227 protein-coding genes, 9 tRNA genes, 1 other RNA gene and 1 pseudogene (2 of these 238 cut by a window edge) are annotated in these 227,354 nt (G+C 54.1%); 74 read left to right on the forward strand and 164 right to left on the reverse strand.

The features are described from left to right. The 6 genes and pseudogenes from OO731_RS05470 to ffs form a co-directional block, all read right to left on the reverse strand. Positions 1-271, reverse strand: partial view of a hypothetical protein gene (locus tag OO731_RS05470; RefSeq protein WP_264889950.1) — the 5' end (the start) only. 302 nt of this gene lie to the left of the window's left edge; only the first 271 of its 573 coding nucleotides appear in the window; it begins with the start codon at positions 269-271; its stop codon lies off the left edge, out of view. A 63-nt stretch (positions 272-334) separates the two neighbouring features. Then, the gene (locus tag OO731_RS05475; RefSeq protein ID WP_264889951.1) at positions 335-1,399 is read right to left on the reverse strand and encodes an aspartate-semialdehyde dehydrogenase; all 1,065 of its coding nucleotides are present in this window, start codon (positions 1,397-1,399) and stop codon (positions 335-337) included. Between the two features lie 37 nt (positions 1,400-1,436). Beyond that, positions 1,437-2,717: an aspartate kinase gene (locus OO731_RS05480; RefSeq protein ID WP_138275780.1), complete on the reverse strand. Its 1,281-nt coding sequence runs from the start codon at positions 2,715-2,717 to the stop codon at positions 1,437-1,439. 111 nt (positions 2,718-2,828) lie between these two features. Next, positions 2,829-3,425, reverse strand: a complete 597-nt coding sequence (recR, locus tag OO731_RS05485; protein WP_264889952.1) for a recombination mediator RecR — start codon at positions 3,423-3,425, stop codon at positions 2,829-2,831. A gap of 269 nt (positions 3,426-3,694) precedes the next feature. Then, a pseudogene (locus tag OO731_RS05490) lies at positions 3,695-5,269 on the reverse strand (DNA polymerase III subunit gamma and tau); the annotation flags it as partial. A gap of 39 nt (positions 5,270-5,308) precedes the next feature. Beyond that, an RNA gene (gene ffs, locus OO731_RS05495) (signal recognition particle sRNA small type) lies at positions 5,309-5,405 on the reverse strand. Between the two features lie 88 nt (positions 5,406-5,493). Here ffs and OO731_RS05500 point away from each other — a divergent pair. The 5 genes from OO731_RS05500 (at position 5,494) to OO731_RS05520 (ending at position 9,800) form a co-directional block, all read left to right on the forward strand. Continuing rightward, the gene (locus tag OO731_RS05500) at positions 5,494-6,672 is read left to right on the forward strand and encodes an MFS transporter (RefSeq protein WP_264889954.1); all 1,179 of its coding nucleotides are present in this window, start codon (positions 5,494-5,496) and stop codon (positions 6,670-6,672) included. Between the two features lie 16 nt (positions 6,673-6,688). Next, positions 6,689-6,985: a DUF1905 domain-containing protein gene (locus tag OO731_RS05505; protein ID WP_264889955.1), complete on the forward strand. Its 297-nt coding sequence runs from the start codon at positions 6,689-6,691 to the stop codon at positions 6,983-6,985. A 32-nt stretch (positions 6,986-7,017) separates the two neighbouring features. Next, a tRNA-Ser gene (locus tag OO731_RS05510) sits at positions 7,018-7,102 on the forward strand. A 161-nt stretch (positions 7,103-7,263) separates the two neighbouring features. After that, positions 7,264-8,667, forward strand: a complete 1,404-nt coding sequence (locus OO731_RS05515) for a tyrosine-type recombinase/integrase (protein WP_264889956.1) — start codon at positions 7,264-7,266, stop codon at positions 8,665-8,667. Beyond that, a complete protein-coding gene (locus OO731_RS05520) occupies positions 8,664-9,800 on the forward strand; it encodes a DNA adenine methylase (protein ID WP_264889957.1) in 1,137 nt (378 codons plus the stop codon). Before OO731_RS05515 ends, OO731_RS05520 begins: the two co-directional genes overlap by 4 nt. Here the strand turns inward: OO731_RS05520 and OO731_RS05525 are convergent. The 4 genes from OO731_RS05525 to OO731_RS05540 all read right to left on the reverse strand — a co-directional run bounded on the left by OO731_RS05525 (position 9,795) and on the right by OO731_RS05540 (position 12,960). Further along, entirely contained in the window at positions 9,795-10,589 is a 795-nt protein-coding gene (locus OO731_RS05525; RefSeq protein ID WP_264889958.1) for a TdeIII family type II restriction endonuclease, read from the reverse strand. The two genes, OO731_RS05520 and OO731_RS05525, sit on opposite strands and share 6 nt — an antisense overlap. A gap of 53 nt (positions 10,590-10,642) precedes the next feature. Next, a complete protein-coding gene (locus tag OO731_RS05530) occupies positions 10,643-12,028 on the reverse strand; it encodes a hypothetical protein (protein ID WP_264889959.1) in 1,386 nt (461 codons plus the stop codon). Positions 12,029-12,172: 144 nt separating this feature from the next. Next, positions 12,173-12,601 (reverse strand): hypothetical protein, encoded by a 429-nt coding sequence (locus OO731_RS05535; RefSeq protein ID WP_264889960.1) that lies wholly within the window; start codon positions 12,599-12,601, stop codon positions 12,173-12,175. Continuing rightward, the gene (locus tag OO731_RS05540; protein ID WP_264889961.1) at positions 12,601-12,960 is read right to left on the reverse strand and encodes a hypothetical protein; all 360 of its coding nucleotides are present in this window, start codon (positions 12,958-12,960) and stop codon (positions 12,601-12,603) included. Before OO731_RS05540 ends, OO731_RS05535 begins: the two co-directional genes overlap by 1 nt. Positions 12,961-13,190: 230 nt before the next feature. Here OO731_RS05540 and OO731_RS05545 point away from each other — a divergent pair, with 230 nt between their 5' ends. Beyond that, a complete protein-coding gene (locus OO731_RS05545) occupies positions 13,191-13,856 on the forward strand; it encodes a hypothetical protein (RefSeq protein ID WP_264889962.1) in 666 nt (221 codons plus the stop codon). Positions 13,857-14,020: 164 nt separating this feature from the next. Here OO731_RS05545 and OO731_RS05550 read toward each other — a convergent pair whose 3' ends face one another. The 4 genes from OO731_RS05550 to OO731_RS05565 all read right to left on the reverse strand — a co-directional run bounded on the left by OO731_RS05550 (position 14,021) and on the right by OO731_RS05565 (position 15,664). After that, positions 14,021-14,212 (reverse strand): hypothetical protein, encoded by a 192-nt coding sequence (locus OO731_RS05550; protein WP_264889963.1) that lies wholly within the window; start codon positions 14,210-14,212, stop codon positions 14,021-14,023. 157 nt (positions 14,213-14,369) lie between these two features. Next, complete coding sequence (locus OO731_RS05555; protein ID WP_264889964.1) at positions 14,370-14,768, reverse strand: DUF1801 domain-containing protein; 399 nt, start codon at positions 14,766-14,768, stop codon at positions 14,370-14,372. After that, complete coding sequence (locus OO731_RS05560; RefSeq protein ID WP_264889965.1) at positions 14,765-15,214, reverse strand: DUF1801 domain-containing protein; 450 nt, start codon at positions 15,212-15,214, stop codon at positions 14,765-14,767. Before OO731_RS05560 ends, OO731_RS05555 begins: the two co-directional genes overlap by 4 nt. Before the next feature lie 6 nt (positions 15,215-15,220). Beyond that, the gene (locus OO731_RS05565; protein ID WP_264889966.1) at positions 15,221-15,664 is read right to left on the reverse strand and encodes a hypothetical protein; all 444 of its coding nucleotides are present in this window, start codon (positions 15,662-15,664) and stop codon (positions 15,221-15,223) included. A 48-nt stretch (positions 15,665-15,712) separates the two neighbouring features. Between OO731_RS05565 and OO731_RS05570 the strand changes: the two genes are divergently transcribed. Further along, complete coding sequence (locus OO731_RS05570; RefSeq protein ID WP_264889967.1) at positions 15,713-16,129, forward strand: DUF1801 domain-containing protein; 417 nt, start codon at positions 15,713-15,715, stop codon at positions 16,127-16,129. On the opposite strand, the gene OO731_RS05575 is transcribed toward OO731_RS05570, so the two are convergent. Genes OO731_RS05575 through OO731_RS05590 form a run of 4 tightly spaced genes read right to left on the reverse strand, consistent with a single transcriptional unit; the run spans position 16,126 to position 24,125 of the window. Further along, the gene (locus tag OO731_RS05575) at positions 16,126-17,319 is read right to left on the reverse strand and encodes a multidrug effflux MFS transporter (RefSeq protein WP_264889968.1); all 1,194 of its coding nucleotides are present in this window, start codon (positions 17,317-17,319) and stop codon (positions 16,126-16,128) included. The genes OO731_RS05570 and OO731_RS05575 overlap by 4 nt on opposite strands. Positions 17,320-17,355: 36 nt before the next feature. Next, the gene (gene hrpA / locus OO731_RS05580; protein ID WP_264889969.1) at positions 17,356-21,165 is read right to left on the reverse strand and encodes an ATP-dependent RNA helicase HrpA; all 3,810 of its coding nucleotides are present in this window, start codon (positions 21,163-21,165) and stop codon (positions 17,356-17,358) included. Then, on the reverse strand, positions 21,165-21,638 hold the full coding sequence (locus tag OO731_RS05585; protein ID WP_264889970.1) for a DUF3817 domain-containing protein: 474 nt from the start codon (positions 21,636-21,638) through the stop codon (positions 21,165-21,167). Before OO731_RS05585 ends, hrpA begins: the two co-directional genes overlap by 1 nt. Positions 21,639-21,656: 18 nt before the next feature. Further along, positions 21,657-24,125 (reverse strand): MMPL family transporter, encoded by a 2,469-nt coding sequence (locus OO731_RS05590; protein WP_264889971.1) that lies wholly within the window; start codon positions 24,123-24,125, stop codon positions 21,657-21,659. Positions 24,126-24,231: 106 nt separating this feature from the next. On the opposite strand from OO731_RS05590, the gene OO731_RS05595 reads away from it, so the two are divergent. Further along, entirely contained in the window at positions 24,232-24,837 is a 606-nt protein-coding gene (locus OO731_RS05595; protein ID WP_264889972.1) for a TetR/AcrR family transcriptional regulator, read from the forward strand. 8 nt (positions 24,838-24,845) lie between these two features. Here OO731_RS05595 and katG read toward each other — a convergent pair whose 3' ends face one another. Then, a complete protein-coding gene (katG, locus tag OO731_RS05600) occupies positions 24,846-27,041 on the reverse strand; it encodes a catalase/peroxidase HPI (RefSeq protein WP_264889973.1) in 2,196 nt (731 codons plus the stop codon). Positions 27,042-27,151: 110 nt separating this feature from the next. Here katG and OO731_RS05605 point away from each other — a divergent pair, with 110 nt between their 5' ends. Continuing rightward, the gene (locus OO731_RS05605) at positions 27,152-27,490 is read left to right on the forward strand and encodes a putative immunity protein (protein WP_264889974.1); all 339 of its coding nucleotides are present in this window, start codon (positions 27,152-27,154) and stop codon (positions 27,488-27,490) included. A 34-nt stretch (positions 27,491-27,524) separates the two neighbouring features. Further along, positions 27,525-28,973, forward strand: a complete 1,449-nt coding sequence (gene gndA, locus OO731_RS05610) for an NADP-dependent phosphogluconate dehydrogenase (RefSeq protein ID WP_264889975.1) — start codon at positions 27,525-27,527, stop codon at positions 28,971-28,973. Positions 28,974-29,040: 67 nt separating this feature from the next. Here the strand turns inward: gndA and OO731_RS05615 are convergent, their stop codons facing one another. The 13 genes from OO731_RS05615 to OO731_RS05675 all read right to left on the reverse strand — a co-directional run bounded on the left by OO731_RS05615 (position 29,041) and on the right by OO731_RS05675 (position 42,777). Continuing rightward, complete coding sequence (locus OO731_RS05615) at positions 29,041-30,327, reverse strand: saccharopine dehydrogenase C-terminal domain-containing protein (protein WP_264889976.1); 1,287 nt, start codon at positions 30,325-30,327, stop codon at positions 29,041-29,043. A gap of 13 nt (positions 30,328-30,340) precedes the next feature. Continuing rightward, positions 30,341-30,931 carry an alpha/beta hydrolase gene (locus OO731_RS05620; RefSeq protein WP_264889977.1) on the reverse strand — a complete coding sequence of 197 codons (591 nt, stop codon included), beginning with the start codon at positions 30,929-30,931 and terminating at the stop codon, positions 30,341-30,343. A 58-nt stretch (positions 30,932-30,989) separates the two neighbouring features. Then, on the reverse strand, positions 30,990-32,201 hold the full coding sequence (locus tag OO731_RS05625; protein ID WP_264889978.1) for a Dyp-type peroxidase: 1,212 nt from the start codon (positions 32,199-32,201) through the stop codon (positions 30,990-30,992). A gap of 7 nt (positions 32,202-32,208) precedes the next feature. Continuing rightward, positions 32,209-32,703: a copper chaperone PCu(A)C gene (locus OO731_RS05630; protein WP_264889979.1), complete on the reverse strand. Its 495-nt coding sequence runs from the start codon at positions 32,701-32,703 to the stop codon at positions 32,209-32,211. A 47-nt stretch (positions 32,704-32,750) separates the two neighbouring features. Then, the gene (locus OO731_RS05635) at positions 32,751-34,244 is read right to left on the reverse strand and encodes a fibronectin type III domain-containing protein (RefSeq protein ID WP_264889980.1); all 1,494 of its coding nucleotides are present in this window, start codon (positions 34,242-34,244) and stop codon (positions 32,751-32,753) included. 366 nt (positions 34,245-34,610) lie between these two features. After that, positions 34,611-34,988: a 50S ribosomal protein L7/L12 gene (gene rplL / locus OO731_RS05640; RefSeq protein WP_138275800.1), complete on the reverse strand. Its 378-nt coding sequence runs from the start codon at positions 34,986-34,988 to the stop codon at positions 34,611-34,613. 48 nt (positions 34,989-35,036) lie between these two features. After that, positions 35,037-35,546 carry a 50S ribosomal protein L10 gene (gene rplJ / locus OO731_RS05645; RefSeq protein WP_264889981.1) on the reverse strand — a complete coding sequence of 170 codons (510 nt, stop codon included), beginning with the start codon at positions 35,544-35,546 and terminating at the stop codon, positions 35,037-35,039. Positions 35,547-35,814: 268 nt separating this feature from the next. Then, complete coding sequence (locus OO731_RS05650; RefSeq protein WP_264889982.1) at positions 35,815-38,112, reverse strand: DEAD/DEAH box helicase; 2,298 nt, start codon at positions 38,110-38,112, stop codon at positions 35,815-35,817. Between the two features lie 265 nt (positions 38,113-38,377). Continuing rightward, entirely contained in the window at positions 38,378-40,120 is a 1,743-nt protein-coding gene (locus OO731_RS05655; protein WP_264889983.1) for a hypothetical protein, read from the reverse strand. Between the two features lie 2 nt (positions 40,121-40,122). Then, positions 40,123-40,770, reverse strand: a complete 648-nt coding sequence (locus OO731_RS05660) for a response regulator transcription factor (RefSeq protein ID WP_264889984.1) — start codon at positions 40,768-40,770, stop codon at positions 40,123-40,125. 67 nt (positions 40,771-40,837) lie between these two features. Then, positions 40,838-41,086, reverse strand: a complete 249-nt coding sequence (locus OO731_RS05665; protein WP_264889985.1) for a glutaredoxin domain-containing protein — start codon at positions 41,084-41,086, stop codon at positions 40,838-40,840. An 8-nt stretch (positions 41,087-41,094) separates the two neighbouring features. Next, positions 41,095-41,739, reverse strand: coding sequence for an HAD-IA family hydrolase (locus OO731_RS05670; RefSeq protein WP_264889986.1), 645 nt, complete (start codon positions 41,737-41,739; stop codon positions 41,095-41,097). After that, positions 41,740-42,777 (reverse strand): hypothetical protein, encoded by a 1,038-nt coding sequence (locus OO731_RS05675; protein ID WP_264889987.1) that lies wholly within the window; start codon positions 42,775-42,777, stop codon positions 41,740-41,742. Positions 42,778-42,808: 31 nt separating this feature from the next. Between OO731_RS05675 and OO731_RS05680 the strand changes: the two genes are divergently transcribed. Both OO731_RS05680 and OO731_RS05685 read left to right on the forward strand, forming a co-directional pair. Then, positions 42,809-43,801 carry a carbohydrate kinase gene (locus OO731_RS05680; protein ID WP_264889988.1) on the forward strand — a complete coding sequence of 331 codons (993 nt, stop codon included), beginning with the start codon at positions 42,809-42,811 and terminating at the stop codon, positions 43,799-43,801. After that, positions 43,802-47,350, forward strand: a complete 3,549-nt coding sequence (locus OO731_RS05685; RefSeq protein ID WP_264889989.1) for a TM0106 family RecB-like putative nuclease — start codon at positions 43,802-43,804, stop codon at positions 47,348-47,350. On the opposite strand, the gene OO731_RS05690 is transcribed toward OO731_RS05685, so the two are convergent. The 8 genes from OO731_RS05690 to OO731_RS05725 all read right to left on the reverse strand — a co-directional run bounded on the left by OO731_RS05690 (position 47,330) and on the right by OO731_RS05725 (position 53,547). Then, positions 47,330-48,070, reverse strand: a complete 741-nt coding sequence (locus tag OO731_RS05690; protein WP_264889990.1) for a VIT1/CCC1 transporter family protein — start codon at positions 48,068-48,070, stop codon at positions 47,330-47,332. The genes OO731_RS05685 and OO731_RS05690 overlap by 21 nt on opposite strands. Before the next feature lie 10 nt (positions 48,071-48,080). Beyond that, entirely contained in the window at positions 48,081-49,358 is a 1,278-nt protein-coding gene (locus tag OO731_RS05695; protein WP_264889991.1) for an MFS transporter, read from the reverse strand. A gap of 8 nt (positions 49,359-49,366) precedes the next feature. Beyond that, positions 49,367-50,821: a DegT/DnrJ/EryC1/StrS family aminotransferase gene (locus OO731_RS05700; protein WP_264889992.1), complete on the reverse strand. Its 1,455-nt coding sequence runs from the start codon at positions 50,819-50,821 to the stop codon at positions 49,367-49,369. Between the two features lie 175 nt (positions 50,822-50,996). After that, positions 50,997-51,698 carry a 50S ribosomal protein L1 gene (gene rplA, locus OO731_RS05705; protein WP_138275811.1) on the reverse strand — a complete coding sequence of 234 codons (702 nt, stop codon included), beginning with the start codon at positions 51,696-51,698 and terminating at the stop codon, positions 50,997-50,999. Positions 51,699-51,808: 110 nt separating this feature from the next. Further along, positions 51,809-52,240 (reverse strand): 50S ribosomal protein L11, encoded by a 432-nt coding sequence (gene rplK / locus OO731_RS05710; RefSeq protein ID WP_138275812.1) that lies wholly within the window; start codon positions 52,238-52,240, stop codon positions 51,809-51,811. A 53-nt stretch (positions 52,241-52,293) separates the two neighbouring features. Beyond that, positions 52,294-53,136 carry a transcription termination/antitermination protein NusG gene (gene nusG / locus OO731_RS05715; protein ID WP_138275813.1) on the reverse strand — a complete coding sequence of 281 codons (843 nt, stop codon included), beginning with the start codon at positions 53,134-53,136 and terminating at the stop codon, positions 52,294-52,296. A gap of 20 nt (positions 53,137-53,156) precedes the next feature. After that, positions 53,157-53,426 (reverse strand): preprotein translocase subunit SecE, encoded by a 270-nt coding sequence (gene secE, locus OO731_RS05720; RefSeq protein ID WP_138275814.1) that lies wholly within the window; start codon positions 53,424-53,426, stop codon positions 53,157-53,159. A gap of 48 nt (positions 53,427-53,474) precedes the next feature. Beyond that, positions 53,475-53,547 (reverse strand) — tRNA-Trp (locus OO731_RS05725). Positions 53,548-53,688: 141 nt separating this feature from the next. Between OO731_RS05725 and OO731_RS05730 the strand changes: the two genes are divergently transcribed. Then, a complete protein-coding gene (locus OO731_RS05730) occupies positions 53,689-54,927 on the forward strand; it encodes a pyridoxal phosphate-dependent aminotransferase (RefSeq protein WP_264889993.1) in 1,239 nt (412 codons plus the stop codon). Between the two features lie 51 nt (positions 54,928-54,978). Here OO731_RS05730 and OO731_RS05735 read toward each other — a convergent pair whose 3' ends face one another. The 5 genes from OO731_RS05735 to OO731_RS05755 all read right to left on the reverse strand — a co-directional run bounded on the left by OO731_RS05735 (position 54,979) and on the right by OO731_RS05755 (position 57,135). After that, positions 54,979-56,025, reverse strand: a complete 1,047-nt coding sequence (locus OO731_RS05735) for a UDP-N-acetylmuramate dehydrogenase (protein WP_264889994.1) — start codon at positions 56,023-56,025, stop codon at positions 54,979-54,981. Further along, positions 56,025-56,447: a MaoC/PaaZ C-terminal domain-containing protein gene (locus OO731_RS05740; RefSeq protein ID WP_264889995.1), complete on the reverse strand. Its 423-nt coding sequence runs from the start codon at positions 56,445-56,447 to the stop codon at positions 56,025-56,027. Before OO731_RS05740 ends, OO731_RS05735 begins: the two co-directional genes overlap by 1 nt. Continuing rightward, a complete protein-coding gene (locus OO731_RS05745) occupies positions 56,448-56,891 on the reverse strand; it encodes a MaoC family dehydratase N-terminal domain-containing protein (protein WP_138275818.1) in 444 nt (147 codons plus the stop codon). Between the two features lie 57 nt (positions 56,892-56,948). Then, a tRNA-Met gene (locus OO731_RS05750) sits at positions 56,949-57,025 on the reverse strand. Positions 57,026-57,063: 38 nt separating this feature from the next. Then, a tRNA-Thr gene (locus tag OO731_RS05755) sits at positions 57,064-57,135 on the reverse strand. 95 nt (positions 57,136-57,230) lie between these two features. Between OO731_RS05755 and OO731_RS05760 the strand changes: the two genes are divergently transcribed. Both OO731_RS05760 and OO731_RS05765 read left to right on the forward strand, forming a co-directional pair. Then, positions 57,231-58,931, forward strand: a complete 1,701-nt coding sequence (locus OO731_RS05760) for a glycoside hydrolase family 13 protein (RefSeq protein WP_264889996.1) — start codon at positions 57,231-57,233, stop codon at positions 58,929-58,931. Between the two features lies 1 nt (position 58,932). Continuing rightward, the gene (locus OO731_RS05765) at positions 58,933-60,624 is read left to right on the forward strand and encodes a glycoside hydrolase family 13 protein (RefSeq protein ID WP_264889997.1); all 1,692 of its coding nucleotides are present in this window, start codon (positions 58,933-58,935) and stop codon (positions 60,622-60,624) included. Here the strand turns inward: OO731_RS05765 and OO731_RS05770 are convergent. The 9 genes from OO731_RS05770 to OO731_RS05810 form a co-directional block, all read right to left on the reverse strand. Then, positions 60,621-61,868, reverse strand: a complete 1,248-nt coding sequence (locus tag OO731_RS05770; protein WP_264889998.1) for an MFS transporter — start codon at positions 61,866-61,868, stop codon at positions 60,621-60,623. The genes OO731_RS05765 and OO731_RS05770 overlap by 4 nt on opposite strands. A gap of 10 nt (positions 61,869-61,878) precedes the next feature. Then, positions 61,879-63,969 (reverse strand): MMPL family transporter, encoded by a 2,091-nt coding sequence (locus tag OO731_RS05775; protein ID WP_264889999.1) that lies wholly within the window; start codon positions 63,967-63,969, stop codon positions 61,879-61,881. A 52-nt stretch (positions 63,970-64,021) separates the two neighbouring features. After that, on the reverse strand, positions 64,022-64,447 hold the full coding sequence (locus OO731_RS05780; RefSeq protein WP_264890000.1) for a low molecular weight phosphatase family protein: 426 nt from the start codon (positions 64,445-64,447) through the stop codon (positions 64,022-64,024). Between the two features lie 112 nt (positions 64,448-64,559). Next, the gene (locus tag OO731_RS05785) at positions 64,560-64,970 is read right to left on the reverse strand and encodes an arsenate reductase ArsC (RefSeq protein ID WP_264890001.1); all 411 of its coding nucleotides are present in this window, start codon (positions 64,968-64,970) and stop codon (positions 64,560-64,562) included. An 89-nt stretch (positions 64,971-65,059) separates the two neighbouring features. Next, complete coding sequence (locus tag OO731_RS05790) at positions 65,060-65,461, reverse strand: hotdog domain-containing protein (RefSeq protein WP_264890002.1); 402 nt, start codon at positions 65,459-65,461, stop codon at positions 65,060-65,062. 108 nt (positions 65,462-65,569) lie between these two features. Next, a complete protein-coding gene (locus tag OO731_RS05795; RefSeq protein ID WP_264890003.1) occupies positions 65,570-67,198 on the reverse strand; it encodes an AarF/UbiB family protein in 1,629 nt (542 codons plus the stop codon). 3 nt (positions 67,199-67,201) lie between these two features. Continuing rightward, positions 67,202-67,774 (reverse strand): PadR family transcriptional regulator, encoded by a 573-nt coding sequence (locus OO731_RS05800; protein ID WP_264890004.1) that lies wholly within the window; start codon positions 67,772-67,774, stop codon positions 67,202-67,204. A gap of 81 nt (positions 67,775-67,855) precedes the next feature. Beyond that, complete coding sequence (locus OO731_RS05805) at positions 67,856-68,125, reverse strand: helix-turn-helix domain-containing protein (RefSeq protein ID WP_264890005.1); 270 nt, start codon at positions 68,123-68,125, stop codon at positions 67,856-67,858. An 11-nt stretch (positions 68,126-68,136) separates the two neighbouring features. After that, on the reverse strand, positions 68,137-69,075 hold the full coding sequence (locus tag OO731_RS05810) for a TerC family protein (protein ID WP_264890006.1): 939 nt from the start codon (positions 69,073-69,075) through the stop codon (positions 68,137-68,139). Positions 69,076-69,164: 89 nt separating this feature from the next. Here OO731_RS05810 and OO731_RS05815 point away from each other — a divergent pair, with 89 nt between their 5' ends. Then, on the forward strand, positions 69,165-70,127 hold the full coding sequence (locus OO731_RS05815) for a sodium-dependent bicarbonate transport family permease (RefSeq protein WP_264890007.1): 963 nt from the start codon (positions 69,165-69,167) through the stop codon (positions 70,125-70,127). On the opposite strand, the gene OO731_RS05820 is transcribed toward OO731_RS05815, so the two are convergent. From OO731_RS05820 to OO731_RS05835, 4 genes are all read right to left on the reverse strand, one after another. Continuing rightward, a complete protein-coding gene (locus tag OO731_RS05820; protein ID WP_264890008.1) occupies positions 70,124-72,346 on the reverse strand; it encodes an NADP-dependent isocitrate dehydrogenase in 2,223 nt (740 codons plus the stop codon). The two genes, OO731_RS05815 and OO731_RS05820, sit on opposite strands and share 4 nt — an antisense overlap. A 290-nt stretch (positions 72,347-72,636) precedes the next feature. Next, the gene (locus OO731_RS05825; protein WP_264890009.1) at positions 72,637-73,467 is read right to left on the reverse strand and encodes a hypothetical protein; all 831 of its coding nucleotides are present in this window, start codon (positions 73,465-73,467) and stop codon (positions 72,637-72,639) included. Further along, positions 73,464-73,700 (reverse strand): helix-turn-helix transcriptional regulator, encoded by a 237-nt coding sequence (locus tag OO731_RS05830; RefSeq protein WP_264890010.1) that lies wholly within the window; start codon positions 73,698-73,700, stop codon positions 73,464-73,466. The genes OO731_RS05825 and OO731_RS05830 overlap by 4 nt, the downstream gene beginning before the upstream one ends. Positions 73,701-73,787: 87 nt before the next feature. Continuing rightward, a tRNA-Tyr gene (locus OO731_RS05835) sits at positions 73,788-73,869 on the reverse strand. 165 nt (positions 73,870-74,034) lie between these two features. Between OO731_RS05835 and OO731_RS05840 the strand changes: the two genes are divergently transcribed. Next, on the forward strand, positions 74,035-75,066 hold the full coding sequence (locus tag OO731_RS05840; protein WP_264890011.1) for a LacI family DNA-binding transcriptional regulator: 1,032 nt from the start codon (positions 74,035-74,037) through the stop codon (positions 75,064-75,066). Between the two features lie 35 nt (positions 75,067-75,101). Then, positions 75,102-75,590 (forward strand): YajQ family cyclic di-GMP-binding protein, encoded by a 489-nt coding sequence (locus OO731_RS05845; protein WP_264890012.1) that lies wholly within the window; start codon positions 75,102-75,104, stop codon positions 75,588-75,590. Between the two features lie 73 nt (positions 75,591-75,663). Here the strand turns inward: OO731_RS05845 and OO731_RS05850 are convergent, their stop codons facing one another. The 4 genes from OO731_RS05850 to OO731_RS05865 form a co-directional block, all read right to left on the reverse strand. Continuing rightward, a complete protein-coding gene (locus OO731_RS05850; RefSeq protein WP_264890013.1) occupies positions 75,664-76,920 on the reverse strand; it encodes an MFS transporter in 1,257 nt (418 codons plus the stop codon). Between the two features lies 1 nt (position 76,921). Further along, positions 76,922-77,878 (reverse strand): polyprenyl synthetase family protein, encoded by a 957-nt coding sequence (locus tag OO731_RS05855; protein ID WP_264890677.1) that lies wholly within the window; start codon positions 77,876-77,878, stop codon positions 76,922-76,924. A 50-nt stretch (positions 77,879-77,928) separates the two neighbouring features. Continuing rightward, positions 77,929-78,711, reverse strand: coding sequence for a class I SAM-dependent methyltransferase (locus tag OO731_RS05860; protein WP_264890014.1), 783 nt, complete (start codon positions 78,709-78,711; stop codon positions 77,929-77,931). A 63-nt stretch (positions 78,712-78,774) separates the two neighbouring features. Further along, positions 78,775-79,419: a hypothetical protein gene (locus OO731_RS05865; RefSeq protein ID WP_264890015.1), complete on the reverse strand. Its 645-nt coding sequence runs from the start codon at positions 79,417-79,419 to the stop codon at positions 78,775-78,777. A gap of 123 nt (positions 79,420-79,542) precedes the next feature. Between OO731_RS05865 and OO731_RS05870 the strand changes: the two genes are divergently transcribed. Beyond that, positions 79,543-80,796: an isochorismate synthase gene (locus OO731_RS05870; protein WP_264890016.1), complete on the forward strand. Its 1,254-nt coding sequence runs from the start codon at positions 79,543-79,545 to the stop codon at positions 80,794-80,796. A gap of 5 nt (positions 80,797-80,801) precedes the next feature. Here OO731_RS05870 and menD read toward each other — a convergent pair whose 3' ends face one another. Both menD and OO731_RS05880 read right to left on the reverse strand, forming a co-directional pair. Further along, a complete protein-coding gene (gene menD / locus OO731_RS05875) occupies positions 80,802-82,388 on the reverse strand; it encodes a 2-succinyl-5-enolpyruvyl-6-hydroxy-3-cyclohexene-1-carboxylic-acid synthase (protein WP_264890017.1) in 1,587 nt (528 codons plus the stop codon). Continuing rightward, entirely contained in the window at positions 82,378-82,650 is a 273-nt protein-coding gene (locus OO731_RS05880; protein WP_264890018.1) for a hypothetical protein, read from the reverse strand. The genes menD and OO731_RS05880 overlap by 11 nt, the downstream gene beginning before the upstream one ends. A gap of 38 nt (positions 82,651-82,688) precedes the next feature. On the opposite strand from OO731_RS05880, the gene OO731_RS05885 reads away from it, so the two are divergent. Further along, the gene (locus tag OO731_RS05885) at positions 82,689-82,946 is read left to right on the forward strand and encodes a DUF4229 domain-containing protein (protein ID WP_264890019.1); all 258 of its coding nucleotides are present in this window, start codon (positions 82,689-82,691) and stop codon (positions 82,944-82,946) included. Here the strand turns inward: OO731_RS05885 and OO731_RS05890 are convergent. The 9 genes from OO731_RS05890 to OO731_RS05930 all read right to left on the reverse strand — a co-directional run bounded on the left by OO731_RS05890 (position 82,936) and on the right by OO731_RS05930 (position 91,847). Continuing rightward, complete coding sequence (locus tag OO731_RS05890; RefSeq protein ID WP_264890020.1) at positions 82,936-83,862, reverse strand: 1,4-dihydroxy-2-naphthoate polyprenyltransferase; 927 nt, start codon at positions 83,860-83,862, stop codon at positions 82,936-82,938. The two genes, OO731_RS05885 and OO731_RS05890, sit on opposite strands and share 11 nt — an antisense overlap. Further along, positions 83,862-84,980, reverse strand: a complete 1,119-nt coding sequence (locus OO731_RS05895; RefSeq protein ID WP_264890021.1) for an AMP-binding protein — start codon at positions 84,978-84,980, stop codon at positions 83,862-83,864. Before OO731_RS05895 ends, OO731_RS05890 begins: the two co-directional genes overlap by 1 nt. A gap of 22 nt (positions 84,981-85,002) precedes the next feature. Further along, entirely contained in the window at positions 85,003-85,914 is a 912-nt protein-coding gene (locus OO731_RS05900; protein WP_264890022.1) for a 1,4-dihydroxy-2-naphthoyl-CoA synthase, read from the reverse strand. Between the two features lie 366 nt (positions 85,915-86,280). Then, positions 86,281-87,300, reverse strand: coding sequence for an o-succinylbenzoate synthase (locus OO731_RS05905; protein WP_264890023.1), 1,020 nt, complete (start codon positions 87,298-87,300; stop codon positions 86,281-86,283). 6 nt (positions 87,301-87,306) lie between these two features. Next, positions 87,307-88,254 (reverse strand): c-type cytochrome biogenesis protein CcsB, encoded by a 948-nt coding sequence (gene ccsB, locus OO731_RS05910; protein WP_264890024.1) that lies wholly within the window; start codon positions 88,252-88,254, stop codon positions 87,307-87,309. 2 nt (positions 88,255-88,256) lie between these two features. Continuing rightward, a complete protein-coding gene (locus OO731_RS05915) occupies positions 88,257-89,906 on the reverse strand; it encodes a cytochrome c biogenesis protein ResB (RefSeq protein ID WP_264890025.1) in 1,650 nt (549 codons plus the stop codon). Beyond that, entirely contained in the window at positions 89,881-90,609 is a 729-nt protein-coding gene (locus OO731_RS05920) for a cytochrome c biogenesis protein CcdA (protein WP_264890026.1), read from the reverse strand. The genes OO731_RS05915 and OO731_RS05920 overlap by 26 nt, the downstream gene beginning before the upstream one ends. 3 nt (positions 90,610-90,612) lie before the next feature. Further along, the gene (locus OO731_RS05925; protein WP_264890027.1) at positions 90,613-91,215 is read right to left on the reverse strand and encodes a TlpA disulfide reductase family protein; all 603 of its coding nucleotides are present in this window, start codon (positions 91,213-91,215) and stop codon (positions 90,613-90,615) included. Then, a complete protein-coding gene (locus tag OO731_RS05930; protein ID WP_264890028.1) occupies positions 91,212-91,847 on the reverse strand; it encodes a histidine phosphatase family protein in 636 nt (211 codons plus the stop codon). Before OO731_RS05930 ends, OO731_RS05925 begins: the two co-directional genes overlap by 4 nt. 35 nt (positions 91,848-91,882) lie before the next feature. Here OO731_RS05930 and aspS point away from each other — a divergent pair, with 35 nt between their 5' ends. Continuing rightward, positions 91,883-93,208 carry an aspartate--tRNA(Asn) ligase gene (gene aspS / locus OO731_RS05935; protein ID WP_264890029.1) on the forward strand — a complete coding sequence of 442 codons (1,326 nt, stop codon included), beginning with the start codon at positions 91,883-91,885 and terminating at the stop codon, positions 93,206-93,208. Positions 93,209-93,254: 46 nt separating this feature from the next. Here the strand turns inward: aspS and OO731_RS05940 are convergent, their stop codons facing one another. The 4 genes from OO731_RS05940 to OO731_RS05955 are packed head-to-tail and all read right to left on the reverse strand — an operon-like array spanning position 93,255 to position 94,417. After that, entirely contained in the window at positions 93,255-93,650 is a 396-nt protein-coding gene (locus tag OO731_RS05940) for a type II toxin-antitoxin system VapC family toxin (protein ID WP_264890030.1), read from the reverse strand. Positions 93,651-93,652: 2 nt separating this feature from the next. Further along, positions 93,653-93,922: a hypothetical protein gene (locus OO731_RS05945; protein ID WP_264890031.1), complete on the reverse strand. Its 270-nt coding sequence runs from the start codon at positions 93,920-93,922 to the stop codon at positions 93,653-93,655. 55 nt (positions 93,923-93,977) lie between these two features. Beyond that, a complete protein-coding gene (locus OO731_RS05950) occupies positions 93,978-94,142 on the reverse strand; it encodes a hypothetical protein (RefSeq protein ID WP_264890032.1) in 165 nt (54 codons plus the stop codon). 8 nt (positions 94,143-94,150) lie between these two features. Then, positions 94,151-94,417: a glutaredoxin family protein gene (locus OO731_RS05955; protein WP_264890033.1), complete on the reverse strand. Its 267-nt coding sequence runs from the start codon at positions 94,415-94,417 to the stop codon at positions 94,151-94,153. A gap of 57 nt (positions 94,418-94,474) precedes the next feature. On the opposite strand from OO731_RS05955, the gene OO731_RS05960 reads away from it, so the two are divergent. Beyond that, positions 94,475-95,188, forward strand: a complete 714-nt coding sequence (locus OO731_RS05960) for an HAD-IB family hydrolase (protein WP_138315865.1) — start codon at positions 94,475-94,477, stop codon at positions 95,186-95,188. Positions 95,189-95,256: 68 nt separating this feature from the next. Here the strand turns inward: OO731_RS05960 and OO731_RS05965 are convergent, their stop codons facing one another. After that, positions 95,257-95,355 (reverse strand): AURKAIP1/COX24 domain-containing protein, encoded by a 99-nt coding sequence (locus OO731_RS05965; protein ID WP_005504750.1) that lies wholly within the window; start codon positions 95,353-95,355, stop codon positions 95,257-95,259. 166 nt (positions 95,356-95,521) lie between these two features. Here OO731_RS05965 and OO731_RS05970 point away from each other — a divergent pair, with 166 nt between their 5' ends. Further along, complete coding sequence (locus OO731_RS05970; RefSeq protein WP_264890034.1) at positions 95,522-96,178, forward strand: aquaporin; 657 nt, start codon at positions 95,522-95,524, stop codon at positions 96,176-96,178. A gap of 107 nt (positions 96,179-96,285) precedes the next feature. Then, positions 96,286-96,978, forward strand: a complete 693-nt coding sequence (locus tag OO731_RS05975; protein WP_264890035.1) for a TetR/AcrR family transcriptional regulator — start codon at positions 96,286-96,288, stop codon at positions 96,976-96,978. Positions 96,979-96,982: 4 nt separating this feature from the next. Here OO731_RS05975 and proC read toward each other — a convergent pair whose 3' ends face one another. Then, the gene (gene proC / locus OO731_RS05980; protein WP_264890036.1) at positions 96,983-97,813 is read right to left on the reverse strand and encodes a pyrroline-5-carboxylate reductase; all 831 of its coding nucleotides are present in this window, start codon (positions 97,811-97,813) and stop codon (positions 96,983-96,985) included. Positions 97,814-97,865: 52 nt separating this feature from the next. Between proC and radA the strand changes: the two genes are divergently transcribed. Next, on the forward strand, positions 97,866-99,200 hold the full coding sequence (gene radA, locus OO731_RS05985; protein WP_264890037.1) for a DNA repair protein RadA: 1,335 nt from the start codon (positions 97,866-97,868) through the stop codon (positions 99,198-99,200). Here radA and xylB read toward each other — a convergent pair. From xylB to OO731_RS06015, 6 genes are all read right to left on the reverse strand, one after another. Beyond that, positions 99,178-100,587 carry a xylulokinase gene (gene xylB / locus OO731_RS05990; RefSeq protein WP_264890038.1) on the reverse strand — a complete coding sequence of 470 codons (1,410 nt, stop codon included), beginning with the start codon at positions 100,585-100,587 and terminating at the stop codon, positions 99,178-99,180. The genes radA and xylB overlap by 23 nt on opposite strands. Before the next feature lie 2 nt (positions 100,588-100,589). After that, complete coding sequence (locus tag OO731_RS05995; RefSeq protein ID WP_264890678.1) at positions 100,590-101,594, reverse strand: NAD(P)-dependent alcohol dehydrogenase; 1,005 nt, start codon at positions 101,592-101,594, stop codon at positions 100,590-100,592. Positions 101,595-101,622: 28 nt separating this feature from the next. Continuing rightward, complete coding sequence (locus tag OO731_RS06000; RefSeq protein WP_264890039.1) at positions 101,623-103,095, reverse strand: mannitol dehydrogenase family protein; 1,473 nt, start codon at positions 103,093-103,095, stop codon at positions 101,623-101,625. Positions 103,096-103,097: 2 nt separating this feature from the next. Next, the gene (locus OO731_RS06005; RefSeq protein WP_264890040.1) at positions 103,098-103,910 is read right to left on the reverse strand and encodes a carbohydrate ABC transporter permease; all 813 of its coding nucleotides are present in this window, start codon (positions 103,908-103,910) and stop codon (positions 103,098-103,100) included. After that, positions 103,910-104,830, reverse strand: a complete 921-nt coding sequence (locus OO731_RS06010; protein ID WP_264890041.1) for a sugar ABC transporter permease — start codon at positions 104,828-104,830, stop codon at positions 103,910-103,912. Before OO731_RS06010 ends, OO731_RS06005 begins: the two co-directional genes overlap by 1 nt. A 96-nt stretch (positions 104,831-104,926) precedes the next feature. Then, positions 104,927-106,261 (reverse strand): sugar ABC transporter substrate-binding protein, encoded by a 1,335-nt coding sequence (locus tag OO731_RS06015; protein ID WP_264890042.1) that lies wholly within the window; start codon positions 106,259-106,261, stop codon positions 104,927-104,929. A 311-nt stretch (positions 106,262-106,572) separates the two neighbouring features. On the opposite strand from OO731_RS06015, the gene OO731_RS06020 reads away from it, so the two are divergent. Next, positions 106,573-107,562, forward strand: coding sequence for an AraC family transcriptional regulator (locus tag OO731_RS06020; RefSeq protein ID WP_264890043.1), 990 nt, complete (start codon positions 106,573-106,575; stop codon positions 107,560-107,562). A gap of 84 nt (positions 107,563-107,646) precedes the next feature. On the opposite strand, the gene OO731_RS06025 is transcribed toward OO731_RS06020, so the two are convergent. Further along, positions 107,647-108,111: a hypothetical protein gene (locus OO731_RS06025; protein WP_264890044.1), complete on the reverse strand. Its 465-nt coding sequence runs from the start codon at positions 108,109-108,111 to the stop codon at positions 107,647-107,649. Between the two features lie 71 nt (positions 108,112-108,182). Beyond that, positions 108,183-108,878 (reverse strand): hypothetical protein, encoded by a 696-nt coding sequence (locus OO731_RS06795; protein ID WP_272501202.1) that lies wholly within the window; start codon positions 108,876-108,878, stop codon positions 108,183-108,185. Between the two features lie 183 nt (positions 108,879-109,061). Between OO731_RS06795 and OO731_RS06035 the strand changes: the two genes are divergently transcribed. Beyond that, positions 109,062-109,856: a LuxR C-terminal-related transcriptional regulator gene (locus OO731_RS06035; RefSeq protein ID WP_264890045.1), complete on the forward strand. Its 795-nt coding sequence runs from the start codon at positions 109,062-109,064 to the stop codon at positions 109,854-109,856. On the opposite strand, the gene OO731_RS06040 is transcribed toward OO731_RS06035, so the two are convergent. The 3 genes from OO731_RS06040 to OO731_RS06050 all read right to left on the reverse strand — a co-directional run bounded on the left by OO731_RS06040 (position 109,853) and on the right by OO731_RS06050 (position 112,261). Next, positions 109,853-110,449, reverse strand: a complete 597-nt coding sequence (locus OO731_RS06040) for a hypothetical protein (RefSeq protein WP_264890046.1) — start codon at positions 110,447-110,449, stop codon at positions 109,853-109,855. The two genes, OO731_RS06035 and OO731_RS06040, sit on opposite strands and share 4 nt — an antisense overlap. A 25-nt stretch (positions 110,450-110,474) precedes the next feature. After that, a complete protein-coding gene (locus OO731_RS06045) occupies positions 110,475-110,984 on the reverse strand; it encodes an amino-acid N-acetyltransferase (protein ID WP_264890047.1) in 510 nt (169 codons plus the stop codon). 68 nt (positions 110,985-111,052) lie between these two features. Next, the gene (locus OO731_RS06050; RefSeq protein ID WP_264890048.1) at positions 111,053-112,261 is read right to left on the reverse strand and encodes a multidrug effflux MFS transporter; all 1,209 of its coding nucleotides are present in this window, start codon (positions 112,259-112,261) and stop codon (positions 111,053-111,055) included. A 157-nt stretch (positions 112,262-112,418) separates the two neighbouring features. Between OO731_RS06050 and OO731_RS06055 the strand changes: the two genes are divergently transcribed. Continuing rightward, positions 112,419-113,021, forward strand: a complete 603-nt coding sequence (locus OO731_RS06055; protein WP_264890049.1) for a helix-turn-helix domain-containing protein — start codon at positions 112,419-112,421, stop codon at positions 113,019-113,021. Between the two features lie 61 nt (positions 113,022-113,082). Here the strand turns inward: OO731_RS06055 and OO731_RS06060 are convergent, their stop codons facing one another. The 17 genes from OO731_RS06060 to tilS form a co-directional block, all read right to left on the reverse strand. Further along, entirely contained in the window at positions 113,083-115,539 is a 2,457-nt protein-coding gene (locus OO731_RS06060) for an ATP-dependent Clp protease ATP-binding subunit (RefSeq protein ID WP_264890050.1), read from the reverse strand. Positions 115,540-115,682: 143 nt separating this feature from the next. Then, complete coding sequence (nrdF, locus tag OO731_RS06065; protein ID WP_138275863.1) at positions 115,683-116,654, reverse strand: class 1b ribonucleoside-diphosphate reductase subunit beta; 972 nt, start codon at positions 116,652-116,654, stop codon at positions 115,683-115,685. A 54-nt stretch (positions 116,655-116,708) separates the two neighbouring features. Continuing rightward, complete coding sequence (gene nrdE, locus OO731_RS06070; RefSeq protein ID WP_264890051.1) at positions 116,709-118,853, reverse strand: class 1b ribonucleoside-diphosphate reductase subunit alpha; 2,145 nt, start codon at positions 118,851-118,853, stop codon at positions 116,709-116,711. Beyond that, positions 118,838-119,239, reverse strand: coding sequence for a class Ib ribonucleoside-diphosphate reductase assembly flavoprotein NrdI (gene nrdI, locus OO731_RS06075; RefSeq protein ID WP_264890052.1), 402 nt, complete (start codon positions 119,237-119,239; stop codon positions 118,838-118,840). Before nrdI ends, nrdE begins: the two co-directional genes overlap by 16 nt. A gap of 10 nt (positions 119,240-119,249) precedes the next feature. Next, the gene (gene nrdH, locus OO731_RS06080; protein WP_138275865.1) at positions 119,250-119,477 is read right to left on the reverse strand and encodes a glutaredoxin-like protein NrdH; all 228 of its coding nucleotides are present in this window, start codon (positions 119,475-119,477) and stop codon (positions 119,250-119,252) included. 211 nt (positions 119,478-119,688) lie between these two features. Next, positions 119,689-119,865, reverse strand: a complete 177-nt coding sequence (locus OO731_RS06085) for a hypothetical protein (RefSeq protein WP_264890053.1) — start codon at positions 119,863-119,865, stop codon at positions 119,689-119,691. A 2-nt stretch (positions 119,866-119,867) separates the two neighbouring features. Next, positions 119,868-121,385 (reverse strand): lysine--tRNA ligase, encoded by a 1,518-nt coding sequence (lysS, locus tag OO731_RS06090; protein WP_264890054.1) that lies wholly within the window; start codon positions 121,383-121,385, stop codon positions 119,868-119,870. A gap of 10 nt (positions 121,386-121,395) precedes the next feature. After that, on the reverse strand, positions 121,396-122,238 hold the full coding sequence (gene panC / locus OO731_RS06095; RefSeq protein WP_264890055.1) for a pantoate--beta-alanine ligase: 843 nt from the start codon (positions 122,236-122,238) through the stop codon (positions 121,396-121,398). Next, the gene (locus tag OO731_RS06100) at positions 122,238-122,945 is read right to left on the reverse strand and encodes a DUF2520 domain-containing protein (protein WP_264890056.1); all 708 of its coding nucleotides are present in this window, start codon (positions 122,943-122,945) and stop codon (positions 122,238-122,240) included. The genes panC and OO731_RS06100 overlap by 1 nt, the downstream gene beginning before the upstream one ends. Then, the gene (locus OO731_RS06105) at positions 122,942-123,442 is read right to left on the reverse strand and encodes a DUF3180 domain-containing protein (RefSeq protein WP_264890057.1); all 501 of its coding nucleotides are present in this window, start codon (positions 123,440-123,442) and stop codon (positions 122,942-122,944) included. The genes OO731_RS06100 and OO731_RS06105 overlap by 4 nt, the downstream gene beginning before the upstream one ends. Then, positions 123,439-123,936: a 2-amino-4-hydroxy-6-hydroxymethyldihydropteridine diphosphokinase gene (gene folK / locus OO731_RS06110; protein WP_264890058.1), complete on the reverse strand. Its 498-nt coding sequence runs from the start codon at positions 123,934-123,936 to the stop codon at positions 123,439-123,441. The genes OO731_RS06105 and folK overlap by 4 nt, the downstream gene beginning before the upstream one ends. Before the next feature lie 3 nt (positions 123,937-123,939). Then, the gene (folB, locus tag OO731_RS06115) at positions 123,940-124,359 is read right to left on the reverse strand and encodes a dihydroneopterin aldolase (protein WP_264890059.1); all 420 of its coding nucleotides are present in this window, start codon (positions 124,357-124,359) and stop codon (positions 123,940-123,942) included. A 3-nt stretch (positions 124,360-124,362) separates the two neighbouring features. Then, positions 124,363-125,229, reverse strand: a complete 867-nt coding sequence (folP, locus tag OO731_RS06120; RefSeq protein ID WP_264890060.1) for a dihydropteroate synthase — start codon at positions 125,227-125,229, stop codon at positions 124,363-124,365. 13 nt (positions 125,230-125,242) lie between these two features. Continuing rightward, on the reverse strand, positions 125,243-125,797 hold the full coding sequence (folE, locus tag OO731_RS06125; RefSeq protein ID WP_264890061.1) for a GTP cyclohydrolase I FolE: 555 nt from the start codon (positions 125,795-125,797) through the stop codon (positions 125,243-125,245). Between the two features lie 3 nt (positions 125,798-125,800). Further along, positions 125,801-127,858 (reverse strand): ATP-dependent zinc metalloprotease FtsH, encoded by a 2,058-nt coding sequence (gene ftsH, locus OO731_RS06130; RefSeq protein WP_264890062.1) that lies wholly within the window; start codon positions 127,856-127,858, stop codon positions 125,801-125,803. 25 nt (positions 127,859-127,883) lie between these two features. Next, complete coding sequence (hpt, locus tag OO731_RS06135) at positions 127,884-128,435, reverse strand: hypoxanthine phosphoribosyltransferase (protein ID WP_138275873.1); 552 nt, start codon at positions 128,433-128,435, stop codon at positions 127,884-127,886. Beyond that, positions 128,436-129,452: a tRNA lysidine(34) synthetase TilS gene (gene tilS, locus OO731_RS06140; RefSeq protein WP_264890679.1), complete on the reverse strand. Its 1,017-nt coding sequence runs from the start codon at positions 129,450-129,452 to the stop codon at positions 128,436-128,438. It abuts the gene before it with no gap. 70 nt (positions 129,453-129,522) lie between these two features. Between tilS and OO731_RS06145 the strand changes: the two genes are divergently transcribed. Next, the gene (locus OO731_RS06145) at positions 129,523-130,011 is read left to right on the forward strand and encodes an inorganic diphosphatase (RefSeq protein ID WP_138275875.1); all 489 of its coding nucleotides are present in this window, start codon (positions 129,523-129,525) and stop codon (positions 130,009-130,011) included. Here OO731_RS06145 and OO731_RS06150 read toward each other — a convergent pair. Both OO731_RS06150 and OO731_RS06155 read right to left on the reverse strand, forming a co-directional pair. Further along, a complete protein-coding gene (locus OO731_RS06150) occupies positions 130,008-130,511 on the reverse strand; it encodes an SRPBCC domain-containing protein (protein ID WP_264890063.1) in 504 nt (167 codons plus the stop codon). The genes OO731_RS06145 and OO731_RS06150 overlap by 4 nt on opposite strands. Before the next feature lie 19 nt (positions 130,512-130,530). After that, positions 130,531-131,730 carry an NlpC/P60 family protein gene (locus OO731_RS06155; protein ID WP_138315881.1) on the reverse strand — a complete coding sequence of 400 codons (1,200 nt, stop codon included), beginning with the start codon at positions 131,728-131,730 and terminating at the stop codon, positions 130,531-130,533. 126 nt (positions 131,731-131,856) lie between these two features. Here OO731_RS06155 and OO731_RS06160 point away from each other — a divergent pair. From OO731_RS06160 to OO731_RS06195, 8 genes are all read left to right on the forward strand, one after another. Next, positions 131,857-131,929, forward strand: a tRNA-Glu gene (locus tag OO731_RS06160). 40 nt (positions 131,930-131,969) lie between these two features. Continuing rightward, positions 131,970-132,043, forward strand: a tRNA-Asp gene (locus tag OO731_RS06165). A gap of 56 nt (positions 132,044-132,099) precedes the next feature. Further along, positions 132,100-132,172 (forward strand) — tRNA-Phe (locus tag OO731_RS06170). A gap of 89 nt (positions 132,173-132,261) precedes the next feature. Continuing rightward, a complete protein-coding gene (locus OO731_RS06175; protein WP_264890064.1) occupies positions 132,262-133,125 on the forward strand; it encodes a DMT family transporter in 864 nt (287 codons plus the stop codon). 45 nt (positions 133,126-133,170) lie between these two features. After that, entirely contained in the window at positions 133,171-134,802 is a 1,632-nt protein-coding gene (locus tag OO731_RS06180) for an MFS transporter (RefSeq protein ID WP_264890065.1), read from the forward strand. 3 nt (positions 134,803-134,805) lie between these two features. Beyond that, positions 134,806-135,171, forward strand: a complete 366-nt coding sequence (locus tag OO731_RS06185; RefSeq protein ID WP_264890066.1) for a CrcB family protein — start codon at positions 134,806-134,808, stop codon at positions 135,169-135,171. Further along, a complete protein-coding gene (locus OO731_RS06190; protein ID WP_264890067.1) occupies positions 135,168-135,566 on the forward strand; it encodes a CrcB family protein in 399 nt (132 codons plus the stop codon). The genes OO731_RS06185 and OO731_RS06190 overlap by 4 nt, the downstream gene beginning before the upstream one ends. Positions 135,567-135,609: 43 nt before the next feature. Continuing rightward, positions 135,610-135,837: a DUF3073 domain-containing protein gene (locus OO731_RS06195; protein WP_264890068.1), complete on the forward strand. Its 228-nt coding sequence runs from the start codon at positions 135,610-135,612 to the stop codon at positions 135,835-135,837. A 37-nt stretch (positions 135,838-135,874) separates the two neighbouring features. Here the strand turns inward: OO731_RS06195 and OO731_RS06200 are convergent, their stop codons facing one another. Then, on the reverse strand, positions 135,875-136,360 hold the full coding sequence (locus OO731_RS06200; RefSeq protein ID WP_264890069.1) for an Rrf2 family transcriptional regulator: 486 nt from the start codon (positions 136,358-136,360) through the stop codon (positions 135,875-135,877). 106 nt (positions 136,361-136,466) lie between these two features. Here OO731_RS06200 and OO731_RS06205 point away from each other — a divergent pair, with 106 nt between their 5' ends. From OO731_RS06205 to OO731_RS06215, 3 genes are read left to right on the forward strand one after another with little or no spacing between them, the layout of a single operon-like run. Next, complete coding sequence (locus OO731_RS06205) at positions 136,467-137,549, forward strand: ABC transporter substrate-binding protein (RefSeq protein WP_264890070.1); 1,083 nt, start codon at positions 136,467-136,469, stop codon at positions 137,547-137,549. Continuing rightward, a complete protein-coding gene (locus OO731_RS06210; RefSeq protein ID WP_264890071.1) occupies positions 137,549-138,304 on the forward strand; it encodes an ABC transporter ATP-binding protein in 756 nt (251 codons plus the stop codon). Before OO731_RS06205 ends, OO731_RS06210 begins: the two co-directional genes overlap by 1 nt. After that, positions 138,297-139,202 carry an ABC transporter permease gene (locus OO731_RS06215; protein WP_264890072.1) on the forward strand — a complete coding sequence of 302 codons (906 nt, stop codon included), beginning with the start codon at positions 138,297-138,299 and terminating at the stop codon, positions 139,200-139,202. The genes OO731_RS06210 and OO731_RS06215 overlap by 8 nt, the downstream gene beginning before the upstream one ends. On the opposite strand, the gene OO731_RS06220 is transcribed toward OO731_RS06215, so the two are convergent. Genes OO731_RS06220 through OO731_RS06245 form a run of 6 tightly spaced genes read right to left on the reverse strand, consistent with a single transcriptional unit; the run spans position 139,199 to position 146,461 of the window. Further along, entirely contained in the window at positions 139,199-140,557 is a 1,359-nt protein-coding gene (locus tag OO731_RS06220) for an FAD-dependent oxidoreductase (RefSeq protein WP_264890073.1), read from the reverse strand. The genes OO731_RS06215 and OO731_RS06220 overlap by 4 nt on opposite strands. Then, on the reverse strand, positions 140,550-141,767 hold the full coding sequence (gene cobA, locus OO731_RS06225; RefSeq protein WP_264890074.1) for a uroporphyrinogen-III C-methyltransferase: 1,218 nt from the start codon (positions 141,765-141,767) through the stop codon (positions 140,550-140,552). Before cobA ends, OO731_RS06220 begins: the two co-directional genes overlap by 8 nt. Then, positions 141,764-143,104, reverse strand: coding sequence for a GTP-binding protein (locus tag OO731_RS06230; RefSeq protein ID WP_264890075.1), 1,341 nt, complete (start codon positions 143,102-143,104; stop codon positions 141,764-141,766). The genes cobA and OO731_RS06230 overlap by 4 nt, the downstream gene beginning before the upstream one ends. After that, positions 143,104-144,018, reverse strand: a complete 915-nt coding sequence (gene cysD, locus OO731_RS06235; protein WP_246030940.1) for a sulfate adenylyltransferase subunit CysD — start codon at positions 144,016-144,018, stop codon at positions 143,104-143,106. Before cysD ends, OO731_RS06230 begins: the two co-directional genes overlap by 1 nt. Continuing rightward, positions 144,015-144,752, reverse strand: coding sequence for a phosphoadenylyl-sulfate reductase (locus tag OO731_RS06240; RefSeq protein ID WP_264890076.1), 738 nt, complete (start codon positions 144,750-144,752; stop codon positions 144,015-144,017). The genes cysD and OO731_RS06240 overlap by 4 nt, the downstream gene beginning before the upstream one ends. After that, entirely contained in the window at positions 144,749-146,461 is a 1,713-nt protein-coding gene (locus tag OO731_RS06245) for a nitrite/sulfite reductase (protein ID WP_264890077.1), read from the reverse strand. The genes OO731_RS06240 and OO731_RS06245 overlap by 4 nt, the downstream gene beginning before the upstream one ends. Positions 146,462-146,653: 192 nt before the next feature. Between OO731_RS06245 and OO731_RS06250 the strand changes: the two genes are divergently transcribed. From OO731_RS06250 to OO731_RS06270, 5 genes are all read left to right on the forward strand, one after another. Further along, entirely contained in the window at positions 146,654-147,439 is a 786-nt protein-coding gene (locus OO731_RS06250) for a CbiX/SirB N-terminal domain-containing protein (protein ID WP_264890078.1), read from the forward strand. 71 nt (positions 147,440-147,510) lie between these two features. Next, a complete protein-coding gene (locus OO731_RS06255; protein ID WP_264890079.1) occupies positions 147,511-150,345 on the forward strand; it encodes an InlB B-repeat-containing protein in 2,835 nt (944 codons plus the stop codon). A gap of 136 nt (positions 150,346-150,481) precedes the next feature. Further along, positions 150,482-151,513 (forward strand): iron ABC transporter substrate-binding protein, encoded by a 1,032-nt coding sequence (locus tag OO731_RS06260; RefSeq protein ID WP_264890080.1) that lies wholly within the window; start codon positions 150,482-150,484, stop codon positions 151,511-151,513. Positions 151,514-151,565: 52 nt separating this feature from the next. Beyond that, positions 151,566-153,077 carry an iron ABC transporter permease gene (locus tag OO731_RS06265; protein WP_264890081.1) on the forward strand — a complete coding sequence of 504 codons (1,512 nt, stop codon included), beginning with the start codon at positions 151,566-151,568 and terminating at the stop codon, positions 153,075-153,077. Beyond that, positions 153,077-154,105, forward strand: coding sequence for an ABC transporter ATP-binding protein (locus OO731_RS06270; RefSeq protein WP_264890082.1), 1,029 nt, complete (start codon positions 153,077-153,079; stop codon positions 154,103-154,105). Before OO731_RS06265 ends, OO731_RS06270 begins: the two co-directional genes overlap by 1 nt. Positions 154,106-154,156: 51 nt before the next feature. Here the strand turns inward: OO731_RS06270 and purM are convergent, their stop codons facing one another. From purM to OO731_RS06295, 5 genes are all read right to left on the reverse strand, one after another. Next, positions 154,157-155,272 carry a phosphoribosylformylglycinamidine cyclo-ligase gene (gene purM / locus OO731_RS06275; RefSeq protein ID WP_264890083.1) on the reverse strand — a complete coding sequence of 372 codons (1,116 nt, stop codon included), beginning with the start codon at positions 155,270-155,272 and terminating at the stop codon, positions 154,157-154,159. Beyond that, a complete protein-coding gene (gene purF, locus OO731_RS06280) occupies positions 155,265-156,812 on the reverse strand; it encodes an amidophosphoribosyltransferase (protein ID WP_264890084.1) in 1,548 nt (515 codons plus the stop codon). The genes purM and purF overlap by 8 nt, the downstream gene beginning before the upstream one ends. A gap of 48 nt (positions 156,813-156,860) precedes the next feature. Then, complete coding sequence (locus OO731_RS06285) at positions 156,861-157,139, reverse strand: hypothetical protein (protein WP_138316630.1); 279 nt, start codon at positions 157,137-157,139, stop codon at positions 156,861-156,863. Positions 157,140-157,565: 426 nt separating this feature from the next. Beyond that, positions 157,566-157,931 carry a sterol carrier family protein gene (locus OO731_RS06290; RefSeq protein WP_264890085.1) on the reverse strand — a complete coding sequence of 122 codons (366 nt, stop codon included), beginning with the start codon at positions 157,929-157,931 and terminating at the stop codon, positions 157,566-157,568. A 43-nt stretch (positions 157,932-157,974) separates the two neighbouring features. Then, positions 157,975-158,640 (reverse strand): hypothetical protein, encoded by a 666-nt coding sequence (locus OO731_RS06295; RefSeq protein ID WP_264890086.1) that lies wholly within the window; start codon positions 158,638-158,640, stop codon positions 157,975-157,977. A gap of 51 nt (positions 158,641-158,691) precedes the next feature. Here OO731_RS06295 and purD point away from each other — a divergent pair, with 51 nt between their 5' ends. From purD to purL, 5 genes are all read left to right on the forward strand, one after another. Beyond that, on the forward strand, positions 158,692-159,957 hold the full coding sequence (gene purD / locus OO731_RS06300; RefSeq protein ID WP_264890087.1) for a phosphoribosylamine--glycine ligase: 1,266 nt from the start codon (positions 158,692-158,694) through the stop codon (positions 159,955-159,957). Beyond that, entirely contained in the window at positions 159,957-160,880 is a 924-nt protein-coding gene (locus OO731_RS06305; protein WP_264890088.1) for a phosphoribosylaminoimidazolesuccinocarboxamide synthase, read from the forward strand. Before purD ends, OO731_RS06305 begins: the two co-directional genes overlap by 1 nt. An 81-nt stretch (positions 160,881-160,961) precedes the next feature. Next, positions 160,962-161,210 (forward strand): phosphoribosylformylglycinamidine synthase subunit PurS, encoded by a 249-nt coding sequence (gene purS / locus OO731_RS06310; protein ID WP_264890089.1) that lies wholly within the window; start codon positions 160,962-160,964, stop codon positions 161,208-161,210. Positions 161,211-161,223: 13 nt separating this feature from the next. After that, complete coding sequence (gene purQ / locus OO731_RS06315) at positions 161,224-161,925, forward strand: phosphoribosylformylglycinamidine synthase subunit PurQ (RefSeq protein WP_264890090.1); 702 nt, start codon at positions 161,224-161,226, stop codon at positions 161,923-161,925. Between the two features lie 18 nt (positions 161,926-161,943). Beyond that, complete coding sequence (gene purL / locus OO731_RS06320; RefSeq protein ID WP_264890091.1) at positions 161,944-164,277, forward strand: phosphoribosylformylglycinamidine synthase subunit PurL; 2,334 nt, start codon at positions 161,944-161,946, stop codon at positions 164,275-164,277. On the opposite strand, the gene OO731_RS06325 is transcribed toward purL, so the two are convergent. Continuing rightward, the gene (locus OO731_RS06325; RefSeq protein ID WP_264890092.1) at positions 164,274-164,936 is read right to left on the reverse strand and encodes an Abi family protein; all 663 of its coding nucleotides are present in this window, start codon (positions 164,934-164,936) and stop codon (positions 164,274-164,276) included. The genes purL and OO731_RS06325 overlap by 4 nt on opposite strands. 121 nt (positions 164,937-165,057) lie before the next feature. On the opposite strand from OO731_RS06325, the gene OO731_RS06330 reads away from it, so the two are divergent. Beyond that, positions 165,058-165,792: a DUF4145 domain-containing protein gene (locus OO731_RS06330; protein WP_264890093.1), complete on the forward strand. Its 735-nt coding sequence runs from the start codon at positions 165,058-165,060 to the stop codon at positions 165,790-165,792. An 812-nt stretch (positions 165,793-166,604) separates the two neighbouring features. Next, entirely contained in the window at positions 166,605-166,871 is a 267-nt protein-coding gene (locus OO731_RS06335) for a hypothetical protein (RefSeq protein ID WP_264890094.1), read from the forward strand. 4 nt (positions 166,872-166,875) lie between these two features. Here the strand turns inward: OO731_RS06335 and OO731_RS06340 are convergent, their stop codons facing one another. The 4 genes from OO731_RS06340 to OO731_RS06355 form a co-directional block, all read right to left on the reverse strand. Then, positions 166,876-168,198 (reverse strand): Sau3AI family type II restriction endonuclease, encoded by a 1,323-nt coding sequence (locus OO731_RS06340; protein ID WP_264890095.1) that lies wholly within the window; start codon positions 168,196-168,198, stop codon positions 166,876-166,878. A gap of 13 nt (positions 168,199-168,211) precedes the next feature. Next, positions 168,212-169,468 (reverse strand): DNA (cytosine-5-)-methyltransferase, encoded by a 1,257-nt coding sequence (dcm, locus tag OO731_RS06345; protein WP_264890096.1) that lies wholly within the window; start codon positions 169,466-169,468, stop codon positions 168,212-168,214. A gap of 140 nt (positions 169,469-169,608) precedes the next feature. Then, entirely contained in the window at positions 169,609-172,509 is a 2,901-nt protein-coding gene (locus OO731_RS06350) for a hypothetical protein (protein WP_264890097.1), read from the reverse strand. 215 nt (positions 172,510-172,724) lie between these two features. Next, positions 172,725-172,798, reverse strand: a tRNA-Pro gene (locus tag OO731_RS06355). Positions 172,799-172,896: 98 nt separating this feature from the next. Here OO731_RS06355 and OO731_RS06360 point away from each other — a divergent pair. The 5 genes from OO731_RS06360 to OO731_RS06380 all read left to right on the forward strand — a co-directional run bounded on the left by OO731_RS06360 (position 172,897) and on the right by OO731_RS06380 (position 176,019). Beyond that, on the forward strand, positions 172,897-173,112 hold the full coding sequence (locus tag OO731_RS06360; RefSeq protein ID WP_264890098.1) for a hypothetical protein: 216 nt from the start codon (positions 172,897-172,899) through the stop codon (positions 173,110-173,112). Between the two features lie 9 nt (positions 173,113-173,121). Next, positions 173,122-173,397 (forward strand): hypothetical protein, encoded by a 276-nt coding sequence (locus OO731_RS06365; protein ID WP_264890099.1) that lies wholly within the window; start codon positions 173,122-173,124, stop codon positions 173,395-173,397. Between the two features lie 128 nt (positions 173,398-173,525). Further along, a complete protein-coding gene (locus OO731_RS06370) occupies positions 173,526-174,371 on the forward strand; it encodes an ABC transporter substrate-binding protein (RefSeq protein ID WP_264890100.1) in 846 nt (281 codons plus the stop codon). 5 nt (positions 174,372-174,376) lie between these two features. Further along, a complete protein-coding gene (locus OO731_RS06375; protein ID WP_264890101.1) occupies positions 174,377-175,234 on the forward strand; it encodes an amino acid ABC transporter permease in 858 nt (285 codons plus the stop codon). Then, on the forward strand, positions 175,231-176,019 hold the full coding sequence (locus OO731_RS06380; RefSeq protein ID WP_264890102.1) for an amino acid ABC transporter ATP-binding protein: 789 nt from the start codon (positions 175,231-175,233) through the stop codon (positions 176,017-176,019). The genes OO731_RS06375 and OO731_RS06380 overlap by 4 nt, the downstream gene beginning before the upstream one ends. A gap of 8 nt (positions 176,020-176,027) precedes the next feature. Here the strand turns inward: OO731_RS06380 and ahcY are convergent, their stop codons facing one another. The 4 genes from ahcY to OO731_RS06400 form a co-directional block, all read right to left on the reverse strand. Then, a complete protein-coding gene (gene ahcY, locus OO731_RS06385; RefSeq protein WP_264890103.1) occupies positions 176,028-177,503 on the reverse strand; it encodes an adenosylhomocysteinase in 1,476 nt (491 codons plus the stop codon). Positions 177,504-177,586: 83 nt separating this feature from the next. Next, entirely contained in the window at positions 177,587-178,258 is a 672-nt protein-coding gene (locus OO731_RS06390; RefSeq protein WP_264890104.1) for a hypothetical protein, read from the reverse strand. A gap of 27 nt (positions 178,259-178,285) precedes the next feature. Beyond that, complete coding sequence (locus tag OO731_RS06395; RefSeq protein WP_264890105.1) at positions 178,286-178,924, reverse strand: NYN domain-containing protein; 639 nt, start codon at positions 178,922-178,924, stop codon at positions 178,286-178,288. An 83-nt stretch (positions 178,925-179,007) separates the two neighbouring features. After that, positions 179,008-179,952: a hypothetical protein gene (locus tag OO731_RS06400; protein WP_264890106.1), complete on the reverse strand. Its 945-nt coding sequence runs from the start codon at positions 179,950-179,952 to the stop codon at positions 179,008-179,010. A gap of 151 nt (positions 179,953-180,103) precedes the next feature. Here OO731_RS06400 and OO731_RS06405 point away from each other — a divergent pair, with 151 nt between their 5' ends. Both OO731_RS06405 and OO731_RS06410 read left to right on the forward strand, forming a co-directional pair. Beyond that, the gene (locus tag OO731_RS06405; RefSeq protein ID WP_264890107.1) at positions 180,104-180,679 is read left to right on the forward strand and encodes a TIGR00645 family protein; all 576 of its coding nucleotides are present in this window, start codon (positions 180,104-180,106) and stop codon (positions 180,677-180,679) included. Positions 180,680-180,712: 33 nt separating this feature from the next. Further along, positions 180,713-181,462: an inositol monophosphatase family protein gene (locus tag OO731_RS06410; RefSeq protein ID WP_264890108.1), complete on the forward strand. Its 750-nt coding sequence runs from the start codon at positions 180,713-180,715 to the stop codon at positions 181,460-181,462. Positions 181,463-181,477: 15 nt separating this feature from the next. Here the strand turns inward: OO731_RS06410 and OO731_RS06415 are convergent, their stop codons facing one another. From OO731_RS06415 to glpX, 3 genes are read right to left on the reverse strand one after another with little or no spacing between them, the layout of a single operon-like run. Continuing rightward, positions 181,478-182,062: a hypothetical protein gene (locus OO731_RS06415; RefSeq protein ID WP_264890109.1), complete on the reverse strand. Its 585-nt coding sequence runs from the start codon at positions 182,060-182,062 to the stop codon at positions 181,478-181,480. Between the two features lie 6 nt (positions 182,063-182,068). Continuing rightward, positions 182,069-183,232, reverse strand: coding sequence for a serine hydrolase domain-containing protein (locus OO731_RS06420; protein WP_264890110.1), 1,164 nt, complete (start codon positions 183,230-183,232; stop codon positions 182,069-182,071). 31 nt (positions 183,233-183,263) lie between these two features. Next, positions 183,264-184,226: a class II fructose-bisphosphatase gene (gene glpX / locus OO731_RS06425; protein ID WP_264890111.1), complete on the reverse strand. Its 963-nt coding sequence runs from the start codon at positions 184,224-184,226 to the stop codon at positions 183,264-183,266. Between the two features lie 192 nt (positions 184,227-184,418). Between glpX and iolG the strand changes: the two genes are divergently transcribed. Next, a complete protein-coding gene (gene iolG / locus OO731_RS06430) occupies positions 184,419-185,429 on the forward strand; it encodes an inositol 2-dehydrogenase (RefSeq protein ID WP_264890680.1) in 1,011 nt (336 codons plus the stop codon). Between the two features lie 58 nt (positions 185,430-185,487). Here iolG and OO731_RS06435 read toward each other — a convergent pair whose 3' ends face one another. The 3 genes from OO731_RS06435 to OO731_RS06445 form a co-directional block, all read right to left on the reverse strand. Beyond that, entirely contained in the window at positions 185,488-186,384 is an 897-nt protein-coding gene (locus OO731_RS06435; protein WP_264890112.1) for a sugar phosphate isomerase/epimerase, read from the reverse strand. Between the two features lie 14 nt (positions 186,385-186,398). Continuing rightward, entirely contained in the window at positions 186,399-187,607 is a 1,209-nt protein-coding gene (locus tag OO731_RS06440; RefSeq protein ID WP_264890113.1) for a Gfo/Idh/MocA family oxidoreductase, read from the reverse strand. 106 nt (positions 187,608-187,713) lie between these two features. Then, complete coding sequence (locus OO731_RS06445) at positions 187,714-188,745, reverse strand: LacI family DNA-binding transcriptional regulator (RefSeq protein WP_264890114.1); 1,032 nt, start codon at positions 188,743-188,745, stop codon at positions 187,714-187,716. Between the two features lie 201 nt (positions 188,746-188,946). On the opposite strand from OO731_RS06445, the gene OO731_RS06450 reads away from it, so the two are divergent. The 4 genes from OO731_RS06450 (at position 188,947) to OO731_RS06465 (ending at position 192,800) form a co-directional block, all read left to right on the forward strand. Beyond that, entirely contained in the window at positions 188,947-189,924 is a 978-nt protein-coding gene (locus tag OO731_RS06450; protein WP_138275942.1) for a substrate-binding domain-containing protein, read from the forward strand. A 110-nt stretch (positions 189,925-190,034) separates the two neighbouring features. Further along, positions 190,035-191,072, forward strand: a complete 1,038-nt coding sequence (locus tag OO731_RS06455; RefSeq protein WP_264890115.1) for an ABC transporter permease — start codon at positions 190,035-190,037, stop codon at positions 191,070-191,072. Next, the gene (locus tag OO731_RS06460) at positions 191,069-191,848 is read left to right on the forward strand and encodes an ATP-binding cassette domain-containing protein (protein WP_138275944.1); all 780 of its coding nucleotides are present in this window, start codon (positions 191,069-191,071) and stop codon (positions 191,846-191,848) included. Before OO731_RS06455 ends, OO731_RS06460 begins: the two co-directional genes overlap by 4 nt. A gap of 61 nt (positions 191,849-191,909) precedes the next feature. Next, the gene (locus tag OO731_RS06465; RefSeq protein WP_264890116.1) at positions 191,910-192,800 is read left to right on the forward strand and encodes a DMT family transporter; all 891 of its coding nucleotides are present in this window, start codon (positions 191,910-191,912) and stop codon (positions 192,798-192,800) included. A gap of 116 nt (positions 192,801-192,916) precedes the next feature. Here OO731_RS06465 and OO731_RS06470 read toward each other — a convergent pair whose 3' ends face one another. Beyond that, positions 192,917-194,209 (reverse strand): adenylosuccinate synthase, encoded by a 1,293-nt coding sequence (locus OO731_RS06470; protein WP_264890117.1) that lies wholly within the window; start codon positions 194,207-194,209, stop codon positions 192,917-192,919. A gap of 154 nt (positions 194,210-194,363) precedes the next feature. Here OO731_RS06470 and OO731_RS06475 point away from each other — a divergent pair, with 154 nt between their 5' ends. Together OO731_RS06475 and OO731_RS06480 are read left to right on the forward strand one after the other, a co-directional pair. Beyond that, entirely contained in the window at positions 194,364-194,651 is a 288-nt protein-coding gene (locus OO731_RS06475) for a hypothetical protein (protein WP_264890118.1), read from the forward strand. Further along, positions 194,639-195,040, forward strand: a complete 402-nt coding sequence (locus OO731_RS06480) for a type II toxin-antitoxin system VapC family toxin (protein ID WP_264890119.1) — start codon at positions 194,639-194,641, stop codon at positions 195,038-195,040. The genes OO731_RS06475 and OO731_RS06480 overlap by 13 nt, the downstream gene beginning before the upstream one ends. A gap of 31 nt (positions 195,041-195,071) precedes the next feature. On the opposite strand, the gene OO731_RS06485 is transcribed toward OO731_RS06480, so the two are convergent. Beyond that, entirely contained in the window at positions 195,072-195,770 is a 699-nt protein-coding gene (locus OO731_RS06485; RefSeq protein ID WP_264890120.1) for a TrmH family RNA methyltransferase, read from the reverse strand. Next, entirely contained in the window at positions 195,763-196,944 is a 1,182-nt protein-coding gene (gene nhaA / locus OO731_RS06490) for a Na+/H+ antiporter NhaA (protein ID WP_264890121.1), read from the reverse strand. Before nhaA ends, OO731_RS06485 begins: the two co-directional genes overlap by 8 nt. 78 nt (positions 196,945-197,022) lie before the next feature. Here nhaA and OO731_RS06495 point away from each other — a divergent pair, with 78 nt between their 5' ends. Beyond that, entirely contained in the window at positions 197,023-197,799 is a 777-nt protein-coding gene (locus OO731_RS06495; protein ID WP_138275950.1) for an HAD-IIA family hydrolase, read from the forward strand. Here the strand turns inward: OO731_RS06495 and OO731_RS06500 are convergent. Beyond that, positions 197,796-199,022 (reverse strand): MFS transporter, encoded by a 1,227-nt coding sequence (locus OO731_RS06500; RefSeq protein WP_264890122.1) that lies wholly within the window; start codon positions 199,020-199,022, stop codon positions 197,796-197,798. The two genes, OO731_RS06495 and OO731_RS06500, sit on opposite strands and share 4 nt — an antisense overlap. After that, positions 199,003-199,566, reverse strand: a complete 564-nt coding sequence (gene pyrE / locus OO731_RS06505) for an orotate phosphoribosyltransferase (protein ID WP_264890123.1) — start codon at positions 199,564-199,566, stop codon at positions 199,003-199,005. Before pyrE ends, OO731_RS06500 begins: the two co-directional genes overlap by 20 nt. A gap of 39 nt (positions 199,567-199,605) precedes the next feature. Here pyrE and OO731_RS06510 point away from each other — a divergent pair, with 39 nt between their 5' ends. Together OO731_RS06510 and OO731_RS06515 are read left to right on the forward strand one after the other, a co-directional pair. After that, positions 199,606-200,019 (forward strand): VOC family protein, encoded by a 414-nt coding sequence (locus OO731_RS06510; RefSeq protein ID WP_264890124.1) that lies wholly within the window; start codon positions 199,606-199,608, stop codon positions 200,017-200,019. A gap of 3 nt (positions 200,020-200,022) precedes the next feature. Beyond that, a complete protein-coding gene (locus tag OO731_RS06515) occupies positions 200,023-200,817 on the forward strand; it encodes an exodeoxyribonuclease III (protein WP_264890125.1) in 795 nt (264 codons plus the stop codon). Here OO731_RS06515 and OO731_RS06520 read toward each other — a convergent pair. From OO731_RS06520 to dnaK, 7 genes are read right to left on the reverse strand one after another with little or no spacing between them, the layout of a single operon-like run. Then, positions 200,806-201,543 carry a DNA alkylation repair protein gene (locus tag OO731_RS06520; protein ID WP_264890126.1) on the reverse strand — a complete coding sequence of 246 codons (738 nt, stop codon included), beginning with the start codon at positions 201,541-201,543 and terminating at the stop codon, positions 200,806-200,808. The genes OO731_RS06515 and OO731_RS06520 overlap by 12 nt on opposite strands. A gap of 34 nt (positions 201,544-201,577) precedes the next feature. Further along, entirely contained in the window at positions 201,578-202,567 is a 990-nt protein-coding gene (locus OO731_RS06525) for a hypothetical protein (protein WP_264890127.1), read from the reverse strand. A gap of 50 nt (positions 202,568-202,617) precedes the next feature. After that, positions 202,618-204,768 carry an AAA family ATPase gene (locus tag OO731_RS06530; protein ID WP_264890128.1) on the reverse strand — a complete coding sequence of 717 codons (2,151 nt, stop codon included), beginning with the start codon at positions 204,766-204,768 and terminating at the stop codon, positions 202,618-202,620. Further along, positions 204,765-205,178, reverse strand: coding sequence for a MerR family transcriptional regulator (locus OO731_RS06535; RefSeq protein WP_138275958.1), 414 nt, complete (start codon positions 205,176-205,178; stop codon positions 204,765-204,767). The genes OO731_RS06530 and OO731_RS06535 overlap by 4 nt, the downstream gene beginning before the upstream one ends. Before the next feature lie 8 nt (positions 205,179-205,186). After that, positions 205,187-206,116: a DnaJ C-terminal domain-containing protein gene (locus OO731_RS06540; protein ID WP_138316673.1), complete on the reverse strand. Its 930-nt coding sequence runs from the start codon at positions 206,114-206,116 to the stop codon at positions 205,187-205,189. Positions 206,117-206,142: 26 nt separating this feature from the next. Then, the gene (locus tag OO731_RS06545; RefSeq protein WP_264890129.1) at positions 206,143-206,712 is read right to left on the reverse strand and encodes a nucleotide exchange factor GrpE; all 570 of its coding nucleotides are present in this window, start codon (positions 206,710-206,712) and stop codon (positions 206,143-206,145) included. Then, positions 206,712-208,550, reverse strand: coding sequence for a molecular chaperone DnaK (dnaK, locus tag OO731_RS06550; protein ID WP_264890130.1), 1,839 nt, complete (start codon positions 208,548-208,550; stop codon positions 206,712-206,714). Before dnaK ends, OO731_RS06545 begins: the two co-directional genes overlap by 1 nt. A 203-nt stretch (positions 208,551-208,753) precedes the next feature. Here dnaK and OO731_RS06555 point away from each other — a divergent pair, with 203 nt between their 5' ends. The 4 genes from OO731_RS06555 to OO731_RS06570 all read left to right on the forward strand — a co-directional run bounded on the left by OO731_RS06555 (position 208,754) and on the right by OO731_RS06570 (position 212,415). Further along, on the forward strand, positions 208,754-209,860 hold the full coding sequence (locus OO731_RS06555; RefSeq protein WP_264890131.1) for a hypothetical protein: 1,107 nt from the start codon (positions 208,754-208,756) through the stop codon (positions 209,858-209,860). A gap of 26 nt (positions 209,861-209,886) precedes the next feature. Beyond that, complete coding sequence (locus OO731_RS06560) at positions 209,887-211,206, forward strand: MFS transporter (protein WP_264890132.1); 1,320 nt, start codon at positions 209,887-209,889, stop codon at positions 211,204-211,206. A 96-nt stretch (positions 211,207-211,302) separates the two neighbouring features. Further along, entirely contained in the window at positions 211,303-211,662 is a 360-nt protein-coding gene (locus OO731_RS06565; protein WP_264890133.1) for a BlaI/MecI/CopY family transcriptional regulator, read from the forward strand. A 9-nt stretch (positions 211,663-211,671) separates the two neighbouring features. After that, positions 211,672-212,415: a M48 family metalloprotease gene (locus OO731_RS06570; RefSeq protein ID WP_264890134.1), complete on the forward strand. Its 744-nt coding sequence runs from the start codon at positions 211,672-211,674 to the stop codon at positions 212,413-212,415. Positions 212,416-212,429: 14 nt separating this feature from the next. On the opposite strand, the gene dcd is transcribed toward OO731_RS06570, so the two are convergent. Both dcd and OO731_RS06580 read right to left on the reverse strand, forming a co-directional pair. Beyond that, positions 212,430-213,020 carry a dCTP deaminase gene (dcd, locus tag OO731_RS06575; RefSeq protein WP_264890135.1) on the reverse strand — a complete coding sequence of 197 codons (591 nt, stop codon included), beginning with the start codon at positions 213,018-213,020 and terminating at the stop codon, positions 212,430-212,432. A gap of 9 nt (positions 213,021-213,029) precedes the next feature. Then, complete coding sequence (locus OO731_RS06580; protein WP_264890136.1) at positions 213,030-215,186, reverse strand: MMPL family transporter; 2,157 nt, start codon at positions 215,184-215,186, stop codon at positions 213,030-213,032. A gap of 30 nt (positions 215,187-215,216) precedes the next feature. On the opposite strand from OO731_RS06580, the gene OO731_RS06585 reads away from it, so the two are divergent. Beyond that, complete coding sequence (locus tag OO731_RS06585) at positions 215,217-215,573, forward strand: DUF2834 domain-containing protein (protein ID WP_264890137.1); 357 nt, start codon at positions 215,217-215,219, stop codon at positions 215,571-215,573. On the opposite strand, the gene OO731_RS06590 is transcribed toward OO731_RS06585, so the two are convergent. The 14 genes from OO731_RS06590 to pdhA form a co-directional block, all read right to left on the reverse strand. Then, positions 215,530-216,897: an AAA family ATPase gene (locus OO731_RS06590; protein WP_264890138.1), complete on the reverse strand. Its 1,368-nt coding sequence runs from the start codon at positions 216,895-216,897 to the stop codon at positions 215,530-215,532. The two genes, OO731_RS06585 and OO731_RS06590, sit on opposite strands and share 44 nt — an antisense overlap. Beyond that, positions 216,897-218,885 carry a bifunctional copper resistance protein CopD/cytochrome c oxidase assembly protein gene (locus OO731_RS06595; RefSeq protein WP_264890139.1) on the reverse strand — a complete coding sequence of 663 codons (1,989 nt, stop codon included), beginning with the start codon at positions 218,883-218,885 and terminating at the stop codon, positions 216,897-216,899. The genes OO731_RS06590 and OO731_RS06595 overlap by 1 nt, the downstream gene beginning before the upstream one ends. Positions 218,886-218,905: 20 nt before the next feature. Continuing rightward, on the reverse strand, positions 218,906-219,358 hold the full coding sequence (locus OO731_RS06600) for an isoprenylcysteine carboxylmethyltransferase family protein (RefSeq protein WP_264890140.1): 453 nt from the start codon (positions 219,356-219,358) through the stop codon (positions 218,906-218,908). Between the two features lie 76 nt (positions 219,359-219,434). Continuing rightward, positions 219,435-219,713, reverse strand: coding sequence for an HU family DNA-binding protein (locus OO731_RS06605; RefSeq protein WP_138275972.1), 279 nt, complete (start codon positions 219,711-219,713; stop codon positions 219,435-219,437). Positions 219,714-219,961: 248 nt separating this feature from the next. Beyond that, positions 219,962-220,267 (reverse strand): 30S ribosomal protein S14, encoded by a 306-nt coding sequence (gene rpsN, locus OO731_RS06610; RefSeq protein ID WP_138275973.1) that lies wholly within the window; start codon positions 220,265-220,267, stop codon positions 219,962-219,964. Positions 220,268-220,269: 2 nt separating this feature from the next. Then, entirely contained in the window at positions 220,270-220,440 is a 171-nt protein-coding gene (gene rpmG, locus OO731_RS06615) for a 50S ribosomal protein L33 (protein ID WP_038503403.1), read from the reverse strand. A gap of 11 nt (positions 220,441-220,451) precedes the next feature. After that, positions 220,452-220,688, reverse strand: coding sequence for a 50S ribosomal protein L28 (gene rpmB / locus OO731_RS06620; RefSeq protein WP_264890141.1), 237 nt, complete (start codon positions 220,686-220,688; stop codon positions 220,452-220,454). A 191-nt stretch (positions 220,689-220,879) separates the two neighbouring features. Further along, positions 220,880-221,308, reverse strand: a complete 429-nt coding sequence (locus OO731_RS06625) for a transcriptional repressor (protein ID WP_264890142.1) — start codon at positions 221,306-221,308, stop codon at positions 220,880-220,882. Then, on the reverse strand, positions 221,305-222,123 hold the full coding sequence (locus tag OO731_RS06630; RefSeq protein WP_264890143.1) for a metal ABC transporter permease: 819 nt from the start codon (positions 222,121-222,123) through the stop codon (positions 221,305-221,307). The genes OO731_RS06625 and OO731_RS06630 overlap by 4 nt, the downstream gene beginning before the upstream one ends. Beyond that, entirely contained in the window at positions 222,123-222,932 is an 810-nt protein-coding gene (locus tag OO731_RS06635) for a metal ABC transporter ATP-binding protein (protein ID WP_264890144.1), read from the reverse strand. The genes OO731_RS06630 and OO731_RS06635 overlap by 1 nt, the downstream gene beginning before the upstream one ends. Next, a complete protein-coding gene (locus tag OO731_RS06640) occupies positions 222,932-223,852 on the reverse strand; it encodes a zinc ABC transporter substrate-binding protein (RefSeq protein WP_264890145.1) in 921 nt (306 codons plus the stop codon). The genes OO731_RS06635 and OO731_RS06640 overlap by 1 nt, the downstream gene beginning before the upstream one ends. A gap of 78 nt (positions 223,853-223,930) precedes the next feature. Next, positions 223,931-225,319, reverse strand: coding sequence for a dihydrolipoamide acetyltransferase family protein (locus OO731_RS06645; protein ID WP_264890146.1), 1,389 nt, complete (start codon positions 225,317-225,319; stop codon positions 223,931-223,933). A gap of 18 nt (positions 225,320-225,337) precedes the next feature. Next, complete coding sequence (locus OO731_RS06650) at positions 225,338-226,321, reverse strand: alpha-ketoacid dehydrogenase subunit beta (protein ID WP_138275983.1); 984 nt, start codon at positions 226,319-226,321, stop codon at positions 225,338-225,340. After that, a protein-coding gene (pdhA, locus tag OO731_RS06655) for a pyruvate dehydrogenase (acetyl-transferring) E1 component subunit alpha (protein WP_264890147.1) crosses the window boundary here: on the reverse strand, positions 226,321-227,354 show its 3' portion. It continues 97 nt past the right edge of the window; the window shows 1,034 of its 1,131 coding nt (coding positions 98-1,131); the start codon falls outside the window, past its right edge; the stop codon is at positions 226,321-226,323. Before pdhA ends, OO731_RS06650 begins: the two co-directional genes overlap by 1 nt.

Genomic DNA, 227,354 nt, shown 5'->3' on the forward strand with positions numbered 1-227,354 from the left:
GCGTGAACTGACTTACCGGGCTGATGGTGCACCAGGTTGGCCCTTCGCCGACCTTGAAGACGTACTCATCAAAACCGTTGTTGAACTCTTCTGGGTCAATTGCCACCACTGCCGAAGGCATCTCGGTAGGAACAAGTGCCTGGTCAGGGGTAGGTGTTGGGCGTGACTGTGTGGTGCCACCGTTGGTTGGGTCATCAACCGGAGTAGCAGCACACGCGCCGAGGGTGAGTGACAACCCCAGCAATACAGAAACGGCCAAAACGCGCGACATAATCACAGGCTACTCTGCGGCTTGCCAGAAACGGTGGAACTCAACAATGCAGATTTACAGTGACTAGAACTCGCGAGCAACAAGCTCGGCGATTTCGTAGGTGTTAAGCGCGGCGCCCTTGCGAAGGTTGTCGCCAACGACGAACAACTCGATTGAGTTCGGGAAGTCTAGCGACTGACGAATGCGGCCAACAAAAGTTGGGTCCTGACCAACGACCATTGCTGGGGTTGGGTACAGGTGGTTTTCTGGTTCGTCAACAACACGGATGGTTGGCTGCTGGGCCAAGACTTCGCGAACTTCATCGGCGGTAAGTGGGTTGGCGAATGTTGCGTGAACGGTTAGTGAGTGAGCAACCTGAACCGGAACACGCACGCAGCTTGCGGCAACCTTGAGGTCAGAAATTCCTAGGATCTTGCGAGACTCATCGCGAACCTTCAGCTCTTCTGAGGTGTGGCCGCCAGCCTTTAGTGAACCAGCAAAAGGAATCACGTTTAGAGCGATTGGGTGAGCCCATGGTGAGTTGCTTAGGTCGTTACCAGCGGCAGCAAGTGCAGCGCGAACGTCTTCAGTTGCGGTGCCCAGTGAGGCATCCTTGCCAACAACGGCAAGCTCTGATGCAAGCTCATCGATACCGGCAGCGCCGGCACCAGATACTGCCTGGTAGCTAGAAACTACTAGCTCGGTCAGCTTCCACTTGTCGTGGAGTGCACCCATTGCAGCCATCATGGTCAGGGTGGTGCAGTTTGGGTTAGAGATTATTCCGCGAGGGCGGTTCTTGGCCTGCTCTGGGTTTACCTCAGGAACAACCAGTGGAACATCGGCATCCATGCGGAAGGCACCTGAGTTGTCGACCGCAACGGCACCGCGCTCGGCGGCAATCGGAGCCCAAACTTCTGAAACCTCGTCAGGCACGTCAAACATTGCGATGTCGATGCCGTCGAAAGCCTCAGGTGAAAGCGCAACCACGGTTAGCTCTTCACCATGCACAGTGATCTTTTTGCCTGCCGAACGTGGGCTGGCGATTAGGCGAATCTCGCCCCAGATGTTTGGACGGCTGTTGATGATGCCGATCATTACGGTACCTACAGCACCGGTTGCACCGACAAGAGCTAGTGATGGCTTTGACATGATTTCCCCTGGTTTCTAGAGATTGAAAATTGAAAAGTTAGCGACCGGTACCGGCGTAAACAACAGCTTCGATGTCGCTGTCTAGGCCGAATGCGGTGTGAACAGCGCGAGCGGCGGCATCCACCTGGTCATCGCTGGTGATAACTGAGATGCGGATCTCTGAGGTTGAGATCATCTCAATGTTGATGCCCGCCTCGGCAAGAGCGCGGAACATGGTTGCAGAAACACCTGAGTGGGTGCGCATACCGGCACCGACTACAGAAAGCTTGCCAATTTCATCGTCAATTTCAACGGTGCGGAAACCAAGAGTTGCCTTGGCTGCCTCTAGAGCTGCAGCGACCTTCTTTGACTCGGCCTTTGGGCAGGTGAAGCCGATGTCGCTAACGGCATCGGTTACGTCAGAACCGGTTGGAGTGTTCTGAACAATCATGTCGATGTTGGCGCCTGCGTCAGCAACCAAGGTGAAAAGCTCAGCAGCCTTGCCAGGAACATCTGGAATACCGATGACCATAATCTTGGTCTGGCCCTTGTCGATTGCTACACCAGATACGACTGACTCTTCCATGCCTGCTCCTGCTTTTCCTGAATAAACGATGGTTCCTGGGTCGGTGCTAAAAGTTGAACGAACGCGTAGGTCTACGTTGTGGCGGCGAGCAAACTCAACGGCGCGAATGTGCAGAATCTTTGCGCCGGCTGCTGCAAGCTCAAGCATTGATTCAACATCGATGGACTCAAGCTTCTTGGCGCCCTTGATAACTCGTGGGTCTGAGGTGTAGACACCGTCAACATCTGAGTAGATCTCACAAAGATCAGCCTTTAGGCCGGCCGCTAGTGCAACTGCAGTGGTGTCAGAACCACCGCGACCAAGGGTTGTGATGTCACGAGTCTCTCGGTTGAAGCCCTGGAAACCGGCCACGATTGCAATGTTGCCAGCGTCAACTGACTCGCGGATGCGCTCTGGGGTGACCTCGGCAATACGGGCATTTCCGTGGACGCTGTCGGTGACGATACCGGCCTGTGAACCGGTGAAAGACTGTGACTTGCCACCCTGGGCATTGATAGCGATGGCCAGCAATGACATCGAGATGCGCTCACCCGAGGTAAGCAGCATGTCTAGCTCACGCGGGCTGTCGTTTGGATCGTCGGCTACCGAATTGGCAAGGTCCAGAAGTTCATCGGTGGTGTCACCCATGGCTGAGACAACGACAACAACCTGGTTGCCGGCTTTTTGGGTTTCGATTACGCGACGAGCAACGTGCTTAATCTTGTCGGCATCGCCAACGGATGAACCGCCAAACTTCTGCACGATAAGGGCCAAGGTAGGTCTCCTCAGATTTCGGGGTGATTGCAGGCGGATAACGCCAGAACTCACAATTCTAGCGGACTCCAGGACCGGTCAAAAGGCCTAAACCTGGATTACTGCGATGAATTAACTGACTGTTCGGCGACCTTCAAAAGCGCGACCAAGAGTAACTTCATCGGCGTACTCGAGGTCTCCACCCACCGGAAGACCCGATGCCAATCGAGAGACTGTGATGCCCAGCGGGCTGAGCATTCTGGTCAGGTAAGTTGCCGTTGCCTCACCCTCAAGGTTTGGGTCCGTTGCAATGATGACCTCTTGAATTTCTGGGTCGCTTAGTCGGCTCATTAGCTCTTTGATTCTGAGCTGGTCTGGGCCAACGCCTTCGATCGGGCTGATGGCGCCACCGAGTACGTGATACAGGCCGTGGAACTCGCGGGTGCGCTCGATTGCCTGAACGTCTTTAGATTCTTCGACCACACAAATTGCTGTGCGGTTGCGTCGAGCATCGCGGCAAATGTTGCAACGAGTCTCTTCAGTTACGTTGCCGCAAATCTCGCAAAATCGGACCCGCTCTTTTACCTCTGTAAGCACGCGGGCAAGGGTTTGAGCCTGCTCGTCTTCGGCCTGAAGCAGATAGAAGGCAATTCGCTGAGCCGACTTTGGCCCAACACCAGGCAGCCTGCCCAGCTCGTCAATGAGTTCTTGAACTACGCCCTCGTACATTACTTGCCACCGTTTTTATCGATGATCGGCTCTGCGCCCAGCATTTCGCGGAGGAGCGATTCGCCGTATCGTGCGGACTCGTCGACCATGCTTGAGTTGCGAGATTTCATCGGTGCAGCGTCAAACTGCTCCTCTGGTTCAGGCTCATCCAGCGGAGGTGGAACTTCTTCAGAGGTTGGTGCAGCGGCAGGAGCCGGCGCCTGAGCCGGTGCTGCCTGGGCCGGTGCTGCCGCGGCCGGTGCCTCTTGAACTGCCGGCTTACTTGCCTCATCGATCTGGGCCCGGAATTTGACCTGTACACCTAGAACATCGAGAATCGCGGTTCGCAGAATGTCACTTGCGCCGTTTGAATTCTTGAATGACTCGAGATCTTTTTGGCTCAAGAACTTCAAAGTCAAAACCTCGTCGCTGAAATCAACAACGCTCAGTGAGAAGGCGACCATCCAGGCTGCTTTAGAAGCCTTATTAACCTTGGTGAGGATGTTTGGCCAAGAGTCGCGGAATTGTTGAGTGCTGATAGCGCCAAGGACCGGTGCAGCCGCAGCAACTGGTGGCGAAGCAACTGGTGCTGCAAGTGACGCTGCAACCGGAGCCGCTGCAATCGGTGCAGAAGGTGCTGCCGTTGCATCTGGAGCAGCAGCCGCTGGTGCCGGCGTTGATGCCCCACCAACACCGATTCGGCGCTCAAGGCGTTCGATTCGGGCCAGTGAGCCAATCTCAGTTTGGTCACTTGATGGCACCAAAACCTTGGCGCACATAAGTTCGAGGTGCAGCTTCGGCGAGGTTGCGCCGGACATCTCGGTTAGGGCGTGGTTCACGGTTTCAGCTGCGTGCGTTAGTTCAGCCAGACCAAAGCGCGCTGCTTGAGTCCCCATTTTGTCTAGTTCGTCGTCTGCGATTCCGCGCAAAACTGCCTTTGCGCCGTCTCCAACTGACAACACAACAATTAGGTCGCGAAGGTGCTCTAGCAAGTCTTCAACAAAGCGGCGAGGGTCCTGACCTGTCTGAATTACTTTGTCAACGCTGGCAAACACCGATGCTGAATCGTGGGCCGCAAATGCGTCAACCACTTCATCAAGCAACGCTGCGTGGGTGAAACCGAGAAGTGCTGCGGCACGCTCGTATTCAACCTTCGGCGCCGCACCATCTACTCCTTCAGAACCGGCAATGAGTTGGTCGAGGAGAGAGAGTGAGTCACGGACAGAACCGCCACCGGAGCGAACTACCAGTGAAAGAACACCAGGCGCAACGTCGACACCCTCGCTGGCGCAAAGTTGCTCAAGGTACTCAAGCATTTGAGCCGGCGGCACCAAACGGAATGGATAGTGGTGAGTGCGCGAACGGATTGTGCCGATGACTTTGTCTGGCTCGGTGGTGGCAAAAATGAACTTGACGTGGGCAGGTGGTTCTTCAACGATTTTGAGCAGTGCGTTGAAGCCCTGAGGCGTAACCATGTGGGCCTCATCGAGGATGAAGATCTTGAAACGGTCTCTGGCAGGGGCAAAGATTGCGCGTTCACGGAGGTCTCGGGCGTCGTCAACACCGTTGTGTGAGGCGGCGTCAATCTCTACGACATCGAGCGAGCCGCCACCGTCGCGAGACAGTTCAATACAGCTTGGGCAAACTCCACATGGGGTGTCGGTCGGCCCTTCGGCACAGTTGAGGCAGCGGGCCAAGATGCGAGCCGAGGTGGTCTTGCCACAGCCACGTGGGCCTGAGAAAAGATACGCGTGGTTTACGCGGTCGGTGCGCAACGCGGTCATCAACGGCGCAGTCACCTGCGACTGGCCGATTAATTCGGCAAAAGATTCAGGACGATAGCGTCGGTAGAGAGCTGTAACCACGTTTAGAGCCTAGCCTCCCCAGCTGACAAAATGACCAAATAAAAAGACTCCCCGCACACCCGCCAGAGCCCAGTTACCCTTGCTATCTTTCGATCCTGGGGGAGTTGGCCGAGGTGACGCCGCACGGGGAGTCCTTGAATAGTTTACCCGCTCCAGTCGCGACAGTAAATTGGCGCAATCTGGGTTCGCACCAATCGGGTGAATGGGTTTGTTAGCCTGAGTAAATGACTAATCAAAAGCGCTTGGGACTATGGTTCGCCGGCACATCTGCAATCTTCTTTACCCGCGCACTTTTGTTCTCAACTTTTGTTAGCCGAGGCCCTGAGGTTAAGGCCGCACTCAATCTGAACACAGCCGAAATGGGCCTTTTGAGCATGGTCTTCCCGGCCGGTGGAATTACCGGAATCTTGTTTGCTGGGTTGCTGGTGAATCGGTTTGGAACCCGGAAGGTAAACGCCGCCACCTACATAATTGCCGGCTTGAGTTTTGTTGCCCTGGGCCCAGCCGTTGTATCGGGCAACCTGTTCTTGGCCTCAGCAGCGCTGTTCTTTGTCGGCTTGCCGATGGCCATCAGCGACTTTGTCGGCAACATTGAAGGTACGGCTGTCGACAAAGCTTCAAAGCGCTCACTATTTCCGGCCATTCACGGATTATTTGGCGTCGGTATGCTCACCGGTGCAACTTTGGCCAGCTGGTTGATTGCGTCCAATGTTGGCCTCGATGTTTCGTTTATCGCAGTGGGTATTTTTGCCGGCGCGGTTTCTGTGGTTGCCGGCCTAACCTTTGACACCCGACCGAAAAAGCAAATTACCTCTTCAGGTAATCAAAGCGATAAAAAGCATGCTCTGCGGGTATGGACCGAAAAGCGCAGCTTGCTGATTGCGGTTATCGGATTCTCATTCATCCTGGCCGAGGGCGCCGCGGGTGTTTGGGTACCGATCGCACTAACCCAAACTGGATTCAGTGGCTCTGAGGCCGCCTTTGCATTTGGTGTTTTCTGGATTGTAATCACCATCGGTCGCCTAATCGGCGGAAGCATCGTTGACCTGATCGGTCGACGAATGGTTGTTCTTCTCTCGGCGTTAATTACCTCTTCAGGTATTTTGGTTTTCATGGCGGTTGACTTCATAGCACTGCCTTATATGGGCCTTGTTTTGTGGGGCTTGGGCATGGCAATTGGATTCCCAATGGCTATCGCATCGATGAGCGACGAACCAACAATGGCGCCAGCACGAATCAACATGATCATCAGCGTTGTGTACATTTCTGGAATCACAGTTGGCCCGGCTTTGGGCGCTGTAGGTCAAGTTGCCGGGCTCTACGTAGCCTTTGGAATTCCGCTGGTGATGATGTTGCTATCCGCTGCACTTAGCGGTGTCACTCGCCCACTAGCCAAGAACTAGATTCTTTGGTGCGCCGATGGACATTGAATTTGAAGGCACGGTTCATCGGTGGCGAAATAACGAGGGCATATTTCTAGTCAGTTTGCCCAAAGATTTGTCAGATGACATCAAAGAAATTTCAGAGGGCATGACCAACGGTTGGGGCTCACTGAAAGTAGAGGCCAAGCTGGGTTCAGTGGTTTGGCGCACATCGATATTTCCTGATCCCAAGACCGGCTGTTTTGACCTGCCTCTCAAAGCTGAGGTGAGAAAAAAGAACAACATCGATGAAGGCTCAGAGGTCAAAGTTCAATTGGATGTTCTTGGTTTCTAAGCAACCGGTAAACTGACCTAAGTAACAATCCAGGAGAATTCGCCTAGTGGCCTATGGCGCCAGCTTGGAAAGTTGGTTGGGTGCAAGCCCTCATGGGTTCGAATCCCATATTCTCCGCTCCAATTATTCGGGGGGTCTAAAAGCCCCTCGAATACTGGGTTAAGACCTTGTAATTACAGGGAAACAAGTCCCAGGGAGTTCTCCCCAGATGCTCCCTGGGCACTTATTACTTATTACTTTCCTTATTATTTCGGCAAAAATTGCGTCATACTGTACGCATGGTCAGAAGAACATCAGAGGAACTTTGGCAGGCTCGCAGTAAGCCACGCAAGAGGGGCGAAGGCTCTGTCTTTGAGATAACCGTCAATGGTCAGAGAAAGTTCAGAGCAACACGAACTCTCTACATGAACTCCGATGGAACGGCAGTCCAAGTTTCAGGCACTGGCGACAGCGAACAAGAGGCAATCCGCAGGCGTGATGAGAACTGGAAAAAGCGATTAGTCCAGATGGGAGAACTTCCCCTCTCCGCATTAGGTGCAAAGCCTAAGGAACTCAAGATGACCACCGAGGAGATGTTCTGGGCGTGGCTTGAGTGGAAATCCAGACAGACCGCAAGCGAACGCCGCATCACCCCCATCGTGGTATCTCAGTATGAGGGCGTTATCAGACTTCACATCGCTCCGGCCTTTGGCAAAGTTCCTGTCCGCCTGGTTAGCAAAAAGATTGTTGAGGAGTTCCTTTTTGAAACACTCCCTAACAAGCGAAAGACCATCAAGGATTCAGAGGGTCGCCTTGTAGAGACCGATGAGGAACTAATCGGATTATCAAAGAGACGAGCAACTCAGGGCGTTATCAACATGGCCTTCAGGTGGGCGTATGAAGAAAAACTAATCAGCGAGAACCCTACTATTGGCGTTCCCAAGATAGACAAGCCAATTAGCCCTGCCAAAGATGAGCACCTGGAAAAGAAGCTTTGGTATCCCAGTTATCTCGCTGAGAAACTTGAGGGTCAGCAGGACGAGGCTCGTTGGATGCTGATGATTACATGCGGTCTGAGAGCAAGTGAAAAACTTGGGGCTGAGTGGAGTTGCTTCAGTCGCTTGACTGGTGGAGGACTGGCAACTTTTGAGGTCAGGCAACAGTTAGCGATTGACCCAAAGACAAAGCGTATCTACATCAAGCCAGACACAAAGACCACCGCAGGCAATCGAATCATTCCTCTTGATAAGCGGATGGTCAAAATCATGAAGAACTACAAAGCCATTCAAGACGAGTGGAAGAAACTCCCATCCTGGAACCCACCCAAAGGGCTTGAAGATTTGGTATTCACCACGCCTGAGGGTAAGCCGATACGCCACCAGACTGATACGAAACAATGGCGTTCTCTCCTGGCAAGTTTGAAGATGCCGTTTGTGAGACAACACGCAATGCGACACATCGCCATCAGTAGCATGGTCAAACTTGGGATGCCGATTGAAATCATTAGGTCTATCGCAGGGCATCAAAGCGAGGCCATCACAAGGGCGACCTACACGCACCTCTCACCTTCCGCAAAGATTGAGACCATCACCAATTACACAGACCAAGTTTTCAAAACCAGAGACAAGAAGAACGCAGAAAAAGGCGAGTTAGCGAAGCCTAAAAGTAAAGCGTCGGAGCGAAAGAATACGATTGAAAAATGATTGACCAGGAACTCACTCCATCGCCTATTTTTGGCAGCAAACTCTCCCCTTTCGTCAAGTGGCCGGGAGGGAAATCGGGCGAACTGAAGAAGATTGCCTTAGCAGCTCCTAAAACCGCCAATAGATTCATTGAGCCGTTTCTTGGTGGTGGCTCAGTCCTTCTCTCAATTGACCCAAGCATCAAAGCCCTGGGAAACGACATCGTTCCTGAGTTGGTCGCCCTATACAGAGGCAGTTCCACGAACGACAAAGGGCTCTACACAGAACTTTTGCGTTTGGTCGTTGCCTGGAACAGTTTTAGCAAACATGAGACCCTTTGGTCTGATTTAGCCGTTGCCTTCATCCAGGGAAAAAGCGACATCAGCAAAGCGTTGAAAGCCATCCTTGAAATCACAAAGAGCGACCTAAAAGATTTTGACGAACCATTCAAAACAGAGTTTGCGAGACGACTGACCGCAGACCTGCCAAAGAAGATGAACCGCATCGGCGTTCTTCAGGAAAAGCATGGACGAGACCTTCCTCAGGATGAACTCATGGAGAACATAGAGGGGTTAGTCCGAGCATCGTTCTACATGGCAATTCGCTCAAGGTATAACAAAGCCAGGAGTGGCGAAATCTTCAACGATGTAAGAACAGCGGATTTCTTCTTCATCCGAGAGTATTGCTACGCCTCTATGTTCCGTTTCAATGCCTCAGACGAGTTCAATGTTCCTTATGGTGGCGTTTCATACAACCGCAAGGATTTCGCCGTCAAAGTGGAAACACTTTATTCAGAGGCCATGCGAGCCAGGCTTTCAAATGCTGAGTTCCACTTGTCTGACTTCACTGAGTTTGTGAAGAAGATTAGTCCTACAAAGGGCGACTTCATGTTCTTAGACCCTCCATACGACAGCGACTTCACTGACTACGACAACAGGTCTTTTGATAACACTGACCAGGGCCGACTTGCGAAAACGCTGAGCGAACTGGATGCCAACATCATGATTGTGATTGGCGATACTCCACTAATTCGCAGCCTCTACCCTGAGACACACTGGAACATCCAAACCGATGCCATGTTCTACAAATGGACAGTCAAGTCAAGAAACAATCGTGAGGCGAGCCACCTGACGATTACGAACTATGACTTATAGGTAAGTTTTCTTAACCCTGTTGATGCTGTCGCTGATTAGGTGGGCGTTCTTGCGATACTCGTCAAGGACGATTTCATAGCCCTTGGGACTGTCTGCAACGAAGTTCCAAAAATCGCTACTGATTAGCAGCTCGTCTTTGGCAAAAAACTGAAGAACACGACCCTGTTTCCAAGGATTGCCCTCGCCATAGCGGTTATAGCCAGTTGCGAAATAGATGCGGATGTTTTCGTCAGAGCCAAGTTGATTAGCCAAGATGCAGTATTGCTCAAGCAGGGCTTCTTTTTCAGAACGGGCTTTCTTGTTGTCCAAGTCGCCACCGAGTTTCAACTCAATAAGTGAGTAATCGCCCCTGGTCTTGTGCTTGAGGATGTAGTCGCTGTCGTGGCGTTTGCTGTGCTTTTGACCTTCACCCTTCATCGGGAAATCTTGGTAGTGCTCAATGGCCGGCTTGTGGCTATCAGCGGAGTTCTTATAGCGTTCAAGCAAGGCTCCGATTTTTGCTGTCTGCTCTGCGTAGAGAACACCTTCAACCTGCTGGCTGACTTCAAAATTGACTTTCGCAATACTGATAGCAATGCTCTCAATGAGATTTCCAAGACTGCTATCAAGCGAACGAGACAAGGCACTAAAAAAGCGGATTTCATCGCCAAGAGCAGCGACAAAGATGTTATGAACCTTGGAGTTGATTACGCCGTCAGGGTTGTCGTATTCGTCAATGTGTCGCTGTTCAAAACCAGCAGCCCAAGCTGAGACGGCTGAACTAACAATCAGCCTGATTTTTTCTTCCATGATTCCCCTAACAACTCCGTTAAAACCTAACGGTGTTGCCTGGGAAATGCGATTCATTCAGTTTTGTCTCTACGAACCTTGAACGAGAAAATCCGCATGAGAGGAGCGAAAAATCTCTTAACGGTGGCCTTGAACCTGGCACCTAATGAAACTCGTTTTTCAGGGGTTGCTTGGATTTCCTCAACTTGAGTATCACTTGATGGCTCAGAGTTGCTCTTGTTAGGCATTTGAGGCTCCCTGGAGACAGTTTCACTTGCGTTCTCAACTGGTGTTCCCTTGTGAGCCTTCAATGCGGCTAAGAGCGTTTCAGCCATTCCATCAGGAACAGAAATGAAACCACCTTGATGCGAAAGTCTTAGAACTCGGCGGGATGCCATGCGGTAATAAATCACGCCGTCAATCTTTTTAGAGCGTTGAACACGAACCTTTTTGAACTCACGCTTTGCCTTGTGCCATCGCCTAAGCGTCCTCTGCATGAAAAGAGCATCTTCTTTGCTAACAAGTGCCGTTGCAGTCGCAGGAACTAACCCCCAATAACCCCAGAACCGACCAATGCTCCCGGCCTCAATCCACAAATCAGGAGCACGATTTTGGTATTCCTTCACCCCACCCTTATTCGCTGATGAGTGCTTGCCAAAGTAATGCGAAATACTATGAGGCGTTTCTTTGTAGTAATCGGGCCATGCCTTCACTTGAGTTCCTGCCCTTAGATGTTTTTCTCTTTCATTCTCGTCAGGGTGAGCGACTATTTCCGCCCAAGTTTTTGAAAGCCAAAGTTGGAAATGCCCCAAGTCCATCGTGATGCTGGAAAGGATGTGAGTATGTGGAGCACCTCGTCGTTGAAACTCCAACTTCCAAACGCCTATAAGTGGCTTTTTGAACTTTGATTCATAGCGTTTTTTGAGGAGGGCGATGTGCCTCTTGGCTGCTTTGCCGTCAGTGGCAACAGTTTGCCAATCGCCTGGGTAAGTGAGCGTAATCATTACAGGGATTTGTTTCTCGCTCCCAAATAGTGGCGTGTAATCCAAAGACAGCAATCGCTTGAGCATGTTGGCACGAGACTTATACGACCACTGAGTTATCACTTGGCGTTCTACATAGTTTGAACGCTTAGCTAAAGGGAAGAGTTTCCTTGAAAAACGAATTGAGGCCGGCGTGAGCTCAATGTAGTAATCCGTAAGAGTGTCTTGATTACTCCGTTTTTCAACCTGGGGAATTGTGTCGCCTATTTCAGAAAGTCTTTTTTGTGTCGGACTGATTACAGGAGGCTTCTTTTTCTTCTTTTTTCTTGGCTTAGCCTTTGCCCTGGGCTTTTTAACCGCAGGCTCTTTTTCCTTCTCCTTTTCTTTTTTGTCCTCTTTTTGGATGTTTTCACTGCGGACAGTTATGGAAGATATAACAAGCCCTGAGACTTCATCTGTTTGCGGTAATTCACTCATGCCGATACCTATCGGCTGAGGGCAGAAAGACCCCTAAAAGACTGAGGAGATGGCTAACACTTGGTCGCTATCGGCTCGCCTCAAGGACATTCACTTCCGCTACGCAGGTCTCCGCTCCAGTTCCGCCCTTTTGCTCACCTCTGCTCAAGCGTTGTCGCCAGGCTCCACCGCTCCAGGAGGTGTTCTTTTGTCAGACCGCAAAGGTGTCATCCTGGTATCTCCCGAACCATCAAAATCCAAGACTTCTTCACTCGCAAAAATCCTTCTGTCTATACCAAAGAACCCTTGTCGAATCTCCGCAGAAAATACAGACCATGTTCCATACCAGCGATGAGGCTTTAGCCACCATTTGCCCTGTTTGAAGAACTTCAAATCGGGAGTTGCCTTGACGGCCTGAATAAAGCCGTCAAGGTCTTGCTCCGAAACGGCAGAGACAAAGATGTAGTCCTCGCCCCCACCCATCTTGAAATAACTGAGTGGTGGCACTGGGTCTGTTATTGGTGTCCAGTAATCAGCCCAGATGTTCCAGACTGTGCCTGCAACATAGAACTCCTTTGCCTCTGCCTTTCTCATTACTGCTGAGCCTTCAAGACTTCAACGCCAGAGATTTGAAAAGACCAAGAGGTCTTATCGGTCTGAAGCGGAGACCACTTTCCACCAGCGAGACCAATCAAGCGGATTGCGGTTAGTTCCTCAATCTGCTTTATCTTGTTGGCGATTTCTGCAGGAGTTGTGAGAGTGAAACTTTCCATTTCCTGCACTCCGCCAGGAACTTTCACCAATGCTGAGACTGTCCATACTGGAACGCCGTTTTTGTCCGTCTTGTGTTTTTCATCAACACCAAAACCTTCTGTCTTTGGACTGATTGCGATAAATCGCACAGTCTCAAAAGTGTTTGGGTGCAGCTGCAAGTAATAGCCGTAATTTGCCATGTTGTTTCCTTATTATTGAGGAGAGCCGGGTGCCCTCAACAGTAGTTATCGGCAGATTACTTATTATTTTCCTTATTACTTAATGCAGACGGCTACCCTTAAAAGCAAGTAAATAAAGGGCAAAAGGGTTAATGGGTGGAGACCCCCATTCTCCGCAGTGAAAAAGCCTCCAGAGTAATCTGGGGGCTTTTGTCATTCGGCAATAGTTCGAAATCTATAGGCTTGGTTGAATGGAACAACTGACTAGATTTCTACTTATTCTTCATGTGGCTGCAGGGTCACTTGCATTACTTGCCACGATCTTCGCCATTTCATTTCGCAAAGGTGCGAGGAAGCATAACTTTGCTGGCAAAACTTACTTTTGGTCGATGATGGCCGTTGCCGCAACAGCCATACCTGTATCGATTCTTCGCCCAAATATCATGTTGTTCTTTGTTGCCCTATTTTCTTCATACATGGCCTACGCCGGGTGGCGGTTCGGGCGCAAATCGCACTACATCTTGAAGCGCAAGCCTTACGTCGAATGGGGAATGCTCCTCGTTGGATTAGCGATGATTATCAGCGGGCTCCTAGAAGTATTCGCTGGAGGATCGATGGGTTGGGTTCTAGTTGCGTTTGGGGCTATAGGGCTTCAGTTCGCGGTCCAGGATTTACGAGGATGGGGAAAAGCGGAAGACTTCGGAACCAGAATCTCCAATCACCTCGCCCACATGCTCGGGGGAACAATCGCAACGGTCACGGCCGTGCTGGTTCAACAAGTTGTTCCGAGGCTTGATCCTTCCAGCGCATTCAAGGTTATTGTCTGGTTAGCCCCAACTGTCATCATCACACCGCTGATCATCATCTGGGCAAGGAAAGTAAAGGCAACTCAAAAGGTTCGTTTGTTCCAAAAGTGAATGCCGCGTTAGTCAACTTGGCGTAGAAAGATGGCGTAGAAAGCGATTTGGTACACCCTAGCCCCAGGATTTACGCGGGCAAGAGGGCGTTAGTGCGTATCAAGCATTCTCCGCGCAAATGAGAAATGCCCCTGACTTTCATCAGGGGCATTTTGGCTAACGAACTAAGTTCGTCCAACCAGACTCAAAAGGAAAAGTCCTGCACAAAGCAGAACAAATCCCAGACCAAGACCTGTCGGAGATCTCCAACCGTGCCAGCGCTCTTGAAAATCAAAACGCTTTCGGGTCCAAGAATCTCTCAACTCAACCCAGTCGGACATCTCCTGGATTTTCTTGTCTTTCTTTTCCTCGTTCATTTCTTCACTTTCTTCTATTCGAATTTGAGTGAAGCAAAATAATCAAAATAACAAGGCTTCTGGCTTATTTTACCAATCGAGATACATCAGTCTTGCGAATCATCAATCGCGCCTCAAACGTTGAGATGTCGCAGAAAGACGGCGTTGAAGCGCTTTTTTAAAACTGGGTCAGTTTTTCAAGTTTCTTGAGCTTTGGGAGGCTTTTGTAATCCCACTGGATGGCTGAAACCTGACCGAGCCACTTGGTGAGTTCTGGCGCTTGCACACTGGCCAAGTCGGCGACATCCCAGCTGGCCGCCTTGAACTTACCTAATGGAACAAGCCCTGGGCCCTCGAGAGACTGGCCGCTCCAGAACAAAACTTGAACACCACTCTTTTTGATGCTGTAACCAACAACCGGGTTTTGATCCAAAAACCAAACTGGATGCCCATGCCACACTTTGCCCTCAGCTGCGGGAACAACTTTTACAAACAGCTCGGCCAGCGCCTCACAGATCAGAGCCTGATCGGCGGTTTGGGCTTGGTTGTAGGCAAGGACATCAGCTGGAATGGTCATGGCTTCATAGTACGCGCGGCATTACAGGCGTCAACGAATTCAACCGGATTCATTAGCCCAGCTGCCCAACCCACTGAGGCAAGGTCGGCGTTCTCGATTTTTGTAAATCGCACACAGGCTTTGCCGATGTCCAGTTTCAAACCGGCTGCCTCCCAGCGCGATCGGAACTCGGTCTCGACATCGGTGTCTAAATAAACCGGCATGAGGTAAACCGAGAAGTGATTTTTTTGCGAAGCGAGACCGATGTAGTTGAGCGGCTGCCCGTTGTAGGTTGGGCCAGAAACATCTAGCGGCACCTCAAAACTGATCATGCCCCAACGCATGGTTTCTATAAAACCTGGCTGGATGTTTTGTCTCACAGCGGCCAGTAAGGCTTCAAGCCCTGCCCTACGCTCGGTCGACTGCTCTGCCAAATAGTCAGAAATAGTGGCGGCCGAAGACTGCATTTTTGCCTACTCGCTGCGCAAGGCAAGCATGTACTGCCCGCCACCCGGGGTTACCTGGGTACTGAATTTTTGCCCCGGAGCAAAACGTGAGAGGCGATCTAGCAACCATTCGGCAGCCTGATTGGCATCACGCTCATCAGGGCACCGAGCCACGATTTCACGGCCGCCTTTACGAGCCAAACGTTCAACGGTTTCAAAAATCGGGGCTGGGTCAACCACAAAAAGATCTGGTGACCAAGGGACAACTGGGGCAATTTTGCCCTTCATGGTGTTGCAAGCGCGGTGAGCTAGGCGCTCAATTACAGCTGAACCCTTTTTTGCCTTGGCGGCAGCGTAGCTATCAACGCTTGGACCTAGATCTGAATTAGTCGATGCCTCTGGATCAACCTCGGAGTCACACAACCAGCATCGCCAACCATCGCGTTGCCCAACTTCATTCAAATCACTCATGAGTTGAGATTACGCTATTTGAAAGTTGAGACCCAAAGGAGACTGCGCATGGCAATGACCGCCGAAGAAAAACAGGCTATGAAAGAGACCATGGCCGAACGGTCAAAGGCTCGCAAGAAAATGACGCCTGAGCAGCTCGAAGCCGAGGTCCTAGAAAAGGTAGCGGTCATGGCTCCGGCCGACCGCGCGATTGCCGAGAAAATTCACGAACTGGTTAAGACTCACGCCCCATCGCTGCAGCCCAAGACCTGGTACGGAATGCAGGCATACTGCAATGCTGAGGGCAAGACCGTGGTGTTCTTTCAAGACAGCGGAAAATTCAAGACGCGCTATTGCACACTTGGTTTTCAGGATGCAGCCCAGCTTGACGAAGGCTCAATGTGGCCAACCTCTTATGCGGTGAACGAAATTACCCCGGCCATTGAAAAGCAGATTACCGAGCTGATTAAGCGCGCAGTTAGTTAGTGACGAACCGGCACTTCATTGCGCAAACCGATGAAGCCCAGCACAGCTGCTGCAACTAACAGGATTGCCATAAAAGTACCAACGCCGGCGATGTCAGCCCCAAAGACCATGCTGGTCAGAGGCGCTGCGATTGCTCCTGACAATGAGGTGGCAAAGCCAATCAATCCGGCCGCTACACCAGCGCGCTCGGCGTGGTCTTTCATGGCCATTCCCATGATGTTGGCCATGGTGAAACCCATCACCGATACAGCTAGGGCATAGCCCACAATCGTCAACAAAAGATCGTGAATTTCAAAGACGTTAATTGTGACCATTACGGCCGCAGCCAAGAGCCCCTGAGATAGCCCGTAGCGCATCAAACTGATGCTCGAAACATGCTTGAGCAAGTAACGGTTGAGTGAGTTTGCGCCAAACATAACCACGGTCACGGCCGCAAAGGCATAGGTGTATTCGGTAGGTGTAAGCCCAAAGCCCTGCTGCAGTGCAAATGGAGCACCCGCAATAAAGCTGGCGACCGAACCAAACAACACACCACCGAGCACGATCAAAACCACAAAGCGAGAATCGCGCAGCACGTGCGCCCAAGCTGAAAAGGTTGCACCAAAACTTAGCTCGCTTCGAGCGCTCTGCGGGAGACTCTCAGGGAGGTAAGCGGCCACAAATCCCATAACGGCGGCACCCATAAATGCCAAGAAGATAAACACGATGTGCCAGTCGCCCAACAACAAAAGCTGACCGCCAACCAGCGGGGCCAGCACTGGAGCCAAACTTGAAATTGCAGCCTGAGTTGAGTAGAGCTTGGCCGCATTGTCACCCGTGGCCATGTCACGGATAAACGCATTGACGATTACAAAACCGGCTGCAGCAGAAAAGCCCAGAATAAATCGGGCAATGATCATCCAGGTGACATCTGGCGCCGCCAGACAGGCTATCGATGCCACGATGAATACGCTCAGGGCAATCATTAGCGGCCGCCTGCGACCAAGTGCGTCAGTGATTGGCCCAACAAAAACCTGACCCATGGCCATGCCCAGAAGACTGGCTGTGATGGTTAGTTGAACGAGGGTCTCGGTAGTCCTGAAGTACAAAATCAGCGCTGGTAGTGCCGGTAGATACATATCAAACTGGAACGGACCGAGGGCTGAAATTAGGCCCATGGTCGCAGATTGGCGCTTTTTAATGGCAGGCATTCGGTTCAAAACCAATCAGATGACAGTTTTATTCCGTTAGGACAAAACTTTTTTGATGCGCTGAACCGATGCGGTTTCAGCGGTGCCCAGAGATTGAGCAAAGAGGCTAATTCTAAACTCTTCGATGAGCCAACGCGCTGCCACCAATTTTTCTGAGGCACCAGCCTTTAGCGGAAAGGTTCCGCCGGCAAAAATGTAAAGGCCAATAGCTTGGTCTAGTTCGGCCGTGGCTTGACGGTCGCGAACCGAATTCTCGATCAATTTGTCCATGCGCTGTTTGATTGCCTGCAGGTAGACCACCAGGCGCGGCAGCCGATCAAGGCCAACTGCGCTGACAAACTTTGGCTGAATTAGTTCGGCCACGTGGGTCTTTTCAGCGGTAAGCACCGACAAGAAATCGAATGACTTGACCTCACCGATGGCCTTATTTGCCTCGCGAGCTGCAACAGCAATCTTGGTAACCAGCGCAGAGACCTCGAAAGCCTGCTCAACAATAATTGCCGAAACCGAATCTCTGATCTGCTCAAATTCTCGTTTGGTGAAAATTCGCCCGGTTGGCTCAACCCGCCGAATTTCGCGCTCAGCAACGGCAGCAATCACGTCATCGATGAATGCGTTGAAGTTTGGGTACGGCAACCCAGCAATTGCCAGCTTCTCGTTTTGCGCCAGGTGAGATTCAACGTATTTTGCCGGGCTCGCAATCGCGCCTGCAACCAATGCAACAACGCCACGGATGTGGTGCAACGTCTGCTCTGATTCGGTAGAGAACAGCCTGATGTTCACGCCATCGTGTGCAGCGACCAGCGCCGGAAAAGCACGAACGACATTATTGCCGTGCTTTGACTCGATGCTTTTCTCGAGAAAGTCGAAATCCCATGCTTTGAGGCCATCGCGCTCGATTGGAGAGTGCACTTTCTCGACTACCTGGGCAACCGCTCCTCGACCACTCTCTGCGTGTTTTTCTTGGAGCGCCGAAAGGTCGGTGCCCAGCCCAAGTGTGCGGCCCCCGGCATCAACCACTCGGTAGGTCATCTTTAGGGAGGTCGGCAGTTTAGAAACATCAAAGTCAGTCGCATCGATTTTTGTACCGCTCAACTGCTGCAGAGTTTTTGCAAGCGTAGTCAGCAGGCTTCCGGCAGGCTCGGCCGGCAAGACAGCCAAGGCTTTTGCCGCCCAGTCAGCAGCCGGCACAACGTTTCGGCGAATCGCTTTGGGCAAGCTGCGCAGAAGTTCGGTTACCAATTCGGCGCGCATTCCCGGCACCAGCCAGTCAAACTCTTCAGGCCTCAAACTGGCCAAAAGCGGCAATGGAACATCCACCGTCACGCCGTCATCGGTGGCGCCCGGCTCGAACCGGTAGCGCAACTTGAGTTGCTGCCCGTTGTGCAACCACTCGCGCGGGTGTTCGTGTTCGTCCGGCTTGGCAACTTCCTCACCCAGCAACAGCTCGCGGGTCATATTTAGCTGCGATGGGTCCTCGTGCTTGGCCTTGCGCCACCAACCTTCGAAAGTGCGGGTTGAGACCACCTCGGCCGGAACGCGGGCAAGGTAAAAACGATAGATGTCATCTTCATCAGGTGCCAGCTGCGGTTTTCTGGCGCGATCAGCGTTGGCTTCAAGCTGTTTGATTAGAGTCCGGTTAGCGCGGTCAAAGGCCTGTTTTGAATCCCACTCCCCCAAAACCAATGCGTGACGAATAAACAGCTCGCGACAAAGTTCGGCATCGATTCGCGAGTACTGCATGCGACGCGAGACCACGATTGGCACACCAAATAGCATGACGCGTTCGTAGGCAACAACCGAGCCCTGGGATTTTTCCCAGTGCGGTTCGCTAAAACTTCGCTTCACCAAATTTCCGGCCAACGGCTCGGCCCAAGCGGGGTCAATCGCTGCGTTCATCCGGGCAAAAAGACGGCTGGTTTCAACCAATTCGGCGCTCATGATTGCAGCCGGTGCCTTTTTGGCAACCGTTGACCCCGGAAAGATGACGAACTTTTTACCGTTTGAGCCCAGGTACTCGCCCGGACCCTTATTGGTTTTAGCGGCCGAGCCACCCTTAACCAAATCTGCACCCTTTTTCTCGGTGAGCTGGCGCAAACCAATCTGACTCAACAGGCCGGCTAGCAAACTCTTGTGAATGCCGTCTGGGTCCACTTTTGGAATACCGACAACCAGGTCTAGCGGCTTGGCAATTGACTTGAGCTGCCGAATGAGGTCTTGCCATTCACGCACGCGCAGGTAATTGAGGTACTCGTTCTTACACAAACGCCTAAACGCCGAGGATGAAAGTTTTTGCTGCTGCTCCTCTAGGTAGTTCCAGAGGTTTAGCAAACTCAAAAAGTCGCTGGTCGGGTCGGCAAATCTGGCGTGAGCCAAATCAGCTTGCGGGCGCTTAGCCAGCGGTCGCTCGCGCGGGTCCTGAATGGTCAGGCCGGCCACGATGATCATGACCTCGCGCACCAGCCCAAAGTTCTTTGACTCCAAGAGCATGCGGGCAAACCTTGGCTCCATCGGCAGCCGGGCTAGGCTGCGACCAACCGGTGTAAGCCGAATGGACTTGCCCTTGGCATCATCGACAGCACCCAGCTCTGCCAAGAGGCCTAGACCGTCTTTTACACCTCTCGGATCAGGCGGTTGTAAAAACGGAAATTGGGTTATGTCACCAAGACCCAAGTTGGCCGCTTGAAGAATTACCGAAGCCAAATTAGTGCGCAGAATTTCTGGATCGGTGAATGCCGGCCGCGACTCAAAATCATCTTCGGCATACAGACGAATCACAATTCCGGGGCTGGTTCGGCCTGCGCGCCCGGCACGCTGATTGGCACTTGCCTGAGAGATAGCCTCGATGGGCAGGCGCTGAACCTTTGCCTTTGGGCTGTAACGAGAAATTCGGGCTGTTCCGGCATCGATGACGTATTTGATGTTCGGGATCGTCAAACTGGTTTCAGCCACGTTGGTGGCCAGAATTACCCGCCGACGAAGCCCAACCAACTTGCTCTTCTCAAAAACCCGGTGCTGTTCAGCCGCGCTGAGTCGACCATAAAGCGGCAGAACCTCGGTGCCTTTGACCAGTGCACCGCTGGTGATACTGCCCTCAATGGCATCCTGTGCGTCACGAATTTCAGACTCGCCAGACAAGAACACCAGGGTGTCACCCTCGGCCTCAGATTGCAGTTCTTTCAGAGCACGGATGATGCCATCGATGTAATCAGAAGCCGTGGTTTCTTCATCGGGATCGGTGTCGTCATGGGCCTCGCGAGCGGTTGGCCGGTAACGCACCTCAATCGGGTAGGTTCGCCCAGAAACTTCGATAATCGGTGCACCACCAAAGTGATTGCTAAAAGACTCTGGGTCGATGGTGGCTGAGGTGATGATGACTTTGAGGTCAGGCCGCTTCGGCAGCAACTGTTTGATGTATCCCAGCAAGAAGTCGATATTGAGGCTGCGCTCGTGTGCTTCGTCGATGATGATGGTGTCGTATTGCTCAAGTTTTCGGTGCCGCTGCATTGAGTTGAGCAAAATTCCATCGGTCATGACTTTGACCTTGGTGTCGGCACTGACCTTATCGGTGAACCTAACCTGGTAACCAACCAGGCCGCCCAAATCAACCTTTAGCTCTTCAGCAATGCGCTCAGCCACAGCACGCGCAGCAATTCTGCGGGGTTGGGTGTGAGCAATGCTGGTTCGACCCAGCTCAAGGCACATCTTTGGAATCTGGGTGGTCTTACCCGAACCCGTGGCACCGGCAATAACCACCACTTGATGATCACGGATAGCCTCGAGAATCTCATCTCTTCGCTGACTAACCGGTAGGTCGGCCGGATAGCTGATTTGCAGGTCAGGCATTAGTCAGTAGCAGGCCAGCCACCCGGCGGGCCAACAAAAAGCAGCAGCGCAAAAATACCAACAACCAACAAAAGTAGTGCCACCGTTAGTAGCAATGGGCGCACAATGAACCAGCGGTAAAGGCGGTCAAACCAGTGGTCATCGCGGGCATCTCCCGAATGCTCGCGGCGCCATTCACCGACCAATAGACCCTTACGCTCAACCTGCTTTTCAAACGGGATGGTGGCATACGGAATCACAGCAAGGACCACGGCCAGAACCGTGCGACCAAGACCCCAACGCTGGTTTACACCGACGAGTGCCGAAATTACGGCGTACCCAAGAAATACGGCGCCGTGCAGACCTCCGACAACCGTGACTACCCCAGACGGGAGTTCGGTGAGAGCGTTCGCGAGCAAACCTGCCAAAAGGAGCGTCCAGGTGACACCCTCGCTGAGGGCGAACACTCGAAACAAAGACCGTGGAGTCAACATTTCTTCAGTCTAATTCGACTAGTGAACGTGACTGCGTTCTAGCTTGGCGCCCTCAACGTCAACGTCTGGCAAAACTCGGTCTAACCACTTCGGAATCCACCAGGCTTTGTCGCCCAGCAAAGACATCACGGCAGGCACCAGAATCAAGCGGACCAAGAATGCATCAATCAGAACACCGATGGCTAGACCAAAACCGATAGGCCTTACCGAGGTGACGTGCGAGAACGCAAAGCCACCGAACACGGTGATCATGATGATTGCCGCTGCAACCACCACGGCACGACCCAAGTGAATTCCCTGATCAATTGCCTCACGAGCAGACTTGCCGTGCACGTAGGCTTCGCGCATTCCCGACACCAAGAACAACTGATAGTCCATGGCTAGACCAAACAGGATTCCAATCAACATCGTCGGCAAGAAGCTCAGGATTGGTCCAGGGTTGTGAATGTCAAAGAGGAACCCGAGCCAGCCCCACTGGTGAACTGCAACAACAGCGCCAAGGGTTGCAAACACAGTTAGCAAGAAGCCAACGCTTGCGATGATTGGCACCGCGATTGACCGGAACACGAGAGTCATCAACAAAATCGAAAGCAACAGAACGGTACCGAGGTAAATCGGCAGGGCGTCGTTGAGCTTTTGAGAAATATCGATGTTTGTCGCGGTAATTCCGGTGACACCGAGGGTGGCATCGTAAGCCTCGGCAAACTCAGATTCCAGTGCACGGATGTCACGAACCAGGTTCTCAGTTTCTTCGGTTGACGGACCTTCTGATGGAACGACCGAGAAAATCATGGTTTTCCCGTCGTCAGAAACTCCGCCCGGCACAACGGCTGAAATATTGTCGAGGGCCATTAGGTCGCCGACAATAGCTGCCTGCAACTCAAGTTCTGCGGTCTCGTCGAGGGCAGACTCAATGGCCACCACTGAAATAATTTGCCCGTTTGCGCCCTCACCAAAAGCATCGGTGGTGAGTGTGTAAGCACGGTAGGCCGTGCTGTCTTCTGGCTCAGAACCACCATCTGGCAAACCAAGACGCATGCTTGAAGACGGCAAAGCTACGGTTGCCAAAATCACACCGGCAAACAACAGTGCCAGCCACGGATGCTTGGCAGCCCAAACCGACTTGGTTGAGGCTTTGGCCTCGACTGCATCGTGCAACTCTTCAGCCGAGTGCACCGGCTTGGTTGCTGCCACAGCTGCGCGCTCTTTTTCACTAAGAATTCGCATGCCGACCAGGCTCAATAGAGCCGGCGTAAAGGTAAGTGCTGCCGCAACAGAAATCAGAATCGCGATGGCACCCATTGAGCCCATCATGCCCAAGAATCCAACGCCGGTCAGGTTCAAAGCAACCAGCGCAATCACAACAGTCAAACCCGCAAACAGCACAGCGTTGCCCGAGGTTCCATTGGCCAGCGCAATTGATTCGCGAAGATCCATGCCGGTCTTCAACTGGCGGCGGTGGCGGTTGAGCACAAACAGTGAGTAGTCAATTCCAACAGCCAGCCCCAGCATGACGCCAAGAATCGGGGTAGTTGATGTCATTTCAATGACAGAGGCCAACGACAGAGTGATGGCTGCCGAAATACCCACACCCAAAATGGCTGATAGAACCGGCAAACCCGCACCGATAAATGTGCCGAGCATGACAAACAAAACGACAGCGGCAATCATCAGACCGATGGCCTCACCGATTCCGAGGATGCCACCGAGTGACTGGCTTAGGTCCTGCGAAACTTCTACCTCAACCGAGCCCAAATCTGCGTTGGCAATTAGGTCGGTGGCGGCAGTGATTTCTGGCTTCTCAATTTGTGAGAGTGGGCCATCAAAATAGATTGCCGCGAGTGCAGTTTGGCCGTCATCAGAAACGGTTCCAAAATTCTCGGCAGCGGCCAAAAGCTGTTCACCAAGCTCAAGCTTTGGCAGGTTTTCAGCAATCTCAGCCAAACCTTCATCAATCTTTGCTTGCCCATCAGCTAGTTCGGCTCGCATGTATTCAAGCTGCGCAGCGGGCATAAGCCCCTGGGCCTGCTCGAGTCCGGCCAGGCCTTCATCGATTGCTGCCTGCGCCTGAGCTAGCTGCTCTTTGGCAACTTCGATTTCGGCATAGCCGTCGGCAATTTCTTGACGGCTGGCATCTAGTGACTCCTGAGTCTCAAACGGATTCAGCGTGTCTGCAACGCTCGGCAGCTTATTTACCTCAGCCAAGACAGCGCTGATTGCGTCCTTCTCAGCCTGGGTAAAGGCCACACCATCGGTGGCATGAAAAACCACCTGGCCTGAACCGCGACTGGCATCAGGGAAAGACTTCTTAAGCTGATCAATCACCAACTGAGATTCAATGCCAGCGATAGAAAGACTGGTCGAGAGCTTTGCGTTGGCGGCAATCGCTAAACCGCCCATCGACGCCAAAATCAAAACCCAAGAAACGACAATTAGCCAAGCCCGTTTTGCGGAGAACTGACCAAGTCGATACAGCAATTCAGCCATTGTGTGACCATCTTTCTAAGCATCGATGAACTAGTTGTTGCACTAGTGCAATAACATTCTTGCATCGGTGCAAATTTAAGTCAACTTTGGCACTAAAGTTGTCCCCATGACAGACTTCGAGCCAGATTCAGGCAGCACGCACGCCGGCCGCCCGCTCAAATCAAGCCAGAACGAAATCATCCTGAAGGCCTGGCGATTGTTTGAAGAGGTGGGCTTTGAAAACACCACCATGAGTCAAATTGCTGATCATGTTGGAATTTCTAGGCGCAGTCTGTTCAATTACTTTGCGAACAAAAATGCCCTGCTTTTTCCTGCTATCGATGAGTTTATGGATGCTTTCAGGGCCCACCTGCTTGAGCGCCCGGCAGATGAAAAGCTATTTGATTCATTGCAGGCGACTCTAGAACTGACCGCGACTCACACAGATGATGTGCTCAAAATTTTTTCTCCCGGCCCCGAAGTATCACGGGCCCGGTTGACCGATGACGTTGTTGCTTTTTACCGCGATGTCTGGTCTCGGGAGATGCAGGAGGCGGCCTTGGACCGACTCGGGAACGACCAGAACGCGAGGATCCAGGCTGGTTTGGTTGGCGCAATCGCAGCTCAGGTGTGGACGGAAATTATCCGACTTCAGCGCGAATCAGATACTCCAATGGGTGAGTCCGAAGCTGTTGCCATAATCATGGTTCAGCTCCGGAACCTCTTCAACTAATTTCTGCTTTATTTGGCAACGTCAAAGCGGTCAAGCATCATGACCTTGAACCAGGCGGCCACAAAGTCGTGAACCAGCTTTTCTTTGGCGTCATCTGATGCATAAACTTCGGCGAGCGCGCGCAGTACCGAGTTTGAACCGAACACTAGGTCGACTCGACTTCCGGTGAACTTCACAGCTCCAGTCTTGCGATCACGCGCGTCAAACAGCTCTCCGGCTGGTGACTGCGCGTGCCAGGTGTTGTCTAGGTCAAGCAGGTTCACAAAGAAGTCGTTTGACAGGGTCTCTGACTTATCGGTGAAAACGCCGACCTTTGAACCACCGGTGTTGGCCCCGAGCACACGAAGACCACCGATGAGTACGGTCATTTCAGGTGGAGTAAGTGCAAGTAGGTTGGCTTTTTCAACCAACAGGCGGTCGGCGATTGGGCCATGGCCCTTGCTGGCGTAGTTGCGGAAACCGTCTGCGTATGGGCGAAGGTATTCAAACGAGGCAACATCGGTCATTTCTTGAGTGGCATCAGTGCGGCCACCAACAAATGGAACCTCTACCTCGACACCTGCGTTTGCAGCAGCCTTCTCAACCGCCACACCACCGGCAAACACGATGAGGTCGGCCAGCGATAGCTCAACACCAGGGTGAGAACCAATAAACGCAGCCTGAATACCTTCAAGTTTGGTCAAGACGGCATCTAGCTCAGCTGGAGAGTTGGCCTCCCAGTTGCGCTGAGGTAGAAGGCGAACGCGAGCACCGTTGGCGCCACCGCGCTTGTCTGAATCGCGGTAGCTTGATGCTGATGCCCATGCGGTCGAGACCAACTGAGCAACTGAAAGGCCTGAGGCCAGGACCAAAGCCTTTAGAGCCTTTAGGTCTTCGGCGCTTGGTGCCTTGCCGGTCGGCGCAGGCACTGCATCTTGCCAAATTAGAACCTCTGCAGGAACCTCAGCACCTAGGTAGCGTGCGCGAGGACCCATGTCACGGTGAGTCAGCTTGAACCAGGCTCGAGCAAATGCGTCAGCAAATGCGTCTGCATCGGCTAGAAAACGGCGCGAGATTTTCTCGTACTCGGCGTCGTAACGCAGAGCTAGGTCGGTAGTGAACATGATTGGTGCGTGGCGCTTTGATGGATCGTGCGCATCGGCAACCGCGTCTGCAGCAGCGCCGTCTTTTGGAACCCACTGAATGGCTCCGGCTGGGCTCTTCTGCTGCTCCCACTCGTAACCAAACAGGGTTTCAAAATAGCTGTTGTCCCACTTGGTCGGGGTTGGTGTCCAGGCACCCTCAAGACCACTGCTGATGGTGTCTGCGCCGTTGCCGGTTCCGAAGCTGTTGTTCCAGCCAAGACCCATCGCCTCAAGCGGGGCAGCCTCTGGCTCTGGGCCAACATTGCCCTCAGGGTTTGCGGCTCCGTGGGCCTTACCGAATGTGTGACCACCGGCAATCAAAGCAACGGTTTCTTCGTCGTTCATAGCCATGCGGCCAAAGGTCTCGCGAATGTCGTTGGCTGAAGCCTGGATGTCAGGGTTGCCGTCTGGGCCCTCTGGGTTTACGTAGATCAGACCCATCTGAACCGCAGCAAGCGGGTTTTCTAGAGTCCCTGCGTCTCGGGTTGAGTCATAGCGCTTATTGGCCAACCACTCGGTCTCTGAACCCCAGTAAGTGTTGTCTGGCTCCCAAACATCTGCGCGGCCGCCACCAAAACCAAAGGTCTTCAGTCCCATAGATTCGAGTGCGCAGTTACCAGCCAAAATCATCAGGTCAGCCCATGAGATTTTCTTGCCGTACTTTTGCTTGATTGGCCACAGCAAACGGCGGGCCTTGTCTAGGTTTACGTTGTCAGGCCAGCTGTTCAGTGGTGCAAATCGCTGAAGGCCCTGTCCGGCGCCACCGCGACCATCGGTCACGCGGTAGGTTCCGGCTGAGTGCCATGCCATACGAATGAAGAAAGGACCGTAGTGTCCGTAGTCGGCTGGCCACCAATCCTGCGAGGTGGTCATTAGATCGTTGATTTCAGCCTTGAGCTCTGCCAAGTCCAAAGACAAAAATTCCTGGCCGTAGTCAAAGTCAGCGCCCATTGGGTCGCTCTTTGGAGAGTTGTGAAGCAGTGCGTCGGTCTTAAAAGACGATGGCCACCAATCGTTATTTGATGTTCCAACTGGCTCGTTGGTCGCTCCGGTGTATGGGCACTTTGCTTCTGAAGACATTTACAACCTCACCTATTTGATTCTCGGGCTTACAAGGGTTGGCCAACCGCTCTGATTAAGCCCGTATTCCCAACCAACACCCAGATTCACGTTGATTTAGACTGCAGTTAATGAACCTTCCAGACACCGATCACCTCATCGCGGCCGAGGAGTCTTTGGCCGAGGCTGAATCGGTGTTAAAAATTTTTGAACGAGCCGAACCACACGACTTGCGACCGCGTGAAGCACTGGCTGCGCTGCGGCTTTGGCTGCGTGGCGAATTGGCAGTTGGGCCAGTGCGCGATGCGGCGTTTGCTGCTCACGCCGCGGCCAGAGAAACCACAAACGAGGCCGCCCGATTTGCCGCCCGAACCTGCGGTCAGGCAGCCTCAGTCGCCCACGTTGCTACCCACAGTTGGCACGTCAAGCGATACGCCGATAAAGCACGCGAATCTGCTGCCATTCTTTGATATTGTTGAAGCAAACAACCATCTAAAGGAAAACATGACCGCACAGGCAAACATCGGAGTCGTTGGACTCGCAGTAATGGGTTCAAACTTGGCTCGCAACCTTGCAAGCCGCGAGGGCAACACCGTTGCCGTTTACAACCGCTCATTCGAGCGCACTGAGCTGCTCATCAACGAGCACCCAGAAGCAGGCTTCATTGCATCAGAGACCATCGATGAGTTTGTTGCCTCATTGGCCAAGCCTCGCACCGCGATCATCATGGTTCAGGCCGGTAAGGGTACCGACGCCGTTATTTCACAGCTAACCGAGCGTTTCGAGCCAGGCGACATCATTGTTGACGGTGGTAACGCACTATTCACCGACACCATCCGTCGTGAAAAAGAAGTTTCAGCCAAGGGCATCAACTTTGTCGGCGCCGGTATCTCAGGTGGTGAAGAGGGCGCCCTAAAGGGTCCTTCAATCATGCCTGGTGGTTCAGCAGAGGCCTACAAGACCCTCGGCCCAATCCTTGCTTCAATCGCAGCAATTGCTGAGGGTGAGCCATGTGTTACCCACGTTGGCACCGATGGCGCTGGCCACTTTGTCAAGATGATCCACAACGGTATTGAGTACGCTGACATGCAGCTAATTGCTGAGGCCTACGACATCCTTCGTCAGGCCGGCGCCTACAGCCCAGCCGAGATTGCAGAGATTTTCACCGAGTGGAACAAGGGTGACCTCGAGTCATTCCTAATCGAGATCACCGCTGAGGTTCTAAAGCAGGTTGACGCCAAGACCGGCAAGCCATTGGTTGATGTAATTCTTGACCAGGCCGGCTCAAAGGGCACCGGTGTTTGGACCGTTCAGACCGCTCTAAACCTAGGCACCCCAGTTTCAGGTATCGCCGAGGCAGTATTTGCTCGCTCACTTTCATCTCAGGCCGCACAGCGCGCCGCAGTTGATGGCTTGCCGGCAGATGCAACCGAGTGGACCGTGGCCGACAAGGCAGCGTTTGTTGAAGACGTTCGTCGCGCACTTTACGCATCAAAGTTGGTTGCCTACGCACAGGGCTTTGACGCAATTCGTGCCGGCGCCAAGGAATACAACTGGGACATCAACCTAGGTGCTGTTTCAAAGATCTGGCGCGGCGGTTGCATCATCCGTGCTCAGTTCTTGAACCGCATTGCTGACGCATACGGCAAGAACGCTGAACTTCAGTCACTCATCTTTGACCCTTACTTCAAGCAGGCTGTTGCTGAGTCAGTGTCATCATGGCGCACCGTGGTTTCAAAGGCTTCGCTTGCCGGTATTCCGGTGCCTGCCTTTGCATCGTCGCTTTCTTACTACGATGGCTTGCGTTCACCACGCCTGTCAGCCGCTTTGGTACAGGGTCAGCGCGACTTCTTTGGCGCTCACACCTACAAGCGCGTAGACATGGAAGGCACTTTCCACACCCTATGGTCAGGCGACCGTTCAGAAGTTGAACAGGCTCCAAGCACCCACTAATTTGAGGCTTCATGCCAAAAAAGAAAACCCGGTCGATACCTCGACCGGGTTTTCTTTTACCAATGAATTATGGGTGACGCAGAGGGCTTGCTGGCAGGCGCTCTTGAGCAACCCACTTTTGGCTGAATCCAAAGTTCGAAGCCATTAGGTCAAGGAACGGCACAGCGTCGAATGCCTCTGGGCCAAGCACACCCGCGCCTCGCCAGGCACCACTGGCCATCAGCTCAAGGGCAATAACCGGCGCGTATGCGGTCTGGGCAACCACGCACTGAGCATCAAGGTCGGCCATCGTCTCTGAGTTATCAGCCACGTGATACAAGAAGGTTGCGCGGTCCTTACCATCAAGGTCTTTACCGGTGACCAAGATTCCAACACAGCTCTTGCCGGTCATCTGTGGACCAATTTTGGCTGGGTCTGGCAGCACGGCTGCAACAACATCGCGCGGCGAAACATCAACCGGGCCCTGAGCCGAGCGCACTCGATGAGGTTTGGTTTGGTCTAGCCCAAGCTTCTGCAGGGTCTTCAGAACTTCGATAAATTCGCGACCCAAGCCGTACTTAAAACTGACCCGGTTGGCCCGAATAAATCGCGGCAACATGGTTACTTCTTCGTGCTCGACATTCACACATTCGAGCGACCCGATGCCCTCTGGGAACTCAAAAATCTCTGGCTCGCTAAACGGCTCGGTGGTGTACCAACCGCGGCTGCGCTCGTAAACCACAGGAGGGTTTAGGCACTCCTCGATGGTGGTCCAGATTGATGAGTGCGGTGCAAATAGTTCGTTGCCATCGGCATCGCGAACCGTTAGGTTGCCACCGTCCTTAACGCTGATCTCGTCGATTTCGCTGAACAGATTCTCAGCCGCGTAGCGAGCAAAAACGTTGGACAATCCCGGCTGCGCGCCGCAACCAACCAGCGCCAATTTTCCGGAACGTTCCCACTGGTCGTGCAGGGCAAATTGACCGTCACCCAACTTGATACCGGTTTTGTGGAATGGGTCGGTTTCGTGCGGCTCTGAGATGCTCATTGCCATGTCGATGTAGTTGACCCCAGCGGTGTAGGCCGCAGAAAAAATGGTCGGCACAAACTTTGGCTCAACCGCATTGATCAGGTGAGTCACCTTGTGATTTAGGCAAAGCTCGGCAACTACAGCTGCCTGGCTGGCGTCAATCTTGGCAGCTAAAAACTTCGATGCTACGCGGTCGCCGTGACGAGCGCGGATCCAGGCGATAGTGGCTTCAGCGCGGGCAAAATCGTAGTCAGAAACGATAAAGATGTCATAAAAACTGCGGGTTGCGGCGATCTTTGCGATTGCATCGCCAACACCACCGGCGCCAACCAAAAGGATTCTCATAGAACCAGCCTACCTAGCGAATGCGTAGGTCTGCGGCTGGGTCATTAACCCAGTCGACAACTCCCTGCCAATCGCTAAAACCGTCTGTCAAAGAGAAGTGTTTTACGCCCTCAAGAATTACGGCACGTGCTCCGAGCGGGTCTCCGTAGGTTGCTTGAACGCCGTCTGGAAGCCAAGGGTCAAGGTCGCTACCAACCAGCGTGATTGATTTGGCAGAGGCCAGTGCGGCATCAACCACTTGGCGCTTTTTGAGGTTGACCTTTAGGCCCTTGACCTCACCCAAAAGGTCAGGGTCAGCCGGAGCCACAAGCAATAGACGGTCAACCGGCGTCTTGATTTTGCCCTCGGCGGCGGCCTGTATCCAGTTCACACAACCCAGCGAATGACCAATCACAATGGTCTCGCCAGAACCTGCCTCAGCAAGCAAATCCAACTCGGCAAGCAGCAGCTCCTGCCACTCCTCTAGCACCGGGGAATCGGTGTTTGGAAACTGCGGATAAATAACCTGGTGCCCCTGGTGCCGCAGTGTGCTTGCAAGTTTGCGCTGCCAAACACCCTCTTGGCGGCGGTTGGTCCAGCCGTGCATGATCAAAATTCTTGCCATAAAAACAATCTATGTTGTTGCCTGATTTGGGTCTAGCGAGGGCATAACAATCGGTAACTTAGGCAAAGAGTTCAGCAGCCAAAACCTGCCCTGGCTGAACACCTTTGGCAATCGCAAATACCGCTGAGCCGATCGGGGTGGTCCATTTATTCAAGAGATCAAACCGCTCTAGGCGGCGTTGAACCGGGATAAATTGCGTGTCAAGATTGCGCTGATAGGCAGTCCAGAGCAGACCAACATCTGGGTTGCCATCGGCCGATACCCCGGTCTCGTAATTGAACGGGCGTCTAAAAAAGCGCTCTCCGGGCGCGTGAGCGTGGGCCCGGCGAATGTGTGCAAAGTCAGGGATTACCTTCAGACCGTTTGCATCGACAGCATCAAAATCAATGACATCGGTCTCATTGGCCTTGCCCAGTGGAGCGCCGGTGTCGAGCGTGCGGCCAATCACCTGTTCTTTTTCAACCCGACCAAGTTGGTCCCAGGTATTCAGCTGCATGGCAATTCGCCTAAAGACCATGATGGTGCCACCCTGAATCCAGTTGGGGCCATCGTTAATCCACACCAAATTCTCAAAGTCATCCGTGGCCAAACCGGGGTTATCGGTGCCGTCAACCTGGCCCATTAGGTTTCGCTGACGAACACCGTGCGGCACAACGCCCTGGGCGTTAGAAAAACCCTGCTGTGACCAACGCACCGATGCAAAACCAAGACTGTCGGTGATCAGGCGGCGCACCGCATGAGACAACACAATTGGGTCGTCGGCCGAAACATGGATCAGAACATCCCCGCCGCTAAATTCGGATTTCAGAGCGTCAATTTTGAATGCCGGCAGGTTCTTAAAAGAGTCTGGCATTTGGTGCTCGAGCCCCAGCTTTTCGAACATCGCTGGACCAAAACCTACGGTTGCCGTGAGTCGAGCCGGGCCAAGCGCCAGTTGCGGTTGAGCGTCAGCCAGAGCTGCATCTCCCTGGGTTAGCCGGGCAATGTCGTCGGTCAACAGCGACATCCAACGGAGCATCGCAGCTCGGTCTACCCCATCGAGAAGATCGAAGGCAACAAAATTGGTAAAGGTTTGTAATTCAAGCTCGATGCCGTTTTGGTGGGCTCCGTAGAATTTTTCTTTGCGCTTGAGTACCGCGGTTTGCGATTTGATCTCGGCCGCTGCAGCGGCTTGATCGGCCCCAAACCACGCACCCGCAGATGCGCCAACTATGGCACCGGCCGAAGCAGATGCCCCCGCCAGAAAGCCTCGGCGCGATACTTTACTCAATCGGTTTCTACTCTTGGTTTGAGACGTATTCTTCGTCTCCGGCAAGTGATTCTTTGGCTGGCCAAACCACAGCAACGTCATCGGTGCCTTCAAAATCAAGGGTGATTTTTACTTCTTCACCAATTAGCAGCGGCTGCTTTAGACCCATAAGCATTACGTGCAATCCGCCCGGCTCTAAGCTGACGGTCTCGCCTGGAGCAATCGTGATGCCGCCTTCTTTTGCCTGCATCTTCATTTTTCCGTCAACCATGGCAACCTCGTGAACCTCGGTCATCATGGCACTCTCAGAGCTGGCTCCAACCAGAGTAATTTCTGAATCAAGGTTGTTGGTGATGGTCGCAAAACCTCCGGTCATGCCACCCGCGGCTTCGGTGCCTTCGTAAACTCGCACCCAGCCGTCGACTATCGAAACCTCGGCCACAGCCTCTGGCTTGGCTTCAGCACAGCCGGTCAGCGTGGTCAAAAATAGCGTGGCAACTAGCGCAGCGAAAATCTTTTTCATGCCTCTATTCTACAATTCGTAGAACAACCATGCAAAACCGCTAGCGGCTAGTCGCGGCTGGCGTTTTGACGGCGCTTGATCCAGAGCACGCCAATCAGCATCAACAGCGCAGATGCCAAAACCCATGGCCAGATGGAACCAAGGAACAATGCCAAACCGGTGACCGCGTTGGTGATCACACCGCCGGCAGAGCCATCGCCGTTGCCCTCATTTGCCTCTGGCTTTTCGGTAGCTCCGGTGGTGTCGGTTGGGTCTGGGTCTTCACCATTCAGAATCCCGTCTCCATCCATATCCGGGTCGGTTCCGTTCGGAATACCGTCGCCGTCGATATCTGAATCCTCGTTGTTTTCGATGCCGTCGTTATCGGTGTCCACCGGCTTCTGACCACCGTTGCCGGTTCCATCAGTTGGGCTTGGCTTTGGAGATGGCTTGACTGGTCGCGGTGACTCAGTTTCTTCTGGAGTCGGCGACGGAGTCGGAGTGGTAGTAGGGGTAACCGGTGGGGCTGGAGGCGCCGGAATGATCTCGGTAACAGTTGCCTCAGCGCCGGCACCATTTACGTTTAGGGCGGCAATCTTGATTACGTAGGTACGTCCGGCCTGAACCTCACTGATTGTGTAGTTCAGGGTCTCGTCGTCAATCTCGATGGTTTGAGTCTCGGCACCGCCTTCGATTCGAACACGGTATCCGGTAATGGCCTCGCCGCCATCAGATTCAGGGGTAACCCAGGCCAGGTTAATCTTCTTGCCACCGATGTCGTCGACATCTGAGCCAAGTGAACGAGGCTCAGAAGGTGTGGCAACACCAAGGTGAACACCCTCGGTGACATAGTCAGTTGAGGTTGGAGCAAGCTCAGGTGCCGAAGTGACAGTAACTACCTTCACGCTGTAACCAGTAACCGGAGCCGTGGTTGCCGATGGGCTCGGCGACGGGCTCGGTGAAACCGCGGCGGTTCTGAAAGTTGCGGTGCGGAACACGGCGGTACCTGAGCGGAACGAGGCGGTATCGGTGTTGCCATCGGTGGCGCCAGAGCGCGAGCCATCAATTGAGCTAACCAAAACGCTGGTGGTTAGGTTGGCGCTCGGTGAAACCAGAATTGGGTCGCCATAGTCGGTGGTGCCATTACCGCCTAGGAAACCTGAGCCGCTGGTTCCACCAATCGTTCCCGCATTGTTTGTGCGGGTGTTATTCGCTGGTTGACCAGGGCGGGCCTGAGTTGAGTCGAATTGAGATAGTGTGCCTGAGCTACCTACGGTGTTATCTGCTGCCAGAACACCTTGCCCACCAGCTCCAACCGTAACTGTTTTAGCTCCTGAACCCACCGAGAGATTGGACAGATCTTTGACCTCTCCACCACCACCACCTGCACCGTAGTACACACCATAGATACCGCGGTTACCGCTTGCACCACCACCGACAACTAGTGCACGAACTTTAGTGACTCCGGCTGGCGTATTCCAGGTTGTCGAACCGACATTTGTGAACTTAACTACGCATTCGTTTCCGGATCGCGTGCTTGTAACTCCTGCCGAAGACCCCACTGTTTGAACACAGTTTCCTGTACCTACCGTGACATCGGCAAAACTTGCCCCGACGCCAACAGCCAGGCCGGATCCAGCCAACAAAAGAGCGGCCGACAGGAGAGCCCGTCTGAGATGCCGACGCTTCGCAATAAAGCTCCCCACACAACCCTCCTTACGCCCAAAATCATCAGTCCGGATACGCCAAATAGCGCTCTCGCAACTGTCAAGTCTAAAAAGGACAAAAACAGGACAAATGAAATGTTCGGCTTGACCGAACAGATATCCGGACTTAATTGGCGTACCCAAAAACTCTCAGGAAAGTCCCCCGGTTAAGAGAAAACTCCCTCGGCCGAAGCCGAGGGAGTTTGTCGCTAAAAAGCTAGATTACTTAAGGGTAACCTTTGCGCCAGCGCCCTCTAGGGCAGCCTTTGCCTTCTCAGCAGCGTCCTTGTTTGCGCCCTCTAGAACGGTTGCAGGTGCACCGTCAACAAGAGCCTTAGCCTCGCCTAGACCTAGGTTGGTCAGTGCGCGAACTTCCTTGATAACTGCAATCTTCTGGTCGCCAGCAGACTCAAGAACTACGTCGAATGAGTCCTTCTCTTCTGCAGCAGCAGCTGCAGGAGCAGCAGCGGCAGCAACAGCAACTGGAGCAGCTGCGGTAACTTCGAAGACCTCTTCGAATGCCTTAACGAACTCTGAAAGCTCGATTAGTGATAGTTCCTTGAATGCATCGATAAGCTGCTCAGTGGTCAACTTTGCCATGATGTATCTCCTTGTTTTTATAAAAGTTTGGTTTGTAAAGCTTGGGTTTTAGGCGGCTAGCTTGGCGCGTAGTGCGTCGATAACGCGTACAGCCTGTGATAGCGGTGCCTGAGTTGTAGCAGCAGCCTTGTACATCGGAGCCTTGAAAAGTCCTGCGGCCTTGGCCAATAGAACTTCGCGAGACTCGAGATCTGCAAGCTTCTGCACCTCTGCAGCAGAAAGAGCAACGCCGTCTAGGACACCGGTCTTTACTACTAGTAGAGGATTTGCCTTCGCAAAGTCACGCAAAGCCTTAGCAACTGAGACTGCGTCTCCGGTTGCAAAAGCGAGAGCGGTTGGTCCGAACAACTGGCCGTCAAATGCGGTTACTCCAGCGTTCTTCGCAGCGATCTCAATAAGAGTGTTCTTTGCTACGGCGTAGGTTGCGTCTGCACTGATGTTGCGACGTAGCTCTTTGAGCTGTGCAACGGTGAGACCGCGGTACTCGGTTAGAAAGACGGCGTTTGAGTTCTGGAATAGACCAGTTAGCTCAGCTACCTTCTCGACCTTGTTCGCCATGGCGCTCCTTGAATGTTTATGTCGGTAGCCCCGGGAAATAAAAAATGCTCCATGCAGACGCATGAAGCAGTAAAAAACTCAGTTTAAAAACCAACGAATTGAACTTCTAAATACACCTGCGTGGGTTGACACTTTCGTATCCTTCGTTGCCTCGCGAGAAGCAAAACCGACGGTCTGTGGCTTCTTACAGCCTACAAGACCGCCGAGATCAGCGCAAGTGCCAAAAACCCCACCGGCGCTAACCGATGGGGTTTTCTGAAACTAACGACTAGTCGTTGTACTTCTTGGCACGTGGTCGGCCCTCGCCCTTAGGCTTGTCTGCCCAACGACCCTTACCAGAGCCACCGTAGTTACCACGGCCACCTGAACGGCCACCGCCTGAACCGCCGCGACCTTCGCGACCGCGGCCACCGCCACCGTTGCCACCGCGTGAGTCACCAAAGTCAAGTGCCTCTGGAGCCGGAGGTGGAGCGATTGGGCCAGCTAGCTGCTCAAGCAACTCGCTTGATGGGCGTACGTCTGAGAAGATTCCGTCGCGCTCTGCACGACGAAGTAGGTCTTCCATGCGGCGGCGACGGCTGCGTGGTATCAGGGTGATAACAGTACCCTCCTTGTTCGCACGACCGGTACGGCCAGAGCGGTGAAGGTAGGTCTTGTATTCCTCTGGTGGATCAACCTGGACCACAAAAGCAACGTCGTCAACGTGGATACCGCGAGCGGCCACATCGGTGGCAACTAGAACACGAACAGCACCCTTGGTAAAACGCTCAAGGTTGCGGTTTCGCTGGTTTTGGTTTAGGTCACCGTGCAGACGAGCAGCTGGAACACCAGCCTGGGTCAGGCTCTCGCTCAAACGCTCTGCGGTCATCTTGGTACGGGTAAAGATGATTGACTTGCCCTCACCCTGAACGATGCGCAAAAGAACCTGTGAACGGTCTTCAGGGTCAACGGTCATTACGCGGTGAGTGATGTTGGCAGTGTCGGTCTCTTCGTTCGGAACCTCGTAAACGTATGGGTCAGGAAGGAATTCCTTAACCAATGCGTCGACCTCGCGGTCAAGAGTTGCCGAGAAAAGCAGCTTCTGGCTGTCGCCGGCAGCGCGCATGATGCGGCGCACACCTTCGATAAAGCCAAGGTCACACATGTGGTCAGCCTCATCGACAATCAGGGTTTCAACCTCTGAAAGATCGATGATGCGCTGTGCCATTAGGTCTTCAAGACGGCCTGGTGTTGCTACAACGATGTCAACACCGCGGCTCATGGCGTTCTCTTGCTTGCGCTGAGGAACACCACCGTAGATGCAGGTTGTGTAGAAACCAACTGCGCGGGCAATGCCGTTTACAGTGCGGTCGATCTGGTCTGCAAGCTCGCGGGTTGGCGCCAAAATTAGCGCACGTGGCTTGCCAGCCTTGCGTGGCACTGAACCAGCAGCAATCAACTTGGTAACTAGTGGCACGGTGAACGCAATGGTCTTACCCGAACCGGTCTTACCGCGGCCAAGAACATCGCGGCCAGAAATTGCAGCTGGGATGGTGCTTGCCTGGATAGGGAACGGAGTTGATGCGCCCATGCCCTCAAGAGCAATAAGCACCTTTGGGTGAAGACCCATGGCCTCGAAGCTGTCAGCGGTGATTGCCTCTGACTGCTCTACTGCCTCTAGACGCTCAAGAACCTTGTCCTCGAAGAAAGCCTTCTTGTTTGGGTTTGAGTCGCGTGCACCGCGGAAGGTTGACTCACGTGAGTCATCGCGTGCGGCACGGTCTGGGCGGTTTGGGTTGCGGTCTTCCGAGAAGTTGCGGCGTGGGCCACGGTCATCGCGTGATGCAAAGTCGCGGCGTGATTCGTTGCGGTCTTCCCATGGGCGGTTTGACATGCCACCGGCTGGGCGCTGCGCGCGGTCGCCAAAGTCACGACGTGGAGCACGGTCATCGCGGTTGCCGTATGAAGGGCGGTCATTGCCACGGCGGTCATCTGAACCACCAAAGCGCGGACGGTCGTTACCGTATGACGGACGTGAGTCGCGGTCACCGAAGTCACGGCGAGGTGCGCGGTCATCGCGGTTGCCGTAAGAAGGACGTGAGTCACGGTCACCAAAGTCACGACGTGGAGCACGGTCATCGCGGTTGCCGTATGAAGGGCGGCCATCACGGGCTGCGCGGTCATCAGCGTTGTAACGAGGCTTGCGTGCTGGTGCACCGGTGCCTTCGCCGTTGCGCGGAGTCCAGTCGCGACCGCGGTCTTCGCGGCCACCATTCATTTCGCGAGGTGAGGTGCGGCCTGCAGCTGGGCGCGAGTTACGGTCGTTGCCGTATGAAGGGCGCTCGCCACGAGGTGAATCACCGTAGGTCTTTTTTGGGCCGCTCTCAAAGAACGCGCCCTTTGCTCGTGGAGCACGTGATGGTCCGGTGCCGTCGGCTGCGCGGTGAGGCGCACGACCAGAAGTCGGTGCTCCGCCGCCCTTGTTCGAAAACCCGCTGTCGCGGCTTTTCCCGTTTTCACGTGGCTTGAAATTGTTGCCGGCAGCTCCCTTAGGCGCGCGCGACGATGACTTGCCAAATCCAGGCATAGTTGTAGATTCCTCTTCAGTTGTGTTGGCCCTCGCAGGGAGTAGCTGCTTGTGGGCCGGTGGGCTAGTCGAACAGCGCTAAACCCACACACGAGAAGAACATCCGCAATACGGCGGATTCTCATTTAGAGGAAAAGACTGGTACATCTCAGAGGCGGCACTTAGGTGGCCACATGATTCAAATGATGTACTGCAAACGACTACTGTCACGAATTCGTAACGTTCTTAGACTACTTGAAGGTTTGGCTTTTGGCTATAGCAAAACCTAGATTGGCACCTTGATCTCTAAAGTCGTGCCTCGATCGGTGTTGTAAAGGCGCCAACCCAGCGAGACCTCGTCAAGAATCGATGATCCAAAACCTGGCACCACACTGCTGTTTAGCGGCACGCCGTCGTTTGTGATCTTCAGCTCGAGGATATGTTCGTCAACCTGGGCAACCTCAACCCAAACCTTGCTTGCCTTGCCGTGCTTGGCAGCATTACTCACCGACTCGCGAATCACACTCGTAAAACAGGCCGTTGCCACCGAGTTTGCGCGCACCCGATCTGCCCAATCGGTGTTTAGTGGCGGCAAATTCAGCTCAACCACACCGTCCCACATCGTCTTAATCTGGTTCAAAACCTCATCAAAAGACTCTTGTTCCTCAATGGTCTCAAGCTTCTTCAGTGCCCCGACGATGTCTGACTCGATGGCCTCAAGGTAGGCGGCAGACTTGACCTGCTCTTGGCTGAGTCTGATGGCAGACGCATACAGCGCCGACTGAATTGGCCCGTGAATCACAGATGCCACGCGGCGGCGGTTGAGCCAAAGCTCTTGCCTCAACTGCGCCGTCAACACCGATAGCTCACCCAGCACCTTGGCCATCTGAACCTCTGCGTCATGGCGCTGGGTTCGAGCAATCTGCATGGCAAAGCCGAGCAGGGCCAAGAACAGCAGCATGGTTAGGTACTGCATCAGGGTTACGCTACTGAGCCCCAAGCCCAGGGTGTCCAGCACAAATCCGGTTACCAAAGTGACAATTGCCATCACGCTGGCAACCGCAAATGATGCGACGATTGGTGAGACCCACCAGTTGCGCAAGCCTTTTTGAGCCACGCGGGTCAACAACCAACAAAGCAAAACACTGATGACTGCTGTGATTTGTGGCTGGCCGTTGGTCACTGCAGCAGGCACCGTCAGTGTCACCGAGGCAGAACCAAAGGTGGTTAGCGACGGCACGACCATCTGCCCTACCGAAATTTTGGTCGGGAATCGGCCCCTAGAGCGAACCGCAAAACCCTTTGAGGCGTTTTCAAGCGCGGCCTCGGTTGCTGAGGTGACGCGGCCAATTTCATGGCTAAGTGGCCGAACCACATCTTCGATGGTGTCGCGCAACCTAGGTGCCAACTTTGAAACATCTTGGCTCTTTAAACCACGGCGCAATTGCTCAACCACCGGAATCAGGATTTCCTGCGCTTTGGCAAGCAACTCAGCCTGCTGCTGGGCCACCTGCCCGTGCATGTTTTTACGCAGCGAGTCCAGGGCAGATTTTTGCTTCTCGAGGTCAGCAATCACAATGTCGTGGCGGTCTTTCGAAGCGTTATAAATAGCCAGCGTGGCTACCGAACCAAACACAAAAAACGGGCCGGCATAAAGCCTGAACAAGAGTTCACTCGGCGAAATCAGCCCAAAAGCCGAACCAACACCCCAAACCGCAAAACCGCGAGCAAACCCGGCAAGCAGCAGCGCCAGAGTGGTTAGCAGCGGCTTAGAACCCCGATCGGGCCCAGCCAGAAAGGTCTCGCGCGCAGCAATCAGGACCGCAATGGTAGCAAAATAAGCACCCGTGGCAATAAAAAACCATTCAAGAAATGAACCGCCAAGGCGACCCGGACTACTAATGAGAATCAATGCGTATGACGGAATCGCAAACTGAAAAAGGTTGCGGTTGCTAAGCGCCACCGGCCCGGCCGCGTTGTAAAACGCCTCGCGAACACTAATTCGCGGAGTCAGAAATTGGCTCGGCATGACTACTCGCCGGTCGTGGTTCCTGAAGCTTTGAGGTACTTGGCCGCGGCCTCTACTCGAGCATTACCGCCAGCATCGATGTCTACACCCAGGGCAATAAACACTCGCGACACGATGCCTTCTACGGCACGGATAGAGGTTGCGCGCTTCTCAGCAATCTGACCGTTCGAGTAACCCGCAGCAATCAACTGCAGCACCTCAATCTGCTTCTTCGAGAGAGTGGCGAGTGGGCGCGAAGGGTTTAGGTCGTGGCGCATGTGTGGCGTAACTGAGTCGTGAAGCACGGCCTCTAGCGCATTAACCAATTCATTGGAGTCAATCAGCTGTGACTTACGAAGATAAGAGACACCCTTAGGGAGCTCATTTGGATCCTGTCCGGCAAAGCGGGCATCAGGCAGGTTGGTCAAAAACACAATGCCGACATCCGGTGAGGTGGCCTGAATCCACTGAGCAAAATCAAAGCCGTTTGGACCGGCACCGAGCTCAATGTCGAGCACTACGGCATCTGGGTCAAAATCCTGAAACAACTTTTTGGCTTCGGCGGCGTTAGCAGCCACGGCAACACTGAAACCGGCTGCTTCTAGCGACTTTGCAACTAGGTCGCGCAGCAGTGCCTCGTCCTCGACGATGACTACGTTCCGATTAAACAATTTGCCCCAAATCTTGTGATCTAAAATCCGTGCCAATAACGATCCAGGCACAAATTAGAACTTAAGACTAAATCAGATTTCTTTCGGCGAGCGCTGATTGCAAATCTGCATCACTCGGCTCAACCAAAAACTTGCCATCTTCAAACAAAATTACCGGGATGTTTTTGCGGCCAGAAATACCCTCTGCCTCGGCAGCAACTTCGGCGCTCTCAGAGACGTCTTTGACGTCATAGGCAACCTCAAGCTTGTTTAGCAAAGCCTTTGAACGGCGGCAATCAACGCACCAGTCAGCGCCGTAATAAGTTACCTGAGCCATGTTTCCCTCTATCTCAATCGATTGTTATCTGGAATAACAAGAGTTTCGCCATCAAAGGTTATTCCCGTTAGGTCGCGCACCACGATGTCGGCATCGCTCAGCAGAGCGCGTTCAGAAACCCCGATAATCAAGCCGGCCTCGGCCTCAATAGCTGCCTGAACACCGGCAATTGCGTCTTCAAAAACCACGCAGTCATGGATGTTAAAGCCAAGCCGCTCGGCCCCAAGCAGGTATGGATCAGGAAAAGGCTTGCCGCGCTTTACATCACTGGCGCTAACCAACTCGGCTGGCACCGGCAGCCCGGCGGCCTCGAGCCTTGCCTTGCCCAGATTCACATTCGCCGAGGTGCATACCGTCCAGATTCCCGGCCGCAGCGAGTGCAGCAACTCAAACGCGCCACCCAGGGCAACGGTTTGTCCGGCTGTATCTTGCTCGAGCTGGTTGATGCGGTCGTTGGCCTCTGCAAAAAGCTCAGGTGCCACGTGCTCGCGAACTTTATCTTCAGCCCGAACGCCAGCGTTTTCAGAACTGTTCCAATCCCAGCCGGGGGCATACTCGCTAGACCAGGTGGCCCACGCTGCTATTGCTGCCTCGTGAGAGTCAACCAAGACGCCATCGTTGTCAAAAAGCAGCCCCGATGCCGAAAATTTCAACTAAGCCTGCTTCTTCTCGCGGTTGCGCTCAGTGATAGTTAGGTAAATACCGACTACCGCCAGAACCAAAAGAACCTTGGCTGGCAATAGGTCTTCAAACAACCACTGGATAGACGGCTCGGCCAAACCTGGCTGAACGTTGCACTCCTCTTCCTTGCAGTCCACCGGAACCTCAGGCCACACCTGCAGCTTTTGGATTGCCATCTGGCCAAAGGTGAAAGCCATAACCGATACGACCGCACCGAACACGATTGAAAGCACAAAGTTTAGGTTGGCAGCACCAGCGGCAGCCAAAGCCTTGCGAGGCTTAGGGGCTTCGGCCGTCTTGGCTAAGCGGGCCTTTGATGAAAAGCGGGTTCCGGCAATAATGCCCAGCGCAATGATCAGCTGAATGATCACCCAGACCCAAACCTGAAGGTCGGTGCGGGTTACTTGGTAAACCACCAAACCAAAGATCATGGCAAAGGCGGCTGCCAAGATTGGCACGGCGTAACCAAGACCCAGGGCCTTTTGAGCCTCTGACATCTTTGGCTTGCCCTCTTCATTGGTTTCGATGGTGTCTACGCGGAAGACAAAGGCGCGAAGCAGAACCGTGATGACCAAGGCGGTTGCCAAGAAGATTGGAAGGTAAACATTCAAGAAGTGAATGAATACGTCTGAGCCCTGACCGTAGTAACTGTTGAACGAGCTCAGGAATGTGCTGATGGCAAAGATTGCACCAATCGCCAGAGAAATAATGACTGCAAGGTTGGTGAATCGGTGGGCAGCGCGGGCCATCTTGTGGTCCTCACCAAGAGCATGGCGGGCCTTGATTGCCCAGGTCTGGCCAAATAGAGATGCCAGCGAGCCAACTGTGATGCCCAAGAAGTTTAGGTACACCGAAATTTTGAAAGTCTCTGGTGGTGGGTTCTCGCCGTAGTAATACGCATTCGAGTTATAGAGGTCTGCATAAGCGGCACCCATGAATAGCGCCCAGGCAATGACTAGGCCCAGTAACGGTAGTGCAACAGCGCGGTTCTCAAGAGGTATTTTTCTCATATCCATCACTCTAGCCCTCTAAACTTTTTTTATGATCCTTGTTATCGGCGAAGCCCTCATTGACCTAATTGAAAACCGTTACCAGCCAGGCGCATTCAACGCCATTGTTGGTGGCGCAAACGCCAATGTGTCTATCGCCTTGGCTCGCCGCGGCACCCCGCAGCAGTTTCTTGCCCGCCTCTCTAAGGATGGTTTCGGCAAGCTCATCCGGGCAAAGCTAGAGGCCAACCACGTGGGTCTTGATCACGCCATCAGTGCCGACGAACAGACCACTTTGGTCACCGTATCGATCGACTCACACGGTGTGCCTTCTTACTCTTTTTACGTCAATGGCACCGCTGACTGGGGCTGGACCCCAGAGGAGTTGCCAACCGATGCCGACCTGGACAACCTGCACGCCACCGCAATTCAATTTGGCTGCCTAGGCATGGCCATGGGACCGGGCAACATGGTTATCGAAGACTGGGCGCGCGAGCACTACAAGCAGAAGTCGGTGACCATCAGCCACGACATCAACATGCGTCCGGCCCTCGGATTTGAGCGCAACCACGAGCGTCTTCGCGTTGAGCGCATCAACGACATTTCACACGTAATCAAGGCCTCAGATGAAGACATCGAATGGCTTTACGACCTAGAACCTGGCACAGACATCGACAAAATTGTCTGGAAGTGGATTGGTGATTCTGGCCGCCACGTCTTTATTACTCGCGGTGGCGACGGAGTCTCGACCTACCGCCTTGGCGCCGATGGCAGCAAGATTCGATTTGATGTTCCATCTCGCAAAATCAATGTGGTTGACACCGTAGGTGCCGGAGATACCTTCTGCGCAAACCTTCTAGGCCAGCTTTCAGATGTGGATGCCTTGGGCACCGACCCGTTTGACCGCCTGCAGAACCTAAGCGATGACGTGTTGCGTGAGTTTGTTTACAACGCAGGCATTGCGGCCTCGATCACCTGTGAACGTGCGGGCGCCGAGCCGCCAACCTTGGCCGACCTAAACGAAGTCTTGGCGTCAATCAACTAAATGTATGTAATTTCAAAGCTTCAAACCGGTGAACCAGTTTGGGCTTTTAACACTCGCGACCTCATGCGAGCCGCCACCTGTGATCACTGCGTGCGGCTAGCCGTTGCCCGCGAACTGAAGCTTCCCGGCGTTGCCGAGCTCGTTGCCCCGTACGAGCAAACTGATAAAAACCTGGCCATGCGCTACGGCGATAAATTTGAGGCCGAGATCGAGGGTGAGCTTCGCGAGCACCTTAGCGAAGATGACTTTCAACGCCCAGAAGGCAACGATAAGTTTGCCGAGACCGTGACCCTAATGCGCGCCGGAGTGCCGGTTATTTATCAGGGTGAACTTCAGCACCGATCAGGGCTCTCAGAATTTCGGGGCCGGCCAGACTTTTTAGTCCGGGCTGACTATGAACTCGAATTTGTTGACGGTCGGCTCACTGCCAAACAGAATCCAGACCTAGCCGGCATCGGTGGGTATCTGGCCTGGGATGCAAAACTGGCCCGCTCGGCCAAGCCCCACTACCTGCTTCAGGTGGCAATCTACGTTGATGCCCTCGAGGCGCTTGGCCTGAAGGCCGAGGGTGGTTTGCAGGGATTAATTTTGGGCAGCCGAACCACCGAGGTTTTTGAGGAGTCAGAGATTGTGCCGGCAATGCGCCGTGCCCGAGCGGTTTTAGAGGCTGCCTTCACCAAGGTTGCCGCGGGCCAAACTTCCGAGTTTGAACTCGAGAACCTTGATCTGCACTGCGAGTCAGAGAGCACCTGCAAGATCTGCGAGTATCCGGGCCTTTGCGCCCAAAACCGTAAAGACCTTGACCACATGGTGCAAGTTGCAGGCATCAATAAGAGTCAGATTGAAAAGCTGCGCAAAGCCGGCATCAACACCATGACACAGCTGGCAAATGCCACCGATAGTCAGCGTCCGAGCGATTTTATTGGCCTGACCTTTGACAAACTGCGCAAGCAGGCCAGCCTTCAGGTTGGCTACAACCAGACCGGCCAACACAAACACATCGTGGTTGAAGACCCTGAAATTGCGGTTCTGCCACCTGCCTCAGCCAACGATATTTTCTTTGACATGGAGGGTTTTCCTTACTTCGAAGAAAAGGGCGGGCTCGAGTATCTATTTGGCGCAGTCACTCGCGACAAGAAGTTTCACTCGTGGTTTGCGCACGACCGCATCCAAGAGGCCGGGGCCTTTGCCGGTTTCGTAAAGTTTGCGTACGACCGGTGTCAGGCCGACCCAACCGCTCACATTTACCACTACGCCCCCTACGAAGTTTCGGCCCTCAACCGACTGGCCACTCGGCACGGATTGATGGAGGCCGAGGTTGACTGGCTGATTTCTGAGGGCAAACTGATTGACCTATACAAAGTGGTCAAGGGCTCAATTATGGTTAGCCAGCCAAGCTACTCGATTAAGAAACTTGAACCGCTATACGGGTTTGGGCGCGACGGAGAGGTTGCCGATGCCGCCTCTAGCATCGAGGAGTATGACAACTATCGCAGCGCCATTATTGAGGGCGCGCCTGAGGCCGATCAACTACTGCAGAACATTGCCGATTACAACGAGGATGACTGCATCTCGACCCTCGAGCTTTACGAGTGGTTGGCGGCAATGCCCGAGGCAGGCACCCGATACGCGCAGCACCGCAAGGCTGTCGATAGAAAAAAAACTGAGCGCGCAGCTGAGGCTAACCCCGATGATGGATCGGCAAGTAAAGCCGAGCTGGCGCTTCTAGAACTTCAGCGCGCGACCAAACACATGGCTGCCGCGCTCGAAAGCTTTAACTACGGAGTCTCTGAAGCGGCCGATTACCGAGCTACGGTTTGGCAGGCGCTGGTGCACTCAGTGCTCTATTACAAGCGTGAAGAAGTTGTCTTTTGGCGAGAGAACCACATGCGCGTCGAGGCCCCATACGAGACGCTAGCCAAAGACCGTAAGGCTCTTGTGGTTTTGGGCTGTCACCAGGTTGAATCTGACGCGATTTTTGAAGCACGGGACCCCCAAGCGTCGATCAAGGTCGAGTACACGTATCACCTCGAGCCAGGTCAGGTAGTTCACCTAAAGCCCGGTGACTCAATCTTTGTGCGCTACGACTTTGGCTCAAACCAGCAGGACCGCGATTACGGAACCCTATTGGAAGTCGATGATGACCGAGTTCGGTTTGTTCGAACCGGAAAAGTAGCGAACATGCAATACGCGCCTAATGCAATTTGGGCCAATGATTTCATTCCCGCGCGTTCCAAGAATGACTCGGTTCGCGACCACGCGCTGGCCCTTGCTGCCGAATGGGTGTCTCCGCTCAATGAAGCACCGCTTGGTTTTGCCGCCCTGGATTTGTTGATGCGCCGACCACCGCAAACCTCTGACGGCAAGGGCTTAGCGCCGGTGGTTAAAGGCGATTACCTACCTGCCGTGATCGATTCGATTGACCGCTTGAATAAATCAGTTTTGGCAATTCAAGGCCCACCCGGATCAGGCAAAACTTATCTGGGCTCTAGAACAATTGCCCACCTGGTGGCTACCGGCAAGCGCGTTGCCGTGGTGGCCAACTCTCACTCGGCTGTCGAGAATCTACTCAGTGGCTGCATCGATGCTGGTGTGCCGGCCGAAAAAATTGCCAAGTCCGCCAAGAGTGGTGACCGCACGCCTAAGGTTTGGTTCAAGCCGGCCAACGCAACCAAAACCGCCGAATGGCGAGCCAAACAAGCGGGCGGCTATGTTGTAGGAGGAACGGCCTGGACCTTCTCTAACCCACAGTTGTTGGCCTCACGCTTTGACTACATCTTCATCGACGAAGCAGCTCAGTTTGCCCTAGTTGATGCCATCGCGGTGGCGCAGGGCTCAGACAACATGATTCTGTTGGGCGACCCCCGCCAATTGACACAGGTAGTGCAGGCCATTCATCCGGGTGGAGTTGAAAACTCAGCCCTGGGCCACTACATGGGTGACCACGCAATTTTGCCGGCCGAGCAGGGTTATTTTGTTGAGGTTACGCGGCGCATGCACCCGGCCGTTAACCAACCGGTTTCTTGGCTTTCGTATCAGGGCCGCTTGCATTCGTTCAGTGCCGCTGCCGAGCAAAAGATTGAGGGCTTGACCCCTGGCCTGACTTTGATACCGGTGGAGCACTCGGGCAACATCAGCCACTCTGATGAAGAAGTTGCCGCTGTGCTGCAGCTTTGCCACGGGCTTTTGACGCGCGTTGAGCAAACCGAGGTTTTGATAGTTGCGCCTTATAACGCTCAGGTTGATGCCATTCGGCATGCGCTGGACCTGGATGGGTTGAACCAGGTCGAAGTTGGCACGGTCGATAAGTTTCAGGGGCGCGAAGCCATGGCTGTGATCATCAGCTTGGCTGCATCGAGCGCCGAAGACGCACCGCGCGGACTTGAGTTTTTGCTGGATCGCAACCGCTTGAATGTGGCGCTTTCGCGTGCCAAAACTAACAGCTATCTGGTTTATTCACCGGCGCTTTTGCGCACCAAGTTCAACAGCGTTGAAGACGTAAAGTGCGTTAGCCGATTGGCCGGATTACTAGAGTTCGCTAACGCCTAGCAAGAGTCCAACTAGGTAGGTAGCGCCAACCGCAATGCCGCCAAACATAAGCTGACGCAGAGCACTGGTAACCCATGACTTGCGGGTGAACTTGGCCGCAATGCCACCGGCAACCAATAGGCCAACACCACCGATTGCCAAACCGGCAAGCAGTGAGTCGTAACCAAGGATGTATGGAATCAACGGCACAGCTGCACCGATACCGAACATCGCGAAAGATGAGAATGCAGCCACCCACGGTGACGGGTTGGAGTGCGGGTCAACACCAAGCTCTTGGGTAATGTGAACGCGAGCGGCAACATCCGCGTTTTCGTGAACCTCGCGGGCCGCAACTGCTGCAGTGGCCTCGGTCATACCCATGTCGCTAAAGTGGCGGGCCAACTCGTGGACCTCACCCTCAGGGTTGCGCTTGTGCGCCTCAATCTCGACGGCTAATTCAGAGTGAACCTGCTCATTTGAGGTCTTGACAGACGCGTACTCACCCAGCGCCATTGAAAATGCACCAGCAACCAAACCAGCGGCACCGGTAACAACAATCACCGGGGCAGAGGCACCCGCAGCACCGATACCGGCAATCAGTGCGATGTTTGAGACCAAACCGTCCATGGCACCAAAGACTGCAGCGCGCAACCATCCACCAGAGATGTCTGGGTGGCTGTGATCGTAGTCGTGCGGGTCGGTAGTGCGCACGTGATTAGCGCTGTAGCTCAGGTCGTTCATAATTAGAATCTTATTCTGAAGTGGCTGGAGCCTCGGCATTGGCTGCCTCAGCGCTGGACTTTTGCGCAGCAGCAACGGCCTTGCGACCAGCCGGCAACAACACCGCACCCAAGGCAAAAACCACCATGGCCAATCCAGAAACAATCATCAAAGATTCAACCGGATACACATCTGCCAGTGGCCCAAGCACAGCCATTCCAATCGGCATCGCCACCGAGATCACAATGCCGACAAACCCAAAGACGCGCCCCTGGCGCTCTGGCTCTACCGTCTCTTGAAGGAGCGTCATGGCTGAGGTAAAGAATGACGGAACCGCAAGACCGATGATGAAGAACAAAATGTAGAACACAATCAGGTTGGTGGTGAAGCCCATGGCCACAGATAGCAGCCCAAAGAACACCGATGTTCCGATGATCATGCCGATGCGGTTGACCTTGTTGGCAAACACCGCAAGCAGGGCACCACCGAGAGCCATACCGACACTGAACGCAATCTCACCGACAGTCAGCTTCCAGACTTCCGACCCAAAATTGCGAACAATAAATAGCGGTGAAAGATTAGACGGCGCCACGGTCAGCAAGAATACGACCGCAAAAACACCCATTACCCAGCGCACTAAATCGTGGGTAAAGATGTAATTCAGCCCGTCCTTAAGGTCGGCAAAATACGATGGCTTTTCATCGCTGGCAGCACGCTCTAGGGTTGGCACCGAAATCGTGGCCAACAGACCCACGCCAATAATCGCGGTTACAACATCGATGAAGAAAATCGGCACGATTGACATGGTTGAGTAAACCGCAGCGGCGGCCACCGGAGCTAACAGCCCCAGGGCCGACTGCAGACTGCTGTTGATTCCGTTGATGCGCATCAATTTATCTGAAGGCACAATCTGCGGCAGCAGGGCCGAGACTGCAGGCATCTGAACACCGGCACCCACCGACCTAACGGCCATGACCAAGTAGATCAGCCAGAGGTCATCGATGCCCGAGAGCATTAGCAGAGCCAGCCCGAGAGTTGAAAGCGCGATGGTCGAGTCAGAGATCATGATCATATTGCGGCGGTTGACTCGGTCGGCCCACACCCCGGCAAAGATTGACACAATGGCCTGCGGCAAAAAGCCAAACACAGCGGCCAAAGCCAGCACCAATCCTGATTTTGTGGTCAGGGTCAGGTGCCACATGATGGCGTACTGCACCAAGAAAGAACCAAACATCGATACCGTTTGGCCGGTCATAAAGATGGCTACGCGCTTCTTCCAGCCCGGAAATTCTTCACTTGTGAATGTCATTTTTAGGCCTACTCAGGCAGCACTTTCAGGGTCTGCAGAGTTGGGTCAGCAACAAATGCAATGCGCACACCCATGTCTCTGGCTTGGAACAAGGCGCCAAGGGCAGCCTCGGTAATTCTCTCGCCCGGAGACAAGACCGGAACACCCGGTGGGTAAGGGCAAATCATCTCAGCTGAAACTCGACCCACGGCGTCCTTGGCGTCAACCACCTCGTAGCTCGAGAAGAATGCCTCGCGCGGAGTCACCACAACCTCAGGCTCGATCGAGAAGGCTGGCAAAATTTCGATTGGGCGCACCTCACCGCGGTGACGGTTTACCGATTCGATAATCCGCTTGACCAGGTCGTTGATGCGGTCTGGGGTGTCGGCAAAAGTGATCATTGGAATGATGATGTCGCGGTTGGCCATTTCAACATCGATGTTGGCAGCCAGCAGATCAGCCTCAACCTTGGTGCCGTCTGAGCCACAACCCGAAAGCATGATTACCAGCTTGAGCGGGTCGATGTACTCACCGTCGATTACGTCGATGCCGGCAGCGGTTAGAGTGGCACGGCCGCGCTCAGTGGCCTCAATAACTGGGCCAATCAACTCCTCGCCGTGGCGCTCTAGCAAGGCGCGAGCAGCATCGATTGATGCCAAGATGCGTCCAGACATCGATGTGGTTTGGGTTGAATCAAACATCTTGTTGAACCGAGCTAAGTCAACATACTCATCTCGAACCAGCACAAAAGAAGCCTGCGAGTATGACGGCAGGGTCTTGTGGGCTGAGGTAACCACGATGTCGGCGCCTTCGGCCAACGGGTGGTTTGGCAGCTCTGGGTGGAACCCGTAGTGGGCAGCCCAAGCGGCATCGACCACGAGTGGAATTCCGTGCTCGTGGCACACCTTTGACAGGCGTGGAATGTTTGACATGGTGCCGACGTATGAAGGCTCACCAATCAAGACGGCCTTGGCATCTGGGTGCTTGGCCAAGGTCTCGGCCAAGCGGCTTGAAGGCAGATATTCCGGAAGACCGGTAGCCGGGTTGATCTCTGGGCGAATCCAAACCGGAATCACACCGGCGTAAACCAAGCCAACCAAGACGGACTTGTGCAGGGTGCGGGAAACAATGACTTTTTCGCCAGGGCTAGCCACGGCCATAACAGCAGCGTGGTTTGAGCCCGAGGAACCGTTGACGCCAAAGCGGCACAGTGAGGCACCCCAAAGGTCGGCAGCAAGAGCCTCTGCCTTGAGGATTAGAGAAGGTGAAATGCGGTGCGGGTGATTGCCAGGTAGTACGGGAATGTCGCCATCGACGATCGCGCCGGTTAGATCGGTGCGGCCCTTATGTCCAGGAATTTGGAATGGCGACCGGTCGGTCTCCATATCTCGAATCCAGGCATCTAGTAGGGGTGCGCTAGAGCGCAAACCCATTGGGTCTTTCGTGTCGAGGAGTGTGGCTGCGCCAAACGCGTGCTGAGGCAATATCCCGCCTTTCGGTAGTCGGCTAACAGCCTAATGAATTGATCTGAATTTAGGTATATCTTTTGTTGAACATCGATGTCTGGTTAGGCACCGAGCCGCAACGGCGATGAGAAAGGGACCAGGTCTTTCGACCTGATCCCCTCATCGGAAGTACTTAGTTGACTAAACCTGTGGCTTAGAACTCAACCTTGGTCACGTTGGTGTCTAGCAAGATGCCAGGACCGAAGGTGGTTGAAACTGCAGCCTTGATTAGGTAGCGGCCCTTTGATGATGAAGGCTTCAAACGAAGAACTTCGTCAAGTGCTGCTGCAAGGTTCTCGCCTAGCTGCTCCTTGGTGAAAGATGCCTTACCAATTACGAAGTGTAGGTTTGCCTGCTTGTCAACGCGGAAGTCGATACGACCACCCTTGATGTCTTTAACAGCCTTTGCAACGTCTGGGGTTACGGTACCTGTCTTAGGGTTTGGCATTAGGTTACGAGGACCAAGCACCTTACCTAGGCGACCAACCTTACCCATTAGTTCTGGGGTTGATACTGCAGAGTCGAAGTCGGTCCAGCCTGCGGCTACCTTCTCGATTAGCTCGTCGCCACCAACCTCGTCAGCGCCGGCTGCAACTGCAGCGTCAGCTGCGGCACCAGTTGCAAACACGATAACGCGGGCGGTCTTACCAGTTCCGTGTGGAAGTGAAACAGTTCCACGGATCATCTGGTCGGCCTTGCGAGGGTCAACGCCAAGCTTCAATGCAACCTCAACGGTTGAATCGAACTTCTTTGAGCCAGTCTCCTTGATTAGAGTTACTGCCTCGGCTGGGGTGTAAAACTTGCCCTCTTCGATAAGAGCTGCTGCGGCTACATAAGCCTTTGAGCGCTTTGCCATGCTGTTGTTCCTTTTCTTTGGTCACAGTTGTGGTCAACGTATCGCGCGCGATACTCCCACGACTTCTTGGTTTTGCTCTAATGAGCGGTGCCCGGATGGGCGGGTGTTACTTAAGCTTCGGTGGTGATTCCCATTGAGCGGGCAGTACCAGCGATGATCTTTGCAGCTGCGTCAACATCGTTGGCGTTTAGGTCAGCCATCTTCTGCTCAGCAATCTTGTAAAGAGCGTCCTTTGACAGAGTTGCAACCTTCACGGTGTGAGGAGTTGCTGAACCCTTTGCTACGCCAGCTGCCTTCTTGATTAGCTCAGCTGCTGGTGGGGTCTTTAGAACGAAGGTGAATGAACGGTCTTCGTAAACGGTGATTTCAACCGGGATTACGTTGCCCTTCTGGTCTGCAGTTGCGTTGTTGTACTGGGTGCAGAATTCCATGATGTTCACACCGTGCTGGCCAAGTGCTGGACCAATCGGAGGAGCTGGGTTAGCAGCGCCCGCGTTGATCTGAAGCTTGATCATGCCGGTGATCTTTTTCTTCGGTGCCATTTTGATTTTCCTTTTGTATTGGTTTGGAAACTGTTTAAAACTTTTGTGGGCGGTTAGGCCAGTGGGCCAACCTGCTCGAAGCCAAGCTCAACTGGGGTCTCACGCTCGAAGAGTGAAACTAGAACGGTTAGCTTGCCGCTTTCAGGCTTGATCTCTGAGATGGTTCCAGGAAGACCTGCGAACGAGCCATCCTTGATCATGATGCTCTCGCCAACCTTGAAGTTGACGTTGATTGGAACAGCCTTTGCCTTGCCCTTGACTGCAACGCCACCCTTGGCAGCTGCCTTGGCTTCTGCTTCTTCAGGAAGAACGTAAAGGGTCTTCAACATGTTGAAGGCCTCATCTGGGCGAAGTGGAGTTGGGTTCTGTGAGTTGCCCACGAAGCCGGTAACAGCTGGAGTGTGGCGAACCAATGACCATGACTCTTCGTTCATTTCCATACGGATAAGTACGTAGCCAGGGATGCGAACCTTGGTGACCAGCTTGCGCTGACCGTTCTTGATTTCGATCGAGTCTTCCATTGGAACTTCGATCTGGAAGATGTCGTCGCCGCCCTCAAGAGCAAGCTTGCGGTTCTCGATGTTCTGCTTAACGCGCTTTTCGTAACCAGCGTATGAGTGGATTACGTACCACTTGCCTGGCTGGCGGCGAAGCTCGGCACGGAACTCGGCGTAAGGGTCAACCGGTGAGCCTTCTTCTTCCATGTCTGAAATCTCAGCAGTCTCTGCCTGAACCTCGGCAATTGCCTCTTCAAGTTCTAGGTCTTGCTCTAGCTCTGCCGCAGCGTCTTGAGCCAAGTCGGCAAGGTCGGCATCTGCTTCAGCAATGATCTGCTCAGCAGCAACGTCCTGAACCTCGGCAAGCGCCTCTAGTTCGGTGCGTTCTGAATCACTCAATGTGGTGTGTCCTTACTTACTTAAGCGGTTGGGGTGAAGACGAAAACAACACCCTGGTAGAACAGCCAGTCGAACAGCGAAATGATTGCCATTACGACGACTACGAAAGCCAATACAACTGCGGTGTAGTTGCGAAGTTCAGCGAAGGTTGGCTTAGTGACCTTGTTTAGCTCACCAACGACCTGCTTGAAGAACAGAAGGGTGCGACCGAAGACATTGCGCTTTGAGGCCTTGTCAGCCTTTGCGCGCTCAACTAGGTCTTCTGAGACCTGTTCTAGCTCATCTGCCATGAGACATTCCTTCTTCTTGAAACCGAAGTTTCGATCAACTACTTCTAGCAGGGCGGACAGGACTCGAACCTGCAACCCTCGGTTTTGGAGACCGATGCTCTACCAATTGAGCCACCACCCTTTACGGGTTAGTTCTTGACTTCTAACCGAACTGTCAAAAAGCACACTTCTAGATTGGAATCTTAGAAATGATTAATTTGCCAGATTAGGCTTCAGAAGTTGTCAAACTACCTCTAAAGAGTTTAGACCTAGGCGCTACTTAATGCAAAGCCCGTTTTGCACCTTTAGTAGGCTTTACAGCGTGAATGACTTCCCAAGAATCTCAAAGCGCATCGGATCAATCGCTGAATCAGCGACTCTAAAAGTTGATGCAAAGGCCAAATCACTCCAGGCTGCCGGCCGCCCGGTAATCTCGTACGCCGCCGGTGAGCCAGACTTTGCCACCCCAGCGCACATCGTCGAGGCAGCAGCTATCGCGGTTCGTGACCCTAAGAATCACCGATACACCCCGGCGATTGGTTTGCCTGACCTGCGCGAGGCTATTGCCCAAAAAACCCGCACCGATTCTGGCACCGAGATCTCTGCCGCTCAGGTGGTTGTGACCAACGGTGGCAAGCAGGCTGTCTACCAGGCATTCGCAACCCTTCTAGATCCGGGTGACGAAGTCTTGATGCCAACCCCGTTCTGGACCACCTACCCTGAGGCCATTCGTTTGGCCGGCGGTGTTCCGGTTGAGGTATTTGCCGGTGCCGACCAAAACTACAAGGTCACCGTTGACCAGCTAGAGGCTGCTCGCACACCGCGCTCAAAGGTCTTGCTTTTTGTTTCTCCGTCAAACCCAACCGGCTCGGTTTACACCCGCGAAGAGACCGAGGCAATCGGTCGCTGGGCATTCGAAAACGGCATGTGGGTTATCACCGACGAGATCTATCAGAACCTGACCTATGACGGCCTAAAGGCAGTTTCGATCACCGAGGCAGTGCCTGAGTTGATTGACCGCACCATCCTGGTTAACGGCGTAGCAAAAACCTACGCAATGACCGGATGGCGTTTGGGCTGGATGGCCGGCCCGCTGGACGCAATGAAGGCCGCCGGAAACCTGCAGTCTCACCTGTCTTCGAACGTTTCGAACATTTCACAGAAGGCTGCGTTGGCTGCACTTACCGGTCCGCAGGATGAAGTTCTGGCAATGCGCGACGCCTTTGACCGCCGCCGCAAGGTTGCTGTGGCCGAGCTAAACAAGATTGAGGGCTGGAACGCCCCTACCCCACAGGGTGCTTTTTACGTTTACTCAGACGTGACCGGTTTGCTCGGTCGCGAATGGGGCGGCAAGCAGATCAACACCTCACTTGAACTCTGCGACTACATCCTGGATGCAGCCGAGGTGGCGTTGGTCCCGGGTGAGGCATTTGGCCCATCGGGTTATGTCCGCCTGAGCTACGCGCTCGGAGATGCCCCACTACTCGAGGGCATCCAGCGCCTACAGAAGCTGTTCAGCTAAGCCTTAAATAAAAAAGCCCTCCGGTTTCGGAGGGCTTTTTTATTGGCCGAATTAGTCGAATGACCCGATCAGGTTTGGCTCGGGCACCAAGTTGATGCCGTACTTATTCGAGACCTGAGTCTGCACAAATTGAGCCAACTGAATAATTTCTGCGGCCGTAGCCCCGCCGGTATTCACAATGCCGAGAGTGTGCTTCGAAGAAATCGCAGCCTTAGAGCCGGCAATTCTGAAGCCCTTGGCGATGCCGGCATTTTCAATCAACCAGGCTGCCGACAACTTGACGGTTAGCCCGTCATCGTCTTCATTTTCATAGCGCGGAGCCGACTCTGGCAGCGAACGAGCAAAGGTATCGCTGACCATTGGGTTGGTAAAAAATGAGCCGCAGCTGACTGAATCTGGGTCAGAATCACTGAGCACCATGCCCTTATTGGCTCGCAACTTGAGCACGCTGTTGCGGACTTCCATCAACGGCACCTGCTCACCCATTTGCGCACCAAGATCGGCGGCAATCTGGGTTGAATAAAGCGGCCGGCTAAGCCCACCCAAATCTTGTAATTCAAACTCGACCCAGGTAATTACACCCGGGCGGCCACGCTTGATTGCGCTGTCACGGTAACCAAACTGAAGGTCTTTGGCCTCCAGAATTACCAATTCGTGGGTCTCGTAATCCAAGAATTCCAGGCGCACTAGGCAGTCGCTGAGCTCTTGTCCGTATGCACCGATGTTCTGTACCGGAGCTGCACCAACTGTGCCCGGAATGCCGCTCATGGCCTCAACGCCAGCCAGGCCCTGAGCAATTGTGTGAGCCACAAAGGCATCCCAGTTTTCACCGGCTTGAACCCGAATAACTACTCGGCCGTCTTCGCGAGAGCGAACCGGCTCAATGCCGAGATTGGCAACTTTGATAACCCGGAGCTCTGAGACGTCATCGGCAACCACCATGTTTGAGCCACCGCCCAAAACCAGCCAGTCATCGCCCGAGCGCCAAACACCAAGGGTGTGCTCGATCAGGTCATCGCGAGTTTTTGCCTCATAAATTTCGGCCGGAACCCCTCCGACCCGAATGGTAGTTAGCTCGCTAAGCGGCTGAGGTGCCATTAAACGCGCACCTGAGCCTGTGCTTTACCCAAAACAGTGGTCTCGTTGAACACGGCAGTTAGGTCGATGCGCACCAAGCGGGTTTCAGCATCGATGGCACCCATTTTTCCGGTGACGACCAGAACGGCACCGTCAACCGGGTCAACTACAACCGGCTTGGTGAAGCGCACTTGGTAGTCGGCAATTCGGCCGGCATCGCCAACCCAATCAACGGCAACCTGAACAGCGGCACCCATGGTCAACATGCCGTGAGCCAGCACACCCGGAAGGCCTACTGCAGCCGCAACGTCATCGCGGTAGTGAATTGAGTTGAAGTCACCTGAGGCACCGGCATAGCGGACCAAAGAATCACGGGTGAGCAAAAATTCGGTGGTGCCAATAACCTGGCCGACCTCTAGCGAGGCAATGTTGATGTGAGTCATTTACTCGTCTCCTCTAACCACAAGGGTCGAGATTGCGGTGCAAACCAACTCTTTATCGATGTCATAAATTTTGGTCTCGAAAGTGACCATCGAGTGCGCACCGAGCGACTTGACGCTGGCAACCTCTAGCTCACTGACCAGCTCATCGCCGGCAACAATCGGGCGTGCATGGATAAAGCGCTGATCGCCGTGAACGACTCGGCTGAAATCGATGTCAGCTTCTGGGTCGGCAAGAACTGTTGCCAATGAACGCTCTTGAATAACCACCGCAAAAGTAGGCGGGGCAATTACGTCGTTGTAGCCGGCCGCTTGCGCAGCGAAAACATCGAGGTTCATTGGATTTGTTGATTTGACCGCGTGGGCGAATTCGCGGATTTTTTCTCGGCCGACCAAGTAAGGGTTGGTTGCCGGATATTTCTTGCCCTGCACATTTGGATTTACCACGGCTTAAGCGTATCTAGCCTGAACGAAATTTTTTGAGACTAGGAGGTAGAAAAGTTTTGGTAGCTAGGGCGGGACTCGAACCCGCGACCCCACGATTATGAGTCGTGTGCTCTAACCACCTGAGCTACCCAGCCGGGCATTACCTTGCGGTAACTGGTTATTTTTTGTTTCGAGCCCCGAGCCAGGATTGAACTGGCGACCCCTTCCTTACCATGGAAGTGCTCTACCACTGAGCTATCGGGGCGCTGCACCATAGGCTTGCGCCAGGCACCAGAAGACTTTAGCACTAAATCGCGCTTGGAGGCAAACCAAACTTAATGCATCACTAAAGTTATTTTCATGACTAACGCGACCTTTCTAACCCAGAACAACGAGCAAGCCGAATGGTGGCGCTCGGCAGTGATTTACCAGATCTATCCACGCAGTTTTGCGGATGGAAATGGTGACGGAATTGGTGACCTTCCGGGCATCACCGAGAAGCTGGATTCACTGGCAACTTTGGGAATCGACGCAATCTGGTTTAGCCCGTTCTTCAAGAGCCCACAAAAAGATGCCGGTTACGACATCAGTGACTACCGCCAAATTGACCCAATCTTTGGCACCAACGAAGACTTTGATGTTCTCTTGGCCAAGGCAAAATCTCTGGGCATTCGCATCATTGTTGACATCGTTCCAAACCACACCAGCGACCAGCACGCCTGGTTCCAGGCTGCGCTAGCCGCGGCTCCGGGTTCAATCGAGCGCGGTTACTACCACTTCAAGGACGGCAAGGGTGCTAACGGCGAGTTGCCTCCGAACAACTGGCAGTCAATCTTCGGCGGTCCGGCATGGTCTCGCATCACAGAGGCAGACGGCTCACTGGGCCAGTGGTACCTGCACCTATTCGATTCATCGCAGCCAGATTTGAACTGGGAGAACCCAGCGATTGCCGATGAGTTTGACGAAATTTTGCGCTTCTGGCTCAAGAAGGGCGTAGACGGTTTCCGCGTTGACGTTGCCCACGGCATGGTCAAGCGTGCCGGTTTGCCAGACGCAACCATCTACGACGAGAACCTTCGTGAACGCTCAATTTCAAACCTCACTATGGATGAAGCCGAGCTTGCTGTTCCTTACTGGGGTCAGCCGGGTGTTCACGATGCCATTCGTCGATTCCGTCGTGTAATCGATGAGTTTGACGACCGCGCGATGTGCGCCGAGGCATCAATGAGCCCACTGCCGAGACTGGCCATGTGGGTCCGCCCAGATGAGTACCACCAGTCATTCAACTTTGACTACATGCACAGCGCTTACGAGCCAGCAGCAATCAAGAAGATTGTCACCGACTCAATCGTCGAGTACGGCAAGGTAGGCGCTTCAAGCACCTGGGTGCTTTCGAACCACGATGGAATTCGCCACGCAACCCGCCTGGGAATTGCTCCTGAAAACACCCCGCGCCCTGGTGATGGAATTCACCCGACTGACCCAATGCCAGATGAGGCCCTGGGTCTTCGTCGCGCCCGTGCTGCAACCTCGTTCATGCTGGGTCTGCCTGGTTCTTCATACCTTTACCAAGGAGAGGAACTTGGCCTGCCGGAAGCATGGCAACTCGAGGGCAAGTACCGCCAAGACCCTACCTATGCCCGCACCAACGGCGAGCGCATTGGCCGCGATGGCTGCCGCGTGCCGCTGCCTTGGGTTGCCGACGCCACCGCTTCAAACGGATTCAACACCACCGGAGAATCTTGGCTACCGCAGCCTGCAAACTACCGCGTGTTTGCTCGTAACCTGCAGGAGGGCGTAGCTGGATCAACGCTCGAGCTTTACAAGCGCCTGCTAAAGGAACGCCGCCAGTTTGGTCTTGGCTCAGGCCAGTTCCGCTGGGCTGACGAGTATCAGGATAAAAACACCCTGGCCTACATCAACAACGGAGTTTTGGTGCTGACCAACTTTGGCCCTGAGGCCGTTGTGGTTCCAGCCGGTGAAATTTTGGTTACCACTCAGCACGACCTCAGCATCGAGGGCGAGCTTGAGCACGACCAGACCGTTTGGATCAAGCTCTAACATGACGATGGACACAACCACTGGAGCCCGCCACCTAGCTCGTTACGGGCAGGAGTGGTGGCGCTCGGCAGTGATTTACCAGGTTTACCCACGCTCGTTTGCAGACGCTAACGGTGACGGCATGGGTGATTTGCCGGGCATTACCTCTCGCTTGGGGTCGTTGGCGGCTCTGGGTATTGATGCTGTTTGGTTGTCTCCGTTTATGCGCTCGCCGCAAAAAGACGCAGGTTATGACGTCAGTGATTACTGCGATGTTGACCCGCTGTTCGGCACCCTGGCTGACTTTGATGACATGTTGACCCGGGCCCATGATTTGGGTCTGCGGGTCTTGGTTGACCTGGTACCCAACCACACCAGTGACCAGCACCGATGGTTCCAGGCTGCCCTGGCTAGCGAAGAAGGTTCGCCTGAGCGTGCCTTCTACCACTTCAAGGATGGGCGCGGAGCATCGGGGGACCTACCGCCGAACAACTGGGTATCGATGTTTGGAGGCCCAGCTTGGACCCGCACCACTAACGCAGACGGCACACCGGGCCAGTGGTACTGCCACCTATTTGACTCATCACAGCCAGACCTAAATTGGGAAAACCCAAAGGTCGAGGAGGCTTTCGAAGAGATTTTGCGCTTCTGGCTAGACCGAGGTGTGGATGGCTTTAGAGTCGACCAGCCACACGCCATGGGCAAAGCCGAGGGGTTGCCAGACCACCCTGACTTAGAGCGTGCCGGCGCCGGATTTATCGAGGGTGAAGCCTCTCCGCCGATGTGGTTTCAAGATTCTGTGCACCCAATCTTTAGAAAGTGGCGCAAAATTCTCGACAGCTACCCTGGCGAGCGCGCTATGTGTGGCGAGGCATACGTGTTGCCACTTTCATTTATGGCGCTGTGGGTGCGCCCAGATGAATTCCACCAGACTTTCAACTTCAGGTTTCTAGACAGCGAGTGGAAGCCAGAGATTCTGTTCAACTCGATCAATGAGTCTTTTGAGGCCTTCGATGGTGTTGGCGCCCCGAGCACCTGGGTGCTGTCAAACCACGACATCATTCGCCACGCAACCCGCATGGGTGGCGTTCAGGGCCGCCCAACCGCATCAGATGGGATCGGGCCAAACGACCCTCAGCCAGACCGCGAGCTTGGATTACGCAGGGCGCGCGCTGCAACCCTGTTTGTGCTTGGCCTGCCTGGCTCAACCTACCTGTACCAAGGCGAAGAACTTGGATTGCCTGAGCACACCACCCTGGCTGACGAATTTAGACAAGACCCAACTTTCTACCGCACTGCCGGCAAGCGAGTTGGTCGGGATGGCTGCCGAGTGCCATTGCCGTGGGAATCTGGTTTGGGTGCGGCCAACGGCTTTAACAAGACTGGTCAGGCCTGGTTACCTCAACCAGAGATATACGGCGAATACGCACGCGACCGCCAAGAAGGCGTTGAGGGCTCGACCCTCGAGCTTTACAAGCACGCACTGGCTACGCGCCGCCTCTTGGGCCTTGGCGAGGGATCGTTTGAATGGGCGCCCGAGTTTGTCAGCGAGCAGTCCCTCGGCTACCGCAACGGTGACATCCTGGTGGTTCACAATTTTGGCCATGAGCCAATTACGCTACCAACCGGCGAGCTGATTGCCTCAAGCCTGCACGGTATGACCGCGGGTCACGGCCTTGTTGCTGATCAAACAGTTTGGCTGCGGATTAGCTAGTCACCAAGTTTGGTTCTGGCCACCACTGCAGCGGCAACTAATCCGAACGCTGCCGAAATAAGCAGCGGGGTAGTGCCTAGGCCCTCTCCGAGGTTCCAAGCTAGGCCAGCCCAGATTCCGGCAACCAGCAACCCCAGGCCGCTGAGACCCTGAAGCCTAGATTGCACCAGAAGCTGCTGATTATCGAGGGCGATGCGAGACACCCAAGACTTGCCGACCACATCGTTGGCGGCAGCAAAGCCACCGTAAACGATTACCAGCAGGGCTGAGAAGGTTTTGTCGCTGGTAAGCGCAAAGCCACCGTACGCAATTGAGAAGCAAACCAGACCGAGGGCGTAAACGTGTTGCGGTTTCATGCGGTCTGCCAGTAACCCAAACGGAAAACTCATTGAGGCATAGGCAATGTTGAACAGCAGATAAAGGCCAACAACCTCGGTGACTTCAAAACCCTCTTGGCTCAGGTGAAGCAAAATCAGGGCGTCCGGAAAGTTAGCCAGTGAAAAGATTGCCAGCATCCAAATCAAGAGTTTTAGTTTGGGCGCGAGTGTGCCTTGAGCACCGGTGGAGGATTTCGAGGCAGCCGCGGTCGCAGCAATTTTGCGAGGCTTGCGCGGCCTGGGTTGGCGGCGGTTCTCAAAATCGTTGTCTTTGATAAAGAACACGGCAGCGGTTGAAAGCACCGCCGGAATAACCGCTATCCAGAGAACACTTCTTAAGTCACCATCAAACAGCGATAGCAGCGCGAGGGCCAGAGCCGGACCAATTACCGCACCTAATGTGTCACTGGTCCGGTGAAAGCCAATCACTTTTCCGCGATCGCGCGAATCAACGCCCTGCACCAGAATTGCATCTCGCGCAGCAGACCGCAGACCCTTGCCTAGACGGTCAACAACGCGCCCAATCATGACCACGGGCCAGGCCCCAGCCAGGGCAATGATGAACTTGCCTAGCGCTGCGCCGCCGTATCCAACCGCCACCATTACTTTGCGCGGAACCCACCGGTTGATCCAAGCCGAGGCCAGCTTGGTTAGCGACATTGCGCCTTCGGCCGCGCCCTCGATGGCGCCGACAATTGCAGCCGGTGCGCCAAGGACCGAGTTCAAAAAGATTGGCATCAATGGGTAGAGCATCTCGCTGGCGGCATCTTGCAACAAAGACACCCACGAGATCGCAAACAGGTTGCGGCTTAGCCAAGCCGGGCGGCGTGAGCCAGTCCGTGCTGCCTCACTCCCCCGCTTGGCCAATTATCGACCGTTAGTCTTGGTACTTCTTTGATGGCCAGAAGAAGGTCTTCTTGGCCATAAACGCCAGTGCCGGCACAATCACGGTACGTACCAACAGGGTGTCCAAAAGCACACCGATACAAACAATCACACCGATTTGGGCCAGCGCCACAAGCGGCAGAACACCCAAAACTGCGAATACCGCTGCGAGCAGGATACCCGCACTGGTGATGACGCCACCGGTTGAGCTAAGCGCCTTAATCATGCCCTGCTTGGTTCCAAGGTGTTCGGCCTCTTCCTTTGCTCGGGTTACCAAGAAGATGTTGTAGTCAACACCAAGGGCAACCAAGAACAAGAAGCTGTAAAGGAACACGCTCAGGTCTAGGGCAGGGAATCCAAAAACGTTGACGAACAGGAACCAGCCGGCGCCCATCGATGCAAAGAATGATGCAACTACGGTGACCAGCAGGAGCACCGGCGCCACGATTGCGCGGAGCAAAAGAACCAGCACCAAGAAGACCAGCAGCAAGATCAGCGGAATCACAATTAGCTGGTCGTGGGCGTATGCCTCTTTGACCTCAAGGGCCTGGGCATCTTGGCCACCGACGGCAGCGTCGGCACCATCAACGGTGCCCACAGCTTCGCGAAGCGCAACGATTGATGCGTTGGCTTCCTCAGATTGTGCTGCTCCGTCAAGAATTACGTCGATGCGCGCAATTGAGTCGTTTGAAGCTGTGACCTCTGCCGAAGCAACGCCATCAACGGTCAGAGCCGCTGCAACAACACTGTCAGCTTTGTCGAGGTTGCTGACCACGATGGTTGGCGAGGTTGAACCTGCCGGGAACGCCTCGGCCAAAACCTCAGAACCCACCACAGCCTCAGGAGTCTTCAAGAAACGGTCTGAGCTAGAAAGACCAACCTGAATTCCGCCAGCACCGGCGGCAAGGGCTCCAAGAATCAAAACACCGATTACAGAAACTGCCACCGGCTTCTTGCTAACCCCACGACCCAACTTGGCCCAAAGACCTGAGTCGCTCTTGTTCACGCCACCAAACTTTGGAACGAATGGCCAGAACAAACCGCGGCCAAAGACAACCAGTGCCGCTGGCAAGACTGCCAGTGCAGAGATCATGGCAATGACCACACCGGTGGCACACACGATTCCGAGTGCTCGGTTACCAGCAAGGTCGGCAAAGGTGAGGGTAAGAAGTGCGAGGGTTACTGTTCCACCCGATGCAATGATCGCTGGGCCAGCGCCGCGCAGGGCCTTGGCCATGGCTTCGTGACGGTCTTGGATGCCGAGCAGTTCTTCTCGGTAGCGAGCGATCAGCAATAGTGCGTAGTTTGTGCCCGCACCAAACACGAGCACGGAGAGAATTCCGGTAACCGATGCATCAGGGGTGATGCCAAACAGGTTGGCCACCTGACGAGCCAACTGACCCGCCATGCCATCTGCGGTGCCCACTACCAAAAGCGGAATCAACCAAAGCACTGGGCTGCGGTAGGTGATTAGAAGCAAGACCGCAACAACCACAACGGTTGAAAGCAACAGCGTAAAGTCAGCACCGGCAAATACTCCGGCGATGTCCGCCTGGAAACCCTCAGGCCCAGTTACATAAACATCGATTCCCGCGGGAGCACCGTCATCGGCAATCTCACGCAATTCGGCGACTCGGTCAGTGATTACCTCGGTCTCGTCTGACTTTTCTAGCGGAACTGTTACCACGGCCACCTTGCCGTCTTCGGAAATCTGAGCCGGTGGCACAAACGCAGCACCATTCAACTCAGCGTTAGTGAACTCCAAGAACTTTTCGTTTACGCCACCGGTTGGCATGCCGGCCATCGGGTCAAAAGTGCCCTGCAACCAGGTAATTGCTTCTTCTGAAAATTCTGAATCAGAGGCATAGACAATGACAGCTGCGGTGGAGTCTGAACCGGGCAGGTCAGCCAGCTTTTCATCAACGATTACTGATTCTGCAGTTGCCGGCAAACCAACGCCCGGGTTGGTTTCAGTAGTGGCAGCCCTGAGTGGGCCAAAGGCCAACGCTGCAAAAATTAGGCCTAGCAGCAGGGTTACCCAAGCTGTTTTGCGGCCGGTGATGAAACTGATTAAACCGTTCATGATTGGTTCCCCTTTAAGTTTTTGTAATTCTGCTTGGTGCCGGTTTGCAGTGCTACTCGGCTAGACCAAGCTGTTCTGCGAGCTCAAGAATTCGATCGATGATGTCGTCTCGAATGAGTCGCGCACGTTCATCTCCCTTGATTCCCTGTTCTGCAGGCTCAACAATTGGCCATACCTCAACATTCCCCTTCATGGTTGGGGTAGGTGCAACCTTCGCTTCGGTTCCCAGAACAATTACTCGGTCAACCGACTCGAATAGTTGTGGGTCAATAGTTTTTGGGTGTTCATCTCCGGTCGAAATGCCGATTTCGGAGAGCATGGCAACTGCATCGGCAGCCAGCTGCTCACCGGGCGCGGTGCCGGCAGAATAAACGTCTACGTCTTCACCACCGATGTGCCGCATCAGGGCTGCTGCAGTTTGGGACTTGCCCGCGTTGTGAACGCAAACAAACATTACCGATGGTTTCAAATTTGACACTTTGTCTCTTCTCATTGGGCAGAACTTCCAGCCACGTTTTCAGACTAGTCCTTGCCTCTAAAACTGAAAAACCCACCATCGCTGGTGGGCTCTTCAAAAACTACTTGGGTGACTAAAACTTCTGGTCAATCTCAGCAATTAGCTCTTCGATGTGCGCACGAATCTTGTCGCGAATCGGACGAACCGCTTCAACGCCCTGACCGGCTGGGTCATCGAGCACCCAGTCAAGGTAAGTCTTACCAGGGAAGAACGGGCAGGTGTCGCCACAGCCCATGGTGATTACATAATCTGAAGCCTTCACAGCTTCATCGCTCAATACCTTTGGGGTGTTGGTGCTGATGTCGATGCCTTCTTCAAGCATTGCTGCAACGGCCGATGGGTTTACTTCATTCTTCGGAGCTGTTCCGGCTGAACGAACCTCGACTCGGTCACCGGCAAGTGCCTGTAGGTAACCTGCGGCCATCTGTGAACGGCCAGCGTTGTGAACACAAACAAATAGGACGGATGCTTTTTTATCTGACAACTCGAACTCTTTTCTCTTTTATCGCAGTTCAAGTTTTACACTCTTGGGTCAGTAATAAAACCGAGTTTGCCAGTTGTTCACCCGCAAATTTAGTGGGTCGGAATCCGATCGCGATCGTTGGTGACAACGCTGAATCCGTGTGGCATAGGTCGGCCGCTGGCATCAAGCCCAACAAACACAATGTGGTCCACGGTCAAGATGTTTTTTTGGGTAATCATGTTGCGAACCTCGGCACGCATGGTGATTGATGTGTTGCCAAACTTTGTGGCGATCAGACCCATTTCGATTAGGTCACCTTCGATGGCCGAGGCCAAGAAATTAATCTCAGAGATGATTTTGGTAACAACTCGGCGGTTGCCTAATTGCAAGATTGCGTAAATCGTGGCTTCTTCATCAATCCACTTCAGCAAACTGCCACCAAATAGGGTGCCGTTGGCATTCAGGTCTTCGGGCCTAACCCATTTACGGGTGGTGAATTCAATCTGTGACATCTGCGCCGCTCTCTAGTCTCCATCGACTAGGTGTTTGTCTTAACAAACATTTCAACACAGATTGCCGTTTCACGCCACCGGCTGGGCGAAAGGGTGGCGAATATTGCGCTAGATGACGCCCATGGATAGAGAGGCGATAACAATGGCAGCAATTGCGACCACTACCGTAAGCCGGCTATTGCTGGCCGAGACAGACTTGAGTTTTTGTTCGAGTTCCGGATTCCTGGTCACTAGGTCGCCATTCTCAATCCGCGAGATTAGCGATTCCAAACGCTGAGGTAGCCCGACCATTGCGGTTACGGTTGCCAGGATTTGCCGACCTGCGGCACCCGCAGTGCGGCGACCAGCACCGTTGATTAGCGCCCGGGCAAACGGGTCTACCGCATCCCACATGTTGAAGTCACGGTTGAGTGCGCTGGTTACTCCCGAAATCAGCGAGATGCTGCGGAACAGCAGCAGAAAGTTCTCTGGCATTTGGAATGGCAGTGTCCGCAGGATTTCGTTGAACTTGAAGGCAAAGGCACGGATTTCGCGAGGGTCAGTTTTGGTTAGGTCAGCCACCCCTAGGCCGGCAAAGCGCTCGAACAGTGCTGAGACTGCTCGCTCAAGCTGAACGGTATCGGCACTCGGCAAAAGAATGCCTAGCTTTTGGATGGCCTGTACATATGCCCTAGCGTCGCGTGCCACAACCGCAAACAGAAGGGTTTGGAGATCCTGCTTGAGGGCCTCGCTCACCTCACCCATCATGCCGAAGTCAATAAAGGTCAGCGTAAACGGAACCGGAGAATCCGGCCCGGCGGGGGTCACAAAAATGTTGCCTGGATGCGGGTCTGCGTGAAAAAAGCCAGTCACAAACATTTGCTGAAATGTGACTCTGGCCAATTCGGCGGCTACCTGGTTTGGATCGATTCCAACCGCCTCAAGCGCATCAACATCAGAAATCTTGATTGCTGAGACATCACTCAGCACCAGCACCTTTCGGGCTGAGCGCTCCCAAATGACAGTCGGTGTCGAGACCCAGGGGTCATTTGAAAAATCTTGGGCAAAGTGTTCGAGGTGCTGGGCCTCAACTCGATAGTCGATTTCTTGCAGGCAAGTAAATGCAAATTCCTCGACCAGCGCAGGTGCGTCTGCCCGCCGGTAAACCAAGCGGATTTTTGAGAGCCAGGTACCGACTTTTCTAATGGCTTTTAGGTCAACCTCAACGACCTCTTCAATGCCGGGCCTAAGTACCTTGACGATAACGTTCTCAAAGCCCAGGTCGGCAGCAAGTCCGGCCGACAGGGTGGCACGATATGCCTGCCCGAGCGAGGCGGCGGCGATTGGCTCAGTTGAAAATTCTTGGAATGCGCTGGCCAGCGGCAAACCCAATTGGCTTTCAATTTGCCTAACCACCGATTCAAACGGTTCGGGCGCAACCTCGTCTTGCAACCCCTCCAGCTCACGAGTGATCTCAACCGGTAAAACATCGATGCGGGCCGAGAGAAACTGCCCAGCCTTGATGACCAAGCCACCCAAATCTGCGGCCAATTCTCTGAATCTTCTTGCCAGACGCTGAAGCCGGCGAGTGCGACTGGCCGCCACATACTTTTTCAGACCAAACTTTGGCAGGAACAATTCAAACCACCAGGTCTGAACCAGCGCCAAGGCGGCAAATCTAAGAATTCGTCGATACCTGCGCTTGAGCGAGTGAGATGTCGCTGCCCGCGCTTGGGCATCCGAAAGGTGAGGCTCCATTGACTAGTCTTCGGCCAGAATTTTGTATAGCTTTCGGGTAACTTCATCAACCAGTTCGGTGGCACGCATTTTTTGATTGCGATCACCACTTTGAGCAATACCCGATACTGCATTCGCAAACTTGGCTGAAGCAGTCAGGATGTTGTTGCTGCAGTCAGACGCACCTGAGTGGCGCTGGGTTGTCTCGGTCTCAGATGCCTCATTTTCCGACGAGTCGGTAGCTTGATCGAGGCTGGCCAGGTGAGCCGAACCCGACTCGGTAAGCCTAAAGACCTTGCGATCTTCAAATAGCTCTGACTCAACCAAAGAACGCTCCAGGAGCGAATCAAGCTCCAGCGAGACGGTGCCATCAGAAGGCTTTAAAGTTTTGCCGCTGGCAACACCAATTGCCCGAACAATCTGGGCTAAGTTTTTGTCACCCGAAGCAAGGGCCGCAAGGATGGAGTTTTGCAGGGCCTCAGGGGCCACTTTGACGGGTGTGTCTTTTGTGCCAAATCCGGTGCTGTTGTTCGAAATCATCTGCTTGACCGAATCAAAAATGTCGCGAAGTTCAGAGGGTAGCTGAGGGTTTTGCACTTTTCCGCCTATCCATCAAAAGCACGCAAATTCTTGCGCACTATCCTCAAGCAAAAGGCGGCAGCAATTCATCCCAATAATTTATTGAAAGAGTGCAAGTAAGTCGGCAACGTTGGCCTTCTCATTCAAAGGGTGCCTCATCGGAATCTGGCCGTTCACCAGGTAGGTGTTATTTCTACCCACCTTTTCTTTCACAACGTAGCCAGCAGCCACTAAGTCGTTCAATATTCCGGCGGTGGCTCGCGAGGTTATGCCTACCTTGGCCGCGATTTGATCAATGGTTAGGTCCGGTGTTTGCACAAGCGCCACGAGAACGTGCCCATGGTGGGTGAGAAAGGTCCAATTAGCCATAGTTCTATTGTCTATCGAGATTCCTTCTCAACTTCAATTTGCTTCGAACGGGTTGCCCGGAAACTTGCCGCAATTGCAATGAACAAGATAAGAACAATTACGCCCAATGAAATCGGGGTTGGAATCTTGACGAAGTCATGTAGAGCCATCTTGATACCCACCCATATGAGAACAAAAGCCAATCCGACTTTGAGGTAAATGAACCTGTGCATGGAGTCTGCCAGCAGAAAGTACATGGCTCGGAGCCCAAGAATCGCGAACGCATTTGCCGAGAAAACTAGGAACGGTTCGGAAGTAACGGCAAAAATTGCCGGAATTGAGTCGACGGCAAAGACTATGTCGGTGAACTCGACCAAGACCAAGACCATAAGTAGCGGGGTGGCTACGAGCTTGCCATTTACCCGGATAGCCAACTTTTGACCATGATACTCGGTGGTCGAAGGCACAACCCTTGAGAACCAACGGTAAAAAGCTGACTTGGAAGGATCTTCATGTTCTGCGCGTTTTCTGAGCATCTGGATTCCGGTGAATACCAAGAAGGCAGCAAACAGATAAAGCACCCAGGCAAAACTCTCGAGTATCGCGGCACCGGCTGCAATAAACAGCCCGCGGAAGACAAGTGCGCCAAGGACTCCGAGGAACAGAACGCGGTGCTGGTATTTTTTGGGGATCGCAAAACTGGCAAAAATAATTGCCCAGATAAATACGTTGTCGACGGCCAGCGACTTTTCAATCAGAAGTCCCGCAAAGTATTGCTGGCCATACTCGGCTCCGAAGCCGACCCAGATTGCCACACCAAAGAGCACTCCGATAACGACCCAGAACAGTGACCAGAGCCCCGCCTCTTTGACCTTAATTTCGTGAGCGTGGCGGTGTGCAAATAGGTCTACCAACAGCATTGCAATGATGAGCCCAACAACCGAAAGCCACATCCATAGTTCGACATTCATGGCCGCCCCGTTCTTAAGTTGAAAAGTAATTACTGAATAGTTTTTCTTGTATTCTATTTCTTGTCAAATTTTCTCAAGGAAAGAAATACATGCCGCAAACGCTCGAACTTGCCCTAGCCAACCTCTCTTCCCCGCCTGTTCTGGCCTTTGTGCTTGGGCTTTTGGTAGTTGCCATGCGCAGCCAACTTTCGATTCCAAAGCAAATTTTTGACTTCATTTCGATTTATCTGTTGCTAGCCATTGGCCTCAAAGGCGGGGTGGCGCTAAGGACAGCTCCACTCGACGAGATCGTTTTGCCCCTGCTCCTTTCGGTTTCGCTCGGCATCGCACTCCCGCTAGTGGCGTTCGTGGTTCTGCGGCGGATAACCCGCCTAAGCCAGATGAATCGGGGCGCCTTGGCTGCGCACTACGGATCGACCTCGCTGGTTACTTTTACAGCCGGCCTAGTTTTTATCGAACAAGCCGGTTTGACCTTTGAAGGATTCTTGCCCTCGTTGCTTGCGGTCATGGAAGTGCCGGGCTTGGTTGTCGGAATTCTTCTGGCCAAAAAATGGAGTGAGTCACATTCCCTGAAACCCCTAATGCACGAGGTGTTCACCGGCAAGTCGATCGTGCTGCTGGTTGGCGGAATCGCTCTGGGTGCTATTACCGGTGCTACCGGCTTCGAAAAGGTTGAGCCGTTTTTCGGCAGCCTGTTTTCTGGAATGCTGACGATTTTTCTGCTGCAGCTCGGAATTCAAGCAGGCCAAAGCATTCGGGAGGCAAAGACAATCGACATCGGGCTGGTTGCCTTTGCCGTGCTGTTTCCGTTTGTGGCCGGATCGATCGGTGTTTTTGCAGCACAGGCAATCGGCATGAGCCAGGGTGGATCGATTGCTTTTGGACTGCTTTGCGGCAGCGCCTCATACATCGCCGCACCAGCGGCAGTAAAACTATCGCTGCCATCGGCAAATCCTGGCTACTTTATTACCGCGGCCCTAGGAATTACCTTTCCGGTAAACCTATTGCTAGGAATACCGTTCTTGGCATGGCTGGCGGCAGTTATCAGTTAGCCAGCCAGTGAATCTAGCGCGCCGTTGAAAGTGGCTGACGGACGCATTGCGGCTGTTACCTGATCAATGTTCTGAAGGTAGTAACCAACGATGTCAACCGGCTCACCCTGAACCGCAAGCAGCTCCGCAACAATCTGGTCTTCTGAGTCAGTAAGGGTTGTGGCTAGTGCACCAAACGCCTCAGCTAGCTGCTGGTCGACGGTCTGCTTAGCTAGCTCCTGAGCCCAGTAGAGGGCCAAGTAGAAGTGGCTTCCGCGGTTGTCGATAGTTCCAATCTTGCGACCTGGCGAACGGTCTTCTTCTAGGAAGGTTCCGGTTGCGCGGTCGAGAGTGTCAGCCAGTACCTGAGCCTTACTGTTGCCCGTTGTGGTGGCCAAGTGCTCGAGAGATGCAGCCAGCGCAAAGAACTCGCCAAGTGAATCCCAACGCAGGTAGTTCTCTTCAAGGAACTGCTGAACGTGCTTTGGTGCCGAGCCGCCCGCGCCGGTTTCGAAAAGTCCTCCACCATTTAGAAGCGGAACAATTGACAACATCTTGGCGCTGGTACCAACCTCAAGGATTGGGAACAAATCGGTGTTGTAGTCACGCAGAACGTTGCCAGTGACTGAGATGGTGTCCAATCCCTCACGAATTCGAGCCAGCGAGTACTTGGTTGCCTCGGCCGGAGCCATGATCTTGATGGTCAAACCTTTGGTGTCGTGGTCTGCAAGGTACTGGTTCACCTTCACAATTAGGTTGGCATCGTGAGCACGAGCTTCATCTAGCCAAAAGATTGCCGGAACCTTAGATGCGCGGGCGCGAGTAACAGCAAGCTTCACCCAGTCACGAACCGGTTCGTCCTTGGTCTGGGTGGCACGCCAGATGTCGCCACCGGCAACATCGTGCGAAATCAGAACTTCACCGGCAGCGTTAACTACCTCGACTCGACCTGCTGATTGAATCTCGAATGTCTTGTCGTGGCTTCCGTATTCTTCTGCGGCTTGCGCCATCAATCCAACGTTTGGCACTGAGCCAATAGTTGCCGGGTCAAGCGGGCCATTTTCGATGACGTCTTCGATAGTTGCCTGGTAGACGCCCGCGTAAGAAGAGTCTGGAATCACGGCAAGAGTCTCGTCTTCAGAGCCGTCAATGCCCCAAAGCTTTCCTCCGTTGCGAATCAGCGCCGGCATAGACGCATCAACGATCACGTCTGATGGCACGTGCAGGTTGGTGATGCCCTTGTCGCTGTTTACGTAGCTGAGTCGAGGGCCCTTGGCCAATGCGGCTTCAAAATCGGCTGCAATCTGGTCGCCACCGGCAACGTTTACCAGCCCGGCCAGGATTGAACCAAGGCCATCGTTTGCGCTCAGGCCGGCCGCCGCGAGGGCAGCTCCGTGCTTCTCAAAAACCTCGGCGAAGAACGCCTTAACCGCGTGACCAAACAGGATTGGGTCGCTGACCTTCATCATGGTTGCTTTTAGGTGGAGTGAATAAAGTACGTTGTCTGCCTTAGCCTGCTCGAGGGTCTCGGCAAGAAATTCGTCGAGTGCAGCAGCATTCATAAAGGTTGCATCGATGATCTCGCCCTCAAGAACTTTTAGCCCCTTCTTCAGGTCAGTTACGGTTCCGTCGGCAGCGATGTGGCGAATGTCTAGAGTGTCAGCCTTTGCGAGCACAACTGACTTTTCATTTGAGAAAAAGTCATCGTGGCCCATAGTTGCGACGCGAGTTTTTGAACCAGCGGCAAAAGGCTTGTTCACATGCGGGTGCTTGCGAGCATAAGCCTTGACCGAGAGTGGAGCGCGGCGGTCGCTGTTACCTTCGCGAAGCACCGGGTTGACCGCACTTCCCTTGACCTTGTCATAGCGGCTGCGGGCATCGCGCTCTGCATCGGTGGTTGGTTCGTCTACATAGTCTGGAATGTTGAACCCAAGGGCCTGCAACTCTGCAATCGCAGCCTTGAGCTGAGGAATCGACGCCGAGATGTTTGGAAGCTTAATGATGTTTGCTTCAGGAGTCTTTGCAAGTGCGCCGAGCTCAGCCAGAGCGTCAGCGACGCGCTGACCTTCTGGAAGGTGGTCGGCAAAATTGGCCAGGATACGACCAGCAAGTGAAATGTCTCGAGTTTCAATGTTAACGTTTGCCGCAGCAGCGTAGGCCTGAACAATCGGCAGAAGCGAGGCGGTTGCTAGGGCAGGAGCCTCATCGGTATATGTGTAGTAAATAGTCGATTCGTTCACGATGGAATGCTCCAGTTCTCAGAGATAGCAGCTAACTTCTCTAGACTACCCGTTGCCTTGCTGCGCCACAGGGTCCCCAAAAGTAAAAAAGACCCAACAGGCTTTCGCTTGTTGGGTCTTTTTTATAACCACAAACGCAAAAAACGCCCCGTTGGGGGCGTTTTTCGTCTGTGGCTAGTGAGGGATTCGAACCCCCGAAGGCTGAGCCGGCTACTTTTTTCGCCCTGATAGCCAGGAGAAGAGAATTACGGCGGTGCCTGCAATAAGCATTATCGAAATCTCGAGCGGCATCAGACTCTGACCCCCTTTGACTGACTCCATGCCATCACTAGGTTTGGAACCAAAATCACGGATCCGAGGATGGCCCATATCACTGCATTCACTTGTCCAAATGTGAGCGAGAACTCGTAGTAATCGACTGAGTCGATGCTCACGTAATCCATAGAGATAACAAAGATCATCAACCCGACCGCCAGCGCAGAAACTAATGCTGCCAAAATTCGAAATGAGTGGAGGTATGTGCGGTCTCGATGTTTCAACTGGAGTTCATCCAAATATTCATCCGGGGCGTCGGCCACTAGACGGACCGAGATTCGAAGCAGCCACCAAATCAGAAAGATTGGAATTACACCTAGTATTCCGATTCCGGGCTTTATAAAGTCTTCGAACCAGAACAGGGCTGGAGCGCCGAAGATGCTGGCGACACCGAGGACAACAAGAATTTTTTGAGCCCGCGCGGTGCGAATTACATCCCACTTGGTGTCATGCATAACGGCATCGATATTTTTTGCTACCTTCTTTGATTTTGGATCAGAAGCCATTCCATAGAGTTGTGCGATTGTTCCTTGCTCCGGATGCGATTTCATGTAGAAGTACCAAAGCGGAGTTTCCAAAATCACGATCAGAATGAGCGTGAATATGAACCAGTTAGTTTTGAAGAAAAGCAGGTTGAACTCGATGCCTGAGTTGAAGTAGATAGCACCAACTGCACCGATAGTCAGTAGACCCAAGGTGGCGTCCATCCAGCGAAGACCAGTTACAGACTTAGCTCGCGGATAAATCAAGAGGTAACCAACCGCCATGAAGCCAAGGACGATTGAGATTGTGATTAGCTCGTTCATTTGGATTCCTCATCCAGCCAGAAAATCTCTTCGACTCTGACTTTCAAAATCGCCGCGATGCGCAAAGCCAACACGAGGGAAGGCGAATACTCACCGCGTTCGATGTAACCGATGGTTTGATAGTGAACTTCGACCTGGTCGGCGAGCTCTTGCCGACTCAGGCCTGAAAGGGCTCGAGCCTCTTCAAGGCGGTTGGCCACCCGCTCTTCTTCGGCCTTTGATTTTCTACCCATGTATGTAGCATAAATGCTATGTAGTAATAATGCAACAAAGGGAACCAATAAATAAAAAAACCCCACTCGTGGAGGAGTGGGGTTTAGTGGCTAGTGAGGGATTCGAACCCCCGAAGGCTGAGCCGGCTGATTTACAGTCAGATCCCTTTGGCCGCTTGGGTAACTAGCCAGATGCACCTTCGGCTGCCTGTAATCAGCCAGACGAACGTGCCTGCTTAGTTTAGCCCAATTCTCGGCACGTGGGAAATCGATGATTCAGTTTGCAAGGGGCCCCAGCATCTGACAATCTTTACCTAACAATTTACATTTTTTCCATTTTTTACAGAAGGTTGACATGGCTGGCATCGAAGACGTTGCAAAACTTGCAGGAGTTTCAACTGCTACCGTCTCGCGCGCACTAACCGGCAAGGCGCATGTTTCTGAAAAGACTCGTCAAAAGGTGGAGGCAGCCGCGGCAGAGCTGGGCTACGTAGCCTCTCACTCGGCCTACACGCTCGCAACCGGGCGCAACCGCAACATCGGTGTAATCATGCCCTACGTTGACCGCTGGTTCTTCTCGACCATGCTCGAGTCGATGGGATCAACCCTGATTGAGCACGGCTACGACCTGACCCTATACAACCTGAGCGGCGGAAAGATTCAGCGCGAGAAGATCTTCAAGGACTTCTTGGGCCGCAAGCGCGTGGACGCCTTGATCTTGGTGGCAGTGAATCCGACCGCTGATGAGCTTGAAATCTTGAACCGCCTGCAACGCCCAGTTTTGGGCATCGGTGGCCCGATTGAAGGCGCTAGAAGCCTGGCCATGGATGACTTCAACGCGGGCAAGCTGGCCACCGAACACCTGATTTCTTTGGGTCACCGCAAAATTGCCAACCTTGGTGGCTACAGCGGATCTGACCTTGAGTTCAACCAGCCAAACACCCGAACCCTTGGCCACCTATCGGCTTTGGAAGACGCGGGCATAACTCAGATTCCAGCTTGGAAAATGGAATGTGACTACACCATTCCGGGCGCATTCTTTAGAACCAAACAATTACTTGGAGACCCCCACAACGCGCCAACAGCCATCTTCTGCAACTCAGACGAGATGGCAATCGGTGCGATTATGGCAGTAAAGGACCTTGGTCTTCGGGTCCCGCAGGATATTTCCATTGTGGGCATCGACAACCACGACCTATCGGAGTTCTTTGGGCTGAGCACCGTAAACCAGCGTGTTCGTGAACAGGCTAAAGAGGCCACGGTTTGGCTACTTGAACTTCTGAACCAAGCTGATGATGATGCCCGCGAGAATCGCTCCGAGGCTGTCGAATGGCCAGTCTCGCTGATGGTGCGCTCGAGCACCGCACGCCCTGCAACCGAGGCTTAGGCGCGCGATGGCCCTGCCCTCGGTAAACTGAGGTTATGGCTGACTCAACATTCGACATCGTAAGCAAAGTAGACAAGCAAGAAGCAAACAACGCTCTCATGCAGGCGCAGAAAGAGATTGAATCGCGCTACGACTTTAAGGGCGTAGGTGCAGAAATCGACTGGAGCGGCGAGAAGATTCTGATGAAGGCTTCTAGCGAGGAGCGCGTCAAGGCTGTTCTTGACGTTTTTCAGTCCAAGCTAGTCAAGCGTGGAATCTCACTAAAGAGCTTTGTTGACGGCAAGCCTTACCCATCGGGCAAGGAATACCGCATCGAGGGCGAGCTGAAGAATGGCATCGACCAAGAGCAGGCCAAGAAGATCTCGAAGATTATTCGCGAAGAAGGCCCTAAGAGCGTCAAGTCACAGATTCAGGGAGATGAACTTCGCGTTCAGTCAAAGAGCCGCGATGACCTCCAGGCCACCATGGCCCTCCTCAAGGGCAAAGACCTCGACATCGATGTGCAGTTTCAGAATTTCCGTTAGGAGTTCTGAAACCATAAGCACTGAAGAATTTTAGATAGACGTTCTAAAAAAGCCCCAGATCTCCGGGGCTTTTTTAGTTTTCGATGATTGAGATCGGGCCGGTAGGCGGGAACGCCATTGCCACGGCGTCTGCGCGCTTTGCACGCTTTGCAACCACGTGAGCGATGAAGCCGGCGGCCAGCATCAGTGCTGTTGGGAAAATGAACGCAGCCACAATGTTTACGTTCTGAGCTAGCGCACCCATGAAAATCTTGGCGCCCATAATGATGATGGAGTTGACCAAGCTCATGCGAGCCATTGCCTGGGCGGTGGTTAGGCCCTTCACAAATCCAGCACCGGTGAAGAACGAAGGCACCATCGGTGCTAGACCAAGACCGGTTGCGCCCCAAAGAACTGAGAGCGCGACCAACGCCAGAATCTGATCTACTTGGGCAAGCAGAGGGCCGAGCAGCACACCAAGACCCAGAGTGACGCTGCCAAAAATGCCGCCCCACTTTGAAAGCTCACTGATGTGGAAGCGCTTGGTCAGCCTGCCGATTGAGAGGCGACCAACGATCATTGCGCCCGAGAAAATTGTGTACGGAATTGCACCCAGGCCGGCGTTTAGACCCATGGCCTCTTGGGCAAAGACTGCGCTCCAGTCCATCATGCAGAGCTCCGGAAATACACCGGTGAAAAGGCCTGCGGTCAGCAGCCAAACCTGCGGTGGCGACTTGAAGAAAGGAATCCGCTTTTCGGACTTCTTTTCATTCGCGTGGCCAATTTCTTCAGTGGTGAGCATCTTGCTGGTGGTCCAGAAAAACGCGATCGCCGAAAGCAACGGAACGATGGTCAGGTGGAGCCAAAGCGGCATGAAACCGGCAAAAACACCAGCCACGGCAGCAGATGCGGTGGCACCGATGCTCCATGAGGCGTGGAACCGGCCAATCACAACACGGTTTAGCAGCTTCTGCAAAACAACCGACTGGGCATTGAGGGCAATACCCATCACGCTGCCGCAAAAACCGCTGACTACCTGCACTGTAAAGAACAGCCACGGGTTAGTAATCCATGGCAGGGTCATCATGAGCGTCGATACAGCAAGGCTGCCGATCAAGACCATTCGGCGGGCGCCGTAACGAACAATAAACCGGTTGGCCATGGTCAGACCGATAAGTGAACCGAGGCCTGCCAAACCAATGATCAAACCCCAAACGGTGAAGGTCACGTTTAGGTTGTCGATCAGCTCTGGAATGCGCGGAATCTGGGTGGTGCTAATTACACCCTGAAAGAAGAAAGTTGCGTTGGTTGCCTGTTGAGCAACTTTGCCGCGTGCGTTGGTGAGCCCCATGTTAGTTATTGCGTTCTACTACTGCCTGAGCAAATTGCTCAAGCGCTGACTTCACCGAACCGTTCGGCAGCGGTGCCAAGGCATCGATGGCCTCATCAGCCCAACGCTTTGCCTCGAGATAAGAAAGTTCGGCGACCTCATGGTTGCGCAAACGAACCAGAGCTTCGGCCAACTTTGCATCATCTTCAAGACCTGAGTCAATAAATTCAATTAGCTCCGACGCAACGGCATCTCCGGCAGCAGCAGCCTTGCGCAGCAAAAGCACCGGCAAAGTCGGCACGCCGGCACGAAGATCGGTGCCCGGAGTTTTGCCCGATGGCCCGGCTTCAGAGATATCAATTACGTCATCAATCAGCTGAAATGCCACACCGATTTTCTCTCCGAAAACACGCATCGGCTCTTCGTATTCCGCTGGCGCACCAGAGAGCATGATACCCAGGCGCGCAGACGCAGAAATCAAAGATCCGGTCTTATCGGCCATCACCTGGATGTAATGCGCGGTGGCGTCTTCAGCTTCACCTGGACCGATGGTCTCGTGAAGTTGACCTAGACACAGGCGCTCAAAAGTATCGGCCTGGAGGGTCAACGATGCCTGGCCGAGGTGCGAACCCACCTGAGAGGCCCGAGCAAACAGGAGGTCTCCGGTCAAAATAGCAACCGAATTACCCCAAACCATTTGCGCGGTTGGAACACCGCGACGAGTCGGGGCATCGTCCATTACGTCATCGTGGTACAAAGTTGCTAGGTGCGTAAGCTCAACTACAACGGCCGCATCAAGTACATCCTGTTTGGTGGCATCGCCAAGTTGAGCCGCAAGCAAAACCAAGGTTGGGCGCACACGTTTGCCACCGGCTTCAACCAGGTGTCGTGCCGAAGCGCCAGCAATTTTGTCGGCATGCGCAGTTGCTGCCAACAGGCCATCTTCGACCAGCTCGAGGCCAGACTCAAGAGACTTCAGTAGCGCGCGGTCAGCTACTTTACGAAGTTGCTTGGGTAGAGAAATACGGCTCACTGGTCGGCTTTCTTTGCTGCAGGTTTGCGGGTAGCTGGTTTGCGAGTTGCCGGCTTGGCGGCTTTGGTGGTTTTGGTCTTTTTTGCCGCTGGCTTGAAACCGCGGTGAACCGCAACAATTCCAAAGGTTAGGTTTCGGTAGGCAACGTTTTCATAGCCCGCCGCAGAAACCATTAGCCCCAAATCGCGCTGGTTTGGCCAAGCCAAAATTGACTCAGATAGGTACCCGTATGCTTCTGGCGCCTTGGTCGAGATGGCTGAGAACGCAGGCAAAACCCGCTTGAGGTAAAACTCGTAGAGCGGGCGCAAAATCGGGTTTGGCACCTTAGAGAATTCACAAATTACGATTCGGCCGCCCGGCTTGGTAACTCGGTACATCTCAGCCAGAGCCTGCTTAACGTCAACTACGTTGCGCAATCCAAAAGAAATAGTTACCGCGTCAAACTCGGCTTCTTTGAAAGGCAGGTTGGTGGCATCTGCAAACACAAATTCAATCTCTGGGTGACGCTTGCGACCAACAGCCAACATGCCCTCAGAAAAGTCTCCGGCAACTACGGTTACGCCTTCGTCCAAAAAAGCCACCGATGATGCGCCGGTGCCGGCAGCCAGATCGAGAATTTTCTGGCCACTCTGCGGAAAGACTGATTCGCGAACCACTGAACGCCAGCGACGGTCTTGACCAAAAGACAACAGTGAGTTGGTTAGGTCATAGGTCGGGGCCACAACGTCAAACATTGCGGCTACTTCGGCAGGCTTTTTGGCCAAATCTGCTTTGCTCACAGGTCAATCCTACCCACGCTAATTGGCGCTAAATTATGCCGGAATGCCGGCAACACCTAAGGGCTAATCCGATTCGCCGTAGAAATAGTCCTCAGATTTATTCTTTCGGGCACGCACTGCTCTAGTCGTTGCCACAGCACCGAGGGCAATCGCTCCCGCGCCCATCGCAACTAGGCCAACCTGAGCTTTTTCGAAGAACTCGGCAGCTGGTGATTCGTGGCGGCGCGACATGTTTTCAAGATCAATGGTCTGACCCAATTCAGGCTGTTCGGTCAGGTCTGCTGTCTCAGATTGCACCTGAAAACCACCATCAACTTTGGGCTTCACCAAAAGCGGCGGCAACTCAAGCGCATCTGCGCTGCCAAATCTGGTGCGCAGTTCATTCAACTCAGATGTGGTGAATGCCAAACTCTCGTCAATCACCGTATCCGGGTCATCGACTACCTTTGGGCGCTTTGGCTTTACTGGGCGAACGCCGTAACCCTTTTCGGATTCCTGCTCGTCCTCGTCGACTTCGTCCTCAGATTCAACATCTTCATCCTCAGCCTCGTCCTCTTCTTCGTCTTCGCTAGCGGTGCTGAAGGAGGCGGCGTTTGGGTTATCGCCAGTCGGTACAGCCGGATCAGCAAATGCGGCCTGAGGTGCAACAATGCCGGCAATGACTAGAAACCCAGAGAGCATGATGGCAAGCAACTTAGGCTTACGCATTCTTACCCTCCTTAACGGGCTTAGGATTTTTGAGACGGTGTATTCCAAAGATACCCAGCGCCAACGTGGCATTCCAGCCCATTCAGCAGGTTCACAGATAACGCTCAGCATAGAAAGGCCGGCATGAAACTTATAGTTTCGACCGTCGAGCTTGCCAATGCCCCGCAGAATCTTTTGGCCCAACTTCCCGAAAATCCACTCACTTTTATACGCGAAAATGGCGGCATCGTTGGCTTTGGCCAGAGCGCCAAGCTCGTTGCAGCAACCGGCAAAAACCGATTCGAGGATTTGTCGTTGCAGTGGAAGGCCCTGGTTGCTGAGGCAACCATCACCGACCCGATGCAAATTCCGGGTACCGGCCTGGTGGCCTTTGGCTCATTTGCGTTCTCTGACAACAGTGAAACCCCGAGTGTTTTGATCGTTCCGCGCATGGTTTTGGGTTTGCGCGATGGCCGCGGCTGGCTTACCAGCATCGCAGTTGCAGGCGAGGCCGACGGCAACCTAAGTACCGCAGATAGCAATGACGAACTGATCTGGCCAACACCAACCAGCTACTCACCAAACGAGCCGATTGCCTTTGTGTCTGGCGCGGTATCGGCCGAGAAGTTCAAGAGTTCGGTGGCTCAAGCAGTTGAAAGTATTGCTGCTCACAAACTCGAAAAAGTAGTTTTGGCGCGCGACTTGGTTGCCAAACTTCCTTCGGCTTTTGACATTCGTCCGGCACTGGTTCGGCTGGCCGAAAGCTATCCAACCTGCTGGGTGTATTCGGTAGACGGAACCTTCGGGGCGTCTCCAGAATTATTGGTCCGGGTTTCGCACGGCCAAGTGTCGGCTCGCGTACTTGCCGGAACCGCCGGCCGCGGAACCGACCCTGGCGTTGACCAGGCCATTGCGGCAGCCTTGGCCAGCTCGGAGAAAAACAAAAACGAGCATGCCTTCGCTGTGAACTCACTCGTGGCATCGCTCTCGCCTTTTTGCGAGCGGGTCGATGCTGATGCAAAGCCGTTCAGTTTGGCTTTGCCAAACCTTTGGCACCTAGCCAGCGATGTTCACGGCGTTCTGCGCGCAGAGGCATCGGTGTTGGATTTGGCAGCAGCACTGCACCCAACAGCCGCGGTAGCCGGAACCCCGACCGACATCGCGCGCGAAGTGATTGATGAGCTTGAGGGCACCGATCGAGGCCGTTATGCCGGACCGGTTGGTTGGATTGGTGCGGATGGCGACGGCGAGTGGGCAATTGCGCTTCGTGGAGCACAGATTTCTGGACGTCAGATTCGCGCATTTGCTGGCTGCGGAATTGTGGCGGCATCAGACCCGGTAGCCGAGTTGGCAGAGACTGAACTCAAGTTCCGACCAATTCGCGAGGCACTCGCCTAGGCAATTTATGCCAGGCGGACGTCCACCAGGACTCGGCCGGTTTTAGTAAGGGCGGCATCGAGTTGCCCAAGATTTTCAACCCGCTCGTAAGCCCAACCGTAGGCCTGAGCCAAGTGCCACAGGTCAACCTGTTGAGGAGTGGTGAACAGTCGATCAAAAGTTTCGGTGTCGAGAGTTTTTGCCATTTCCAAGCCACCGAATATGCTGCCGCCGTGGTCATTGCCAACAATAACTTGAATGTTCAAGTCACCATCGCGCGGATCGATGTTTAGTGATCCCGCATCGTGCAAGAGCGTTAGGTCGCCTAGCAGCACTCGGGTTGTCCCCTCACGCTCAACCAAAGCAATACCAACACCGGTTGCCACCGTGCCATCGATGCCGGCAAGACCGCGGTTTGAAAATACCCGGATGGCCTTAGCGGGAGCATGCGCATCTGCCTCACGAATCAACCTCGAGGCACCAAGCAACAACTGGTCAGCCCCTTCGGTTACTCGCCAAACCGCTTGAATTAGCGCTCGGCGATCAAGGGAATCGGTGTTGGTCTCAACGACGGCGATGTGCTCGTGGTCGGCCCGGCGCCAGGCTTCAAGCCATTCAAAATCAACTTCATCGTCAACGGTGATTTCATCGATGGTGTGCGCGGCCCGCCGACTGACATCAAAGTGGCCCATTGTCTTGCTGCGAACAACAACAACCTCGATGTCTTGGTTATAGAGCAGGCGAATTGCAGCCCGGCCGAGGGTTGGCTTGCCGAAAACAATTACGCGACCAATTTGGCTGGCCAGGTCGGCGTTTTGCTCAAGCAAATTGCGGTATCCCAGGATGGCGTTCGCGCCCATTCGTGCGCCAGAAGATGGCTCGGCAAACAAAGGCCAGCCAAATGCTTCGGCAAGTTCAACTGCGTCTGAACCGGCTCCGGCTCCGGCCATAACCACAGTTGGGCGCTTGGCCGAAAGCATGGCAAATTCCGGGTGCGGTTCAAAAATATTTGGCAGTTCAATTCTCGGATTTAGCTCTGCGGCATTTGGTTCGACGGCCGAAAGCGGTTCGCGGAACGCCAGGTTCAGTTGCACCGGGCCGGGCTGGTCGCCGTCGTAACCCATGGCCACGGCGATGGCGTTAGTTGCCAGGGTGGCGGCCTCGCGAATCTCGCCGTCGTGGCCATTCGGTGCCGGCACATCAACACACTCACGAACAGCGTCGCCAAAGATTCCGATTTGATTAGTGGTCTGGTTTGCACCAACACCGCGTAGCTCGTGCGGGCGGTCTGCGGTCAACAGAATCAGTGGAACACCCGAGTGGCTTGCTTCAAGCACGGCCGGGTGCAGGTTGGCTACTGCTGTTCCAGACGTTGTAATCAGCACCGATGGCTCGCCGCTGATTAGCGCAGAACCAAGTGCAGTGAAGCCCATTGAGCGCTCGTCGAGGCGAACGTGAAGTTTGATTTTGCCAGCTGCGGCAAGCTGGCCAGCTGCTATTGCCAATGCCTGCGAACGAGCCCCCGGAGCCAAAAAGAAATTTTGAACGCCAGCCTTGGCCAGCGCAGCAAGAAGATGCGCGGCAAAAACCTGCGCTGGTGAACTACTGGTCACGCTTGTCGCTCGGGTCAGAGTCTTTGTCGTCTTGCGGGTCGATTGGAGCTTCTGGCTCAGCCGAACCGGCCTCAGGGGACGCCGGGGCATCCTGGTCTTTGAGCTTCTTGGCCAGGTCGCGCAAAAACTGCGGGTCGTCATCTGGCGCTGTGGTTTTGTACTTTGGGGCACGCTTCTTTTCGAGCACGCGACTAATTGCGTAGGTGGCACCGAAAATAATCAAGATGCCCGCAGCAACTGCAACAAAAACCAACCACTTCATGATTTAACTCTAACCACCTTGAAACTTAGACTTATTCCATGAAGAACCCATGGATCCTTTACATCACCATTCGCGTCGGCCTATTTGCCGTACTACTTGCCATCATGCTGATGGTTGGCTTTGACCCATTCTTCTCAGCTTTGATTGCTGCCGTTGTTTCACTGGCCATTTCACTGATTTTCTTCAACAAGCAGCGAAATGCGGTTTCTGAAGCCATCTACAAGTCAATCGATAACCGCCGCAAAAATGTTGGCGACAAAGATGCAGATTCTGAGGATTCAGCCTCTAGCCGTTAATGGCAGCCAGCCCCTGCGCAAATAGCGCGGCGTAGGCAAGTGCAGCAAAGCTGGTTAGCTTTAGGACCAAAATTTGCTCACGCGGAGTCTTGGCCGCAAGTGCAATAACCGTGGCCGGCACCACCAAAAATAGCGTTGCCCAGGCAAAGAATGTTGCCGGGTAGAGAAACGGGAACGGCGCCAAAATAAGCATTGGCAGCCAGAGCATCACAACAAACAGCGCCTTGGCCCACTTGGCGCCCACCTTGACCGCAAGGGTTCTCTTGCCCACTTCGGCATCGGTGTTTATGTCACGGATGTTGTTGATCATGAGCACCGCCGAGGCAAAGAAACCTAGCGCGATGCCGCCAAATAGCGAGTTGAGATCAAACGAGCCGATCTGAATGTAGGCGGTGCCATAGGTTGCCACCAGACCAAAGAACACAAAGACAGCAAGCTCGCCGAGCCCGGCGTAACCGTATGGGCTCTTGCCACCGGTGTAAAACCAGGCTGCCAAAATTGACACCGCTCCGACCGGCAAGAACCACCAGTGCTGGGTCATGACAACAATCACTAGGCCTGCGATGCCAGCAATACCGAAGAATGCAAATGCCGCATTTTTTACAGCGCTCGGCCGCACTGAATTTGACCCGGTTAGGCGCAGTGGCCCAACGCGGTTGGCATCTGTGCCGCGAATTCCATCTGAGTAGTCATTGGCGTAGTTGACGCCAATCTGCAGGCTGAGTGAGACCGTTAGCGCTAGCAAGGAGAGCGATAGGTTGAACTTGCCGGCCGCATCTGCAGCGCCCATACCAATCAGCACCGGAGCGATCGCCAGAGGCAGAGTCCGCAGGCGTGCGCCAGCAATCCACAGTTTTAGTGAGTCTGAGCGCTTTGACTTGGCGGCTGTTTTGCCGGTTTTCTTTTGCTGGGCCATTAGTTCTCCTCAAAGAGCTGCTTGATTGCTAGAAGGTCATTTTTGCCGTTTGGCAGTAGCGGAATTTTGTCTACCCGGAGGATTCGAATCGGTCTGCCGGCTGGCCCGAGGTCATCGGCCAAGGCTGTGGCCACCTCATCGGCAACCTCGGGGCTGCCGGTGAACACGATGCCAACCCTCTGCCCCCACTCAACGTCGTCAATTGCCGTGGCTGCCAGCCCTGTTACACCGACTACCTGCTGGGCTAGTTGCTCGACTCGATCCAATGAAATCTTGATGCCGCCCGAATTAATAACCCGGTCCATTCTTCCGATGATTTCTAGGCGGCCATCGGCATAAACCACGCCCTCATCGTTGGTCCAGTAAAAGCCATTTTCGTCAGTCGCCACCTCAGCCAACATAGGCCCCTTAACCCCGATGCGCCCAGCGTTGGTTGCGAGCTCTACCCCGGCTAAAGGTTGACCGTTGTAGACGCAGCCGCCACAGGTTTCGGTCATGCCGTAGGTGATTACCAGGTTCACGCCCAGGTCGGTCATCTTGGCGACAACTTCATCTTGGGGCGCTTGGCCGCCGACCAAAATGGCGTCGAATTTTCTAAGCTGCGAGAGCAAGTACTGGTCTTGCTCGACGGCTTTTGCCAAACGCGCCAACTGGGTCGGCACCAGTGAGGTGTATCGACGGTCACCGGTCATAAAACTGGCTGAACGACTGAAGGCTTCTGGCGTAAACGGCACCGATGTATTCATCAGCACCGGTTGGGTACCAGCCAAAACTGACCGAGTTAGAACATTCAAACCAGCGATGTAGTTGATCGGGAGCGCCAACAGCCATTGAGCGGTGCCCTCGAATGAACCGAGCGCCAAGGCCGAGGAGTTTGCGCTGGAAATCAGAGCTTCGCGTGAAATTTGGATTCGCTTTGGTTGCCCAGTTGAGCCTGAACTTTCAACGATCAGAGCAATGCGGTCATCAACCTCTTCAGGCAGCCCGTGGGTTTCGGGCATTTTTCCGTTGACCTCGGGTGCGGTTACAAAAAGTGCGTGCTTGCCATCCAAAACATCAGTCAGCGCAACGAGCGCACCAAAGGCGTCGTTAGCTGCGATCAGTTTTAGTGGATGCATTTATTTCTGTTTTTTATGCCGTTTAGAAGTGCCAAGGATACGGAGACCAGTCTGGCTCGCGCTTTTGCAGGAACGAGTCGCGGCCTTCAACTGCCTCATCGGTGCCATAGGCCAAGCGAGTTGCCTCGCCGGCAAACAGTTGCTGACCAGCAATGCCGTCGTCAACTGCGTTGAATGCAAACTTGAGCATGCGAATGGACTGCGGTGATTTTCTAAGAATTTCCGTTGCCCACTCGACTCCGACCTTTTCAAGATCAGCATGCGGTACTACCGCGTTCACGACGCCCATTTCATACGCGCGCTGAGCGTTGTACTCGGCACCCAAGAAAAAGATTTCGCGGGCAAATTTTTGACCGGTTTGACGCGCCAAATAGGCACTGCCGTAACCGGCATCAAAAGAACCAACGTCGGCATCGGTTTGCTTAAATCGGGCGTGCTCGGCACTGGCCAAAGATAGGTCGGCAACCACGTTTAGCGAATGACCGCCACCAGCGGCCCAACCAGGCACCAGGGCAATAACCACCTTTGGCATAAAACGGATTAGGCGCTGAACTTCAAGAATGTGAAGGCGGCCATTTCGACCAGCATCGATAGTTTCGGCAGTTTCACCCTCGGCATACTTATAGCCGTCGCGGCCGCGAACGCGCTGGTCGCCGCCTGAGCTAAAAGCCCAACCGCCGTCTTTGGCTGATGGTCCGTTGCCGGTTAGGAGCACTACGCCAACGCGCGAATCCATACGTGCGTGGTCGAGGGTGCGGTGCAGCTCATCTACGGTTTTTGGTCGGAAAGCGTTGCGAACCTCAGGGCGGTTAAATGCAACGCGCACGATGCCCAAGGTCATGTGCTTGTGATAGGTGACGTCTTCGAGGTTCTCGAAGCCTGGCACCTCGTGCCAAATGGTTGGGTCGAAGATTTCTGAAACCTTTGAGTTCATGTCTAAAGCCTAACTTGAGGTGCTGCGCGGTAGCAGCCATCCCAATTTGTCCACAAAACATCGAGACCAGTTCAGAGCAATTACCTAATTAGGTAATTTTTGGGAATGCAAGAATGGTTTCTCGATACAGATGAAGACCAAAGGTCGTGGCCTGCCAGGCCATTACTACCGCACTTTCTCAGCAGCCCTGATCTTTGATGCACGCATGCAATTGGGGCTCAATCAAAAACAATTTGCTGAGCTTGTTGGGGTGCCACCGTCAGTGATAAATCGACTTGAAAACGGGCGCCGGGACCCGAATTCGGGCACACTGCTCTCGATTCTTTATCGCGCAGGTTTTTTCGTTGAGGCAAAAGTAATCAGAAATTACCTAATTAGGTAATCGGCGTCTTGCAGCAACTTGAAGCATCGGTCAAGCCGATCGATCCACCAGTCAATTCGGTGGTCCTCAGCCTCAAAAATATCGAGCTTGGCCTCATCCACCTCGACCCGTCGGACATCGATAAACCCATCCACCGGCAGCAACGGTTGGCGCGTGACGTCGCCGGCCAACAAGGCCGCCGTGCCCAATCCGCAATCAAAATCCAGATTCGGCAAAGCAGCAGCAAGGTAAGCCCCCATCGAGAGCCCCACCGAGGTATCCAACGCACTTGAAACCACAACCGGCAAACCCGCCTCTGCCGCAATATTCAGCGCCCGACCAACTCCACCCAAAGGGGCGGCCTTCAAAACCAGAATGTCCGCCGCACCCGCAGCAACAACTGCCATTGGGTCAGTAACTTTTCGAACGGACTCATCGGCAGCGATCAAAACTCCAAGGGCGTTAACTTCGCGACGCAATTCAGCCAGCTCAGCAATTGAAGCAACCGGCTGCTCCAAGTAATCCAGCGGGACTCCGTTTTCAACCATGGCACACGCCAGAGCAACTGCCTCGGCTACCGAGTATCCCCCGTTAGCGTCCAGGCGAATTCGAGCATCGGGGTAATTTTGCCTAGCCGCCCAAATGCGCTGAAGGTCTTGATTGAGGTCTTGACCGCTCTGAGCCACCTTGATTTTGACGGTTCGAAAAGCACCAAATTTCGAGAGCACGGACACAACTTGGTCAGGCGCAACGGCCGGAAGCGTGGCGTTTACCGGGATTCGATCGCGAAGCACCGGCGGCAACTGGCCATAAGCAAATTCAATCGCCGCAGCCAACCAAACAGCTGCCTCAGCGTCGTGGTACTCAACAAAAGGCGACCACTCGGCCCAACCGTTAGGCCCCTCAAACAGCAACGCCTCGCGCTCGGTTAGCCCACGAAACGAGGTTCGCAGCGGCAAAGCCACCACGCGCGCCGAAGAAAGAATTTCTATTAGCGGTGGCAGATTAGACGCGCTGGAGGTCATCGGTGTTTATAGACCGCTGTAAACGTGCAAGCCCTTGAAGTACAGGTTCACGATTGTGAAGTTAAACAGAATGGCAAGGAAGCCGACGATCGACAACCACGCTGAACGCTTGCCAGTCCAACCGCGGGTAGCGTTTGCGTGCAGGTAGCCGGCATAGATGGTCCAGATGATGAACGTCCAAACCTCCTTGGTGTCCCAACCCCAATAGCGGTGCCAGGCGCGTTCGGCCCAGATTGCGCCGGCAATCAGAGTGAAGCTCCAGAGAATAAAACCGATGATGTTGAATCGGTAGGCCAACCGCTCCATCTTTTCGATGTCCGGAAACAGATCCAGAATTCGTTTGAAGGTAGCCACAACCTTGACCTTGGATGCCTGGACCCATTTAGCGGTCTTGAATACATAGGCAATCGATAGCGCCGCTGCGATGTTGAAGAAGGCGGTAGCCAGCACCGCAACCAGAACGTGAATGACCAACCAGTAGCTCTGCAGCGCAGGCATTAGTGACTGCACCTTCACCCAAAATACGGTGTCGGCGGTGCCCAAAATCAAAAGGTTGAAACCAGCCACAAAGGTTGCAATTAGGCGGATGTCCTTGATCTTTAGAGCAATCAAGAAAATCGCCACGACAACGAATGAACCCGTAATCGAGAACTCGTACATGTTGGCCCAAGGCACACGAGAAGCCGAAATACCACGCAGGACAACACCGACTCCGTGAATAACCGCGGCGATGCCGAGCAGGATAATTCCGGCTCGCTCAAGCTTTGACGCAGTCTGGCGAGCAGCCTTATCAAGGCTGGCTAGGCGCGATAGGTGGAACGCAAAACTCAGAAAGGCCGCTGTGTAGAACAACATGGCGCCCTGGATGAACAGGCGTGAAATACCCGCGAGCTCTGGGTTTAGTGCAATACCAACCTCGGTCAAGAAGCCGTTACCCAATGCCATCAAAGTCATACTTACTTACCTTCTGCTTGGTCTGAATCTGAGTTAGAACGTGAATCTGCCTCTGGGGCCAAAGCCGAAGCCACCTCAGAAACAACTTTTTCAAGTGACGGGTCATCGCCGCGAGCAAGAGCTGCAACTTCAAAGCCCGTTGAAGTTTGTCTGACCCAAACGCGACGGCGAGGAACCAAAAGTGAAAGCGTCACACCCGCTAGAGAAAGCAACGCAAAAAGAAGCACCCAAATTCCGCCCGGGTTGTAGCTCACATCGAGTGAGGCAAAACGACGAATGCCGTCAAAAGTAACCGTGCCAAGGTCGCCGGGTAGATCAACGGTCTCACCAACGGTTAGGCGCAAACCGGCCACTCCGCTCTTACCGCCAGCAACCTGAGTCATGTTGGAGGTGTCGAGCGCGTAGACATTCTTAGGGGCACCGGTCTCAAGACCAAGGTCACCCTCGTAAACATTCATCGTCAACAACGGGTCAATCGGTGCCGGATACAGCGAGGTGAGTGCGCCGGTCTCAAGTTCATCAACCGTCGGGTAGAAGAAAGAAATAATGCCGAACTGCTTCGGAGCATCGGGCACCTTGATTACGCCGAGTGAGGTGTAGGTGCTTGACTGCGGCAAAAACGCGGTGGTACCCGAGTAGGTGATGTTGCCATCTAGGTCACGGATGGTGATCTCAGGCGCATAACCATTACCGGTCAGGTAAACGTGTGCCCCCGGCAGTTCAAGCGGTTCGTTGACCCGAATCACGCCAGATTTCTCTTGGGCAGCAACGCCCTCAGAGGCAGGTACCTTGGCAGCAACATAAGCCCTGAAGTCCAATGGTGTGCCTACGTTGGTCACGTTGGCAAAGTCAAAATCAACCTCAAACTTGTCTAGCTTGACCGCAAAAGGAACCAGATTTTCTTCGGTAAAAAATGTGCCGGGCGCAAACGAGTCGTAAGAAGCAAGGTTGTTAACAAAGGTCTCGCCCTCAACCAAAACTCGCTGCCCGCTGTAGCTGAGGCCACCGCCCCAACCAACGGCAATCAAAACACCGATGAGTGAGATGTGGAAAACCAAGTTTCCGGTCTCTCGAAGGTAGCCACGCTCAGCCGAAACTGAGTTTCCGTCACGCACAACTCGGTAACCCTGCTTCTTAAGCAGGTCAAAAGCCGCCTGAGGAATCTGATCAGCCTTTGAAGCCGAAAGCTTTACCTTTTGGCTAGCCGGCATCCGTGAAAAAAGTCGTGGAGCAGCTGGTGGCGCCGAACGCAAAGCCTTGGCGTGAACCGCGGTGCGAGGCAAAACGCAACCGATTAGTGAGATGAACAGCAGGATGTAAATTGCTGAAAACCAAGCCGAGGTATAGACATCGAAAAGCTGAATGGCATCAAGAATCGGAGCTGCAACCGGGTTGTTGTCGAAGTACTGAATTACACCGTTTGGGTCAGCAGAACGCTGGGGAAAAATTGACCCCGGAACCGCAGCGGCAGCCAATAGCAAAAGCAAAAACAGAGCGGTGCGCATTGAGGTCAGTTGACGCCAGGTCCATCGCGCCCAACCAGCCAAACTCAAAGTCGGGGCGTTGATAACCTGCTCTTCAAAATCGTTTACCGCATCGGTCAGATTTGCCGAAGACTCGCTGCCGTTAGATTGCAACTTGGAAATAGCCAAACACCTCCAGCTGTAGCCATGATGACAGTGCGCTCCAGATTCCGGTGACCATCAAAATACCGAGAATTACCAGCAGCGCGCCGCCGCCAATGTTGAACGCACGAATGTGCTTTTTGATAAACCCGACCGACTTCGTAGCCCAACCAAATCCGGCTGCGATCGCCACAAACGGCAGCCCGATTCCGAGTGCGTAAACAAAAGCAAGTAGTGCACCCTTGGCCGGAGACCCTGAATCAGATGCCAATGTCAAAACCGCAGCCAGAGTTGGGCCGATGCACGGGGTCCACCCGAGCCCAAAGGCAACGCCCAAAAGGGGCGCACCAAACAGACCCAACTTAGGTGAAACCTGCATTTTCATGGTGCGCTGCATGAACTTGAATTGCCCCATCAGAACAAAGCCCAAAAAGATGACAAAAACGCCAAGCACCCGCTGAACCCAGATGATGCCGCTGGCGTAAACCGCTGCCCCGATGCCCCCGAACAGAGCCCCGAAAGATACAAAGACAATCGAAAACCCGAGAACAAACAGCAGCGAGCCTAGGACCACGCGGCTCTTAGTGGCTGACATTCCAGAGACAAAACCTAGGTATCCCGGCACCAGCGGCAAAACGCACGGACTTATAAACGAGACAATGCCTGCCAAAAGCGCCATCGGAACAGCCGCGAGCAGCGAGCCATTCAGAATGATGTCGTTTGGGTTCAAGACCTACTCCTCGAGAGCTGTCTTGATTAGAGTGCCAAGAATTGATCGGTCAATCTGACCGTATACGCGCGAGGTGACTTTGCCGTCTTTGCCAACCACCAGGGTCGTCGGCACAGCATTTGGTGTCACGATTCCGGTAAAGGCCAGCATCACGGCACCATCGTTTTTATCGATGATTGAAGGCCAGGTCAGTTTTTTGCTCTTCGAAAATGCCGCTGAGGTTTCGGCCGAGTCACGCACATTTACACCGATGAACTGGGCCTCTGGGTACTCAGCCGCGAGGGCCACCAAATCTGGCGCTTCAAGGCGGCAAGGCAAGCAGGCTGCGTACCAAAAATTGACCACGGTTACTACGCCTTCAAGCTGCGCACTACTAATTACTTCGCCACTCTCGGTGGTTCCGCTCCACTCAACAGCCGCCTTGCGATTTTCGACTGAGAACTCGGTTACCGTGCCATCGCCGGCGATGTAATTTTTGTTGTCACCAGCTTTGAACTGGTTAGCCAAAGGGTCATTGGCGGCACAGCCTGACAGGCTGGCGATAATTACTGCCGCAACCATGATGGCAAAGGCAATGTTCAGAAAGAGTCGTTGATTTTTTCTCATACGGCACCCAAATCAATCGCACCGGCACCAGCAGCTGGGTCGCGGTAGTCAACTTCAACAAAACGGTTTCCCTGGCGTTCCAGGGTGGTGATGCTCGAAAGAGCGCAACGGCGCTTCTTTGGATTATGAGCCAGCGATTCTCCGGCGAGCGCCCGCTGAACCATAACAATCGGCAGTTGGTGTGACACCAAAACCACATCGCCATCGGGGGTCTTCTCCCACGCGTCAGTTATCGCTGCCATCATGCGGCCAGCAATTTGAACGTAAGGCTCACCCCAGCTCGGCTGCATTGGGTTGCGTAGGTGAAAGTAAAGGTGTGGTCGAACCAGGATGTGCCCACCGGTTAGTCGACGACCTTCAAACACGTTGTGCGGTTCAATCAATCGTTCATCGGTGACGACATCAAGGCCGAATGCTTCTTGAACGTGCTCGGCAGATTCGCGGGTGCGCAACAGTGGGCTGGCATACAGGGCAGAAATCGGGCGCCGGTCAGCCTTTAGTGCGGCTGCAGCTGTGGCAGCCATCTCGTGACCTTTTGCGCTCAATGAATAGTGCGGCAGCCGACCATACAAAACGCCGTCTGGATTGTGCACTTCACCGTGACGGATTAGGTGGATACGTTCGGCGGGCATAGCTATAAGTCTACCCTCGGCTAAACTTGACCCATATGAGAGCCCGTGCCCTAGTTAAAGACCTTGCCGCCCTGCCAGATGGCCCAGTAACCATTGGTGGATGGGTAGAAAAGCTTCGTGATCAGAAGCGCATCCAGTTCATCATCATTCGTGATGAGTCAGGCGATGTTCAGGTAACTTACCCTCGCCCAGTAGTCAACGAGGTGCCGGACGAGAACGACGCTCTGGCAGCCAAGGTTTCGACCCTTACCAACGGTTCCTTTGTTTGGATCACCGGCCGTTTGGTGCACGACGAGCGCGTAAAGCTCGGTGGCCTTGAGATTCAGCTAGACGATGTCGAAATCGTCACCATGGCTGACCCAGAAACCCCGATTGCCGACGACACCTCAATCGACAAGCGCATGGACTGGAGATTCCTTGACCTGCGCCGCCCTGAGATGAACCTGGTCTTCCGCATCCAGACCACTATTGAAAACGCTTGGCGCCAGTACTGGGCTGAGAACGACTTTGTTGAGATTCACTCACCAAAACTTATGGCCTCAGCATCAGAGTCAAACGCCGAGCTATTCAAGCTTGAGTACTTTGACACTCACGCTTACCTGGCCCAGTCACCTCAGTTCTACAAGCAGATGGCCATGATGTCTGGTTTGGGCAAAATCTTTGAGATCGGTCCGGTTTTCCGTGCCGACCCATCGTTCACCTCTCGTCACGCTACCGAGTTTGTCTCGGTCGACATCGAGGTTTCATGGATCGATTCGCATGAAGACATCATGCAGATTCAGGAGCAGTTGCTGCACCGTGCCATCAGTGCGGTCAAAGACAAGCACGGCGATGAAATTTTGAAGCACTTTGGCGTTGAGGTTCAGGTACCTTCAATTCCGTTCCCTCGTGTTCCGCTAACCGAAGCGGTTGAGATCATCAAGGAACGCGGCCACGTTGTTGAGCGCGGTGGCGACCTAGACCCTGAGGGCGAGCGCCAAATTGCTGCCTGGGCTCAAGAGACCCACGGTCACGAGTTTGTTTTTGTTACCGACTACCCAGCAACAGTGCGCCCGTTCTACCACATGCGTCACGCAGACAATCCAGCTCTTACCAACAGCTACGACCTGATCTGGCGCGGAACTGAGATCACCACCGGTGCTCAGCGTGAACACCGCCTGGATGTTTTGATCGAGCAGGTAAAGGCCAAGGGGCTTGAGCCAGAGGGCCTACAGACCTACCTTGACTTCTTCAAGTACGGCGCACCTTCACACGGTGGTTTTGGAATGGGCCTGCTGCGCGTTCTGATGTTGCTATTGCACCAGCCAAACATTCGCGAAGTTGGTTTCTTGTTCCGCGGACCAAACCGCTTGGAGCCATAAGCTTCGGCACCTTAAAGAAAATCCCCGGCCATTGGTCGGGGATTTTTTACTTAAGCCAATTGGTAGTTTCGAGGCCTTCTATGTTGGCAAAGTGTTTTGTGTTTGCAGTTACCAAGACAGCTCCGATTGCCAGAGCGTGCCCTGCGATCAGCGGGTCATAAAATCCAATTTGTGCGCCATCCAGTTTGAGTTTGGCCCGGATTTTTGCTGTTTCGTCGGCAGCGCGATTATCGAAAGCAACAGCCGGAGCGTGCATGAGAAAACTTGCAATCAATTTGCGGCTTTTGTGCTCGGGCGGCATTGTGAGCATTCCGAACCGCAACTCCATTTGAGTGACCGCAGAAATTGCCCACTCGGACTCGGTTAAAAGGTGCACATAATTGCCGAGTGCGGTGCGGTTTTTAATGATGGCCGATGCAATGTCGGTATCCAACAAAAACATAGTTAGCCGACTACTTCAATGGGACTGATGAAAGTGTCTCTGCCTTGCTCACGCTCAAATAGCGGCTGATCGTCTTCGACCGGACCAAGCTCATCTTGAAGAGCAAAGAAATCTTCGAGCGGGTGTTGAGGGAATTGTTTGATGGTGATGCTTCTACTGATTGCATCAAATGTGAGTGTTACTCGATCAGGATTGAAGTTCCAGGCACTTGGAATACGGACAGCAACGCTGCCGCCATTTCGAAAAAACTTGGTTTTTACTTCAGTTTCCACTGATTCACCGCCCGTCTATACATAAAGTCTAGACTTTTTTTGCGGTCAGCCACAACTATTTTTTGGCGGTGCCTTTGGCCGCCGAACGCACAGTCTGGATTGGGTCAGAAAACTTCATGATGGTGTTCTTTGCTTTTAACGCCCACGGATATTTGCGGCCCAGCAATGACAAAACAATTAGCAAAATCGGAAACCAGAATCGCTTCAAAATCCATCGCATCGAAACCACTACCCCTTAGTTAGGTTGTCCAACGCAGTTGCAAATCGCACTTCGTCGATACGCCAATAGTTATGCACTTGCCCATTAATTAGCAAGACCGGGATTTCCTCTAAGTATCGGGCGGCAAGCTCAGCGTCATCCAGAATGTTCAACTCGGTGAGGCTGACTGACGCAGCTGGTTGGCGCTGCTCAAAATCAGCAACCACACGATTCACTGCATCGCGGGCATCATCACACAGATGACACCCCGGCTTGCCGATCAAGGTTAATTCCACGTTCACAAACCCCAGCCTATGACAGGTGTTGCCGACGCCGGCAACTAAACTGAACAGGTGCCGAATACCCCTAAGGAATCAACCAAAATCGAAGCCGCGTTCTTCGACGTTGATAACACCATCATTCGGGGATCCAGCAGTTTTTTGTTTGGAAAAGCAGCTTTCAAGCGTGGCTTTTTTAGCCGCCGTGACTTCTGGAGATTTGCCTGGCAGCAGGCCCGCTTTATTGCCCGCGGCGAGACCCTCACAACTGTTGATGAGATTCGCGATCGCGCGCTTGGGCTAATCGAAGGCCACAAGGCCGACGACCTAGCCGCACTGACCGATGAGGTTTACGACAAGTACATTTGCCCAAAGCTATGGCCAGAGACTGTTCGCCTGGCCAAAGAGCACATCGCAGCTGGGCGCGAGGTTTGGTTGGTTACTGCCACACCAAAACAAATTGCTGATGTTATTGCCCACCGCCTTGGCCTGACCGGTGGCCTGGGTACCGTGGTCGAAGTCAAAGATGGCATTCTGACCGGCAAATTGGTCGGCGAGACCCTCCACGGCAAACACAAACGCAAGGCTGTAAAAGCGCTGGCCAAGGAGCGCAACATCAGCCTCAAAAACTCTTACGCATATAGCGACAGCGTGAATGACCTACCGATGATGACTGTGGTTGGTCACGCTGTGGCGGTTAACCCCGATGCTGCGCTTAAGCGCTACGCGGTGGCGGCCGAGTGGCCAATCTTGGATTTCAAAAAACGCGAACTGCGCGCCAATAAATAGCCCGGTTAAACAAGAAACCCGTCAAGAAAACTTGACGGGATTTTTGTTGAGTAAGCCGACTAAACGACTTACTTCTTGTTGCGACGCTGGTGACGAGTCTTACGAAGCAACTTGCGGTGCTTCTTCTTAGACATACGCTTGCGGCGCTTCTTAATTACTGAACCCATAGGGACCTCACAGATTTTGGATGCTCATCTACCGGATCGGCAAACAGCAAAACGATTTCTCTATTCTAGCCGAGTTAAGTGGGCCTGGGTGAACCAGTTAGAAACCTTGCGTTCAGGTTGCTGCGGTAATCTACAGGCTGAACTTAGGTAGAAAGACTTGCCAAACATGACTAAAAAAATCGTTGCAGAATTCTTGGGCACACTCCTGCTGGTCACGGTAGTTGTCGGCTCGGGAATCATGGGGCAGAACCTTTCCACCGATTTTGGCCAAGCGTTGCTAATCAACACCATCTCAACGGTTGCAGCTCTGGCTCTGCTGATCACCCTATTTGGGCCAATCAGTGGCGCTCACTTTAACCCTGTGGTTTCTTTGATTATGTTGGCGCTCAAAAAACTTGATGCCACGACCTTCTTTGCCTATGCGGCAGCTCAAACCGTTGGTGCCGCTGCCGGTGCAATTTTGGCCAACGCAATGTTTGACCTAGCCCCGCTGAAGATTTCTGAAAATGTTCGAGCCAGCACCGGAATCTGGATCTCAGAGGTTGTTGCCACAGCCGGACTGCTATTGGTGATTTTGGTTTTCAGTGCGCGCAATTTCAGCACCGCACAAATTGGAGTGGCGGTTGCCGCCTGGATTGGCTCTGCCTACCTATTTACCGCTTCGACTTCTTTTGCCAACCCTGCGGTTACCGTCGGTCGAATCTTCTCAAATACCTTTGCCGGCATTGCCCCGGAATCGGTGTTGAATTTTGTAATTTGCCAATTTGCCGGTGCACTTTTGGCACTGGTTATTTTCAAAACTCTATTTAGAGACCGGTCATAGTTTTTCTTTCATAAATTTTGGAATTTGAGAAATAGATTCCACCAGCTGTCGGTTCGGATTAGAAAGTATTCCAAGAGTTTTCTAGAAAATCGCCGGAAGGTCTAACCATGAGCCCGCAGAGTAAATCAGCCCCCGCTCCCGCTCCAAAGCAGGCGCGCGCTGTTGACACCATTGCCTTGGTCCTTCAAGTCACCAATAAGTACCTGCTTAGCGGTGGCGAGGCTGCGGTTCGAGTTCAAGAGATTTCCAAGACGGCAAATGTGTCGATTGGTTCGATCTATCACCACTTCGGTGACCGCGATGGTCTAATTCGAGCCGCGTATGTTGAGCGTTTTCGCAACGCCATCCAAGATGACATTGAGCGCGTCAAGAGATTCATGGCCCGCATGCACAGTGCCAAAGAAATGGCCGAGCACTATGACGAAATGCTGGCTTTCCTAAACCACCACTTCGAGCAGTTTCCGGCCCGCGACCAGGCAACCACCATCGGCAGCACTACCGGTCGGCCGCCGCTGCGCGAAGCCATCATCGAAGTTCAGAGTGAACTAACCTCGAGCTTGGCCGAGGTTATGCAGCTGCTGAAGGACCGCGGAATTTTGAAGCCTCACCTAGACCCTCGCGCGGCTGCCGTGCTGACTCTAGGCATGCTGCACGGTCGAGTGATTTCTGAGCTGGACCGCAACCCGGTAAACGACGAGTGCTGGAACACCGCATTTTTGACGGCGTTCAGCGGCCTATTTGTTGGCACAGATAGTTTGCCAATTTGGGGTCGACTAGCCAACGGTGTAGCGGCTAAGTAGCCGGTTACTTTCCGGCGGCAATCTCCCGCGCACGGGCAAGAGCCGCGTCGGTGGCTTCGGCAAACATCCCGGCCAAGTCGGTTTGTTCCATCCTTGCAATTGCTCGCTCAGTGGTGCCGTTTGGGCTGGTTACCTGCTTGCGAAGGACATCTGGTGCCTTGCCCGAATCAACCAAAAGTTCGGCCGCACCCAAGAAGGTCTCGTTGACCAAAAGCGCTGCATCTTCATCACTAAAACCCTGATGCTTGGCAGCCTTGGTCATTTGCTCAATTAGGTAGAACACGTAGGCCGGGCCCGAGCCAGAGATTGTGCTCAGCGCATCAATCTTGCTCTCGTCGAGCACAAGGACTTTGCCCACCGTTTCAAAAAGCTCGCGGGTTACATCAACCGCCCAGTCGGTAGCTCGCTCACCAGCTGCAACACCGGTGACCGCGCGGCCAACAATCGCAGGTGTGTTTGGCATGGCCCTGACCACACCAACATCCTCAGGCAGCACTGCCTCCATTGAGGCTGTGGTTGTGCCGGCGGCAACGCTGATCACGAGCGCGTTGTCGTTGAGTGAGTCGGCAACGTCTGCCAAGACCTCAAGCACATAGGCCGGCTTAACCCCGATCAAAACCACATCAGCCCCAGCAACCGCCATTTGATTGGCGTCATCGCCGTTTTCAAGCGCAAAACTGAGGACACCCAGCTCTTCAGCCAGGCGCTCGGCGCTATCGGTGCTCTTGGTGCTTACCGAAATCTGACTTGGATCAAAGCCTGACTTCAACAGACCTGACAAGATTGCGCCGCCCATTGAGCCGGTGCCGAGAATTGCGATTCTTTTGATGTCCACAGACACAGTTTAGGCGAGCCCGATTGTCAGTATGGCTTGGTAGTTTTGAGGTATGTCTGCCGCCAAAGCCACCTTTACCTGTACCGAGTGCGGCTGGAGCACCCCCAAGTGGGTTGGCCGCTGCGGCGAGTGCCAAGCTTGGGACACAATGCAAGAGGGCAAGCCGGGTGGCGGGCGCGGCTTGGGCACGGTTCGCAACGTTCGTGCCGTGGCCATTGTTGGCTCTTCAGCCGCAAAACCCATCACCGATGTCAGCACTGAGCGCGTCACTGCTTGGTCTACTCAGGTTGGCGAATTCGACCGCGTTCTTGGCGGCGGCTTGGTTCCAGGCGCGGTTGTTTTACTCTCTGGTGAACCTGGGGTTGGCAAGAGCACCCTGCTGCTTGAGGTTGCGGCAAATACTGCCAAGTCTGGCAAGCGCGTGCTCTATGTCAGCGGCGAAGAATCGGTGGGGCAAATTCGCCTACGCGCCGAGCGCACCGGTGCCATGAGCGATAGCCTTTTCATCGCCAGCGAGACCGACCTGTCGACCGTACTCGGGCAAATTGACGCAATTGCGCCCGAGCTATTGGTTGTTGACTCTGTGCAAACAATTGCCGCTGCCGAGATCGACGGAGCCGCCGGAATGCCTTCTCAGATTCGCGAGGTAGCGGCCAATCTAATCCGTGTGGCCAAAGAGCGGGCGCTGCCGGTTATTTTGGTTGGTCACGTGACCAAGGACGGCAACATCGCGGGCCCGCGTGCCCTGGAACACCTGGTTGACGTTGTTTGCCACTTTGAAGGCGATCGCCAGACATCGCTGCGCTTTGTGCGCAGCATGAAGAACCGCTTTGGTCCGACCGATGAGGTTGGCTGTTTTGAAATGACCGGCGAGGGCATTGCTGAAGTAGCCGACCCGAGCGGGCTTTTCTTGTCCCGCGGAGACGCCCCAGTGTCGGGCACCTGCGTCACAGTTACCGTTGAGGGCAAGCGGCCACTAATTGCCGAGGTTCAGGCGCTGGTAGTGAAGTCATCGACACCCCAACCGCGCCGAGTAACCAACGGAGTGGACTCTGCTCGCGTGGCCATGTTGCTTGCCGTGCTTGAGCGCCGAGCTGGGCTGAGAGTCGGCGACATGGACGTTTACGTCTCAACAGTTGGTGGCGTGCGCCTAACCGAGCCGGCATCAGACCTAGCCATCGCTTTGGCAATTGCCTCTGCGGTTCAAGACAAGCCAATTGCCCACAACCTGGTTGCATTTGGTGAGATCTCGCTGGCCGGCGAGATTCGTAAAGTCTCAAACGCCAAAGTTCGGGCCAATGAGGCCACTCGACTCGGATTTATTCGGTCGGTTGACTCTGGCGTCGGCGACCTACGCGCTGCGCTCAGCCTTGGACTGAACTGGTAGCTTCTTCATATTGAAGTCGCACTTTTGGGGCGATGTCCGGCACCAGCTCGTCGGCCAATTCAATTGGCCATTCAGGTGGAATGCCTGTAAGAACCCAGGCAGCTTGTGCCGCTGCCCCCTCGGCGACATATTCCGAGACTCTAGGAATCACAATTGGGTAATCAAACAAAGTAGTGGCAACCTTTTTTACCGCTTGATTTTGCGAACCACCTCCAATGAGGAATATTCGTTGAACTTCAACTCCCTGTGCGCATAAAGCATCAAGTCCAAATGCAAGCCCGCACAGCATCCCTTCTACATAGGCCCGTGCCAAATTTTGACGTGTTGTGGATTCCAATGACATGCCGTGTAGACGCGCCTTGGCCTGAGGAAGATTGGGCGTTCTTTCTCCCTCAAAATACGGAACTAGCACAAGACCAGAGGCTCCGGGCTGCGCTGAAAGCGCTAGGGTACTGAGCTCGTCGAAATCCACGCCGAGCAAATCGGCGCCATTCTTTAGGACACGTGCCGCGTTCAGGGTGACCCCAATAGACAAGAAACTTCCGGCGGCGTCTGCAAAGCCAGCAATCATGCCCGACTCATCCTGCGCCTGGCGTTTGGTAATCGCGAAGACGGTACCGCTAGTGCCAATTGATATCGCTACGTCACCGGGCGTCATATTCAAACCCAGCGCCGCACCCGCGTTATCTCCGGCACCAGGTCCGTAAATACGTCCTGCTTGGTCAGTTCCAACCTGCCCACCCGGAGCAACCAAACGAGGCAGGGCCGCTTGGTGCCCCAGGGCTGCCTCGAAAAGTTCGGTGTCATAAGCGTTCGTTCTCGAGTTGAAGTAACCAGTTCCCGAGGCGTCAGACCGATCCGTCGCCAACTCGGCAAAGTCGGGCCCCAATTCAGATTGCCCCTCGGGACCAAAGCCTCTCATACGCCACGTGAGCCAATCATGCGGCAAGGCGACCGCCGCGACTCTTGAGGCCAGCTCAGGTTCGTTGTCTCTAAGCCATCTCAGCTTTGAGATAGTGAACGAAGCTACAGGGACGGACCCGGTGGCCTCGACAAACCTTGATCGACCAAGCTCGGCTATCAGATCGTCGGCACTTGACGCACTTCGAGTGTCATTCCACAGCAGGGCTGGCCTTACGACCCGCCCCAGCGAGTCAAGAGCAACGAGTCCATGTTGCTGAGCGGCAATTGAAATCGCTGAAACGTCTTCGAGGCCGCCGGCTCTGTCAATGGCAGCCTCTAGTGCCGACAACCATGCTTCTGGATCAACCTCAGTACCCTCGGGGTGCGAAGCAGAACCGGTGCGAACAATTGCTCCGGAACTCAAATCCCTAATGACTACCTTGCACGATTGGGTCGACGAATCTACCCCGGCAACAAGAGCCATGGCTATAGCCCCGGCTGAACCATAGCCTTCATTGACCCGGCTAATTTGCCAGCATTCAATGCAGACTCAACCTCATCAAGCCCAAACTTGTGAGTTACAAGAACATCTAAATCAACTTTTCCAGTCGCCACCAATTCGATTCCAGTTGGCCACGTGTTGGCGTATCGAAAAACACCCGTCACCCAAATCTCATTGTTCTGGATGTGCGAAACCGGCAGAACCATATCCTCAGCCCCTAAGCCGACTAGCAGAACATGTCCGGCGGGACCGACAGCCTTGATGCCTGAGTAAACCGCCTGAGCAACACCGGAGGCGTCCACAAAAGCGTTTACACCGAGTCCCTCAACATTTTCAATCCTCGGATCAATTGCTCGGGTTGCACCGTGGTTCAGCGCAAAGTCTCGGCGATCTTCAGCAATGTCGGTGATAACTACCTCAGCAGCCCCGAAGGCACGAGCCACTTGCGCCATAATTACACCGATTGGACCGGCACCGGCGATGAGCACACGGCTACCAGCTTTTATCTCAGCTTTTTGGGCAGCCCATACACATACCGATAGTGGCTCTATAAGGGCTGCCGCTTCAAACGACACGTTGTCAGGAATCGGAAATGCGAATCTGGATTGAATTTTCACATACTCGGCGAACCCGCCATCGATGGGCGGGGTGGCGTAAAACTCCATTTGCGGGCACAAATTGTAGCGACCCGCAAGACACTGCTCACACTTATCGCAAGGTCGCTGAGGCTCTACGGCTACTCGTTGTCCGATTCGGGAACTATCCACTGAGGCACCGACGGCAGTTATCGTTCCAGATAGTTCGTGCCCGAGGATAAGGGGTTTTTCAACAACGTACGGACCGATTTTTCCGTGTTGGAAGTAGTGGACATCACTACCACAAACGCCTACAGCCGCGACCTTTACAAGGACTTCGTCTGCGTCCAACTCAGGCACGTCAATCTGTTTAACGACCAATTCTCCCTGCTTTAATAGGAACGAGGCTCGCATGGTAGCAGTCAATTTATTCTCCAGATCTTTACTTTGAGATTGCCACAACGGTCGCGTGCGCCCCGTTGGTGTGCAGCGATGATAGGGCGGCCAAATACGGCTCGGTAAACTTTGGGTTGTCGACTAGATCGCCGAAGAGTTCGCGGTTTTCAATAAATGCGAGCGGGTGAACTCGTTGCGATTGCGCGATTGGTACAAGAACATCTTTCAAAGGGTCGACAACGTTAATCGGCTCACCCTGTTCATCGACGGCCTCCGCGTACCTTGCCCAGCTAGCAACAATTGCTGCTGACAGTGCGACATCACCACCTTGGGCCAAACGTTCATGAATGACTGGAACCAACCATTTAGGAATTCGGTCTGATGATTCAGCACAAAGCCGGGCAAGCGTGTCTTTCACTTCCGGGTTGGAAAAACGCTCGATTAGTTTGTGTCGGTAAGCATCCAAATCAACACCAGGCACTGGCAGGAGTGTTGGCGTTGCCTCCTCAACCATGTACTTCATCAAGAACTGGGCAATTGCCGGATCGGACGTTGCCTCGTGCGCATAACGGTAACCGCTGAGGTAACCGAAGTATGTCAATCCTTGGTGGCTGGCATTTAGAAGTCTGAGTTTCATAAGTTCATATGGCATAACGTCTTGCACCATTTGCACATCGACCTCCTCTAGAGGGGGTCGACCCAATGGAAACTCATCTTCTACAACCCATTGGAAAAAAGGTTCCGCCACGACGGGCCAGTGGTCCTCGAGACCCAGCGTCTCTGCGACTTCAACTACATCCTCTGGCGCGGTCACTGGAGTTATTCGGTCCACCATTGAGTTGGGAAAACGAACAAACTCTTCGATCCATGACCCTAGGTCGGGATCCTTCAAGTTTGCGAATGCCGTGAACATCCTCTTGGCAACGTCACCATTTGCTTGAATGTTGTCGCAGGACTGAACTGTGAACGGCGCAAGGCCTCGTTCACGCCTCAAACGCAACCCCTCGGTTACAAATCCAAAGACTGTTGATGGTTCAGAATTTGGTGCCAGCTCTGCAGCTATTGCGGCTGTCTTTGCGTCGAACTCACCTGTGACTCGGTCAAAGTTGTAGCCCCCTTCAGTGATCGTGAGTGAAACGATCTTTGTATCGGGACTTGCCAACTTTTCTAGGAGCCCGGTCGGATTTTCCGGAGCGAATATGTACTCAGTAATGCTGCCAATCACAGACACGTGACGCTGACCATCTGGGTGCTTGAGCACAAGAGTGAAGAGACAATCCTGCTCTGCAAAAACATCACGCATTCGACGGTCATGCTCGAGCAGCCCTACGCCGCAAATGGCCCAGTCCTTGGCCTTGCCCTGATTCAGCAACCGATCGATTGACATTGCCATGTGAGCCCGGTGGAATCCGCCGACGCCAAAGTGAACAATGCCAGTTTTCAAATTAGAACGGTCATACGTTGGGGTCTGAACCGTGGCTGGCACGGCCGGCAGGTTTGCCTGGTTTAGACGATCCATACTTACTTCACAGCTCCCATGGCAAGACCTCGGACCAACTGCTTCTGTGCAATCCAACCAGCAATCAAAACTGGTAGGGCTGCGACCATTGCGGCGGCTGACAAAACACCCAAGAATAGCCCTCTTCCATCAACAAAAGAGGCAAGGAATGGTGGTGCCGTTTTGGCATCAGAGGTTGTCAACAATGTGGCTAGAAAGTACTCATTCCAGGAGAAAATGAAACAGATCAGAGCCACGGCCGCAATGCCCGGCAGCACAATTGGTAGAACTATCCGAACAAGCTCCGTTCTGAAATTTGCGCCGTCAATTTGGGCTGCTTCAACTATTTCCAAGGGAACTTCGTTGAAGAATGAACGCATCATCCAGATTGCAATAGGAAGATTCATGGCTGCGTAAACCAGGGACAACGCGTTGATGTTGTCCAGCATGCCGATGCTTTTGAAAATCATGTACAGCGGCAAAAGTGATGCGGCAGCGGGCATAAATCTCGTTGAGATGAAAAAGAACAGTGCATCTTTAACGCTCTTGATCGGGCGAATTGAAAGCGCGTACGCACCTGGAATGGCGAGGACCAGGACTATGAGCGTTGAAAGAACACTGGACGTAATCGAATTGGTGAGGTAATCCATCATTCCGCGGTCCATAAGTTTCTGAAAACCTGAAAGATCCGGTTCGAAAACGAAAGTTGGTGGGATTGCCGAGGCATCCTGCTCACTCTTGAAAGCGTTCAGGAACATCCAGAAGACTGGGAAAAAGAACATCAAAACGATTACCCAAGTAGCCGCGGTAACCAAAGAACCCTTGAGCTGACGCATTAGCGCTGGCCTCCATCCATGAACACTTTGAACAAGTTTTTGAGAGCGAGAGTTGCCACAACAATCGTTAGTAGTACCGTCACGACGCCGTAGGCAGCCGCCTCACCGACATTTAGCCCGACGAAGGCACGTTCGTAAAGAAGGTATGACAGCGTTTTAGTTCCGCCTGTGCCTTTGGTCATTATGGCGATCGGGTCAAAAACCTGGAGCAACATAATTGTTCCCAGCAGCACAGCGATTTCTACGTACTGCCTCAAGTGCGGGAGAGTTATCCACTGGAAGGTGCGCCATGCGCCTGCACCGTCAACAGCTGCCGCCTCCAAAACCTCGCGGCTTTGGCTTTGAAGTCCGGCTAGAAGGATCAACATCATGAACGGGGTGTACTGCCACGTCAACATAATGACAACGGTCATAAATGGTAGGTCTGTTGTCCACTCAATCGGCTTCATACCGAGTGTCTGAGAGACCCAACTCAAGATGCCGACATTGTTGTCAAACATCGAGTACTTCCAAATCAAGGAAGCTGCTGCTGGCATGAGCAGAAACGGAGTGATTAGCAGTGTTCGTGCCAGTGCCTGCCCGCGAAACTTTCGGTCAAGAAGCACTGCGAGCAACAAGCCGAGAATCACCGAGAGGATGACCGATAGCGATGTGATTCCGACGGTGGAAAGCGTGGCCGGGAGAAGGTCTCCCTTTTCAAATACAGAGAAATAGTTTTTGAACCAGACGAATTCGATTTCCGTCGGTTTCAGAAGGTTCCAGTTGAGAGTTGAGAAGTAGATGGTCACCAGAAAAGGAATCTGAGTGAGGATAATGCTGAACAAAAGCGCCGGCAGGATAAGCGCGCGCGATAGGCGCACCTTCTTGTTGTCTGTCTTTTGTTTTGCAACCGCAACCGACTGGTTTGCTTTTGCTGCCATCTTTGGGACTTCCTTGTCTGGAATCTAATTTAATGGTGAGGATACCCGGGGTTGACCACTCATCAGAGTCAACCCCGGGCCCCCTATTGTTTCTTGTTACTTGTGAGCGTCGCCAGCTACCTGAGCGATCTTTTGACCAGCATCAAGAGCTTCCTTGACTGTGGTGCGTCCGGCAATAGCGTCGGCTACTAGCTGCGCAACCTGATTTCCAACTTCTTGGAATTCCGGAATTGCAACGTACTGAATACCAACCCATGGCTGTGGGTTTACACCTGGCTGAACAGGGTTTACGTTGTTCATAACCTCAAGGGTGATTGGCGCGTAGGCCTTTGCGGCTTCCTTGTACTCAGGAATCTCATAGGTTGAGATACGTGCGCCCGGTGGAACCTTTGACCAACCGAGTTCGGTACCAACAAGCTTGTGGTATTCCTTAGAGGTTGCCCACTTGACGAACTTCACAGCAGCATCCTTGTTCTGGGTGTTTGCTGGGATAGCAAGGTTCCAGCTCCATAGCCAGCCAGACTCTGCAGTCTTTACAACTGGAGCGTGAGCGTATGCCAACTTGCCCTTGACTGGTGAGTCATCGGCCTCAAGCATCGACGCAGCTACTGAGGCGTCGTACCACATTGCGGCCTTGCCCTCCTTGAGCGCGTTCATACATTCGTTGAAGCTGTAGTCAACTGGGTTTGGCTGTCCGGCCTCGTCTAGCAAGTCCTTGTAGAAAGTGACGGCTTCAACGAACTCTGGAGAGTTCACCTGAGCGTCCCAGTTCATGTCATACCAGCTACCACCAAAGGTCTGCACAACGGTAGTTAGTGGCGCGAACAAGTCGCCCCAACCTGGCTTTCCGCGAAGACAGATTCCAGCGGTCTCGTCGGTCTTTACAGCCTTAGCAACCTCGGCAACTTCTTGCCAAGTCGGGTTGTTGGACAGAGTAAGGCCTGCCGCGTCAAGCATTTCCTTGTTGTACATAAGGATTGATGACTCACCGTAGAACGGCACAGCGTACTGCTTGCCATCAACTGAAAGGGCAGAGCGAACTGGAGGAAGAATGTCTTCAACATCGTAGGCTGCGTCCTGTAGATCTGGGGTTAGGTCAGTCAACCAACCGTTGGCACCCCACTGTGGCACCTCGTATGCACCGATGGTTACGATGTCATACTGACCAGCTGCGTTGGCAACGTCAGCAGTAACTGCACTGCGTAGGTCTCCCTCTTCCATTACCTGGAAGTTGACCTTGATTCCTGGGTTGGCTGCTTCGAACTCGCCCTTGAGCGACTCCATGTCAACCATGTTTCCGTTGTTGACGGTTGCAACCGTAAGAGTTACGTCCTCTACAGTTCCGCCGTCAGATGATGCACATCCGCTTAGTGCCAAAGCTGAGATACCCAACATTGCACCTAGGGCCATTGCGCGCTTCTTCAAAAGCATTGATACTCCCTTGTCGTCCTTGCTACATGATGAACCCGGTTTACGAACCGGGAAGATCGCGCTCTTGCGCTGATCTGTAGTACGAAGTTACCGACCAGTTGATAACAAAGAAATAAATTTGGGGGTCAAATTCAGTGAATTTCTGATACTATTTTGCTCAACAAAAAAATACCGAATTGGAAAAATAGTATCGGCAAAAAAGCATTAGAACTCGGCAAAAGGCGCAAATTCAAGGGTTTTTTGATTTTTTGCCTCGACCATATTTACAAACGTAGAAATCACTTAAATTAGCCGAATGGAAAATTAGTGTTATGAATCCGTTACCGCCAAAAGACTTGCAGCCACAAAAAATTGCCCAGAGCCTACTCGGAAAACCTGCTGCCCTCGAGGTCATCCCGCCCAACCCTTTCCAGTCGTTTAGGTACTTCTCGCATGATTACCCAGCTGACATCGCGCGTTGGCAGTACCACCCCGAGTACGAGATCCATCTAATCCGTGAGGGAACGGGTAGTTATCTAATTGGCGACTCAATCGGAACATTCGCCGCGGGACAGGTTGCGCTCCTTGGGTCAGGCCTGCCACATGACTGGATGAGCGACCTCAAACCGGGGCAAGTGATTAAGAACAGGGATGGCGTGATCCAGTTCTTGCCAGAATTTATAGACAACTTGATGGACAACATGCCTGAAATGCGCGACCTAAAGTCATTAATCCAAGACTCTCACCGAGGCATTATTTACTCCGGCGAGACGGCAAAGCGGGCAGCGAGAGAAATCGAAGCTGTTGGTGAGAGCAGCGGCACGCGTCGAATCCTTCACTTCCTTGCCCTTCTGGTGCTGTTCGCCGAGGCACCCGCGAAGGAAAAACAACTAATCACCAAACAATGGTTTACCCCCAACGCAAGCAACGAGGGTAAATCCGCGGTTGAGTCAGGGGTCAAATATATTTTTGAAAACCTCACGACGCACATCCGAATGTCTGAGGCTGCAAAACTCTCACACATGTCGGAACCGACGTTCTCGAAATACTTCAAGCGCGCTAGTGGACTAACGTTCAGCGAAATGGTGCGAAAGATGCGAATCGCTCATGCATGCCGAATGCTTGAGGACACTAACGAAACTATTTCGAGCATTTGCGTCGCAAGCGGCTATACAAATTTGGCCAACTTTAACCGGCAATTTCTGGCAGAAATGGACATGACGCCATCGGTTTACAGATCCTTGGATTCCAAAAAGAGGAAGGGAGACGGTCTACTTAAACCGGTAAACACAGAGGCTGAGCAAACCGCTAGTTCAAAATAAATTGAACGTTGTCAGACTTAATGCCACTGACAGTTGCCACTAGGTGGTACGAAGCACCGCCGGAAACTTACAGTGACGACTGTGCTAATTGGCGCTACCAGAATCAAACAAAAAGTCATTTTTCACAAGACCTGAACTTGATGTCTGATTTCTGCCCAGCCTCCACAGTTGGAGGTAAACAACAGGTGCAAGAATGTCGGTAAAGACGAAAATTGGGTAGTTAATCAAGTAGGCAAAGCCGGCATTCCCAGTCCTGAACAAAAGATACAAGTGCAAGATCGACAGGACTCCAGGCCAAGCAAATGCTGCACCTATGTATAAGCGACTTTTACCTGGATTAAACCTTGATCCTGCAATCCACAGTGCGGTCGGTACCAGCATTGTAATGAACCAGGCAATTGTTGACGTGAACTGAACCCACCCCAGCAGCGGATCTAGTGACTGCGTTGGATTCCAGATAAAGAATTCCGGATAGCTCAGATAAACGAACAGATAAATCGCACCTGTTGTGCTACTTAGCAAGGGCATAAGGCTGGCCATTTTTGACATTCGAGTTCCTCCGTTTGTAGAAGACTCGGGCAGGATAGGCCTGCCCGAGTCCAAGTACAACGTTCTTTGTGTTACGGGATTAGGTTTGTGTCACAAACGATGGTGTAGATGCCGTTTCCAGGCGTTGTTTCAGCAATGTCAATAAAGCCGGCAATAGGGACGTTTGGTCCAGCTCCATCAACGTCAATCGAACATGCGTCGCCGTCAACCGCGTTTGTGTAACCGACACCAGGAGCACCATCAGCACCAGGAGCACCATCAGCACCAGGAGCACCATCAGCACCATCAGCACCAGGAGCACCATCAGCACCATCAGCACCATCAGCACCAGGAAGACCCTGAGGGCCCTGTGGTCCTTCTGGGCCCATTGGTCCGGTTAGGCCAGTCTCTCCTTGAATTCCCTGAGGGCCGATTGGTCCTTGCGCACCATCTACTCCGGCAGGACCCTGAATACCCTGAATACCTTGCTCACCCTGAGGGCCTTGGGCACCAGTAGCACCAGTAGCACCAGCAGGGCCAGTAGCACCAGCAGGGCCAGTAGCACCAGCAGGGCCAGTAGCACCTGTTGCACCTGTTGCACCAGCAGGACCCACGATTGAAGTTGGAACGGTGAACAGTTTGCGCTCACCCGTGACACACTTGGTGCGAACGGTGAGCTTATTTGCCTTTGAGACACACACGTACTGGGTGTCTGCCGCAACCGCAGGTGAGACTGTTGCGAATGTTAGACCTAGTCCAACAACTCCTGCCATAACGGCGAGAGACAATTTCGAAGTTTGTTTCATTTTGAAGCCCCCAAAACAATATTTGCGATCAGGATGCACCAGACATCCCGAGGAATTTTTTTCCTGAACCAACTCAAACATCGGCGGAGCCTAAAGTCCTCGGTTGCAAAGTTCAATGTACGTATCGAAAAGTACAAACTTTGGAAATTCCAAGCTGCATGTCAGATGCGCGAACTAATCTTTTGGACTGAGGGGCTTAGCAACCAACAACTAACATTGGGGACTTCCTTGAGCCAATTAAAATCCGAGCCTTTGGCCACAGCCAAATATCTTTTTGAGTCACTGGGAAATTCACTGGATGCGGACACTTTCTGCAAGGGCCTTGTACATTATCTTCACGAGGGTTACGGCGCCATAGCCTGCTTTATTACTCGTGTCGATAAAGAGGCAAAAATCCGGTGGGTAGGCCGCTACGGATATGAGGTTGACACTGCAAACGTTGCAAAAATTAGCTTGTGGGAGAGCTCGGCAAGCGCCATGGCAATATTGTCTGGAAGTTCTCTGGTAATAAAAAGTTCCGATGAATACAAGGCGATGTTTGAGGTGTCCCAACTCGAGCATTCGATTGGCATCGGATTCCTCAGTATCCCTCTAAAACATCAGGGGCAAGCTATTGGATCGTTAGGGATCAGTTTTGCATCCAAAATTAGTGGGGACTTAGCTGCCGATGAAACCTTTGACGTTTTGGCGGTTGGTGCCAGCGCCTATCTGACCAGCCTTGCATCCCGAGGCGACTCAGGCGCTGGTGACCTCGAGCTTCTCGACGATACCCAAATAACTTCGCGGGACCTGCAAATTCTGACTCTCATGGAGGAAGGGCTGACTCACTACGAAATTGGGCGTGTGCTGAATTTGAGCGAGTCAAGCATTAAGCAAACCAGCTCGATGCTTTATAAAAAATTAGGCGTAAGCAAAAGAAGCGACGCAATTGATCAGGCCAAATTACTGCGACTCATCTAGTTCAAAATAAATTGAACGTTGTCAGACTTAACGCCACTGACAGTTGCCACTAGGTGGTACGAAGCACCGCCGGCGATTACGGGCTGCTGATCAGCACCGCAGCCCTTGGCGCTCGAGAAGACGCGGTACCAGTCTGCATTCTCGGTACTGCTAGAAACTGACTCCCCCGCCTTGATTAGCACTGGGTAGCCGACCAACTTGGTTCGGTCACAATCGGCTGACTCCCAGATAACCTGCTCGCCACTGGTCACTGAGTAGTAGACCACGGCTGGGCCAACATCAAAGACGCAATCGATCTCAGACTGATTGGTGGCTTTGAAAGAGAAAAACGGATTGATACCGCTGTCGAAGGTGCTCTGCGGGCTGCCGGCCGAGTTGGTTACCCGAGCTTCGATCAAGATTTTTGCAGGGTCACAATCTGAGCCCGGGGTTGCCGATGCACTAGCAACTGGCGAGGCCGAAGGAGCCGGGGAAAGAATGCCTGAGACCCAGTTAACGGCTGCTGACACACCGGCAATTATCAGTGTCACAAACAGCACAACCACTGCCAACGCAATGATTCTGCGGATTAGGAAGTTTGGTTTTCTGCTCATGCTTCAAGGCTAACCAAGGGTCTGGCTAGAGCGTCTTAAGCATTCGGGTGTTGCCCAGAGTGTTTTGCTTGACCCTCGCCAGATCAAGAAACTCGGCCACACCATCGTCGTGCGAACGGACCATCTCGGCATAGGTTTGCGGATCAACCGGCACATCAGAGATCTCGACAAAGCCACTCTTTGCAAAAAAGTCGACCTCGAAGGTCAGGCAAAAGACTCGTTTGATACCGAGGTGGCTGGCGCGATCCAGCAGAGCATCCAAGATTGCCTTACCAACACCATGCCCGCGCATGTGCTCAGCAACAACTACAGAACGAACCTCGGCAAGGTCCTCCCACATCACATGCAGGGCTCCTGCGCCAACGACAAAATCATTTTCATCGACGGCAACCATGAACTCCGGAACGGCCTCGTATAGCCCGACCAACTCGTGCCCCAAGAGAACGCGTGAGCCCTCGAGCGGCTGGCGCATGGCCTGGATGTTGCGAACATCGCTGGTCAGTGCTGGGCGAACGGTAATTGTGGCGTGGGTCATGAATTAACGGTAGCCGAATTTTCGGCAACCCAACGACTTAGATTCAAAACCATAACCCAAAATTGCAGTTAGGTCAGCGGCTTTATTTTGTTGGGGCGCACCACTACAAACATGACCACAATGGCAATCACCATGAAGATCAACCATGTGGTGCCAACGCCGACGGCCGAGAATTTATCCAGAGTTGTGTAGTACGGGCCGGCCATTGCAGTGCCCAAAAAGCCAACCGCACCGATAAGCGATGCCGCGGTGCCTGCCTCTGAACCGTGTGGAGAAAGCGCGAGGGCGTTTACCGGTGTGTTGGTTGCCCCAAACAAGAAAAGCCAGCCAAAAATTAGGCCCTCGATCGTCCAAAAACTAGCCTGTGCATTTGAGGCAACAATTAGCAACAGACCGACAATCGCAGCCAAAATCAGCGAACCGGTGAGCAGCCATTGTGCCGGAATGTACTGAGCCAGCTTTGACGAGGCCTGAATGCCTAGGTATGCGCCGAAAGAGTTGAGGCCTAAGTAGAGCCCCACCTCAGTAGCCGGAACATCGAAGGTATTTGCAAAAACAAATGGTGTGACCGAAAGGTAGGCGAACACCGATGCCGAGATCAGCATTTGAATAATTAGGAGCCCGGTGTAGCTGCGGTCGCGCAAAACATTTCGGAAGCGCTTGCCCATGCCCTTGAAGATTTCGTCGCGCCGCGACTCAGTCTTAAGGGTCTCAGGCAGACTAAGGAATGCAATTACGCCGAGCACGCCCGCAAATATTGCGACGAAAAGACTAATACCGCGCCAGTCGGTGAACTGTAAAAAGCCTGACCCAATCAGCGGGCCAAGGAACCAGGATGCAGCGTTGATAAGCATCACCCGGCTCATCATTTTTAGTAGCGGCATGCCGGTGTAAAGGTCTCTAAGCATTGCGTTACCGATCACCGTGAGAGCCGCACCGCTGAGCCCCTGGAGGATTCTGGCGGCAAAAAAGACTTCTAATCCTGGCGCCAGAGCGCATAACAGTGAAGACGCAATGTAAATTGCCAGTGCAATCAACATTGGGCGCTTACGTCCGATTGCGTCACTGACTGGGCCAGCGAGCAGCATGCCAAAAGCAAATCCGAGGCTGACGGCACTGAGCGTCAGCTGAATAAGACCCGGGTCTACTGCCAAGTCATCAGACACCGCTGGCAAAGATGGGATGTAAGGGTCAACCGTGAACGGCTGAAGCATGCCCAAAGCGCCAATCAGCAAGATCATTTTGATGCGACCCGTGCCGCCGATGGTTTTAGACATACTTCTATTCTCTTCCGCCTGGGTAAACATATTTGTCAGACCCGTGCCTTGCCTTTACCCTTAGTTGAGTTGTCCAGCGCCAAGCCTCGATATTTCTTGGGGTCGACCGACGTTTGGACCCAAGGTTTTACAACCAACTGGCCCCAGGAGAGTGAAGATGCCGGCAAAGCAGCCTAGAGGCCCCTATTCAAAAGGGAATGCCAAGCGCGAAGAGATTTTGTCTAAAGCCGTCGAGGCATTCGGAAAAACCGGCTACCACGCCACTTCAATGCGCGAGATTGCTGCAGCTTGCAACCTCAGTCAGGCAGGATTGCTGCACCACTTTCCAAATAAAGAAGCAGTTTTACTAGCTCTGGTGGACAGGCGCGAACAAAGCCAACATGAAGCCGCCGAAGAACGTCGCAAAGTTTCGGGTTCAACTTGGCAGGAGTCAGCTCTCGAGGGCCAAAAGCGCAACGAAGAAGAATCGGCCTTGACTCGCCTTTGGGCCAACCTCGTTGGCGAGGCCACCGACCCTAACTTTCCGGCTCACGAATACTTCCTTGAGCGCTACCGCAAGTCACGCGCTAGCTTTGCCCTAGACATTGCCAATGATCACGGTCGCACCACTCCGAATCAAGAAGACCATATCCAGGCAGCAATCATTATTGCCATCTGGGACGGTCTGCAGACCCAATGGCTACTTGACCCTAAGTTTGAAATGCGCCCAGCGTTTGAATACGCGATTTCGATGATCAGCCGATACTCGCAGAACAAATAGAGTTCAGGCCTAAAGCAAAAACCCCGCCGATAGATATCGACGGGGTTTTTGCTTTTTCAAATTACATTGCCGTGAGTGCTTCACGAACCTTGTTGGTGAATACAAATTCGCCATCGACAAAATCAACCTCGAGGTCAGAGGCGTTCTTAACCTCACCGTGCATGATCTTCTCGCTTAGGCGGTCCTCGATTTCTCGCTGGACTGCACGACGGAGTGGTCGGGCACCTAGCGCTGGGTCAAAGCCGATCTCAATCAGGCGGTCTTTAGCTGCCTGGGTTACTGAGATGGTCATGTCGCGGTCTTCTAGGCGAACACCAAGGCGCTTGATGAATAGATCAACAATCTGAACTAGTTCAGGCTTGGTTAGCTGAGGGAACACGATGGTCTCATCAACACGGTTTAGGAACTCAGGCTTGAAGTTCTTCTTGAGCTCCTCATTGACCTTGCCCTTCATGATCTCGTAGTCATTTGCAGCGCTGCCCTCGAGCGAGAAGCCCATGGTGCCGCGCGAAATGTCACGAGTTCCGAGGTTGGTGGTCATGATGATGATGGTGTTCTTGAAGTCAACGACGCGACCCTGACCATCAGTCAATCGGCCCTCTTCAAGAATCTGAAGCAGCGAGTTGAAGATGTCTGGGTGAGCCTTTTCGATCTCGTCGAATAGAACCACGCTGAATGGCTTGCGGCGAACCTTCTCGGTTAGCTGACCACCCTCTTCGAAGCCAACAAAGCCCGGAGGGGCACCGAATAGGCGGCTGACAGTGTGCTTTTCGCCGTATTCAGACATGTCGAGCGAGATGAGCGCACCCTCGTCATCGAACAAGAACTCGGCCAAAGCCTTGGCTAGCTCAGTCTTACCAACACCGGTAGGTCCGGCAAAGATGAACGAGCCCGAAGGACGGTTAGGGTCCTTGAGGCCGGCACGCTGGCGACGGATTGACTTAGAAATCGCAGCGATGGCGTCTTCTTGACCGATAACGCGCTTGTGAAGTTCGTCTTCCATGAAGATGAGCTTGGCGCTCTCTTCTTCGGTGAGCTTGAACACCGGAATACCGGTGGCCTGAGCCAAAACCTCAGCGATTAGGCCTTCGTCAACAATGCCCTGCGCTGCCACGTTGCCCTGGCGGTACTCGCGCTCCATGCGGGCGCGCTCGGCATTCAACTTCTTTTCTTCGTCGCGCTTTGCTGCGGCTAGCTCAAATTCCTGAGCCTCGATAGCCTTTTCTTTCTCAACCTTGAGAGCAACAATCTTTTCTTCGATTTCACGAATCTCCGGTGGAGACGACAGGATCGACAGGCGCAAACGCGCACCCGCTTCATCGATTAAGTCGATTGCCTTGTCTGGCAAGAATCGGTCGGTGATGTAGCGGTCAGATAGCTGAGCCGCGGCAACCAAGGCGCCATCGGTGATTGAAACCTTGTGGTGCACCTCGTAGCGGTCACGAACACCCTTAAGAATGTTGATGGCCTGAGGCAAAGATGGCTCGTTAACGGTTACCTGCTGGAATCGGCGGGTAAGCGCTGCGTCTTTTTCAAAGTGCTTACGGTACTCGTCAAGTGTTGTGGCACCGATGGTCTGCAGTTCACCGCGCGCAAGCAATGGCTTCAAAATTGATGCGGCATCGATGGCGCCTTCGGCAGCACCCGCACCAACCAAGGTGTGAATCTCGTCGATGAAAGTGATGATGTCACCGCGAGTTCGGATTTCTTTGGTGACCTTCTTTAGGCGCTCTTCAAAGTCACCGCGGTAGCGTGAACCAGCGATGAGTGAACCCATGTCAAGGGTGTAAAGCTGCTTGCCCTTGAGGGTCTCAGGCACATTGCCGTTGACGATGGCCTGAGCCAAACCCTCAACCACCGCGGTCTTTCCGACACCCGGTTCACCAATCAGGATTGGGTTGTTCTTTGAGCGGCGGCTAAGAATCTGCATCACGCGCTCGATCTCGCGCTCGCGACCAATTACTGGGTCAAGCTTGCCCTCGGCAGCAGCCTGGGTCAGGTTGCGTCCAAACTGGTCAAGAATCTGAGAGCCCTTTTGCTTCTCGGTGTTGTCTCCGCCAACTGCAACGGTCTCTTTACCCTGGAACCCTGAAAGCAACTGGATTACCTGCTGGCGAACGCGGTTGGTGTCTGCGCCAAGCTTGGTTAGCACCTGGGCTGCAACACCCTCACCCTCGCGGATCAGCCCCAAAAGCAAGTGCTCGGTGCCGATGTATGAGTGGCCTAGCTGCAGAGCCTCGCGCAGTGAAAGCTCGAGCACCTTCTTTGCGCGCGGCGTGAATGGAATGTGACCAGACGGAGCCTGCTGCCCCTGACCGATGATCTCTTGAACCTGTTCGCGAACGGAATCTAGGTTGATGCCGAGCGACTCTAGAGCCTTAGCGGCTACGCCCTCACCCTCGTGAATCAAACCCAACAGGATGTGCTCGGTGCCGATGTAGTTGTGGTTGAGCAGCTTGGCTTCTTCTTGGGCCAGCACAACAACTCGACGAGCCTTGTCGGTGAATTTCTCGAACATTTTTACTCCATTCGCCAGCTTTGGTTATAGCTGTCTAATAGAAATGCTAAGTCGGGTAATCCGGCTGTGGGGGCTTGTTCGCTGTAGGGAAAACGAAAAGACCCGAGCCAAAGCCCGGGTCTTTTCTTGGTGAATTTGAGTGACTAGAAGTCCCAGTCGTCGTCCTCGGTGGCCTCGTGCTTACCGATTACGTAAGACGAACCTGAACCTGAGAAGAAGTCGTGGTTCTCGTCAGCGTTTGGTGAAAGCGCAGACAGAATTGCTGGGCTAACCTCTGACACCTCTTTAGGGAACAACGGGTCAAAGCCTAGGTTCATCAGGGCCTTGTTGGCGTTGTAGTGCAAGAAGTGCTTTACGTCTTCGGTCAAGCCGAGTGGGTCGTAAAGGTCAGCGGTGTACTTGATCTCGTTTTCGTACAGCTCAAGTAGCAAGTCGTAGGTGTACGCCTTCAACTCGTCGCGACGCTCTTGGGTCTCAAGTTCCATTTGCTTCTGGAACTTGTAGCCAATGTAGTAACCGTGAATGGCTTCGTCACGGATGATCAAGCGGATCAAGTCACCAGTGTTGGTGAGCTTGGCGCGTGATGACCAGTACATCGGCAGGTAGAAACCTGAGTAGAACAGGAATGACTCAAGCAAAGTTGAGGCAACCTTGCGCTTTAGCGGGTCGTCACCGCGGTAGTAACCAAGAACAATCTCGGCCTTCTTCTGAAGGTAAGGGTTGTCCTCTGACCAGCGGAACGCCTCTTCGATCTCATCGGTTGAACACAGGGTCGAGAAAATCGATGAGTAGCTCTTGGCGTGCACTGACTCCATGAAAGCGATGTTGGTGTACACAGCTTCTTCGTGAGCGGTTAGCGCGTCAGGAATCAGTGAGATTGCACCGACGGTTCCCTGGATGGTGTCCAGCAGAGTCAAACCGGTGAATACGTGCATGGTTAGCTTCTGCTCCTCTGGGCGAAGAGTTGCCCATGAAGGGATGTCGTTTGACATCGGTACCTTTTCAGGCAGCCAGAAGTTTGAGGTGAGGCGGTTCCAAACCTCGAGGTCCATTGAGTCCTCGAGTTTGTTCCAGTTCACCGGACGAGTGATTCCACTTAGCGTTGTGGCAGTCATTTTCTTCTCTCTTTGCAGGTTTAAAACTGAACTTGGATGGGGTCTAAATAATTTCTAGAGCATGCAGCTTACGCACTCATCGACAGCGGTACCCTCGAGGGCCATCTGGCGAATACGTACGTAGTAGATGGTCTTGATGCCTGCGCGCCAAGCCTGGATCTGGGCCTTGTTAACATCGCGGGTGGTTGCGGTGTCTTTGAAGAACAAGGTCAGTGAAAGACCCTGGTCTACGTGCTGGGTTGCAGCTGCGTAGGTGGCAATGATCTTCTCTGGGCCGATTTCGTAGGCGTCGTCGTAGTACTCAAGGTTGTCGTTGGTTAGGTATGGAGCTGGGTAGTAAACGCGGCCCAACTTACCCTCTTTACGAATCTCAATCTTTGACGCAACCGGGTGAATCGAGCTGGTTGAGTTGTTGATGTAAGAGATCGAACCGGTTGGTGGAACAGCCTGAAGGTTCTGGTTGTAGATACCGTCCTTCATGACTGCAGCCTTTAGCTGGCGCCAGTCTTCCTGGTTCGGAATCTCGATACCGGCGTTGGCAAACAACTCTGCAACGCGCTCGGTCTCAGGAGACCAAACCTTATCGGTGTACTTGTCGAAGAACTCACCGGTTGCATACTTTGAGTTTTCAAAACCACCAAATGCCTTGCCTCGTTCGCGAGCAATGGTATTTGAAGCCTTTAGAGCGTGGAACAGAACGGTGTAGAAGTAGATGTTGGTGAAGTCAATACCTTCTTCAGAACCGTAGTGAACGCGCTCGCGTGCCAGGTAACCGTGAAGGTTCATCTGGCCCAGACCAATCGCGTGAGACTCATCGTTGCCGTACTTGATTGAGGTCACTGAATCAATGTTGCTCAGGTCAGAGACAGCAGTCAAAGCACGGATAGATGCCTCAATGGTGCGACCAAAGTCTGGTGAGTCCATTGCCTTGGCAATGTTCAACGAACCGAGGTTGCAAGAGATGTCCTTGCCGACATCCTTGTAGCTGAGGTCAGCGTTGTAAGTGGTTGGGGTGTTGACCTGAAGAATCTCAGAGCAAAGGTTTGACATGTTGATGCGGCCAGCGATTGGGTTCTCGCGGTTCACGGTGTCTTCGTAAACGATGTATGGGTAGCCCGACTCAAACTGAAGCTCAGCAATGGTCTCGAACAAAGCGCGAGCCTTGATCTTGGTCTTGCGGATGCGAGCGTCGTCGACCATGTCCTGGTAGTGCTCGGTGACTGAGATGTCGCTGAACGGAACACCGTACACGCGCTCTACATCGTATGGAGAGAACAGGTACATGTCGTCATTGTTCTTAGCCAGCTCAAGGGTGACGTCTGGAATAACCACACCAAGGCTCAGGGTCTTGATACGAATCTTCTCGTCAGCGTTCTCGCGCTTGGTGTCGAGGAACTTCATGATGTCTGGGTGGTGAACGTTTAGGTAAACCGCACCCGCACCCTGGCGTGCGCCAAGCTGGTTTGCGTAGCTAAATGCGTCTTCCAGCATCTTCATAACCGGGATAACACCCGATGACTGGCCTTCAATCTTCTTGATCGGTGCGCCTGATTCACGGATGTTGGTTAGTGAAAGGGCAACACCGCCGCCACGCTTTGAAAGCTGCAGCGATGAGTTGATGGCACGTGAGATTGACTCCATGTTGTCTTCGGTACGAAGCAAGAAGCATGAGACAAACTCGCCGCGCTGGGCCTTGCCACAGTTTAGGAAGGTTGGAGTTGCCGGCTGGAAACGACCGGTGATCATTTCTTCAACCAACATCAGTGCACGGTCTTCGTCGCCCTCGGCAAGGGTAAGTGCCACCATGACCACGCGGTCTTCGAAGCGCTCTAGGTAGTGCTTGCCATCAAAGGTCTTTAGCGCGTAGCTGGTGTAGAACTTGAAGGCACCCAGGAATGACTCAAAACGGAACTTGAATGAGTAAGCGAAGTCGTGGATCTTCTGCAGGAAGTCGAAGCCGTAGGCGTCAAGAATTGGCTTCTCGTAGTAGTCGTGCTCGACCAGGTAGTCAAGGCGCTCTTTGAGGTTGTGGAAGAACACGGTGTTCATGTTCACGTGCTCTAGGAAGTACTCGCGAGCAGCCTGCTTGTCTTTGTCGAACTGAATCTTGCCGTCTTTGTCGTACAAGTTCAGCATTGCGTTCAGCTCGTGGTAGCTGTATCCGGTGCGAGGGGCCTTCTCAATCAGAGTGTTTTCCACAGTTGTTCCATCTTTTCTTCTACGGCCGCCACGTCATACGGGGTGCCTAGTAATTCGAATTTGTAAATCAGGGGTACCTGAAGCTTGAGCGAGATAATCTCGCCGGCTCTGCAGTACTTGTCGCCGAAGTTGGTGTTGCCAGCTGCGATGACGGCTTTAGCGTTTTTTCTGTTTTCAGGGTCGTTGAGAAACCGAATCACCTGTTTTGGAACACTGGTGAGGTCATCACCTGCCCCGTATGTCGGAGAGATCAGTACATAGGGCTGGGTTACCTGAAGCGGTGGCTCGGAAGCGTGAAGTGGAATTCGGAAAGCCCGAACATCCAGCTTCTCAACAAAGCGTTTGGTGTTCTCAGAGACGTTCGAAAAGTAAACGACGTCTAGCATGAGCAGTTTTTTAGGCTGCGCCGAGTGCTGAGATCTTGTCAGGGCGGAAACCTGACCAGTGGCTGTCGCCAGCAACTACTACTGGAGCCTGTGCATAGCCAAGTGACTTGACTAGCTCAAGAGCTGCCTCGTCCTCGCTCATGTCAACAGAAACGTACTCAAGTTCTTTGCGGTCAAGCAGCTTTTTGGTGCTGTCGCACTGCACGCATGAAGGCAGGGTGTAAACGGTGATAGTCATAAATCTCTCCTCTAAAGAACTGTTTTGCAGCAACTAAGCCATTCCCCCCTGACACCGCATCTATGCGATGTTCGGTAAACCCTTGATTTTGCTGGTTTTTACCGAAAAATGGCTTATTTAGTTGTTGCATCAGTTTATGACACTAGATGTAGTTTGCCTAATCGTGTCGGCGTGTTGAGAATTTATTTACTTTGTTGCCGATTTTGCGGGCTTATTTGCCGGCTTTTGCCTCGCGCTCGGCGCGAATCTGAGCTTCCATCTCCTGGTAAACCTTGCGCTCTTTAGAGTCAGCGCGCAGGATTCCGCGCATCATGACCCAGAAGATACCGCCAACAAACACCGGTGGCACGAGAGCCAAGAGTGCATCCCAAAGAACCTGTAGATCCATGATTACTTCACCAACGGAAACATGATTGTTTCGCGAATTCCGAGCCCGGTAAGGCTCATTAGTAGACGGTCGATTCCCATACCCATTCCACCTGAAGGTGGCATTCCAAATTCGAGAGCCTTCAAGAAGTCCTCATCAAGCTTCATGGCCTCTGGGTCGCCGGCGGCGGCCAAGGTTACCTGCTCAACAAATCGCTGACGCTGAATAACCGGGTCAACTAACTCGGAGTAACCAGTTGCCTGTTCGTAACCGCGAATGTAGAGGTCCCACTTTTCAACCACACCTGGCTTTGAGCGGTGATCACGGGTCAGCGGTGAAGTATCAACAGGGAAGTCAATTACGAAGGTTGGCTTGACCAGGTCACCCTTAACAAAGTGCTCCCAAAGTTCTTCAACATACTTTCCGTGAAGCGGGTGTTCGATCTCGATCTCAACCGAAGCAGCCAACTTCTTAAGGTCTGCAATTGAAGTCTCTGGGGTGATGGTCTGACCGCAAGCCTCAGAAAGTGACTCGTACATTGAAATTCGTGGCCACTCGCCACCAAGGTCGTTGATCTCGCCGTCTTCAAGCTCAACCTGGTGGGTGCCAAAGACATCCATCGCGGCATTTTGAATCAGCTTTTGGGTTAGGTCGGCGATTGAGTTGTAGTCACCGTAGGCCTGGTACGACTCCAACATTGCAAACTCTGGCGAGTGGGTGCGGTCGGCGCCTTCGTTGCGGAAGTTGCGGTTGATTTCGAAGACGCGGTCAATGCCGCCAACAACCGCACGCTTCAAGAACAGTTCGGGCGCGATGCGCAAGAACAATTCGGTGTCAAAGGCGTTTGAGTGAGTCTTGAATGGGCGGGCCGAAGCACCACCGTGAATGGTCTGAAGCATCGGGGTTTCAACCTCGATGAAGTTTTCTTGTTCAAAGGTGCGGCGCAAAGACTGCATAACCTTCGAGCGAATCTGAACTACCTCGCGGGCACGATCGCGAACAATTAGGTCCACATAGCGGTGGCGGACACGGTACTCCTCGCCCAACTCGTTGTGCAGGTTAGGCAGTGGGCGAATGGTCTTGGCAGCCATCAACCACTCGTCGGCCAAAATTGAAAGCTCGCCGCGCTTTGAGGTGATGACCTCACCCGATACAAATACGTGGTCACCTAGGTCAACGAGCTCTTTCCACTCGTTTAGGCGGTCCTCGCCAACTTTGTCCAGCGAAAGCATGGCCTGAATACGCTGGCCCGAACCAGCCTGAAGAGTGGCAAAGCAAAGCTTGCCGGTGTTCCGCTGAAACACGATGCGACCTGCGAGGGCAACTTTGTCCCCGGTTGCAACATCGATTTCTAGATCAGGGTAAGCAGCACGGACGCCATCGATGGTGTGGGTAACCGGAACGCTAACTGGGTAGGCATCGCTGGTTTCGTTTAGGCGCTCACGCTTGGCCAAGCGGACCGCAATTTGCTCAGGCAAATCTTGCTCAAGGTCCTGTTCAATCTCGTTGTTGGCAATGCCAGCAGTTGAGTCTTGACTCATGCGAGTGCTCCTAAAAAGTTATTTCGATGTTGTCGATCAGTCGGGTTTGGCCGACAACCGCTGCAATTAGCAATAGCGCGCGACCTTTGAATTCATCATCGATTGGTTCAAAAGAATTGGCCGCTACCAAGGCAATGTAATCAAGTTTAGCCTCAGGTGCCTTTGACATAAAGGCCCGGGCAGATTCGAGAGCGGCACTTGGGCTGGCAGCATTTGCTTGTCCGGCACGCAGGGCGGCCGATAGCTGCTCGGCAACCTCGTGGGCGGCGGCGTCTAGATAGCGGTTGCGGCTAGACATTGCCAGACCGCCTGGTTCGCGAACAGTCGGCGCCGGCACAATTTGAAGCGCCGGGTAGTCGGCCTTGGCCATCTGCTGAATCAAAAACAACTGCTGGGCATCTTTTTGCCCAAAGACTGCAAAATCTGGTTGCACCAGGTCAAAGAGCCTGGCAACCACGGTCAGCATTCCATCAAAGTGGCCGGGGCGGGCTGCGCCTTCATAAACCACACCGATTCCTCCGGCACTCTTGGTTGGTTTGGCCGCTGATCCCTCTGGGTAAACATCGTCGACCGATGGCGCAAACAGGACATCGGTGTTGATTACCTCGAGGCTTTCAACATCAGCATCAAGTGTGCGCGGGTACTTATCGAAGTCTTCGCCGGCACCAAACTGAAGCGGGTTTACAAAAATCGAGACCACGACAAAGTCGGCGTGCTTGCGCGCGGCGGCAATCAGCGAGAGGTGGCCGGCGTGCAAGGCACCCATGGTTGGCACCAGGGCAACTTTCTTACCCTCAGAGCGCGCGACCGAAACCTCAGTGGCTAACTGGGAGACCGTGGTGGCTATGTGCATTAGCTCAGCAGTTCCTCTGGGTCGAGCGGTTTGTGACCATCGGCTAGGGCTTGCTCTACGGCACTGCGAATCAACGGCCCGATTACCCCGCGAGGGTTTTCGATTCCAACGTTTTCTAGCAATCCGATGGCCTGGTTCACAATCATCTTTGAGAACGAGTTAGCAACCGATACCGCCTCAAAATATGTCGCGCGGTCTGCCTCGGCAACAACAATTGGCTCGGCGCCCATCTCAATGACCAAGGCCTGCGCAATCGGCAAGGCCACATTTGGCGCCGAGACCGCAAAGTAACTTTCGCGAATCTTGACCAGGTCCATGCTGGTTCCGGTAAAGGTCATGGCTGGGTGAATCGCCAGCGGAATCACTCCCGCGCCAGAGGCCGGATCCAAGACCGAGTATCCGTGCTCGCCGGCGGTGTGGGCCACCAACTGCCCCGCACGCCAAACACCCGCGGCAGCCAAGCCAGAAACCATAGGTGTAATTTGATCAGCCGGAATAGCTAAAACCACAAGGTCTGCCACGGCAATTAGGTCAGGGATAGCCAGCACCGGGACCTCTGGAATCAGTGCGTCTAGGCGCTCAAGATTTTGCGGGCTGGCGCTTGCCACACCGATAAGGTTGTGGCCGGCTGAGGCCAAGGCCTGACCCAAGACAGCGCCAACTGGTCCAGCTCCGATGATTCCGACAGCCAGTCTTCCATTACTCAAGCTGGATTCACCTCGGTGGTTGAACCAGCGCCTGCCGAGCCTGATTGACCGTCGCGGCCATCGTCGCGAATGCGGCAAACGCGCTCAATAACTATGCCGGCAACCACCATCAAAATTGCACCGATGAGCGCAGCAAGATTTGGCCAGATTCCGGCGGGAATCACCGGCGAGGTTGCCTGTAACCAGACCACACCCGCGTGCCAACCGGTAAAGATTGCACCTGAGATTGCGATGGCCTTGGCTAGCAGCACAACTCGGACTGCGTAAAACGGATTGAGCAGGGCGGCTGGCTTTGCCTTGGTTGCTCGCGCTCGACGGATCATGGGAATTGCAAATATGACCAGCAGGATGGCTACGGTTGGCAGGGTAAAAATCATGGTGAAAGCTGCAACCGGAACCTGGCCGCCGTTGGCAACAATTAGGCGGGGAACCAGGTAGCCCGCGGTAGCCGCCAAAACAGCCCAAGCCAAAAGGGTTTGAATTTTGGTCGGCTTCATCTAACTAGCCAGACCTGATCTTTAATCGGCTCGGCCAGCTCTTTGACTGATCCGTATCCGGGCAAAACAGCGTCTGGTTCAAGCAGCGACCAAGGCACCAGCACGAATGCGCGCTCAGAAGCGCGAGGGTGCGGGAGGGTCAACTCTTTGCCCACCTTGATCTCGTTGCCATAGGTGATGATGTCGATATCGAGGGTTCGCGAGCCCCAACGCTCAAGGCGAATTCGCCCGTGCTCGGTCTCGATTCGGCGAATCTCGTTTAGCAACTCTTTTGGTTTCAGGGTGGTCTCGATTCGAACCACTCCGTTTAGGTAGTTGGGTTTCGTTTCGTCCGTGCCGGCCTCGGTCAATGCCACCGATTCGACCAGCGGTGAGCAGAGAACGCCCTTGATACCCGGGGTTAGCGCCAGCGCTTTGAGTGCCGAGCGAATGGTCTTGCGGCGCTTACCGAGGTTTCCGCCCAATGCCAAAATTGCCTTTACCGGTTCAGCCATGACTTAGCCCTCACTGCCAATTGCGCTGGCTTTGTCAAAACGGCGTTTGGCCTTGACGGTGACCGAAACATCTTGAAACTCATGATTAATTGGTGCGTTTGGTTTGTGCACTGTGATTTTTGCCTTGAGCACCGGGCTGGCTGGCCCTCCGAAATTTAGGGCCAGATCCAAAAGGCGCTGGGCCAAAGTCTCGATCAGGTCGACCGGCTCGTGCTTCACGTTCTCGATAATGGCCTCGGCCAACTCACCGTAGTGAACCGTGTTGCTCAGGTCATCGGTGATGGCAGCTTTGTGACCGGCAACCCAGATGGTCGCATCAATCAAAAACTCCTGGCCGTTTTCGCGCTCAAACTCAAACACCCCGTGGTGCGCAAAAACTTTGAGCCCGGTGAGCTTAATTTTGAACTGCTGAACGGTGGCCATGAGTTAACTCTGCCCCTCTTCGCTGCCCTGGCGCAATGCCTCGACTACCGAGATTGCATCGCTGGTGGCAATTACGTTGTGCACACGTACACCCCATATTTTGCGCTGCAGCAGGAGGGCGGTCAGAACCGCTGTCGCCAAATCTCTCCGGTTATTTGAAATCTCGGTAACCTCAGGCTCAAGACCTGGCTCAAGCGCACCGGCAATAAACCGTTTGCGACTTGCACCAACAAGAATCGGCAAATCCAACTTCTCAAGCTCGTCAAGACGGGCAACCAGCTGCCAGTTTTGCTGCATGTCCTTGGCAAAACCCAGACCCGGATCAATGATGATTTTGCTGCGCTTCACTCCAGCTGCAATCGCAGCATCCACCCGCGCCTGCAACTCAATGGCAACCTCGCGAGCAACATCGATGTACTGGGCGTTGTTCTGCATCTCATCGCTAAAACCACGCCAGTGAGAAATGATGATTTTTGCTCCAGAGGCGGCAGCCAGGCCAAACATTTTTTCGTCGGCCAGGCCACCAGAAACATCGTTGATAATCGAGGCGCCAGCGGCAACAGATGCCAACGCGGTCGAAGCATTCATGGTGTCGATGCTGATCAACACATCGCGACGATCAATTTTCTGCAGCTCTTCAACGATTGCTTCGATGACCGGAATCACTCGCGCCAATTCGATCTCTGGGCTCACCCGAGCTGCACCCGGCCTGGTTGATTCGCCACCGATGTCGATAATGTTGGCGCCACCCATAATCAGCAGGCGGGCGTGATCCAGAGCTGACTCAACTGAGGTGTATTCACCACCATCGCTGAATGAATCTGGCGTGACGTTTAGAACGCCCATTACGAGGGGCCGGTTGAAAGTCATTTCGAAATCAATCTCACTTAGAGATGAGGCCCATGACCTCAGCGCGTGCGGCCGGCTCTGAATAGCAACCACGCGTTGCCATGGTGACGGTGTTTGCCTCAGGCTGGCGGGCGCCTCTAGAAACCACGCAGTGGTGACGGGCCTCAACGACCACAACCACACCCTTGGTACCTAACCCAGCCTCCAGCTCATCGGAAATCTGAGCGGTTAGATTCTCTTGCAATTGCGGGCGAGCAGCCAAAACCTCAACCAACTTAGGCAGGCGGCCAAGCCCAATCACTCGGTCGTCTGGCAGGTAGGCAATGTGAGCCACCCCGGTGAAGGGCAATAGATGGTGCTCGCACATCGAAACAAACTCAATGTCCTTGAGAATCACAACGTCGTTGTGCTCTGCTTCGAAAGTGTCTGACAGGGTCTCGCCGGCATCGGCACCCACGCCCTTGAAGAACTCCGCGTACGCCTCAGCCACCTTCTGCGGAGTCGCCAAAAGCTCACTCCGTGTTGGGTCTTCGCCGATGGCCTGAATCAGCTCAACGACTGCAGCTTTGATGCGCGCGGTGTCAACCAAGGTTTACTCTTCGGTCTTCTTTGGTGCAGCCGGCTTGCGTGCTACTGGCTTCTTAGCTGCCGGTGCCTTTGGCGCCGCAGGCTTTTTAGCCGCAGGCTTGGCAGGCTTGGCAGCCTTTACCGCTGCAGCCTTAGCTACCTTGGCCTTCTCAGCTGACGAACCCTTTACCGGAATCTCGATTGGACCCTGCTTTGAAACAGGTCGGGTCTTCTTCGACAACCACTGTGGGCGAAGCGGCAACTTCTTAACCGGCTTGAAAATCACTGCGATGTCTTCAGCCTGAAGAGTCTCGCGCTCCATGAGCTCTTTTGCCATGGCGTCAAGAACCTTGCGGTTTAGGGTCAGTGCCTTGTAGGCCTCGTCGTGAGCAGCATCAAGAATTGCTCGGACCTCAGCGTCAATAAGCTGAGCGGTTGCCTCTGAGTACTCTCGAGCCTGAGCCATGTCGCGGCCAATGAAAACCTCGCCACCGCCGCCAAAGCTGATTGAACCCAACTGCGATGAGTAGCCGTACTTGGTGACCATCTCGCGTGCAATGTGAGTGGCTTTTTCGAAGTCATTCGAGGCACCCGTGGTTGGGTCGTGGAACACGATCTCTTCCGCAACGCGGCCACCCATTGCGTAGGCAATCTGGTCTAGCAGCTGGTTTCTTGAGACGCTGTAGCGATCTTCGAGTGGCAACACCATGGTGTAACCAAGTGCGCGACCGCGAGGCAAAATGGTGACCTTTGACACTGGGTCGCTGTGGTTTAGCGAAGCCGCAACCAAAGCGTGGCCGGCCTCGTGGTAGGCAGTGTTTAGGCGCTCTTTGTCTTGCATCAAGCGTGACTTCTTCTGCGGTCCACCGATAACGCGGTCGATTGCTTCGTCAAGAGTGGCTGCTGAAATTTCTTTTTCGTTTTGGCGAGCAGTCAATAGAGCTGCTTCGTTCAATACGTTGGCTAGGTCGGCACCGGTAAAACCTGGTGTGCGCCGAGCAACTGAGGCCATGTCAACGTCATCGGCAATTGGCTTGCCCTTGGCGTGAACCTTAAGAATCTGCTCGCGCCCGATTAGGTCAGGAGCACCCACACCAATCTGGCGGTCAAAACGGCCCGGGCGCAAGAGAGCCGGGTCAAGGATGTCTGGGCGGTTGGTAGCCGCAATCAGAATCACGTTGGTCTTTGAATCAAAGCCATCCATCTCAACCAAAAGCTGGTTTAGTGTCTGCTCGCGCTCGTCGTTACCGCCACCGATACCGGCACCGCGGTGACGACCAACGGCGTCAATTTCGTCGACAAAGATAATCGCTGGAGCAGCCTGCTTGGCCTGGTCAAATAGGTCGCGAACTCGCGACGCACCAACACCGACAAACATTTCAACAAAGTCAGAACCTGAGATTGCAAAGAATGGCACACCGGCTTCACCGGCTACGGCCTTGGCAACCAAAGTCTTACCGGTTCCCGGAGGGCCATAGAGCAAAACACCGCGAGGAATCTTGGCGCCAAGCTTCTGGAACTTCTCTGGCTCCTGCAAAAACTCTTTGATTTCTTGTAGTTCTTCAAGGGCCTCGTCGGCTCCGGCAACATCGGCAAAGGTCTTGTTTGACTGCTCTTTGTTGATCAGCTTGGCCTTTGACTTGCCAAAGTTCATTACCTTGCTGTTGCCACCCTGAAGGCCAGACATCAAGAACCAGAAAATCAAACCGATGATGACAAACGGAAGCAGTGTGCCCAAAATCGCCAGGTACCACGGAGTGTTTTGCACATCATCGTCGTAGCCCTTAGAGATAGAGGCGTTAGAAATTACCTCGATAACCTGGTCACCGCGAGCAGTGACGTAGTAGAACTGAACGTTCTTGCCATACTTGGCGTCTTCGTTGATCAGGGTTACGTCAACGCGCTGGTCGTTGCCCAGTACCTTGACCTGCTCAGCCTTGCCGCTCTCGATGAGCTCTAGGCCGTAGGCGGTGGTTACCTGCTTTACGCTGTTGCCGTTGATCATCGACGAACCGATGAGCAAGACCATCACAGCTACAAAGATCCAGACGAATGGACCACTGAGGATTTTCTTGAAGTTCATGATTGAGGCCTTGCCTCAGTCCTTTCTAGGAATAAACCGCTGGAGAAAGCACAGCCACGCCCTTTAGCGTGCGGTACTTCTCTGAATAGTCGAGGCCGTAGCCCACAACGAATTCATTCGGAATATCAAAACCTACGAGTGCGACATTTACTTCCACCTTTGCGGCAGCAGGTTTGCGCAACAATGCAACAACCTCGACCGAGGCAGCACCGCGGGCTTCGAGGTTAGAGACCAACCAGCTGAGCGTCAGCCCTGAGTCGATGATGTCTTCGACGATGACCACGTGACGACCTAGGACGTCAGCATCTAGGTCTTTGAGGATTCGAACCACACCAGATGAAACTGTTCCCGAACCGTATGAAGAGACGGCCATCCAGTCCATTGACACCGATAGCTGCATGGCGCGTGAAAGGTCAGCCATGAACATGACGGCACCCTTTAGAACACCCACCAAGAGCACATCTTTGCCTGCGTATTTTGAGTCCAACTCGGCTGCCAATTCGGCAACTCGGGTGGCAATTTGTTCTTCGGTGACAAGCACCTCGGTGATTTCGTTAGCTACCTTCGAAAGGTCCACTTAGCAGGCTCCTGGTTTGAGGGTTTTAGTGGTCTTTAGGGTGATTGAATCACCCAGTCGTTCTACTCTAACGCCTGGCAGGGTCAGCGGTTTCTGCCCGTGCCACCGGTCAACCAACTCGTCGACCGCCAAGATGTGTACTCGGGCAAAAGTTGGGGCCTCAAGTACCTCAAGCGCGCGGGCAACAACTCGGTGCCGAATCGCCAACGGCAAAGCCTTAAACCCAGCCACATCGATGTGAATTGCGTTTGATTTGGTAGCCACAATATCGGCGTAAGAGGCTTCAGCCAGCCTCGACAGAACTTCATCGTCTTCACGAAGCTGCTCGGCTGTGCGCACTAGCGCCTCGGCAATTCCCGGACCAATTTCTTGCTCTAGCTTTGGCAGCAGGTTTAGCCGCACACGCACTCGGGCGTAACGCGGGTCGTGATTCATCGGGTCAAGCCAAGGTTTTAATTCGCTATCGGCACAAAACCTCTGGGTGGTTTTTCGGCTGACTGAAAGCAGTGGGCGCAGGTAGCGACCCGAGTGCATGGCCATGCCGTTCAGTGACCTGGCGCCTGACCCGCGGGCTAGGCCCAGCAACACGGTCTCAGCCTGATCATCAAGAGTGTGGCCCAGCATAATGACCACGGCATCAAGCCTGGCAGCGGCTTCGTCGAGCGCACGGTACCTGGCAACCCGGGCGGCGGCCTCTGGCCCGCCAACTGTGCCGACTTCAACCGTTGCAACCTCAACCGGGTCAAGCCCCAACCCGGTCAGAATAAGAGCGGTGTCTTGAGCCACTCTTGCCGAGCCAGACTGCATTTGGTGGTCAACAATTACGGCACCCACCCGGATGCCCGCGCGCGGTCCCTCGAATGCCAAGGCTCCGGCGAGCGCAAGTGAGTCGGGCCCACCCGAACAAGCCACCAAGACCAACTGCCCTTTGGTGACCCCGGCCAACTCTAAAGATTCGCGCACCGCGCGACGAACATCGGCAATTGCCGGGGTCAAGCGCGGGCGTTCAGTCAACAGTCACTCTTTTCGGTAATCTTTTAGAAGTCCTGCGAGATTTTCTCTCGCCTCAAGCCTATTTAGGAGAACCATGGGTTACGAAGCAGTAATTGAGATTCCTCGCGGAAGCCGCAACAAGTATGAGGTTGACCACGAGACCGGCCGCGTGCACCTAGACCGCGTTTTGTTTACTCCGTTTGTCTACCCGGTTGACTATGGCTACTTCGACAAGACTCTCGGCGGCGACGGCGACCCGCTTGACGCTCTAGTCCTTCTTGAGTTCCCAGTGTTCCCAGGTGTTGTTGTGGATGTCCGCCCAGTTGGCGTATTGCCTATGGAGGATGACGGCGGCATTGACGAGAAGGTCATCTGTGTTCAGACTAAGGACCCACGCTGGGCCCACATCCAGGACATCAACGATGTGCCAGAGCAGACCAAGAACGAGCTACTTCACTTCTTCTCTCACTACAAGGACCTAGAGCCAGGCAAGTGGGTAAAGGTTGGCGAGTGGCAGGGCAAGGACGTTGCAGAGCGTCTAATCAAAGAGGCTTACGAGCGCTTTGAGGCTCAGGGTCACTAACTAGCCAAGAATTCATCGAGCTGGGCGAAGGTCGCTCCAAAGCCAATTCGCATCGACTCGACATTTGCGTAGAACAGCTCAACCTCGTGAGGTTGGGCGTTCAGCGGTGCACCTTCAAGGTGAATCAGGGTTTGATCGCCGTCTTCGACAAAGGTGAGGGTGTTGTAAACCTCAAGCGGCCAGTCCGGGTTTAGGTAGTGTCTTGCGCGCGCGCCAAATTCATCTGAGAAGTAATTGATGAAGACAATTTCTTGGTGACGGTCAACGGTTAGGTAATCAAAGCCGCCCCACATTTCAAAGCGCTCTTGCGTGCCGTCTTCGTTCGACATCAGGTAGTGAAATTTGCCGCCAGGTTCAACATTGGCCTGCACCACGGTCAGCTTCAAACCCTGCGGGCCCCACCACTTCGCCAACTGATCGGCAATCGTCCAGGCATTCCAAACCACACCGATGGGTGCTTTGGCAATGTGTGAAATTCTCAGTGGCTCACGTTCAGTCATGACCAGAGAATACAAGAATTTAGGCTGAAGGGCGCCCTGCGTAGCGGAACAATTCGCCGTAGCGTAGCGGAACAATTCTCACGGTTCGTGCTGGGTTTGGCGCCTCAAGCATCATGCCGCCGCCCATGTAAAGCACCACGTGATACTTATCGCCACTGAATGCGCTCTCGGTTGAGTACCACATTAGGTCGCCGCTTACCGCCTGGTTCAGCGGAATCAACTTCTTGTTGGCTGCCATGGTGTTGAACTGGTTGGTAGCTGAGTGGGTGCCGATGTAAATTCCGGCGCTCGCGTACGCAGCCTTAGTAATACCCGAGCAGTCCCAAACATCTGGGCCCATGCCGCCAAGCACGTAGCGTTCACCAAGCTGAGCCTTGGCAAAGGTGAACATGGTCTCGACCTTGCCCTGGTCAGGTGCGCCAACTGTGTAGAGCTCCGGTGCGGTAGGCATCGAGGTTCCGGCGTTCTGGCGGGCCTCAGCAGCCAAACCCTCAGCACGCTGGCGCTCTAGGTCTGATGCGGTGTTTCGCAAGGTGGCCAGCTGTGCATAAAGTGTGCGGTTTGCGCGCTCACTCTCGTCTACCTGTGCCTGGACTGCATTGGCTGCATCGGTGGCTTCAGCAAATGCCGACTTGGCCAGTGCTGCTTTTTCGGCCAACTGTTTTTTAGCAACGTTCAATTCGTCAGTGACCGACTGTGCGTAAAGCTGCTTTTCAATTGAACGGCGATAAATTACGTCGTTCTGATCGGCAACCTTTTCTTGTGCTCCCAATTGGTAGAGCAGGTCATCGGCTTCGCCGGAATTCAAAAATAGGTTGAGTGAGGTTCCACTGGTGCCGTCGCGGTACATCTGAGAAGCAATTTGGCCGAGCTGCTCTTTGGCCGCATCTGCCTGTGCATTTGCGGTGTCAGCCTGGCTCTGAAGTGAGTTGACCTTGGTGGTCATGATGTCAACCTGCTCTTGGGCTTGGTTGAACTGTTCAGCCTTGATCAGCGCGGCTTTGCTGAGTTTGTCGGCCTCTACCTGCTGGTCAGCGATGATCTTCTCGAGTCGAGCAATCATCTCTTTTTTGGCAGTCACATTGTTCTTGGCTTCGGCGACCTCGCCGGCGGTTGGGTAGTCAGGAACCGCCCATGATGGGCTGATCGCTGCCCCGGTGAGGAGCAAGCCAGTGACCGCCGCAGAGGCAACCAAGACGCGAGAAACCCGTAACTTCATGCTTCGAAACTAACACGAAACCCTAAACAATTACATGAACCTTTCCTGTGAATCCAGTCTCGGGTTGCCAAGACCGGCACCAAGCACTATTCTTTTCTCTTGGTGCTATGAAGTATCCGCTTTGTAGGCCCCATCGTTTAGAGGCCTAGGACACCGCCCTTTCACGGCGGCAGCACGGGTTCGAATCCCGTTGGGGTCACTATAGAGCGAGGCTTCAAAGTACCAAAGCACCAAAGTAAGGTCCTGTAGCGCAGTTGGTTAGCGCGCCGCCCTGTCACGGCGGAGGTCGCGGGTTCAAGTCCCGTCAGGATCGCTCAAAAAGAGCCCTTCATTCGAGGGGCTTTTTTGAAAGGTAAAGCAATTTACCTTGGCTCTGTAGCTCAGTTGGTAGAGCGAACGACTGAAAATCGTTAGGTCACCGGATCGATGCCGGTCGGAGCCACGAAGACACCCTTAGATCTCACGTCAAAGGGTGTTTTTGCTTTAACCGGACATTCCGGCGAGAGAGCTGGCAATCACTAGGCTTTAGGCGTGACCACAATCATCCTGGGCTTTGCTACCTCTTTGGTTTACGGCTTTGCCGACTTTTTTGGCGCGCTAGCCAGCAAAAAGATCAAGCCGGTCACCGTCACATTTTTAGCTGGACTGGTTGGTTTGGGCTTTGTGTCCATCATGAGCCTGATATTCGGTGCCACCTTTAGCCCGGGTGCCTGGTTTTGGGGAATCGCCGCGGGCTTTGCAGCGGCTATCGGTATGACCGCCCTTTACGCCGCCTTGGCTATCGGGCCAATCTCAGTAGTCTCTCCCCTTTCAGCTGTGGTCTCGGCAATCGTTCCGATGATTGTTGGCTTCTTTTTGGGTGAACGATTTTCACCGATTGGCTTCGGCGCCATCGCAGCCATCGTGGTGGCGGTTTTTCTGGTGGGCTTTGTGCCGGGCGAGGATGTTCGGCTGCCATCCACTCGAGCACTAATTTTAGGAATCATCGCCGGCGTGGGCATCGGTGTGGTTTTGATCTGTGTGGACCAAGCCCCATCAGACTCTGGCCTTGCCCCAGTTATTTTGCTCAGGGGAATGTCGGCCACGATGCTTGGCATCTTTACCCTGACCGCTTTTATGCGGGCTCGCGGGGTCAAACAGGAAAAGCGCGAACCGATTCCGGCCAAGTATTGGATCTCGGTGGCCCTGGCCGGCATTTTTGATGCCAGCGCCAACATCTTCTTTTTGACCGGTATGCGACTTGGATCACTAACTGTGGTGAGCGTTTTGACCGCGCTTTACCCACTCGGAACCATCATTTTGGCCCGCATCTTTTTGAAAGAGCGGCTGGCCAAGACCCAGCAGTTGGGCATCATGATAGCCCTGTTGTCGAGCGCAATTCTGGCAGTAGCGTAGGGCAAGCCGGCTCAATCGTCGTGGGGCTCGGGTAGCCTAGGCACTATGCAAAATACCCGTAACCGTTGGATCGGTCTTGTCTTTATTTCTTTGGCCATCTCTCTGGTTATCATCGACGGAACCATCGTCAACACCATTTTTCCGAGCATCATCGAAGACCTTGGCCTAACCTCTACCGAGGTTCAGTGGGTTCAAGAGAGCTACGTTTTGGTCTTTGCCTCACTGCTTTTGGTTTGGGGTTCACTGGCAGACCGCATTGGTCGCCGCAAAGTTTTGGTAATCGGTTTGGTCATCTTTGTGCTGGCATCGGTCTGGGCAGGTTTTAGCCAAGATGCAGCCCAAATGATCATGGCCCGCGTGGCCCAAGGTGTCGGTGGAGCCATGGTGCTACCGACCACGCTGTCGCTGGTCAACGCAAATTTTCAGGGTCGCGAGCGCGGCATTGCCTTTGCCGTTTGGGGTTCAACCATCGGTGGAATGGTGGCCGTTGGGCCGGTACTTGGCGGTTGGCTAGCCACTGACTTTGACTGGCGCTGGGCTTTCAACATCAACCTGCCGCTAGGCCTGTTGGTTATTGCAGGTCTGCTGTACTGGATTGGCGAATCTAAGCAAGAGCACCGCGAAGGTGGCATCGACTACGTCGGTGCAGGTATCTCAGTTGTGATGTTTGCCACCCTAGTTTTTGGTCTAATCGAAGGCCGTGTTTATGGCTGGTGGCAGGCCAGCACCACAAATGTTTTCACCATCGGTGATTTCAGTTGGCCAACCGAAGGCCTTTCAATCATTCCGGTTTCGCTCGGGATCTCGTTGGTCTTCTTTGTGCTCTTTGCCCTCTGGGAGAAGGCTCGTGAGCGCGCACACAAGAATGTGCTGCTTGACCTTGACCTATTTAAAATTGGCAGTTTCAGAAACGGCTCAATTGCCGCACTGATTATTTCGATGGGCGAGTTCGGTCTACTTTTTGCAATCCCACTGTGGCTTCAGAACGTGCTTGGCCTCAGCGCAATTTCATCTGGATTGGTTCTGCTTTGGCTTGCCGGCGGCTCATTCCTGGCTTCCGGAATCGGCGGTGCGATGAGCGGCAAGCTTTCGGCCACCAACGCGGTACGCATCGGTGTTGCTCTTGAGCTAATTGGTATTGCCGGTATTGCCCTGTTCGGCACCATCGAGGGCGGCTGGCTGTCAGTAGCCGCTTGGTTGATGATTTACGGAATGGGAATCGGTCTGGCCACCGCCCAGCTGACCGGCGTGATCATGGTTGATGTTCCGAACGAAAAAATTGGTCAGGCTTCGGGCTCGCAGAGCACGGTTCGCCAAATTGGTTCAGCGCTGGGCATCGCTGTTTTGGGAACGATTCTGTTCACCTCAACTCAGGTGGCCAGCGAGCAAAACCTTCGCGAGGTTCCGTTGATTGCATCGATCGATGCGGCTGCGCAGACCGAGCTGGTTGAGGGACTTACCGACCAGGTTGTGGATTCTGCCGGTGCGGCCCTGCCATACGTTGAGGCCGGAATGATTCAGGCCGGGTTGCCGCCGCAGGCCGCCGCCGATATTCAGGCTGCCGCCAACCAGGGCTTTACTACTGGAGTTCAGGCAACCGGTTGGGCTGCTGCCGGATTTATGGCACTCGGATTTGCTTCAACCTTTGCAATGGGAACCAAGCGCCGCAAGGATTAACCTGTGAAACCGACTATCCGAGTAATTTGGCTCACCTTTATGGGCGGCACGATTGGCACGCTCGCGCGATTTTTTATCGGTGATGTATCAGGTCAACTGATGGGGCTAGTGCTGGTCAACACGCTTGGTGCCGCTGCCCTGGGTTGGTTCAACGGTGACAAACGCTTTGACACCGCAGAGCAAAAAGCGTTTTGGGCCGTTGGTCTGGCTGGTGGTTTTACGACTATGAGCGGGCTGGCGTCGATGATCGTAACTTGGCAGAGTGTGCTGGGCTGGGTGGTTTTTGCCTGGGCTCTTGCGCTCTTTGCATCGGGGTTGGCCTCTTACTATTTGGCCTACTCGATTGCTCGTGATCGGGGTGCCAAATGAGCTACCTAAGCCCCTGGATTATTGCGCTGGTCGGAGTTGCCGGCGGCGTTGGTGCGGTACTCAGGCTGTTTGCGGCTCAGTGGAACGGCAAGCTACCTTGGGGTATTTTGGCAGCCAACGTTTTGGCTTCTGGCGTGGTTGGTTTTACGGCTAACTTTTTTGCCGTTGAAGCAGCGGCCGATGCCGACTTGATGGTTTGGGCCTCGATCGGCGCAGTTGTGGTGGTTGGGTTTGCCGGAGGGCTATCAACCTTTAGCTCTTACGCTGCGCAAACGGTTGAATTTTTCAGACGGGGGCGCATTGCTCAGGGACTTATCAACACCGCACTAAATCTGCTGATTACTCCACTTGCTGTTTGGTTAGGGGCTTTGGCCGCTTTGGCCCTGCTAAAATAGGGGCAGGTTTTCTCTCTCCCACACACGTTAGGGGGGTCTCGTCATGGGGCGTGGCCGTCAAAAAGCTAAGCACACCAAGGTGGCTCGCGAGCTAAAGTACTTTAGCCCGAACACCGACTTGACCGCGCTTGAAAAAGAAATCGGCCACATTTCGCCTGCCAGCACTGGCTTTGCCGGCGACTCTGAGCCTGAATACGAAGACAAGTGGGCAGACCTCTACGCAGACGATTCTGACGAAGATTCAGAAGAAGCCGAAGAAGACCGCCGCTAATCTCAGCGCAGTTGGCCGCTCTTAGAGCGATGTCAAACTAATTGGTTTCGTAACCCGGTCGGCTAACCCAAGCATCTGGCTGACTCAGCAAATCACTCATCTGGGTGCCAAATTTGCCCGACACAACATCAGCCAAAGAAACGTTCTCGAGCACGCTGCGCAGTGCCACGCGCACACCAACCCAAACATCCTGCAGGTGGGTGGCTGGGCCGTTGTAATTCACGTTCTCTGGGCGCAAACCCCGCACCGCGGCCAATGGGCCATCGAGCACACGGATAACCTCGGCCAGGCTGATTTTCTCAGGACTGCGGCTTAGTCGATAACCACCAACGGCTCCGCGCTGGCTGATGATGAATCCGGCGTGACGAAGCTCGGTAAGGATTCCCTCAAGGAACTTGATCGGGATGGATTGCGATTTGGCAATGGCGTCACCCTTAACCAATCCGGTTGGGTCGGCGGCGTAAGACTCGGCCAAAAAGAGCAGCGCTCTCATTCCGTAGTCAACCTTTGCCGATACCTGCATGCCTCTATCCAATCAGGTTTTGGGCTTTGAAACATTACGTCACGAATGAGCAGCAAAAGAAATCTCGGGCTAATCTCTACAAAAGCACTAGAGAAAGTAGTAATTGATGCGCAAGCGTAACCGGCAACGTAAAAAGTTAGGTCAGCTTGCCGGCGCTATCTTGGCAGTCATTGCTATTGGTTCGGCTCTGTTCTCAGCTATCCCAACCTCAAACCCAGATGCCAAGAATTCAGAGTTTCCGTCAGTGATTCGAATTGGCTACTTTGCCAACATCACTCACGCACCGGCACTTATTGCCGTGCAGGAACAGTACTTCGAGAAGTACCTACCTGACACCGAGATTCAATACTTTGTTTTCCCGTCAGGATCCGCGGCCGTCGAGGCCTTTAAAGGCGGTGCCCTGGACATCAGCTACGTTGGCCCAAACCCCGCCATCAACGGGTTTGTAACTACCAACGGAAGCCTGCTCAGAATTGTGTCTGGGGCAACTTCTGGTGGCGCGCAATTTGTAGTGCAGCCGGGCGTAACCGAGTCAAACCTTGCCGGCAAGAACTTTGCCACCCCTGGCCTGGGCGGCACCCAGGATGTTGCACTGCGTAGCTACCTTAGCGACAATGGCTTGAGCTTTGATGTGGGCGGCGATGTTGCCATTACCCCTTCGGACAACGCGGCCACACTATCGCTGTTTCAAAAGGGTGACATCGATGGCGCTTGGGTGCCGGAGCCTTGGGCTTCAAGATTGGTACTCGAGGGCGGCGGCAAAGTCTTGGTCAACGAGGCAGACCTTTGGGCGAATGGCGCCTTTGCCACCACGCTAATTGCCGCGACCTCTAGCTTCAGCGCTGAGTATCCGGCAGCGGTCGAGGCGGTACTCGAAGCCAACCTCGATGCACTGCAGCTTATCGAAAACGCGCCCGAAGAGGCCAAGTTGCTAAGCCAACAAGAAATTGCCCGCCAGACCGGCAAGACCTTGGGCGTTGAAACCTTGGACCGAGCCTGGAGCAACCTCAAATTTGGCTACGACCCACTGGCTTTGACCCTGCAAAAAAGTGCCGATGACGCCGTAAAAGTGGACATGCTGAAACTTGGCAGCACCGGACTAAAGGGCATTTACGACCTTCTACCGCTAAACAATTTGGTGGCCCGCCGAGGGCTGCCGACCGCAGACGCTGCTGGGTTAGGAAGCTAATGAGCGAACCAATTCTAAAAATCCGAAACCTCACCAAGAGGTTTAGCCAGAATGGCCCGGTGGTCATAGACGACTTCAACCTTGACCTACACGAAGGCGAGTTTGTGTCACTGGTTGGTGCATCCGGTTGCGGTAAATCAACTCTGCTAAACATTTTGACCGGTCTGGACGCCCCGACTTCGGGCACCATCGAATCAAAATACGCCGCCAGCCTGATGTTTCAGGAGCACGCGCTGCTGCCTTGGCTGACCGCCGGAGAAAACATCGAGCTGGCCCTAAAGCTAAGCGATGCGCCTGAAGTGAAAAGACTTGACGCTGATGGTCGCGAGGCCCGGGCTCAGGACCTTCTGGAATTGGTTCACCTTCCACACGCATTTGACCTCAGACCACACGAACTCTCGGGTGGCATGCGCCAGCGCGTTGCCATTGCCCGCGCACTTGCACAGGGCCGCAAGGTTTTGCTGATGGACGAGCCGTTTGCAGCCCTAGATGCCATCACCCGCGACTTTCTGCACGACGAGTTGATTCGAATCTGGCAAGAGACCGGCCTGGCCGTAATTTTTGTTACACACAACGTGCGCGAGGCCGTGCGACTCGGTCAGCGCGTCATTCTGATGAGCTCGAAGCCTGGCCGCATCATCCGCGAATGGCCGATTAAGTACGCCCAGCCAAGACGCATCGAGTCAAACACCGTGGCCCAAATTTCTGCAGTGATCACCGATGAACTTCGTAAGGAGATTCGCCGCCATGCCTAATTTTGAACACATCGATATCGACATCGAGCTAGAAGAGAAACAGCGCAAAGCTGACCTTGCGGCAATGTCTGCTGGCCTCGACGCACTCGAGACCAACGCCAGCCAAAAGGGCGGCCGACGCAAGCGTCTACTCAAGGCATTTGCCCCACTGGTTGCCGTGGCCATTGTTTTTGTAATTTGGGAAATTGCGGTTTTGCTCAAGTTGCAGCCGGACTACATTTTGCCGTCACCGGCCCAGGTATTTGCCTCACTGGTTGACCAGGCGCAACAGGGGCTGCTGTTTCCTTCAGCACTCAACAGCCTTCGTCGCGGTGTTCAGGGCTTTGCAATTTCACTCGTGATTGCCCTGCCGATTGGCCTTGCCTTAGGTCTAAACCCAACGCTTCGCGCCATTGCCCGCCCACTGCTTACCGGCTTGCAGCAATTGCCATCGGTGGCGTGGGTGCCGGCAGCCATCATCTGGTTTGGGCTTTCAGACGCCACTATTTTTGCCGTGGTCCTGCTCGGCGCTGTTCCATCCATCGCCAACGGCCTCATCTCAGGTATCGATCAGATTCCACCGATTTACCTGCGCGCCGGCAAGGTTTTGGGCGCCAAGGGCTTCAACAGCATTTACCACATCGTCATCCCGGGCGCATGGCCGGGCTTCTTGGGCGGCCTTGAACAGGGATGGGCTTTTGCCTGGCGTTCACTGATGGCCGCAGAGTTGATTGCCATTGCGCCATCACTCGGACCTGGCCTCGGACTAATGCTCGACACCGGTCGCCAGCTTGGCGACATGTCTTTGGTGCTCGGCTCAATTATCACGATTATGGCCGTGGGTGTTTTGATCGAGCGTCTAGTCTTTGCACCGGTTCGCCAGCGAACCCTGCGTAACCGCGGGCTTATCGGTCGCTAAGCGTTTGAGATGCTGACCTGCTCTTCGCGGTCAACAACCTTAACGCGCTCACGCTCTACGTGCGAGGTGTCGGCTGCACCCAGAGCAATCTCGTGCTCGTTCAGCTTTAGCCAACCTGCCCAGGTGGTGTAATCAACGCCGCGGGCCTTTAGCTCAGCCAAGACGGCATCGGTGTCAGCAACCGCCGGGTCAACCAACTTGTCAACGTCAGCAACCAGGTTTTCAATGGTCTCAGTCGCGTCACTCTTGGTGTGGCCAATTAGACCAACCGGGCCACGCTTGATCCAACCGGTAGCGTATAGGCCTTCAACCTGTGAACCATCTTCGTCGACAACGCGGCCGCCCTGGTTACGAATCACACCGTACTTGTCGTCGAATGGAACCTCTGGCAGCTCGCTACCGAAATAGCCGATGGCACGGTAAACCGCCTGAACTGGGAACTCGACAAACTGGCCGGTTCCGTGAACCGAAGAACCGTCTGGGTTTAGTTCGGTGCGCTCAAACTTGATGCCTTCAACTTTGTCGGTGCCAAGAATTTCAACTGGGCTCGAGAAGAAGTGCAGGTGCAAGCGGCGGCTCGCGCCCTTTGGTTCTTCTTCGCGCCAACCTTCGATGATTCGCGCCATGACCTTGTGCTGGTTGGTGACACCCTCAGCATCCTCGTCAAACCAGCCCTCAGGAAAGTCCTCGTCGTAAAGCACTAGGTCAACATCTTCAAGTTCGCCTAGTTCGCGAAGCTCAATCGGGGTGAATTTAATTTGAGCTGGACCGCGGCGACCAAAAACGTGAACATCGGTGACCGGTGAAGCCTTTAGGCCTTCATAAACGTTGGCCGGAATATCAGTTGAAAGCATGTCATCAGCGTGCTTTGCCAATACGCGAGCAACGTCGAGGGCCACGTTTCCGTTACCCAAAACTGCAACCTGCTTGGCGTTTAGCGGCCAGGTGCGCGGAAAGTCAGGGTGGCCGTCGTACCAAGAAACAAAGTCAGCTGCACCGTATGAACCCTCAAGGTCAACACCAGGGATGTTTAGGGTTGCGTCTTTGATGGCACCGGTGGCAAAAATCACCGCGTGGTAGTGCTTGCGAATGTCTGCAAGGGTTAGGTCTTTGCCAAACTCAACGTTGCCGAAGAATCGAATCACACCAGAGTCGAGCATCTCGTGCAATGAGTTGACAATGCCCTTGATGCGCGGGTGGTCCGGTGCAACACCGTAGCGAATTAGACCGTAAGGCGCAGGTAGCGAGTCGAATAGATCGATGTTTACATCTGGGTACTTGCTGGCCAAGATGTTGCCGGCGTAGATACCAGCCGGACCGGCGCCGATAATCGCTACGCGAAGGTGCTTACTCATTTGATTCCTCTTCTTTGTTTCTCTCGTTCACGACATCACCAATCACAATTACCGCTGGCGCTTTCACACCGATTTCTGCGGCAACCTTGGCAACTTCACCAAGTGTGGATCGGGTAATTCTTTGGCCCTGGCCGTAGCCATCTTCGATGATGGCAATTGGGCAATCTTTTCCGCGGGCTCCGGCAGCAAGATTTGCTGCGCTCTCAGCCAGCGAGGCGACACCCATCAATATCACCACAGTGTGGTCGCACCCACCGGTGATTTCGCTAACGGCAATGTGGCCGGTAATCACGGTGAATGAGGTTGACACCCCGCGGTGAGTTAGTGGAATGCCAGCCAGGGCAGGAACAGCGATGGCGCTGCTGACGCCTGGTACGACTTCAACCTCAACGCCGTTTGCCACGCAAAAATCAAGCTCTTCGCCGCCGCGACCAAAAACGTATGGGTCGCCGCCCTTGAGCCGAACCACGCGCTTGCCGAGTTTGGCCTGGTCAACCAGAATTTGGTTGATCTGGTCCTGTGGAACCGGGTGGTTGCTTGGGCCTTTACCAACATCGATTACCTCAACGCCTGGGTGCAGGTGTTCCAACAAGGCGCGCGGACCGAGGCGGTCGGTCACCACTACATCGGCGGCATAAAGAAGGCGTTGGCCGCGAACCGTGATTAGGTCTTCGGCACCCGGGCCGCCACCAACCAAGGCAACAGTGCCAGCCAGCTTTTCTTGTGCCTTGCGCACCGCGGCAGTTGGCAGTTTGCCCTCGGTAAGTTGATCTTGAATGGCATCTCTAAGTGCCATGCCGCGGCGAGGGTCGCCGCCACCAAAAGCGGCCACGGTTACGCCGTCAAAACGTGCAACTGCCGGCACCCAAGCGGTTGACTTTTCAGCCTCGGCAGCATTTACCGAAATAATCTGATGCGCCTCAGCCTCTTGGGTTACCGCAGCGTCGACTTCGGCAACACCGGTTGCCGTCTGAACCAACCATGCACCGGCTAGGTCGCCGCTTTCGAAACCACGCTGGTGCCAGGTGATGCTTCCCTTTGCCGCGAGGTCAGCCAAATCGGCTGTTACCTCTGGCGAAATTAGGGTCACCGAAGCGCCCGCGGCCAATAGGCCGTGGACTCGACGGGTGCCCACTTTTCCTCCGCCAATCACAACGACCTTTCGGCCGGCAATGCGGAGTCCCAGTGGGTAAAGCTCTGACTGGGTCATATTGAGAAGTTGACCAGTTCCAAATTGGTGTGGATTCCAGCACCGAGGGTTGCGCCATCCTGAGGCTGAATAATCAAGAAAGCACCGGCACGGCGGTTATCGCGGTAATCATCAAAAGGCAGCGCTGCGGCCAGCTTGATCATCACGTGAGCAATGTCGTTGACCTCAATTTTGTCGGCTGGGTCAATTGCCAAAGTGTCTAGGTTGCGGCGGCCAATCACCTGAGAGATTACTGCCTGAACCGTTGAGGTGCCGGTCTTGACCAACACTCGAGCACCAGGCTCAACCGAGCGTGGGTCAAGCCAAAAGACCTCGGCCTCAATCAGGTTGACTGACTCTGGCAGGGTGTTTGAAGCACCGATAACTGCACCGCGGGCAACGTCAAACTCTTCTGCCAATCGCAGGTTGACCGACTGCGGAGCAAAGGCTTGATCTACGCTCTTGCCGGCAATGTCGATGCCAACCACCTTGGTCTTGTAGTTACCCGGAACGATTTCTACCGAGTCACCAACTTTGACCACACCTGAAGAAATTTGCCCGGCATACCCGCGGTAGTCACGGAATTCATCGGTGTCTACGCTTGGGGCCAAACCACCCTGCGGACGAATTACCAACTGAACCGGAAAGCGGAATGCCTCATTTTCAGACTCAAGCTCATCGATAGCCGGAAGCTGCTCGAGCAACTCAATCAGGGTTGGGCCGGTGTACCAAGGAGTCTTGGTTGAGCGCTCAACTACGTTGTCACCCTCAAGAGCTGAAACCGGAATCACGTGCACCTGATCGAGTCTCATGCCGTTGGTCAAACGGCTGAGGTCGGTCACGATGTCGTTGTAAACCTGCTCGCTGAAGTCAACCAGGTCAATCTTGTTCACGGCAACAATCACGTTTGGCACGCGCAACAGTGCAACCACCGATAGGTGGCGGCGGGTCTGCTCAAGCACACCCTTGCGAGCATCGATCAAAACCACAACGGCGTCGGCAGTTGCTGCACCGGTCACCATGTTGCGGGTGTACTGAACGTGACCTGGGCAGTCGGCCAAAATGAATGAGCGCTCGCTGGTCGAGAAGTAGCGGTAGGCAACATCGATGGTGATGCCCTGCTCACGCTCGGCACGAAGACCATCGGTTAGCAGTGCTAGGTCAAGGCCTCCGGCCTCGCCACCAAAACCGCGTTCGGCTGAGGTGCGGGCAACAGCTTCAAGCTGGTCAACCAAAACCGCCTTGCTGTCGTGCAGCAAACGGCCAACCAACGTTGACTTGCCATCGTCTACCGAACCGGCAGTGGCAAAGCGCAGCAGGGTTCTGGTCTGCGCCAAAGTCTGGGTGATTTCCGGCATTAGAAGTAGCCTTCCTTCTTGCGGTCTTCCATTGCCGCCTCTGAAATTCGGTCATCGGCACGGGTAGCACCGCGCTCGGTCAAAGTTGAAGCCGCAACCTCAAGCACCACATCTGAGATGGTGCGAGCAGGCGACTCAACGGCACCGGTGCAGCTCATGTCACCAACTGTGCGGTAGCGAACCAAGCGGGTCTCAACGACCTCATCTGGTGTTGGCTCAGATACTGGGCCAACCGCACGCCACATACCGTCACGCTGATAAACCTCGCGCTCGTGCGCATAGTAAAGCGGTGGCAACTCAATGCCCTCGCGCTCGATGTAGCGCCAAATGTCTAGCTCGGTCCAGTTAGAAATCGGAAACGCGCGAACGTGCTGACCAGGTAGGTGGCGACCGTTGTATAGGTTCCAAAGTTCTGGTCTCTGGTTGCGTGGGTCCCACTGACCAAACTCATCGCGCAAGCTGATGATGCGCTCCTTGGCACGAGCCTTGTCTTCGTCGCGGCGAGCGCCACCGAAAACTGCATCGTGCTTGCCAGCAGCAATTGCATCAAGCAACGGCAAGGTCTGCAGCGGGTTACGAGTGCCATCTGGGCGCTCTTGCAGCACACCGCGGTCGATGTAATCCTGAACACTGGCTACCTCTAGGCGCAGGCCAAGCTTTTCTACAGTGCGGTCGCGAAACTCGATGACCTCAGGAAAGTTGTGGCCGGTGTCAACGTGCAGAACCGGGAAAGGTACCTTGCCAGGCCAAAACGCCTTGGTGGCCAGGTGCAGAACAACTACTGAGTCCTTGCCGCCCGAGAACAAAAGCACTGGGCGTTCAAATTCAGCAACCACTTCACGGATGATGTGGATCGACTCACTCTCGAGTGTGTCTAAGAGGTCTAGTCGGTGATCAGAGAGCTTCTGACTCATATGTGTAACCCACATTCAGTCTTGTTGGCGCCGGCCCAGCGGCCAGAGCGAGGGTCTTCACCCTCGGCAACTGGCTTGGTGCAAGGCTCGCAGCCGATTGATGGATATCCGTTTGAAAGCAATAGGTTGACCGGAACTTTGTTCTCGGTGGCGTAGTCGATTAGCTGGTCAAAAGTCCAAGCAGCCAGCGGGTTTACTTTGACCAACCCGTTCTTTTCGTCCCACACCAAAAGCGGGGTGTTGGCGCGGGTCGGCGCCTCGTCGCGGCGCACACCGGTGAACCACAATTCGTAGTTCTGAAGGCTGTTGTGCAGCGGGTCAACCTTGCGCAGCTGGCAGCAAAGGTTTGGGTCACGCGACCAAAGCTTTTCGCCGTATTGGGCATCCTGTTCGGCAACGGTCTGCTTTGGCTTTACATCAACCACACGGATAGGCAGTGCGCGAGCAACCTCGTTGCGCGTTACAACTGTCTCAGCAAAGTGGTACCCGGTGTCGAGAAACAAGACATCGACGTTTGGAATTTGCTGCGAGACAATGTGCGGCAAAACTGAGTCGGCCATTGAGCAAGCAACCGCGATTGAGTCGGCCGCAAAGTTCTTTGCCACCCAGGCAATAACCTGCTCGGCAGTTGCCTCGGTGCCCGAAGCCGCGATGGCCTCAAACTCGGCGTTGCCCTGCCCGACTAATTCTTTTAGCTCGTCAACGCTACGGCGTTGTTCGGTAGTCAAACTCATTGCAGTGCCTCTTCTTCTGCGCGGTGTGCCCATTCGGCAAAGGTTTCACCCTCGGCTGCGTCTTCGTCGTAGCGGCGAACCACTCGCTCAACGTAGCTGTCTAGGTTTGCAGCGGTGACCTTGAGTCCGCGAACGGTGCGGCCAAGGCCAGCTTCTTCGCGATCCTTCGATGCCAATCCTCCACCAAGGTGCACCTGGAATCCAGGCTCCATGCCACCGTTGCCATCCGGCAACAACTGACCCTTTAGGCCAATGTCAGCAATCTGAATGCGAGCACAAGAGTTTGGGCAACCGTTGATGTGCAGGCTGATTGGTCGCTCAAGCTTTACGTCAGCCAAGGTTTTTTCTAGCGTGTGCACAGCCTTGGTTGCGGTGTTCTTGGTGTCAACAATTGCCAACTTGCAGTACTCAATACCGGTGCAGGCAATGGTCGCGCGTCTAAAGTCACTTGGGCGGGCAGCCAGACCAATCTCATCTAGTTCGGCAATGATTGCCTCAACATCCTTTTCTTCGATGTCAAGTAAAACCAACTTCTGGTGAGCGGTGGTGCGCAAACGGGTTGAGCCGTACTTCTCAAGCAGGTCAGCAAGCTGGCCCAAGATGGTGCCAGAAACGCGGCCAACCACTGGGGTCACACCAATGTAGAACTTGCCGTCCTTCTGCTTGTGAACACCGATGTGGTCGCCGATGCCCTTGGCCATCGGAATCGATGGACCGTCAGGTAGCGGAGCATCTAGGTACTCAGTCTCAAGAATTTGGCGGAACTTCTCTGGACCCCAATCGGCCATCAAGAACTTCAAACGTGCCTTGTTGCGCAGGCGGCGGAAGCCGTAGTCGCGGAACAATGAGCAGACGCCGTACCAAACATCGGCAACACGATCTGGTGCAACCCAGGTGCCCAAGCGCTCGGCCAGGCGAGGTGCGGTTGACAAACCTCCACCTACCCAAAGGTCAAAACCCACGCCGTATTCAGGGTGCTCAACGGCAACAAAAGCAAGGTCGTTGATTTCGTGAACCACATCCTGGCTTGGGTGGCCGGTGATGGCTGACTTGAATTTGCGTGGCAGGTTAGCCAGCTCTGGGTCACCAATGTATTTTTTGACAATGTCACGGATGATCGGTGTTGCATCGATAAGTTCATCGGCAGCGATGCCAGCAACCGGCGAACCAAGAATGATTCGAGGCACGTCACCACAGGCCTCAGTGGTTTCTAGACCAACCGCTTCGAGGCGCTTCCAGATTTCTGGAACGTTTTCGACTTCGATCCAGTGCAGCTGGAAATTCTGACGGTCGGTAACGTCTGCGGTGTCGCGACCAAATTCACGGCTGATGCCTGCGATTACCCGAAGCTGCTCGGTAGTTAGCTGACCTGAGTCAATGCGAACGCGAAGCATGAAGTACTTGTCTTCAAGCTCGTGAGGCTCAAGCTGAGCGGTCTTGCCGCCATCGATGCCCGGCTTGCGCTGGGTGTACAGACCCCACCAGCGGAATCGACCGTGCAGGTCAGTCTCATCGATTGAGTCAAAGCCCTCTTTGGAATAAATGGTTTCGATGCGGTCGCGTACCGAAAGGCCGCCGTCCTGCTGCTTCCACTGTTCGTTCTCATTCAGTGGCTCAGTGCCGTCTACCTTCCACTGACCATTCGAGCGCCCCTCGCGCGGTGGCCTAGCTGCGGCGTGGGTTCCGCCGACCGGTGTGTTTTCACTCATCGAAATTCCTTAAAAAATGGGGGTGTCAGGCCCCGTGACTTATTCAACTTTAGGGCTTGCAAATTTGGAGGCTGAAACATTCTGTAATAACCAACTTCCGCGCCACAGAGCCAAAGTAGCCTCATTTCAGAACTAGCAATTCCTACCATTTGGGTAGACTAAGCGGAACCCCTTTTAGGCATTGAGGACACCATGGCAACTTTGATTGCAGCGTCACACGGCACCGATAACACCAATGGTGCGGCAGCCATTTCTGCGCTTGTTTCTGAGGTTCAAAAAGCCCTACCCGAGACTCGGGTTTTTGAAGCGTTTGTGGATGTTCAGCAGCCGGATGTACCGACCGTTCTAGATAAGGCCGGATCTGCTGAGCCGGCGATTCTGGTGCCGCTACTTTTGGCAACCGGGTACCACGTGCGTCAAGACATCGCTGATGCCACATTTGCTGCAGGCGAGCACACCCAAATTACGCCGGCACTGGGGCCAGATGCGCGATTGGTCGAGGTGTTAGTCGAGCGCTTGAATCAAGTTGGTTACAAATCTGATGACCTAGTTGTTCTGACCGTTGCTGGCTCTAGCGACCCTCGTGCCCAGGCCGAAAGCCAGCTGGTGCAAGCCATGCTCGAAGAGGCACTGGGCAGCAAAGTTGAGCTTGCATTTTTGTCTGCGGCCGAGCCAAAACTAAAAGACCTGGTGCCAAAACTTAAGTTTCAAAACCATCGCAGGCGAGTGGTTGTTGCCACCTATCTTTTGGCCGAGGGCTACTTTGCCGGAGTGACTAAAAAATCTGGGGCACACCTGGCCACCGAACCACTTTTAGTCAATGGCGCTGAAGTTCCGCAGCAACTGGTTGATATCATCATTGACCGTTTTACTTCTGCCACAGATGCAACAAACCCAAGGACCACCGGTTGCCTAAGTGGGCTCCGCGGTGAACCTTGGGTAGGTTGCGCGGCTGGTTGCGCGAGCGCTTGCCGCTAAGCACGTCGCCTTGTCCCATACAAATGTATGAGCCTGACCGGACCAGCTTGAGCCGGGATTAGCCTTCGGCTATGCCTAAAAAATTCAGGACTTCAGCCGCCGCATTCGTTACCGCACTGCTTACTCTCAGCCCACTGATTCAGCTGCCCGCACAGGCCGCCGATGCCAACTGCCCAGTGGTAATTACTTCTGGCGGCAATCAAGTTTCTGACGCTGACGTCGATGTCTACTTAAGCGGCATCTACTGCGTGGCAAAGTTCAAAACCGTTGGGGCATACACATTTGTAGTTCCAGAAACTACTGGCCAGGTTGATTACCTTGTGGTCGGCGGTGGTGGAGGTGGAGCCTCTGGCGGTGGTGGCGCAGGCGGTGTACTGCAGGGAACCAACTACTCGGTAACCCCGGGGGTTAGCGTTGCCGTATCCGTTGGCGCCGGCGGTGCCGGCGGTTCAGGCGGATTGCAAAACTCAGACGCACCGGGCGGCAAGGGTGACGCTTCAAGTTTTGACTCGATCACGGCGGCCGGAGGAGGCGGTGGCGCGGCGGCTAACCAGGCTTCTGCTACCGCAGCCGACGGAGCCTCAGGTGGCGGCTCACGTTTTGACTGCACTCGCAACCCATGCGAACGCTGGGGCAGCCTGGGATATGCCGGTAAAGGAATTGCTGGCCAGGGAAATAACGGTGGCTACGGAACTTACTCCGACTACGGTGCAGCCGGTGGCGGAGGTGGCGCCGGCGGTGCTGGATTCAACACAACTCGTCGGCACATCGGAGGGAATGGAGGCATCGGCGTTGCCTCAAGCATCAGCGGAACCGAGACCTACTACGGTGGCGGTGGCGGTGGCGGCATCAACTCAAACTCATCCACTTACTACGGCCTTGATGCCAACGGAAACCTCTATTCGAGCAATGACCCGCAGACCACCGGTGGTGGTCAGGGCGGCATCGGAGGCGGTGGCCGCGGAAGCTCGTTTGGCTTCTCTGGAGGCACAACGCATCCCAACTTTGGGGTTAAGGCAAACGCAACAGCGGGCGAGCCAAACACCGGCGGTGGTGGCGGTGGCGTTGACCCAGAAGACACCGGCGGCAAGCCAGGTGGATCTGGTGTTGTAATTGTGCGCTGGCTGGCTGATGCCAGCGTGAAGACAGTAACTTTCTCTTCAAACTTTGGCACTGCAACGACCCAAACTCAAAGAGTCGGTAGCAATGTACCAACTGCACTAAAGCCGGCAACTTTCACCCGCACCGGATACACCTTTGTGGGCTGGAATACTGCAGCGAACGGATCGGGAACCGCGTATGCAAACCTCGCCGAGATTACGACAACTAACGACGTGACCCTGTATGCGCAATGGCGAACCGGTGTTACGCACACGGTAACTTTTGACGCCAACGGCGGCACGGGCTCTATGGCCAACCAATCGTCTGGCACCGAGGCAACACTCAACAAAAACACCTTTACCCGCGCCAATTATGAATTCATCGGCTGGAACACTGCCGCCGATGGGACAGGCTTTGCCTACGCGGATGAAGGTAAATACGCGTTCGTTGCAGCCGCAACCCTTTATGCGCAGTGGCAGGCAGTCGTGGTCAACTACAAGGCAACCTTCTACGGCAACGGCGCAACCGGGGGAACAACCCCCACTCAGCTAGCACCCGGCCAAACGGCGCTCACGCTGAATGGCTTCACTCGAACCGGGTACAGCTTTTTGGGATGGAGCACCAATTACAGCGCCACTACGGCACAGTACCTAGATGGCGCAAACTATGCCTTCACCAGCGATGTCGACCTCTACGCAATTTGGGTTGTAAAGGCTAACCGCGACCTCGTATTCAACGGAAACGGTGCAACCGCAGGATCAACGCCAACTCAAACTGCCATGGATAACACCCAGGTAAATGCCAACGGCTTTACCCGCGATGGCTTTACCTTTAGGCATTGGAACACTGCAGCTGATGGAACTGGCGTGAGCTACCAGAGCAACTACGTTTACAGCTTTGCTGCCGGCCTTACTCTGTATGCAGTTTGGGGTCAAAACTACTCGGTCACCTATCACGGAAACGGAGCTGCCTCAGGAACTGTGCCGACCAGCCAGAACAGCTACGTGGGCTCAAACGGCATCACTGCTGCGTTGAATAGCGGAAACCTGACCAAAGAAGGCATGCGCCTGATTGGCTGGAATACTGCGGCCGATGGCACTGGCACCCCCGTGGCCCTTGGTGCTGCAAACCAAAAATTCACGGCCAACACCACGCTTTATGCCCAGTGGGAATCTGCTGTTTATGCGGTGGTTTACTCAGGCAACGGAGCAGTTGCGGGAATCGAGCCAAGCGTGGCTACTGTTCCGGCGACTTCAGCGCAGATTGTGATTGCCGATAACTCTGGAGGCTTGACGCTGGATGGTCACGAGTTTGATGGCTGGAACACCGAGCCAGACGGCACCGGCACCACCTATGAACCTGAACAGACCGCGGTGGTTACCAATGACACCGTACTGTTTGCCAGCTGGAAGGTTGCCTCGACCGGAGGTGGCGGCAACACCAACGTTGAGCCTTCTCCAAGCCCAAGCGCGAGCACGAATACTGGCGGCAACCCCTCAACGCGCGCGATTGTTATCTCAGGTTTTGCCGCTGGTTCAGATCAACTGACAACTCAGATGAGGCAACGCATCAAAGTTTTCCTCAAAAAGTATCCGAGCTACACCAAGGTCAAAATCACCGGATACACCACCGGCCCAACCGTTCTGCGAGCTGACTACGGATTGTCCAAGCGCAGGGCGCTCAACACCAAGTCGGTTATGGCAAATTATCTGGGCGCAAACCAGCGGGTTACCAAAGTTATGTCTCGGCAAGACACCGGTTTTGGCGGCCACCTGAGGCGAATCAAGATTGTGCTGACTAACTAGGTCGGCACAATCTTGGGCACTGAAAAATCAACTCTTGTAATTTTAGTTAGGGTACCCTAAGTTAGTTTCTAGGCCACACGGCCGAGAAAAACAGACGGCTGGAATAACCATCCAGTCCGCAACTGAAGGAACCTAATTGAATAACAAATTAAAGCGCGGCTTGCGAGTCAGTGCCGCCGCCATCGCAGCAATCACCGCAGTAACCGCACTGACCGGCTGCGCAAAAGAAACCACCCCAACCCCAACCGCCGAGTCAATCACCATTTACTCTGGCCGCTCAGAAGACCTAATTGCACCCCTGCTTGAGGCATTCACCGAAGAGACCGGAATCGAAATCGAGGTTCGCTACGCGGGCTCGGCCGAACTTGCCGCTCAGATTCTTGAAGAGGGCAGCAACGTTCAGGCTGACGTTTTCTTCTCACAGGATGCCGGTGCACTTGGCGCCCTGACCGAAGCTGGCGTCTTGAAGACCCTTGATTCAGAAATCACTGACTTGGTTGACGCCAAGTACCGTGCCGCCGACAACACCTGGGTTGGTGTTTCAGGCCGTGGTCGCGTGCTGTCTCACAACCCAGAACTTATCGATGAAGCTGACCTGCCAGCATCGGTGTTTGATCTTGCCGACCCAGCCTGGAAGGGCAAGATTGGCATTGCGCCGAGCAACGCTTCGTTCCAGTCTTTTGTTACCGCGATGCGTGTGCTGAAGGGCGAGGCTGCAACCACCGAGTGGTTGGCCGCAATGAAGGAGAACGCCGTAATCTTTGAGAAGAACGGTCAAATTCTTGAGGCAGTTGAAGCCGGCGAAATCACTGCTGGTCTAATCAACCACTACTACTGGTTTGAGCACGCAACCGAGATCGGTGAAGAGAACATGAAGTCAAAGATGGCTTGGTTCGAGTCAGGCGATGTTGGCAACCTGGTCAACGTTGCCGGTGTTGGTGTGCTGAGTGACAATGCAGCAGCTGTGACCTTTGCCAAGTGGCTGCTTGGTGAGACGGCACAGAAGTTCTTTGTTGAAAAGACATCTGAGTACTCACTGACCGGAATTCCGGCTCAGGCCTGGCTGCCAGCCTTGGATGAAATTGCATCACCGAACATTGACCTAAGCGCTCTGGCTCCACTGGCCGAGACTCTTGAGTTGATTCGCAATGCAGGACTAACCGACTAGGTACAAACTGAAAAACTCACTACGTCAGCGACCGCCAGCCCTCATTTGGGGGTTGGCGGTTGTTGCCGTTTTTGCTTCAGTTGCACCCCTGGTCTATCTGGGTGTGCGCCTTGCCGAATTCGGCATCGATAAAGTACTGACGCAAACCTTACGCTCACGCAGTTTTGAGCTCCTCGGCAATTCAGTTTTACTGACCCTCGCGGTTGCTGTTGCGGCAATCACCATCGGTAGTTTTCAAGCCTGGCTAACCGTGCGCACCTCAATTCGCGGCCGCAGTTTCTTTGCCATCTTGGCAGCCTTACCCTTGGCCATGCCCAGCTACGTTTCGGCCTACGCTTTTGCCGCACTTGTGCCCGGGTTCAAAGGTTTTTGGGCAGCCTGGCTGGTGCTCACCATAGGTACCGCGCCGTATGTTTATCTTGCAGTTTCGGCTGCACTAGTGCGCTCAGATGCCGCCACCGAAGAAGTCGCCCGATCTCTTGGGCTGGGCCGCTGGCGCGTCTTCAAAAACGTGACCTGGCCCGCAATTCGCCCGGCCGCCATCTCTGGCGCCATGCTCTCGGCCCTCTACACGCTCAGTGACTTCGGTGCCGTTTCAATTCTTAGCTTCGATACTTTTACCCGCGCAATTTACAACGCATACCGCTCAAGTTTTGACCGTTCGGCCGCGGCCAGCCTGGCGGCAATCCTGGTCGTTATCACTGTGATTTTGCTTGTAGCCGAACCTTGGCTTCGAGGCAAAATTGTGCCGACCGACTCTCGGGTGCGCAAAACATCACTGATTCACTTGGGCTGGTTTGCACCTATTGCCGGCACAGTTGCCGTGGTTTGGGCAGCTGTCGGCATTCTCTTGCCGACCATCAGCCTGATTCGCTGGAACCTAATCGGGCTTTCAAAAGCTGACGCCGGCGAGCTCGGCCGAGCGCTGGTCAACTCGATCAGTTACGCGCTGGCCGGTGGTCTGGTCGCGGCAATTTTCGGTATCGCAATCTCGGTACTGGTAGTGCGCTTCCGCTCAAAAACCACTCTCATGATTGATCGAACCATCTGGCTAACGCATGCGGTGCCGGGCATCGTGGTGGCACTTTCACTGGTCTTTATCAGCAACCGCCTGTTGCCTCAGCTTTACCAAACCAGCGCGCTAGTGATTATTGCCTACCTGATTTTGTTTTTGCCAAACGCCGTTGCCGCAATGCAAACACCGATCAGCCAGGCACCTCGGGCACTCGATGAAGTCGCCGCAAGCCTCGGTGCCACGCGTTTGCAGACCCTGCGCCGAGTAGTAATTCCGATTGCTGGCCCGGGAATCTTGGCCGGTGCCGCACTGGTTGCGCTATCGGTGTTGAAAGAGTTGCCAGCCACTCTGATGCTGCGCGAAACCGGCGTTGAGACCTTGGCCACCCGGCTTTGGAACGCGACCTCGGTCTCTTCTTTCGCAGCCGCGGCCCCGTATGCACTAATTTTGGTATTGGTTGCCGGAATCCCGGCATGGTTGCTGAACCGCCAGGTGCGGCAGTCAATGTTCAGCCAAGTTGACCTCGACCGAAGACTGGAGCGTGAATAGTGCCTATTGCACTCAAGCTTCAGTCGGTTAGCAAGCGCTTCGGCCACCACACGGTTTTGCATGGCCTCAACCTCGAGGTTGCCGATCACGAGTTCATTGCCGTCTTGGGCAGCAGCGGCTCAGGCAAAACCACTTTGTTGCGCCTGATCACCGGTTTTGATTCACCCGACTCTGGCCAAATTGAGATTGGTGGGCGCTCGGTTGCGGGTGCCGGCAAATTCGTTCCGGCCGAGCAACGTCGCGTTGGTTTTGTTCCTCAAGATGCTGCCCTGTTTCCGCACCTCAGCGTCAGTGAAAACATCGATTTTGGATTGCGCGATCTGGCCAAGAGTGAGCGCGCTGCTCGCGTAGCCGAACTATTGAAGTTAGTTGACCTGGTTGGTTTTGAGTCGCGAATGCCCCATGAGCTTTCGGGTGGTCAGAGACACCGCGTTGCTTTGGCCCGTGCGCTGGCGCCAAACCCAGATTTGATTTTGCTTGATGAGCCGTTTTCGGCGCTAGATGCAGAGCTTCGCGGCCGCTTGCGCGATGACGTGCGCCACGTGTTGAGAACTACCGGCACCACCGCAATTTTGGTTACCCACGATCAAGAAGAAGCTTTGTCAATGGCCGACCGCGTTGCCGTGCTGCGCGACGGTGAGTTTGCTCAGGTCGGTAATCCGCGTGAGATCTACCAGGCCCCGGCCGATATTGAAATGGCAACTTTCTTGGGCGACTCGGTCGTTATCGATGGCGTTGTTGAGGGTGGCAAGGTTGTTACGGCGGTTGGCTCGCTAACCCCGCTGAACAAAGTGGTTGAGGGTGCGCGCGGCCGGGTTGCAATTAGACCGGAGAGTTTTTACCTGCAGCCAGATGCCAAGGGCGCCGGCGAGGTTGTCGGGCGCCAGTATTTTGGGCACGATGCCCTGGTTGAGGTGCGGCTGCCGAGCGTCTTAATTCGCGCTCGCGCCAACGGACCGTTTGCTCCAGAAATTGGAATGCGGGTTACCGTTTGGGTTCGCGGTTCAGTTAACTTCTACGCCAACTAAAAAGTGGGCTCAACCATTGGTTGGGGCCCACTTCTTTTTAGGCCTGCTGAATTACTTGTATTCGCCAACTAGGCGAACTGCGCCACCGTCAACACCCTTAGCGCCCTGAACATAGGTTGATAGGTCTGCCGGTGCGGCCTCAATCTCGCCGAGGTTCCAGGTGTGAACACCAAGTTTGGTCAGGGTTGCTGCAACTTCGTCAGCCTTGTCAGCCTCAACAACCACAGCCTGGCCAAGGCCAAGGTTCCAGGTGCCTTCGACTGACTCAAGGCTAAATCCGCCCCAGCCTGCAAGAACCTGGAAGACATCCTGAGGAGTCCAGGTAGCGCGGTGAACATCGAGGGCAACACCCTGCGGAAGAACGCGGGCGATGTTGGCTGCAATACCGCCACCGGTGATGTGGCTCATGGCGTGAACAGCTGAACCAAGTTCGCTCTCAAGCAGTGTGTTTAGAACGCCGGTGTACAGCGCGGTTGGTTCCAAAAGCTTTTCGCCAAGGCTGATGCCCGGAAACTCTGCAACGTTGTCTTTGTAGTCAAAACCTTTGTCACGGATGATCTTGCGAACAAGCGAGTAACCGTTTGAGTGCAAGCCCGACGATGACATTCCGAGCACGACATCGCCAACGCGAACGTTCTGTGGGCCCAGAAGTTTGGCTGCGTCAACAACACCAACGGCAGCGCCGGCAACATCGTAGTCATCAACACCAAGTAGGCCCGGGTGCTCTGCGGTCTCGCCGCCAACTAGGGCAACACCAACTGCTGAACAAGCCTCGGCAATACCGCGAACGATGTCGGCAATGCGCTCAGGCACAACCTTTCCGCACGCAATGTAGTCGGTCATGAACAGGCTCTTTGCGCCAACCACAACGATGTCGTCGACAACCATTCCAACGAGGTCTTGGCCAATGGTGTCGTGCTTGTCGATTGCCTGGGCAATAGCAACCTTGGTGCCAACACCGTCGGTCGAGGTTGCCAAAAGTGGGCGGTCGTATGATTTTAGGAACGAGACGTCCATCATGCCGGCAAAGCCACCCAGGCCGCCCATCACGAGGTCGTTGTGAGTTGCGCCAACGGCACGCTTCATAAGTTCAACGGCTAGGTCGCCGGCTTCGGTGTCAACACCAGATGCCGCATAGGCGCTTGAGTGCCCGCCTGAGTTAGTCATTCAAAGTCTCCTGTTGCTCGCGCGAAAGTGCGTCGAGTTCACTGTCTGGGCCTGGGTTGCAGGCGGCATCGTCGTTGCGCTCAAGCAGGTTTTTACCCAGGCGTTCAGCGGTCGGAAGTTCAATTGGGTACTTGCCGGTAAAGCAAGCGGTGCAAAGCTGGTTCTCTTGCTGACCGGTGGCGTAAATCATGCCCTCTTTGGTCAGGTAGCCCAGTGAGTCAGCACCGATAGAGGTGCGTACATCGTCTACTCCAAGGCCGGTGGCAATTAGTTCGGCGCGGGTTGCAAAGTCAATGCCGTAGAAGCACGGCCAGGTGATCGGTGGCGATGAAATTCGCACGTGAATCTCGGCGGCACCGGCTTCGCGCAGCATTTGGACCAGGGCGCGCTGGGTGTTTCCGCGAACAATTGAGTCGTCAATAACCACGATGCGCTTGCCGGCGATGACCTCTTTTAGGGGGTTCAACTTTAGGCGGATACCGCGCTGACGGATGGTCTGCGATGGCTGAATAAAGGTGCGGCCAACGTAGGCATTTTTGACCAGGCCGTGACCAAATGGGATGCCTGATTCTTGCGAAAAGCCGATGGCAGCTGGGGTGCCCGATTCTGGGGTTGGAATTACTAGGTCGGCTTCGACCGGGTATTCGCGAGCAAGAACGCGGCCCATTTCAACGCGGGCGTCGTAGACGTTTTTGCCGTTGATTGCGGTGTCTGGGCGGGCTAGGTAAACGTATTCAAAAACGCAACCGGCGCGCTTGGTCTCGGCAAAGCGGGTTGAGCGCAGGCCGTTTTCGTCAATCGCGATTAGCTCACCTGGTTCGATCTCGCGAACAAAGCTTGCGCCAACGATGTCGAGTGCGGCGGTCTCAGACGCAACTACCCAACCGCGCTCGAGGCGGCCAAGCACTAGCGGGCGAACACCCTGTGGGTCGCGCGCTGCGTACATCGTGGTTTCGTCCATGAAGACCAGGCAGAAGGCGCCCTTAACTTTTGGAAGAAGTTCTAGGGCGGTTGCTTCAAGAGTGTGGTCAAGGTCGCCGGCCATCAGGGCGGTGAGCACAGCGGTGTCGGTGGTGTTTCCGCCGGTGATCTCGTTGCTCTCTTGGTTTGGGTAGCGCTCTTTTAGAAGGTCAAGCAGGTCGGCGGTGTTGGTTAGGTTGCCGTTGTGAGCCAGGGCAATGGTGCCGGCTGAGGTGCGGCCAAGTGTTGGTTGGGCGTTGCGCCAGTGGCTTGCGCCGGTGGTTGAGTAGCGGTTGTGACCGACTGCAATGTGACCGACAAGTGACTCAAGAGCTGACTCTGAGAAGACCTGCGATACCAAACCCATGTCTTTGTACACCAGGATTTTTTTGCCGTCTGAAGTTGCAATACCGGCTGATTCTTGACCGCGGTGCTGAAGTGAATAGAGGCCGAAGAACGTTAGCTTGGCAACTTCTTCACCTGGGGCCCAGACACCGAAAACGCCACATTGGTCTTGCGGAGACTTGTCGTCATTACTTACAGCAATGTCGAGATTTAGATTTCCGTCGCCACGAAGCAAGGCAGTTTCCTGTCGTTAGAGGTGGGCGTTTGCCTCTTGGAGGCGCGATTACCCCTCTAGTTTAGTGGCTTCTAGGGTCTTAGACCTAGAGGCAGAAATTCGGTCGGCGACCAGTGCCGACACAATGCCCAAGACAGCACCGATGGCGCCAAAGTAAGCAACCAAATAGGTGACGATTGGTTCAGCAGTGCGCTGGTCGGCCGGAATCGAAACGCCCACGATGAGTGCAGTGATGACGCCCAGAATGCCGCCGGTCAGTAGGAACGGTAGGTACTTTGGGGTGCGACGAATGCGGACTTGCTCAACTCGTGATTTGTTCTCAGCCATGTATCAATTCAACCGCAAGAATCGTGTGAACCTTCCGGAGTTTTTGGGCGGCCCGGTCCGGCGGGCCCAGACCCACTCCTTCGGCGCAACTTGGCAGTGCTCTCGGGCGGGTCCAGACTCACCCCTCCGGCGTTCAGTAAACCCCTGCATTTTCGGCCATTTTGACTAACTTCACCCCGATAAACCTGCTCACAATCAGCAAATTCTGCGTAGGCAAAAAGCCAGCTACGCGATGCGCAGCTGGATCTGAAATTTGGAATTAATTGCGATGAAGATGGTGGCCGAAATTTAGGGCCAGGCCAAAATCCGAGCATCCGTGTTTGGTAGGCAACGAAATTAAGTTGGCTTTTTGCGTAGGCAAATTTGGGGAAATTTGGGCAGGTTCAGGGACCGGAAGGTGATCAGATCGGTCAAATCTGAGGGGGTTTACTGAACGCGCAGGGGTAGCACACCGGAAAGATCGGCACGGGTTCCCGACGCCAAAACCTTGGATTCGGCTAGCGCCTGCTGCCAACTCAAAGTGCCGGTAGCCAGAGCGAACCAAACCTCGGGGCTCATTTCAACAGTGTTTGGCGGAGTACCTCGAGTGTGCCGAGGACCCTCGATGCATTGAGTTGCCCCCAGTGGAGGAACCCGAACCTCTACCGAGTTACCCGGTGCCACGTCCGCCAATTCTTCGAGCAGAAAGCGGACCGCTAAGGCAAAGGCCGGGTGGGTGTCGGCAGCAGCCGAGGCCGAAACCTCAGCAACTGCCTGCCAACCCTGCTCGGGCTTAATTCTTCGCCTAGCCATTTTTCGAAGTATGCGTTTTATCGACTTACGCGCCAAACAGCGACTAGTTGACCTTCGCTACCGCTGATTCAAACCAACCCTGCTCTTCAGAGGTCAGTGCGCCGTAGCGAATTGCACGCTCGAAAGCGACCTCGCCAACCTCGGCACCTGGGTACTGAACCTTTTCAATCAGACCAGCATCGTTTAGGAAAAAGAAGGTAACCGCCGGGCCGCTTTCAGCCTGAAGGCCAACGGCAACGTAGGAGCGCATCATCTTGTCGTAAGTCACGTGCATGACCTTGTTGAGGTCAATGCCACCCTCACGAGCCAACGCAAACTGGGTAGCAGAGTAACAGGTGTCAAACTCGTAGGTCTCGTAAATAACCTCGGCACTGTCGGTGGCCGAGCTGTAACGTGCAGCCGAGAAGCCATCAATGGCATCTGACTTTGGAACCATCATCAACCACCACTCTGGCTGGGCAAGCTTGTCACCAGCGGCAACAGTCTCAACAACACCCTCGGCCATTGCCTTGTCGCAACTTGCGGTGGCAGCAACCTCAAACTCAGCCAAGGCGTCAGCACCGCGCTCATCAACCGGCGTGGTGCTTGGGCTCACACTGGCACTTGTCGAAGGACTTGGTGACGCAACCGGACCTGAGGCACATCCGGTCAATACCAAAGCGCCAACCATCGCAGCACCTGTGGCTGCGGAAAAAATAGATAACTTCATACCCTCTATTCTCGCCGGTAAAGTTGCCCGTCGCGCCGGTAAACTTGTCGGGTGAAGATTCTCCTTTTGGGCCAGGGCGCCCGCGAGCACGCAATTGTTAAAGCTTTGATCCGCACTGGCACCGCCAAGGCCGACATCATCGTTGCACCAGGCAACGCCGGTATTGCCCTCGACGCCCACTGCGAACCAGACCTAAACCCAAACGACCCGCTTGAGGTTGCCAAGTTTGCTCTGCAGCACGCAATTGAACTGGCCATCATTGGCCCAGAGGCTCCACTTATCGCCGGCGTTTCAGATGCGCTGCGCGAACAGGGCATCGCAGTTTTTGGCCCATCAAAAGAAGCCGCACAGCTTGAGGGCTCAAAGAGCTTTGCCAAAGAAGTTATGGCTGCAGCCGGCGTACCAACCGGTATGGCCCGCGAGTGCACCACCATGCAAGAAGTTGAAGACGCCATGGATGACTTTGGCGCACCATACGTAATCAAGGCCGACGGCCTAGCTGCCGGCAAGGGCGTAATCGTCACCAGTGACCGCGCCGCCGCACTCGAGCACGCCGCCAAATTTATCGACATGGGAATTCTGGTTGAAGAATTTCTTGACGGCCAAGAGGTCAGCCTGTTCTTCTTGAGCGACGGCAAAACCGTTCTTCCGCTAACTCCAGCACAAGACTTCAAGCGCGCTTTCAACAACGATGAAGGCCCAAACACCGGAGGCATGGGCGCATACAGCCCGCTACCTTGGCTGCCAGAAGGCTTTATCGAAGAAGTCGAGCGCGACGTAGCGATTCCGACCGTTCAAGAACTTGCCCGCCTAGGCGCACCATTTGTTGGACTGCTTTACTGCGGCCTAATTTTGACCAAGCGCGGCACCCGCGTGATTGAATTCAACGCCCGCTTTGGCGACCCAGAAACCCAGGTGGTTTTGCGCCGCCTAATTACCTCACTGAGCACCCTGCTTTACAAGGCAGCAACCGGTCACCTAGAAACCGCGCCTCAGCCAGAGTTCACCAAAGACGTTGCCATCACCGTGGTGCTGGCCAGCGAGGGCTACCCAGAAACTTCAGCACCTAACCGCCCGATCTACGGCATCAGCGCAGCTGAATCAAAGGGCGTCGAGGTTTGCCACGCAGCAACTGCGTTCCAGAGCAATAAAGACGATGAAGAGGTTCTAGTTGCAACCGGTGGCCGAGTGCTATCGGTGGTTGCAACCGGTGCCGACTTTGCCGGCGCACGCGCCCAGGCATACGAGGGCCTAAAAGAAATTCACCTCGAGGGCAGCCACTACCGCACCGACATCGCAGCAAAGGTTGCCAACTAATGGCGGCTGAACTAGCGGGCGCGGGCAGCACCGGCGCTCAGCAAATTGCCGGGTGGACTCACGTTTACAGCGGCAAGGTTCGCGACCTCTACGAATCAGAAGACCCAGCCCTGCAGCACGTGATTTTGGTCGTTGCATCTGACCGCGTCAGCGCCTTCGACCACGTGCTCGAACCAGCCATCACCGGCAAGGGCAAGCACCTAACCGCCCTGACCAACTGGTGGTTTGACCGCATCGATGTGCCCAACCACTTGAGCCAGGATGTACCGGTGCCAGCCGAAGTTGCCGGTCGTGCAACCGTGGCCAAAAAACTTGAGATGTTCCCGATCGAATGTGTAGTCCGCGGCTACATCAGCGGATCAGGCTGGAAGGACTACCAGGCCAACGGCAGCATCTGTGGTGTTCAACTACCTGAGGGCCTAACCTTTGGCGGCCGCCTGCCGCAGCCAATTTTCACCCCGGCTTATAAAGCACCGATGGGCGAGCACGACGAAAACATCACCTTTGACCAGGTAATTGAACTGATTGGCCAAGAAAACGCAGATGCCCTGCGCGACCTAAGCCTCAGTGTTTTCAAGCGCGCCAGCGATCTTGCCGAGCACGCCGGCCTGATTTTGGCCGACACCAAGTTTGAGTTCGGCATCGACCCAGCCGGCGCACCAACCGCAACCTTCAACGGCGTTAGCGGCACCATCACGCTGGGCGACGAAGTGCTGACCCCAGATTCAAGCCGATTCTGGAGCAAAGCAGCGTGGGACCGAGGCGAGCGCAAAGAGAGCTTTGACAAGCAGATTGTGCGCAACTGGTTGGCCGAAAACTGGAACCAGCAGGGTGAACCGCCAGCCCTACCGGCCGAAATCGTTGCCCAAACTGCCGACAAGTATGCCGAGCTAGTTGAACGACTCACTACAGAAGTTGCCTAACTCCCGCTAAAATAGAGAAGTTCGCCCAGCCAAAGACGGCCGTTCGTGCGCCCACCTGCCGCCTAAAAATCAGGAGTTCCTGTGCCAAAAATCATCGTTGAAGTTATGCCAAAAGAGGTTCTTCTAGACCCAGCAGGTAAGTCGGTGAACAACGCTCTGCACCGCAAGGGCCACAAAGACATCACTGCCGTTCGCATCGGCAAGCGCATCGAGCTTCACTTTGACCGCGCAGTTACTGACGCAGACATCGCTGACGCACAGAAGATCGGTGAATCATTCTTGTCTAACGCTGTTATCGAAGACGTTGTCTCGGTAACCGTTCAGAACTAAGGCGGGCAACCACATGACCATCAAGATTGGTGTTGTCACATTTCCAGGTACCCTCGATGACCGCGATGCACAGCGCGCTGTTCGTCTAGCCGGTGCCGAGGCCGTGCCGCTATGGCACGCAGACGCAAACCTTCACAAAGTCGACGCGGTTGTTCTTCCGGGTGGCTTCTCATACGGCGACTACCTCCGCTGCGGCGCTATCGCAGCTCAGGCACCAGTCACCGCAGAGATCGTCAAGGCTGCCAACGGCGGCCTGCCAGTACTGGGTATCTGCAATGGTTTCCAGGTATTGGTTGAGGCTCACCTGCTACCTGGTGGCCTGATTCGCAACGAGAACCAGCACTTTATTTGCCGCGACCAGCGCCTGCGCGTTGAGAACGTCAACACCCCTTGGACCAACGAGTTTTCTCTAAACGAAGAAATCACCATTCCGCTAAAGAACGGTGAGGGCGGTTACATCGCCGACGCCGAGACTCTAAAGCGCCTCGAGGGCGAGGGCTTGGTTGCGTTCCGCTACCTTGACTCAAACCCAAACGGCTCGATGAACGACATTGCCGGTCTGCGCAACGAGCGCGGCAACGTTGTGGGCCTAATGCCTCACCCAGAGCACGCGGTTGAACCAGGCTTTGGCCCAGACACCAACATTGCAATGAAGTCTGGCGTCGACGGCCTCAAGTTCTTCACCTCAGTCATCCACTCGCTCGTCAACGCTTAAGCGCAAAGGCTCATAAACATGGCACTTTTCAAAAAGAAGAAAACTTTCGTTCCTTCAGGCGTTGACACCACCGCCGAGGCAGCGATCACCCCAGACAAGCACCAGCCTTGGCTTGAGCTTGGTCTAAAGGCCGATGAGTACGCGCGCATCCGTGAAATTTTGGGCCGCCGCCCATCATCATCAGAGCTTGCCATGTACTCAGTTATGTGGTCTGAGCACTGCTCTTATAAGTCATCAAAGATCTACCTTCGTCAGTTTGGCGAGAAGGTCACCGATGAAATGAAGAAAGACCTGATGGTCGGCATGGGCGAGAACGCCGGTGTGGTTGACGTCGGCGAGGGCTGGGCTGTGACCTTCAAGGTTGAGTCGCACAACCACCCTTCATACATTGAGCCTTTCCAGGGTGCAGCAACCGGTGTCGGCGGTATCGTCCGTGACATTTTGACCATGGGTGCACGCCCTATCGCGGTTATGGACCAACTACGATTTGGTGCACCTACCGACCCAGATACCGCACGCGTGGTTCACGGTGTGGTTGACGGCATCAGCTTCTATGGCAACTGCTTGGGTCTGCCAAACATCGGTGGCGAGACCTACTTTGACAAGGTTTACCAGGGCAACCCACTGGTCAACGCACTGAGCGTTGGTGCTCTGCGCCACGAAGACCTCAAGCTTGCCAAGGCTTCAAACCCTGGCGACCTTGTAATTCTGTTCGGTGCTCGCACCGGTGCTGACGGCATCGGCGGAGTATCGGTGTTGGCATCTGAGACCTTTGACTCAACCGGCCCGGCCAAGCGCCCAGCGGTTCAGGTTGGCGACCCATTTGCCGAGAAGGTTTTGATCGAGTGCTGCCTTGAGCTTTACAAGGCTCAGGTTGTTGCCGGTATTCAGGACCTTGGTGGTGCCGGTATTAGCTGTGCAACATCAGAGCTTGCCTCAAACGGTGGCGCCGGTATGCGCGTGCAGCTACAGAGCGTTTTGAAGCGCGATGAGTCTCTAACCCCAGAAGAAATTCTGATGTCAGAGTCGCAGGAGCGCATGATGGGCATCGTGCCGAAGAAGCACCTAAAGGCTTTTGAGGCAATCGTGAACAAGTGGGAGGTTGAGTACTCGGTAATCGGTGAGGTTATCAACGAGGACCGCCTTTACATCAACTGGGGTGAAGAAGAGATCGTCAACGTGCCACCGCGCACCGTTGCTCACGACGGCCCAGTTTATGAGCGCCCAGTTGCCTACCCGGCATACCAGGATGCCCTAAACGCCAACACCGTTCACGTTGCAGCTGGCAATGGCCACGGCCTTCACCGCCACAACGACAACTCATACGAGCTTGCAACCCAGTTGGTTCAGGTAATCACCAGCCCTAACCAGGCTGACAAGAGCTGGATCACCAACCAGTACGACCGCTATGTTGGAGGTAACACTGCGTTGGCTCAGCCAGATGACTCGGGCATGGTTCGTGTTTCTGAAGAATCAGGTTTGGGCATCTCAATTGCCACCGATGCCAACGGCCGCTACTGCTACCTAGACCCATACCAGGGTGCCAAGTTGGCTTTGGCTGAGGCTTACCGCAACGTTGCAGTTGGCGGTGCCACCCCTAAGGCGGTTACCAACTGTTTGAACTTTGGTTCACCAGAGAACCCAGAGGTTATGTGGCAGTTCAAGCAGGCAACTGCAGGTTTGGCTGACGGCTGTCTTGAGCTGGGTATTCCGGTTACCGGCGGTAACGTCTCGTTCTACAACCAGACCGGCGATGTTGCTATTCACCCAACCCCTGTGGTTGGTGTGCTTGGTGTCATCGATGACGTTGCGCGCCGCATTCCTAGCGGATGGCAGGACGAGGGCAACAACATCTACCTACTTGGTGTTACCAAGGATGAACTTGATGGCTCAGTTTGGTCTGAGGTAATTCACGGCCACCTTGGCGGCCGCCCACCAGTGGTTGACCTAGCTTTTGAAAAGCAGCTGGCCGAGGCCATTGCTGCTGCCAGTGAGCAGGGTTTGATTGCCTCAGCACACGACCTTTCAGAGGGTGGCTTGGCTCAGGCTTTGGTCGAGAGCGTGCTGCGATTCAACATGGGTGCCCGTGTTTGGCTTGGCGAGATCATGGAGCGCGACGGCGTTGACCGCACCGCAGCTCTGTTCTCAGAGTCAACCGGTCGTGTAATTGTTTCGGTTGGTCGCGAAGACGACGTCAAGTTTGTTGGTCTATGTGAGGCCCGCGGTATTCCGGTGCTGCGCATTGGTGTTACCGACAACAGCGGCAAGTTTGAAGTTCAAGAACTTGCTACCTGGCAGCTAAGTGACCTGCGCGGTGCGCACGAGGCTACTTTGCCAGAGTTGTTTGGCTAGGGCCTGCGTTTCAATATGTCATCAACTCGGCTTTTGTGAGCCAACCACTCAGAAAACGCCGGGTCTATGAACAGCGCAACTGTTTTTATTTTTTGATGCATCATCTGAAGGTCTAAATTCCAAATTCGGTGATGATGGCCAATTCTGTTTCTGAAGTTTCGAACTTCGTTCAATAGACAAGCAAGGTCTTTGGAACTGCGGCTTGGCAACCCTATAAATCCACCCGCAAGGTCTGGCCAGTATTTTTTGGTTTTATTGGCGATCATGAGAGTCCAAAAATTGAACGACAGTTCAGAGAGCATCTGTTCCCCTGTGAGCTCCTTGCCATTCTGATGAACTCTACGCTTCGCCGCCTCTAAGTCCTTACCTAAACGACTATTGAGTTGAATCAAATTTTGACTCTCACCTATAAGCCAGTGTTGCTCGTTGCCTACAGCTAATCTGCGGGCAGTCATCTGGCGGTCAATAGTATTTCTTAGTCCAACCTCTAGGTAGGCTAGTAGCTCCCAGAATCCCGCTGATATTTCGTTATTCCAGGCGTAGAGAGCCCTGGCCCTATTTTTATCTCCGTCAAATTCCTTTAGATAATGGGCCATTCTGGCGGTCGCAAAATGACGCTCGTAAAACTCCCACTCTGGAGATTGACTGGTGTCGGTCACTTCTGTTAGCCTTTCAATGAATACCCCGGAACCGTCCCTGTAATGCGAAAGCATCGATCAAACGGCCGGGGTTTTGCTGTTAATTTAGGAATCGAAAACCATGCCGGAGAGAAATTAATCCATGAATAATAACGCCAATACGCCTTCTCCCAAGGGAAGTTGGGCCCCTGGATTGAACAAGCAATCTTTTGAATGCCCCCGCTGCGGAAGTTTCGCTCAACAGACTTGGTTCACCGCCTTTCTAGAATCACAAGAAGGAATAAACAAGTTTTCTGCGCAGGCCGTTGATGAGGAGTTTACGTTAGAAAACTCCACCCGATCTAGTTATGTGAAACCCAATAAGACTCAATGGAGATTTTCCAAATGCTTGGCATGCAGTAAGAAAAGTGCCTGGCGAGGCAGTGACTTGGTATTTCCAAATTCAACGCCAATTCCCCTGGGGTCGCCAGACCTTCCATTCGAAGCCGCTAATTTGTATGAAGAAGCGAGGCAAGTTTATCGAGTTTCAAAAAGGGCATCGGCCGCGTTAGCTAGAGCTGCACTCGAGGTACTTCTATACGAACTTGTCCCAAAGGTTGACGGCAAGAATCGTTTGTACGATTTGATAGAGCGGGCAGAGGTTTCCCTGTCATCCGATACCTGCCAGATATTGAACATAATTCGAAAATTGGGAAATAATGTTCTACACCCAGATGACCGAAACCCAGAAATTGTGGCTCTGTATCTTTCGGAAGAAACCACCGATATGGCGGAACTCCTTTTCAACACTATTAATCGTGTTGTTGACGAGTTAGTCACTAAACCAAGACTCTCGCAAGAACTTCTTAGAAAACTCGCCCCCCCCCCAGCAATTTGACTAGCTAATTAGAGCGCTCCAGCGGAGTTATCTGCTGCTGAAGCGTGCCCCCCCTGTTCCCTGATTTTATAGTCAATCGGTCTTTTGACTGTTTCGATTATTTTTAGAATTGCGCGAATCATACTTGTCATTGAGAGGGCTCCGCATTTCCACTCCGCAATTAGTTATTACTGGAAACAGCGGCAAGTTTGCGATTCAAGGCGTTGCTGAAAGACAGCTAAGTGACATGAGCGGTGAACGACGCCAATCCTCCACCGTAATTTCGCTGGTCTAACGGCCCGAGATTTGAAAGCGCCCAGGTAATGTTGCCGAGTCCTTTTTCAAGGGGCGATCGCGTTCCCCTTGTGTTGAACCAAAAAGTTCATCGCCGGCCACCTCCTCGTATTTCGGGAATTTACATGCAGGTAGGGAGACGGGCTAATTGCGGGTGGCTATTCAGAGCAAGCCACTTCCTAATCCTCGGTTCAGCAGCTTATCCAAGAAAAGCCAAGTAAATTGCAGCTGGGTTTCGTAAGTGGAAATTACCGTTGGATTGAGGCAGTCTAATTGAGTCTTTTGATTGTGTAGCTTTCTGTTTTCGGCTCTGGACGCCAACTACTTGCCTCTATCGCGGCTATTCGTTTGGCACCCCATTTAGTCATAGTTACACCAGACTTTGTCCTACCCTCCCGTTCTATTTGCCAAAACCAACCGCCCTCTATTGGTCTGATGGTTACAGTGATGTCACTCATTCTGTTATTTCCTTTGATTCGAACAATCAGGTTTGCATATTCCCTGCAGGCACCGCAATCCGAAAGCCCAAATTTCTGCCTTTGAAATATTTTGATGCCGATGCCTTCCACCCAAAACACGGAATCGTGATGGAGGTCGAGGCGGGCCGCGCGGTCGCCAACTATCAGTTCTTGAAGGACCTTTTCCAGGCATGCATGATGCAAGAGGCGAAGTATTTAGTAATTTCTGTGAGAAATAACTACAGGGGCAACTCAGATTTCAACAGCGTTATAAATTTCTTTGAAACTCTGTACGCTTCATCTCGCCTTCAGCTGCCACTTCACGCAATCACAATCATCGGGTACTAAATAATCAGCTGCTCCGTTTGCCAATAATCATCTGGATGTAACCAGCGTTGAGCCAGAAACACTGCCTAACCCGCTCTTTCCCCTGTGGAGTTAGGAGGGTGTCCTTTCCATCACGGGCCTTGGGACGAACATGCGCAATCGGACTCTCAGTGATTCTTGGTAAGTCAAAAGCATCGATAGCCACACGTTTCTTGGTGTCCTCCCACACGCGCTTGGCCTCAAGGCGATCTTCATAGGGCATGTTCCAATAAAAGACCTTGGAAAGCACCTCCTGACCGTCTTCGCCTTCCTGAAAGACAACAAATAGAAACTTACTTTCGAGCTTCTCGAAAAAGTTAGACTCCTCCCAAGCTTGATCGAGGATACCCATGAAACTGAAGCCTGGAAAAGACATGGATTCACGTGGCCTGCCCGTTTTTGTGAGACGAATAGTCTTCATCTCGACGCCAGCTCTAAGAAGTTCGGGAATTGAGCTTCCGCCGCTAGCCAGAACTCTCACAGCTAACTCCCGAAGATAACCCTTGTGGTTTGCTCCGGACTTATAAAAATCGAAAATACGGGCTAGCTCGCTAACACTTTTGCCCAAATAAGCTTCAAACTTTTCGAATGTGGCTTCTTCAAATGTCTTGTTTCTCAAGTCAAGCACTGGCTCTGCGTTTACATGATGGGCTATCAAACCATTTACGTAGGCAGGCTTGAATGAGAATGCCCGTGACTTTGCCCCAATTTTAGAAAATGGTTGACGTCGCAGGGTTTCGCCGGGCCCCCCGGGGCCCTTTCGGCATGCACCGAGATAAAAGGTGTCTCCTTCCGAAAGCTCATGTGCTTTCCCCTGGCGAACCTTTTGCTGGATAAACTCCCAGTCTCTTTTGATGGCGGCAATATCGTGTAATTCCATTCGGTACAGGAATGGTGCGAGGACAAACCTCTGTTGGATGCTTGATATGTCTTTCTCATAAAGATAGAAGAGTATGAGCATCAATCTACATTTTGTGAATAACACAGATGTAGACCACTGTTCATCGACGATGGCGAGGTAATTTATCATCGTCAGCACCAGGCGTTCTTTTGCCTGCAGCGTGCCATCTGCACGTTTTTTCAATCCGGTGGTCTTGAGCTCAAGCCCTGCTAAAGGGAAATCTACATTCGATGTCGTCGGGGGCAGTTCAAAAAAATGGGCCTCAACCAATCCACCTAAATCGCCACGATTCTGAGCATTGACAACCTCTCTAGGAAGAGTTACAACCTCGTTGAGAGTCTTGCCCGTAAGAAGTTCTGCAAATCTAACTATGGATTCCACAGAGGCTTTATCATACTTTTCGGTCATTGCCCACCTGCACCTAGCTACCGCTTGTTTGCTTTTGGTCATCGGCGAGCACGTAGCCCACTTTTTCAATGAGCCCAACTACGAGCGCGTTTCCCATAAAAAAGGCTCTTCGAACGTCGCTTACTTTGTTTCCGTCGCGGCCTTTAGCAGTCCAGTTGTCGGGAAAGCCATTTAGGCGTTCCAACTCAATAGGTGTCAGTCGGCGATAGCCATTCTCTGCTGCAATTATGTGCTTGAACCGAGACGGCGAGGTACCACCCTCACCCGTGAGAATTGTGCGACTCGGGTTTGTGAGAAGGTCGGGGAAGGCCATCTTCCCCTCAGCGTAGTTATAGGTTGCGCCACTTCCTTTATGAGTCCGCTCGATAGTCTTGGCCCCCTTGAGATATTCCCATTCTGAAATTCTTTCGGAATCGACGAAGTACTCTGGTGCAACTGCTGAATCGGCTTGCACAATGTCACCAAGAGTCTGTTTGTTCCCTGTGTGAGCCACCGAAGTCTTGAACGTTTTAGCCTCTCCGGCAAAGTAGACACCAGCATTAAGAAATGGTGATTTCTTCCCGCCGTTGTTAAAGTTTCGAGAAATGACATCTGCGCCATCGCGGAGTTCGAACCTTGATTCTTCTTCGGTCACTGGAGAAACCGGCAATGCCCTGGCTAGCACTCCTGATTTTGTGACATACTCCTTTGCATCCACTGGTTTAGCGTCGGTCTTTTTCGCAATGATGAAAACGCGAATTCGGCGTTGTGGGAAACCATAGTCCGATGCGCTGACCACCCGCCACTCGATTAGGTAACCCTCGTCGCCCAAAGTCTTGAGCATGATTGCAAAGTCACGCCCCCTCTGTGAAGAGGGCGACTTCAAAAGGCGGTCTACGTTTTCTAGAAATATAAATTTAGGTTTTGCTTGGCGAACCAGCCGGAGAATTTCCCACCAGAGGACTCCTTTTTTGCCTTCCAACCCCTTGGAAGAATTGAGAGACTTAGCCACTGAATAGTCCTGGCAAGGGAATCCACCTACCAGCAAATCAACGTTAGGTATTTCTTTGACAGTTGCGATGTCCTCGTTGGAATGACCCTCAGCACCAAAATTGGCAACGTAGACGTCAGACGCATGCTGGGTCTTGGTGGAGGGCTCCCACTGGTTCGAAAAAACAGTTTTCCAGCCAGCGGCCGCTAACCCGATGCGGAACCCACCGACGCCCGCGAATAGCTCAGCGACATTGCCAACTGGGTTCTGTGGCTCGCAAAAATTCGGTTCTTTTGTCATAGGTCCTGTCTCCTTCAAAGATCCTACGTCACTAGCCCGACAATCCTTGGGATCGACTCCAGCTTTGTCTGCCGGGCTCCCTAAAAAGAAGAAAACCCCGCCCTCTGGGGGGAGAGAGCGGGGCGGTCTTCATCGGGGAATTACTTGGTTGGCAACGTCCAAGTTGCTGCCTTGTACTGCCTGGTCACAGCATCGGCCAAAACATAAACGCTTACCTTCTTTGAGTCGCTGGTTACAGCGGTGATGTTCATGTTGCGGGCTGCTTGCTGCGTGCCGGTGTATGAGCTGGCGGTAATGGTGATTGCCTGGCCGGTTGTAACTACACCGGTTGACAGGCTGATCGATACGGCAGCCCAGCTCTGGTTTGATGTACCAGAAACGCTTCCACTTCTAATGCCAGTGATGGTTCCGCTTGAAAGCTGGCCAATAGCTGCAATGGTGCTGTAGCTGGCAAACTTGGCGTTGCTAGGTGCTGAGGCAGCCGAGTAGGTAATGTTCTTACCCTTTACAGCCTTGCCCTTGGCATCAACGGTCATGATGAACTTCATTCCAGGGCCAGACTGCATCGATCCCACACTGCTGGTTAGAACAACCCAGGTGTTAGCCGACTTACCCGGCACTGCCGAGAACCCGGTTACATCTGCCGGAATCACCGATGTTGAAGGCAGGCTTGAAGCCAACTTTTTGCCGGCACCCGAGATTGAAAGAACCTCACGCTTGGCAATAGCCGCACCTGAACCAAACTGGCAGTAGCTGTTTGAACCAACCACGGTCTTGGCATAAGTGGTGGCCACCGCCAACAGCGCTGCGGTCTTGGTGGTAGCTGCCTTGTTGGCACCCATCGATACCGCAACACAGCCGTAGGTGCTGCTGGTGTAGTTGGTGATCTGGGCCGAGGTCTTAACCAGCGGGCTGGTGCTTGATGCAGCAACGGTCGCCAGAATGGTGCGGTTTGGTTTGGTCATGTCCATCGGGTTCATGCAATCAACACGCACAAATGGGGCCGACATTGCCGATGAAGTCAGCAACAGGTTGCCAGCGGTGTAACCAGAGCCAGCAGCAGCGGTACAGAATGCTGACAATTTGGCTTGGGTGATTTCTTGAGTCTTCATTCCGCTAGCCGAATTGAGTGAGCCCCACTTGACCACGTTGTTGAACTCGGCATTTCGGTACAGCACAGCAAAACCGGTGCCCTTGGTGCCGATCCAACCAACAGAGTTGAGTGAAGTTGCACCAGTAATCACAAGCTTTCCGCTGCCGGCAAACTTGGTGTTTGCACCGGCCGCAGTGTTGTTGACCACGGTCACAGTGCCGGCAACTGCTGAGCCGTAGAAGACATCTCCGTTGGCTCCGGCAAATGAACGCGAGGTATCGGTGACCGAAATCGCAGCGTTCATGGTCTTGATAGTTGGTGCGGTCACCTTGATTGTGGTTGAACCTGATGGCGCAGCCATTTCTGGTGTAACCATGACCGGTGGGGTGTAACCGCCGCCTCCGCCAGCAACAGTGGTGTGTGCCACAGCTGCCGATTCTGGGCCTTCACCCTCAAAGCTTGAAGACGCCAAAACCTTGACGTTGTAGGCAGTTGACTGACTCAACGCATACATAAAGCACTTCTGGCCCCCAGCGCGGTTGGTCTCGGTTAGGTATCCGGTGAACGCCACAGTGCCTGCGGTTGTGTACGCGCGGCAGGTGTAGCTGGTGGCTCCAACTGCTTGATCAACATTCACTGCGATGGTGTTGAAGGTACTGCTGGTTGTGTCAACGGTAAAGGTTGGTGCCGCCGGACCACAGTCGCGAGCCACCGAAGTCACGCCATCGGTGTTGTCAACAATCGTGAGTCTTGGAGCGTAAACGGCGTTGGCAATTGGGCGCTGAACATAGACATTTCCGAGGACCTTCACGCCCTGAGTGTCGGCCGGCATTAAGTTGTACTGACCACCCTCGGTGCCGGTTACAGTTGCACCCGAGACCTCGGTGTAATTGGTGTCTGGCAACCCGATGGTCTGAGAGAAAGTCAGCGTAGAGGTGGTTGGTGACCAGGTGTAGTCGGCATCGATCGCATCAATCTCGGTCACACCGGTGCCATCGATGTCTGCAGTCACACCGTTGAAGTTGTGAACACCATCGGTGGTTAGCGTCACGCGACCACCAGTAATGCTGTAGCCAAGAACCTTGGCAACACCCGGCAGAGTCTCAGTTAGGTATTCCTCACCCACAGGTAGGTGACGAACAGCCATATTTGGGTCAGCGTAGCTGTTGGTGCCGTCGTTATCGGTGGTTAGAGGCTGACCGTCTGCGGTCACTTCGATTGAGGTTCTGAAAGCACTGCCGACAGTCAAGTCACGAGCCAAACACAGACCCTTGTTGGTCTCAAACATGACGTTGGTGTCTGATGCGGTGGCTGTGTAGCTGGTCAGATCGGCAGCTTCAAAGGTGGCCTGGCTGTTTGCACGATACCCAGGTGTATCAGAGGCAAGGCCGTCAACTGCACTAGGCATACCAAAGGTTGGTGCCACCGAGAATGTCACATTTTCAGTGGTGTTGTTGGTTAGGCGTGCGTTCCAGTATGGGTTTATGTACTTCGCACCAGCGCCACCACCACAGGTCTTCATGGCTTCTGTCCAAGAAATTTGCGCAGTCTGAGGCATGGTTACGCCATAGCAGGACTGGTCTCCGGTGATGTACCAGTTGAACTGAACGTTCTGCGGGGTGAGGGTGGTGGTTAGGTTTGGAGAGAAGGTTAGAACGTCGTCAACGGCAAGGTCGGTGACCAGGGTTGAACCGTTAGAGCGGGTATCAAGATACGCGGCCACGTAAACGCTCACGGTCTCGCCTGGGCGAATCACAGATACGGCACCGTTATTGATGTTGCGGTTTACGCGAACGTTGTAGGTGACGGCAGACTCGGCGGCCTGCGCTGGGGCGGCGGTGATTGCAACTACGCCGGTAAGGGTTAAGGCAAGCGTTGCCGCGACGGCGGCTACGCGCTTTGATGCAAATTTAAATGCTTTGGCTTGGCTTTTGAACAAACTACTCACAACACTTTCTAGTAACTTTGCCAACGCCTCTGGGCGGGGCACTTTGTGAGCCTATGGCAGCGCTAGTTTTGGGTTGCTAGATAGTGGTTGGTTTCAAAGACAATGGTCTTGACAAATGTCGTGCTGAGCGCATTTTTGGGTTTAATTATTTGTTATTCTTCGCCGGATAGGTGGACAGCCACCTATCCGGTCTTTCGTGAACTTTGTTTCTAAAGTCGGGCTGACAGGATTTGAACCTGCGACCCCTTGTCCCCCAGACAAGTGCGCTACCAAGCTGCGCTACAACCCGTTGATCACTTTTCGTTTAACAACTAAGAAATAGTACGAAAAACTAAGGCATCTTGAAACGTGACCTTCATTGTCAGAGGGTGACCCTAATCTTTGGCCATGACTGAAAAACCATTGGGCTGCTTAGCCATGCTGTTTGGTATTGGGGCAAATCGACCAAACCAGACGCCGCCGACCCGCCAAAGCACAGAACCTACCGACGGCGGCATGAGCGAAGGTGACATACACTCGGGGCCGGGAGGCTATGAGGGCATGGGCTATTCCGGTGGTTACGCTGCCGATTACTACGGTGACGATGAAGGCGGAGAGCGCTAAATTAGCCTCATGAATAAGAGTTTGAAGAAACTGCGCCAGCGCACCAAGTTCTTTGGATACCTTCTATTTGGTTCCATTGGCATAAGCATTATTGCGTTCATCGCCCAAGTGATCTTGCAGCTCAACGGCTCAGGCTCAACCGACACCGCCATGGCCTTCTGGATCTCGGTTGCCGGATTCTTTAGCAGCCTCTGGGCTTATGCCGGAGGAATCTGGCTGACCTCAAGTTTCTTCTTGTGGTCGACCGAGGCAATCATCGATGCCATGGGCAAGAAGGCCGAATAGCCCCTGAGTAACAGAGGGTAAAGAAGTTTGCCAAGGTCGGTGGCTGCCGGCAGAGTTGTCTCAAAGGAATTCATTGGCACAAACCAGAATTCACCACTTACGAACACAATTCATTAAGGGAGCATCGCATGTCATCATCAAAGCGTTTCAAGACCGGGCTAGTTGCCCTGGCCACCGCCACCGCACTTCTACTTGCCGGCTGCGCATCAGCCACTCCAACCCCATCTGAGTCACCAGACGCACTGCAGACCCTAACCGCTGGCAAGCTGACCATCGGCACCGGCGAGCCTGCCTATGAGCCATGGGTTGTTGGCGACGCCCCTGAGTCTGGCGAGGGCTTTGAAGCTGCAGTTGCTTATGCAGTTGCCGAAGAGCTTGGCTTTGCAGCCAGCGATGTTGTGTGGGTTCGCACCACTTTTGACGAGGCAATTGCCCCGGGCCTAAAGAACTTTGACTTTAACCTTCAGCAGTATTCAATCACCGATGAGCGCAAGGCTGCCGTGGACTTCTCGAGCCCATACTACGAGACCACCCAGACTGTGATCACCGTTGAGGGTTCAGCTGCTGCCAGCGCAACCACCGTTGCCGAGCTAAAGGGCCTTCAGATTGGTGCCGCCACCGGAACCACCAGCTTTGCTGCCATTGAGTCAGTGATCAAGCCAACCGCAGGCGCCAAGGCCTTCAACTCAAACGATGACGCCAAGGCTGCTCTAGAGGCCGGCCAGATTGACGCACTTGTTGTTGACCTTCCAACGGCGCTTTACCTAACCGCAGTTGAGCTAACCGGCGGCAAGATTGTTGGCCAGCTTTCAGGTGCTGCCGTGGGCGACCAGTTTGGGCTAGTGCTAGACAAAGACAGCCCATTGACCGCCGCTGTTACCGCTGCCGTTGACCGCCTGCGCGCCAACGGCAAGTTGCAAGAGCTAGCCGACAAGTGGCTGGCAGATTATGCCGGAGCACCTGTGCTTAAGTAGTACCTATGACCAGCCAATACCAGCCCTCCGAGGCTGAACTTGCACGACGGGTTTATCGCGCCAGCAAAAAGCGCCGTTCAACCCTGGTGTCATTTATCAGCACCCTGGTTTTTGCCTCGGTGGCCTGGTTTGCGCTGGTCAACACACCCGGATGGGAGCGAGTCTCAACCTCGTTCTTCGACTGGAACACCGCAGTCGCAGCCTTCCCTCGAGTCATCGAGGGACTCTGGCTAAACCTTCGGGTGCTGGTATTTGCGGTTATCGGTGTGCTGATTTTTGGCCTTCTGCTGGCCATCCTGCGCACACTGCGCAACCCGGTGTTTTTTCCGCTGCGCATCTTTGCCCGCGGTTACGTTGACTTCTTTAGAGGTCTGCCGCTGATCATTGTGCTCTACATCGTTGGCTTCGGAATCCCTGGTTTACGCCTTGAATTCTTGGGGCGCATTCCGGCCGAGGTGCTGGGCACGGTTGCCCTGATTCTCACCTACTCGGCCTATGTGTCTGAGGTGTTTAGAGCGGGCATCGAGAGCATTCACCCATCGCAGCGTTTGGCCGCCAGATCACTCGGCCTCAGCTATTCAAAGACTATGCGCCTGGTGGTTTTGCCACAGGCGGTTAGGCGCGTTGCCCCGCCACTGATGAACGACTTTGTGGCGCTGCAAAAAGACGTTGGCCTGATATCGATTCTTGGTGCAGTTGATGCTGTTCGCGGCGCCCAGATTGAGGTGGCCAAGTACGCCAACTTCACGCCTTATGTTGTTGCCGGTCTGTTGTTTGTTTTGCTGGCAATTCCATCGGTGCGCTTTGCCGACCGGATTAGCCAAAAGTATGCTCAGCGAGAGCAAGCCGGGAGTGCCCTGTGACCTCAGAAAACCTGAACCAGCCTGATGCCCATAGCCAGATTGACTGGTCAAACCCTCGGCTAAAAGTGCGCAATTTGCGTAAGCAATATGACGAGCGCGTGATTTTGAACGGTGTTGACCTCGAAATTTATCCGGGTCAAATTGTGGCCCTGATTGGGTCTTCGGGCTCGGGCAAATCAACCATGCTGCGCTGCATCAACCTGATTGAAGAAATCAGTGATGGGCAAATTTGGCTTGAGGGGCGCGACATCAGTGTGGCCGGCATTGACCAAGATGAAGTGCGCCGCGATGTTGGCATGGTTTTTCAGTCATACAACCTATTTGCGCACCTAAGCATTCTGGACAACATCACGCTGGCCCTGCGCCACGTTCAGGGCAAGACCAAAGCTGAGGCAGATGCAATTGCTATGCAGTGGCTCTCGCGAATTGGCCTAGCCGATAAGGCAAGTTCTTTTCCGGACAAACTCTCGGGTGGCCAGCAGCAGCGCACGGCAATTGTTCGGGCCGTGGCTCTAAACCCAAAGCTGTTGCTGCTTGATGAGGTAACCAGCGCCCTTGACCCTGAGCTGGTTGGCGAGGTACTTGAGCTGATTCGCGACCTAAAGAACTCGGGCACCACCATCATCATGGCAACTCACGAAATGTCTTTTGCCCGCGATGTTGCCGACTGGGTGGTCTTTTTAGATCAGGGCGCGATTGTTGAAGAGGGCGAGGCCGCGGAGTTTTTTGCCAACCCAAAGCAGCAGCGCACTAAAGAGTTTTTGACCCGCCTGCAGATTTTGTAATTCGCGGTTTAGTAGCGGTATTGGTCGGGCTTGTATGGGCCCTCAACCGGCACCGAAATATAGCCAGCCTGGCGCTCACTTAGTTTGGTCAGCGATACCCCAAGGGCAGGCAGGTGCAATCGCGCCACCTTTTCATCGGCCAGCTTGCCAATTAGGTGAACCCGCGGTTCAAGATTGGCAGCGTTCTGCGCCAACTCAATCTGGGCCATGGCCTGATTGGTAAAAGACGCGCTCATCACAAAACTCGGATGCCCCGTTGCGTTGCCAAGGTTCATTACGCGACCTTCGCTGAGCACCAAAATTGAGCGGCCGTTTGGCAGACTCCACTGGTCAACCAGCGGTTTGATCTGAATCTTCTGGGCACCTTCGAGTGCTTCGAGACCGTGCATGTCGATCTCGTTATCGAAGTGGCCAACGTTGGCCAAAATGGCCAGGTTCTTGAGCTTCAAAAAGTGCTCCGGCCTAACAATGTCAATGTTTCCGGTGGCGGTGATCACAAAGTCCAGCTGCTCAATTACCTCTTCGAGCTGGGCAACCTGATAGCCGTCCATGGCCGCCTGAAGTGCGCAAATCGGGTCAATTTCACCGATGATTACCCTGGCACCCTGGCCTGCCAGCGCCTCGGCGCAACCCTTGCCAACGTCTCCGTAGCCGGCAACAAAGGCAACTTTTCCACCGATAAGGACATCGGTTGCGCGGTTTAGGCCGTCGACCAGCGAGTGACGAATGCCGTATTTATTGTCGAACTTTGATTTGGTGACGGCGTCGTTGACGTTGATCACCGGAAACTTGAGCTCACCCTTGCGCGAGAGTTCTTCAAGGCGCTGAATGCCGGTGGTGGTTTCTTCACTGGCACCGATTACCTGGCTAACCAGGGTGGCAAAGCGGTTCGGGTTTTTGCTTTGCGAGGCGGCAAGTAGTTCGCGCACAATTTCGTGCTCAGACTCAATCCATGAATTTTGCCTATGCAAAACCCCAGACTTTTCAAACTCAATGCCTTGGTGCACTAGGTAGATTAGGTCGCCGCCATCATCGATAATGCTGGTTGGCCCCGGGTGGGTGTTGCCATCGGCGTCTGGGTAATTTGACCAATCCAGAATCTGGTCGAGGCACCACCAAAACTCTTTTGAACTCTCGCCCTTCCAGCCAAAGACTGAAATTCCGGCCGGAGACTCAGAGGTTCCGCTGCCGACAACCAGTGCAGCGGCAGCTTCATCCTGGCTAGAAAAAATGTTGCAGCTGGCCAAGCGCACGCGGGCACCCAGGGCCACCAGTGTCTCGACCAAAACTGCGGTTTGTACGGTGATTGACAGCGATACCGAAATGCGGGCACCGGCTAGAGGCTGGCTTTGGGCGTATTCGGCACGGATGGCCATGAGGCCTGGCATCTCGTTTTGGGCCAGGCTAATTTGGTGGCGGCCGGTCTGGGCCAGGGCAAGATCTGCGATTGAAAAGTTTGTTGAAGTAATGCCGCGGTGACTCACGGTGAATCCTCTCTAGAGGACCCCCGGCCCTCATGTTCAGTCTGTCATGAGAGCGCGGGGAACCCGAGAAATGAGTCGTTTGGTTACTGAAGGTTAAAGAAGTAGTACTTGTCTTCCCAGGCGCTTGGAATCAGAACCATTTGGCTTGGGTCTTTCGAGATGTCCAACTGCACGTAAAGGCTGCCCGAGTCGCTGAACCCAGGCATGATTGCAATGTCACCTAGGTCATCCGAGACTGTTGGCCCAAAGATGCCCTGAGAAACCAGTTTTCCGCCGGCCACTACACCGACTTCAGCAATGTATGGCTCCTCGGTTTCGTCACCCATGTTGGTGGCTGTGACGTTGAATTGAACCCAGCGGGTTGTGGCCTCTGGGTCCGGAATGCCGTCGTAGTTATCGTCGTATGTACAGCCGTCGTTAAACATGTTTTCTGAACAGACGTACCAAGATGCATCGTCAACGTACTCGTTGAAAGTGAACTTGAAATTTCCGATCTTTAGAGATGTTCCAACTGGCACAGGTCGCTTTGCGCTGCCAAGCGCGGGTGCGGTGGAGGTGAGTTTCCAAACCTTCTTCTTGCCCGACTTTACGCAGGTGTAAGTTTTTAGGCCTACGGTTGATTTTTTGTTTAGCGTTGTGCACTTACCGCCGGCTTTAACAGTTGCAGCTTCTGTTGCGCCTATCCCCGATGAAAGGACTAGACCCAGTGCCAAAGCAATTGCACCGACACTTTTACCGACTGTCATTGTTGCCATTTCGATACCCCCATATCGTTCAGTTAACTAAATAGTAGAGCCAAATTGGAACTTAGACACCAACTCAGCGCTGAGCCTTATTTGCCCCTGACTTGCTCTTACGAGAGTTGCGTAAACAGGCCTCAAGTACGCCACCGTCGAGACGATTCGAATTGTGATCCAAGGGCATTCTTGGGTTACAAATTGGACGGCTGGCAGGAAGTCTGAGTCCGCGCTAAACAAGAGAATCTCTTCGTATTTGCCGTTCAAGGCACCTTTGACTAGTTCTGTAGCCAAAGCAACATCTGTCTGCTTCTCTTGATGTTTCCAGAATTTGGTCTCGCAATGTGGACAATTTTGAGACTGGCTCCTAAATTCGCCAAGGACAACCTCTACCCCGGATGATCGAAGTTCGGCCAAATATTTATGCTGGGCTTCCTTGACTGAGTTGCCAAGATGTCTGATTTTTGCTGTGAAATATTGGACTCGCACTTCTGAAATTCCGTGCCCATCAGCAATGAATTTCGAAAGGGCCATCAGATCGATTTTTAGAAGATCCTCGTCCAAATCGCGAAGCGCATGAAAAATGTTGAGTCCGTCAACACAAACCAACATGCGGGGCATTAGAACCTCGTTAAGTAAAAAACCCGGCGGATATACCGCCGGGGGGGATTGGGTGTGAGCCAATCGCAATACGGCTAAGTTATCAAAGTCTTATTCAGAACTCAATAACTTTGGCCAGTGGAAACCAACCTGTGTAAAACCCGCACTTAGCTCTGGTGCAGCAGGCTCAACTCTGCGTGCTGAGCAAGGCTCTTGAGTCCAACTGCCTTGAGCAAAGGTACCGCTGACTCAAGTGTGCCCCGCGCATCACTTGACCCGTTGCGCAGTTGATGTTGACCCAGGCTGTAGAGAGCTTTAGCAGCGGTCTCGCGCTTTTCTTTTACGTCGTTGTCCTCGATGAGGGTTTTGAGTAGGTCGTCGGCAATTTCGTTATTGCCGAGTTCTGAATGGATGTTAGCCAGCTCAATCTGGCTCTCTCTTTGCCCTTGAAGATCGTTAGAAAATTCGGCGATGCGCATGGCGTCTTGAGCGTGACCAATGGCTACATGAAGATCGCCGAGCTTGCGCTCAACAAACGCCAGCTTGTACTTGGTCAAAATGATGTGCTCGGTGCGCCCGTGGGCTTCAAGCAACGGAACTGCAAGGGTCAGGTTTTCGCGAGACTCGGCATAGCGCATGCGGCTTGCCAATAGTGCGCCAAGGTCAAAGAGGGCCTGGCCCTGAAAGTATTCGTGGCCAGCCTCAGCAAACCCGTTGATAGCTTTTCGGTAGGCAGCCTCTTGCAGCCCCTCCTGCAATGTGGTGCGGTAGCAATCGGCCAAGTGCCACTGCATAAAGGCGTAGTCAAGTGAATTGGCAATGACGTCGGCAAACTCAATAGCCTCGAGGATGGCCTCGATGGCTTCTTCATCGCGCGCAGAATCGTGAAGGGCAAGGCTCTTGAGTCGGGTTGCCTCCACCCACAAGCTTGAACCGCGCTCGTCAGCCAGGGCATCGATCAAACCGCCGGCAACTGCAACGGCATCGTCATGCTCGTTGTTGTCCCACAGATAAAACGCCAGGTCAAACATGGCCTTGTGGCGGTTTGGATTGTTCAAGTCTGTGGAGCGCTTCCACAGCTTGGTTAACGCTTTGTCTTCAATAGATGACATGTGATTCCCCCTAATCTCATTTAAGCCCCCCCCCCCCCCTGAAAATCAAGTTGAGCGACTCGCGACCAACGTAGTGGGTGCCTCTGACAAAATGACTGCCAAATTTCGCGAAGGCTAGGATATGTGGAGCGAAAAGAACGGAATTCAACCTATGAGCAAGCTCTCAAACGTCATCGAACGCAGCATCTTTTGGTCACGCTGGCTACTAGCGCCGCTATACCTAGGGCTCATCGGTGTATTGGCCGTACTGGCCTACAAGTTTGTTGTTGAGTTCATTGCCATGGTGCAAAACGTGATGCTGCACGATGACCACAGTTTTGTACTTGATCTGTTGGCGCTGCTTGACCTGGTGCTGATGGCCAACCTGATTTTGATTGTGCTGTTTGCGGGCTACGAGAACTTTGTTTCGAAGATTGAGGTTGCTGAGCGCTCGGTCGACCGCCCTTACTGGATGGGGTCGGTTGACTTCTCTGGTTTGAAGATCAAGCTGATCGGCTCGTTGGTGGCCATCTCAGTTATCGAGCTGCTGAAGGACTTTGTTGAGCTGGCCGAAGACACCCATGCCGAGGTTGGCCAGGGCACGATTTGGCGCATCATCATTCACCTGACCTTTGTGGTTTCTGGTGTGCTGTTTGCGGTGATGGACTGGATTAGCGATAACCGCGTGATTCGCAAGCACGAAAGCGCGATGGCTCACGGCAGTGCGGGCAGTTCGGCCAACATCTAATTAGGCGTCAACCCTCAAAGGTAAAATATTGAGATGAACCCTGATTATTTAGAAGAGCTGCTTGGTTGCGCTTTGACAGCAGCCAACGCTGGCGCCGCCGAACTTTTGAAGCGCTTTGGCGGACCGCTTGATATTCAGTCCAAGACCTCTGCCGAAGACAAAGTCACCGATGCCGATCTGGCCTCAGAAAATGTGGTTCGCGGCGTAATTGCGGAGCTGCGCCCAAACGACACCATCAGTGGTGAAGAACTTGCCGAGCAGGTAGGTGCCAACGCGGCGGTGCGCTGGAGCATTGACCCGCTCGACGGAACGGTCAACTACACCCGCGGTATTCCATACTTTGCCACCTCAGTTGGCGCGCAAGACCTAACCACAGGCCTGTGGGTTGCCGGCGCGGTTGTGGCGCCCGCCCTAAACACCACCTACTACGCAAAACGCGGCGGTGGCGCCTGGGTTATTCGCAACGGCGTAACCACCCAGATTTTTGGCCCGCCAAAAGACCGGATGACCAAAATCTTGGCCACCGGCTTTTCATACTCAGCCGTTGAGCGCGCTGCTCAGTTTGAAAAACTTGACCAGATGATGCCTGAGTTTGTTGACATTCGCCGCATGGGATCAGCAGCGCTGGATGCCTGTATGGTTGCTGACGGCACGGTTGATGTTTATTACGAGAAGCACATCAAAGAACACGACTGGGCAGCTGCCCTGTTGATTGCAGAAGAAGCCGGCCAGACCGTCAAGCGCCCAGATTACGTTGGCGACTTTGGCTCAGTTAACCTCTAGCCAAGCCGGCGAACTCTAGCCAAGCCTAAAAGCGCGCTTGACCGGGTACTCAAGGTACTCGGCCATAAACTCAAGCCGTTCGTCGCGCCAAGCGTAATCGCGCGCCACTTTGGCCAGCGCTGCCCAGAAAAATACGTTCAAAAGATCCACACTGATGTGGGTCATCGAATCACCCGGAAAAGCCTTACCAATCATCCGGCGCAACAAAGTCGGAACATCACTCAAGCCGTATCGGTGCAGCGCAGCGCGAACCTGAAACTCAAGCTCACGAGCACGGCGCGGGTTCCAGAGCGGGTTACCGCCCGAGCCATCTCCCATGCGCCCGTATTCATCGGTGGGTAAATGCAGCAGGATGTGGGCCACGGTTGCGTGCCGAACATGCGCGCCATCGAGCAAATCAAATAGCGGCGCAAACGAGTCAATCTCGTAACCGCACTTACGTAAATCTAGAACATCGGGGTAGTACGGAAACTTATAAAAAGGTATGTGCTTGACGATTGGGCCCGATTTGCGAACCGCAACTTTGCCCTTGACCTCGCCGCCCCAGGTTTGAACGGCTTCATCGGGCTCGCCCGCGCCTTGCCACTCTTCTGGATTCATAGGGTTCTATTGTGCCAAAATTCGTTTGACTTCACGGATGGCCGCTTGCTGCCAATTCTGCTCTTCAGGCCCGCTGTGAATGTAACTCGAGGTGTAGGCCACGCCAACATCTAGGCCGAAATCACCGCAGGCAATCTGCCCGCCGAGGCCGTCGTGACCGAATGAGGTAGGCGAGAGCATGTCTCTGAAGCCAGGGGTGTCGAGCATGAATCCGAGTCCGCGGTTTGGCCACGGGCCTGGCTCGCCCCAAACAGTTGGGCCGGTCACGGTAATCTCTGCGGCAACTTTTAGGGTTTCATCACTCAGCAATCGCACGCCATCGGTTTCGGTAACACAAGCCGAGTAAATCTTGGCCAAGGCCTTTGCGCTGGCAACGCCACCGGCGCCGGCAAACTCAGACTGCAAAACTCGAGGGTCGTTGAACCCGGTACCATCGCCAGCAACCTCGGCGGTGAAGGCGTTGCCAAAAGTCATGGCCTTTTCGATCCAATAGTTTGGGGTGCCAGGCAGCGGGTTGCCAGAGGCACGCTTGCCGTCGGTAATTAGCGGCGCAACCTGCCCTAGTTTGTCGGCCGGCAGACCAATCCAGGCGTCAACATTGAGGGGGCCGGCAATGTGGTTCTGCAGGTACTGACCGATAGTCTCGCCGGTAATGCGGCGAACCAGTTCACCAATCAAGTGACCAAAAGTGCCGGCGTGATACTGGTATCCGGTGCCGGGTGCCCACAGTGGCTCTTGGGCGGCAAGCTCGTCAACCACGGTGTGGCCGTCTAGAAATTCATCGATGTTTAAATCGCGGCGAACAGCCGAAAGGCCGGAGCGGTGCTGAAGCAACCACTTGACCGGAATCTCACTCTTGCCAGCCGCGGCAAACTCTGGCCAGTAGTAGGCCACGCGCGCTTCTGGGTCAAGCAGCCCGCGCTCAATCAGCTGGTTGGCAATTATTGATACCAGGCCCTTGGTGCAAGAGAAAATCACCGATGCGGTGTTTGATTGCCAGTCTTGCCCAGGTTTTGCCTGACCCTGCCAGATGTCTAGGGCCAGCTCACCGTCTTGATAAATTGCCATGGATGAACCTCCGGCAAAGGCGCCATCGGTGGATTTTTCGAGCTCTTTGCCCTGGGCAAAGAACAACTCGGCAACTGTTTCAAACTTCGGTGTAATCAACATAGTGGTTCAATTCTGCCACCACCGATTGCGGCTAGCGCCAGCGAGCAGCTAGGTAGTCAGCCTTTACTCGGCGGATTGTGCCAGAACGAGAACGCAGAATGATGCTGTCGGTGGTTAGGTACTGACCCTTTTTCTGAACGCCATCAAGCAGCAACCCATCGGTCACACCGGTGGCAACAAAGTAGGTGTTGTCACTCTTAACCAGGTCATCCATTTCAAAAATCTTGTTCAGGTCGTGGCCGGCCTCGATTGCCTTCTTCATTTCCTCTGGGGAAAGTGGGCTAATGCGTCCCTGCATAAATCCGTTGAGCGCCTTAGTTGCACAGGCGGTGATGGTTCCCTCAGGGGCTCCACCAATACCAAGCAGCATGTCGATGTTTCCGTCACCGGTAACAGCGTGGATTCCCGCGGCAACATCGCCGTCTAGAAATAGGCGGGTGCGGCCACCGGCTCGACGAACCGCTTCTTGCAGCGGCACGTGACGTGGGCGGTCAATCATTGCCACGGTGATCTCGCTGACGTCCTTCTTCAAAGCCTTAGCGAGCTCGCGCACATTTTCTTCTGGGGTTTGGTCCAGGCTCACGGCGCCGCGACCGGCTGCTGAAGTCACAAGCTTGTCCATGTAGAACACGTCTTGTGGGTTGTACATTGTGCCTCGGTCTGAAACCGCGATAACTGAGATGGCGTGGGCGCGGCCAGAGGCAGTCACCGATGTTCCGTCGACTGGGTCTACCGCAACATCACACTCAGGCCCGTTGCCGTTGCCAACGACTTCGCCGTTGAACAACATTGGGGCTTCGTCTTTTTCACCTTCACCGATAACGACGGTGCCGGCAAAATCAACGGTTGAAAGAAATTCACGCATGGCGTCTACTGCGGCTTTGTCGGCGGCGTTTTTGTCGCCGCGGCCAATAAATGCGCTGGCTTTAATCGCTGCAGCCTCGGTCGCACGAACAAGCTCCATGCCTAGGTTGCGGTCTGGCTTTGTGTTCATTGCGACTCCTTTGTCTGTTGGGTGGCTAACCACACCGATGCATTTGCCTCAGTGCAAATTGCATTTGTTATTACATTTTAGCTTTAGGTTTGTTTTTTGAGAACTGTAGACACTATTCTTGGAACGGTCCATTATTGGACGCCCAAACGCAAATTTTCTCAAACCACTGGCAACAGCACAGACAAAGGAGTCATCGTGAGCAACAAAGTACGCATCGGTCTTATTGGAACCGGCCGAATTGGCCAAGTGCACGCAGCCACGGTTGCAGCTTCTGCCAATGCCGAGCTGACTTGGGTTTGCGACGTTTTTGTTGAGGGCGCTGAGAAGACCGCCGCTCAGTACGGCGGCAAGGCAACCAACGACCCAGCAGTGGTTTTTGCTTCAGGTGAGGTTGACGCAGTTATCGTTGCATCGCCAACCTCAACTCACATCGACCTAATCAGCGCAGCGATTGATGCCGGTGTGCACGTGCTGTGCGAGAAGCCAATTGACCTTGACATCACCCGAGTTGATGGGCTTCGCGCCAAGGCAAACGCAGCTAGCGTAAAGATTGCACTTGGCTTTAACCGCCGCTTTGACCAGCAGTTCAGTGAGATCCAGGCGCGCGTTGCTGCCGGCGACATTGGCAAGCTTGAGCAGGTAACCATCATTAGCCGCGACCCAGCTCCGGCCCCTAAGGCTTACCTTGAGGTTTCAGGTGGCATCTTCCGCGACATGACCATTCACGACTTTGACATGGCTCGTTTCTTTGTGCCAAACATCGTTGAGGTAAGCGCAACTGGTGCCAACTCATTCAGCGACGACATCCGTGGAATTGGCGACTTTGACAGCGTGGTTGTCACCCTGAAGGGTGACGGCGGCGAGCTAATCACCATCATCAACTCACGCCACAGCGCATTTGGATACGACCAGCGCCTTGAGGCGTTTGGTAGCGAGGGCGCTCTATTTGCCGAGAACGTGGCCCCAACCACCGTGAAGCTTTACACCAACAAGGTTGTCGAAGCCCGCAACCCTTACATGGAGTTCTTCTTGGAGCGCTACGCCTTTGCGTACAGCAACGAGCTCGAGCAGTTCATCACCAGCATTGGCAGCGGCGAGGTTCTAAACCCAACTTTCGAGGACGGCCGCGCAGCGCTGATTTTGGCTGACGCAGCGCAGCTGTCGGCAACCACCGGCAAGAGCGTAAAGGTTGACCTCAGCTAATACCTGAGCAGCGGTAAAGGCCCGAGAGATTTCTCGGGCCTTTACTTTTAAGCTCGGATTACTTGGCTGCGGCAACCTCGGCTGCAACCGCGCGGATGAACTCGACGCTTGCCTTGGCATCAGCAAATGGGCCTTGCTTTTCAGCGGGCAACGAGTTGATCACGTTGTCTTGTTCGAGCACAAACCATCCGTCAAAACCTGCCGAAATCAGGTTGCTCACGATTGATCGCACATCAACGTCTCCGGTGCCTAGCGGAACATACATGCCTTCGAGAATGCCCTGGTAGTAGGTGATCTCCCCAGCCTGCACTCGGTCAGCCACAGCAAGGTTTACATCCTTTAGGTGAGAGTGCGCCACGCGGTCGGCGTACTTGGCAGCAAACTCAACCGGGTCGGTTCCACCGATAATCATGTGGCCGGTGTCGAGGCAGAAATCGATGGTTGAACCGTTTAGGACCTGCATTACGTCGGCCTTGGTCTCGACCATGGTGCCAACGTGAGGGTGCAAAACTGCGGTCACTCCGCGCGCTGCAGCTGCCTCTTTGATGCGTTCAAGATTCACAAAGAAAACATTCCAGCCTGCCTGATCCAGCTCTGGTCGTTTGGTGTCATAACCCTCGAGGCCGGTGTCTGCTGAAAGCACCAAAGTCTTGGCTCCAGAGGCAGCGTAGCTTTCAAGTTCAGTAAGCACCGATGGCAGCGGGTCAAAGTCAGCCTTGTGCATTACAACCGGGAAAAACCCGCCGACTGCTTCCATTCCGTGCGCGGCCAAAACCTCAGCACGGCCAGCAGGGTCAACCGGCAAGAAACCGAGTGGCCCAAATTCAGTTGCGCCCAAGCCAAGTTCAGCCATTTCTTTCAAGACGCGGTCAGGCTCCATCTGGAAACCCCAACCAGGTACTTCACAAACTCCCCAAGAGATCGGAGCGCCAGCGATTTTTACTGCTTTAGTCATGTTGTGTCTTCTTTCTAGCGCTTTGCCGATGTGGTGTGATTTGTCGGTGCAATGGCAACCCACTGCTTGGTTTCCATTGATTCTTCTACAGCCGAGCACACTCGAGCTGCTGAAACTGCATCGTAGATGTTTGAGTTCTTGGCCTCTTGACCCTGATAGGCCAGCAGGAACTTCTTGGCCTCGATGACTTTGAGGTCGTCGTAGCCCATGCCGGTGCCGGCGCCCGGGTGAAAGTGATCGAAGTCGCCGAACCCAGGACCAACCATAATTCGCTGGTAACCCAGGTGGTTGCCCTTGCGGCCAATTGCAACCTCAAGTTCGTTCATGCGCTGGAAGTCCCATTTGACTGAGCCCTCGGTGCCGTAAATCTCAAAGTTGTAGCTGGCCCGTGGGCCTACAGCCACGCGAGATGCCTCTAGGGTTCCGATTGCACCAGCAGCCACAGCATCATCAGAAAGTCTGATTAGCATGCCCGCGTAGTCTTCGTTTTCAACCGGCTTCTTCTCGCCGCCCTCAATAACGTCAAAGTGGGTACCCTGCCCCATCTGCGCCACTGGTCGTTCGGTGTAAACCGTGCTGGTGATGCCCGAGACCTCGGCAATTGGCCCGGCCACATATTGAACAAGGTCAACCAGGTGGCCCATTAGGTCGCCCAGAACTCCGCTTCCGGCAAGCCCACGGATAAAACGCCATGACAGTGCGCCGTTTGGTTCAGAAGAGTAGTCAGCAAAGAATGTGCCGCGAAGGTTGGTGATTCTGCCCAGTGAGCCATCGGCGATTAGGCCTTTGATGTGCTCAACGGCCGGTGCGTGACGGTAGTTGAAGCCGATGGTGCTGACCACTCCGGCTTCCTCGGCTGCTGCCTGTACTGCCTCGGTTTCAGCTGCGCCTCGGCCAACCGGCTTTTCGATCCAGAATGCCTTGCCGGCTTTTGCCGCCGCGATTCCAATCTCTGCGTGCAAGAAGTTAGGGGCACAGATTGATACAACATCAACCTCAGGGTCGTTCAGGACATCGTTGTAATCCAGAGTCGACCGCTCGTAGCCCAGCACATCCCGTGCGTAATCGGCGCGTTCCTGAGAAGTGTCGGCTGCAATCACCAGACGTGGCTTAAGTCCAAGTTCGGGGTACACAACGGGCACAGCCTGATACGCGCGACTATGAACTTTGCCCATCCAGCCAACGCTGATGAGACCTACACCGATAGTTTTTGGATTCGCCATTGACTCCTACTTTCAATATGGAACGGTCCAATTTTGTTGGACAAATTCCAAACTGTCAAATCAATATCGAATGTCTTTTTGGGTTGGCTACCGAAACCCGAGAAAACTACTTGACCGGCGCTGTGGTTGTGGACTCGCGAGCCACAAGCTTTGGCAGCAGGAGAATCTCTTTGCCTCTGAATTCTTCAGCTAGATCACCATCAGCCAACAGCTCTGCCGCCTTGTGCGCGATGGCAGCCTTCTCTTGCTCGATCGAAGTGAGTGAAACCTTGCTCAACGCAGAGATGTAAACGTTGTCGTACCCAGTGAGTGCAACCTTCGGGCCACCGGCTTCAACCGCCTGATCAACCGCGTCTTGAGCACCGATGGCAATAATGTCGTTGAAGGCAACGATTGCGGTCGGTTTGGTTGGGCTGCTCAGCAAGAGTTTTGCAGCCGAGTATCCAGAGCTCTCGGTGCGGTCACATTCTTCGATGTGAGCAAACTTTGCCAACCCCGCATCGAACATGGCTTTTTCATAAGCTGCTCGGCGAAGGACTGAGACCGCTTCGTCGACTGGACCCACGTAAGAGATTCGCTGGTGCCCAAGACCAACCAGGTGCTTGACTAGCAGGCGCATGCCCTCATTGTCGTCACTTCGCACAGTGATGGCACGTGGCAACTGAGTGGTGATACCGGTGGCCATAACAATTGGCACCGATGCCGGCACAGACTTCAATGCTTTGTAATCAGGCAAACCACCAACAATAAAAATGCTGCGAGGACGAAGATCAAGCACTGAGTTGACAGTCGATGCTTCAAGAATCTTCTTGCCGTTGCGCTCGCTAATTACAGCGGCGGCCATGACCGTATTGATTCCCTTTTCCAAAAGGTCCTTGCGGGCAAAGTCGGCGATCTCGGTGAACAGCGGGTTGTGCAGGTCGGCAACAATCATGGCCACAAAGTTGGCTGACCCCGATGAAAGTGAGCGTGCCCAAAGATTTGGTGTGAAGCCCAGCTTCTTGGCCGCTGCCAAGACCTTCTCGCGGCGCTCCTGGCTCACACCGGTTTCACCGGCAAACACCAAAGACACGAGTGACTTCGATACGCCGGCTTCGGCGGCCACATCTCTAATGGTTGGGCGCTTGGTGACTGACACAATTCTCCTGATTTTGGACATGTCCATCTGGACAAAAAAACAGTACCACCGAATGGATTTAAGATTTCAGTTCAATAACGAATTTGTGGAACGGTCCAAATATTTTGAAATGTATTGACATACTGAAAAAGTCGTGGTCGCGTTCCCTTTGTTAGCGACTGCACATCTAAACAAGTAACTCATCAATGACGAGAGGCAACAATGTTCAAGAAGAAATTTGCAGCAATCGCTGCAGGTGCGGCTCTGACCGCATTGGCTCTAGCTGGTTGTTCAGCTCCAGCCGCAGAAACCCCAGAAGCTGGCGCAAACAGCGACATCAAGATCTGTGTTTACACTCACGGTGACGGCGGTACCTTCTGGTCTGTAGCACAAAAGGGTGCAGAGGCAGCAGCAGCTGACCTAGGCGTCGAGCTTGACTACCAGGGTTCAACCAACGATGCAGCAAAGCAGGCTTCAACCATTGAAGCCGGTGTTGCAGCAGGTTGCGACGGTATCGCAGCTTCAGCACCAGACCCAGAGGCAATCAAGTCAGCTATGTTGGCTGCCGATGCAGCTGGCATCCCAACCGTAACCATGAACTCAGGTTCTGCAGTATTCAAGGACCTAGGCGCATTCACCCACGTTGGTCAGGATGAAATCATCGCTGGTCGCGAGGCTGGTCTTAAGTTCAACGAACTAGGCGTAAAGCACGTGCTTTGCCCAATCCAGGAAGCTGGAAACGTTGGTCTTGAGGAGCGTTGTGCAGGTCTTGCAGAAACCTTCAACGGTAAGGCTGAGAACTTCAACCTTGACGGTGGTCTTGCTGACCTAACCGCAGCATCTGCAAAGCTACAGGCAGCTCTAACCGCTGACCCAACCATCGATGCAGTATTCGCTTTGAACGCAGACATCGCAGCTAAGGCTGTTCTACCTGCAGCAGAAGCAGCTGGCGTCACCTTGAAGATCGGTACCGTTGACATGTCTCCTGAGGCACTAGACGCAATCGCAGCTGGCACCATGGAGTTTGCAATTGACCAGCAGCAGTACGCACAGGGCTACCAGTCAGTAGTTCTATTGTTCCTAAACCTAACTAACGGACACGAGCTTGGCGGTGGCCTTCCTGTTTACACCGGCCCTGGCTTTGTGACTGCAGACAACGTTGCACTAGTCAAAGAACTAGTAGCAGCAGGTACTCGCTAATCCTTAAAAGTTAAGTTCAGCACTAACGATGGTGGGTTAGGTTTTCCTAGCCCACCATCGTTTTCTGACTGGCAACACCCACAGTTTCAAATAACCAAGTTAGGTATCACATGACAAAGTCGTCAGCAGTGGATGAGCGCGTTAGAAGCGCCTCGCTCCTCACCAAAATTCTGCGCCGCCCCGAATTCGGAGCATTCCTAGGTGCAGTCGCAATTTTCATTATGTTTGCAGCCACCGACACCACTGGCAACTTTGCCAACCTAAGTGGTATCTCTGGTTGGACAGACATCGCAGCCCCAATCGGCATCGTGGCCATCTCAGTAGCACTACTGATGATTGCCGGCGAGTTTGACCTTTCAACCGGTGTACTGGTTGGAACCACCGGTCTGCTCATCGGTATGTTGGTCACCGAAGTTGGTCTAGACATTTGGACCTCAATCGTGATTGCGCTGTTGTTTGCCGGAGCCGTCGGCTTCATCAATGGCTACGTTGTAGTCAAGACCAAGCTGCCTTCATTTATCGTGACCCTGGCGACGTTCTTTGTTCTCAAAGGTGCGAACATGGCGTTCACCAAGTCAGTTACCGGCTCAGTACGTGTAACCGGCACCGATAAAGCTGAAGGCTTTGAAGTAGCTGAGGCAATCTTTGCTTCGAAGATCGGTGACCCTGGCTTCCAGATCTCGATCGTCTGGTGGATTGCCATCACAGTAATCGCAACCTTCGTGTTGACCCGTACCCGTTTTGGTAACTGGATCTTCGCTGTTGGTGGAGATGCCAACGCCGCTCGCAACGCGGGTGTTCCGGTCGACAAGACCAAGATCATCCTGTTTGTTTACACCGCTCTTTCTGCAGCTCTGGTCGGCATCATGTTTGTGCTTCGACTAAAGGGTATGCAGGCAGGTCAGGGTGTTGGCCAGGAGTTCTACTACATCATCGCTGCAGCAGTGGGTGGCACATTGCTTACCGGTGGTGCCGGTAGCGCTATCGGTGCTTCACTCGGTGCACTCATCATGGGTATGGCCTACATCGGTATTCCATTCTCACGTTGGGACTCTGACTGGACCTCAACCTTCCTTGGTGTGATTTTGTTCACAGCTGTAATGATCAACACCTACATCGGACGTAAAGCAAAAGGCGGCAAAAAATGACCAACGCACTAGAACTAAAAAACGTTGAGAAGTCTTTCGGCAGCGTCATTGCCCTTCAGAACATCTCTGTAGAGGTAGCTAAGGGGCAGGTAACCTGCATCCTCGGTGACAACGGTGCCGGTAAGTCAACCCTGATCAAAACCCTGAGCGGTGTTCACAAGCCAAGCAAGGGTGAGTTCTTGTTCGAGGGTCAGCCGGTTGAACTTGCTTCACCGCGCGACGCATTGGCCATGGGTATTGCAACCGTGTTCCAAGACCTCGCAACCATTCCACTGATGACCGTCTGGCGCAACTTCTTCTTGGGCAACGAGATCCGCAAGGGTTTTGGTCCGTTCAAGTGGCTTGACGTAAAGCAGATGAAAGAGATCACCAAAAAAGAACTACTAGCCATGGGTATTGACCTGCGCGATGTAAACCAGCCAATCGGTACCCTCTCGGGTGGTGAGCGTCAGTCTGTTGCTATCGCTCGCTCTGTTTACTTTGGTGCCAAGGTTCTGATCCTGGATGAACCAACCTCAGCACTCGGTGTTCGCCAGTCTGGAATTGTTCTGAAGTATGTTCTTGCAGCAAAGGACCGTGGAGTATCTGTGGTGTTTATTACCCACAACCCTCACCACGCGTTCTTGGTTGGTGACCGCTTCTACCTACTAAACCGTGGCCGCATGTTGAACCGCTTTGAGCGCGCCAACGTAGAGCTTGAAGAGCTGACCAAGGCAATGGCCGGTGGTGCAGAGCTTGAGGCCCTAACCCACGAGATCAACACTGTTCGTGGCTAACCAAGCCCGCAACTCATCTAATGCCCTCACCCCTCGCGGTGGGGGCATTAGATTTAACCAAATGAAGACCCAACCAGAGCTGTTCCGTGGCTACCTGCTCTCGCTCATTGCAGTGACCGGCTTTGGCTTCACTTTTATTGCCGTAACCCTTGGCTCAGAGAGTTTTGACCCAATCACCATGAGCATCGGCCGCGTTGTGCCGGCCGGCATCTTGGCCGTAATTGCCCTCAAACTCATGAAGCAACCGCTGCTGCCACCGCGCGAGGCCTATCCGCTAATTCTGGGTTCGTCCATCGGCATCATCATCGGTTTTCCGCTACTTTCAACGCTGGCCCTGCAGTCCATTCCGGCTGCCGACGCCGGAGTTATCGGTGCTGTAACACCAATGGTCACAGGTATCGTTGCGGTGTTTATTGGGCACAAACGCCCAAAGCCCATGTTCTGGGCGGCCGCGGCACTGGGCGCAATTTCTGCCATGTCTTTGGCCTACTTTAAAGGCGACACCGATTTTGGTGGCGGCACCTATTGGGGTTACTTGGCCATGGCCTTCGCGGTGCTGCTGGCATCGATGGGCCACATCTCAGGTTCAACCCTGGTCGCAAAGTATTCGTCATTCACCGTGTTGAGCTGGGCCGTCATAATTTCGATTCCGATTCAGCTGCCGATTGCGGTGGTCAACTGGTCAATCAACCCAATCACCGAGTGGCCAACCTGGACGGCAATTCTGGGCTTTCTTTACGTCAGCTGGTTCTCGCTGTCGATCGGCAATTTCATGCTCAACCAGGGTTTGCACATCATCGGGTTGGTCAAGGGCGCTCAGCTTCAGTTGCTGCAGCCAATTGTCACGATGGTGCTTTCGATCTTGATTCTGCAGCAGCCGGTGTCACCGATAACCTGGCTGGCGGCCTTTGGTATTTTGACCAGCGTTGCTTGGAGCCAGCGCTACCGTTAACGGGTTTGAAACCTGCATCGGATAAGGTTTAACCGCTGAGCTTTTGCTAGTAGGCAGCCAGTGTAAAAAATGCCCCGGAGATTCCTCTCCGGGGCATTTTTTAATTCAATAATCGACTACTTGACCTCAAGCATGTCGTGACGCACGATGACGGCATCTCGGTGAGGGCCAACACCGATGGCTGAAATGCGGGCACCGCTGATCTTCTCGAGCATCAAAACGTAGTCCTGAGCATTCTTTGGTAGGTCAGCAAAAGTGCGGCAACCGGTGATGTCCTCAGTCCAGCCAGGGTAGGTCTCGTAAATTGGCTTGGCGTGGTGGAAGTCGGTCTGTGAAACCGGCATCTCGTCAACGCGCTTGCCGTCAACCTCGTAGGCAACACAAACCGGAATTTCGGTCAAGCCGGTAAGCACGTCTAGCTTGGTCAATACAAAGTCGGTAACACCATTGATTCGCGCTGAGTAGCGGGCAATCGGTGCGTCATACCAACCACAGCGGCGCGGGCGGCCGGTGGTGGTGCCAAACTCAAAGCCGGTGGCGCGCAAGAACTCACCAGACTCGTCGAACAACTCGGTAGGGAACGGGCCGGCACCAACGCGGGTGGTGTACGCCTTTACGATTCCGATTACGGTCTTGAACTCCGCTGGGCCAACGCCTGAACCGGTTGAGGCACCGCCGGCGGTTGAGTTTGAAGAGGTCACGAACGGGTAGGTTCCGTGGTCAACGTCAAGCATGGTTGCCTGGCCGCCCTCAAACAGAACGGTCTTGCCTTCATCGATGGCGTTGTAAAGCTCAAGCGCGGTGTCGGCCACCATTGGACGAACGCGCTCAGCGTATGAAAGCAGCTCAGCAACAACCTCATCAACACGGATGGCTGCGCGGTTGTAAACCTTGCTCAACAGGTTGTTCTTTAGGACCAGTGCGGCCTCAACCTTCTGGCGCAAAATGCTCTCGTCAAATAGGTCTTGAACGCGGATGCCCACGCGGTTGATTTTGTCAGCGTAGGTAGGGCCGATGCCGCGACCGGTGGTACCGATGGCACGCTTGCCCAAGAAGCGCTCTGAAACCTTGTCAACGGTCACGTTGTAAGGGGTGATGATGTGCGCGTTTGCTGATACACGAAGCTTTGAGGTGTCGATTCCGCGGGCGTTAAGCGCTTCGATCTCTTGGAACAGAACTGAAAGGTCAATGACCACACCGTTTGAAATCACTGGGATAACGCCCGGGGTCAAAATTCCTGATGGCAAAAGGTGCAGCGCGTACTTCTCGTTGCCAATAACCACGGTGTGACCCGCGTTGTTACCGCCGTTGAACTTAACTACGTAGTCAATGTGCTCTGCCAGAAGGTCTGTGGCCTTGCCCTTACCTTCGTCGCCCCACTGAGCACCAATAATTACTACCGCAGGCATGCATACCCCTTGCTTTGTATCTGGAGTGGTACGCAATGGCGTACATCTAAGTTTATCCCCAGATTGCTAGGCCCCGTGGGTGCTAGGTAAAGGGGAGTAATACTTTTGGACCATGCCTATTGCCTATCACCATGAATCAGATAATCTGATTTTCATGAAAGAGATGACCGCCACCGAGGTGGCCAGAAATTTCTCGGCAGTCCTTGATTCGGTCGAGGCCGGCGAAGAAATTGTAATTTTGCGCGGAAAAGTTGAAATTGCCCGCCTCTCGCCTGCCGCTAAGCACGTGCCTAATGGCGCCGCGATCATTGACCTGATTCACAGCCTCGAAGCCGCTGGCCAAACCGCAGCATCTGACCCCGATTTTGATCAGGCCATGAAGTCCGTGATGGAGCGCCGCCAAGCCAACCGAATTGCTAGGCCAAACCCATGGCGCGACTAGTTATAGATACCTCTGTTTTGATTTCGATAGCCAAGCATCAGATTGAAATTGAAAAGGTGGTCTCGCCATCAGATGATTTGCTCCTACCAACGGTGGTTATTGCCGAGTTTCTAACCGGCATCGAATTAATGAAGTCGGCAAAGTCCAAAATCAGCCAAATGCAGTTTTTGATGCAATTCAAGTCATTGGCCGAAGTTCTGGAATTTACCGAAATCGAGGCCAAGGCTTTTGCCGTTCTTGAGGCAAGCGCTGTGCAGGCCGGAACACCAATGTCAGAATTTGATCTGGTAGTTGCAGCCCACGCCACAGTTGAATCGGCGCTGATAGTTACCAGCGATAAAAAGGCAAGGTTCTCGGACCTTCCCGGAGTAATTGCCCGCGAAATTTAACTTGTTGTAGTCCGATCTAGGGGTGCCGAAATTATCGCCGTTTGAAGACGTGCTCTTCAACCCAGCAGTGCATGGTGATTGCCGCTGCGGCCGAAGCATTTATTGACCGGGTTGAGCCAAACTGGGTGATTTCTAGAACAACTTCGGCAGCGTCGATTGCTGCGTCACTCAAGCCAGGGCCTTCTTGGCCAAACAGCAAAACGCATTCTTCAGGCAGCGAGTACTCTTCAATCTTTTTGCAGCCCGGCACATTGTCGATAGCAATAATCGGAATGGCCTTGCCACCCTCGCCGCCGGTTTTAGCCCACTCAACAAACTCTTCAACGGTTGGGTGGTGGCTCACGTGCTGGTAGCGGTCGGTGACCATGGCACCTCGGCGGTTCCAGCGGCGGTTGCCGATGATGTGCACCTCAGCTGCCAAGAATGCGTTGGCCGTGCGAACAATTGAACCGATGTTTAGGTCGTGCTGCCAGTTCTCGATGGCCACGTGATACTTGTGGCGGCGGCGATCCAGCTCGGCAATAATCGCATCCATTTTCCAGTAGCGGAACTTGTCCAATACGTTGCGGGTATCGCCGTTGGTTAGCAACTCAGGGTCAAGAATTGACTCTGGATTCGGCTGCTCAGGCGTGCCGGCATCTTCAGGCCATTCGCCCTGCCACGGCCCGACTCCCCAGGTGGTTTGCTCGGGAGTTGGCGAAGCGCCCGCTAGTTCATCTTGGTTAGACACGTGCGTAGGCCCGCTTTCTAAATTGCAGCGCGATGGTGGCCAAAACCGCGGCGATGGTTGAAGCCAAAAGTACGGCCAGGGTGCCCATCGGTGCTGCGTCTGAACCGTGGAAGGCAAGTTCACTGATTAGCAATGAGACGGTAAAACCAACGCCGGCTAGTGTGCCGATGGTCGCGACGTCCCACCACGAAAGCTGCTTGGACAGACTTGCCTTGGTGAAGCGGGCCATTAACCAAGCCGTGCCAACCACACCGATTGGCTTGCCAATCACCAGGCCGAGGATGATTCCGAGCGCCACCGGTGATTCAACTACGTCGGTAATGCTGGTGCCCTGCACCGATACGCCGGCGCTGAAAAACGCGAAAACTGGAACCGCGAAGCCCGCTGAAATTGGGTGCACCACATGCAGCACTCGGTCAGCCTGCTTAAGGTTCATCAGCATGCCCATAGCCACACCGGCAATGGTCGCGTGAATCCCGCTCTCGTGCAGCGCCATCCAAATTACGGCGGCTAGCGGCAAATAGAAGTACCAGCCGGTAACGCGCTTTTTCTGCAGCATGCCAAAAATAAACAAGCCACCGATGGCCACGGCAAGCGCCAAAAAGTTGAGCTGTGCGGTGTAGAAAATGGCAATCACGATAATTGCACCCAGATCGTCAACTACGGCAAGCGTCAACAAAAATGCGCGCAGTTCAATCGGCAGCGAGCGACCGGCAACGGCCAGCACGGCAAGTGCAAAAGCGATGTCTGTGGCCATTGGCACACCCCAACCAGCTGCGGTTGGTTGATTGAAGTTGAAGGCGGTAAAGATGAGAGCCGGCACAATCATGCCGCCCATCGCAGCCGCAATTGGAACCGCCGCGACCGAACGGTCTTTGAGCGAGCCCATTACGAGTTCGTGCTTGAGCTCGATGCCGGCTACGAAAAAGAAGATGGCTAGCAGGCCATCGGCCGCCCATTTTCCGAGGGAAAGGTCGAGGTGAAGCTCGGCCGGGCCGATCTTGAAATCTTTGAGCTGGCTATAAGAGGTGAAGTCCAGATTGGCCCAAATCAGTGCCACAACTGCCGCGACCAAAAGCAGAATTCCGCCGGTGGTTTCGTTACGCAGCGCTTGGCCCAACCACGCGGTTTGACCCTTGGTCACGCGGGTAAAAAGGCGGGTTTCTTTAGGCATGGGTTAAGCCTAGGCGAAGATTCATCGACCACTGGGCTCTCCGACCTCGCCGCAATCAGGTTTGGGTAGGCTAGAGGAATGGCAGATCGCAGCAAAATCACATCTTGGCTCACCGACATGGACGGCGTGCTCGTGCACGAGGGTCATGTACTTCCGGGCGCTTCTGAGCTAATCGCTCAGTGGCAAGCAAACGGCACCCCGTTTTTGGTTCTGACCAACAACTCGATCTACACCCCTCGCGACCTAGCAGCTCGACTCCAGTCAGGCGGGTTGAACGTGCCAGAAGAGCGCATATGGACATCGGCTCTGGCAACCGCAGCGTTTCTAGACAAGCAGAAGCCAAACGGCACCGCATACGTCATCGGTGAAACTGGCCTAACCCAGGCACTGCACGAAATTGGCTACGTTCAGACTGACAATAACCCTGACTACGTTGTGCTGGGCGAGACCCGCAACTTTAACTTTGATATGTTGACCAAGGCCGTGCGCCTAATTAACGGTGGTGCCCGCTTTATTGCCACCAACCCAGATGCCACCGGCCCGTCAGCCGAGGGTCCACTGCCAGCAACCGGTTCGGTAGCCGCGCTAATCACAAAAGCCACCGGCATGGAGCCATACATTGTTGGCAAGCCAAACCCAATGATGTTCCGCAGCGCAATGCGCAAGATTGGCGCACACTCAGAGTCAACCGGCATGATCGGTGACCGCATGGATACTGACGTTGTGGCAGGTATCGAAGCTGGTTTGCACACTGTTTTGGTGCTGACCGGAATTGCCGACGACGCCGAGATTGCCAAGTACCCGTTCCGCCCAACTGAGATTTTGAACTCAGTGGCGGACTTGCTTGAGGGCTAACTATTTAGCTGTTGCAGCTCTTTGCGCGACGACACAATTACCGCGGTTGCAGCCACGGCCAGCGCAAGCACCAGGTAGACGGCTCTAACACCAAAGGTGTCGAGCGCTGCACCGACCAAAACCATCGAAATCATCGGGCCACCATTCCAGATGGCCATCTCAAGACTGAACACGCGGCCACGTTTGCTTGCCGGAATCTTCTCTTGAATCACGGTGTTCAGCAGTGGACCAAGCGGACCCCATGATGCCCCGAGCAGAGCAGCAAAAGCAAACATCACGGCCTGGTCTGGCAGCAAAGACATTGGCACAATCGCCACCGCAACACCGATGATTGCCATGCGGAAAATTGCCGCAAAACTGAATCGCTTGTTGATTCGTTCAAAGAGCAGAGCACCCGTGACCGAGGCCAGAGCCATCGTCGAGATAATCAGACCCAGAGCCTCTGGGTTTCCGATCTCATTGAAGTACTTAGGTAGAACCACCATCTCGGTTGGCAGGTAGACCACAGCCAAGAACATGAAGGTCGACATCATGATCAACACGGCCGGGGTCTGGAACAAAATCTTGAAGCCCTGAACGGCATAGATAAACAGGCCGCTTGACTCCTCCGAGTCCTTTTCATCCTGCTGCTCATGCACCTTGATCAGAATGGTGAACACAGCAGCCAAAAGCCCAAATCCGCCAACAATCCAGAACGAGTTGATGGCGCCAATTTGAGAAATCGAGATCGCGGCAATAGCTGGACCAATGGCAAAGCCCGATGCAAAAACAGCCTCGTGAATCGAGTTTGCTCGCGGGAGAGTCATGTGGGCGGCAGCCGCAACATCAGGAACGATGGCCTTGCGCGCACTTGGCCCGCCCGGTGCAACTACAGATCTGATCAGAGCCAAGGCAATTAGCAGCGGTAGGTTCATGGTCCACACCACGGCCATAACCGGAATGACCACCGAGGCAATCGAGGCCAGCATTTCAACCCAGACAGCGGTTCGGCGGCGACCAAGTTTGTCGATGATCGAGCCCATGACCGGCGAAAGCAAAAGCCCCGGGATTCCGGTGATGGTAACTACAAGTCCGGCGGCAGCCGAAGAGCCCGAAATATCTAGCGATAGCCAAGGCAGCAAGATAAAGACCATCGACCCAGAAATAATCGATGTGATTGACGCAGCCTGCATCAGCAGGAACGGCGCCAGGCGCTTTTTTTGTTTAGCGGAGCTCGAGGTCATCGAGAGACACCGCACTTAAGTAACGGTAGCCGGCATCGCCGATTACCTTATCGGCACCGGTATCGCGGTCAACTACGGTGGCAACTGCCACGATGATTGCGCCGGCTTCTTCGAGAGCCTTGGCTGCAGTCAACGGTGAACCGCCGGTGGTCGAGGTGTCCTCAACCACAATTACGCGCTTGCCCTCTACCGATGGGCCTTCAACCTGACGACCCATTCCGTGCGCCTTGGCCGCTTTGCGAACCACAAAAGCATCGATGGCGCGGCCGCGAGCTGCAGCCTGGTGCATGACTGCGGTGGCTACCGGGTCGGCACCCATGGTCAAACCGCCAACGGCATCAAAATCGGTGATTCCGGCTGCGTCAAGCATGTCTAGAACAACCTGACCGATCAATGGTGCAGCCTCGTGGTGCAGGGTCGCGCGGCGCAGATCTACGTAATAGTCGGCCTCGATACCGCTAGACAAAGTGACCTTGCCGTGAACGACAGCAAGTTCTTTAATCAGTTCAACTAGGCGCGGCTTTGATGGCGAGGTAAAGGTCATTTCTCTAGTTTACGAGAACGCTCCGTTTAGGCTGGTTGCATGGAAAAGATGATGTTCACCAACCTGCCGGTTCACTCGCTAAAGCGCTCTGTTGAGTTTTATACCGCCCTTGGCTTTAAGTTCAACCCGCAGTTCACCAGCGAGACCTCAACCTGCATGATCGTTGGCAAATACAACTTCATCATGCTGCTCGAAGAAGCCACATTCTCTGGTTTTGTGGACAAGCCAATTGCCCCAACCAAAAAGACCGTTTCTTGCATCGTTGCAATTACCTACGAGTCAGAGGCCGAGGTTCGTGCCGTTTGCGAGAAGGCCTTTGAGCTTGGTGGCCGCAACTACAAAGAGCCAGAAGAGCACGGATTTATGTTTGGCTGGGGCTTCGAAGACCCAGATGGTCACATCATCGAACCTTTCTACATGGACCAGTCTCACCTAGAGCCACTCGAGAGTTAATCTGTGCGCGTCGCCACCCACAACGTAAATTCCATTCGCACCCGAGTTGACCGGGTTGTCGATTGGCTAGTCCGTTCCAACACCGATGTTCTTGCGATGCAAGAAATCAAGTGCAAGCCTGATCAGTTTCCGTATCAAAAGTTCGAAGATGCCGGATACAAGATCACCATGCACGGATTGAATCAGTGGAATGGTGTTGCTTTTGCCAGCCGAATCGAAGCTGAGGATATAGAGATTGGCTTCTCGGGTATGCCGGCCTTTGGCAAGGGGGGCAAGGACCCAATTGAAGAAGCTCGTGCACTTGGTGCAACCTTCAATGGCGTGCGGCTTTGGTCTTTGTACGTGCCAAACGGGCGCGAGGTCAACGACGAGCACTATCACTACAAACTTGAGTGGCTCGACCGCCTGGCAGCCAACACTGCCGAGTGGGTTGAGCACGAACCAGACCAGCCTCTTGCCTTGATGGGTGACTTCAACATTGCGCCGCTAGACACCGATGTTTGGGACATCGATGACTTTGCCGGCGCAACCCACGTTTCAGAACCAGAGCGCCAGGCCTTTGAAGCTTTTGAGCAGATTGGTTTGCAAGATGTGGTTCGCCCGCTGGTCCCGCAGGGTTACACCTACTGGGATTACCAGCAGCTGCGTTTTCCGCGGAACGAAGGCATGCGCATCGACTTCATCTTGGGGTCAGAGCCTTTTGCCGAGCGGGTAACCCGCGCCGTTATTGACCGCGATGAGCGCAAGGGCGAGGCCCCAAGTGACCACGTTCCGGTGGTCGTTGACCTAACCGACTGAGAGCCAGTACTTTCGCTCGGTTTGATCGAGTTTTTCGATGGAATAGCGCAACGCGGTTCTAGGCATCGTGGCCGCGAAGCGGCCCAAAAATTCGCGCAATTTTTCAACATCGCGTTTTCCGGCCTCGCGAAGCATCCATCCGACTGCTTTGTGAATTAGGTCGTGTTTGTCAGCCAGCAACATTTCGGCAATGGCCCAGGTGGGCTCAAGGTCAAAGTTTTCAAAACCCTGCTTATCGGCACGGATGAACGCAAAGGTAAAAATAATCGCCGCCCTGCGCTCCCACAACGAGTCACTCTGGGCTAGTCGCTGAAGTAGGTCCATGGCATCTGGCTTGCCGATCAAAAAAGCACCCAGATAAGGTGCTGTGGCATCAACGAGATCCCAGTTGTTGACTCGGCCCTCGTGCAGAAGCTGTAGGTAGTGGTCAAACATTTCTTGCTGCTCGGCGGCGGCTTTAGTGCGCTTGAATCGATTGACCATTATGAACAGGCCGCACTGACGGTGTTCGTGCACCTCAGATGCCAGCAGTTCGTCAATTTCGTGCTGCGGCAGACCCTTGTGCTTGGCAGCTACCGACCGGGTCTCGGGCACCTTGGCGCCGATGAACACATCGCCCTCGCCATACTGGCCCGGCCCGGTTTTGAAAAACCAAGAAAAGGTGGCTTCTTTTTCGGGGCGCGCAAACGCAGCCAGATCCTGCTTAACTTCTGCTGCGGTAGACATCAGAATTTGGGGTTCGATTGGGTGGTGTTTTGGGCTAGGCCTTGAAGGTGCCAACCACAACCAAGGCATCGCCGGCCTCCGGCGTAATGCGGGCGTTTTTTGGCGGGTTCAGTGCCACTCCACCGGTGACCGAATCAAAGTAGCCGATGACCGAGTAGCCCTTCGAGATTCCGAGAACAGCTAGGTCGGCAAGTTCAATAGGTTGACCTGCGGTTGCAAAAGCGGTTACCGGCAACAGACCAATACTTGCGCCCTCGGCGGCAAACAGGCCGTCAAAAACTGACAGCAGATCAGAATTCTCTGAAATCTGGGCAAGCAGCCGGGCCTTGAGGTGGTCGATAGGCATGGCGGCATCGGTGTGGGTTTGCATTAGCGCCGGTAGAGTCTGGGCCAGGCTCAAATCAAGTTTTGCCAGGGCGTCTTGGCGAATGCCGGTGTAGATAACCTGATCATCGTCTTCGGCAATGGCAATAACCTGGGCACCACGCGGCAAAACCTGGCTGGCGCTTGGGTTGAGCACCGGCTCACCGTCGATAACCAAACCGATGACCGATGCGGTGTTGAAAGCCAGAACTGCATCTGCGTAGGTTTTGCCAAATAGCGCTGGCAGCTCGTTGAAATAGATTTCTTCACCCTCGAAAGACAAAATCTCTTCGATGGCCACTCGCAGCGCTGGGTGTTGGGCCGCGTGGGCGTTGGCCAAATCCTCAAGGTACTCAAGTTTTGAACTCAGGTCGATGATTGACTTTGCGCCGGCAGCGTTAGCTACCTCTAGGTCTTTGGCGCTGGTTGGGTCACCCTGAATTACCTGAAACTTCTGCCGACCAAGTTCAAGGCCGGCCAGAGCTGACTCAACTTCGGCGGGTGCGGTCTGCGACAAAACCACGATGCGTGGCTTGCGCACGTTTTCGTTCGCAATCGTAAGTTCTTTGATGACCTCAATGGCCACCGGTGACCAGCCGAGAATTAGTGAGTGCCCGCCTCGTTTGAGAGCGCGGTTACCAAATTTGCTGATGCTTGCCATGGTGTCAGTTTATCTAGCCAGTCTGAGAGCCGGCTGCGCCGGGGTTACCCCTAGATTTCTCCGGGGGTAACCACCAGCTGCACACCGTCTTCGGCAACATCCACTTTGACCAAAGAGCCATCGTGAATTGTTCCGGCCAAAAGCAAGTTTGCCAAGCGGTCATCGATCTGCTGCTGCATCAATCTGCGTAGCGGGCGGGCTCCGTAAATTGGATCGTAACCCTTGTCGGCCAACCAGGTTCTGGCGGCCGGGGTTACTGCCAACTGCAAACGGCGCTGCTCTAGGCGGCGCTGAAGTCGATCGATGTTTAGTTCAACAATCTGGCCCAACTCGTTGCGGTCTAGAGCGCTGAACACCACGATGTCGTCGAGGCGGTTCAAGAACTCTGGCTTGAAGTGACCGCGAACAGTGGCCAAAACGGCCTCACGTTTTTGGTCGGCACCCAGCTCTTGGTCAATCAAGAATTGGCTACCCAAGTTTGAGGTCAAAATCAGAATCACATTCTTAAAGTCAACGACTCGGCCCTGACCGTCGGTCAATCGGCCGTCATCCAAGACCTGAAGCAACACGTCAAACACCTCAGGGTGAGCCTTCTCAACTTCGTCAAGCAGCACCACAGAATACGGTCGGCGGCGAACCGCCTCGGTCAATTGGCCACCTTCTTCGTAGCCGATGTAACCCGGAGGGGCACCTAGCAAGCGGCTAACCGAGTGCTTCTCGCCGTATTCACTCATGTCGATGCGAACCATGGCTTTTTCATCGTCAAACAAGAATTCAGCCAAGCTCTTTGCCAACTCGGTCTTACCAACACCGGTAGGGCCAAGGAATAGGAATGAGCCGGTTGGGCGATCTGGGTCGCTGATGCCTGCCTTTGTGCGGCGAACAGCATCAGACACCGACTTAACCGCGGCTTTTTGCCCGATCAATCGCTTGCCAAGTTCGGCTTCAAGGTTGAGCAGTTTCTCACTCTCGCCGGCTAGCAGGCGGCCGGTCGGAACGCCGGTCCAAGCACTAACCACAGCCGCAATGTCATCCTCGCCAACCTGATCGTTGACCATGCGCTCGGTGGTTGCCTCACCTGACTCGGCAGACTCTAGCTGGGCAAGTTCTTTTTCAAGGGCCGGAATCTCGCCGTAAAGCAACCGCGATGCCCGCTCTAGGTTTGCCTCGCGCTGTGCTCGTTCGGCTTCAATGCGCAAGCCATCCAGCTTGGTCTTTAGGTCACCAACCTTGTTTAACTCGGCACGCTCTTTGGCCCAACGCTCGTTCAAACCATCAAGCGCCTTGGTCTTTTCGGCCAAGTCATCACGAAGCTTTTCGAGGCGCTCCTTCGAAGCCTCGTCCTTCTCCTTCTTTAGAGCCAACTCTTCAAGCTTTAGTCGGTCAACCTGGCGGCGAAGTTCGTCGATCTCAATCGGGGCCGAGTCAATCTCCATGCGCAGGCGTGACGCCGCCTCATCAATCAGGTCAATAGCCTTGTCTGGCAGCTGGCGCCCCGTGATGTATCGGTTAGACAGGGTAGCGGCAGCGACCAAAGCGCTGTCGGCAATGGCAACTTTGTGGTGCGCTTCGTAGCGCTCCTTTAGTCCGCGCAAGATGGCAATGGTGTCAACCACCGATGGCTCGCCCACATAAACCTGCTGGAATCGGCGCTCAAGCGCTGGGTCTTTTTCAATACGTTCGCGGTATTCATCGAGTGTGGTTGCACCAATCAGACGCAACTCACCGCGAGCCAACATCGGCTTCAACATGTTGGCGGCATCCTGGCCGTCACCGGCACCCGCGCCCACCAAGGTGTGCAGCTCATCGATGAAGGTAATTACCTGGCCCTCGGCGGCGTTGATCTGACCCAAAACCGCTTTTAGGCGCTCTTCAAATTCACCCCGATACTTAGCACCGGCAACCATCGCAGCTAGGTCAAGGCTAATTAGCTGCTTGTCCTTGAGGCTCTCAGGTACGTCACCGGCGATGATTCGCTGGGCAAGGCCCTCGACCACGGCAGTTTTACCTACGCCTGGTTCACCGATCAGGACCGGGTTGTTTTTGGTTCGGCGGCTGAGCACCTGCGACACTCGACGGATCTCGGCGTCTCTGCCAATCACCGGGTCAAGCTTTCCCGACTTAGCAATGTCGGTTAGGTTTACGCCGTATTTTTCCAGCGCCGAACGCTGGTCTTCTGATTGCATATTTTGGTTGTTCATCGGGCCCTCCACAGCACTACTGAGTTGTGCTTCGCTGGTCGTTGACCGCGAGCAATACTCTCGACACCCTGATCACCCGCTGCAAAAACTCGGGCCCCAGGTCTATTCATAAGTTCGTTTGCTAGCGCTTGTTCGAGGTCTCGAACTCGCTTGGCTAGCTCGGCATTTTGGTTTTCGAGTTCCAAAATGCGTCGGATGCCCTCAAGGCTTACACCCTCATTTGAGAGGCGTGCAATTTCGCGAAGTTGGGCAACGTTTCGCATGGTGTAGCGGCGGGTTTGCCCACCGGTACGGCTTGGCACCACCAACCCGATGCGGTCATAATCACGCAGGGTTTGCGGGTGCATTGAGGCCAGTTCAGCCGCAACGCCAATCGCAAAGATTGGTGAGTTCTCGTCTAACTGTTCCATTAGGGCTCCTAGAGAAGGCCGGCCTTATTCAGTAGGTCCTCGCGAGGGTCCTCGTCCGGAAGGTGGCTCTCGAATTCTTCGAGGGCCTTGCGTGCCTTGTCGTTGATGTGGCTCGGCACCGCAATGTCCACGGTTGCAAGCAGGTCGCCCTCGCCCTTGGCCGTCACAACTCCGCGGCCTTTGACTCTTAGCACGCGTCCGTTTGGTGTGCCCGGCGCAACCTTTAGTTTCACCGGGTCGCCGCCCAGGGTTGGCACCTGGATGGTTGCACCTAAGACTGCCTCGGCAAAGGTCACCGGCACTGTTACCCGGATGTTCTGGCCATCGCGGGTAAAGACTGGGTGGGGCTTTACCGTCACTGTGATGATTAGGTCACCGGCTGGGCCGCCGTTTGGTGAGGCTTGACCTTTGCCAGCGATCTTAATCTTCTGACCGTCTTGAACGCCGGCTGGAATCTTGATGCTGGTTGGCTCACCGTTGCTCTTGAGCTGCAGCTTGATCGTGGTGCCCTTAACACCATCGATGAAGTCCAGCGTGGTTGAGGTGGTGAGGTCTGCTCCGCGCTGCGGACCAAAACCTCCCCGACCTCCGCCACCGAAAAGGTTGGCAAATACGTCTTCAAAACCGCCACCGCCAAAGTTGGCGCCACCAGGAAAACCTCCTGGAAAACCGCCACCCTGACCGCCGGTGAAACGAGCGCCGGATCCCATTGCTCGCATCTGGTCGTACTCAGCGCGCTGCTCTTTGTCAGAAAGAACCGAGTAGGCCTCGCTGATTTCTTTGAAGCGTGCTTCTGCCTTGGCATCACCTGGATTGGTATCTGGGTGGAACTGCCGCGACAACTTGCGGTAGACCTTTTTCAGTTCTGCTTCAGACACGTCTTTAGCTACGCCAAGGACCTTATAAAAGTCCTTGTCGAACCAATCTTGACTTGCCATGTGTATTGAACCTCTTTTGTAATTTCTTATTCAGCTGGGATGAAAACGGCAACCATTGCTGGTCGTAGCAGGCGGTCGCCAAGCATGAAGCCTGGTTCGACCACGTCTGCAATTACGTTTTCAGTTACCTCTGGGTTTGGAGTCTGAACCAAAGCGTTGTGTAGCTCTGGGTCAAACTTGTCACCCTTGGCGGCAAATGACTTGAGACCAAACTTGTCACCGGCATTGCGCAACTTGGTGACCACTGCGGCAAACGGTGAACCCTCTAGGTCACCGTGAGCCTCAGCTCTGGTTAGGTCGTCAAGGGCTGGCAGCATGGCTCGCAAAACCTCGGCAATCGCTGCGTTGCGGGCAACATCGCGGTCGCGTTCAACGCGCGCTTTGTAGTTCACAAACTCAGCCTGCAGTCGCTGCAGATCGGCCAGAAGTTCGGCCTCCTTGCTCTGCGGTCCTAGGTCGTCGACCAAATCTGCTAGCTCTGCGTCGATCGGATCAACTGCCTCGGCGCTCGAGGAGTCCTCTGAAAGAGATTGCGAAGCATCGTGAATTTCAGAGGATTCCTCTGGGCTAGTGCCAGCTGGATTTTGATCAGACATTATTTCTTTTCCTCATCCTCGTCGACAACCTCAGCGTCAACCACATCTTCACCAGATGCATCAGCCGCAGCTTCTTCACCCTCGGCAGGCTGAGCAGCGTAGATTGCCTCGCCCAGCTTCTGCTGTGATTCATTTAGCTTGTCGAGTGCAGACTTAACCGCCTCAATATCTTCTCCGGCGAGCGCAGTCTTTAGAGCATCAACGTCAGCCTGAACTGTGGTCTTTACGTCCTCAGGTAGCTTCTCGTCGTTCTCCTTGATCAGCTTCTCGATCTGGTAGACCAAACCTTCAGCCTGGTTGCGAGTGTCGGCTTCTTCACGACGCTTCTTGTCTTCAGCGGCGTGCTCTTCACCTTCGCGAACCATGCGCTCGATGTCTTCCTTTGACAACGATGAACCACCGGTGATGGTCACAGATGCTTCCTTGCCGGTGCCCTTGTCCTTTGCAGACACGTGCACGATACCGTTGGCATCGATGTCGAAGGTAACTTCAATCTGCGGCACACCGCGTGGTGCTGGCGCAATGCCGGCTAGGTCAAAGTTGCCGAGTGACTTGTTGTCGCGAACAAATTCACGCTCACCCTGGTAAACCTGGATGCTCACTGATGGCTGGTTGTCATCTGCGGTGGTGAAGGTCTCTGAACGCTTGGTCGGAATCGCAGTGTTGCGCTCGATCAGCTTGGTCATGATTCCACCCTTGGTTTCGATACCAAGAGATAGCGGAGTCACGTCGATTAGTAGAACGTCCTTGCGCTCACCCTTTAGAACACCAGCCTGTAGCGATGCACCAACTGCAACGACCTCATCTGGGTTTACACCCTTGTTAGGCTCTTTGCCGCCGGTCAGGCTCTTGACTAGCTCAGATACTGCAGGCATACGGGTTGAACCACCAACAAGTACCACGTGGGCAATGTCAGAGACCTTTACTCCGGCTTCCTTGATGACGTCTTCGAATGGCTTCTTGGTGCGAAGCAATAGGTCTTCGGTCATCTGCTCGAACTGAGCGCGGGTTAGGGTTTCGTCCAGGTTCGCTGGGCCGTTCTCGGTTAGAGATAGGTAAGGCAACTGGATGTTGGCGCTCATTGACTGAGAAAGTTCCTTCTTAGCCTGCTCCGCTGCTTCCTTTAGGCGCTGAAGGGCAATCTTGTCCTTCGATACGTCAACACCTGTGGTCTCCTTGAACTTCTTGACTAGGTGGTCAACGATGCGCTGGTCCCAGTCATCTCCACCAAGGCGGTTGTCACCTGAGGTTGCGCGAACCTGAATGGTTGAGAAGCCCTCATCCTTGCCAACTTCTAGCAAGCTGACGTCGAAGGTACCGCCACCAAGGTCAAAGACCAGAATTAGCTCGTCTTCTTTACCCTTGTCTAGGCCGTAGGCCAGGGCAGCTGCGGTTGGCTCGTTGATGATACGTAGAACGTTTAGGCCTGCGATCTCGCCGGCATCTTTGGTTGCCTGACGCTCTGCGTCGTTGAAGTAAGCAGGAACGGTAATAACTGCGTCGGTTACGGCCTCACCAAGGTAGGTCTCAGCGTCGCGCTTTAGCTTGGCTAGGGTTCGCGCTGAAATCTCTTGTGGGGTGTACTTCTTGCCGTCAACATCAAAGGTCCAGTCGGTGCCCATGTGGCGCTTGACTGATGCGATGGTGCGGTCAACGTTGGTTACTGCCTGACGCTTTGCGGTTTCACCAACAAGAACTTCGCCGTCTTTGGTAAAGGCAACGATTGATGGAGTGGTGCGGAAGCCCTCTGCGTTAGCGATAACGGTTGGTTCTCCACCCTCAAGCACAGAAACTGCGCTATTGGTGGTACCTAGGTCAATACCTACTGCACGTGCCATTATTTTTTTCTCCTCGTTTTTTGGGCTTGTGGCCCGGTTGTTTACTTGCTGCGGCTCAAACCTGAGCCGATTTGACTCAAGTTTCACACGCAGATTTTTGGTTGTCAAGCACTCTCAGCAAAATCTAAGTCTTCTGGACTCAAGTTTGGCAACCAGGATGGATTTCGGAGCCTTTTAACAGCAAAAAGTGGCATCCTTAAAGCATGAAGCGCAGGTTTCTGAAGGTGCTCGCGGCCATTTTGGCGGCGGGGTTGCTCACCGCAGCCTCTCCGGCCAGCGCAATTGAGCCAACCTCGGGTTACGACATCTCTTACCCTCAGTGCAACTCCGTACTGCCTACCGACGGCGCTTTCAAGATTGTGGGCATCAACGGTGGCCTGGTTTACTCGGGCAACCCTTGCCTCGACGAGCAAATCACCTGGGCTGGCGGCACTGCCGCGCAGTTCTACATCAATACCGGCAACCTCGGGCCAAGCTCAAGTTATTGGCCGCTTGATCAAACCACCCCGATGCTCTGCGACTCAGCTGATGCTGACAGCACCGGCTGCGCCTTTAACTACGGCTATAACGCGGCTAAGGATTCTTACCAGCGGGCGGTTGACGCCTACGCTCGACTGGGCATCACCGCTTCTCCGGCGCTAACCACCTGGTGGCTTGACGTTGAAACTTCAAACAGTTGGCGCGGAGCCGACTGGACCGAGAGCACACCTGTACTCACCGGCACCGAGGCCACCAGCCGAAATGTTGCATCTATAGCCGGCGCCACTCACTACCTGCAGTCGGTCGCCAAAATCAGCAAACTCGGTGTTTACTCAACCCCGTATCAGTGGTCGGTAATCACCGGCGGATCAAAGCTTTTCTCTGACCTAGTTAGTTGGCATGCCCTGGGTGAATCTACCCACCAGGCCGCCACCGATGCCTGCACCGGCGCCAGCGGTTTTACCGGCGCCCCGATTGTGATGACCCAATACATCGATACCTCTATCAACCTCGATGTAAACGTGACCTGCTCGGCAAAGGTAAAGGTAATCACCAGCCTGACCAACACCAGCACCACCTCGGTCAAGCGCTCTGGATACTTCTACCTCAAGGGCACTCTAAAGACCGCTTTTGGTGCCACGATGGCCAACCGATCGGTGACTTTTAAATTTGCTGGCAAGACATATAAAGCCACCACCAGCCAGAGCGGATACGTTTCGGTGCGGGTCAAGGCACCTAGTTATGCCGGCAAATTTAAGGCCGGAGTTTACTTTTGGGGAAACTATTACCTAACTGCCGATAGCAGCTTTAAAACAGTGACGGTTAAGTAGCCAAATATCGGCTAGCGTTGCTGATTATGACTTCCAATGCTGCAAGATCAGAAAAACGCGCAACCTTAGCTTGGGCCCTTTGGGACTGGGCTGAACAGCCTTTTCCAACCCTGATGCAAACCTTCGTGTTTCCGCTGTATCTTGCCGGGGCAGTGGCCGCCAAAGGCACCGACACCGATGCCCTGCTGGGCGTTGCCACCGGTATCGCGGGTCTAATCGTGGCAATCATGGCGCCGGTTTTTGGCCGCCGCTCTGATGAGACCGGTAAGCGCAAGTTTTGGCTCATGATCAACACCTATCTTTTGGTGGCCATCATGGTTGCTGCGTTCTTTGTGGCACCCAGCCCCGAGTACCTGTTGTTTGGCCTGATCCTCTACGGCCTCGGTTCGGTGGTTCAAGAGTCAGCGTTCATCAACTACTACGCCATGCTTCGCCAGGTCTCAACCCCGTCAACCATCGGCCGCATCTCTGGTTACGCCTGGGGCTTTGGCTACGCCGGCGGCATCCTGCTTCTATGCATCTCACTGTTCGGCTTTATCTTGCCTGAGACAGTTTTTGGCATTGTGCTTGCCGACTCAATGAACGTTCGCATTGTGTTCTTGTTCTCAGCCGTCTGGTTTGCCCTGTTCTCAATCCCGCTGTTCCGCCGTGTTCCTGAAATCGCGGCTGCGCCGGGGGCCAAAAAGCAGAGCGTAATTGAGTCATACATCAAGCTTTGGTCTCAGCTAAAGTCGCTTCGCAAGCAGGCTCCAGAGACCTTCAAGTTCTTGATCTCTTCGGCTATTTACCGCGATGGCCTGGCGGGTGTCTTTACCTTTGGCGCAGTGCTTGGTTCATTGGCTTTCGGCTTTAGCCAGACCGAAATAATCCTTTTCGGAATTGCCGCAAACCTAGTCGCCGGTATCGGTGCCGCAATCGGTGGCCGCCTTGACGACATCCTGGGCAGCCGTGCCGTAATCATCTTGTCTTTGGTTGGTTTGATCGTCTCGGGAACCGCGGTCTTTGCGTTCGCCGGCGCCGGAGTGATTACCTACTGGATTGGCGGATTGTTCCTCTGCCTATTCGTTGGGCCAGCTCAGGCAGCTAGCCGTACCTTTGTTTCTCGATTCACTCCAGCTGGTCGCGAGGGTGAGGTGTTTGGTTTGTACCAAACCACCGGGCGCGCTGCCTCGTTCCTATCGGGCTTTATGTGGGCCGGTTCAATCACCGTAGCCAGCCTGCTGCTTGGCCTCGAGAACGCAACCATCTTTGGAATCATCGGATTGCTATTGATTCTTGGCGTTGGACTATTGCTGTTGCTTCGAGTCGACCCAAACCCAAAGGTCACCTACTCCAAGCAGCCTTGATTCGACACTGGGCATCAGTTGCAAACTGGGCCCCAATTCGACACCGGGCATCGGTTGCAAACTGGGCCCCAATTCGACACTGTGTAGAATTGCCACATGCCCAAATCTCAGCGCCAACAAGGTGAGTTAGAGTCCCTGATTCTCAACTGCCTTTGGAACGCCGAAGGCCCAATGACCTCGGCCGAGATTCTTGAGTGCGTGAGCCCTGATGGCTCGCTGGCATTGACCACAATTCTCACGGTGCTTTCACGCCTATCCGACAAAGAGCTGGTTTTGCGCGCCACCGGAACCGGCCGATCACTGCTGTTCACCGCGGCCCAGTCGCGCGAGCAGCACACCGCCGAGCTCATGCTCAAGTTGGTTGCCGATGCCGAGAACCCGGCTCTGGCGTTTTCTCACTTTGCCGAGGGCCTCAGCCCATCGCAGCTTCAAGCTCTGCGAAACTCACTCATTTAGTCTCAACCGGTGTCCGCTCCAATCCTTTTGATTCCCATTGCCCTGGAGTGGGTGTTACTAATCACAACCCTGGCTCCGGTCGCGCTGGTTGGTAGGTTCAACACCCGCCCGCGTTTGGGCCTGGCAATCTGGTTTGGCTCGCTGCTCTCAGCCGGCCTAGCTACCTGCCTGGCGCTGGTTGTGGCCATCTGGTCTTACTTCGATACCTTTGCCGCGCTTGAAGCCAGCCTGTTTGGCGACTCTGAGTGGTTCATGGCCTTGGCCGTGAGTTTTGGTCCGTGGCTGGCCTTGCTGCTGGGCGGTGTCTCGCTGGTGCTGGTTCAGCAGCGCCTGGAGCCGCTGGTTCAAACTGCCCGTCAAATCAAACCCGCGGTAGATCAAGCCAAGCAGCCGCTGCTGAATTTTATGGGCACCCCGGTCTTTGCCATCGACCTACCGTTTGCCTACGCGGTGGCCGGCCGTCGCGAAATCATTGTGTCCTCGGCCCTGCAAAACCTGTTAAACACCGATGCCTTCGCGGCCGTCCTTTGGCACGAATTGGGGCATGTTCGCGGCAGGCACTTTGGGCTCAAAAAACTGGCCCGATTGGTTCGCGTGCTCTCGCCAAAAATGGCCGCATCCAAAGCCCTGGTGCTTGAGGTTGAGCGGTTGTGCGAGGTGGTCGCCGACGACTATGCCGTGCGGAATTTGGGCAATAAGAAAGCCCCCGCACTCGAAAGCGCAAGGGCAATCTTTAAAGATTCGGCTTTCTAGGCCAAGGCCCCTAGTTACAGAGGTTCGTTGCCAACATCTGTGATGTGAAAATTCAGGTGGCTGCGTGAAGCGGTTGGGCCGCGCTGACCCTGGTAGCGAGATAGGTACTTCTCTGAACCGTAAGGGGTCTCGCTGGCCGAGCTGAGCTGGAAGAAGCAAAGCTGCCCAACCTTCATGCCAGGCCATAGCTTAATCGGAAGGTTTGAAACGTTTGCCAACTCAAGGGTCACGTGCCCCTTGAAACCCGGGTCAACAAAACCCGCGGTTGAGTGAGTCAATAGCCCTAGGCGGCCAAGTGAGCTCTTGCCTTCAAGGCGGGCTGCGATGTTGTCTGGCAAGGTTACAAATTCGTAGGTCGAACCCAGCACAAACTCACCCGGGTGCAAAATGAAAGCTTCGTCGGCAGCAACCTCAACCAAGCGGGTCATGTCTACCTGATCCTCGCGAGGGTCAATGTAGGCGTACTTGTGGTTGTCAAAAAGTCTGAAGAATCGGTCCAGTCGAACATCGATGCTCGATGGCTGAAGAAGATCCATGTTCAGTGGCTCAAGGCCAATTCGGCCGGCCTCAATTTCTGCGCGGATATCGCGGTCTGACATAAGCATGGTTCTAGATTAGTGGTCGAGCCCAACCTTCTTATAAATGGCCTTCATCCACTTAGGGGCCCACCAGTTGGCCTTGCCGAACAACTTCATCAGCGCCGGCACCAAAAGCGCGCGCACAATTGTGGCATCAACCAAAATGGCAAAGGCAATGCCTAGGCCTAGCGCTTTCATGATGGTTACGCCGCTGGTTGCAAAAGCACCAAAGCTAAAGGCAAGCACCAGGGCAGCAGCCGTGATGATTCGCCCCGATCGCTGCAGTCCGTTGGCTACCGAATCCTCGGTGCTGGCTCCGGCATCGTGCTGCTCTTTGATTCGGCTAAGCAAGAACAGTTCGTAGTCCATCGATAGACCAAAGGCCACCACGGCAATCAGCACGGTTGAAGATGTATCGATGTTGCCGGTGACATAGAAGTCACCGACCAGCCAGCGAATGCTGCCGTCGAGGAAACCCCAGGTGATAAAACCGATGGTCGCGCCCAGCGACAAAATATTCAGCAGCACGGCCTTGATCGGCAGAAGCACCGATCCGGTGAATAGGAACAGCAAGACCAGTGTAGAAACAACAATCCAAATCAGGGCATTTGGCAGTTGCTCTTCGATACCGCGCTGCGAGTCGGTGTAGACCGCTGCCGAACCTCCGACTAGAACCTCAAAATCTGATGTGTCGATGGCGCGAATCGCATCGGTGATGGCCACGCCTTCAGGAGAGCGCGAATCGATGTCGTGAATTGCCGTCACGCGTTGATAGTCACCGTTGGCATAGGTCTCGATGCCCGGTCCAAACTGCGGCAGCATGGCACCATCGGCAGCAAAGCCCACCGAGGACCTAACCGAGACGATGTGGTCGAGCGCTGAAAGATCAAGCACGTACTGCTCAACCTGCTGATCGCTCGCGCCCTCAAGAATGATCTCAATCGGCGAGCCCTCTTTGGCCGTGAAGCGGTCACGGATTACGTTGCTAGCAATCGCAGCCGGTTCAGACTGCGGCAAAATTCGGTCATCGACCTGACCAAATTGAGCATTGACCGAGAGCGAGGCAAGGCCACCCAAAGCCAGGGTGGCAACCAAAAGAACCGAGACCGGGCGCTTCATGACAAATCGGGCAATGTTGCCCCAAGCGCCTGATTCTTTTGGCGTCAGGTCGCGCTTGATGATGCGCCACTTATTGACTCGATCACCCATGAGGTTGAGCATGGCCGGCAGGGCAATCAGGGCTGCGGCAACTGAGAGCAGCACCACAACAACTCCACCGAGCGCAAAGGACTTTAGGAAGTACTGCGGGAAGAAGAACAGCGAGGCCAGAACGATGGCTACGGTCAAACCAGAAAACAGCACGGTTCGACCGGCTGACTCAACCGTTCTGATGGTTGCATCGGCAACCGATTTTCCGGAGGCCCGCTCTTCACGGAACCGGTTGACCATGAGCAGTGCGTAATCGATGCCGAGACCCAAGCCCAAACCGGTAATCAGGTTCAGTGCAAACACCGATGTATCGGTGAACTGGGTCGAGACCCAAACAAAGAAGAATGAACCGATGATGGCCAAGCCACCCACCAGCAGCGGCAGGCCCGATGCCATTAGTGAGCCAAACACAAACACCAACAGCACGATGGTCAGCGGAACGGCGATGGCCTCGGTGCGGGCTAGGTCGTGCTCGATTACCGAGTTGATTGATGCCGTAACGGTGGCAAAGCCGGCCACATAAACCTGAGCGGTTTCGTACTGCCCCGAGAACTTATCGGCAATTCCGGCGGCAACTGTTGCCTGGGTTACGTCATCTTTAACGTCAACAAAAACGTAGGTGGCGTTGCCGTCATCGCTGATTAGTGAGGCTGGGCGGCCCAGTGAGTAATAGCTGTCAACGCTGTCTACGCCAGAGACATCGCGCAATTCTTCGACCAGGTTATTGGTGCTGGTTGCGCTCGATTCGGCATCAACGCCGTCTTCAAAATCCACCACGATGACTACCTCGGGAGTGGACTCCTCGTAGGTTTCGGTGAGGATATCCATGACCTTGGTTGAGTCACTGTATGGATTTTCGTAGCCACCGGCTTTTAGCTGGCCGAATGACTGAAAGCCCCAAACGCTAGAAAGCAGAATCAGCGAGATGAACCCAAACAGGGCAAGCTTGCTGTGGCGCACGAGAAAGCCACCGAGACGGTTCATAAAATCTCACTTCTGCAGGATGATTGCACTATGGAAACCAAACGTCGTTCAGCAGCAATCTATTTCTTTATTCTTTCAGGTATCGGCCTGATTACGGCCTGGTACTTCAACGCGCTGGCGGTTATGGGCGGCGAGGACTACCTTGCCGAAGGTTTTACCAGCAACGTTGACTGGGTGCTTTCGCTAGATCTGTTGATTGTCGGTTTTGCTTCGATGGGCTTCATCATCATCGAGGGCCGTCGGCAAAAAATGAAGCACCTGTGGGTTTACATCGCGCTGGCGTTTGTCACGGCGGCGGCCTTTACGGTGCCATTGTTCTTGGCTATGCGTGAGCTAAAGCTGGCTAAAACAGCTTCTCAATCGGAGCCTGCCGCACACCCTGCATAAATCGCAGTACGTCTTCATCAACCATCACGTCACTCATCCGAATCGCTCTGGTCAGGTATAGACCCTCCAGCGAGCGCACGCGGCTAAGTGCAACGTAGGTTTGGCCCGGGCTAAAGGCGCCTCGACCCATGTCGATAACAACCTCGTCGTAGGTTTGCCCCTGAGACTTATGAACGGTTACCGCCCAGGCTAGTCGCAGCGGAATCTGCTGAAACTCGGCCAGAGGCACAGCGATCAATACCTCTTTGACTCGGCCCGACTCTTCGTCGAACTGCTCGTCAATTTCGTAGCGAACCTTCTCCCAGGTTGATCGACCAACCTCGAGGCGCTCACCGTCAGCCTCAACAATCACGCCACCCGAGCTCGGTAGTTCAAGCACGTGACCGATGGTGCCGTTTACCCAACGCTTAATCGGGCCGGTCGGCCCCTTCTTGGTGCTCGAGTCGTCGTTCTTGATGAACATGACCTGGGCACCGACCTTGAGTTCTAGCACTGGGTCGGCCGGCAGGGTGCGACCAAAGGCCTTTTCATCAGCGGCACTGAACACCGCGTCAAACCGCTTGGCCGGCGAATCGATTCGGGCCATCCGGGTGCTGTTAACCGCATTGACCGAAGCATTGATTGTTGCGAGGCGGATAACGTCATCGTGCGGAGGGAACCGGTTACCGCACTGGTTGATGTAGTCGAGCATCTCTTGAGTGCAAGAGCCGTCGCGAATAGCGTTGAGGATCTCTTTGAAGTGCTCGTCGTGCTGACGGAAAATCTCACTCAGCTCGTAACGCTCAAGGCTGTCTTCGCGCCAAACGTGAGCGTCAAAGAACCATCCGCTCTGGTAGTTCTCGGCCATGTAAGCCCGGTCTTGAGGGTCACTCGGTGGCACGGGCGCCAGCTGGTACGGGTCGCCAAACATGACAACCTGGGCTCCACCAAACGGTAGTTTGCGGCGGCCGCGGGCAATACCCATCGCCCGGCTCATGGTGTCCATCAGGTCGGCATTGACCATCGATACCTCATCGATGACCAGCATGTCGATGGCCGCTAGAACCTCGCGAGTGCGGCGGCTGAGGTGGCGACCGATGTCCTCGGTGCCCAAAATTCCAAACGGAAAACCAAACAGTGAGTGAATGGTTACGCCACCAACATTGAGTGCGGCCACACCGGTAGGTGCGCAAACGGCAACCTTCTTTTTGGTGTTTTCAATCAGATAGCTGAGCAGTGTTGACTTACCGGTTCCGGCTCGGCCGGTCACAAAGATGTTGTTTTCTGACTCTTCGATGTACTCAAAGAGGTGGCGCTGTTCGGCTGAAAGTACTACCTGCTCCATTAGCGCTCCTCCTTTCGTGCGTTTAGCTTGGCCAGCATCTCGTTGTAGGCCTCAACATCCTGGTTGCCGGTTCGGTCGCTGGCTCGGTCAAGGCGTTTAGCCTCGCGCCCATCGGCCTTGAACCATTGCACCGAGACGATGATCGTCAGAGCCGCAGTCGGTAGCTCACCGATACCCCAGGCAATCGCGCCACCGGTGTGCTGATCCTCGAGCGGGGTCTCACCCCAGGTTCTACCCATGGCTCCGTACCAATCCGAAAGTAGCAGCCCCGAGCCGTCCATCAACGACAAACCAAAGAATGCGTGGAAAGCCATGGTGCCAATCAGCATTAGCAATCGCAGCGGGTAGGCCAGGCGCACTGGCCCCGGGTCAACCCCGATGAGCGCCTGCGCGAAGAGGTAACCCGTGATCAAGAAGTGAACCACCATCCACTCGTGACCCAGGTGCTCGTTGGTTGCCCAAGCAAATAGCGGTGTGTAGTAAAAAGTGACCAGCGAGCTGGCAAACAGAATGGCCGCGACAATCGGGTGCGCCACAAACTGCGCGTACTTGGTGTGAACCGCCCAAAGTACCCACTCGCGCATTCCTCGAGAACCGTCTTGGCGCTTTTCGGCTGCGCGCATCAACAGGGTTACCGGAGCACCGGGCACCAAAAGCACCGGAATACCCATGGCCAAAATCATGTGGCCAATCATGTGCATGCTGAATAGATACTCTTGGTAGGCATTCAGGGCTCCGCTGGTGGTGTAAATCAGCACCAGCATTCCGGCAATCCAAGACACCGTGCGGCCAATTGGCCACTTATCGCCGCGCTTAGCCAAGCGGCGCACACCGGCAAGGTACATCCAAATTGCACCCACACCGATAATCAACCAGACCAGGTCCAGTTTCCACTCGGTCAGCAGTCTGATCGGGGTGAGTTCTGGTGGCAACGGTGAGCCGGTAAGAATCTGAGCTGGGGTTACTTCACCGATTAGTTCGCCATCTTTCGGCGATGCGGTTCGGGCCAGGGCAGTGGCCAGGCCAATTGCCGTGCCCATAATGCCAAACTCAACCGCCACCAAAGACCAAAACGCCTTGGCCTTATTTGCACCCTCGGATAGTCGGGCGATCAGGTTGCGGCGGTAAAGCGCACCAACCACACCAAGAATTGCCAGGGTCACGACCTTCAAAAGCAGCAGGTGGCCGTAAGGGGAGTTCAGTGATGCCAGATCTGGAATGCGCACCCAGGCAGAACCCATGCCAGAAACCGCCACCAACACAAAAGCTAGCAGCGCCAAACTTGAGTAGCGCTTGGTCAACACCGATGCCTCGGCTGCATCGCGCCCGCGAACCACAAACAGTGCAAACAGCCCGCCAACCCAGATGGTGACGGCAACTAGGTGGATGCCGATCGAGTTGACCGCCATTCCGTGGTTTTCACTTCCGGCGGCGTGCCCGATCAGCGCCAGTGGAATCAGTGAGGCCAGACCAAGCGCGGCCAGCATCGCGGTGGCAGTTAGGTTTCTAATCGAAATCGTGAGGGTGTTCAGGATCACTGCGGCCACGAGGTTGAGCGCGAGCATTTGCCCAAGTTCAATTTCGGTGGCAAATAGCCAAAGGCTGTTACTAAAGCTCTCACTGGTTGAGACACCCACGCCGGCGACCGACAAATAGGTGAATAGAAAGTTGACCGCACCGGCCACGGCCCAAACTGCGGCCGCAATGCTCGAGATAATCTGGGCCCTAGTCAGTAGTAGGTTTTCTTGGCTCAGGCTGAAGGCGGCAAAAATCAGTGTGCCCACGGCAATAGCCATCGAGAAGTTCATAACCAGTTTGGCAACCGGCAGGCCCCATCGAACCACTTCACCCGGGTCGGCCAATGCCTGCGCAGCAGCGCCGCCACCTATTAAGAGGCCGGCAACCACTGCAATCAAACCAGCACCGATAAGCGCAGCGCTAGCCAGAGAGGCGCGCTGAACGGATTGGGTGTTGGTGGGAGAACTCACTGCTTAAGCCTACGGCAGGCTTACTTTTTGCGCTTGGGCAGAAAGCGACCGGTCTGCTTCTTGTACTCGGCATATCCCGGGTACTTCTTTTCGAGCAGCGATTCTTCCCAGCTGGCCTTGTAGATCAGGAGAGCTAGTAGAAATAGCCAGAACATCAGTTTTACAAATGCCATCGACTGAACTACCGAGCCAAAGCTGGCCAGCAGCAGGCCGGTGTAAATCGGGTGCCTAATGGTTTGGTACAGGCCAGTGGTAACGAGCTTGGCCTTGGCTTTTGGCACTGGGTTGGCGGTGAGCGAGGCACCAAGGTCGCGCAGCGCGAAGAACAAAATCAAAATGCCCGGCGCAATGAACAAAACGCCACCGATGTAGGCCCACAGCTCAACGGGTTCATCGATACCCATCATGACAATGCCGATGAGGAGACCAAACTGCGCAATAACTAATAGGTTGCCTTTGGCTTTATCACTCATGGTTCTAGGCTACGCCCAAACGGTTAAACCAAAGGGCGCCCACTTTCGTGAGCGCCCTTCGAAGTGTTTCTAAGACTTACTTAACTGCAGCCTTTAGCTTTGAACCAGCTGAAACCTTAACGGTGTTTGCAGCTGCGATCTGGATGGTTGCACCAGTCTGAGGGTTGCGACCGGTGCGAGCTGCACGGTGGCCCTTCTCTACTGATAGCCAGCCTGGGATGGTAACCTTGCCGCCGTCAGCAACGGTCTTTGCAATGGTCTCGAATACTGCGTCAACAACACGGTTAACAGCAGCCTGTGACTCGCCGGTGCTTGCAGCAACTGCTGCTACTAGTTCGCTCTTGTTTAGAGACATTTGGTCCTCCTGGACATTTAGACGTTTGACGTACTGTCAGGGATAACGCTACTGCCCTGTAAAAACTTGTCATTCATCTGGCTCGGCGTGTTGCTTGTGAATTTTTTGAGAGTTTTCCGCGTATTTACTGGCATATACGGACATCCACGTATAAAAAGAAACCCACCGTTCAACTAAGAACAGTGGGTTTCTGTTTAAAACTTGTAATTTGCCGAAGCAAATTTGGTGAGGCTTTGCCTACCGAGTGCTTACCAAGAAGACTTGGTGATGCCTGGAAGCTCGCCCTTGTGAGCCATGTCGCGGAAGCGAACACGTGACACACCGAACTTAGCTAGAACACCGCGTGGGCGACCATCGATCGCGTCACGGTTACGTAGACGAACCGGTGAAGCGTTGCGTGGAAGCTTCTGTAGGCCTAGACGTGCCTCTTCGCGCTGTGCGTCGGTTGAGTTAGGGTCAACCAAAGCCTTCTTCAGTGCTAGGCGCTTCTCTGCGTAACGCTCAACGATTACTTTGCGCTGCTCGTTCTTAGCGATCTTGCTCTTCTTAGCCATTCTTAGCGCTCCTCGCGGAATTCAACGTGCTGACGTACAACTGGGTCGTACTTCTTCAGAACGATACGGTCTGGGTCGTTGCGACGGTTCTTCTTGGTTACGTAGGTGTAACCAGTGCCTGCAGTCGAACGAAGCTTGATGATAGGACGGATGTCCTTGTCCTTCTTAGCCATGTGCTTACTCCTTAGATCTTCTCGCCACGAGCAAGAATCTCGGCTACAACAGCCTCGATACCGCGAACGTCAATTACCTTGATGCCGCGAGCGCTCACCTGAAGAGTTACGTTGCGCTTCATTGAAGGAACGAAGTAAGTCTTCTTCTGGATGTTTGGGTTGAAGCGACGCTTGGTCTTGTTCTGGGCGTGCGAGACGTTGTGGCCAAACTGCGGCGCTTTCTCGGTGACCTGGCAATAAGCTGCCATTTCTTCTCCTTCAAGGGCAAGCCCTTCAGCACCGATTTGGGCTGGCCGGTAAAGGCAAAGGCTTGTGTACAAAAATTGTGGCTGCAACTAGAAGTTATCTAGGCAACTGCTCAAGTTTAGGCGAACCTGAACCCCTTAAGCAAGTCCCACGACTTAATTTCTAGGATTGACACGCCGTTAACCGCAAAAAATTAGGCCTGGCAGTCTTTGCAGACACCAAAAATGTCGATTGTGTGGCTCGGATTTGTGAATCCGTGTTCGGTGGCTACTTGATCTGCCCAGGCTTCAACCCGGTGCGCTTCAATCTCAACGGTCAGCCCGCACTTGCGGCAAATCAGGTGGTGGTGGTGCTCGGTCGTGCAGGCGCGGTAAAGCACCTCTCCCTCTTTGCTCTGCAGAGAGTCAGCGTCTCCGTTGGCGGCAAGGTCTGCGAGCGCGCGGTAAACCGTGGCCAGGCCAATAGTCGATCCGTGATTCTTTAAAACCTGGTGCAACTGCTGAGCACTTACAAAACCAATTGCCTCGCCCAGTGCGTGACGAACGGCATCTTTTTGGGGCGTGTTCCGTTTGGCCGGCTTGCCCGGCGCGTTAGCGGCGTCAGCCGCTTCGATTTTTTTCACTTTTTCACCCGCTCAATTACTCGAGCAACCGCATAAATCAAGAATGAGATCGTGGTCACATACGGGCTGATGGGCAGACCTGCGCCCAGCGCCAACAGAATTCCGCCAATCACGCTGGTGACAGCAAAAATCACTGAGAGCATCGGTGCCAAAACCGGCGATGCCGTGAGCCTAAGTGCGGCGGCGGCTGGGGTGACCAGCAGGCTAAGCACCAACAGCGCACCAACCACCTGAACACTGGCGGCGACCGCCAGGCCAAGCAAAAGCATGAAGACCACCGATAGGGTTCTGGTTGGCACGCCTCGAGCGGCAGCGACATCTGGGTCAAGGCTGGCAAAGTTGAGCGGGCGCCAAACCAGCGCGAGGGTAATCAGAACCACTAGGCAGATGCCGGCCAGCCAAGCAAGCTGTGGGTCATCAACCGCAACGATCTGACCGGTGAGTAGACCAAATTTGTTGGCGGCTCGGCCCTCATAAAGTGCCAGTGCCAAGATACCCAGGCCAAGCCCGGCAGGCATTAGCACCGCAACGATTGAATTGCGCTCTTTGGCTTTGGCACCGAGTGCCCCGATGATTAGGGCCGCAGCTATCGAGCCAATCACGCTGCCAAAAACCACATTTACGCCAGCCAGTAGGGCAAAAGCTGCACCCGCAAAGCTGAGTTCGCTAATGCCGTGAACGGCAAAAGACATATCGCGGTTCATCACAAAGATTCCGATAAGCCCGCCAACCAGAGCCAGCAGAGCACCGGCAATTAGTGAGTTGGTGACCAGCGGCAGAAGCTGGCCGTAATCAGAGAAATCAAAAAGCACCATTAGTTCCACACCTCATCTGGGTGGTGGTCGTGATCCTGAGTGCCAACCACAACAATGCGGCCCTGGTTGCGCAACACATCAACCGGAGTGCCATACAGCTCACTCAAAACCTCACTGGTCAAAACCTCATCAGGGGTACCGATGCGGAACTTGCCATTGGCCAGGTAAAGCACGCGATCAACCATCGACAAAATCGGGTTCACGTCGTGAGTCACAAATAGCACTGCCGAATCATGCTCGCGTCGTTCGCGGTCAAGCAGCTCGGCAATGGTTTTTTGCTGATGCAAATCCAATGCGCTCAGTGGCTCATCGGCCAAAATCAGGTCTGGCTCGCCAATCACGGCTTGGCCAACTCTTAGGCGCTGCAATTCTCCGCCAGATAGCTCGCCGATTGGCTTCTTGGCCAATTCATAGCCATCGATGCAACCCAGGATGTGCTCGACACGTGCCTTTGACTTGCGACTAGGCAGTGGAAGGCCGAAGCGGTGCCCGTCTAGACCCAAGCGCAAAACATCTCGAGCGCGAAGGGGAGTGCCAGCATCAAGAACGCGGTGCTGCGGAATGTATCCGACCTGACGGTTGCCACGATGAATTGGCTTGCCATTGATTTTGATCGAGCCGGCCACGAGTGGCTCTTGGCCCAAGATGGCCTTGAGCAGTGAGGTTTTGCCCGATCCGTTGGCACCAATTACCGCGATGAACTCCTGCGGCTTTACCTCGAGGGAAAGATTGCTCCACAGCGTGCGGGTTTGCCCCTGTTCACCCGGAACCTCAAAGGTTGCGTTCTGAATCTCTAGGACGGCGCTCATTATTCGAGACCCACCTCAAGGGTGCGAAGGCAGCTGGTGACATATTCAAAGTAAGTCTTGTCATACTGCTCGTAGGTGTCTGGGTCCATCGACAAAATCTCGTAGAAACCTAGGGTCACCACATTTCCGGTCCATTCCGGGTAGTTCTCGGTGTGACCGCCAAACGGTGACAAAATCGCGCTGATCTTTCCGGCATCAATCAGCTGTTGAACTTCTTGCATTGCCAGCGGTGGAATGTCGCGTTCTTCTTCTACGGCCTCAGACATCTCGGTTGGGGTGGCGTCTACAAAACCGGTGTCTTCAAGCAGGTAAGAGACCAAGGCCTCAGTTTGAATCACCTGGGCACCGTTGGCCTTTGCCTTCAGCTCTGCTTGGTCAGCCGCAAGGGCATCGATGTTGGAATTAAAAATCTCAAGATTTGCGGTCAGCTTTTCGGCCAGGTCTGGGTAGTCGGCCGCCACCTGGGCACTCAGGGCTGCGCCAAATTCGCGCACCCGGTCAATATCAAGCCAAACGTGCTCATTGCCGTCTTCGCGCGTGCCAACCACATCAACCGCGTTGATCAGGGTTGGTTTGTTATCGGCCGCAGCCACCAGGGTGGTCATAAAGTCGTCGTACCCGCCGCCATTCATCACCACGATGTCTGCCTGGTTAATCACCAGCTGATCGCGGGCCGAAGCCTCAAACGAGTGTGGGTCGCGGTTGATGTTGTAAATCAGGGCGTGGGCAGTGGCCACGTCTTTGCCCAGGGCCTCGACCGAAATGCTGGCCCAAACGTTGGTGCTGGCCACAATCCTGATCTCACCATTGCCGGCCGACCACTCTTTTGGCGCCTGCGCGCAACCGCTAAGACCCAGTGCAATGGCAATTAGCGCGACCACTGACAATGCGGCCACGGCCTTGACAATCAAGTTCTTCATTGCTCAAGGCTAAGGCTTATTGATAATGATTGTCAATACCAGCAGGCTTGGCCCGCTGATTATGAGGCTTGGCTGAAGCTAGTCGAGCAGCAGCGCTGGCTCTTCGATGACCGAAGCTACGTCTTGAACAAAGCGCGAGGCAACGTCACCGTCTACAACTCGGTGGTCAAAAGTCGCACCGATAGTGGTTACCTGACGAACCTGAATCTCGTTGTTGACCACCCAAGGCTTTGGTCGAATCGAGCCAAGGGCAACAATTCCAACTTCACCTGGGTTCAAAATCGGGGTTCCGGTGTCAACACCAAATACACCGATGTTGGTGATGGTGATGGTTCCGTCTTTCATGTCAGCCGGGGTGGTCTTGCCCTCGCGAGCAACCGCGGCCAAGTTTTCAATTGCCTTGGCCAGCTCAAGCATCGACATCTTGTCGGCGTCTTTGATGTTCGGCACGATCAAACCGCGCGGGGTTGCCGCAGCGATTCCAAAGTTCACAAAGTTGTGCACGATGATTTCTTCATCGGTCCAGGTCGAGTTGACCATTGGGTTGCGACGAACTGCCCAAATCATGGCCTTGGCCATAATCAAAAGTGGGGTCACCTTGACACCGGCAAAATCGGTCGAAGCCTTCAAGCGCTTGACGTACTCCATGGTGCGGGTGGCGTCTACGTCTACAAAAATGCTCACGTGCGGTGCGGTGAATGCTGACGACACCATCGCGGTGGCAATTGCCTTGCGAACACCCTTGACCGGAATACGCTCTTCGCGGGCGCTCGGTGCCTCTGGGGTTGAAAGGTTTCTAAACACCGATGCCTGCTGCGCGCCACCGAGGACGTCTTCGCGGGTGACCTCGCCGGCAAAACCGGTTGGGGTTACTGACGTGATGTCAACGCCTAGGTCCTTGGCCAACTTACGAATTGGTGGCTTAGCAATTACCTTGTCTTCGGCGGTGATGGCCGCAACGTTGATCAAAGTGGTGTCTGGGTTTGGAATCAATGGCAGCGACGCGCTTGCTGCTGCAACGCTGGCGGCGGCCGGTACCACTGGTCCGCGGCGGCGCGAGGCTGCGTGGCCGGATGCACCGTAACCAACTAGGTTTGGCTGCTTTTCTTCTTTGGCAACAGCCGCGGCAGCATCGGCAATAACTTCGTGAGCGGCAACCGCGGCTGCGGCATCAACAATTGGAATCGCGCTGGTGTTAGTGCTGACTGTGCCAACAGCACCGTCGGCAACGGTAGCCGAGATGATTGGCTTGCCCACCTCTACGGTGTCGCCCTCGGCAGCAAAAAGTTCGGCAACTACGCCGGCAAACGGGCAAGGCAACTCAACCAAGCTCTTGGCGGTTTCAATCTCAACGATTACCTGGTTTACGGCCACGGTGTCGCCCGGCTTGACCTTCCAAGACACAATTTCGGCCTCGGTCAAACCTTCGCCAACATCTGGCAGGTTAAAGAACGCTAGTTGAGTCATTTCTATCCTTTGCCGAACCTAGTAGGCCAAAACGCGGTCAACCGCTTCAAGAATGCGGTCGGCGTCTGGCAAGAATTTTTCTTCGAGCTTTGCCGATGGGTAAGGAACATCGAATCCGCCCACTCGGATAACAGGTGCCTCGAGGTGATAGAACGCTAGCTCGGCCACGCGCGCTGCCACCTCTGAGCTGATCGAGACAAAAGTGCTGGCTTCATGAGCAACCACCAGGCGTCCGGTCTTTTTGACCGACTCGATGATGGTGGCAAAGTCGATTGGTGACATCGAACGCATGTCGATTACCTCAAGGCTGGTGCCCTCGCTGGCAGCAATTTCAGCTGCCTGAAGCGCAACGGCAACCATGGGGCCGTAGGCAGCAACGGTCACCTGTGATCCAGGCCGCAAAACCTTGGCGGTGTGCATGCCGGCCGGAGGTTCATCGAGGTTGACCTGGCCCTTTTGCCAATAGCGGCGCTTTGGCTCAAAGAACAGCACTGGGTCGTTGCTCTTGATGGCCTGCTGAATCATCCAGTAGGCATCGTTTGGGTTGCTTGGGCTGATTACCCGAAGGCCTGCGGTGTGAGCAAAATACGCCTCTGGGCTTTCAGAGTGGTGTTCAACCGCACCGATGCCGCCACCGAATGGCACACGAATAACCACCGGCATGGTCGTGAAACCCTCCGAACGGTTCTGCATTTTTGCCAACTGCGATGTGATCTGGTTGAAAGCCGGAAAAATAAAGCCGTCAAACTGAATCTCGGCTACCGGAGAGTAGCCGCGCATCGCCAAACCGATAGCGGTTCCGATGATTCCGGACTCAGCAATCGGCGAGTTGAAAATACGGCTTGGGCCAAACTCGTCAAGAATTCCCTCGGTCACGCGGAACACGCCACCTAGCTGAGCTACGTCCTCGCCAAAAACCAAAACCTTTGGGTTGTCGGCCATAGCTTTGCGAATACCGGCGTTGATTGCCTTGGCAATCGACATTTCTACGAAGTTAGTCATTAGTTGGCACCGCCCTGACCGAACGAAGCCTCGTAAGCCTCAAGCCAAGCAAGCTGCTCCTCGATAAGCGGGTGGCTCTCGCTGTAAACGTGCTTGAACATGTTCTCGATTGGTGGCTCACCTAGGGCAAAGGTCTTTTCGCGAATCTCTGCCGAGAGCGCCTCGCCAGCAGCCTCGCATTCATTGAAGAAATCATCACCGATACCCTGGCGGCGCAAGAACTTCTCGAATCGAGCCAGTGGGTCGCGGGCCTTCCAGTACTCCACCTCATCAGATGAACGGTACTTAGTTGGGTCGTCTGAAGTTGTGTGAGCACCGATGCGGTAGGTGAGTGCCTCAATCATGAATGGACCAGCACCGTTGCGTGCGTCATCCATGTGCTTCTTGGTTACCGCGTAGCTGGCCAAAACGTCGTTGCCGTCGATGCGGACGCCAGGCACGCCAAAGCCCATACCGCGCTGGTAAAGCGGAACAGTGGTCTGCGAGTCAACCGGGCTTGAGATTGCCCACTGGTTGTTCTGGCAGAAAAACACCATCGGAGCCTGGGTGGTTGCAGCAAATAGGAATGACTCCGAAACATCACCTTCGGCGGTCGCTCCGTCTCCGAAGTAAGAAATAACTGCCAAGTCTTCATCGCGGTTGCCGGTGCCGACTTTGCCGTCAAACTTCACGCCCATTGCGTAGCCGGTGGCGTGCAGCACCTGGGTGCCCAAAACAATTGCGTAAAGGTGGAACCGGGTCTCATCTGGGTTCCAACCGCCGTGGTTAACACCGCGAAGCATTTTGAGAATTGCCATTAGGTCAATGCCGTGGGTAATTGCCACACCGTGCTCGCGATAGCTAGGGAAGATGTGGTCGTTGTGGCCAACGCCGTAGCCCGAGCCAATCTGCGCAGCCTCTTGGCCAATTGCAGGAATCCAGAGACCTAGCTGTCCTTGACGCTGAAGAGCAGTTGCCTCATTGTCGAAGCGACGCATCCGTGCCATGTCGCGATAAAACTTTAGAAAGTCAGCCTCGCCGAGCTGATCGATGT

This window comes from Rhodoluna sp. KAS3, from assembly GCF_026000575.1.
In the GTDB taxonomy this organism is placed as follows: Bacteria; Actinomycetota; Actinomycetes; order Actinomycetales; family Microbacteriaceae; genus Rhodoluna.

Excerpts from the sequence above, each read along its gene's own strand:
- OO731_RS05885 (WP_264890019.1), top strand. The coding sequence starts at position 82,689 with ATGAAGAACCCATGGATCCTTTACATCACCATTCGCGTCGGCCTATTT.
- OO731_RS06495 (WP_138275950.1), top strand. The coding sequence starts at position 197,023 with ATGGCAGATCGCAGCAAAATCACATCTTGGCTCACCGACATGGACGGC.
- OO731_RS06330 (WP_264890093.1), top strand. The coding sequence starts at position 165,058 with ATGAATAATAACGCCAATACGCCTTCTCCCAAGGGAAGTTGGGCCCCT.
- OO731_RS06290 (WP_264890085.1), bottom strand. The coding sequence starts at position 157,931 with ATGGCTAGGCGAAGAATTAAGCCCGAGCAGGGTTGGCAGGCAGTTGCT.
- OO731_RS05790 (WP_264890002.1), bottom strand. The coding sequence starts at position 65,461 with ATGTCACAGATTGAATTCACCACCCGTAAATGGGTTAGGCCCGAAGAC.
- OO731_RS06440 (WP_264890113.1), bottom strand. The coding sequence starts at position 187,607 with ATGGCGAATCCAAAAACTATCGGTGTAGGTCTCATCAGCGTTGGCTGG.
- katG (WP_264889973.1), bottom strand. The coding sequence starts at position 27,041 with ATGTCTTCAGAAGCAAAGTGCCCATACACCGGAGCGACCAACGAGCCA.
- rpmB (WP_264890141.1), bottom strand. The coding sequence starts at position 220,688 with ATGGCAGCTTATTGCCAGGTCACCGAGAAAGCGCCGCAGTTTGGCCAC.
- OO731_RS06190 (WP_264890067.1), top strand. The coding sequence starts at position 135,168 with ATGAGCTACCTAAGCCCCTGGATTATTGCGCTGGTCGGAGTTGCCGGC.
- OO731_RS05695 (WP_264889991.1), bottom strand. The coding sequence starts at position 49,358 with ATGACATTCACAAGTGAAGAATTTCCGGGCTGGAAGAAGCGCGTAGCC.
- OO731_RS05560 (WP_264889965.1), bottom strand. The coding sequence starts at position 15,214 with ATGCAGTCTTCGGCCGCCACTATTTCTGACTATTTGGCAGAGCAGTCG.
- OO731_RS06590 (WP_264890138.1), bottom strand. The coding sequence starts at position 216,897 with ATGGAGCAGGTAGTACTTTCAGCCGAACAGCGCCACCTCTTTGAGTAC.
- nhaA (WP_264890121.1), bottom strand. The coding sequence starts at position 196,944 with ATGCCTAAAGAAACCCGCCTTTTTACCCGCGTGACCAAGGGTCAAACC.
- OO731_RS06020 (WP_264890043.1), top strand. The coding sequence starts at position 106,573 with ATGAATCCGTTACCGCCAAAAGACTTGCAGCCACAAAAAATTGCCCAG.
- OO731_RS05520 (WP_264889957.1), top strand. The coding sequence starts at position 8,664 with ATGATTGACCAGGAACTCACTCCATCGCCTATTTTTGGCAGCAAACTC.
- OO731_RS06285 (WP_138316630.1), bottom strand. The coding sequence starts at position 157,139 with ATGGCTGAGAACAAATCACGAGTTGAGCAAGTCCGCATTCGTCGCACC.
- OO731_RS06400 (WP_264890106.1), bottom strand. The coding sequence starts at position 179,952 with ATGTCATCTATTGAAGACAAAGCGTTAACCAAGCTGTGGAAGCGCTCC.
- OO731_RS06540 (WP_138316673.1), bottom strand. The coding sequence starts at position 206,116 with ATGGCAAGTCAAGATTGGTTCGACAAGGACTTTTATAAGGTCCTTGGC.
- OO731_RS05590 (WP_264889971.1), bottom strand. The coding sequence starts at position 24,125 with ATGGCTGAATTGCTGTATCGACTTGGTCAGTTCTCCGCAAAACGGGCT.
- OO731_RS06305 (WP_264890088.1), top strand. The coding sequence starts at position 159,957 with ATGGCGGCTGAACTAGCGGGCGCGGGCAGCACCGGCGCTCAGCAAATT.
- OO731_RS06390 (WP_264890104.1), bottom strand. The coding sequence starts at position 178,258 with ATGGCAACAATGACAGTCGGTAAAAGTGTCGGTGCAATTGCTTTGGCA.
- OO731_RS05765 (WP_264889997.1), top strand. The coding sequence starts at position 58,933 with ATGACGATGGACACAACCACTGGAGCCCGCCACCTAGCTCGTTACGGG.
- purQ (WP_264890090.1), top strand. The coding sequence starts at position 161,224 with ATGACCATCAAGATTGGTGTTGTCACATTTCCAGGTACCCTCGATGAC.
- OO731_RS06375 (WP_264890101.1), top strand. The coding sequence starts at position 174,377 with ATGACCAGCCAATACCAGCCCTCCGAGGCTGAACTTGCACGACGGGTT.
- OO731_RS05630 (WP_264889979.1), bottom strand. The coding sequence starts at position 32,703 with ATGAAAAAGATTTTCGCTGCGCTAGTTGCCACGCTATTTTTGACCACG.
- dcm (WP_264890096.1), bottom strand. The coding sequence starts at position 169,468 with ATGACAAAAGAACCGAATTTTTGCGAGCCACAGAACCCAGTTGGCAAT.
- OO731_RS06215 (WP_264890072.1), top strand. The coding sequence starts at position 138,297 with ATGCCTAATTTTGAACACATCGATATCGACATCGAGCTAGAAGAGAAA.
- radA (WP_264890037.1), top strand. The coding sequence starts at position 97,866 with ATGTCTGCCGCCAAAGCCACCTTTACCTGTACCGAGTGCGGCTGGAGC.
- OO731_RS05565 (WP_264889966.1), bottom strand. The coding sequence starts at position 15,664 with ATGAGTGATTTGAATGAAGTTGGGCAACGCGATGGTTGGCGATGCTGG.
- OO731_RS06415 (WP_264890109.1), bottom strand. The coding sequence starts at position 182,062 with ATGAATCCAGAAGAGTGGCAAGGCGCGGGCGAGCCCGATGAAGCCGTT.
- OO731_RS05575 (WP_264889968.1), bottom strand. The coding sequence starts at position 17,319 with ATGCCTGCCATTAAAAAGCGCCAATCTGCGACCATGGGCCTAATTTCA.
- OO731_RS05970 (WP_264890034.1), top strand. The coding sequence starts at position 95,522 with ATGACTAAAAAAATCGTTGCAGAATTCTTGGGCACACTCCTGCTGGTC.
- lysS (WP_264890054.1), bottom strand. The coding sequence starts at position 121,385 with ATGAGTCAAGACTCAACTGCTGGCATTGCCAACAACGAGATTGAACAG.
- OO731_RS05805 (WP_264890005.1), bottom strand. The coding sequence starts at position 68,125 with ATGGCTAATTGGACCTTTCTCACCCACCATGGGCACGTTCTCGTGGCG.
- OO731_RS06245 (WP_264890077.1), bottom strand. The coding sequence starts at position 146,461 with ATGAGTGAAAACACACCGGTCGGCGGAACCCACGCCGCAGCTAGGCCA.
- OO731_RS05870 (WP_264890016.1), top strand. The coding sequence starts at position 79,543 with ATGAAACTTATAGTTTCGACCGTCGAGCTTGCCAATGCCCCGCAGAAT.
- OO731_RS05675 (WP_264889987.1), bottom strand. The coding sequence starts at position 42,777 with ATGAGAAAAATACCTCTTGAGAACCGCGCTGTTGCACTACCGTTACTG.
- OO731_RS05570 (WP_264889967.1), top strand. The coding sequence starts at position 15,713 with ATGGCAATGACCGCCGAAGAAAAACAGGCTATGAAAGAGACCATGGCC.
- OO731_RS06560 (WP_264890132.1), top strand. The coding sequence starts at position 209,887 with ATGACTTCCAATGCTGCAAGATCAGAAAAACGCGCAACCTTAGCTTGG.
- OO731_RS06230 (WP_264890075.1), bottom strand. The coding sequence starts at position 143,104 with ATGCCGGAAATCACCCAGACTTTGGCGCAGACCAGAACCCTGCTGCGC.
- OO731_RS06565 (WP_264890133.1), top strand. The coding sequence starts at position 211,303 with ATGCCCAAATCTCAGCGCCAACAAGGTGAGTTAGAGTCCCTGATTCTC.
- OO731_RS06405 (WP_264890107.1), top strand. The coding sequence starts at position 180,104 with ATGAGCAAGCTCTCAAACGTCATCGAACGCAGCATCTTTTGGTCACGC.
- nrdI (WP_264890052.1), bottom strand. The coding sequence starts at position 119,239 with ATGCTAGACGTCGTTTACTTTTCGAACGTCTCTGAGAACACCAAACGC.
- OO731_RS06250 (WP_264890078.1), top strand. The coding sequence starts at position 146,654 with ATGGCAACTTTGATTGCAGCGTCACACGGCACCGATAACACCAATGGT.
- OO731_RS06085 (WP_264890053.1), bottom strand. The coding sequence starts at position 119,865 with ATGGATCTACAGGTTCTTTGGGATGCACTCTTGGCTCTCGTGCCACCG.
- OO731_RS06295 (WP_264890086.1), bottom strand. The coding sequence starts at position 158,640 with ATGAAGTTATCTATTTTTTCCGCAGCCACAGGTGCTGCGATGGTTGGC.
- rpmG (WP_038503403.1), bottom strand. The coding sequence starts at position 220,440 with ATGGCTAAGAAGGACAAGGACATCCGTCCTATCATCAAGCTTCGTTCG.
- OO731_RS05475 (WP_264889951.1), bottom strand. The coding sequence starts at position 1,399 with ATGTCAAAGCCATCACTAGCTCTTGTCGGTGCAACCGGTGCTGTAGGT.
- folK (WP_264890058.1), bottom strand. The coding sequence starts at position 123,936 with ATGGCTGAACCGGTAAAGGCAATTTTGGCATTGGGCGGAAACCTCGGT.
- OO731_RS05810 (WP_264890006.1), bottom strand. The coding sequence starts at position 69,075 with ATGAATGTCGAACTATGGATGTGGCTTTCGGTTGTTGGGCTCATCATT.
- OO731_RS06200 (WP_264890069.1), bottom strand. The coding sequence starts at position 136,360 with ATGCAGGTATCGGCAAAGGTTGACTACGGAATGAGAGCGCTGCTCTTT.
- OO731_RS06035 (WP_264890045.1), top strand. The coding sequence starts at position 109,062 with ATGCGCGAACTAATCTTTTGGACTGAGGGGCTTAGCAACCAACAACTA.
- OO731_RS06480 (WP_264890119.1), top strand. The coding sequence starts at position 194,639 with ATGGCGCGACTAGTTATAGATACCTCTGTTTTGATTTCGATAGCCAAG.
- OO731_RS06055 (WP_264890049.1), top strand. The coding sequence starts at position 112,419 with ATGCCGGCAAAGCAGCCTAGAGGCCCCTATTCAAAAGGGAATGCCAAG.
- secE (WP_138275814.1), bottom strand. The coding sequence starts at position 53,426 with ATGGCAGATGAGCTAGAACAGGTCTCAGAAGACCTAGTTGAGCGCGCA.
- OO731_RS05530 (WP_264889959.1), bottom strand. The coding sequence starts at position 12,028 with ATGAGTGAATTACCGCAAACAGATGAAGTCTCAGGGCTTGTTATATCT.
- OO731_RS06435 (WP_264890112.1), bottom strand. The coding sequence starts at position 186,384 with ATGACTAAAGCAGTAAAAATCGCTGGCGCTCCGATCTCTTGGGGAGTT.
- OO731_RS06240 (WP_264890076.1), bottom strand. The coding sequence starts at position 144,752 with ATGAGTTTGACTACCGAACAACGCCGTAGCGTTGACGAGCTAAAAGAA.
- OO731_RS06450 (WP_138275942.1), top strand. The coding sequence starts at position 188,947 with ATGTTCAAGAAGAAATTTGCAGCAATCGCTGCAGGTGCGGCTCTGACC.
- OO731_RS05880 (WP_264890018.1), bottom strand. The coding sequence starts at position 82,650 with ATGAAGTGGTTGGTTTTTGTTGCAGTTGCTGCGGGCATCTTGATTATT.
- ftsH (WP_264890062.1), bottom strand. The coding sequence starts at position 127,858 with ATGAACTTCAAGAAAATCCTCAGTGGTCCATTCGTCTGGATCTTTGTA.
- OO731_RS06220 (WP_264890073.1), bottom strand. The coding sequence starts at position 140,557 with ATGAGTAAGCACCTTCGCGTAGCGATTATCGGCGCCGGTCCGGCTGGT.
- OO731_RS06365 (WP_264890099.1), top strand. The coding sequence starts at position 173,122 with ATGAATAAGAGTTTGAAGAAACTGCGCCAGCGCACCAAGTTCTTTGGA.
- OO731_RS05865 (WP_264890015.1), bottom strand. The coding sequence starts at position 79,419 with ATGCGTAAGCCTAAGTTGCTTGCCATCATGCTCTCTGGGTTTCTAGTC.
- OO731_RS05690 (WP_264889990.1), bottom strand. The coding sequence starts at position 48,070 with ATGAACGACCTGAGCTACAGCGCTAATCACGTGCGCACTACCGACCCG.
- OO731_RS06005 (WP_264890040.1), bottom strand. The coding sequence starts at position 103,910 with ATGCGTCAGCTCAAGGGTTCTTTGGTTACCGCGGCTACTTGGGTAATC.
- OO731_RS05975 (WP_264890035.1), top strand. The coding sequence starts at position 96,286 with ATGAGCCCGCAGAGTAAATCAGCCCCCGCTCCCGCTCCAAAGCAGGCG.
- cobA (WP_264890074.1), bottom strand. The coding sequence starts at position 141,767 with ATGACCCAGTCAGAGCTTTACCCACTGGGACTCCGCATTGCCGGCCGA.
- OO731_RS06645 (WP_264890146.1), bottom strand. The coding sequence starts at position 225,319 with ATGACTCAACTAGCGTTCTTTAACCTGCCAGATGTTGGCGAAGGTTTG.
- glpX (WP_264890111.1), bottom strand. The coding sequence starts at position 184,226 with ATGAACACAAAGCCAGACCGCAACCTAGGCATGGAGCTTGTTCGTGCG.
- OO731_RS05775 (WP_264889999.1), bottom strand. The coding sequence starts at position 63,969 with ATGAACGGTTTAATCAGTTTCATCACCGGCCGCAAAACAGCTTGGGTA.
- OO731_RS05735 (WP_264889994.1), bottom strand. The coding sequence starts at position 56,025 with ATGGCACCTCAGCCGCTTAGCGAGCTAACTACCATTCGGGTCGGAGGG.
- OO731_RS06555 (WP_264890131.1), top strand. The coding sequence starts at position 208,754 with ATGAAGCGCAGGTTTCTGAAGGTGCTCGCGGCCATTTTGGCGGCGGGG.
- OO731_RS05850 (WP_264890013.1), bottom strand. The coding sequence starts at position 76,920 with ATGGGGCTCACCAACGCACGCGGCAAAGTTGCTCAACAGGCAACCAAC.
- OO731_RS06510 (WP_264890124.1), top strand. The coding sequence starts at position 199,606 with ATGGAAAAGATGATGTTCACCAACCTGCCGGTTCACTCGCTAAAGCGC.
- OO731_RS06580 (WP_264890136.1), bottom strand. The coding sequence starts at position 215,186 with ATGAACCGTCTCGGTGGCTTTCTCGTGCGCCACAGCAAGCTTGCCCTG.
- OO731_RS06010 (WP_264890041.1), bottom strand. The coding sequence starts at position 104,830 with ATGGCAGCAAAAGCAAACCAGTCGGTTGCGGTTGCAAAACAAAAGACA.
- OO731_RS06465 (WP_264890116.1), top strand. The coding sequence starts at position 191,910 with ATGAAGACCCAACCAGAGCTGTTCCGTGGCTACCTGCTCTCGCTCATT.
- OO731_RS06210 (WP_264890071.1), top strand. The coding sequence starts at position 137,549 with ATGAGCGAACCAATTCTAAAAATCCGAAACCTCACCAAGAGGTTTAGC.
- folP (WP_264890060.1), bottom strand. The coding sequence starts at position 125,229 with ATGACTTTCAACCGGCCCCTCGTAATGGGCGTTCTAAACGTCACGCCA.
- OO731_RS06155 (WP_138315881.1), bottom strand. The coding sequence starts at position 131,730 with ATGAAGTTACGGGTTTCTCGCGTCTTGGTTGCCTCTGCGGCGGTCACT.
- cysD (WP_246030940.1), bottom strand. The coding sequence starts at position 144,018 with ATGAGTCAGAAGCTCTCTGATCACCGACTAGACCTCTTAGACACACTC.
- OO731_RS05525 (WP_264889958.1), bottom strand. The coding sequence starts at position 10,589 with ATGGAAGAAAAAATCAGGCTGATTGTTAGTTCAGCCGTCTCAGCTTGG.
- OO731_RS05650 (WP_264889982.1), bottom strand. The coding sequence starts at position 38,112 with ATGCCTGGATTTGGCAAGTCATCGTCGCGCGCGCCTAAGGGAGCTGCC.
- folB (WP_264890059.1), bottom strand. The coding sequence starts at position 124,359 with ATGGCCACCGTTCAGCAGTTCAAAATTAAGCTCACCGGGCTCAAAGTT.
- OO731_RS06475 (WP_264890118.1), top strand. The coding sequence starts at position 194,364 with ATGAAAGAGATGACCGCCACCGAGGTGGCCAGAAATTTCTCGGCAGTC.
- OO731_RS06500 (WP_264890122.1), bottom strand. The coding sequence starts at position 199,022 with ATGACCTCGAGCTCCGCTAAACAAAAAAAGCGCCTGGCGCCGTTCCTG.
- OO731_RS05500 (WP_264889954.1), top strand. The coding sequence starts at position 5,494 with ATGACTAATCAAAAGCGCTTGGGACTATGGTTCGCCGGCACATCTGCA.
- OO731_RS06455 (WP_264890115.1), top strand. The coding sequence starts at position 190,035 with ATGACAAAGTCGTCAGCAGTGGATGAGCGCGTTAGAAGCGCCTCGCTC.
- OO731_RS05795 (WP_264890003.1), bottom strand. The coding sequence starts at position 67,198 with ATGGAGCCTCACCTTTCGGATGCCCAAGCGCGGGCAGCGACATCTCAC.
- OO731_RS06640 (WP_264890145.1), bottom strand. The coding sequence starts at position 223,852 with ATGAAGAACTTGATTGTCAAGGCCGTGGCCGCATTGTCAGTGGTCGCG.
- OO731_RS05615 (WP_264889976.1), bottom strand. The coding sequence starts at position 30,327 with ATGAGAATCCTTTTGGTTGGCGCCGGTGGTGTTGGCGATGCAATCGCA.
- rplJ (WP_264889981.1), bottom strand. The coding sequence starts at position 35,546 with ATGGCGAACAAGGTCGAGAAGGTAGCTGAGCTAACTGGTCTATTCCAG.
- OO731_RS05680 (WP_264889988.1), top strand. The coding sequence starts at position 42,809 with ATGATCCTTGTTATCGGCGAAGCCCTCATTGACCTAATTGAAAACCGT.
- OO731_RS05585 (WP_264889970.1), bottom strand. The coding sequence starts at position 21,638 with ATGTTGACTCCACGGTCTTTGTTTCGAGTGTTCGCCCTCAGCGAGGGT.
- OO731_RS06195 (WP_264890068.1), top strand. The coding sequence starts at position 135,610 with ATGGGGCGTGGCCGTCAAAAAGCTAAGCACACCAAGGTGGCTCGCGAG.
- OO731_RS05550 (WP_264889963.1), bottom strand. The coding sequence starts at position 14,212 with ATGAACGAGGAAAAGAAAGACAAGAAAATCCAGGAGATGTCCGACTGG.
- OO731_RS06105 (WP_264890057.1), bottom strand. The coding sequence starts at position 123,442 with ATGAAGCCGACCAAAATTCAAACCCTTTTGGCTTGGGCTGTTTTGGCG.
- xylB (WP_264890038.1), bottom strand. The coding sequence starts at position 100,587 with ATGGCTCTTGTTGCCGGGGTAGATTCGTCGACCCAATCGTGCAAGGTA.
- OO731_RS06370 (WP_264890100.1), top strand. The coding sequence starts at position 173,526 with ATGTCATCATCAAAGCGTTTCAAGACCGGGCTAGTTGCCCTGGCCACC.
- OO731_RS06585 (WP_264890137.1), top strand. The coding sequence starts at position 215,217 with ATGGAAACCAAACGTCGTTCAGCAGCAATCTATTTCTTTATTCTTTCA.
- OO731_RS05900 (WP_264890022.1), bottom strand. The coding sequence starts at position 85,914 with ATGAACTCAAAGGTTTCAGAAATCTTCGACCCAACCATTTGGCACGAG.
- OO731_RS05895 (WP_264890021.1), bottom strand. The coding sequence starts at position 84,980 with ATGCATCCACTAAAACTGATCGCAGCTAACGACGCCTTTGGTGCGCTC.
- OO731_RS05730 (WP_264889993.1), top strand. The coding sequence starts at position 53,689 with ATGCAAAGCCCGTTTTGCACCTTTAGTAGGCTTTACAGCGTGAATGAC.
- OO731_RS06470 (WP_264890117.1), bottom strand. The coding sequence starts at position 194,209 with ATGCCTGCGGTAGTAATTATTGGTGCTCAGTGGGGCGACGAAGGTAAG.
- OO731_RS06520 (WP_264890126.1), bottom strand. The coding sequence starts at position 201,543 with ATGTCTACCGCAGCAGAAGTTAAGCAGGATCTGGCTGCGTTTGCGCGC.
- OO731_RS05655 (WP_264889983.1), bottom strand. The coding sequence starts at position 40,120 with ATGCCGAGCCAATTTCTGACTCCGCGAATTAGTGTTCGCGAGGCGTTT.
- ccsB (WP_264890024.1), bottom strand. The coding sequence starts at position 88,254 with ATGACTTTGATGGCATTGGGTAACGGCTTCTTGACCGAGGTTGGTATT.
- nrdF (WP_138275863.1), bottom strand. The coding sequence starts at position 116,654 with ATGACTGCCACAACGCTAAGTGGAATCACTCGTCCGGTGAACTGGAAC.
- OO731_RS06605 (WP_138275972.1), bottom strand. The coding sequence starts at position 219,713 with ATGTCTCTAAACAAGAGCGAACTAGTAGCAGCAGTTGCTGCAAGCACC.
- OO731_RS06025 (WP_264890044.1), bottom strand. The coding sequence starts at position 108,111 with ATGTCAAAAATGGCCAGCCTTATGCCCTTGCTAAGTAGCACAACAGGT.
- panC (WP_264890055.1), bottom strand. The coding sequence starts at position 122,238 with ATGCACATAGCCACCACGGTCTCCCAGTTAGCCACTGAGGTTTCGGTC.
- purM (WP_264890083.1), bottom strand. The coding sequence starts at position 155,272 with ATGACTAACTCAGGCGGGCACTCAAGCGCCTATGCGGCATCTGGTGTT.
- OO731_RS05840 (WP_264890011.1), top strand. The coding sequence starts at position 74,035 with ATGGCTGGCATCGAAGACGTTGCAAAACTTGCAGGAGTTTCAACTGCT.
- OO731_RS05905 (WP_264890023.1), bottom strand. The coding sequence starts at position 87,300 with ATGACCTCCAGCGCGTCTAATCTGCCACCGCTAATAGAAATTCTTTCT.
- OO731_RS06360 (WP_264890098.1), top strand. The coding sequence starts at position 172,897 with ATGACTGAAAAACCATTGGGCTGCTTAGCCATGCTGTTTGGTATTGGG.
- hrpA (WP_264889969.1), bottom strand. The coding sequence starts at position 21,165 with ATGCCTGACCTGCAAATCAGCTATCCGGCCGACCTACCGGTTAGTCAG.
- OO731_RS06060 (WP_264890050.1), bottom strand. The coding sequence starts at position 115,539 with ATGTTCGAGAAATTCACCGACAAGGCTCGTCGAGTTGTTGTGCTGGCC.
- OO731_RS06460 (WP_138275944.1), top strand. The coding sequence starts at position 191,069 with ATGACCAACGCACTAGAACTAAAAAACGTTGAGAAGTCTTTCGGCAGC.
- OO731_RS05555 (WP_264889964.1), bottom strand. The coding sequence starts at position 14,768 with ATGACCATTCCAGCTGATGTCCTTGCCTACAACCAAGCCCAAACCGCC.
- nrdH (WP_138275865.1), bottom strand. The coding sequence starts at position 119,477 with ATGACTATCACCGTTTACACCCTGCCTTCATGCGTGCAGTGCGACAGC.
- OO731_RS06180 (WP_264890065.1), top strand. The coding sequence starts at position 133,171 with ATGCAAAATACCCGTAACCGTTGGATCGGTCTTGTCTTTATTTCTTTG.
- OO731_RS06150 (WP_264890063.1), bottom strand. The coding sequence starts at position 130,511 with ATGACTGAACGTGAGCCACTGAGAATTTCACACATTGCCAAAGCACCC.
- OO731_RS05620 (WP_264889977.1), bottom strand. The coding sequence starts at position 30,931 with ATGGCAAGAATTTTGATCATGCACGGCTGGACCAACCGCCGCCAAGAG.
- OO731_RS06650 (WP_138275983.1), bottom strand. The coding sequence starts at position 226,321 with ATGACTAACTTCGTAGAAATGTCGATTGCCAAGGCAATCAACGCCGGT.
- gndA (WP_264889975.1), top strand. The coding sequence starts at position 27,525 with ATGACCGCACAGGCAAACATCGGAGTCGTTGGACTCGCAGTAATGGGT.
- OO731_RS05685 (WP_264889989.1), top strand. The coding sequence starts at position 43,802 with ATGTATGTAATTTCAAAGCTTCAAACCGGTGAACCAGTTTGGGCTTTT.
- aspS (WP_264890029.1), top strand. The coding sequence starts at position 91,883 with ATGAGAGCCCGTGCCCTAGTTAAAGACCTTGCCGCCCTGCCAGATGGC.
- OO731_RS05925 (WP_264890027.1), bottom strand. The coding sequence starts at position 91,215 with ATGAGAAAAAATCAACGACTCTTTCTGAACATTGCCTTTGCCATCATG.
- OO731_RS06255 (WP_264890079.1), top strand. The coding sequence starts at position 147,511 with ATGCCTAAAAAATTCAGGACTTCAGCCGCCGCATTCGTTACCGCACTG.
- OO731_RS05665 (WP_264889985.1), bottom strand. The coding sequence starts at position 41,086 with ATGGCTCAGGTAACTTATTACGGCGCTGACTGGTGCGTTGATTGCCGC.
- OO731_RS05535 (WP_264889960.1), bottom strand. The coding sequence starts at position 12,601 with ATGAGAAAGGCAGAGGCAAAGGAGTTCTATGTTGCAGGCACAGTCTGG.
- OO731_RS05815 (WP_264890007.1), top strand. The coding sequence starts at position 69,165 with ATGCCGCAAACGCTCGAACTTGCCCTAGCCAACCTCTCTTCCCCGCCT.
- OO731_RS06600 (WP_264890140.1), bottom strand. The coding sequence starts at position 219,358 with ATGAGTGATAAAGCCAAAGGCAACCTATTAGTTATTGCGCAGTTTGGT.
- OO731_RS06420 (WP_264890110.1), bottom strand. The coding sequence starts at position 183,232 with ATGTTGATTACACCGAAGTTTGAAACAGTTGCCGAGTTGTTCTTTGCC.
- OO731_RS06000 (WP_264890039.1), bottom strand. The coding sequence starts at position 103,095 with ATGGATCGTCTAAACCAGGCAAACCTGCCGGCCGTGCCAGCCACGGTT.
- OO731_RS05950 (WP_264890032.1), bottom strand. The coding sequence starts at position 94,142 with ATGCGATGGATTTTGAAGCGATTCTGGTTTCCGATTTTGCTAATTGTT.
- OO731_RS06045 (WP_264890047.1), bottom strand. The coding sequence starts at position 110,984 with ATGACCCACGCCACAATTACCGTTCGCCCAGCACTGACCAGCGATGTT.
- purL (WP_264890091.1), top strand. The coding sequence starts at position 161,944 with ATGGCACTTTTCAAAAAGAAGAAAACTTTCGTTCCTTCAGGCGTTGAC.
- OO731_RS05605 (WP_264889974.1), top strand. The coding sequence starts at position 27,152 with ATGAACCTTCCAGACACCGATCACCTCATCGCGGCCGAGGAGTCTTTG.
- OO731_RS05890 (WP_264890020.1), bottom strand. The coding sequence starts at position 83,862 with ATGGCCCAGCAAAAGAAAACCGGCAAAACAGCCGCCAAGTCAAAGCGC.
- OO731_RS06635 (WP_264890144.1), bottom strand. The coding sequence starts at position 222,932 with ATGAGCGCCGTCCTAGAGATTCAGAACGCAACCTTTGAGGTTCCGGGT.
- OO731_RS06040 (WP_264890046.1), bottom strand. The coding sequence starts at position 110,449 with ATGAGCAGAAAACCAAACTTCCTAATCCGCAGAATCATTGCGTTGGCA.
- OO731_RS06630 (WP_264890143.1), bottom strand. The coding sequence starts at position 222,123 with ATGGTGCTTTTTGATTTCTCTGATTACGGCCAGCTTCTGCCGCTGGTC.
- OO731_RS05995 (WP_264890678.1), bottom strand. The coding sequence starts at position 101,594 with ATGCGAGCCTCGTTCCTATTAAAGCAGGGAGAATTGGTCGTTAAACAG.
- OO731_RS05540 (WP_264889961.1), bottom strand. The coding sequence starts at position 12,960 with ATGGCAAATTACGGCTATTACTTGCAGCTGCACCCAAACACTTTTGAG.
- OO731_RS05545 (WP_264889962.1), top strand. The coding sequence starts at position 13,191 with ATGGAACAACTGACTAGATTTCTACTTATTCTTCATGTGGCTGCAGGG.
- rplK (WP_138275812.1), bottom strand. The coding sequence starts at position 52,240 with ATGGCACCGAAGAAAAAGATCACCGGCATGATCAAGCTTCAGATCAAC.
- rpsN (WP_138275973.1), bottom strand. The coding sequence starts at position 220,267 with ATGGCTAAGAAGAGCAAGATCGCTAAGAACGAGCAGCGCAAAGTAATC.
- OO731_RS06410 (WP_264890108.1), top strand. The coding sequence starts at position 180,713 with ATGAACCCTGATTATTTAGAAGAGCTGCTTGGTTGCGCTTTGACAGCA.
- recR (WP_264889952.1), bottom strand. The coding sequence starts at position 3,425 with ATGTACGAGGGCGTAGTTCAAGAACTCATTGACGAGCTGGGCAGGCTG.
- OO731_RS06535 (WP_138275958.1), bottom strand. The coding sequence starts at position 205,178 with ATGGAACAGTTAGACGAGAACTCACCAATCTTTGCGATTGGCGTTGCG.
- OO731_RS06340 (WP_264890095.1), bottom strand. The coding sequence starts at position 168,198 with ATGACCGAAAAGTATGATAAAGCCTCTGTGGAATCCATAGTTAGATTT.
- OO731_RS06205 (WP_264890070.1), top strand. The coding sequence starts at position 136,467 with ATGCGCAAGCGTAACCGGCAACGTAAAAAGTTAGGTCAGCTTGCCGGC.
- OO731_RS05760 (WP_264889996.1), top strand. The coding sequence starts at position 57,231 with ATGACTAACGCGACCTTTCTAACCCAGAACAACGAGCAAGCCGAATGG.
- OO731_RS05825 (WP_264890009.1), bottom strand. The coding sequence starts at position 73,467 with ATGAACGAGCTAATCACAATCTCAATCGTCCTTGGCTTCATGGCGGTT.
- dnaK (WP_264890130.1), bottom strand. The coding sequence starts at position 208,550 with ATGGCACGTGCAGTAGGTATTGACCTAGGTACCACCAATAGCGCAGTT.
- rplL (WP_138275800.1), bottom strand. The coding sequence starts at position 34,988 with ATGGCAAAGTTGACCACTGAGCAGCTTATCGATGCATTCAAGGAACTA.
- OO731_RS06525 (WP_264890127.1), bottom strand. The coding sequence starts at position 202,567 with ATGGCAAGCATCAGCAAATTTGGTAACCGCGCTCTCAAACGAGGCGGG.
- OO731_RS05505 (WP_264889955.1), top strand. The coding sequence starts at position 6,689 with ATGGACATTGAATTTGAAGGCACGGTTCATCGGTGGCGAAATAACGAG.
- OO731_RS06145 (WP_138275875.1), top strand. The coding sequence starts at position 129,523 with ATGGGTTACGAAGCAGTAATTGAGATTCCTCGCGGAAGCCGCAACAAG.
- rplA (WP_138275811.1), bottom strand. The coding sequence starts at position 51,698 with ATGGCAAAGCGCTCAAAGGCTTATGTAGCCGCAGCAGCTCTTATCGAA.
- pyrE (WP_264890123.1), bottom strand. The coding sequence starts at position 199,566 with ATGACCTTTACCTCGCCATCAAAGCCGCGCCTAGTTGAACTGATTAAA.
- OO731_RS05830 (WP_264890010.1), bottom strand. The coding sequence starts at position 73,700 with ATGGGTAGAAAATCAAAGGCCGAAGAAGAGCGGGTGGCCAACCGCCTT.
- OO731_RS06015 (WP_264890042.1), bottom strand. The coding sequence starts at position 106,261 with ATGCTTTTGAAGAAGCGCGCAATGGCCCTAGGTGCAATGTTGGGTATC.
- dcd (WP_264890135.1), bottom strand. The coding sequence starts at position 213,020 with ATGCTTATGTCAGACCGCGATATCCGCGCAGAAATTGAGGCCGGCCGA.
- OO731_RS06545 (WP_264890129.1), bottom strand. The coding sequence starts at position 206,712 with ATGTCTGATCAAAATCCAGCTGGCACTAGCCCAGAGGAATCCTCTGAA.
- OO731_RS05845 (WP_264890012.1), top strand. The coding sequence starts at position 75,102 with ATGGCTGACTCAACATTCGACATCGTAAGCAAAGTAGACAAGCAAGAA.
- OO731_RS05740 (WP_264889995.1), bottom strand. The coding sequence starts at position 56,447 with ATGACTCACATCAACATTGCCTCGCTAGAGGTCGGCCAGGTTATTGGC.
- OO731_RS05595 (WP_264889972.1), top strand. The coding sequence starts at position 24,232 with ATGACAGACTTCGAGCCAGATTCAGGCAGCACGCACGCCGGCCGCCCG.
- OO731_RS05515 (WP_264889956.1), top strand. The coding sequence starts at position 7,264 with ATGGTCAGAAGAACATCAGAGGAACTTTGGCAGGCTCGCAGTAAGCCA.
- OO731_RS06050 (WP_264890048.1), bottom strand. The coding sequence starts at position 112,261 with ATGTCTAAAACCATCGGCGGCACGGGTCGCATCAAAATGATCTTGCTG.
- OO731_RS06530 (WP_264890128.1), bottom strand. The coding sequence starts at position 204,768 with ATGAACAACCAAAATATGCAATCAGAAGACCAGCGTTCGGCGCTGGAA.
- OO731_RS05940 (WP_264890030.1), bottom strand. The coding sequence starts at position 93,650 with ATGTTTTTGTTGGATACCGACATTGCATCGGCCATCATTAAAAACCGC.
- OO731_RS05930 (WP_264890028.1), bottom strand. The coding sequence starts at position 91,847 with ATGCCCGCCGAACGTATCCACCTAATCCGTCACGGTGAAGTGCACAAT.
- OO731_RS05965 (WP_005504750.1), bottom strand. The coding sequence starts at position 95,355 with ATGGGTTCAGTAATTAAGAAGCGCCGCAAGCGTATGTCTAAGAAGAAG.